Below are 230,686 nucleotides of genomic sequence, written 5' to 3'. Positions count from 1 at the left end.
CCTCCCGGCTGACATGCGGGATGTCCTTGTCCGGGCCGATCTTCGCGTCCTGCACTGCGGTGCGGAACACGTCGGTCGGTGCCATCGCGCCGTTCACCGGCACGCCGGGCTGCTGGTAGTTGTGCAGCAGCGGCAGCAGTGAGGCCTGACGTTGCTTGTCGGGCAGTGCCCGCAGCGTGGTCTCGAAGCGGGACAACCACTCCTGGTAGTCCTCGACGCGCTGGATCGGGTGGCCGGCCTCGATGAGCCAGTCGACGAACTCGTCCATGCCGATGCCGTCGTCGTGCGGGTTCATCACGTGGTAGGTCTCGAAACCGTCCTGGACGTGGGCGCCCAGGGTGGAGATGGCCTCGGCGATGAACTCGACGGGCAGTCCGTCGTAGTGCGAGCGCTGCCGGTTGCCTTCGGCGTCGAGCTGGTTGAAGGACTTCGGTGCGACACCGGTGGCGACGAGGCTGAACATCATGCGGGTGAACATGTCCGGCAGGTTCAACTGCCCGGCATAGGTGGTGTCGGCCAGGATCATGTCGCACCGGAACACCGTCACCGGCAGCCCGGCCAGATCGTGAGCCTCGCGCAGCAGCACCTCTCCGGCCCACTTGCTGTTGCCGTAGCCGTTGGCATAGCTGTCGTCGACGCGTCGCGTCGCGCTGATCTCGCGAATGTCGGCATCCTCCACGAACTTTCCTGGCTCGATGCCCCCGCCCACGCCGATCGTCGACACGTACGCGAACGGCTTGATCCGCGTGGTGAGCGCGATGCGGATGAGCTCGGCAGTACCAAGCGCGTTGGGCCCGAACAGCTCGCTGTAGGGCAACACGTGGTTGACCAGTGCGGCCGGATCGACGATGAAATCGACGGTGTCGGCCAGACGCTGCCAGGTCGCCCGGTCGAGGCCGAGATCGGCCTCACCCTTGTCGCCGGCGATCACTTCGAGGTGGTCGGCGGCCAGCTCACGGTAGTGCGCCAGGAGTTTCGGATCGCCGCTGTCGAAGGTTTTGTCGAGCCGTGCCCGGGCTTCCTCGTCCGACTTCGCGCGTACCAGGCAGATGACCTTGCCGTCGACCAGATCCATCCGCTCCAGCCATTCCAGAGCCAGGTAGCGACCCAGGAATCCGGTTGCGCCGGTGAGCAGTACGGTGCGGATCTCGCTGACCGGGCCGGGCAGGTTCGGTGCGGCGGCCAACGTCGCGGCGTCGATGAACTTGTCCAGCGTCAGATCGGAGGCGTGGACTTCGGTCGCGTTGCGGCCGTGCACCGACGTGAAGGTCGGCCGCACGTTGGCACCCGAACGCTGAGCGTCGATGTACTCGGCGATGGTCCGCAGATCCGAGGCCGGGCTGACGATCGCCGACACCGGCACCTCGACGTCGAAGATCTCCTGCAGGAGGTTTCCGAAGGTCAAGGCGGACAGCGAATCTCCACCCAGATCGGTGAAATGGGCGTCGGGCGCGAGGTCGGATGCCGCGGCACCCAGCAGCGCACCTGCGGCCCGGCTCACCGTGTCGAGCACGGGGGCCTGAGCGCCGTTGCGCCGCAACTCGCTCAGTTCGTTGGCCTGGCCTTCGGCCAGCTCCGTGTACAGCTGCTCCAACCGCTCACCGTAATAGGCCTTCAGATTCGGCCGAGCCAGCTTGCGGATACCGGTCAGCAGTCCGTTCTCCAGGCTGAAGGGCGTTGTCTCGACGATGAAATCCCGTGGGATCTCGTAGGACTGCAGCCCCGCGGCGCGCGCGGCGTCCTGCAGCGAATCGCCGATCGCCTGCTTCGACACGGCCGGATCGGTCGGCACCACGACGGCCAGCAGATATGAGCGGGCGCTGTTGCCGTAGACGAAGATCTGCCGTACCAGCGGGCTGTCTCCGAAGACCGCCTCCAGCTTGGAGACGGTGACGAACTCGCCCTGCGAGAGCTTGAGCACGTTGTTGCGCCGGTCGAGGTACTCGACGTGATCGGGTCCGAGTTCGGCGACGATGTCGCCGGTGCGGTAGTACCCGTCTTCGTCGAACATCTCGGCGGTGATCTCGGGACGCTTGTAGTACCCGGGGAACATCTGCTCGGACTTGACCAGCAGCTCACCGCGCGGGTGGGGCCGGTCGGTACGGAAGTAGCCCAGATCCGGGACGTCGACCAGCTTGTAGTCGATCACCGGCGGGCGCTGGATGCGGCCGTCGACAAAGACCGAACCGGCCTCGGTGGAGCCGTAGCCCTCCAGCAGGTGCATGTCGAGCAGGCGCTCGACCCAGTTCTTCATCTCCGCCGAGATCGGCGCGGAGCCGGTCATCGCGGAGACGAACCGCCCGCCGAGCAGGTCCTCGCGGACCTCGGCGAGCACCTCGTCCTCACTGCCGCCGGAACGGTCCAACCGGCTCTGGTACTCCTGGAACAGCATGTCCCAGATGCGAGGCACGAAGCTCAGCTGCGTGGGCCGGACCAGTGCGAGGTCCTCCAGGAAGGTCGAAAGGTCGCTGCGCGCAGCGAAATACGCGGTGCCTCCGGAGCTCAGCGTGCCGATCAGGATGCCGCGGCCCATCACGTGGCTCATCGGCATGAAGTTGAGGGTGATCGCCGGCAGCGCCGCCTGGTTCTCGTCCCAGGTGGCCTTGGTGGCCAGCTGCCACATGTTGGCGACCTTGCTCTCCGGGTACATCGCGCCCTTGGGGGTGCCGGTGCTGCCGGAGGTGTAGATCAGCATGGTCAGTGGGTCGGGCTGTCCCGGGGTGTACAGCGGTGCGTCGGCCAGTGAGCGTCCGCGGTCGAGGACGTCGGCCAGCGGTTCGACGACGACGTCGGTGCCGGCCAGTGCGGCCTTGGCGGCTTCGAAAGCTTCACGCTGAGCGTCGACCTGCGGCCGGTAGTCGAACACCACCAGGCGGTGGGGTGCAGGGCCGGACTTCACCAATTCGAGTGCGTCGTCGAGGAAGTCGATGCTCGCCGCGATCACGGTGGGCTCTGTCTCGGCGACGATGGGACGCAGCGTGGTGACGGGCGCACTGGTCTGCAGCGGCACCGATACGGCACCGAGTTCGATGAGGGCGGTGTCGATGGTGGTGTAGTCGACGCTGGTGAACCCGAGGATGGCGACGCGGTCGCCGGGCTTCACCGGGTGGTTGTGCCAGGCGTTGGTGACGGCCTGAACGCGGTCGCCCAATTGCCGGTAGGTGATGGTGTCGAAGCGGGGCAGTAGCTGTGCCGACGTGCGTCCAGCGTCGTCGGTGACGTACTCCACGGCGCGCTGTCCGAGCGCGGGGCGGTCGGCATAGCCGGCGAACACCGCTTTGACGACAGCCGGCAACCGGAGGTCGGGCTGGGCGACGGCGGCGTTGACGGCATCGCTGGGGCGGGCGGCGGCGAACTGGGCGTCGGTGTCATACAGGTGCTCGATGCGGCTTTGGAGCCGATCTTCGCGAGTTTCGTTGGTCATATCGTTCCCCTGAGCAAATCAAAATCAATATCGTCGGCACGTTTGCCGTGCCTACTGATTACTACGTTAGTAAAACTAATTATATTTCGAGATGCCAGCGCTGATGGTGCGAGATGCGTCACGCCCGACGTCGCCCGCCCCACAGCGGTGTGGGGCGGGCGCGCGACGGACTAGAGCAGGCCGAGCTGCTGCAGGTCGGTGATGTACTTGACGATCACCGCCGGGCTGACATGGGGGATGTCCTTGTCGGGCCCGATCTTGGCTTCCTGCACTGCCGCACGGAAGTGGTCCGTGGGCGCCAGGGCGCCCAGCATCGGCCGCTCGGGCTTCTGGTAGTTGTGCAGCAGCGGCAACAGCGACGCCTGACGCTGCTTGTCCGGCAGGGCGCGCAGGGTGCTCTCGAAGCGCTGGACCCACTGCCCGTAATCCTCGATGCGCTCGATCGGGTAGCCGGCCTCGATGAGCCAGTCGACGAACTCGTCCATGCCGAGGCCGTCGTCGTACGGGTTCATCACGTGGTAGGTCTCGAAGCTCTCGACCGATTGCCCGCCCAGCGTCGAGATCGACTCGGCGATGAACTCGACGGGCAGACCGTCGTAATGCGAGCGCTGGCGGTTTCCGTCGGAATCCAGCTCGTAGAAGGATTTCGGCGCGATACCGCTGGCGACGAGGCTCAGCATCATGCGGGTGAACATGTCCGGCAGGTTCAGCTGACCGGAGTAGGTGGTGTCGGCCAGGATCATGTCGCAGCGGAACACCGCGACCGGCAGCCCGCACAGGTCATTGGCCTCGCGCAGCAGCACCTCACCGGCCCACTTGCTGTTGCCGTAGCCGTTGGCATATCCGTCGTTGATCTTGCGGACCGCGCTCATCTCGCGCACGTCGACGTTCTCGACGAACTTGCCCGGCTCGATCTGATCGCCCACGCCGATCGTCGACACATAGGTGTACGGCTTGATCTTGGTGGTCAGTGCGATCTTGATCAGCTCGGCGGTACCCAACGCGTTGGGGCCGAACAGCTCGCTGTAGGGCAGCACGTGGTTGACCAGCGCGGCCGGGTCGACGATCAGGTCGACCTCGTCGGCCAGCCGCTGCCACGTCTGCTGGTCCAGGCCGAGGTTCTCCTCGCCCTTGTCGCCCGCGATCACTTCGAGGTGGTCGGCGGCCAGACCCTGGTAGTGCGCAAGCAGTTTCGCATCACCACTGTCGAAGGTGGCGTCGAGCCGGGCGCGGGCCTCCGCGTCGGACTTGGCGCGCACCAGCGCGATCACCTTGCCGTCGACCAGGTCCATGCGCTCCAGCCATTCCAGGGCGAGGTAGCGGCCGAGGAAACCGGTGGCACCGGTGAGCAGCACGGTGCGCACCTCGGCGCCTGCTTTGGGCAGGTTCGGGGCGGCGGCCAGGGTGGCGGCGTCGAGGAACTTGTCCAGGGTCAGGTCGGCAGCACTCACCTCGGCGGTGTGCCTGCCGTGCACCGATGCGTACGTCGGACGTTGGGACCCGCTGCGCTGGGTCTCGATGTACTCGGCGATACCGGCCAGGTCGGTGGCCGGGCTGACGATCACGCCGACCGGGACATCCACATCGAAGATCTCGCGAAGGAGATTGCCGAAAGTCAACGCAGACAAAGAGTCTCCGCCCAGATCGGTGAAGTGGGCGTCAGGACCGAGGTCCGATGCCGCGGCGCCCAGGAGGGCGCCGGCAGCCCGGCTGACGGTCTCCACCACAGGGGCGTCGGCACTCGCCGAACGCAACTCGCGAAGTTCGGCGGCCTGCGTCTCGGCCAGCTCGGCATACAGCTGCTCGAGCCGCTCGCCGTAGTGCGCCTTCAACTTCGGCCACGCCAGCTTGCGGATGCCGGTCAACAGACCGTTCTCGAGGCTGAAAGGTGTTGTCTCCACGATGAAGTCGCGGGGGATCTCGTAGGACTGCAGGTCGGCCTCCCGGGCCACCTCTTGCAGGGACTCGGCGATCGCCTCTTTGGAAACGCTCGGATCCGTGGGTACCACGACCGCCAGCAGGTAGGGCTGAGCGCTGTTGCCGTAGACGTAGATCTGTTGAACCAGTGGGCTGTTGCCGAACACCGCTTCCAGCTTCGCCAACGTGACGAACTCGCCCTGGGCCAGCTTGAGCACATTGTTGCGGCGGTCGACATAGCGCAGCTGGTCCGGGCCGACCTCGGCGACCACGTCGCCGGTCCGGTAGAAGCCGTCCTCGTCGAACACCGACGCGGTGACCTCGGGACGCTTGTAGTAGCCCGGGAACAGGTTCTCGGTCTTGAGCAGCAGCTCGCCGCGCGGGTGCGGCTGGTCGGTGCTGAAGTACCCGAGATCCGGGACGTCGACCAGCTTGTAGTCGAGCACCGGAGGCCGCTGGACGACGCCGTCGAACAGGGCCATGCCGGCCTCGGTGGAGCCGTAGCCCTCGAGCAGGTGGATTCCGAGCATGTCTTGGGTCCAGGCCTTGAGTTCGGCGGAGATGGGTGCCGAGCCGGTCATCGCGGCGACGAACCGCCCGCCCAGCACCTGGTCCCGCACCTCGGCCAGAACCTCGGCTTCGACGGCGTCGCGGTCTGCGCCGGCCTCGGCCAGTCGGTGATCGACCCGGCTCTGGTACTCGCTGTGGATCATCTCCCACACGCGCGGAACGAAATTCAGCTCGGTGGGCCGGGTCAGGGCGAGGTCTTCCAAGAGGGTGGACAGGTCGCTGCGCGCGGCGAAGTAGCAGGTGCCACCGGCGGCGAGGGAGGCGTAGAGGATGCCGCGGCCCATCACGTGGCTCATCGGCATGAAGCTCAGATTGATCGCCGAGCTCACCGGTCCCAGCCACGCCTTGCTGTTGCGCCGCCAGAACTTGGCGACCGAGCTTTGCAGGTACATCGCGCCCTTCGGGGCGCCGGTGCTGCCGGAGGTGTAGATCAGCAAGGCGAGCGGATCGGTGCCGTCGGACTCGTGGACCGGGGGTGTGGGCAAGTCTTTGCCGCGGTTCAACAGCTCCGAGAGCGTTTCGACCTTCACGCCGGCCCCGGCCAGCTTCTCGGTGGCCGACGCCACGGCGTCACGATGGTCGTCGATCTCGGCGTGGTGGTCGAAGGCGACGAGCTGGGCCGGAGCGTGGGCGGTGAGCGCCAGCTCGACGGCATCTGCGAGGTGGTCGACACTCGCGGCGATCACTCGTGGCTCGGTTTCGGTCACGATCGGCGCCAGGGCCTCGGGCGAGGAGCTGGTCTGCAGGGGCACCGACACCGCGCCGATCTGGCTCAGTGCGGTGTCGATCACGGTGTAGTCGGCGCTGGTGAATCCCAGGATGGCCACACGGTCGCCGGCTGCGACGCCGGAGGTGTGCAAGGCGGCGGCAAGGGAGCGGACCCGATCCCAGAGCTCGCCGTAGCTGATGGTGTCGAAGCGGGGGAGAAGACGTGCGGTGGTCCGTCCCGTGGCCGGGTCGGCAACGTATTCGACGGCACGTTCCCCGAGGGCAGGACGGTCGCTGTAGCCCTGCAGGACGGTCTGGACGATTTCGGGCAGAAGGAGGCCGGGGACGTCGGCGGCGGCGGTGACGGTGTCGCTGGGAATCGCGGCGGCGAACTGTGGATCGTTGGCGGTCAGCTCGGCGATGCGGCTGGCCAGTTGCTCATCACGAGTATCAATCGACATCAAAAACCCTCTTTACAGATTGCGGAAATAATCACCGGCGCGACGTTGCGCTATCGGATTACTACGTTAGTGAAACTAAACTTATTTCCTAAAAACCAGCATCTCAGCTGTCAATGTGCTGTGAGTCTGGGCGTTCCCGCGTGCGGCCGGCCCGGTCCTGTTAGCCGCGTCACCGAATGGCCGGCCTTTCTCCGGGCGTGGTCCGGGGCAGGAGCGTTAGTCCCGCTCGGGTTCGGGGTATCTCCGGTGTGTCAAAGGAGGCATCATGACCGAATTCGATACCCGCGGCGGCCGGCTACGCATGCGCCGCAGCCGTGGTGCTGCCAGCGGCCTTTTGCTGGTTCTACTCGGAATCTGGGGTGCGCTGATCCCGTTCATCGGACCGTACTTCGACTTCGCCTTCACCCCGGACCAAGCCTGGGTGTGGACCTCGGCGCGCGGCTGGTTGGAGGTGCTTCCGGGTGCTGTGACGGCGCTGGGTGGCCTGCTCCTGCTGGCTTCGGGCAACCGGGCCACGGCCCACTTCGGCGCCTGGTTGGCCGTTCTCGGTGGGGCGTGGTTCGTGGTCGGCCGAGCGCTGGCCGGGCCGCTGGGCCTCGGCGACGCCGGGATGCCGATAGCCGTGACCGACGCCAAGCGGGTGGTGCTGGAGCTGGCCTACTTCTCCGGCCTCGGCGCGCTGATCGTGTTGCTGGGCGCCATGGCGGTCGGTCGGTTGTCGGTCCGCAGCGTGCGTGACGTCGAATACGCGCAGCGGCCCGTCGCCGCGACCGAGCCGGTTGCGGTCGCGGAGGCGCCACGGACCGAAGCCGTCGCCGCACCTCGACGCCGGGGCTGGGGCGGAATGTTCGGTGGCCGTCACACCCACGCGCACTAGCGCCTCAAAGGTCGCGCAGGATCAGCTCGAGCACATCGAGCCCCTCGATGAGCAACTCGTCGCTGATCGTCAGCGGCGGCAGGAACCGCAACACGTTCCCGTAGGTGCCACAGGACAGTACGATCACCCCCGCAGCGTGGGCGCCGGCGCACAGCGCCTTGGTCAGCTCCGCGTCGGGGGTGATGGTGCCGCTCTTGACCAGTTCGACGGCGATCATCGCGCCTCGGCCGCGCACGTCGCCGATCCGGTCGTCCTCGGCCTGCAACCGGCCCAGCCGGTCTTTCATGAGCTGCTCGATGTGCCGCGCCCGGTCCACCAGTCCGTCGGCCTCGATGGTCTCGATGGTCGCCAGCGCGGCCGCGCACGCGACCGGGTTGCCGCCGTAGGTTCCGCCCAACCCCGAGACATGCGGCGAGTCCATGATCTCGGCCCGCCCGGTGACCGCGGACAGCGGCAGGCCGCCGGCGATGCCTTTGGCGGTGACGATGAGGTCGGGGTCGATGCCCTCGTGTTCACACGCGAACATCGCCCCGGTCCGGGTGAACCCGGTCTGCACTTCGTCAGCGATGAACACCACGTTGTTGTCGCGGCACCACCCCAGCAGTGCAGGCAGGAACCCGTCGGCCGGGACGATGAACCCGCCCTCGCCCTGAATGGGTTCGATGATCACCGCGGCCAGATTGTCGGCGCCGATCTGCTTTTCCATCACGTCGATGGCCCGTTTGGCGGCGAGCGCACCGTCGGTGGCCAGCTCCTTGCCGAACTCGGCATCGCGGAAGGGGTAGGACAGCGGGGCCCGGTAGATCTCGGGAGCGAACGGACCGAAGCCGTGCTTGTAGGGCATGGCCTTGGCGGTCAGCGCCATGGCCAGGTTGGTGCGGCCGTGGTACGCGTGGTCGAAGGCGACGATGGCCGGTTTGTGGGTGTACGACCGGGCGATCTTGACCGAATTCTCCACGGCCTCGGATCCGGAGTTGAACAAGGCCGACCGCTTCTCGCCGCGCACCGGTGTCAACCGGTTCAGCTGCTCGCAGACCGCCACGTACTGCTCGTACGGCGTCACCATGAAACAGGTGTGGGTGAAGTCGGCGGCTTGGGCCGCCACGGCCTCGACCACGCGCGGCGACGAGTTGCCGATCGTGGTGACGGCGATGCCCGAGCCCAGGTCGATGAGCCGGTTGCCGTCGACATCCTCGACGATGCCGCCACCGGCCCGGGCGGCGTACACCGGCATGGTGGTGCCCACTCCGCGGGAGACGGCAGCCGATTTCCGGCCGATCAATGCCGCGGATTTCGGGCCCGGAATGGTGGTGGCCAGATGGCGGGACTGCTCGGGATGGCTCAACACTGCCTCCTCGATACTCCACGGGCGGCGACGGCAACAACGCGTATCGAGCCTAGCCGCGGGGGCGGTCTGTCGGCGGCGAATGGGGTGGTGGTGGTCGGCGGCGGTATCGTGGCCTCGGTCGCCCTGACATTCGACACAACACGAAAGACATAACTGACATGGATCTCGTCATTTTCCTGCCCCTGCTGATCGTCATGGGCGCGTTTATGTTCTTCGCGTCGCGTCGTCAGCGCAAGGCGATGCAGGCGACCATCGACCTGCACAACTCGCTGCAGATCGGCGATCGTGTGCACACCACCTCGGGTCTGCAGGGCACGATCACCGGTATCACCGACGACAACGTCGACCTGGAGATCGCCCCGGGCGTCGTCACCACCTGGATGAAGCTCGCGGTGCGCGACCGCATCGAAGAGGACACCGAGGTCGACGCGGACGCCGATGAGTCGGCCGGCGCGACCGAGTTGACCGAGAGCACCGGTGTCACCGACACCGACGGCCTCAAAAAAGACTGACCGCAGCACACCCAGCACAAGCACGTACCCTTTGCGGTGCTGACGAACTGATCTCGAGGAGACCCTAGAAACGTGGCATCGTCTTCGGCGCCGGTGCATCCTGCGCGCTACCTGACACTTTTCCTGGTCCTTCTGATCGGCGTTTATCTGCTGGTGTTCCTCACCGGCGACAAGCAGGCCAAGCCCAAGCTCGGCATTGACCTGCAGGGCGGTACCCGGGTGACGCTGACCGCGCGCACCCCGGACGGCTCGACGCCGACCAGAGAGGCGCTCAACCAGGCCCAACAAATCATCAGTGCCCGCGTGGACGGTCTCGGCGTCTCGGGCTCGGAGGTCGTCATCGACGGCGACAACCTGGTGATCACCGTTCCCGGCAACGACGGCAGCGAGGCCCGCAACCTCGGCCAAACCGCCCGTCTGTACATCCGCCCGGTGGCCCGTGCGGTGCCGGTGGCGCAGCTCAAGCAACTCGCCGAGGGTGGCGTACCGGGAGCGCCGGGTGCGCCAGGGGCCCCGGGCGCACCAGCCGCGCCGCCCGCACCGGGTGCGGTGCCGGGCCTTCCCGGTGCGATTCCGGGGCAGGCCCCGGGAGCTCCGGCCGAGGCGCCCGCGGCCCCGCCGGCCGGCGCACCTGAGCCCGCACCGCAGCCGCGCCCGTACCCGCAGGATCCCGCGCCGACCCCAGCCGAACCGACCCCGGCACCGGCACCCGCGCCGGCTCCCGGTGAGCCGGCGCCGCCACCCCCAGCTCCGCAGCCGGCGCCGCCGGGTGCTCCCGGCCAGGTCAGCGAGGCGCAGACCCGGGCCGCGCTGATCACCCTGGCGAAGACGATCCGCCAGAGCACCAATCCGATGATGCAGATCCAGGCGATCATGGAACGCGCCCAGAACTGCGACAAGGATGACGTGCTGGCCGGCAACGACGATCCGAAGTTGCCGCTGGTGACGTGTTCCACCGACGGCCAGACCGTGTACCTGCTGAGCCCGTCGATCATGAGCGGCGAGGAGATCGAGAACGCCACCTCCGGCCTGAACCAGCAGCAGGGCCAGTATGTCGTCGACGTGACCTTCAAGAGCGGGGGAGCCAAGACCTGGGCCGACTTCACCGCGGCCAACGTGGGCACGCAGACGGCGTTCACACTCGACTCGCAGGTGGTCAGCGCCCCTGAGATCCGCGAAGCCATCCCTGGCGGCAACACCCAGATCACGGGCCAGTTCAACTCGGACACCGCCAAGGAACTGGCCAACGTACTCAAGTACGGGTCGCTGCCGCTGTCGTTCGAATCGTCGGAAGCCGAGACCGTTTCGGCGACCCTGGGCCTGTCTTCGATGCGGGCCGGTCTGATCGCCGGTGCGGTGGGCTTGGCGGCGGTGCTGCTGTACTCGCTGCTCTACTACCGGGTGCTCGGTCTACTGGTCGCCCTGTCGCTGGTCGCCGCCGGCGCAATGGTTTTCGCCATCCTCGTGCTGCTCGGCAGATACATCGGATACACGCTGGACCTCGCCGGTATCGCCGGTTTGATCATCGGCATCGGCACCACCGCGGACTCGTTCGTGGTGTTCTTCGAACGAATAAAGGACGAGATCCGAGAAGGCAGATCCTTCCGGTCGGCGGTGCCCCGAGGCTGGGCGCGCGCTCGCAAGACGATCGTGTCCGGCAACGCCGTGACCTTCCTGGCCGCCGCGGTCCTGTACTTCCTGGCGATCGGCCAGGTCAAGGGCTTCGCGTTCACCTTGGGGTTGACCACGATCCTGGACATCGTGGTGGTGTTCCTGGTGACCTGGCCGCTGGTGTACCTGGCCTCCAAGTCCCCGACGATGGCAAAACCAGCCTTCAACGGTCTCGGCGCGGTGCAACAGATCGCGCGGGAACGCCGGGAGGCTTCGCATGCGACCGCGGGACGGGGATAAGCACATGGCAGCAAAAAACGACACTGCAGCTGACGACGTCAAGGACACCGCGGTGGAGGCGCCGAGTATCGAATCCACGGCTGCGGCACTGCCGAAGCACGGCTTCTTCGTCCGGCTCTACACCGGCACCGGCGCCTTTGAGGTGATCGGGCGCCGCAAGCTCTGGTACGCGATCAGCGGCGTCATCGTCGCGGTGTGCGTCGCCAGCATGGTGCTTCGCGGGTTCACCTTCGGTATCGACTTCGAGGGCGGCACGAAGGTGTCGATGCCGTCGGCCGGTTCCGAGGGAGTTGTCTCGGTCCAGCAGGTCGAGGACGTCTACAGCAAGACCCTGAACCGGGCGCCCGAATCCGTGGTGCTGGTCGGCAGCGGCGACTCGGCCACTGTCCAGATCCGTTCGGAGACGCTGTCCGAACCGGAGATCGAACAACTGCGGACCGCGCTGTTCGACGAGTTCCACCCCAAGGGCAGCGACGGCCAGCCCAGCAAGCAGGCGATCAGCGACTCGAAGGTGTCGGAGACCTGGGGCGGCCAGATCACCGACAAGGCGTTGATCGCGCTGGTGGTGTTCCTCGTGCTGGCCTCGATCTACATCGCCTGGCGGTATGAGCGCTACATGGCGATGGCGGCGATGGCCACGCTGGTCTTCGACCTGGTCGTCACCGCCGGCGTCTATTCGCTGGTCGGGTTCGAGGTCAGCCCGGCCACGGTGATCGGCCTGCTGACGATCCTGGGCTTCTCTCTCTACGACACGGTGATCGTGTTCGACAAGGTCGAGGAGAACACCCACGGCTTCGAGCACACCACCCGCCGGACGTTCGCCGAGCAGGCCAACCTCGCCGTCAACCAGACGTTCATGCGCTCGATCAACACCAGCTTGATCTCGGTGTTGCCGATCGTGGCGCTGATGGTGGTCGCGGTCTGGCTTCTCGGGGTCGGCACGCTGATGGATCTGGCCCTGGTCCAGCTGGTCGGTGTCATCGTCGGCACCTACTCCTCGATCTACTTCGCCACGCCGCTGCTGGTCTCGCTGCGCGAACGCACGGAATTGGTGCGCAAGCACACCAAGCGGGTCCTCAATCGCCGGGAGAAGGGCGCCAAGGCGGCGACCTCCACCAAGGGCGCGGCAGACGCCACCGACACGGCGGATGCGGACGACGCCGGTGCCGAGACGGTGACGGCTTCGGTCGCCGCCGAGCCCGCACCCGACAAGCCGGCACCCGGTGCGCGACCGGCCTCACGGACCGGACGTCCGTCGGGCAAACGGAACACCCGGCGGTAAACCGCATGGTTCAGTGGCGGGGCATCGCCCGGGCCCGGACGGCGGTGACGGCGGCGGCGCTGTCCATGGTCACCGCGATGGGGCTGGCGGCGTGTTCGGGCAGCTCGGCCGACGAGATCGACTACGCCGTCGACGGCACCCTGACCACCTACAACACGAACACGGTGGCCGGGGCCGCGTCTGCCGGTCCACAGGCCTTCGCGCGGGCGTTGACGGGCTTCGCCTACCACGGCCCAGAGGGCCAGGTGGTCGCCGACAACGATTTCGGCTCGGTGTCGGTGGTCGGCCGCGCTCCGTTGGTGCTCGATTACGTGATCAGCGACAAGGCGGTCTATTCCGACGGCAAGCCGATCACCTGTGACGACCTGGTGTTGGCGTGGGGCGCACAATCCGGGCGCTTTCCCGGTTTCGATGCCGCCAGCCGGGCGGGTTACCGCGACATCGCGTCCGTTGACTGCGCACCCGGCCAGAAGCGGGCCCGGGTGTCGTTCGCCCAGGACCGCGGATTCCTCGACTACGGGCACCTGTTCGCGGCGACGTCGCTGATGCCCTCGCACGTCATCGCAGACGAACTCGGTCTCGGTGACGGGGGTGTGACGACCGCACTGCAGAACGGCGACCAGCCGACGATCGACCGGATCGCCAAGGCATGGAACACCGTGTGGGATCTCAAGCCCGACCTCGATCTGAAGAAGTTCCCGTCGTCGGGTCCGTACCGGATCGACTCGGTGTCCGAGGACGGCGTGGTGGTCCTGGTGGCCAACGACAAGTGGTGGGGCACCCCGGCCATCACCAACCGGATCGCGGTGTGGCCACGCGGAGCCGACATCCAGGAACGGGTCAATCAGGGTTCGTTCGACGTCGTCGACATCGAGTCCGGATCATCGGGCCTGCTGAACCTGCCTGAGGATTACGTCAGCATGGAGAGCCCGTCGGCCGGTATCGAGCAGCTGATCTTCGCGCCGGGTGGGCCGCTGGCCGCCCCGGCAGCGCGGCGGGCCGTGGCACTGTGTACCCCCCGGGACGTGATCGCGCGCAACGCCGCGACGCCGATCATCAACTCGCGGCTCAGCCCGGTCAGCGACGACGCATTCAGTGCGGCCGAGAACGTCGGTGAGGCAGCGCAATTCGGCGTGGCCAATCCCGATGCCGCCCGGGCCGCCCTCAACAACAAGCCGCTGACCGTCCGGATCGGTTACCAGACACCCAACGCCAGACTGGCCGCGACGGTGGGTGCGATCGCGAAATCGTGTGCGGCAGCGGGCATCACCGTTCAGGACGCCGGATCGGCGACCGCCGGGCCGGTGGCCTTGCGCAACAACGAGCTCGACGGATTGCTGGCCGGCACGGGCGGGGCCGCGGGCAGCGGCTCCTCGGGTTCGTCGGCGATCGACGCCTACGCTTTCCACTCCGCCAACGGCAACAACCTGCCCGGTTACGCCAATGAACGGGTCGACGGGATCATCGATGCCCAGGCCGTCACCAACGATCCCAAGGAACTGGCCCGGCTGGCGGGGGAGGGCGCCCCGATCCTCTGGAACGACATGCCCACCCTGCCGCTGTACCGCCAGCAGCGCACGGTGCTGACGTCGACCAAGATGTATGCCGTGAGCAGTAATCCGACTCGCTGGGGCGCAGGCTGGAACATGGACCGCTGGAAGCTGTCCACATGAGCGAGGACACCGCCAGGGTTTCGGAGCTGGTCCGGAAACTGATTCGGGAGGTTCCCGACTTTCCCGAGCCAGGTGTGCAGTTCAAGGATCTGACCCCGCTGCTGGCCGACGCCGAGGGTTTGGGGGCGGTGACCGACGCGCTCGCCGCCACTGCCGCCGATGCGGATCTGGTCGCGGGACTGGACGCGCGGGGGTTTCTCCTGGGCGCTGCGGTCGCGACCCGGCTGGGCGTGGGTGTGCTGGCGGTGCGCAAAGGCGGGAAGCTGCCGCCTCCGGTGCACAGCGTCACCTATCAGCTCGAGTACGGCAGCGCGACGTTGGAGATCCCGGCCGACGGGATTGATATCGCCGGTCGCAATGTTGTGATCATCGACGATGTCCTGGCCACCGGCGGGACCCTGGGAGCGGCACGGCAGCTGCTCGAGGCGAGCGGGGCCAACGTGCGCAGCGCCGCGGTGGTGCTGGAATTGACGGCCCTGGGCGGCCGCGACATCGTGGCGCCGCTACAGGTCACCAGCCTGCACACGGTGTGAGGGATATCCTCGAACTCTCGGAGGTTGAGCGGAGGTGACGATGGCCGGCGATACGGGTACGGACGCGACGGCGGGCCAGGCGGTGCAGTCGCCCCCGGCGCTGCCGGGTACCACGGGACCCGACGCCACCAAGACCAGCGCCTCCCGGCGGGTGCGCGCGCGGCTGGCCCGCCGGATGACCGCGCAGCGCAGTGCGGTCAACCCGGTGCTGGAGCCGCTGGTCGCCGTTCACCGCGAGATCTATCCGAAAGCCGACCTGCAGCTGCTGCAGCGTGCCTACGACGTGGCCGAGCAGCGTCATGCCGACCAGCTCCGCAAGTCCGGTGATCCCTACATCACCCACCCGCTGGCGGTCGCCAACATCCTGGCCGAGCTCGGCATGGACACCACGACGCTGGTCGCCGCGCTGCTGCACGACACCGTGGAGGACACCGGCTACACCCTGGAGGCGTTGACCGCCGAGTTCGGTGCCGAGGTCGGCCACCTGGTCGACGGGGTCACCAAGCTGGACAAGGTGGTGCTCGGCTCGGCAGCCGAGGGCGAGACGATCCGCAAGATGATCATCGCGATGGCCCGTGATCCTCGGGTACTGGTGATCAAGGTGGCCGACCGGCTGCACAACATGCGCACCATGCGGTTCCTGCCGCCCGAGAAGCAGGCCCGCAAGGCCCGGGAGACGCTGGAAGTCATTGCGCCCCTTGCGCATCGGCTCGGGATGGCCACGGTCAAGTGGGAGCTGGAGGATCTGTCGTTCGCGATCCTGCACCCCAAGAAGTACGAGGAGATCGTGCGGCTGGTCGCCGACCGGGCGCCGTCACGCGATACGTACCTGGCCAAGGTGCGTGCCGAGATCGGTGTGGCGCTGAGTGCGATGAAGATCAACGCGGTTGTCGAGGGCAGGCCCAAGCATTACTGGTCGATCTACCAGAAGATGATCGTCAAGGGCCGCGACTTCGACGACATCCACGACCTGGTCGGCGTCCGGATCCTGTGTGACGAGATCCGGGACTGCTACGCCGCGGTCGGCGTCGTGCACTCGCTGTGGCAGCCGATGGCGGGCCGGTTCAAGGATTACATCGCCCAGCCGCGCTACGGGGTCTATCAGTCCCTGCACACCACGGTCGTGGGCCCGGAGGGCAAGCCGCTGGAGGTGCAGATCCGCACCCGCGACATGCACCGGACCGCCGAGTACGGCATCGCCGCGCACTGGCGTTACAAAGAAGCCAAGGGCCGCAACGGAGTTCCGCATCCGCACGCCGCCAGCGAGATCGACGACATGGCCTGGATGCGCCAGCTGCTCGACTGGCAGCGGGAGGCCGCCGACCCCGGCGAGTTCCTCGAGTCGTTGCGTTACGACCTTGCGGTACAAGAGATCTTCGTCTTCACCCCCAAGGGCGACGTGATCAACCTGCCGGCCGGCTCGACCCCGGTCGACTTCGCCTACGCGGTGCACACCGAGGTGGGGCACCGCTGCATCGGTGCCCGGGTCAACGGGCGGTTGGTCGCGCTGGAGCGCAAGCTGGAGAACGGTGAAGTCGTCGAGGTGTTCACCTCGAAGGCGCCCAACGCCGGGCCGTCACGTGACTGGCAGACCTTCGTGGTGTCGCCGCGCGCGAAGGCCAAGATCCGGCAGTGGTTCGCCAAAGAGCGGCGCGAAGAGGCCCTGGAGTCCGGCAAGGATGCCATCGCGCGGGAGGTCCGCCGGGGCGGACTTCCGTTGCAGCGCTTGATCAATGCCGATTCGATGGCTGCGCTGGCCCGCGAGTTGCGCTACACCGACGTCTCGGCGCTCTACACCGCGGTCGGTGAGGGCCACGTCTCGGCGCGCCACGTCGTGCAGCGTCTGCTCGCCCAGTTCGGCGGCGACGATGCGGCCGAGGACGAGCTCGCCGAGCGGTCCACCCCGTTGACCATGCCGGTGCGCCAGCGCAGCACCGACGACACCGGTGTCGCGGTGCCGGGAGCCCCGGGCACCCTGACCAAGCTCGCCAAGTGCTGCACACCGGTACCGGGCGACACCATCATGGGTTTCGTCACCCGCGGTGGCGGCGTCAGTGTGCATCGCACCGATTGCACGAATGCGGCGTCGCTGCAACAACAGTCAGAGCGCATCATCGAGGTGAACTGGGCGCCGTCGCCGTCGTCGGTGTTCCTGGTGGCCATTCAGGTGGAGGCGCTGGACCGGCACCGGCTGCTCTCGGACGTGACGCGGGTGCTGGCCGACGAGAAGGTCAACATCCTGTCGGCGTCGGTCACCACGTCCAACGACCGGGTGGCGATCAGCCGGTTCACCTTCGAGATGGGCGATCCCAAACATCTCGGCCACCTGCTGAGTGTGGTGCGCAACGTGGAGGGCGTGTACGACGTCTACCGCGTCACCAGTGCGGCCTGACCCGCGCCTGCTGGTCAGCCGGCGCGGGCCTGCGCCGGGCCAGGGTCAACCCACCATCGCCGATTTGATCGTTACCGGTGTGGCGGGCCGGCCGTCGTCGCTGCCGTCGACGACCCCGTCGGCCGCGATCGCGTCGAGGGTAGCCAATCCCGTCCGGTCCACGGTGCCGAACACCGTGTAGGTCGGCGGCAGCAGGGAATCCTCGTACACCAGGAAGAACTGGCTGCCGTTGGTTCCCGGACCGGCGTTCGCCATGGCCACGGTGCCGCGCGGGTAGACCACCGGTTGCTTCACCGCTGGGTCGGAGAGCCGGTACTGGTTGGTCGGGTACTCGTTGGGGAAGCGGTAACCGGGCCCGCCGGTCCCGCTGCCCGACGGGTCACCGCATTGCAGTGTCGCGAGGTCTCCGGTGGTCAGGCGGTGGCATCCGGTGCCGTCGAAGAACCCTTGCGCGGCCAGGCTGGCGAAGCTGTTCACCGTGCACGGCGCCTTGCCGTTGGCCAGGATGAGACCGATGCTGCCGCGATCGGTGACGATCCCGGCTTCGACCGTGGCGGGTTCGGTTGGCACCGTACCGGTGCGGGGCGGGACCGTCGGCCGAGTCGCCGGTTCGGTGGTGGCCGGGTACTGGCAGTTGGCACCCAGGTTCCGCGGCGGTGCGAACGCGGGCAGCTGCCGGTCAGAGCCCGGGGTCGCCGTATAGCGGTCCTGTCGGGGCATGTTCTCGGCGGCTTCGACCACGACGAAGGCGAACACCACGGCCAGCACCACCATCACGGCCGCCAGCGCCGTCATGACGTACCCGATGACCAGGCCGGAGATCGCGATGCCACGACCCTGTTCACCGCTGCGTTTGAGCTGCGACAGCGAGATATGGCCGAACAGGATTCCCAGCGGTGCGAACAGGACGGCACACACCAGTGAGGCGACCGCCATGCTGTTGGTGTGGGCGGGCGGGGGAGGCCCGGCCGGATAGCCCACCGGGTGAGTGGGGTGCTCCGGCCGGTATCCGCCGTAAGGGGGCGGGAAGGTCAACGCCTCGGCGACCCTAGTCCAGGGCCACGGACTTCAGCTGGACGTCGAGCGCCGGCTTACCGTCCGGTCCGCCGCCGGCCACGCCGGCCGCCGCGATCTTGTCGAGAGTGGCCAGACCGGTGTCATCGATCTTGCCGAACACCGTGTAGTTCGGGGGCAGCTGCGAATCCTGGTAGACGAGGAAGAACTGGCTGCCGTTGGTGTTGGGCCCGGCATTGGCCATCGCCACGGTGCCGCGCGGGTAGACCACCGGCTTCTCCAACGCCGGGTCGCCCGGCTGGAACTGGTTGGTCGGGTACTCGTTGGCGAATTGATAGCCGGGGCCGCCCGTGCCGCTGCCCGACGGGTCCCCGCACTGCAGCACCGAAATGCCGCTGGTGGTCAGCCGGTGGCACGGGGTGTCGTTGAAGTAGTTCTGCCCGGCCAGGCTCGCGAAGCTGTTGACCGTGCAGGGGGCCTTGCCGTTGTCCAGCAGCAGACCGATGTTGCCCTGGTTGGTGACCACGCTGACGCTGACGGTCTTCTCGTCGGTGGGGATCTTGCCGGTGCGGGGCGGGGTGTTCGGCTTGCTCGCCGGCGCCGCGGCCGGGTACTGGCAGTTGGCGCCGAGGTCGGCGGGTGCGACGAAGGCGGGCAGCTGGCCGTCGCCGGCCGGCTGCGCCTGAGCTCCTGACGTGGCGGTGGTGGTATCCGCGGAGGCAGTGGTATTGCCGGAGTCCTTGCCGGTGAAGACGAACGTGGCCACGACGGCGCCGATGACCACGAGCGCCCCGACGACGGTGCCCACGATGGTCACGATGCGTCGTTTGCGTTCCTGGGCGGCGCGACGTTCAAGCTGACGCTCCAGCTTGCGCTTGGCCGTCGCACGCCGTTGTTCGTTGGTCGGCACCGCGGCAGTCCTCCTTGTTGGCGGTTGAGGTTGGCAACGAGTCTGCCAGGCGAACCTGCGCGGCGGTGCCGCGACCCGCGGCAGCCGCAGGTCGCGGCGCATGGGGGACGGCACCACGTGGGAAACTGGGGCCGTGTTCATTACCGGATTTCCGGCCGGGATACTGGCGTGCAACTGCTATGTCCTGGCGCAGCGGCCAGGGGCCGACGCGATCGTCGTCGACCCGGGGCAGCGGGCGATGGACCGGTTGCGCCGGATTCTCGACGAGCATCGCCTGACCCCGGCAGCGGTACTGCTGACACACGGTCACCTCGATCACATCTGGTCGGCGCAGAAGGTCGCCGACACCTACGGCTGCGCCGTCTACATCCATCCCGAGGATCGGGGCATGTTGACCGATCCGATCAAGGGATTCGGCCCGGCGCTGCTGGGATCGTTGTCCCGGCTTGCGTTCGGCGTGCTGTTGTCCGAGCCCAAACAGCTGGTCGAATTGGATCGCGACGGTCAGACACTCGACTTCGGCGGTGTCTCGGTCACCGTCGATCACTCGCCGGGACACACCAGGGGGTCGGTGGTGTTCCGGGTCTCCGGGCCGGAGAATGCATCGGCCGCCGAGACGGTTTTCACGGGCGATACGCTGTTCCGGTCCTCGGTGGGCCGCACCGACCTGCCCGGTGGCAGCGGACGTGACCTGCTCACGTCGATCGTGACAAAGCTGTTGGTACTCGACGATGACACCGTGGTATTACCAGGACACGGCCCGCGCACGACCATCGGGCACGAACGCCGCACCAACCCGTTTCTCGAAGGTTTGACTCTGTGACTTCTGCATTTCAGGCGCCCAAGGGCGTGCCCGATTACCTCCCGCCGGAGTCGGCGCAGTTCGTCGCGGTCCGGGACGGCCTGCTGACCGCGGCGCGCCGGGCCGGCTACGGCGATATCGAGCTGCCGATCTTCGAGGACACCGCGCTGTTCGCCCGCGGTGTGGGTGAGTCCACCGATGTGGTGTCCAAGGAGATGTACACCTTCGCCGACCGCGGTGACCGTTCGGTGACGCTGCGGCCCGAGGGGACCGCCGGCGTGATCCGCGCGGTGATCCAGCATCGGCTGGACCGGGGCGCGCTGCCGGTCAAGCTCTGCTATTCCGGTCCGTTCTTCCGCTACGAGCGTCCGCAGGCCGGGCGCTACCGCCAGCTGCAGCAGGTCGGGGTGGAGGCCATCGGCGTCGATGATCCGGCGCTGGACGCCGAGGTCATCGCGATCGCCGACGCCGGGTTCCGCTCACTCGGGCTCGACGGGTTCCGTCTCGAGCTCACCTCGCTCGGTGACGACACCTGCCGGCCGGCGTACCGGGAGCTGTTGCAGGCGTTCCTGTTCAAGCTCGACCTCGACGAGGAGACCCGGCGGCGCGCCGAGATCAACCCGCTGCGGGTGCTCGACGACAAGCGGCCCCATGTGCGGGAGATGACCGCCGACGCGCCCCTGATGCTCGATCACCTGTCCGACAGTGCCAAGGCGCACTTCGAGGTGGTGCAGGCGCACCTCGACGCGCTCGGGGTGCCGTATGTGATCAATCCCCGGATGGTGCGCGGTCTCGACTACTACACCAAGACCACCTTCGAGTTCGTGCACGACGGGCTGGGCGCGCAGTCCGGCATCGGCGGCGGTGGCCGCTACGACGGCCTGATGAGTCAGCTCGGTGGGCAGGACGTGTCGGGGATCGGCTTCGGGCTCGGTGTCGACCGCACGCTGCTCGCACTGCAGGCCGAGGGCAAATCGGTGACCGGTGTCGGCGGCGTCGAGGTTTTCGGTGTGCCGCTGGGCGACGCCGCCAAGCTCGAACTGGCGAAGCTGGCCGCGCGGCTGCGGGCCGGCGGGGTGCGGGTCGACCTGGCGTACGGCGACCGCGGGCTCAAGGGCGCGATGAAGGCGGCGGACCGCTCTGGCGCCAAGTACGCGCTGGTGGCGGGGGACCGCGATATCGAGGCCGGCACCATCGGGCTCAAGGATCTCGCCACCGGCGAGCAGGTGGACATTGCCGCCGACTCCGTTGTCGCCGAGGTGCTTTCCCGCCTGTCCTGACCGCCTGCACCGCGAGCGTGCGTGTCTGCCGCCCGGCACGCCGTATTTCGGCAGCATTCCGTGCACGCTCGCGCGCGCTCAGCGGCCATACACCGCCGCGGTAAGTACCTCGTCCAGGTTGCCGAGGCCGCCGTTGAAGGGGTGCCCCGCTTCAGGATCCGATCGCCGCTCGGAGTCACCGCGACGAGTTTGGGTGAGCTGGAGCCCAGCTGCATCCGGCGGGCGAGCTGCACCTGCGACAGCGGGGCCAGCACTTTGCCGTCGCCGTCGATGAGCACCCCGCGGGCCCGGTCGAACACGGCGACCGGCCGGTAGCCGGTCAGCGGCTGCCGGTGCTTCGCCTTGATCCGTCGCACCACGGCAATTGTCGCGGCGGCCAAGGCCAGCCCGACGGCGAGAAACACCGCACTCACCATCGGCGGTACGTCAGCGTCTGCCCCGCGCCCGGTCGAGCCCGCGAGTGCGAGGGTGACGGCGCCGAACCCGCCGAACACGACCGCCAACACACCGAGAACGAACGCGGTGGTCGCCAACGGCCCGCTGCCGCGATCGATGACGACGACGAGCGGCCCGTGTTCGGCCACCACCGTTGCGCCGCTATCGGCCAGAACCCGGGGCTGAGCCGGTTCGGTCATGGTCGAAAGTGTGCCCGTGGCGAGCCGCGAGCGTGCGGGAAATGCCGACGATTGGCGGCGTGTCGGGCGGCAGACGCGCACGCTCGCGGTGCTGGGGGGGTCAGATGGCCATGGCGGCGCGGACGTCGGCCTCGGACGTGGAGCCGCCCGTGCCACTCGATGTGATGCGCCCGGCCTCCAGGATGTAGTAGCGCTGCGCGGATTCCAGCGCGAAGCCGATGTGTTGTTCCACCAGCAGGACTCCCAGATCGCCGCGGGCAGTCAGCGAGGTGATCGCGGCTTCGATCTCGGCCACCACCGACGGTTGGATGCCTTCGGTCGGCTCGTCGAGGATCAGGCACTTGGGGCTGGTGATCAACGCCCGCGCGATGGCAAGCTGTTGCCGCTGGCCGCCCGAGAGCAGGCCCGCGCGACGGGTGAGCAATTCCTTCAGGGCAGGGAACAGGTCCAGCTGCTCGTCGATCAGCGCCTTGCCGTTCTTGCGGCCATCGGCGACCACCTGAAGATTCTCCGCGGTGGTCAACTGTCCGAAGGACTGCTGTCCCTGGGGCACGTACGCCAGACCGCGCGCCACCCGTGCGCTAGGGCGCAGCCGGGTGATGTCCTCACCGTCGAAAAGCACCTTTCCCGCAGTGCATTTGAGCAGGCCGACCGCCGCCCGCAGCAGGGTCGTCTTTCCGGCGCCGTTGTGACCCATGACCGCGGCGACGCCATCGGAGGGCACGGCGATGCTCGCACCGTGTATCACTTCGGAACGGCCGTAACCGGTTCGAACGTCGAGTAGTTCGAGCATCAGGCGATTCCTTCCACGCCGGCCGCGGCAGTGCCGAGATAGACCTCTTGGACTTTCGGGTTGGCCTGAACCTCGGCCACCGAACCCTCGGCGATCACCTGGCCGCGAGCCAACACCGTGACCGAGGTCGCGAAGGCCCGCATGAAGTCCATGTCATGCTCCACCACCACCACGGTGCGGGCTCCTCCGATGCGGCGCAACAGGTTTCCGGTCTCTTCCCGTTCCTCGTGACTCATCCCGGCCACCGGTTCGTCGAGTAACAGGACATCGGCGTTCTGTACCAGCAGCATGCCGATCTCCAGCCACTGCTTCTGACCGTGGGCCAGCACGCCCGCGGGCTTGTCGGCCAGCTCTGCCAGCCCGGTGGTCTCGAGCGCTTCTTCGATCGCGGGCAGCACGCCGCGTCGGCGGCGCAACAGGGTCCAGGGTGAACGGCCGGCGCCCGCAGCGATGTCGAGGTTCTGCAACACCGTGAGTTGTTCGAAGACGCTCGCTGTCTGAAAGGTGCGGCCCACGCCCAACCTGGCGATCTGGTGCACCTTCTTGCCGAGCAACTCCGCCCCCGACTTGTTCACCGAACCGGTGGCCCCCACCAGACCGGTGATGGCGTCGATGACGGTCGTCTTACCCGCGCCGTTGGGGCCGATGAGAAAGCGCAGATCTCCCTGGAACAGGGTGAGGTCGACGTTGCTCACCGCCTTGAACCCGTCGAAATCGACTGTCAGTCCCCGGACTTCCAGATACTGGGCGCCCATGCCCGCGTTGCCTCCGGCCACCGGCTCCGGTGCCTCGGTCTGCTCGGTTGCGATCACGACGCGGCACCTACTTTCTCGGAATCGGCATCCGTTGCCGATTCCAGCGGGGACTCCTCGGGATTGGGCGCGCCGGCACGTGAGCGCCGCCACCGGGTGAACAGTGCACCGAGCCCGGCCAGACCCGCGGGGAAGAATCCGACGACCACGATGAACAGCAGACCCTGTGCGTAGATCCAACCGGAGGGAAACCGTTCGGAGAAAAGGGTTTGCGCCCAGGCCACCCCGATGGCGCCGAGGACGGGCCCGAGCAGGGTGGTGCGGCCGCCGATCGCGACGCCGATCAGGAAGGCGATGGACGGCACGATGCCGACTTGTGACGGCGCGATGAATCCCACGATCGGCACGAACAACGCACCGGCGATGCTGGCGAACAATGCCGCCAGGGTATACGCCACGACCTTGATGTTGGCCGGGTCGTAGCCCAGGAACCGCACTCGTTCCTCCCCGTCGCGCACGGCGACCAGCAGCTCGCCGTAGCGGCTGTACATCAGCTGACGCACCAGGGCCACGACGATCAGAAGTGTCGCTGCCGCAAGGAAATACACCATCCGCTTGTTCGCCGGGTCGTTGAGGTTGAACCCGAAGAAGGTCCGGAAATTGGTCAGCCCGTTGCTGCCGCCGAGGCTGGTCTGGCCGACCAGCAGGATCGCCAGCGCCGCGGCCAGTGCCTGCGACAGGATGGCGAAATAGGCGCCTTTGACGCGGCGCTTGAACACCCCGAAGCCGAGCAGGGCCGCGACGGCCGTCGGCAGTACCAGGATCGCCACCAATGTGAATGCGGGGGAGGCGAAGGGTTCCCAGTAACCGGGCAGGTGCCGTACCCCGGCGATCTGCATGAAATCGGGCACGTCGTGGCCACGGATCTCGGCGTCGGCGATCTTGAGGTGCATCCCCATCATGTAGCCGCCGAGGCCGAAGAACACGCCCTGGCCCAGTACCAGCATTCCGCCGCGACCCCAGGCCAGGCCGATGCCCACCGCCACGATCGCGAAGCACAAGAACTTGCCCAGCAGGCTCAGACGGAAGTCCGACAGAACCGCCGGTGCCACGCCGAACAGCACCACCGCCGCGGCCCCGAATCCGGCCCAGGTCTGCCAACGGCCCAGGCTCGACCGTATTTCCTGCGTCACTGCACTCATACCAGGCTCCTGGTCCGTACCGTGAACAGTCCCTGCGGGCGCACCTGCAGGAAGATCACGATGATGGCGAAGACGATCACCTTGGCCAGCGACGCTGTGGTGCTGTACTCGATGAACGAGTTCAGGAAGCCGAGGGCCAAGGCCGCGATGACGGTGCCTTTGATCTGGCCGAGTCCGCCGACCACCACCACCAGGAAGGCGTCGATCAGGAAGCTCTGGCCGATGGTGGGGCTGGTGGAGCCGATCAGGGTCAGTGCCACCCCGGCCACCGCGGCCAGTCCCGATCCGATGAAGAAGGTGGTGATATCGGTTCTGCGCGAGGAGATTCCGCTGGTTTCAGCCAGATCGCGGTTCTGAACCACCGCGCGGATCCTGCGCCCCATCGGACTCGTCTTGAGCACCGTGGCGAGCACCGCCACACAAACGACGGCCAGCACCAGGATGAATATCCGGGTCTTGGGCACCACCGCGCCGAGAATCTCGACGCCACCCGACAGCCATTCCGGGGCGACGACATTGACGGCCGGCGCGCCGAAGATGTCGCGAGCAACCTGTTGCAGGATCAGGCCGACTCCGAAGGTGACCAGCAGGGTGTCCAGCGGACGGTGGTACATCCGCCGGATCAACGTCACCTCCAGCAGTGCTCCCATGGCGCCGCCGACGAGGAAGCCGACCAGCAGCGAAACCAACAGTGAGGCACCGGCATTGGTGATGACCTGCTGAACAACGTAAGCGGTGTAGCACCCGGCCATGATGAATTCGCCGTGCGCCATGTTGATGACGCCCATTTGGCCGAAGGTCAGGGACAGGCCGAGTGCGGCCAGCAACAGGATCGAGCCCAGGCTCAATCCCGTTGCCAGCTGGCCGATAAGGATGTCCATGCTTATCCGGACAGCCCCGCAGCCCACGGGTAGGACTTCAGGTACGGGTCGGGCTCGATCGGGCCCTTGGACTCCCAGATCGTGTAAATCAGGCCGTCGGGCCGGATCTCACCGATCCTGGCGGTCTTGGTGATGTGGTGGTTCTCGCCGTCGATGGTGACCTTGCCCTCGGGTGCGTCGAAGCTGACCCCATCCGCGTTGTCCTGAATCGCCGCGACGTCGAAGGACTTGGCCTTCTCGACGGTGTTCTTCCACAGATAGACCGAGACGTAGGCGGCTTCCATCGGATCCGAGGTGGGCTTCTTGGGGTCTTTGACGAAGTCCTTGTAGGCCTTGACGAAAGCCTTGTTCACCGGGGTGTCGATGGTTTCGTAATAGTTCCACGCGGTCAGCTGGCCGGCGACGTTCTGCACTCCGATACCGCCGACTTCTTCCTCGGCGATCGAGACCGAGACCACCGGCATTTCCTGCGGGGTCAGGCCGACGTTGCGGTACTCCCGGAAGAACGCCACGTTGGAGTCGCCGTTGAGCGTGTTGAACACGGCGTCGGCGTCGGCGCTGCGAACCTTGTTGACGATGGTGGAGAAGTCCGTGGAACCGAGCGGGGTGTAGTCCTCGCCCTTGATCTCGATGCCGTTCTCTTTGGCATAGGCCTTGATGATTCGGTTGGCCGTCTGCGGGAACACGTAGTCGCTGCCCACGAGGTACAGCGACTTGATGCCCTTCTCCTTGAGGTAGTCCAGCGCGGGGACGATCTGCTGGTTGGTGGTGGCGCCGGTGTAGAAGATGTTCTTGCTCGACTCGAGGCCTTCGTACTGCACGGGGTAGTACAGCAGCGCGTTCGCGCTCTCGAACACCGGGAGCATGGCCTTGCGGCTCGATGAGGTCCAACCGCCGAACACCGCTGCCACACAGTCGCTGCTGATCAGCTTCTCGGCCTTCTCGGCGAACACCGTGGGCTCGGACGCGCCGTCCTCGCCGATGAGCTCGATCTGTTTGCCCAGAACGCCGCCCTTGGAATTGATCTCCTCGACCGCGAGCTTGATCGCATCGCGGACCGTGACCTCGGAAATCGCCATCGTCCCCGACAGGGAGTTCAACGATCCGACTTTGATCTTGGGACCGGAGGTGTCCACGCAGGAAGCTGCGTTTGCTGAGTCGGTTTCGCTCGCACGGCTGCCGCAGCCGGCCAGCAGCAGGCTGGCTGCTGCGATCAAACTCCCTGCGGCTAACGTCGACCGACGCAACGGGGCACGTCCTGGAACTCGCATGGGCGACCTTTCCCTTGAATGGCAGCGCTTCTCGGCCGATCACGATCGACAGCGGTGCAAGAGGTTGACACCGGACTGCAGGTGTCGAATCGGGACGTTAGATCGCGGCTGTTACTGGGAAATGTCTGTGTGTGACAAACAAATTAACCTCAAGCTAGGCCGAGTTGGTTTGCCGTTGACGCGGCGCCGCCGGACCCGTTAGTCGCACCTGTAACAAGGCGGTAGCCTGCTGGGATATGACGGGTATGACGAATGTGCGAAAAGTGACAACCACGGTCGGTGCGGCGCTGGTTCTGGCGGCCGCGGGTATGGCGGTCTCCAACGCAACGTCGTATGCGGAACCGGACGCCCAGGGCCACAAGGTCAAGTACACGCTGACCTCCGGCGCACCATACGAGTTCGACCTCTACTACCTGACGACGCAGCCTGCGAGTAAAGACGCCTACAACGCCGACGCGTACAAGTACCTGCAGAAGGCAACGGTCAACGTCGGTCCGGATGCGCCGTGGGTGTTCGAGACGACGCTCGCCGATCCGCAGTGGGCCATCTTCACCGTCGCGAGCACCACGCACGGCGGCCGGGCCGAGCCCAACGCGCACTGCGAAATTTCCGTCGACGGCCAGATCGCGGTCCAGAACGATCATCCGTACAGCCCGCGCTGCCAGCTCGGCCAGTGGTGACCTGGCTCAGTCACCCCGCGATTCCCACGAACTGAGATCCGCCTTGACGGCGCACTCGAACTGTTGTTCGATATTCAAGAGCGCGTCGGGCGGTTCCGTTTCCGACCCGATGCGCGAGTGACTGGGCAAGCGCCCACGGCGCGCGCCGATGCCGTACCCGAAACCGCGGCATCGGCGCACCCCAGTCTCATCTGCCGGCTTCGGCTCCCCGGACGGCGGCGGTGATGGCTCGCGCGAGTTCGGCGGGTGCTTCGACGTGTGCCAGGTGGCCTTGTCCTGGCAATCGAACGACATCGGCCTGAGGCAGTGCGGCCGCGAACGGGGCGAAGGCGGTGCCGTACGGAGCCTGGTTCTCGTTCAGTGCGCCGAGGATGAGCGTCACCGGCATCTGAAGCTCTCGGTACCCGTCCAGGGCCGGCGTGTACGAGTTGATCGCGGCGAGTTCTTCGCCCAGTGGCTCGGCCAGCGGTCGCAGCACTGACCAGGCTGGGCCGCGTCGCAAGTCGGCCACATAGTCCGCGGAGAAACCCGATACATCGGTGTTGACCAGTTCGACAGCCCGGTCCAGGTCGCCTGCGGCGACGGCGGCGCGGATGGGCCGCACGGTCTCGGCTGCGAACGGCGCGGCCACGGGTTCGTAGGCGACCAGGGACGCGATACCGGGGCTCTCCAGCGCTGTCTCCAGTGCGATCAGCGCGCCGTAGCTCCACCCGAACAGGTGGGCTGGCCCGGTTTGGCCGATGAGGTGCCGCAGGTCGGCGACCTCGACATCGATCGAGTATCCGGCACCGAGGGGACCACTGGGCGTCCGGCCGCGCCGGTTGACGGTGATCACCGGGTTGGGCAGGTCGATCTCTTCGACCACCGGCTGCCAGGTGGCCGCGTCCGCCATGACGCCGGGGACGATGAGTATCGCTGTCCCGCGGCCCGGTTTGACCTCGGCGGTGAGCTCGGTGCCGGCACGGTCAAAGGTGAGGTGATGAAGGCCGGCGTCGGTGAAAGTCATTGTGGTATAGCTCCAATCGTGAGTGAAGTGCGGTCGTTACGGTAGAAGTCGTGACCTTTGTCGTCGATGACGATGAATGCCGGGAAGTCTTTGACGTGGATTTTCAGTACCGCCTCCATGCCCAGTTCTCCGTATTCGACGGTTTCCACCGAGGTGATGCAGTCCTGGGCGAGCCGGGCCGCGGGTCCGCCGATCGATCCCAGATAGAACCCGCCGTGAGCCTGACAGGATCGCCGTACGGCATCTGATCGATTTCCCTTGGCCAGCATCACCAATGAGCCGCCGGCGGCTTGGAACCGCTCGACGTAGGAATCCATCCGGCCGCCGGTGGTGGGTCCGAACGAACCGGAGGCGTAGCCGTCCGGTCTCTTTGCCGGCCCGGCGTAGTAGACGGGGTAGCGGCGCAAGTAGTCCGGCAGCGGTTCTCCGGCGTCGAGGCGGTCACGGATCTTGGCATGGGCCAGGTCGCGTGCCACCACCATCGTCCCGGTCAAGGACACTCGTGTGCCGACCGGATGGGCCGACAGTTGAGCGCGGGTGGCGGCCAAGGATTGATCGAGGTCGATTCGCACGGCATCATCGTCGAAACCGCCCGCGACGTCGGGGAGGAACCGCGCCGGATCGACCTCGAGTTGTTCGAGGAAGACGCCGTCGCGGCTGATCTTGCCCACGATATGACGGTCCGCGGCGCACGACACCGCCAATGCGATGGGAAGTGAGCCGCCATGGCGCGGTAGGCGTACCACCCGCACGTCATGACAGAAATACTTGCCGCCGAACTGCGCACCGATACCGAGTTGCTGTGTGGCGGTGAGGATCTGCTGTTCGAAGTCGCAGTCGCGAAATCCGTTCCCCGCCGCGGTTCCGGAGGTGGGCAGGCGGTCGAGGTGGTGTGCGGAGGCCAGTTTGGCGGTCTTGAGGGCGAATTCGGCGCTGGTGCCGCCGATCACGACCGCAAGGTGATAGGGCGGGCATGCCGAGGTGCCGATCTGCGCGGCCTTGGCGACGATGAAGTCGAGCAGGTCGGCGGGCTTGAGCAGTGCGGCGGTCTGCTGGAACAGCAAGCTCTTGTTGGCGCTGCCACAGCCCTTGGCGATGAACAGGAAGCGGTAGGCGTCATCACCGTCGGCGAGAATCTCGATTTGGGCCGGGAGGTTGGTGTTGGTATTGCGCTCGTCGAACATCGACAACGGTGCCAGTTGCGAATACCGCAGGTTCAGCGTCGTGTAGGCACGGGCGATCCCGCGCGAAAGGTGTTCGGCATCATCGCCGTCGGTCAAAACGTGGCGGCCGCGTGCGGCATGCACGATGGCGGTTCCGGTGTCCTGGCACATGGGTAGCACCCCGCCGGCCGCGACATTGGCGTTGCGGAGCAGCTCGGTGGCGACGTACCGGTCGTTGGGCGATGCCTCGGGGTCATCGAGGATCGCCGCGACCTGTCGCAGGTGGCTGGTCCGCAGCAGGTGTGACACGTCGCGGTAGGCCTCGAAGGCCAACTGTTCGAGGGCGTCCGGCGGAATCTCCAGAAAGTCCCGGCCGGCGGCGTTCACGGTACGCACGTCGCCGGTGTCGAGTCGGCGGTAATCGGTGGTGTCGGGTCCGACGGGCAGCAACGGGGTGTAGTGCACGGTCATGGGCGTGCGATTCTCTCGGCCAGGTCGAAGATCAGGTGCTCGCTACCGCGCGTGGTGATCAACTGGAGCCCGATGGGCAAGGCTGCGACGGTACCCGCGGGAACGCTCAACGCGGGATGTCCGGTGAGATTCCACGGGCAGGTCAGCGATAGCAGTGCCGACCGCACTTCGACTGGCTGCCCGGCGATTTCATGCTCACGCTGGTCGATCTCGGTGGCCACGGTCGGCACGGTCGGCATCGCCAACACGTCGAACCGGTCGAACAGTGCGGCGACCGCGGTGCGCAGAGCGTCGCGCTTGCGGTCGGCGCGAACGTACTTCCACGCCGCGGTATCCCGCCCGCTCAGGAGGCGGTCGAGGACCTCGGGGTCGATGGTGTGTTCGTGTCCGGCCAGGCCGTCCATGTGCTCGGCGTAGGCTTCGGCGGCTTGTAGGACACTGAGCGCGGAGAACAACTCGCCTGGGGCGAACGGGATTCCGACGGTGCCGTCGACGGTGATGCCGGCCCGCGCCAACGCGGCGCGCGCCATGTCGGCGATCTCCGGGTCGCACGGCCCGATGCCTGCCGGCTCGAACCATCCGACGCGCGGGGCTGCGCCGGTGGATTGCGGTGGCCGACCGGATATGGCGGTGTAAGCGTCGGCGGCCCCGCGCGCCGAGGTCGCGAAGAGTCCTACGTGATCCAGCGATGGAGCCAGCGGATGGACCCCGGCGGTGGGGATGGCCCGGTAGGCGGGCTTGAAGCCGACCACGCCGCACAGGGCCGCGGGGACTCTGACCGACCCGGCGGTATCGGTGCCGACGGCGAGCGGCACCATGCCCGCCGCGGTTGCGACGGCGCTTCCGCCGCTCGATCCGCCACTGATCTTGCGGGTGTCCCACGGATTTCGGGATGGTCCGTGTGCCGACCGGTCACCTGTGGCGCCGTAGGCCAATTCATGCAAGACGTTCTTGCCCACGATCACCGCACCGGCGGCCCGCAACCGGCGGATGCATTCGGCATCCGCTTCGGCAGGGCCGGAATTCACTTGTGATCCCGACGTGGTGACGTGCCCGGCGATGTCGATGAGGTCTTTGACGGATACCGGGATGCCGTGCAGGGCGCCGCGGTCGTGTCCGTGCGAGAGTTCGCGGTCGGCTTCGACGGCGGCGGTGATGGCGCCGTCGGCGTCAACGGTGGTGAATGCGTTCAAGGTCGGGTCGAGCGCAGCGATCGCCGCAAGGCTGTGTTCGACGAGTTGCACGCTCGTGGTGCGCCCAGCACGCAGATCGGCTGCCAGCGAAGGGATGTCGCGGTCGTGAAAATATCCGCTCACCACCGCGGTATCGGCGGTTTCGGTCATGTCAAACTCCTGGGAGTAGTTGCAGGGCAGGGATGATCAACGAGGTGGCGACCGCCATGGCGGCCACGTAGCCGGTGAGCGGATGAAAATGGGCGGGCAGTCTCGCCGCGATCGCGGCGGCCAGCGGTGGCCCGATGATCGCACCGAGTATGGAACCTCCGAGGATCGAGGCGGGCGTCCCTCCGTAGGTGAGCACGCAGGCGGGCGCCACCGACACGATCGGGACGAAGGTCGGGTAGAACGGTCGTTGGTCCCAGCGCCGCCGCCACAAGGTCACCGCGACGAGCGCGGTGAGAACCTGCGCGGCCAGGATCTGGGGGAGCAGGCCCGACCCGTAGGCCGGCGCTGGCGGGTTCAGCAGATAAGCGATGATCGCACCGACGATGAGCCCGGCGCTGGCCCATTCGCTGCCGAAGAACTGTGCTTCGGAGAAATCGGCCAGGCTCCGGCGAAGCACCCAGACGGCGCCGTGCTTTTCCGGGGGCCGGGCCGGTGGTTCGGTGCGCAGCCGCACTGGTCGGGGGAGCCAGCGCAGGTGACGGCAGATCGTGAATGCGACCACCGCCGCGACCGCCATGCCGCCGGTCACTCCGACGACGGGCGGGAGCCCCAGTTTCGGGCACACCACGTCGGCGCCGAACACCGAGAACGGCGGCGTGACGAGACCACCGAGTACTCCGCCGGTCAGTACGGTCTTGGCCTCCGCCCCGAACATCAGCACGACGGCCGGGGACACCGACACGAAGGGCGCGAACAACGGCTGCCACGTGCCGCTTGCCAAGGTCCAACCCCACATGAGGTTGCTGACCACCACCCCGAGCATTGCGCTGGCGAGCATCGGGACCCACAGCCCGGTGCCGCAGGCTTGTGCGAAGCCACCGGCTGCCGGACGTCGGGTCTGCAACCAGTGGCCGAGTGCTCCCCCCAGGAGCAGGCCGAGGCCGGCCAGTGAACTGCTGTAGAAGTTGGGTTCGCTTGCCGCGGAGGCGATCACACCGAGGATGGGTGTGATGGCGCGGAGGCTGCCGCTCCACAACGTCGCGGCGAGCAGTCCGATGGCGGCGACGAGCGGCCACAACGGCAGGGCGGCGCGCTCGTACCGGGCGGGCGGTGCAGTCGTCATGCCGCTGCCTACCGGGGGAGTGCCGGGCCGCCGCGGTAACCGAGTAGCTGGTCGTACAGGCCGGTGCGCCGGTCGCGGTGTAGATCGTTGAACTGGTTCCAGATCGGCGCGCCACGCGAGGCGGTGATGTCTACGTCGGCGTACAGAATCGTGTCTTCGTCGGGTCCCGCGATCCGGTCGATCGGCCAGCCGTTCGTCTCGGCGATCAACGAGTTGCCCATGAAGCCCGACGTCCGTTCGGTGCCGATGCGGTCGGCGGTCGCGATGATGACGTTGTTGACGTGAGCGGCTGTCATGGTGAGGTAGGCGGCCATACATGTGCCGCTCGCGTCGTATAGCGGCGGCGGGGTCCATACCCAGCCAGTGGGGATGCAGATGATGTCGGCGCCCTGCTGCGCGACGATCCGGGCGGTTTCGGGGAACCAGATGTCCCAGCAGACCAGTAGGCCGATCCGGCCGATCCGGGTGGGGAATACCGGGAAGCCCACATTGCCGGGCGAGAAGAACAGCTTTTCCTCGTTCCACAGGTGGGTCTTGCGGTATTTGCCGATGTAACCCTCCGGGCCGACCAGGACCGCCGTGTCGAAAAGCTCGGCTCCGTCCAGCTCGGGCAGGCATCCGACGATGTACGCGTCGTGCGCTGCGGCGAACTCGACCCAGCCGGCCACCGTTGCACCGGAGGGCACCGGTTCGGCATGGGCGTAGGCCTCGGCGCGCGATTCGAAGGTGTAACCCGTGGTCGCCAGCTCCGGCAAGACGATGAGGTTGGCGCCCTCGGCTACAGCCTGGTGCAGACGTTCGTAGACCGCCTCGGAGTTGGCCTTGAGGTTCTCAACGCCGACCTGCGGGTTGAACTGCACCACGGCCACCCGTGCGGGGCTGTACCGATGGGATTCAGAAGAGGCGTGCTGATCAGGCATCAAATGTCCTTGTCCGAGGTTGAAAGGGGTCGACGCGAGGGCGATCGACACGTCCGGCCCATGGTGCCCGAACGTTCGGGCCGAACGTTCGGGCTATACTGCTCCCAGTTGCGCGTCACTGTCAAGAGGTGAGGGCACGGCAAACAGGAAGACCGGAGTGGCCAAGTCGAAACAAGCAACGCTGCAGTCGATCGCCGACGACCTCGGCCTACACGTCTCGACGGTCGCGCGCGTGCTCAACGGGATGCGCGAAGGTGAACGTGCCGCATCGGGCGCCACCGCCGAACGTATCCGTCAACGTGCGGCGGAGGTCAACTACCGGCCGAATCCGCACGCGGCGAGCCTGCGCACGAAACGTACCAATCTGGTGGGCGTGCTGGTTCCCCGGTTGAGCGACGTCGTTCTGGCCACCGTCTACGAGGGCATCGAATCGGCCGCCGCCGAGCGCGGTCTGACCGCATTCGTGGCAAACACCCAGGACGATCCGGCCGATCAGCGCAAGCGGATCGAGATGATGCTCGACCGGCGCGTCGACGGGCTCATCCTCGGCGACGCGCGCGCCGACGACCACACCGTGCTCGAGGAGCTGGCTCGACGTGAGGTGCCGTTCGTCCTGGTGAACCGCAGTGTCGCCGGTTATCCAGCCGCGACGTGCGACAACTACCTGGGTGGTCGCCTGGCGGCCGAGCATCTGCTCGAGCTGGGGCACCGCCGCGTCGGCGTCATCGCAGGCCTCGCGCACGCCAGTACCGGCATCGACCGGCCGGCAGGTTTCGTCGACCGCTTCCGGGAAGCCGGGGTGGAGGTGCCCGCGGAGAACGTCGTTTTCTCGGGGTTGGACAGTAACGGTGGGCACGTCGCCGCGGACCGCCTACTCGATGGGCCGTCACCACCGACTGCGTTGTTCGCGGTGAACGACTTCGCCGCGATCGGTGCTGCCGGCTCGATCCGCAACCACGGCTTGCGGGTCGGCGCGGACATATCGTTGATCGGCTTCAACAACATCGCACTGACCACCGAGATGCATGTCCCGTTGACCTCGATCGAATCTCACGCCTTCGACATGGGTCGCGATGCCCTGGGGCTGCTGGCTGAATTGCTGGCCGGGAAGAATGCCGGTCAACGGCGTACGAAACCCGTTCTGGTGGTGCGGGACTCGACGCGGCGGTGTGCGGCCGGCTGACCCGACACGAGTGGAATTACGTTTGACATCCGGCTCGAACGGGTGTTCGATTGACCTGTGCGGTGGGATGGGCAGGCGGTCGGAGCAGAGGACGGCGCGCTGCCCGGCCTACAGCGCGTCGGCTTCGTGCGCACCGTCCGCTCGCCGCAGTTCGAGGGGATGACCTTTCACGAGGTGCTGTGCAAATCGGCACTGAACAAGGTCCCCGCGGCCTCGGCGCTGCCGTTCCGCTTCACGGTCAACGGCTATCGCGGCTGCAGCCACGCCTGCCGCTACTGCTTTGCCCGTCCCACCCACGAGTACCTCGATCTGGACTCCGGGTCGGACTTCGACTCGCAGGTGGTGGTCAAGACCAACGTCGCCGACGTGCTCCGTCGGGAACTTCGGCGCCCGTCGTGGCAACGGGAAACAGTCGCGCTGGGCACCAACACCGATCCGTATCAGCGCGCCGAGGGCCGGTATGCGTTGATGCCCGGGATCATCGAGGCGTTGGCGGAGTCGGGAACTCCGTTCTCCATACTGACCAAGGGCACATTGCTGCGCCGTGACCTGGGGTTGATCGCCGATGCGTCCGGTCAGGTGCCAGTGAGTGTGGCGGTCTCCCTGGCGGTCGGTGACGAGGCCCTGCACCGCGATGTCGAACCGGGCACCCCGTCGCCCCAGGCGCGGTTGGGCTTGATCTCGGCGATCCGCGAGGCGGGCCTGGACTGCCATGTCATGGTCGCCCCGGTATTGCCGTACCTGACCGATTCCGTCGAGCACCTCGACGCGTTGCTCGGCCGAATCGCTGCGGCGGGGGCTTCCGGGGTGACCGTGTTCGGGCTGCATCTGCGTGGTTCCACGCGCAATTGGTTCATGGATTGGCTGGGACGCTCACATCCGGGCCTGGTCGGCGATTACCAGCGGCTGTACCGCCGCGGGGCATATCTACCCGCCCAGTACCGCGACATGCTGCGCGCACGTGCCGCGCCGCTGGTTGCCCGGCACGGCCTGGCGCGGACGGCGCGGATGATGCCGGTGCCGGCCTCGGCGATGGCCCAGGAGCCGGCGGTCGCGCAGCCCACGCTGTTCTGAGCGCGTCCGTGTCCGGTCAGCTCTTGTTGCGCTTGACCTGATTGAAGGGCACGCCACGGTCAGCCGCGAACTCGCGTGGAAAGCCCAGGATCCGCTCGCCGATCACATTCCGGGCCATCTCCGAACTCCCGCCGCCCAGCGATCCGGTCTGTCGCGACAGATACCGCACGCCGATGTCGAGAAGCCCGGGGACGTCGTCAGAACCCTCGTCGACCACACCGGCCGTGCCGGCGATGGCCAGTGCGGTGTCCACCTCGAGTTCGGTGGTCTCGGCGTGAAAGAGGCGGATCAGCGTGCCAGCGTTCGGTGGCAGGGAACCGTTACCGATCGCCTTGCCGACGTGATCGATGAGCTGTTTCTTGACGATGCGCCGCACCAGAGCCCGCCCGGCCAGGTCCTGCACCCGGGCGTCGTCGCCCTGCCCGGTGGCCTCGGCCAGCCCGACATGGTCCGGCGGCATTTCGTTGGCGTTCTCGGCTCCGGTACCACTGGCGAACTCCGAACCGCCACCGACGGCGCGACGTTCGTGATGCAGTTGGCGCGAGGCGACCGTCCAACCGTCATTGACCGCGCCGACGACGGCGTCGGCGGGCAACTCGAGGTTGTCGAAGAACTCCTCGCAGAACTCCTCGTTGCCGTTCACCTCGGTGATACGACGCATCGTGATTCCCGGTGCGTTCAGCGGCACCAGGAACATGGTCAGGCCCTCGTGTTTGGGCACGGTCCAGTCGGTGCGCGCCAGCATCAACCCGTAGTCGGCGGCGAACGCACTGGTGCTCCAGGTCTTGGCGCCGTTGATGATCCAGGTGTCGCCGCGTAGCTCGGCGCGGGTGATCACGCCGGCCAGGTCCGATCCGCCGCTGGGCTCGGACAGCAACTGACACAGCACCTCGTCGCCGCGGATCGCCGCCGAAATGCGCTCGCGCTTCTGCTTTTCGCTACCCATGTCGAGAATCGTCGCGCCACAGATGGTGAAGGACGGGGTGTTCAGGATCAGGGGCATCTCGTAGTTGACGCACTCGTCGTTGAACGCCTTCTGATACGCGTAATCCAAGCCGAGGCCGCCGTACTCACGCGGGAAGCAGATGCCGGCGAAACCGCCTTCGTAGAGACGCTTCTGCAGTTCCTTTGCCCGCTCCCAGGATTCGGTTTCGGCGCGTACCGCGAACGGGGGATTCTCCGGATCGATGGCCGGCATGTTCTCGGCCAGCCAGGTCCGGGCGCGCTGCGCGAACTCTTCGACAGACTCGGTGTTCGCGGGGGTGCTCACGGTGTCGGTCATGCCTCGATCTCCTCGGCTGCGCGGGTCTTGCGGCTCAAGGCGTACACCGCGCGATGGTGGTCTTCGGGGGAGCCGTAGAACGCCCGGTGCAGGGCGACCCTCCGCAGATACAGATGCAGGTCGTGTTCCCAGGTCACGCCGATGCCGCCGTGCAACTGCACGCAGTCCTGAAGCATCACCGGAGCGCGTTCGGCCACATAGGCTTTCGCCACGCTGACCAGTTTCGGCGCTTCGGGGGAGCGCGCCGCCACCGCGGCCACCGCTCCTGCGGTGGTGGCCCGAGCGGCCTCGAACCACATCTTCATATCCGCGGCCCGATGTTTGAGTGCCTGATACGAGGCGAGTGGGCGACCGAAGCTGTGCCGGTCGGTAAGCCATTGATTGGTCATCGTGAGCACCGTGTCGAGAATGCCGACGATCTCGGCGCACTGCAGCAGCAGGGCCACCTGGCGCTGGCGTTCGATGATGGCCGGGGTCTGCTCGGCGGTACCCACCGCGGCGGATTCGCCGACCTCGACTCCGTTCAAATGCACCCGGGCGTAACGCTTGACCAGGTCCACCGACTTCTGCGGGGTGATCGTGACGCCGGGCGCGTCGGTGGGAACCGCGAACTGTCGTATCTGCCCGTCGCAGCCGGCGACCACGAGCAGCGTGCCGCTCTGGTCGCCGGCTTCGACGCGGTCCTTGACGCCGTCGATCCGGTAGCCCGACGCGGTGCGGGTGGCCGTGGTGCCGATTCCGGTGGGGGACTGCAGGGCTGAGAACGGCCGGTTGGGCTCATAGGGAGCCCAGGACGCCACGGTCTCGCCGGACACCAGAGCCTCGATGAGTTCCTCGTGACCGCTGGGTGATTCCACGAGGCCGGCCAGCACGATGCTGACCGGATGCAGTGGCCCGGGCGCCACGGTGCGCCCCGCCTGCTCGGCCAGCAGGGCCAGGTCGGTGACACCGTCCCCGGACGGGCTGCCGCCACCGAGCTCTTCGGGTACCAAAAGGCTGGCCCAGCCCAACTCCGCTGCCCGGCCCCACCATTCGGGTTCGAACGCGGTGCCCTCGGCGTGCAGCTGACGCACCCGGGTCAGCGGCACCTCCTTCTCCAGGAAGGCCTGCGCGGTGGAGGTGAACAGCATCTGTTCGGGATTTGCCACATCGGTCATGGAGTCGGCCCAGCTTCTTGTGTGTGAGGGGGACGTGATCAGTTCAGGACGAGTGCCGGAACATCGGGCCGGTAAACCTTCTTGTTCTCGACCTTGAACAGGTCGACCAGGTTGCCGCCCATGACTTTTCGAACACCGTCCTCGTCGAGGCCGTGTGCCTGCAGGTCGTCGACCAGGTTGATCGGGTCGGCCAGGCCTTCGGGGTGGGGCCAGTCGGATCCGAAGATGATGCGGTCGATGCCGACCAGGTCGGCCATCTGCTTGAAGTCGTCCTCCCAGAACGGGGCGACGTACACACCGCGCTTGAATGCCTCGATCGGATCCTCGGGGAACTCCTGCGGCATCTTCGAGTAGACGTCCTTGAACTGGTAGAACAGGTACGGCACCCACGAGGCGCCGTTCTCCACCGACAGGATTCGCAGGTCCGGATTGCGGGTCAGCGCACCGTGGCAGACCAGCGCGGCCATGGTGTCCTCGATCGGCCGCTTGCCCATCGCGACCATCCGGAACGAGGTCGGCTTGAACGGCAGGAACTCGTCGGCCGGTTCCCAGTCGTTGAGGTATTGCGCGTAGCCGCTGTCGGAGGCGTGCATGCACACCGGGATACCGGCTTTGACACACGCGTCCCAGAACGGGTCGAACTCGGGAAAGCCGAGCGAGCGGGTTCCGCGGTAGCCCGGCACCGGCGCGGGGCGGACCAACACGGTCTTGGCGCCGCGTTCCAGACACCACTCGAGTTCTTCGAGGGCACGGTCGACGACGCCGAGATTGATGACCGGCGTGGAGAAGATGCGGTCCGCGTAGTTGAACTGCCAGGTCTCGTACATCCATTCGTTGAGTGCGTGAATGATGTCGAGAATCAGGTCGGGATCATCCTTGAGGCGTTCCTCCACCAGGCTGGCCAGCGTCGGGAACATGATCGTGTAGTCGAGGCCGAGGCTGTCCAGAACCTCAAGGCGCGCTTCGGGATTGCGGAAGGCGGGGATGGCTTTCATGGGCTTGCCCATCACCTCGCGATAGCTCTTTCCTCCGCTGCCGTGCCGGAAGTACTCCTCCTGCGCGCCGGGCCGGGCGACCACCTCGAACGTGGGGTTCGGGATGTAGTCACTGATGTGGTTGCGCACCACGATCTTCGTGCGACCGTGCACGTCGATGTAGTCGATGACGCCCTTGCGGTGCTCGGGCAGGAACTTTGTGAGCGCTTCCTTGGGCTCGTAGAAGTGATTGTCGGCGTCGAACACCGGGTACGGAAGCTCGCGTGAGGGCATGTTCGCCTCCTTGGAGAGTCTTGTTACCGAAACTGGTAATGACGTTACCACGCGATCGCCGGGGTGCACGAGAGCATTCGGGCGACTGCTCAAATCGCAGTAAACATGCTGCTCAGGCCGGTGGTTCGGGTGTCAGCAGCCCACGCACGCAGAACTGGTAGATGTGCTCGCCGTTGATCGGCGTTCCGTTGAGTTCCACACCCAGTGACCGCAGGCGCATGGCGCCCAGCACCGACTGCATGATCAGGGCGGCGGTGCTCTCGATCTCGACATCCGGCCGAAAGGTTCCCGCGTCGATTCCGCGGCGCACGATATCGCCGATGAGCTCGTGCAATGGCGCGAGCACCCGCGCGTAGTCGCGAGGTAGCGACTCCGCTAGATGGTCGTTGTAGAAGGTCAGGCCGCGGTTGATGCTGTCCTGGGTGCTCGACGATGCCGGGATGGTGATGCGCTCGATCAGTGAACGGAGCGCGTCGGGTCCGTCCAGCCCGTCGGTATCGGCGCGCCAGCGCTGCGTCGACTCGGCCATGATCTTGTCGATGAGGGCCAGTAGAAGCTCGTCTTTGGTGGAAAAGTGCTGGTAGAACGACCGCAGTGAGGTCTTGGAGCGCTCGACGACCTCCAGCACCGTGAAGTCGGTGCGACCGGTCTCGCCCAGGATGGCCAGCGCCGATTTCATGAACCGACGCGCCCGGTCCGCGTGCGCTTCGGCGCGCGCGCCGTCGGACGGTCGTGCGGACGGCCTAGCCATTGCGCCATCACCTCCGTCGTGCTGCACTTGCGAGAATGACGTTACCGTTTCTGTAGAAGCAATAGGCGGCTTGTGATTACTGTGTTTGATCGATGAGTGAGTGGTTCCTGTTCCTGCCCCAGGTGCGGCTGGACGTCGACGACATCGTCGAGCGTGCGCGGGTGGCCGAGGTCGCCGGATTCGACGGCATCGCGTTCATCGACCATCTGGAAGCCCCCGGCGCAACCCACCAAAGCATCTGGGAGGCAATGACAATCGCGACCTGGGTGGCCTCGCGTACCGAGCGGCTGCGGATCGGTCACCTGGTGCTGTGCGACGCCTTCCGGCATCCTGCCGTGCTCGCGAAACAGGCCGTGACGTTGTCGGCGGCCAGCGGCGGACGGTTCGAGCTGGGACTGGGTTCGGGCTCGTGGCCGCAGGAGTTCGAGCGGTTCGGTGTCGAGACCGGTGATGCGGCGGCGCGGGTGCGCAGGCTCGACGAGAACCTGCAGCTACTACAGCAGTACTGGGGCGAAGCGGAGCGCGCGCAAACGCCGCGCCCCGAGCATCGAATTCCTTTGGTGCTGGGCGGAACCGGCAAGCGCATGATGGAGCTGGTGCGAGCCCATGCCGACTGGTGGAACATACCGTCGCATCAGCTCGATCGGTTACCCGCGCTACTGCCGACAGTCGGTTCGGCGCGGGTCTCGCTGCAGCAGATGGTCGGTTTCGTGGGGCGTGGTGCCGACCGGTCGGCGGTGACCGAACGCAGCACCCGCCTGTTCGGGCACCTCGGTGACGGCCTGGTCTGCGGTGACGCCGGCGAACTCAGCGCCCACTTCGCCGGGCTGTCCGCCCAAGGCGTCGAACGCTTCTACGTCTGGTTCGCCGATTTCGCGGCACCTCAAACTATTTCGGAATTCGCCGAGACAGTCATCAACGTGTGAGAGGAAGAAGACAATGACCGCAGAATCCGAGGCACTCAAAGAAACCGAGCCGACGCAGTGGACGCTGCAGATGCTGCTCGATCTGTTCGACGCCGAGCCGGCGGGGGAGAATCGCTTCACCGTGCAGACCGGCATCGCCGGTGTCGACGAGCGCCAGGTGGTGGAGGGAACCCAGATCGTAGGCGCGGCGATTGTCGCTGTGGCCAAGCGCTTTCCGGACAAGTCGATCCGCTCGGCACACGCGGTGTTCGCCCGCGCGGTCATGGTAGGTCCACCGGTCGAGCTCGACATCGACGTGATCAGTGAAGGTCGTTCCACGGCTACCGCTGTGGTCGCGGCCTCCCAGAACGGGAAGCGATGCATCACCGTCACGGTGTTCACCGACGTGCCGTCCGGTGACGTCATCCGCCATCATCTGCCGCGGCCCGAGGTCGCGGGCCCGGCGGACTCGAATGTCTCGCACATGCCGATGGCCGGACGCGAACTGCGTCTGGTCGACGTCGTCGACGTCAACAGCCCCGACGAGGTCGGCCCGCCCGAGCTGTATGCCTGGCTGCGCTATGAGCCCGTCCCGGCGCGCGATGATCTGGCCAAGGCGCTGATCGCGTACTTTACTGGGCACCTGGGGATTTCGACGACCATGCGGGCACACGAGGGCATCGGGACTGCCCAGGCCCATCTCACCGTGTCGACCGCGCCGATGACGGTCACGGTCAGTTTTCACGAGCCGGTCCGTTGGGACGGTTGGCTGCTCTACAGCCATGAGAGCACCCAGGTCGGTGCTGGCATGTCGTATGTCCGCGGCACGGTGCACACCGAGGAAGGCGAGCTCATCGCGTCGTTCAGTCAGGATGCGCTGATCCGCCCGCTGCGCACCACCGATACCAACATCTCCGAGCACTCGCGGCTGTAGTGCCGGTCCCGCCGCTCAGATCTTCAGATACCCCTTGTCTGCCGGGATCTGAGCGGCGGTGACCAAGGAGGCCGCATCACTGGCCAGCCACACCACGATGTCGGAGATGGTGTCGGGCGGGGCCAGGGAATCGGTGGGCAAGGCGCCCGGTGAGAAGCTGTGGATGTAGTTGGGGTGGTCGGCGAACATCTGGTACATCGACAGGTCGTTGCCCATCGGTGTGTCGGTGCCGTACGGGTGGATCGAGTTGACCCGGATCCCGAATTCGCCCAACTCGACGGCCAGGGAGTTGGTGAGCCCGACGACGCCGAACTTGCTCGCGCAGTAATGACCGCAGCCTGGGACCGCCTTGACTCCGGCTGCCGAACTGACCGCGATGATCGACCCGCCGTTGCCTGCCTGGATCATCGGCGGCACCACCGCCTGGACCGTGTTGAACACGCCGGTGAGGTTGATGTCGACGATGTCCTGCCATTGCTGTGCCGAAATCTCCCACAGCCGGCCCCAATTGAGCACCCCGGCGTTGGCCACCACGATGTCGAGACGGCCGAACTGCTCGATCGCGTCGGCGACCAGACGGCGTTGGCCTTCGGCGTCGCGCACGTCGACTTCGCGGGCCAGGATCTTCCGGCCTTCTCCCTCGACCAGCGCCGCTGTCTCGGCAAGATCCTCCGAGGTGGCGGCCGCGTATCCGTTGTGTTCGGCAACGGGTGCGCAGGCGTCCAGCGCGACGATGTCGGCTCCGGCGCGGGCCAGACGCACGCAGTGTGAGCGGCCCTGCCCGCGCGCGGCTCCGGTGACGTAGGCGACCCGTCCGGCCAGCGGGGTGGTCATCTTCGACTCCTCGCGCAAGCGCTCGTCGGTGGGGCTCATGCGGGTTGCTCCTCGGGAAGCGCAGGGACACGGACATTGGTGAATTCGTAGTCGGACAACGGGGAGTGGCGGGCGAACTGCCGGGAGCCGGTGATGGTCTGCGGCCGGTAGTACGGCGTTTCGTGCTGGGAGTTGACGAAGTAGGTGTTCAGGCCGGACGTCGCGGTGTAGTAGAGGTGTGCGACACGGCCGTCCCGGCGCATCCGGGCATTCCAGCGGTTGAACGCGTCCTGGGTGACGGCGGCGACCTGGGCGCCGCGGCGGCGGGTCTCGTCGATCATCCGCACGGCGTGTGCGGCCATCGTCTCGACATAGTCCAGCCAGGCGAATCCGACGAAGCCGAGCGGGCCGACGATCTCCCAGCGGTTGGGCAGCCGCGGGTGGGCGGTTCCGGCGTAGCTGTACAGGCCGTGTGCCCGGTAGTACCGCGCGAGGTCGAATCCGCGCGCGCCCAATACTGTGTCGGGGCGGTAGGTCTCGGGATCGATCCACAGCTCGTAGCCGGTGGCCAGCACCAGCAGGTCGCACGGATGCTCGACGCCGTCGGTGGTCCGCACCCCGGTCGCGGTGATCCGTTCGATCGGGGTGGTGATCAGGTGGGTGCCGGGATTGTTGAGGGCAGGCAGGAATGCACTGGATATCACCGGTCGCTTGGCCAGGATGCCGTAGCGCGGTACCAAATTGCGCCGCGTTTCCGGGTCGTCGACGACCGCGCGGACCAACAGCCGGTACAGCAGGCGGGACCAGCCGTCGTAGAGCGGCATGAGCCGGCGTAACCACTGGTCCGGCAGCCGGGAGAACACGTGAACGATGGGCGCCACCATGAAGATGTCCATCGCCAGTCGCCCGGCCACATTGACTGCCGGGACCACCCCGGGTAGCCGGAACAGCCGCCGCATCCACGGCGTGAAGTCGAAGTCGACTTTCGGTAGCACCCAGGCCGGGGTGCGCTGGTAGACATCGAGATTGGCCGCTTGCGCGGACAATGCGGCAGCGATCTGAACGCCTGAGGATCCGGTCCCGATCACCGCGATGCGCTTGCCCTCGGTGTCATAGCTGTCGTCCCAGGCGTTGGGGCGCAGGATGGTCCCGGTGAAGTCCTCGACACCGTCGATGTCGACGGTGTTCTTGGCGTTGACATACCCACCCACCGAGCTGATCAGGAAACGCGCGGTCACCGCTGTGCCGTCGCCGATGTCCAGGCGCCACAGGCCGTGCTGGTCGTCCCACCGCTGGCGAATGACCTCGGAGTTGGGTCGCAGATGTTCGTAGAGCCTGAGGCCGGCGGCGGTGTCCTGCAGGTAGCGATGAATTTCCGGCCCCGGCGCGAAGAATCTGCTCCAGTTCGGGTTGGGGGCGAACGACAGCTGGTACCACAGGGTGGGGATGTCGACGGCCAGGCCGGGGTAGTGGTTGTCACGCCAGGTACCGCCGAAATCGTTGCCGCGTTCGATGATGACGAAATCGCGGATCCCCTTCTGGCGCAACAGGTGCGCGGTGGCGATGCCGCCGGGGCCGGCCCCGATGATGGCTACCTCGTAATCTGGCTCGGTCATTGCTGCCTTCCGGTCAGGCCGGCCACGATGTGGTCGGACACGAAACGTTTCACCGCGCGCGGACTGTCGAGGTTCACGCCGATCGGTGGGAGGAGTTCGAAGCTCAGCAGCAGACGCACGATCCATTCGCCGGCCCGCGCCGGTGCGATATCGGGCGCGACCTCCCCGCGGTCCTGGGCTGCGCGCACGAACGGCTTCCACAGGTCGATCGAACGTCGCACCAGATCATCACCGGTGTTGCGCAGCAGCAGCACCAAGATGCTCTCGTTGATCCCGCGCGGTGCTACGGAATCCGACTGCTGCCGGTGGGCGCAGATGACCACCGCGGCTGCGGCGACCTGATCGGCCAGGGTGTCACGGCGGCCTGCCTCTGCCGCGATGGTCTCGATGAATGCGCCGGCCAGGTGGTCGAGCCCGACCCTGATGGCGTTGTCGCGACTACCCAGCGCGTTGTGGACGGTGCCGCGGGAGACGCCGGCGTGTTCGGCGACCGCTGTGAGACTGAATTGTCTTGGTCCCAAACGTCTGAGTGTCTCTGCGGTGGCGGCGACGAGCGCGGGAGACACCGGGCGGTCCGCAGCGCGCATTTGAACACATTAACGAGATGTGTTCAATGTGGTCAGCGTTTCGGCAGATCACATGGCGGCGACGTCGTGCGCGTGGTGGACGATGTCGTGCAGGTGGTAGATCGCGATCGTGGCCACGGTGAACTCGCTGCCGTTGCTGCGGAGCCCGCGCCGGGACCAGGCGTCGGCCGCCACGTGGTCGTAGGTGTCGGCGACGATGCTCGCCGCCTCGAACAGTTCGGTGGCGACGGTTCCCGGATCCTGCGCTCCGTAGTCGTCGGCGATCGCGGTGGCGTCCTGGTCCCAGTTGGGGAAATGCGGATCGTGCTCGGTCAGCATCAACTGCACGCGGTGCTCGAAGATCCGGTGCACGTCGCGGATGTGGCAGCCGTACTCCAGGATCGACCAGCGATCGGCCCGGCTCCGCACCGTCACCCCGGGACGATGCAGCCGGGGCACCCACAGGGCGGCATCGTCGCGGATCATGCCGGCGACCTCGCTGGGGCGTACCGCCGTGGGATCGAACCCGCACTCGGTGCAAGGACGCGACAGCACCCAGGTCCAGTCCTTGGTATCGGGCTCCAGATCTTCCATGGCACCAGTGTCGGCCACCGGTCAGCCGGACGACAACGCCGACCTGAGCACATCCAGCGGTAGTCCACCCAGATCGAGTGCACGACTGTGGAATTCTCGCAGTGACGATCCCCGGCGGAGGGTTTCGTCGCGGAGTTCGTGCCAGATCCGCTGGCCGATGGCGTACGACGGAGCCTGCCCCGGCCAGCCCAGGTAGCGATCCAACTCGAAGCGCAGGTTCTCCTCGGCCATCGCCGAATGTGAGGTCAGGAAGTTCCACGCCCGTTCGGCGTCCCACACCTCCCCGTCGGGGGCGGTCAGGCCGCAGTGCACACCGATGTCGATCACGACGCGGGCGGCGCGGAAACGTTGTGCGTCAAGCATTCCCATGCGGTCGCCGGCATCGTCGAGCCAACCCAGCTCGGCCATGAGCCGCTCTGCGTACAGCGCCCAGCCCTCGCCGTGGCCGGACACCCAGCAGCCCAGCCGCCGCCACCGGTTGAGTCGATCTGCCAGGGCCACCGCACGGCCGATCTGTAGATGGTGACCGGGGACGCCTTCGTGGAACACCGTGGTGGTTTCCTGCCAGGTGTGGAACGCCTCGACGCCCGGCGGAACCGACCACCACATCCGTCCGGGCCGCGACCAGTCCTCCGACGGACCGGTGTAATAGATGCCGCCGGTCTGCGTCGGCGCGATCCGGCACTCCAAGGTGCGCAGTGGCCCGTCGATGTCGAAGTGGGTGCCGGCCAGGGATTCCACGGCGCGGTCGGACAGGTCCTGCATCCAGGCCTGCAACGCGTCGGTGCCGCGGACGATGTAGCGCGGCTCCTCGTCGAGGCGGCGCAGTGTCTCGGCGACCGTGGCACCCGGATAGAGCTCCTGGGCGATCGATTCCTGTTCGGCCACAACGGCGTCGAGTAGCCCCAACCCCCAGTCGTAGGCCTCGTCGAGGTCCACTGAGGTGCCCAGGAACAACCGGGACATCAGCCTGTAGGCGTCGCGCCCGCAAGCATCGGATTGACGGGCGCGCGGCGCGATCTCCTCGCGCAGCACATCGCCCAGTCGCCGGTAGGCGTCGGCGGCGGCATGGCTGCGCTGCCGCAACTCCGCCTGAAGGCGCCGATTGCCCGGCGCCGCGCCGGTGCCCATGTCAGCGAACAACTCCGCGATCTGCCGGGTCTGGGTCACCCCGCGGGTAACCTGACGCAGCGCCGGGGCGTGGCCGTGCTGCGACGCTTCGCGCAGCGCGGCGGCGTAGCCTTCCGCCCGCTCTGGCACTTTCGCCAATCGCGCGGCGATCAGCGCCCAATCGTCCTCGGTGTCGGTGGCCATCAGGTCGAATACGTCGCGCATGGTCTGCAGCGGCGAGGCGATGACGTTGAGCTCACCCAGATCCAGGCCCGCGTCGTGTACCTCGACAATTGCGCCGAGCCGCTCCCGCATCGCGGCCACCGTGACCACGTCGACTTCGTCGGCGGGCTCGGTTCCGTCGAGCTCCCGCAGTGTCGCCCGGGCGGCCTCGGCGCGTGCCGCCACTCCCTGCGGCGAGTAGTCGGTAACCTCGTCGTCATGGCCGGTGATGCCCAGTTCTGTTGCGGCACAGGGATCTAGCCGTGCGAAGGTGTCGAGGTAACGCTCGGCTACCGCGTCGACGGCGGTGGCGGCCCTAGCCAAGGTTGTTCGCGGCGAAGGTGTCGCACTTGTTCGGATCACCGGTCTGGTAGCCGATGGTGAACCACTTCTGCCGTTGCTCGGAGGAACCGTGGGTCCAGGCTTCGGGGTTGACCCGGCCGGTGGCCTGCTTCTGGATGCGGTCGTCGCCCACCGAGGAGGCCGCCGACAGCGCGTCGGCGATGTCCTTGTCGCTCAGCGGTTCCAAGAACGGTACGTCGGTGCCTTCCTGCCGCGTGATCGACGCGTAATGCGCCCACACCCCGGCGTAGCAGTCGGCCTGGAGCTCGGTGCGCACCCCGGCGCCGGTGGCACCCTCGGGGTCACGCTGGGCCCGGCCGAGAACACCCAGCAGGTCCTGCACGTGATGGCCGAATTCGTGGGCGACCACGTACTCCTGCGCGAGCGGGCCACCGCTGGAACCGAACTGGTCGACGAGCACCTGGAAGAAGTCGGTGTCGAAGTACGCCGTCTTGTCCACCGGGCAGTAGAACGGGCCGACGTCACTGGTGGCCGGACCGCATCCGGTCTGGACCTGACCCTTGAACAGTCGGACATGCGGGCGGGTGTATCCCTTGAGCAGTTGCTGCCAGACACCGTCCACGGAGTTGCCGGTGGCGACCACGCGGCACTCGACCTTGGAGTTGGCGTCGGCGCCGGTCTTGCACTGGCTCAGGTCGAATCCTTCCGCTTCGGCACCGTTGACCGGAAGCTGCTGTTGCTGAGGCATCACGGTGCCGGGATCCACGCCCAGGAACATCGCGAGCACCACGATCAACAGACCGCCGAGACCACCGCCGATGGCGATGCCGCGGCCGGGGCCGCGGCCACCACCGGAACTGGAAGTGGTGCTCGTGTCGATCTGCATACCCTCGTTGAAGGTCATCCCGTCACTCCATCGCATTCGCCGGTAGGTGCGTGCTCAACAGCCCGTTAAGCTTTTCACACTACGATTCAGACGTGTCCGTCGTTGCGGAACATTCGACCATCGCCCACACCTCGCTGGGGCGGTTACGCGGCACCCGCGAAGGCGGGGTCAGCGTGTGGCGAGGTGTCGAGTACGCCCAGCAGCCCATCGGCGCGTTGCGCTTCCTGGCGCCGCAGCCCGTGGTGCCCTGGACCGGGATCGTCGACGCCGTCGAGCACGGCCCGTTGCCGCCACAAGGCCGTTCGTTCGTCGGCGGAGGCCGGGACGATCCCAAGGTGCGTGACGAGGCTTGCCTGACCGTCACGGTGTGGTCGCCCGACACGGGCGGGTCGCTGCCGGTGATGGTGTGGATCCCCGGCGGCGCGTTCGTATACGGCGCCGGGCAGTTGCAGCTGTACAACGGTTCGCGGTTGGCCGCCAACGGCGACGTCGTGGTCGTCAATGTCACGTATCGGCTCGGCGTGTTCGGCGGATTCGAACTCGGCGACCTGGGTGAGGGGTTCGACGACAACCTGTGCCTGCGTGACCAGATCGCCGCGTTGGAATGGGTGCGCGACAACATCGCCGCATTCGGCGGCGATCCTGAGCAGGTGACGGTGTTCGGCGAATCGGCCGGAGCCACATCGGTGTTGGCGCTGCTCGCCAGTCCGGCGGCGGACGGGTTGTTCGCCCGGGCGATCGCCCAGAGTCCGGCACTGCCTCTCATCGCCGACCGGGAAGACCGGGCCCGTCAGTCCCGGCGCTTCATGCACCTGCTCGGTGTCGGAGCCGAGCAACTCAAGGTGCTGCCGCAACGCCAGTTGCGCCGCGCCGCCGGCCAGCTGCAGCTCGAGAGTGCGCAGCACACACCGACGTTGGCCTACGGGCTGACCCACGGTGTCGACCTGCTACCGCTGCACCCGATCCAGGCGGCCCGCGCCGGGGCGGTGTCCCCGGTGCCGTTGATCATCGGCACCAACAGCCACGAGGCGTCGATGTTCGCCTGGGGTAAGCCGCCGATGTTGCCGACCACGTTGGCCGGGGCCGAGGACTATCTGCGCCGCCACGCCCCGCACGACCGCGATCGCATTCTGGCCGCCTATCCGGATTTCCCGCGCCGCCGCGCCTTGATCGCGTTCGGCTCCGATGTCATGTTCGGCGCACCGACCTGGTCGTTCGCCGACGCCTACAGCGCGCACGCGCCGACCCACGTGTACCGGTTCGACCACACCACCTGGACTTTGAAGGTGCTGGGCCTGGGCGCGACCCATGGCAGCGAGATCGTGCACATCCAGCACAGCTACGGCTCATACCTGGGGCGCAAGCTGCATCCGCTGGGGCGCCGGGTCCAGCCGTCGGTCGGGCGGCGGATGCAGCGCACCTGGCTGGATTTCGCCCGGGCCGAGTTCGCCGACTGGCCCGAGTATCAGACCGAGCAGCGCCTGACCCGGGTGATCCGGTCCACCCGCGACGAGACCGTCGCCGATCCCGACGCGCTACGGCGTACGGCCTGGGAGGGGATCGGCTAGCGCCCTACTTGCCGAACCGCTCGTTGCTGTAGCGGCGCAGGTTGTAGAGGAACCGCTGGAACAGCCACGCCATCACCGGTTGGCCCATCGTCATTCCGAGCCGCCCGGCCAGCCCGCTGGGCTTCATGGCCATCACCCAGGTCAGGTGGCAGCCGGTGGCCGTCTCCACCACGCGGTAGTCCTCGGCGAAAGCCGAGATCGCGTTCGAGGTGCTGGTGTTGAAGCGGAAAGCCATGTGGGTGAAGGGCTCCCAGGCCAGGAACTCCTCGTCGCCGACGATGTGGCCCCGCATGGTGACCGTGCGGGTGGTGCCTACGCCGCGTGGTTCGGGGCTGGTCCACTCCACATTGGTGATGACGGTGGCCCATTGCGGCCAGGAGGTTTCGTCGCTGAGCACCTCGAACAGCTGCTCGGGTGTGATGGCGAGGTCGACGGTGCTGACGAAACGGAACGGCGCGCGGTCGATGAAGTCCAACTCGACGCGTTCGCACTGGTAGGTCCGGGCCATGGGTAGACACCCTAGGGCAAAGTGTCTAGTGGTGGATCAGCCCGGGCCGTCACCGGCCGCGGCCAGCAGCGGCACGATCACGTCGCTGATCGGAGTGGGCAGGCCGTGCGCGGCTGCCTTGCGGCGAATGACGCCGTTGCGGATATCCCATTCCAGAGGTCTGCCGGCCTGACGGTCGGTCAGCATCGAGGTGGTCAGGTCCTCAGGGGCGGCGGCCAGCATGCCCACGATCTCGTCGACCACCTCGTCACCCAGATCGGCGCCGTCAGCCCGGGCCACGGCCAGGCATTCGGTCAGATAGCTCCGCGCCAGCGCCGCCACGTCAGCACGGCGGAACATGCCCGTCCGCCGGCCGGCCAACACCATGAACCCGACGACGGCATTGACCAGCAGCTTGCGCCAGGCCGCACTGCGGAAATCGGGATCGTGCTCGACGGTGATCGCGGTGCCGTCGAGTGTGTCGGCCACGATCGCGGCGGCCGCAGTGTCGGGCAACACCAGCCGGGCCTCACTACGCAGCCGCACCCAGCCGGCGGGCTGCATCTCCGAGGAGATCCATACCGCAGCGGGCACCACGTGGGACTCATCGGTGTAGCGGCTGACCGCACTCACGCGCTCGACTTGCTCAACGCCGTTCTGGAGTGCGCACACCACGGTTTTCTCGTCACACAGCCGATCGAGCCAGGAGGCTGCCTGGGCGTTTTGGGTGTCCTTGACCGCGAGGAAGACCACCTGTAGCGGGCCTTCGACACCGGCCGGATCGGTGTGCACCGGGCCGGGCATCCGGATCGGTTCGCCGTCGTCGGGCCGGACCTCGACCCCATCACGGGGGGTGCGACCGCACAACAGCACCGGCCGGCCGGCGGCATGCACCAGTGCGGCGACGGTGGAACCGATGGCACCGGGGCCGATCACCGCGATGGGGGACGTCATGTCGCCAAGTTACCGGCGCAACCGACTCTCTAGACTGGTCACTCGTCACCACCAGTCTTTATCGACTCAACATTCGGGAGTTTTCGTGCTGCGCAGTCATGCCGCCGGTTCATTGCGGGCCGCGGATGCCGGTCAAACGGTCACCTTGGCGGGATGGGTGGCGCGTCGCCGTGACCACGGTGGCGTCATCTTCATCGACCTGCGCGACGCGTCCGGCGTGTCGCAGGTGGTGTTCCGCGAAGGCGATGTGCTCGCCGCCGCGCACCGGCTGCGCGCCGAGTTCTGCATCGCCGTCACGGGCGTGGTCGAGGTCCGTCCCGAGGGTAACGAGAACCCCGATATCCCGACCGGCAAGATCGAGGTGAACGCCACCTCGCTGACCGTGCTGTCCGAGAGCGCTCCGTTGCCGTTCCAGCTCGACGAGACCGCGGGGGAGGAAGCCCGGCTCAAGTACCGCTACCTGGACCTGCGCCGCGAGGCCCCGGGCAACGCAATCCGGTTGCGCTCGAAGGTGAATGCGGCTGCCCGCGGCGTACTGGCCGAGCATGACTTCGTCGAGATCGAGACGCCGACGCTGACGCGGTCGACACCCGAGGGGGCCCGCGACTTCCTGGTGCCCGCACGCCTGCAGCCCGGCTCGTTCTACGCGCTGCCACAGAGCCCGCAGCTGTTCAAGCAGCTGCTCATGGTGGCGGGCATGGAGCGCTACTACCAGATCGCGCGTTGCTACCGCGACGAGGATTTCCGCGCCGACCGCCAGCCCGAGTTCACCCAGCTGGACATGGAGCTCAGCTTCGTCGACGCCGACGATGTGATGGGAATCGCCGAGCAGGTGCTCAAGGCGGTCTGGTCGACCATCGGCTATGACCTGCCGCTGCCGTTGCCCCGCATCAGCTACGAAGAGGCGATGCGCCGGTTCGGTTCCGACAAGCCCGACCTGCGATTCGAAGTCGAGCTCATCGAGTGCACCGACTACTTCAAGGACACCCCGTTCCGGGTGTTCCAGGCGCCGTACGTGGGCGCGGTGGTGATGACCGGCGGGGCATCTCAGCCGCGCCGCACCCTCGACGGCTGGCAGGAGTTCGCCAAGCAGCGCGGCCACAAAGGGCTGGCCTATGTGCTGATCGGGGAAGACGGCACGCTGGGCGGTCCGGTGGCCAAGAACCTCACCGACGCCGAGCGCGACGGGCTGGCCGCCCATGTCGGTGCCAAGCCCGGTGACTGCGTGTTCTTCGCGGCCGGCCCGGCCCGCACGGCGCGGGCACTGCTCGGCGCCACCCGCATCGAGATCGCCAAGCGGCTGGACCTGATCGACCCGACCGCCTGGGCGTTCACCTGGGTGGTGGACTTTCCGATGTTCGAGCCCGCCGACGTCGCGACGGCCTCGGGCGACGTGGCCGTGGGGTCGGGCGCCTGGACGGCCGTGCACCACGCGTTCACCGCGCCGAAGGTCGAATCGGAGGACTCCTTCGACACCGACCCCGGCAGCGCGCTGTCCGATGCCTACGACATCGTCTGCAACGGCAACGAGATCGGCGGCGGCTCTATCCGTATCCACCGGCGCGACATCCAGGAGCGGGTGTTCGCGATGATGGGCATCGACCACGCCGAGGCGCAGGACAAGTTCGGGTTCCTGTTGGACGCCTTCGCCTTCGGGGCCCCGCCGCACGGCGGCATCGCGTTCGGCTGGGACCGCATCACCGCGCTGCTGGCCGGAGTCGACTCGATCCGCGAGGTCATCGCGTTCCCCAAGTCCGGCGGCGGCGTCGACCCGCTGACCGATGCGCCTGCGCCGATCACCCCGCAACAGCGCAAGGAATCGGGAATAGACGCCAAGCCCGAGGAGCTCAAGAAGTCATGACCGACATCGATCCTGATTTCGACAAGAGCGAACTGGTCGCCGACACGGCGGCGCTCGATGACTTCAATCGCAACGTGGTCGCGGAGTTCCGGGCCAACGGCGGCAAGGTGGGCGGTCCATTCGAGGGCGGCACGCTGTTGCTGCTGCACACCACGGGAGCCAAGTCGGGCCAGCCGCGGCTGTCCCCGCTGGCGTACCTGGACGTCGACGGCAAGATCCTGATCGTCGGTTCCTACGCCGGCGCGCCCAAGGACCCGGCGTGGGTGCACAACCTGCGGGCCAACCCGAAGGCCCGCATCGAGGTCGGGACCGACGCCTACGACGTGACGGCCCGGGAACTGCCCGCCGACGAGCGCGACGCGACGTACCCCAAGATCGTCGAGGCGGCCCCGGTCTTCGCCGAGTACCAGGCCAAGACCACCCGCGCCATCCCGCTGTTCGAACTGGTCCGCGCCTAGCTGTACTGACCACGGACGTTAGGTACGGCGTGGCGTGGTGACATGAAGAAGACCTCCGAGTGAAGTGCGAGCTGTCTAGGAACACACGCTCACCTCGGAGGTCTTCATGTCCCACCGTAATGCCCCGTTGTCAGAAACCGGCCGTCTGCGCCTGGCTCGTTGCATCGTCGAGGACGGCTGGTCCCTACGGCGAGCCGCTGAACGGTTCCAGGTGGCCGTCACCACCGCTCAGCGGTGGGCGCGGCGCTACCGCGAAGAAGGTCCGGCAGGGATGGCCGATCGCAGCTCACGACCCCACCGCTGTCCCAACCGGACCCCGGTACGGACCGAACGTCGCATCGTCAAAGTCCGTGTTCTGCGCCGCTGGGGCCCCGCACGCATTGCCTACCTGCTGGGTTTGAATGTGTCTACGGTGCACCGCGTCCTGCGCCGGTACCGACTGGCCAGGCTGCGCTGGCTGGACCGTCCCACGGGACGCGTTATTCGTCGAATGAACTCCGACGCTCCCGGCGATCTGGTGCACGTCGATGTCAAGAAACTCGGCAAGATCCCGGCCGGCGGCGGCTGGCGCAAACTGGGGCGCACCGCCGGCAAACACAACTCGGTAGCCGACAAAAGCACCGGACTGCGCAGCCGCAACGGGGATCCAGCTCGCGGCTACCACTTCCTGCACACCGCGATCGATGCGCACTCGAGGCTGGTCTACTCCGAATTGTTGACCGATGAACGCAAAGAAACCGCCGCAGCGTTCTGGCAGCGCGCCAACGCCTGGTTCAACGAGTGTGGTTTCACGGTACGAAATGTGTTGACCGACAACGGATCCTGCTACCGGTCACACAAATTTCGTGATGCCCTGGGTGACATCAAGCACCGACGAACCCGCCCCTACCGTCCACAGACAAACGGCAAGGTCGAGCGTTTCCACCGCACCCTTGCCGACGAATGGGCCTACGCCCGGCTCTACCGCAGCGACGCCGAACGCTGCGCCGAGTTCCCGCGGTGGCTACACACCTACAATCACCATCGCGGCCACACAGCACTCAAAGGTCAACCACCCGCCAGCCGCGTACCTAACCTCTCAGGTCAGTACACCTAGCCGGCCTTCAGCGCGTCATTGTCCCGCACGTCATTTGTCCCGCACGTCATTTGTCACGCTGGAGTGGCAGTGGTGCTCGAGCGCCACTCCAGCGTGACAAACGAGGTATTTACAGCCGCTCGATGATCGTGGCGTTGGCCATGCCGCCGCCCTCACACATCGTCTGCAGGCCGTAGCGCCCGCCGCGCTGCTGCAGGGCGTTGACCAGGGTGGTCATGATGCGCGCTCCGCTGGCGCCCAGCGGGTGCCCGATCGCGATCGCCCCGCCGTTGACGTTCGTCTTGCCCAGATCGGCACCGACATCGTGCGCCCAGGCCAGCACTACCGGGGCGAACGCCTCGTTGACCTCGAACAGGTCGATGTCGGCCAGCGTCAAACCCGCACGCGCCAACACCTTCTCGGTGGCCGGGATGACACCGGTCAGCATGTAGAGCGGGTCGGACCCGACGACGGTGGTGGTGTGTATGCGCGCCAGCGGTTTCAGGCCGAGCTTCTTGGCCGTCGCTCCGCTGGTGATCATCACCGCTGCGCTGCCGTCGGACAGCGGTGACGAGTTGCCCGGGGTGATCTCCCAGTTGATCTGGGGGAAGCGGGCCGCATACGCCTCGTTGTAGAACGCCGGCTTGAGCCCGGACAAGGTCTCCACAGTGGTTCCCGGGCGGATGATCTCGTCGGTGCTCAGTCCGGCGATCGGGGCGAGCTCGGCGTCGAACAGACCCTCCTTGGTGGCCCGCGCGGCCTTCTCGTGGCTGCCTGCGGAGAACTCGTCGAGCTGTGCCCGGGAGAAGCCCCATTTCGCCGCGATCAGCTCAGCGCTGATCCCTTGCGGTACCAGGCCTTCGGAGTAGCGCTCGGCGAAGGCCAGGCCGAACGGGTCGCTGCCCGGCAACACCGAACTGCCCATCGGCACTCGGGACATCGATTCCACGCCCGCGGCGATCACGATGTCGTAGGCGCCGGCCAGCACACCCTGGGCGGCGAAGCTGATCGCCTGCTGGCTGCTGCCGCACTGGCGGTCGACGGTGGTCCCGGGGACGGTTTCGGGGAAGCCCGCGCCGAGCAGGGCGTTGCGGGCGATGTTGACGGCTTGATCACCGACCTGGGTGACGGCCCCGGCGATGACGTCGTCGACGAGTACCGGGTCGACGCCGGTGCGGGCGGTCAGCTCCCGCAGGCTGTGGGCCAGAAGGTCCGCCGGCAGGACGCCGTGCAGTGCGCCGTTGGCCTTGCCCTTGCCGATCGGGGTCCGGACCGCTCCGACGATGACTGCGTCGCGGTCTGCATATCCGGTCATTCCGTGCCTCCTGATGCTCCACGCTGAGTATTGTTATGGCTACCCAGATATAGCACCTGGGTATAGTAAGAACAACTCAGGGATGGGGTTTGATTCCGTGGGAATGCTGCAGGGCAAGCTCGCCGACCGGGACAGTTGGTCGGCGGTGGGGCGTTGCCCGATCGAGAGGACCATGGCGTTCGCGGGCACCAAGTCGGCGATGTTGATCATGCGTGAAGCCTTCTACGGCACCACGAGATTCGACGATTTCGCCCGCCGGGTCGGCATCACCAAGGCGGCGACTTCGGCACGGCTGTCCGACCTCGTGGCCGCCGGACTGCTGGCAAAGCAGCCGTATCGCGAGCCCGGTCAGCGGGAGCGCGACGAGTACGTACTCACCGAATCGGGAACCGACTTCATGCCCGTGGTGTGGGCGATGTTCGAGTGGGGCCGCAAGCATCTCGGCGACACGGGTCTGCGGCTTGCCCATGACGGATGCGGAGCAGTGGCCGGAGTCGAAATCCGTTGTGAGGAAGGACACCAGGTGCCGCCGGAGGAGCTCGTCGTCCGCTACGAGCGTTGACTTTGAATCCACGCACATCGCTGCTCGCACAAATGCGGCGCCAGTTCTAAGTCAACGCCGGCCGGCCGGCAGGCAACGCTAGTCTCGGCGAGTGCTGCACTTACGCGTCATAGCGCCGGCGGATCTGCGCGAGCCGATCCTCAACGTCCTGCACACCCAACCCGGTGTCGCCCACATCGTGTTGCTCGCCGGTGCCGCGGTCGAACCCGCCGGCGACCAGATCACCGCCGACGTTGCCAGGGAGGCGGCCAACGACGTCGTCCAGCGGCTGAAATCCCTTGACGTGCATCACTTCGGCGCCATCACCCTGGAACCGCTCGACACCGTGTTGTCCAGCCGGGCCTACCACGCAGAGGATGCCGCGGAAGGCGACGGCGCCGATGCGGTGGTGTGGGACGAACTCGTCTCCCGGACCCGCGAGGAATCACATCTCAACGTCACATATGTGTTGTTCCTCTGCATCGCCTGCATGCTGGCCGCGGTCGGCGTGCTCACCGATTCGCCGGTCACGGTCGTCGGGGCGATGGTGGTCGGTCCGGAATTCGGTCCGCTGGCCGCCTTGGCCGTCGCTCTCGTCCAGCGGCGGATGTCCTTGGCGCGACGCGCCGCGGCGGCCCTGGTGATCGGGTTTCCGTTGGCAATGGTGGTGACCGCTGCGGCCACGCTCGGATTCGAGGCGCTGGGCTGGGTGACGCTGACCAACACTCGGGAACTGGAGGGCGTCGACTTCATCTTCCAGGTCGGCCCCTTCTCCTTCGTGGTGGCGCTGCTGGCCGGCGCGGCCGGAATGCTGTCGTTGGTATCGGCGAAGTCGGCAGCCCTGGTCGGTGTCTTCATCTCGGTAACGACCGTGCCCGCTGCCGGTTTCGCGGTGGTCGCGGCGACGGTCGGGGACTGGGATGTGGCCGCGCAGTCCGTCCTGCAACTGGTGGTGAACCTGGTGGGCATCACCCTGGCGGGTCTACTGGTGCTGGCGGTCTACCGCCGGGCGCAGGCCGATCGCCGCGCCGTCACAGGTGGCTGACGCCCATCGCGAGGAAATACACGCCGACCGCGCCGGCGATCGCCGCCACCACGAGCCGATGGTGAATTCCCATCCATTTGTAGATGCGTTCGACAGCTGACCGGGTGGGCGCCGGCGCCACCCAGAAACTGATGATCGGGATGATCGCCGCGAGGAAGCCGACCACATTGAACACGACCATCGCAGCCATCTGCTCGGTCACCGCGGCGTCCGATGTCAGGGCGGCAGCCATCGCGGCCAGATAGTACGGCGTGGGAAAACCGTTGATCAGGCCCAGGAGGCCGGCCGCCCACGGCGCCTCGCCACGCAGCGCGGCCTGCATACCGCCCGGCAGTTGCGACAGGGCCGGCACGTCGTCCTCGGTGACGGTGCCGGGGCCGTCATCGGGCACTGCGACCGGCGCGGCGCGGCGGGTCCTCACCCGGTTGACCAGGCGTTCGAGTACACCGGTGATGGACAGCAGACCGATCACCAGGGCCGCGACCCCGATTCCGATCTCCAGGCCCGGGGGCATGGTGCGGCCGCCGTCGCCGGTGACGTTCTTGAACCCGAACACCACCGCGGCGCCGACCGCCACGTTGGCGGTGAAGGCCAACAGGAAGAAGGGCAGCAGCAACCGCACCGGTCGCGACCGCGAGAGCATGAAGGCAACAACGCCGATTCTCAGGGGGTCGACTGCCGCCACGGCGGCCATCACCAGCACAGTGCTCCACATCGCCGGCGGCCACATCCCTTCACGTCGGTTGCCCCACGAATTCAACCAGCGCCGGCCGAATCCGGCCGTATTCGCTGATCTCGGTGCGCCAGCAAGCCCTGAACTCGGCCGGTTGCGTACCGTTCTTGACTGATGGTTCTTCGCGCGAACGGCTCACCGGAGTCCGCTCAGGCCACCGGTGTTGCCCTGCACACCGGTGCGAGTGGCGCCGCCGACGGCATCGACGTCGACGGCGTGCTTGCCGCCTACCGCCGGTCGCGGGCCCAGCGCGCGTTGTTCGATGTGCGCGACGACGGTGCCGGCGCCGGTTACGACGAGATGGTCGACGCATCGGGCAATGTCCGCCCGGCCTGGGGCGCGCTGGCGGCGGGCATCGGCGAGCGCGGTCGTGACGGCCTGGACCGGCTCCGGGCCGTGGTGGGCGGTCTCGTGGACAACGACGGCATCACCTACATCCAGGTGGACCGCCTGGGAGAGGTCATCACCGACGATGAGGGGACCGCGCTGCCGGGCCCCTGGCATCTCGATGCCCTGCCGCTGATGATCTCCGCCACCGATTGGGACGGCCTGGAGTCGGGTCTGGTGCAGCGGTCCCGGCTGCTCGATGCGGTGCTGACCGATTTGTACGGTGCGCGCCGTTCGATCACCAGCGGGGTGCTACCGGCGCCGTTGCTGTTCGCCCACCCCGGATACCTGAGGGCCGCCCGCGGAATCGTGGTGCCCGGGCGCCATCAGTTGTTCCTCCACGGCTGCGATGTCAGCCGTGGCGACGACGGCGCATTCATGGTGAACGCGGACTGGACGCAGGCGCCCTCGGGTGCCGGCTATGCGCTGGCCGATCGCCGGGTGATCGCGCATGCGGCGCCCGACCTGTACGAGCGGGTCGGCCCGCGACCCGCGTCGCCGTGGGCTCAGGCGCTGCGGCTGGCGCTTCTCGATGCGGCTCCCGAGTCGGCCGACGAGCCGATGGTCGTCGTGCTCAGTCCAGGGATCCATTCCGAGACGGCCTTCGACCAGGCTTATCTGGCCGGCGTGCTGGGCTTCCCGCTGGTGGAAAGTGCCGATCTCGTGGTCCGCGACGGCATGCTGTGGATGCGGTCACTGGGCACTCTCAAACGCGTCGACGTCGTACTGCGTCGGGTGGACGCCGACTATGTGGATCCACTGGACCTGCGCCCAGATTCCCGCCTCGGCGTGGCCGGCCTGGTCGAGGCGTTGCGGCGCGGCTCGGTCACGGTGGTCAACACACTGGGCAGTGGAATTCTGGAAAGCCCCGGTCTGGCAAGGTTTTTACCGCAGCTGGCCGAGTTGTTGCTCGATGAGACGCCGCAACTGTCGACCGCACCGATGTATTGGGGCGGAATCGACATCGAGCGCTCTCATCTGCTCGCCAAGCTCTCGTCGTTGTTGATCCGGCCGGTGAACGGCGGTGCGACGATTGTCGGGCCGACGCTCACGGCCGCCGACCGCGAAGAGTTGGCAGCGCGAATCGAAGCTGACCCCGCGCGGTGGGTCGGGCAGGAGGTTCCTGAGTTCTCCACCGCGCCAACCAATTATCGATCCAAGGGGCTTTCGCCCGGCAATGTCGGCATGCGGTTGTTCACCGTTGCGCAGCGCGGGGGATATGCCCCGATGACGGGTGGGCTGGGTTACGTGCTGGCTCCCGGAAACGCGGCCTACCGGATGAATACCCTTGCCGCCAAAGATGTCTGGGTACAGACGCCGCAACGCGTCACGGCCGAGCGGATCCCGGTGGTCTCGGTCGAGCTGGTTTCCGGGGCGACATTGCCCAGCCCGACCAGGACGGTCAGTTCGCCGCGTGTGCTCTCGGACCTGTTCTGGATGGGTCGCTACGCTGAACGCTCCGAGGGTATGGCGCGGCTGCTCACGGTCACCCGAGAGCGCTACCACGAATACCGGTACCGCCCCGATCTCGAGGAAAGCCGTTGTGTCCCTGTTCTGCTGGAGGCGATCGGCTCGATCACGGGCACCGACACCGGTGACGCCGCCGACGCCCACGAGGTGATCGCGATCGCCCCGAGCACGCTGTGGTCGGTCACCGCCGACCGGCATCGGCCGGGATCGCTCGCCCAGTCGGTGGAACGACTCGGCTTGGCGGCCCGGGCGGTACGCGACCAGATGTCCAATGACACCTGGATGGTGCTGGCCGGCGTCGAACGTGCGGTGCTGCGGCCATCGGCCGTCCCGCCCGGATCGGCCAGCGTCGCCGAGGCCTATCTGGCGACCGCGCACAGTCAGACGCTGTCCGGGATGCTGGCGATGTCCGGAGTGGCCGCGGAGTCGATGGTCCAGGACGTCGGCTGGACCATGATGGACCTGGGCAAGCGGATCGAGCGGGGACTGGCGCTGACCGCGCTGCTGCGCACGACATTGGCGACGACGCGCAGTGTTGCAGCCGAACGCGCGGTGGCCGAGTCGGTCCTGGTGGTGTGCGAATCCTCGGTGATCTACCGGCGGCGCAATCCCGGCCAGATCAGCATCTCCGCGATCGCCGAACTCGTGCTGTTCGATGCCGAGAACCCGCGGTCGCTGATCTATCAGTTGGAGCGCATCCGATCTGATCTCAAACCGCTGCCAGGGGCATCGGGATCCTCACGTGCCGAACGGCTGCTCGACGAATTGGTCACTCGGGTGCGTCGGCTCGATCCGGCGGATCTCGAAGAGGTCGCCGACGACGGGACCCGAACGGAGTTGGCCGGCCTGCTCGACGGTGTGCACGCCGGTCTGCGGGATCTCTCGGGTGTCATCACCGCGGCGCACCTGTCCCTGCCCGGTGGGATGCAGCCGTTGTGGGGGCCCGACGAACGGCGGGTGGTGCCATGACCGAACCCGCAGGCGCGCCGGTGACCCGCTGCTATGGAATCACCCACCGCACCGTGTATCGCTATTCCGACGATGTCACCAGTTCGTACGGCCGCGGCTTTCTCACCCCGCGTGAACTGCCGTGGCAACGCTGCGTGGCCCATGAACTGGTGATCGCCCCCGAGGCCGCCGACAGCTCCACCAGCCGAGATGCCTACGGCAACATCAGCTCGTATTTTCACGTCACCGAGCGGCACCGTACCCTCAGTATCACCAGCCGATCCGTTGTCGAGGTGGATCCGCCTGCCCCAGAACATTATTCGGGTGCATCCGCGAGGGCGCCGTGGGAGCTGGCCCGCCCGGTGGGCGGCGACGGCGCGCTGGCCGCAGAGTTCGTGCTCGACCTGGCGCCGCCGGAGATCACCGACGCCGTGCGCGCCTACGCCGCACCCAGTTTCGTGCCGGGACGGCCACTGATCGAGGTGCTGCGGGACCTGACGTCGCGGATCTACGCCGACTTCACTTATCGGACCGGTTCGACGACGGTGTCCACCCAGGTGGCCGAGGTGCTGGCGGCGCGGGAGGGAGTGTGTCAGGACTTCGCTCGGCTGGCCATCGCCTGTCTGCGGGCCAACGGCCTGGCCGCAAGCTATGTCTCCGGCTATCTGGCCACTGATCCACCGCCCGGCAAGGAACGGATGATCGGCGTGGATGCGACCCATGCCTGGGCGTCGGTGTGGACTCCGCAGAACCTCTGGCTGGGAATGGACCCCACCAACGACCAGATGGTCGACGAACGCTATATCGTGGCCGGCTTCGGTCGCGATTATGCCGACATACCCCCGTTGCGTGGCATCATCTACACCGATTCCCTCAGTAGCGTGATCGAGGTTTCGGTGGACGTGGCTCCCTGCCCGCCTGATCGAGAGCCTTTGTTACATGCGTGATTTCAACTGCCCGAACTGCGGTCAGCGCCTGGCGTTCGAGAACTCGCTGTGCCTGTCGTGCCGAAGCCCGCTGGGTTTCTCGCTCGACGACATGGCCCTGCTCGTGATCACCGATACCGACGAGGGTGGCCACGCCGGTGCGGTCGACGAAAAGCAGTACCAATTGTGCGCGAATCTGCATCTGGCCGAATGCAATTGGCTGGTCCGCATCGGCGGCCAGCCGCTGTGTGCATCGTGCAGGCTCACCAGGACCCGGCCCGCCGACACCGATACCACGGCGTTGACGTCGTTCGCCGAGGCCGAGCGGGCCAAACGCCGGTTGATCGCAGAACTGCACGAACTCAAGTTGCCGATCGTCGGGCGCGACGAGGACCCCGAATTCGGGCTGGCGTTCGACCTGCTCTCCAGCGAGTTCGAGAAGGTCTACACCGGACACCACAACGGTGTCATCACCCTGGACCTGGCCGAGGGCGACGACGTGCACCGCGAGCAGTTGCGGATCGCGATGGACGAGCCGTACCGAACGCTGCTCGGCCATTTCCGCCACGAGATCGGGCACTACTACTTCTATCGCCTCGTCGCCCCGTCACCGGACTACGCCGCTCGGTTCGGTGAGTTGTTCGGAGACCCAGATGCCGACTACCAGGAGGCATTGGACCGGCACTACAAAGACGGGCCCGGACCGGGTTGGGAGGACGACTTCGTGTCGTCCTATGCCACCATGCACGCCGCCGAGGACTGGGCCGAGACCTTCGCCCACTACCTGCACATCCGCGACACCCTCGACACCGCGGCGGCTTTCGGATTCGCCCCGGCCGGCGGCTCCTTCGGCCGACGCCTGCTCGGCCCGGCCGGGTTCGACACCATCATCGAGATGTGGCTGCCGCTGGCCTGGTCGCTGAACATGGTGAACCGGTCGATGGGCCATGACGATCTGTACCCGTTCGTATTGGCTCCGGCGGTGCTGGAGAAGATGCGGTTCGTCCACACCGTCATCGACGAGGTCACCGCCGGTTGAGTTCGGCGGCGATCGCGCTGAACATCAACGACGTCTCCAGTGGCAGGGTGTCGAAGGCAGGTTCGGCCTGCGGCCACGTCGACCATTGGACGATCACCAGCTGCTGGGCTTGATCGACCATGATCACTTGGCCGAATATGCCGAGCGCCCAGAGGTTTTCCGCCATGGCCGGGGTACGTGGTGGGCTCACGTCACCGGCGTCGGCGGCGATGCTGTTGTTCCACCACTGATAGCCGTAGCTGCCTTCAGGGTGGCTCGCGGTTACCGAATTCCGCGCTGTTGTCCACGTCCGCGCATCGCGGACCCACCCTTCGGGCAGGGTCTTCGTGCCGTCGGGCAGTTCACCGTTGCGCATCACATACAGCCCGAAGCGACCCCAATCGGTGAGGGTGGCGTTGAATCCGTGGCCTCCCATGTCGTGTCGGCCGAGTTCGTAGGAATGCCAGACCCCGTCGTCGGCCATGCCGAACGGTTTCCAGATGTTGTCCTGCAGATACGTGGCGAGATTGGTACCGGTGGCCTTCTCCAGGAGGTCTCCGAGCAACCAGGCGCCACCTGTGGTGTAGGACCACACCTCGCCGGGCTCGACGCCGGGTTTCCGTTTGAGGCCGTGTACCAATCCGAACACGCACCGGTAGGTGTCGTCGGCGGCTTCGCATGCGGTGAGTTTGGCGAAATCCGAACCCGGGTCGGTGTAATCCTCGTTCCAGTCGATCCCGGAGGTGTGCGTCATGAGCTGACGCACGGTAACTCCGTCGAACGCGGTCCCGACGAAATCGGGCTCGTACTTCGTCACCGGATCATCGAGAGAACCGAGCGCGCCTTCTTTCACCGCGACGCCGACCAGCGTGGACACCACTGACTTGCCGACCGAACGCGATGTCCACAGCGTCGAGGGACCGTTGCCGGCACCGTAGTGCTCATAGGCGATCTCGCCGTCCTTGAGCACCAGCATCCCCGTGACGCTCTGGCGAGCCAGATAGTCGTCCAGGTGGTGGGTGATTCCGTCGACGGTGTATGACGCGTCGGTCAACTGGTGCTCGGCGCGGGGAAGCGGGAACGGATCGCCGTGACGGAACAGGTCACCTGGGTAAGCCCGGTAGTCGTTGCGGAATCCGACCACCCGCTGCGACTGATCCCAGGTCAGCATGTCGGCGACGTTCGGCAGGTTGTCGTCTACCGGCTTGGGACACACGGTCATTCCCGCCACGCCGCAATCCGGCGGCTGCTGCGGAGCGCACGCACTCATCGAGCACACCAGCGCCAGAGCGGACGCGGTAGCGAGCGTGCGAGTTAACAGCACGGTCACGATGGTATGTCGCAACGTCGGCTTTTCAGCGGGCGTTTCTAGGATCGCCGCGTGACTGATCGCTACGGATCCGACATCCTGTCCCGAAACCCGCACACCCCGAAGCTGACTCGATCGAAGGAACAGCCCGCGGAGAAGGGCCTGGTCGTCGAGGACGCCCAGAGCGGTTACGTGGGTGCCGTGGTGCGAATCGAGGGCGGCCGCGTCGAGCTCGAAGACCGCCGAGGCAAGGTACGGGCATTCCCGATGGGGCCGGGGTTCCTCATCGACGGCAAGCCGGTGAGCCTCGTCGTACCCAAACGGGCCGCGGCACCGGCCCGCACGGCGTCGGGTTCGGTGGCGGTACCGAACGCCAAGGCCCGGGTCGCGCTGGCCAGCCGGATCTACGTCGAAGGCCGCCACGACGCCGAACTCGTCGAACAGGTCTGGGGTGCTGATCTGCGCATCGAGGGCGTCGTCGTCGAATATCTGGGCGGCGTCGACGACCTGGCCGACATCGTCGCCGACTTCGCGCCCGGACCGGGCCGGCGTTTGGGCGTGCTGGTCGATCACCTGGTCACCGGGTCCAAGGAGGCGCGGATCGCCGAGGCGGTACGGCGCGGCCCCGGCGGGGAGCACACCCTGGTGGTCGGGCATCCGTTCGTCGATATCTGGCAGTCCGTCAAACCGGCCCGGCTCGGGATGAAGGCCTGGCCGACCGTGCCGCGCAGCATCGAGTGGAAACACGGCATCTGTGAAGCGCTCGGCTGGCCGCATCAGGATCAGGCCGACATCGCCCGGGCCTGGCAGCGGATCCGTGGGCGGGTGCGGGACTGGAACGATCTGGAGCCCGCGCTGATCGGCCGGGTCGAGGAACTCATCGATTTCGTGACCGCACCGGCGTAGCCCGTCGTGTCGGCGTGGTAAGCAGAAGGCGTGTCCGACAGTTTGTTCGACGTGCCCGGTGAGCCCGCATCCGCGGGGTCCGGTGCACCGGCGCCCGCTTCGGGGTTGGGGGGCTCCTCGCCCGATCGCTCGTCGGCGCCGCTGGCGGTGCGGATGCGCCCGGCCGGCCTCGACGAGGTAGTCGGCCAGACCCACCTGCTGCAGGCCGGTTCGCCGTTGCGGCGCCTGGTCGAAGGATCCGGCGCCGCATCCGTCATCCTCTACGGCCCGCCCGGCACCGGAAAGACCACGCTGGCCTCGCTGATCTCGCAGGCCACCGGTCGGCGGTTCGAAGCCCTGTCGGCGCTGAGCGCCGGCGTCAAGGAGGTCCGCGCCGTGATCGACACAGCGCGGCGGGCCGCGGTCCACGGCGAACAGACCGTGCTGTTCATCGACGAGGTACACCGGTTCTCCAAGACGCAGCAGGACGCACTGCTGGCGGCGGTGGAGAACCGGGTCGTCCTGCTGGTCGCCGCGACCACGGAAAACCCGTCGTTCTCGGTCGTCGCGCCGCTGCTGTCGCGCTCGCTGATCCTGCAGCTGCAGCCGCTGAGCGCCCAGGACATCGGCACCGTGGTGCGCCGGGCACTGGCCGATCCGCGCGGGCTCGGCGGTGCCGTCGAGGCCACCGACGAGGCCGTCGAACTGCTGGTGCGGCTGTCCTCGGGCGACGCCCGCCGCGCCCTGACCGCCCTGGAAGTGGCCGCCGAAACCGCAGGCGGCGCGGGCGGCACCATCACCGTCGAGATCATCGAGCAGTCACTGGACAAGGCCGCCGTGCGCTACGACCGCGACGGCGATCAGCACTACGACGTGATCAGCGCATTCATCAAGTCGGTGCGTGGCTCCGATGTCGATGCGGCGTTGCACTACCTGGCTCGGATGCTGGTGGCGGGGGAGGACCCCCGATTCGTCGCGCGCCGGTTGATGATCCTGGCCAGCGAGGACATCGGGATGGCCGACCCGACCGCGCTGCCCACCGCGGTCGCCGCCGCGCAGACCGTGCAGCTGATCGGGATGCCCGAGGCGCAACTGACGTTGGCGCACGCGACAGTCCATCTGGCGACCGCGCCCAAATCCAACGCGGTGACCACCGCCCTGGGTGCGGCGATGAACGACATCCGAGCCGGCAAGGCCGGTTTGGTGCCGCCGCATCTGCGGGACGGCCACTACTCGGGAGCGCAGAAGCTCGGCAACGCCGTGGGATACAAGTACGCCCACGATCATCCGGACGGCGTTGTGCCGCAACAGTATCCACCCGACGACCTGGTGGGGGTCGACTACTACCAGCCGACCGGTCGCGGTTTCGAACGCGAGCTCGCCACCCGGGTGGAGAAGTTACGGGCCATCATTCGGCGCGTGCGGCGCTGACGGGACGAACGAAAACCACGGTCCCGGTTGAAGATTCAACCGGGACCGTGGTCGGGTTAGATGGTCAGCGCATCAGGCCGGACCGGCGGGTGCCGAAAAGGCCGGTCCTGCCGCGTCCCATGAACGCGGACACCAGCGCCACACCGATGGTGGCGACGATGACCTGGACGAGCAGTTCGAGCCAGTCGATGCCGCTGGTCATCGTCGGGATGCCGAGTGCACGGGCGATCGCGCTGCCGATGAACGCCGACACGATGCCGACCAGGATCGTCACCAGAATCCCGATGGGTTGTCTGCCGGGAACGATCAGGCGGCCGATCAGGCCGACGACGATGCCGATCAAGATCGCGCTGATGATGCCGGTGATGGTCATTTCTCCTCCAGGGCTGTATTGGGCTGGAGGGGAGATACCCCGGGCATTCACCGTCCAAACGGTGCCGTCAATTCTGACGCCTTCTCGGTCAGGCCATCTCGGGAACCCGCAGGTGGGCGAGTGCGAGCTCGTATTCGCCGACATCGATCTGATCGGCGCTCAGATCACGTAGGCGGGCGGTACGTAACGCCCTGGCCTGGTCGCGGTTGCGGTCCATTGCTTCTGGACTGTCGAAAGTGGCCGAGGACACCGCTCGTCCCGAAGCCCGGTCGAGCATGAGGCTGGCACTGCAGAAGCCCTCGAGGTCTTCCATCGCCGGCAATACCGAGGCGCGGTAGAAGTCCAGGGCCCGGTCGAACAGTTCGGGGCGGGTTCGCAGCCAGGTGGCCCGTACACAAGCGCCCGGCCCGGAATATTGCTCGCGGTGGACCACCGCGATCTCCCATTCGTCGACGGTGGCGCTCCCGGCGAATGTCTCCACCACACGGTGGCGCATCGGCGCTACCGCGGCGGCACTGGCGTGCATGGCGTCTTCGGACCGCCAGGCCGTCGTCAGGACGCAGTCGCCTGATTCCCGGTTCACCATCAGCGACAGGCCGACGCAGCCGTCCACGTCGTCGAGGGCCGGCATCACCTCGTCACGAACATGGGCGATGCCGGCGTCGATGGCCTGGGCGCGCGCTGCGATCGTGGTTGAACGTGCGAACACGATCCACCCCTTCCGTGCCAGGGCGGCGCCCCGGTGGCGCCACCGGTTCCACCTCCACCTTCCTCCGGTGTGTCGCGGCGAGCAATGGTGTGGCGGCTGACTCGTAGGCTGGACTGATGGATACCGACGTGATCGACGTGGACACCTCGCGGCGGCGCATCGTCGACCTCACCGACTCGGTGCGTGAGTTCTGCGGCTCGCACCGCGACGGTTTGTGCAACGTGTTCGTCCCGCATGCGACCGCGGGGGTCGCGATCATCGAAACCGGTGCCGGCTCCGACGACGACCTGCTCGATACGCTGGAACGGTTGTTGCCGCGCGACGATCGTTACCGGCACAGCCACGGTTCGTTCGGCCATGGCGCCGACCACGTACTGCCCGCCCTGGTGTCCCCGTCGGTCACGCTGCCGGTCCAGGCGGGTCGTCCATTGCTGGGAACCTGGCAGAGCGTGGTGCTGGTCGACCTGAACCGGGACAACCCGCAACGCAGCGTCCGACTGAGCTTTCTGGGGCAGTGACGCTCGTCGCCTTTTCGGGGCGAACACGCAGAACGGTAATGTAAAGCGGTCGAACTGGTGGTTGCCGCGCAACCCCAGCCACCCACGAACACGAGGACACGAGCAACGTGCAGACACACGAGATCAGGAAGCGCTTCCTCGATCATTTCGTGAAAGCGGGCCACACCGAGGTGCCCAGCGCCTCGGTGATCCTCGACGATCCCAACCTGCTGTTCGTCAACGCCGGCATGGTGCAGTTCGTGCCCTATTTCCTCGGCGCCCGGACGCCGCCGTGGGATCGAGCCACCAGCGTGCAGAAGTGCATCCGGACTCCCGATATCGACGAGGTGGGCATCACTACCCGGCACAACACCTTCTTCCAGATGGCCGGCAACTTCTCGTTCGGCGACTACTTCAAGAAGGGCGCCATCGAGCTGGCCTGGACCCTGCTGACCAACCCGGTCAGCGAGGGCGGCTACGGATTCGACCCGGAAAGGCTGTGGGCAACGGTCTATCTGGACGACGACGAGGCGATTCAGCTGTGGCAGGAAGTCGCCGGGTTGCCGCTCGATCGCATCCAGCGCCGCGGTATGGCCGACAACTACTGGTCGATGGGCATTCCCGGGCCGTGTGGTCCGTGTTCGGAGATCTACTACGACCGCGGCCCGGAATACGGGATCGAGGGTGGGCCCGAGGCCAACGAGGATCGCTACATCGAGATCTGGAATCTCGTGTTCATGCAGAACGAGCGCGGTGAGGGCACCTCGAAGGACGACTTCGAGATCCTCGGCCCGCTGCCGCGCAAGAACATCGACACCGGGATGGGTGTCGAACGCATCGCCTGCCTGCTGCAGGGCGTCGACAACGTTTACGAGACCGATCTGGTGCGTCCGGTGATCGATTTGGTCGCCGGGATCGCCCCGCGCGGGTATGGCCAGGGCAGCCATACCGACGACGTCCGCTACCGCATCATCGCCGACCACAGCCGCACGGCGGCCATCATCATCGGCGACGGGGTCAGCCCCGGCAACGAGGGTCGCGGCTACGTGTTGCGCCGGCTGCTGCGCCGCATCATCCGCGCGGCCAAGCTGCTCGGAGTCGAGCAGCCCATCATGAGCCAGTTGATGACCACGGTGCGTGATGAGATGGGTCCCTCATACCCGGAGCTCGTCAACGACTTCGAGCGCATCAACCGGATCGCCGTCGCCGAGGAGACCGCGTTCAACCGGACCCTGGTCGCGGGTTCGCGGCTGTTCGACGACGCCGCGAAGTCGACGCGCGCCGCCGGAAAATCCACGTTGTCCGGCGCCGACGCCTTCACCCTGCACGACACCTACGGCTTCCCGATCGACCTGACGCTGGAGATGGCCGCCGAGGCCGGCCTGTCCGTCGACGAGCAGGGCTTCCGGACGCTGATGGCCGAGCAGCGTCAGCGCGCCAAGGCCGACGCCGCCGCCCGCAAGCAGGCCCACACCGATCTCTCGGCGTATCGCGAGCTGGTCGACGCCGGTCCCACCGAGTTCACCGGTTTCGACGAATTGTCCACTGAAGCAAGGATTCTCGGCATCTTTGTGGACGGTAAGCGGGTGCCCGTGGTGACCCACGAAGGCCTGGATGCCGATCGGGTCGAGCTGATTTTGGACCGCACCCCGTTCTACGCCGAGTCCGGCGGCCAGATCGCCGACGAAGGAACGATTTCCGGGACGGGCTCGTCGGTCGCGGCCAAGGCTGCCGTCACCGATGTGCAGAAGATCGCGAAAACCCTGTGGGCGCATCGGATCAATGTGGAATCCGGCGAGTTCGTCGAAGGCGACACCGTCACCGCCGCAGTGGATCCCAAGTGGCGCCACGGCGCCACCCAGGGCCACTCCGGCACCCACATGGTGCACGCCGCGCTGCGACAGGTCTTGGGCCCCACCGCCGTTCAGGCCGGTTCGCTGAACCGCCCCGGCTACCTGCGGTTCGATTTCAACTGGCAGGGGGCGCTCACCGACGACCAGCGCACCCAGATCGAAGAGGTCACCAACGAGGCCGTCGAGGCCGACTACCAGGTGAACACCTTCGTCACCGCCCTGGACAAGGCCAAGGCGATGGGCGCGATGGCGATGTTCGGGGAGAACTACCCCGACCAGGTGCGGGTGGTCGACATCGGCGGCCCGTTCTCGCTGGAACTCTGCGGCGGTACGCACGTGCACAACTCCGCCCAGATCGGTCCGGTGACCATCCTCGGCGAATCCTCGGTCGGATCCGGTATTCGTCGTGTCGAGGCCTACGTCGGCCTCGACTCCTTCCGGCACCTGGCCAAGGAACGCGCGCTGATGGCCGGCCTGGCCTCGTCGCTCAAGGTGCCCTCCGAAGAGGTGCCCGCTCGAGTGGCCAACCTGGTCGAGCGGCTCAAGGCCGCCGAGAAGGAACTGGAGAAGGCCCGACTGGCCAACGCCAGGGCTGCGGCGGCCAACGCGGCCGCGGGCGCCGAGACCATCGGCAAGGTCCGGGTCGTGGCCCAGCGGATGGCCGGCGGCATGTCGGGCGGTGATCTGCGCACCCTGGTCGGCGACATCAAGGGCAAGCTCGGCAACGACCCGGCGGTGATCGCGCTGATCGCCGAGGGCGAGAACGACGCGGTGCCGTTCGTGGTCGCGGTCAACCCGGCGGCACAGGATCTGGGTCTGCGCGCCAACGAGCTGGTCAAACCGTTCAGCGCGGCGGTCAACGGGCGTGGCGGCGGTAAAGCGGACATGGCACAAGGTTCAGGTAAGGGGGCGGCGGGTATCGACGCGGCATTGGCCGCGCTGCGCGCCGAGATCGGCCGAGGCTAGCTTCGTGTCCGACACGGTCGACGACCGGCTACCGGACCGCCCAGGGGACGACGACCCCGGACGCGGACGGCGCATCGGCATCGACGTCGGAACAGTGCGCATCGGCGTCGCCAGTTGCGATCCCGACGGAATCCTGGCCACCCCGGTCGAGACCGTGCAGCGGGACAAGCGGGACCGGTCGGGCAAGCACCTGCGACGACTGGTGAAGCTGATCGGCGAGTACGAGGCGGTCGAGGTCATCGTCGGACTGCCGCGCACGCTCGCCGACCGCGCCGGCAGCTCAGCCGTCGACGCCGTCGAACTGGCCGATCTGCTGGCACGTCGAATCGCTCCGATACCGGTGCGGATGGCCGACGAGCGGCTCACTACTGTGACGGCTCAACGGTCGTTGCGTGAGGCGGGGGTTCGGGCCAAGGGACAGAAGGCGATGATCGACCAGGCCGCTGCGGTGGGCATTCTGCAGAGCTGGCTGGATCAGCGACGTGCGGCCCTGGCTGCGCGCGGAGAGGGCATGGATGGCTGAGAAGTGGGGTGCCGACAAAGCGAAGCCCGCAACGGTCGGACCACCGCGGCGCGGGCTGAGCAAGGCCGAGCGGGCCCGCAAAGCCCGCAACGACCGCAAACGACGCACCACCAGGGGCCTGTCCATCGCAGCGCTCATCGTGGTGATGATCGGTGCGGTATTCCTGGGTTCCAAGCTGTGGCACAGCATGTCCGGCAGCGCCAACGACTACGCCGGTGACGGTGTGGCCGATGTCGTGGTCCAGGTTCACGACGGCGATTCCACGACCGCCATCGGAAAGACCCTTCAGGGCAAGAAAGTGGTCGCCACGGTCAAGGCCTTCGTCGACGCGGCGCACAAGAACGAGGCGATCTCGGCGATCCAGCCCGGTTTCTACAAATTGCGGACCGAGATTCCGGCCGCCGATGCCGTTGAGCGTCTTGCTGATCCGGAGAGCCGGGTGGGCAAGCTCACCATCCCGGAAGGCCGTCAGCTCGACGACACCGCCGACGTCAAGACCAAGGCCGTCACCGACGGCGTCTTCACGCTGATCTCGCAGGCCTCCTGTGTCGAACTCGACGGCAAGAAGCGCTGCGTTCCGGTCGACGCGCTCCGCGCGGCCGCACAGACGGCGCCCGCCGCCGCGCTGGCGGTACCGGACTGGGCGGCGGCTCCCGTCGCCGCGATGCCCAACGATCATCGGCGGCTGGAGGGGCTGATCGCGCCCGGCACCTGGAATGTCGATCCCGCGGGCTCGGCGCAGGAAATCTTGTCCAGCCTGATCGCGGGCAGCGCCACGCTCTACACCCAGAGCGGTCTGCTCGACACCGCCGCGGCAATGCAGATGTCGCCGTATCAGATCCTCACCGTCGGTTCCCTGGTGCAACGTGAAGCCAAACCACAGGACTTCGCCAAGGTCGCCCGGGTGATCTACAACCGGCTCGCCGAACATCGCAAGCTCGAGTTCGACTCGACCGTGAACTACCCGCTGGATCGCCAGGAAGTGGCGACCACCGATGACGACCGGGCCAAGGTGACGCCCTGGAATACCTATATGAGCCAAGGACTTCCACAGACCCCGATCTGCTCACCCGGCACCGATGCACTGGCCGCGGCCGAACATCCCGCCGACGGGGACTGGTTGTATTTCGTGACCATCGACATGCAGGGCACGACGCTGTTCACCCGCGACTATGAGCAACACCTGGCCAATATCGAACAGGCGCAGCACAACGGTGTCCTCGACAGTGCCCGCTAGCCGTAAAGCCGCCGTCCTCGGCTCACCCATCACCCACTCGCGCTCGCCGCAGCTGCACCTGGCCGCGTACCGGGCGCTGGGCCTGCCGTCGTGGACCTATGAGCGCATCGAGTGCACGGCCGAACAGCTGCCCGGCCTCGTCAGCGCCCTGGGCCCGGAATGGGTCGGACTGTCGGTCACCATGCCGGGCAAGTTCGCTGCCCTGGAGTTCGCCGATCAGCGCACCGACCGGGCCCAGCTGGTGGGCTCTGCCAACACTCTGGTCCAGCTACCCGCGGGCGGCTGGCGCGCCGACAACACCGATATCGACGGCGTCGTCGGAGCGCTCGGCGCCGCCGGCGACTGCGCTCTGGTGATCGGATCCGGCGGCACCGCCCCGGCCGCCGTCGTCGCCCTGGCAGAGCTGGGAGCGCAGCGGATCACGATCGTCGCCCGTGACGAGGGCAAGGCATCGCGCTTGGTGGACCTGGCCAACCGCTGCGGTGCGCAGGGCAGCTGGTGCGACATCGCCGGCAGCGCCCTGACCGATGCGGTCGCCACCGCCGACTCGGCTGTCAGCACCATTCCGGCCGACGCGGCCGCCGCGTACGCGGACACGCTGGCCGCGGTGCCGCGGGTTCTCGATGCCATCTACGACCCGTGGCCGACACCGCTGGCCGCGGCTGTCGAGGCGGCCGGCGGCGAGGCGATCAACGGCCTGCAGATGCTGCTGAACCAGGCCTTCGCCCAGGTGGAGCAGTTCACCGGGATGCCGGCACCCAAAGAGGCGATGAGGGACGCGCTGCTGCGGCCTTAGCCTCGATTGATGGGGGCGGGGTTGACGGTGGTCGCGGGCGCCTGGCTGCTGGTGCTCAGTGGCTACGACATCGCCGAACGGCGGCTACCGAACTGGCTGACGATGCCGGGAGCCGTGTTGATTCCCGTGGCCGCGGCGCTGGCCGGGCGTGGACTGGCCGCCTTGGCCGGGGGCGCGGCGCTGGCGGTGCTGTACCTGCTGGTGCATATGGCCGCGCCGCGGGCGATGGGCGGCGGCGACGTCAAACTCGCGGTCGGTCTCGGCGCGATGACCGGCGCCTTCGGCGCCGACGTGTGGCTGCTGGCGGCGCTGGCCGCGCCGTTGCTCACCGCATGCCTGGCACTCGGCGCAGCTGTGCGCGGTATCCGCACGGTTCCGCACGGCCCGTCGATGTGTGCGGCCAGTGCCGCGGCGGTGGGCCTGGTGCTGCTGTAAGCGCGGTGAGCGTCGGCTCGTGTGCCAAGAATCGCGGGCGGTTTCTAGGCGTCGTTGCAATAGCAGCTGATTCTGATGGGAAGTGCTGCTATGCCGCGTCCACCGTTGTCGAGTGTTGTTCGGGAGTTCTGGGGTTGTGTCGGTGCGGGTTGCACCGCTGGTGAAGCCGGTGCGGCTGTCGGCGTGTCGTGCGCTACGGGGGTTCGCTGGTTCGCCGACGCTGGCGGGGTGAAACCTCAATTCCGTATGCCTAAGTCGTCGGGTCCTCGACCACGGCTGACGCTCGCTGAGCGGATCCAGATCGAGATCGGAGTCAAAGTCAACGAGTCGCTGAACTCGATCGGTAAACGGCTGGGCAGGGCTGCGTCGACGATCAAGTACGAACTCGACGTCAACGGTGTCGATCACAACGACGGACGTAAGTCCGGCTATCGACGCAAGGAGGCGTTCGGAGCACGTCAAAGCGGCAAGACTGCGGTTGTCCGCTACGACGCGTTGATGGCACAGTCGCGGTCGGAGGAGCGCGCTCGTCGTCCGCAGCCGGGCAAGCTGGCCCGCAATCAGGTGTTGCATGATGAGGTGCAGGCCAAGCTGCTCGACGAGCATAGTCCCGAGCAGATCGCGGCGCGGTTGACCATCGACTACCCCGACGATGCGGAGATGCGGGTGTCTCACGAAACGATCTATCGGTCAATCTACTTGCAGGGCAAGGGAAATCTACGTCGCGAGTTGCACACCTGCCTACGCACCGGACGCGCATTGCGCAAGCCGCAGGGGCGCCCCGACCAGCGTCGCGGTCGTCTGCGCGGCATGGTCAGTATCAGTGAGCGGCCCGCCGAGGTGGAAGATCGTGCGATCCCCGGGCACTGGGAGGGGGACCTCATTCTGGGCAGTACCGCCTCGGGGTCGGCGATCGGCACCGTCGTGGAACGCACCTCGCGTTTCGTCATGCTCTTGCACCTGCCCGACAACCACACCGCCGAAGCCGTCCAGGACGCGATCGTAGCCAAGATGGCCCAACTGCCGGCCATCCTGCGCCGCACGCTGACTTGGGACCAGGGCAGGGAGATGGCCAACCACGCCGCCATCGCCAAGGCCGCCGACCTCGACATTTACTTCTGCGACCCGCACTCCCCATGGCAGCGCGGCACCAACGAGAACACCAACGGACTACTGCGCCAGTACTTTGCTAAAGGCGCTGATCTCTCGATCTTCCCGGCCGACTACCTCGACTACGTCGCCGCCAAACTCAACACCCGACCCCGCAAGACCCTCGGCTGGAAAACGCCCGCCGAAACCCTCGACGCACTACTCTGCAACCCACTCAATCCAACCGCTGTTGCATAGACGCCTTGAACCCAAGGCGGGAATGTGGCACACAAGCCAACATTGGCCGTTGGTGACCACGGATTTCGGGAGGCAAACCCCGACGTGGGAGAATGACACCCGTGTTGCGTTGGACCACAGCTGGTGAATCCCACGGCCGCGCCCTGGTGGCCATGCTCGAAGGGATGGTTGCCGGCGTGCCCATCACCTCCGAGGAGATCGGGGCACAGCTCAAGCGTCGTCGTCTCGGCTATGGCCGGGGTGCTCGGATGAAGTTCGAACAGGACCAGGTCACCATGCTGGCCGGGGTGCGTCACGGCACCACCCTGGGCGGGCCGATCGCGATCGAGATCGGCAACACCGAATGGCCCAAGTGGGAGACCGTGATGTCTCCGGACCCGGTCGACCCCGCCGAGCTCGACGTGGCGCGTAATGCCCCGCTGACCCGTCCCCGCCCGGGGCATGCCGACTACGCCGGCATGCTCAAGTACGGCTTCGACGACGCCCGCCCGGTGCTGGAACGTGCCAGTGCCCGCGAGACCGCCGCCCGGGTGGCGGCAGGCACCGTGGCCCGGGCCTTCCTGCGGGCCGCGCTCGGTGTCGAGGTCGTCTCGCACGTCATCTCCATCGGTGCGTCCGAGCCGTACGCCGGCCCGCCGCCGCAGTTCTCCGACCTGGAGAAGATCGACGCGAGCCCCGTCCGAGCGTTTGACGAAGCCGCTGAAGCATCGATGATCGCCGAGATCGAGGCCGCCAAGAAAGACGGCGACACGCTGGGCGGTGTCGTCGAGGTCGTGGTCGAAGGCCTGCCGATCGGGTTGGGTTCGTTCACCAGCGGTGACAACCGCCTCGACAGCCAGCTTGCCGCCGCGGTGATGGGCATCCAGGCGATCAAGGGCGTGGAGATCGGTGACGGTTTCGAAACCGCCCGACGTCGCGGCAGCGTCGCTCACGACGAGATGTACCCCGGACCAGACGGAATCCTGCGCTCCACCAACCGGGCCGGCGGCCTGGAAGGCGGCATGACCAACGGCCAGGCCCTGCGGGTCCGGGCCGCGATGAAGCCCATCTCGACCGTTCCTCGGGCGTTGGCCACCGTCGACATGGCCACCGGTGAAGAAGCCGTCGCCATCCACCAGCGGTCGGATGTGTGCGCGGTACCTGCCGCAGGCGTCGTGGTGGAAACCATGGTCGCGCTGGTGGTCGCCCGCGCGGTGCTGGAGAAGTTCGGCGGGGACTCGCTGGCCGAGACCCGCGCCAACATCGACGCCTACCTGCGGGCCGTCGCCGAGCGCGAGCCGGCGGCGCAGGCCCTGGGCTGATGGCCCCCAAGGCGGTACTGGTCGGCCTGCCGGGTTCGGGCAAGTCGACCATCGGCCGCCGGCTGGCCAAGGCGCTGAACCTCACGATGCTCGACACGGACGCCGCGATCGAGGAGACCACCGGCCGCACCATCGCCGACATCTTCGCCACCGACGGTGAGGCAGAGTTCCGCCGGATCGAGGAAGAGGTCATTCGTTCGGCGCTGGCCAGCCACGACGGTGTGTTGTCCTTGGGTGGCGGCGCGGTCACCACCCCCGGTGTGCGCGCCGCACTGGCCGGGCACACCGTGGTCTACCTGGAGATCAGCGCGGCCGAGGGCGTCCGCCGCACCGGCGGTTCCACCGTCCGGCCGCTGCTGGCGGGGCCGGACCGGGCCGAGAAGTATCGCGCCCTGATGTCCGAACGGGTGCCGCTGTACCGCCGGGTCGCGACCATGCGCATCAACACCAACCGGCGAAACCCCGGCGCGGTGGTGCGCACGATCGTCACGCGCCTGGAGAACCCGCCGGTCCAGAAACAGCCCCAGAAGCAGCAGCCTCAGCTGTCGCGGGCCGCCAAGCGGCGACGACGTCGCCCGCCGTGGCGGCGTGGCCCCGGCGCGCAATCGTCGTACGAGACCCCGGGCGGCACCCCTGCTGCCGGCGCCGAACCGAAATCGATACCCACCCCAGCGGCCCTGGCCGCTCGCAACGCGGAGCGTAATGATGACTGACCCGGTAATCGTCGAGGTAAAGGTGGACCGGCCCTACCCGGTCATCATCGGGACCGGTCTGCTCGGCGAATTGGGCAATACGCTCGAGGGCCGGCACAAGGTGGCGATCCTGCACCAGCCGGTGTTGACGCAGACCGCCGAGGCGGTTCGGCAACACTTGGCCGACAAGGGAATTGAAGCTCACCGGATCGAGATCCCGGATGCGGAGGCGGGCAAGGAGCTGCCCGTCGTCGGTTTCATCTGGGAAGTGCTGGGGCGCATCGGCATTGGCCGTAAAGACGCCGTCGTCAGCCTGGGCGGGGGAGCGGCCACCGACGTGGCGGGCTTTGCTGCGGCCACCTGGCTACGCGGCGTGGACATCGTGCACGTGCCCACCACACTGCTGGGGATGGTCGATGCCGCGGTGGGCGGAAAGACCGGGATCAACACCGATGCGGGCAAGAACCTCGTCGGCGCCTTCCATCAGCCGGCCGCCGTCCTGGTGGACCTCGCAACCTTGGAAACGTTGCCGCGCAACGAGATCATCGCCGGGATGGCCGAGATTGTGAAGGCCGGGTTCATCGCCGATCCGGTGATCCTCGAGCTGATCGAGGCCGACCCGGAAGCTGCCCTGGACCCCACCGGGACCGTGCTGCCCGAACTGATCCGGCGGGCCATCGCGGTCAAGGCCGAGGTGGTTGCTGCCGATGAGAAGGAATCGGCACTGCGCGAGATCCTGAACTACGGACATACCCTGGCGCACGCCATCGAGCGTCGCGAACGGTACAAGTGGCGTCACGGCGCCGCGGTGTCGGTCGGATTGGTGTTCGCCGCGGAACTGGGCCGGTTGGCCGGGCGTCTCGACGACGAGACCGCCGACCGGCACCGGTCGGTGCTGACCGCGCTCGGACTGCCGGTCAGCTATGACGGCGACGCGCTGCCCCAACTGATGGACTACATGGCGGGCGACAAGAAGAACCGCTCGGGAGTGCTGCGCTTCGTGGTTCTCGACGGGCTGGCCAAGCCGGGTCGTCTCGAAGGCCCCGATCCGTCCCTGCTGGCGGCCGCCTACGCAGAAGTGGCGCGGGCCTGACTGCCCGCGCCACTCGCGCCTGAATCTGTGAGCTGCCCCCGCGGGCAGATCGGCTACTGCTTGGGCTGTTCGGGGTACTCGATGGTCTGCGTGGTGTCGTCGACGTGCTCGGCGGCGCCATTGGCGGTCACCGCGGCGAACACGTCGGTGTCAGCGCGGTCGTCGGCGGCCAGACCGTGGTGGCGCTGGCGGGGCATCGGCGGGGCGTTGCGATCCACCAGCCAACGGCCGACCGTCACGCCGCCCACACCGAGCAGGAACACCAGCAGCGCGGTGAACGCGGCGAAGGTGGTGACCTCGTTGAGCAGCGCATCGGTGTAGAGGCTCTTGTAGAAGAGCCCGATGAACCACGCCACCGCGCCACTGACGACTCCCGCGAACAGGCCGGCGATCAGCCAGGTCATCGCGAGATCGGAACGGCGATCCGGATCCGGATTGGCGCGGGCGTCGGCCTGGCCGTCGAACAGGCCCCAGATCAGCACCCCGATCCCGAACAACGTGACCAGCCCCAGGCTGAACCAGGTGGCGTTACCCGGCGAGGCGTTGATCAGTGCTCCCTGCAGTAAGCGCACGATGACCATCGCTGTTGCGAACACCACTCCGCGCAGTAACCACTTGCTCATGGGGGCACACTGTAGCGAGTAGCGTCACAGACCGTGACTATTTCCCAGCGCAGGGAACGGCTGCGGCGTCGGCTGGCGGAACAGGGCCTCGACGCGATGTTGGTAACTGACCTGGTCAACGTGCGTTACCTAGCTGGATTCACCGGTTCCAACGCGGCCCTGCTGATCCTCGCGGAGGACGCCACCCCGGTGCTGGCCACCGATGGGCGTTACCGCACGCAGGCTGCGCAGCAGTCCCCGGACGCCGAAGTCGTCATCGAGCGGGCCTGCGGCTCGCATCTGGCCGGGCGGGCCGCGAGCTGCGGGGCGCTGCGGCTCGGTTTCGAGAGCCACGTGGTGACCGTGGATGCCTTCGCGGCGATGAAGAAAGCGAGCGGTGACACCGTCGACTGGGTCCGTGCGGCCGGCACCGTGGAGGCCCTGCGCGAGGTCAAGGACGCGGGCGAGATCGCCATGCTGCGGTTGGCCTGCGAGGCCGCCGATGCGGCTCTGACGGATCTGCTGGAGCGGGGTGGCCTACGACCCGGACGCACCGAGCGTGAGGTGCGCAACGAGCTGGAAGCGTTGATGCTCGACCACGGCGCCGACGGACCGTCCTTCGAGACGATCGTGGCGACAGGTGCCAACTCGGCCATTCCGCACCACCGGCCCACCGATGCGGTGCTGGCCGCCGGCGACTTCGTGAAGATCGATTTCGGGGCTCTGGTGGAGGGCTACCACTCCGACATGACGCGCACGTTCGTGCTGGGGCCGGCGGCCCAGTGGCAGCGCGACATCTACGACCTGGTGGCCACAGCACAGCGAGCCGGCAGCGACGCGCTGGCTCCCGGCGTTTCGCTGAGCGCCGTTGACGCCGCATCGCGCCAGGTCATCGCCGATGCCGGGTACGGCGACAACTTCGGACACGGCCTCGGGCACGGCGTCGGACTGCAGATCCACGAAGCGCCGGGAATCAACGCCGCCGCCGCCGGTACACTGCTTGCTGGCTCTGCGGTCACCGTTGAGCCAGGTGTCTACTTGCCCGATCGCGGCGGTGTCCGGATCGAGGACACCCTGGTCGTCGGAGAGGCGGCACCCGACCTGCTTACCCGGTTCCCCAAGGAACTGGCCATTTTGTGACAAAAGCTTAGGAGCTACACCCTCATGGCATCGACTGCCGACTTCAAGAACGGGCTCGTCCTGCAGATCGACGGACAGCTGTGGCAGATCGTCGAATTCCAGCACGTCAAGCCCGGTAAGGGTCCGGCCTTCGTGCGGACGAAGCTGAAGAACGTGGTGTCCGGCAAGGTCGTCGACAAGACCTACAACGCCGGCGTCAAGGTGGAGACCGCCACCGTCGACCGGCGCGACGCCACCTACCTGTACCGCGACGGCAGCGACTTCGTCTTCATGGATTCCGAGGACTTCAACCAGCATCCGCTGTCGGAGGCACTCGTCGGACGGTTGGCCGACTTCCTGCTGGAGAGCATGCCGGTGCAGATCGCCTTCCACGACGGTGTTCCGCTGTACCTGGAATTGCCGGTGTCGGTCGAGCTCGTGGTTTCCCACACCGAGCCCGGCTTGCAGGGCGACCGTTCCAGCGCCGGCACCAAGCCCGCGACGATGGAGACCGGCGCCGAGATCCAGGTGCCGCTGTTCATCAACACCGGCGACAAGCTCAAGGTCGACACCCGCGACGGCAGCTACCTCGGCCGCGTGAATGGCTGACCATGCCTGACCGCCGTGGCGACCGGGGCCGGCACCAGGCCCGCAAGCGCGCCGTGGATCTGCTGTTCGAGGCCGAGGCGCGCGGCCTGACACCGGAGGCGGTGGCCGACGGCCGGGCCGCGCTGGCCGAGGACCAGGCCGACGTCACCCCGCTCAATCCCTACACGGTGTCGGTGGCCCGCGGTGTCACCGAACACGCCGCCCACATCGACGATCTCATCTCGGCGCATCTGCAGGGCTGGACGTTGGAGCGGCTGCCCGCCGTCGACCGGGCCATCCTGCGCGTGGCGGTCTGGGAACTGCTGCACGCCGAGGATGTTCCGGAGCCCGTCGCGGTGGACGAAGCCGTCGAACTCGCCAAAGAGCTGTCCACCGATGAATCGCCTGGATTCGTCAACGGCGTGCTGGGGCAGGTGATGCTGGTGACCCCGCAGATCCGGGCCGCCGCTGCCGCCGTGCAGGGTGCGGTTCAGGACCGGCCCGAACAGTAGGAACCCGAAGACCTGTCCCGAACATCGGGACCGTCGGTGCTGTGCGGTGCCACGATGTTGTTACGTGTGGTGACACACGTAACAACATCGGAGGCCGCTGATGGGACACGAGCCTGGGCAGATTGCGGACATCGGCGCGGACGGCCTGCACCTGCACGCCTGCCCGCTGTGTGAGGCCATGTGCGGCTTGGAGATCCAAGTCTCCGCCGGCAAGGTGGCCGGCGTTCGGCCGAACAAGTCCGACCAGTGGAGTGCGGGGCACATCTGCCCGAAAGGCGCGTCGCTGGCCGCGCTGCACGACGATCCGGACCGGATCCGCCGGCCGATGATCAAGGTCGACGGCGAATGGCACGAGGTCGACTGGAACACCGCTTTCCGGCGGTGCACCGAACTCCTCGCTCCCGTCATCGAAAAGTACGGCATCGGCGCGGTCGCGGCCTATACCGGAAACCCGCTGGCCCATTCGTTTTCGTTGTCGCGGTACTCGGCGGTGCTGCTCGGCCTGTCCGGCATACCGATCACCTATTCGCCGGGCACCATCGACCAGTGGCCGAAAAACCTGTCGTCACACCTGATGTACGGCAGCTGGTGGGCCTTCCCGACACCGGACATCCAGCGCACCGATCTGCTGGTGGTGATGGGCGCCAACCCCGCGGCCTCGCAGGGATCGCTCTTGGCCGCCCCAGACGTGATGGGCATCATCGCCGGTATCCGCAAGCGCGGCAAGGTCATCGTCATCGATCCGGTGCGCACGGCCACTGCCGCCAAGGCTGACGAGTGGTTGCCGATCACGCCCGGCACCGACGCGGCACTGTTGCTCGGGATCGTCCACACCGTGTTCGACGAAGGCCTGGTCAATCTCGGTGAGTTGGCACGCCACCTCGACGGGGTGTCGACCCTGCAGCGGGCGGCGGCCGATTGGTCGCCCGAAAGGGTCTCAGCCGCAACGGGTATCGACGCCGACCGGATTCGCGGGCTGGCCCGCGAGCTGGCCGGTACGCCGCGGGCGGTGGTCTACGGCCGGATCGGCACGTGCAACCAGGAGTTCGGCAGCCTGGCCAGCTGGCTGGTCGACGTGGTCAACATCGTCACCGGACATTTCGATACCCCCGGCGGCGCCATGTTCGCCACCCCGACCGCGTGGACGGTCACCAGCCAAACGATCCCGGGCCTGGAGGACGGCGCACCCAACTTCGGCCGCTACCGCACCCGGGTCCGCGGAGCCAAAGAAGTGATGGGCCAGGTTCCGGTGTCCTGCATGCTCGAAGAGATCGTCACACCCGGCGAAGGGCAGCTGAAGGCACTGATCACCGTGGCCGGCAACCCCGTGCTGTCCACCCCGGGCGGTGACAAGCTCGACGAGGCGCTGCCGCAGTTGGACGCGATGATCTCGGTCGACCTCTGGCTCAACGAAACCACCCGGCACGCCGACGTCATCCTGCCCGGTGCCTCGGCGCTCGAACAGCCGCACTCCGCCGACCTTTTGCTGGGGGCGGCGATCAACAGTTTCGCCCGGTACTCGCCACCGGTGTTCCATCGCGAAGACCCCGACGCGCCAGAGGAATGGGAGATCCTGATCCGGCTGACCGGGCTGTGCACCGGAACACCGGCAGAGGACGTCGACATCGCCGCGCTCGACGACGGCTGGTTCGACTACCTGTGCTTCACCCAGGGCCTCGACGGTGCCGAGATCCGCAAGCACTACGACCACGGCGGGCCCGAGCGGATGCTCGATCTGACGCTGCGCACCGCCGCTTTCGGAGACCGGTACGGCGAGAACCCCGACGGGCTGACGCTGGACAAGCTCAAGGCGCATCCCGACGGAATCAACTTCGGCCCCATGGTGCCTCGGGTACCGGAGGTGCTCGGCACCGCCGACAAGAAGATCCGGCTGGCGCCGCAATACCTGCTCGACGACCTGCCACGACTGGCCGACCGGCTCGATCGAGCCCCCGAAGACCTGGTCTTGGTGAGCCGGCGGCACCTACGCTCCAACAACTCCTGGTTGCACAATGTCGGCCCGCTGATGAAGGGCCGTGACCGGTGCACCCTGCTGATGCACGGCCAGGATGCGGCCTCACGCGGTATCGCCGACGGCGACCACGCGGAAGTGGCCTCGGCAGCGGGCAAGATCGTGGTGCCGGTCGAGGTGACCGATGCGATCAAGCCTGGCGTGGTGTCGATGCCGCACGGTTGGGGCCACGGTCGGCCCGGCACCCGGCTGGCGGTCGCCAACGCCTCACCCGGGGTGAACACCAACGTCTTGTCGCTGCCCGACTTCATCGACGAGCCTTCGGGAAACGGTGCACTCAACGGCATCCCGGTGACGGTCAGCCGCACAACGGTATAGCTGCTAGCGCTGCGGGGGAACCAGTAGTTCCTCGGGGTGGAAGTGGTGGTTGATGGTGTCTTGGCCGGTGTCCATCAGCGGTGGTGGGTGCCAGTGGATGCGGCCGGTGTCGGGGTCGACGTTGGTGGTCCAGCCGAGGCCGACGAGGCGGTTGTCGGGGCCGCAGCTCAGGGCGAGGTCGGGGGCGTCGGTGTGTCCGCCGTGTTGCCAGTCGGCTTTGGCGTGGTGGACTTGGCAGTGGTCGGCGGGTGCGGTGCAGCCGGGGCGGGTGCAGCCGCGGTCGCGGTTGTAGAGCAGCAGTCGTTGGGCTTTGGTGGCCAGTCGTTGGGTGCGGGCCATGTAGAGCGGTTCAGCGGTGTGGTGGTCGTAGACGATGAGGTAGTGGAAGCTGTGGGATGCCAGCCGGATCAAGTCGGTCATCGGCATCCGCAGGCCTGATCCGGTGACGGCGATGCCGGCGCCGGCTTCCAGTTCGGCCAGGGTGGTGGAGACCACTACGGTGACCGGCAGGCCACCGTAGTGGCCGAGTCGTTTGGACATGAGTAGTTCGCGCAGCGCGGCTTTGAGGGCGTCGTGGTTGCGTTGGGCCTGGGTTCGGGTGTCCCGTGCGGCGGCGGCCTGCTGGGCTGGTTCAGTCCCCACATCAGTGGCATCGGTGGCCTCGGAGTCAGTCACGTCAGGCCCGGGCACGCCGGCATCGGCCCCAACGTCAGCGGCTTCGGCCTCAGGAGTATCGGGGATATCGAGTGGGTTGGGTGACGGGTTGTGCAGTGGTTCAGGATCGCTGGGGTTGTTGATGCCCGGGGCACCCCACACGCCGGTGACCGTGCTCAGATAGGCAGCGGTTTCGGGGTCCAGCCAGCCCTGCACGTGCACCAACCCGTCGGCGTCCTGTGTACCGATCCGCAGCCCACGCAGATGCGCGGCAACATCGGGACTGTCGCCGTCCTGGTTGAGCAGGTACAGCAGTTTGTCCGCAGCGGCCTTGAGGGTTTCGGGAGTATCACGGGTCGCGGCGGCGACCAGGTCGGATTCGATCTGGGCGAGTTCGGCTGGGCCGACGTATTTTTCGGCCTTCTCGATCGTGTCGCGGATGACCGTGATGTGGTGGGTGTTGATCGTGCCGGTCAGCAGGGCCGCAGCGCAGGCGGGCAGTAACGGCTGCAACTCTTCGCCGGTGACCGCATAGCGCGGTCCCAGATCGGCGGCAGCGGCGACGCGGCGGGAGGCTTCCTTGCAAGGGATGCGCATCCGGGTGGCAAGGACATCGGTCCAGGATTTGCCGCCGATCTCGTGCGGGCCGGCCTGCGCCATCAGCGCGGCCTGGATGCGGTGATCGATCATCTCCTGGGTGCGGGCCAGCCGTTCGCGCTCGGACTGCAGTGCCAACAACTCCGCGGTATCGAGGCCGGTGAAATCGACATCGGCCAGCGCTACGGTCGCGGCGCGGTGGCCGGCGAGCGCGGTCTGTACCGCCTCGCGGGTGTGCGCCAATCCGCCCTCCATATTTCGAACACTAGTTCGATACCCCGACAGGAACCCGCGAAATGGGACTGAGGTGGCCAAAGTGGCCAAAGTTTTTGAGCAGCCCCAAACGGGCCCAAGCGACGTTTCGATCATCGCGATTTGTAAATTCTCGCCAGGGCCGAGGTGGCGCAATACGAGCCGCGACGGCGGTTTCGGCAGGTACCGAACGTCGGTTGGCGGCGCAATCAGTTAACCTGCGCAAACGGTCGATTCGCCGCACTGCGGCACCCTGGAATCGCCCCTTACCTTGAGTGCGTGTCGTCGCAGCCCGAAGCTCATCCCGTATCGCTGCCCAGTCGCCGTGCGCGTGCCGATCAGGCCCGCCAGGTGGCCGACGTTCTGCGCCATCAGATCTACGAAGGCACCTACGACCGGGCGCTGCCGTCCGAGGCGGAACTGGCCGCCGAATTCTTCGTCTCCCGCAACACCATCCGCGAAGCCCTGGCCGTTCTCAAGAACGAGGGGCTGATCGACCGTGGCACCAAGGTGGGCACGCACGTAGCGGTCAGAAAATACGATCACGGCCTGGATGCGCTGGTGGGTCTGAAGGAGACGTTCAAGGACTACGGCGACGTCCGCAACGAAGTCCGGGCCGTGCAGCGGCTGTCCGCCCCGCCGGCGGTGGCCCGAAAGCTCGCGCTCGAACCCGGCGCGCAGGTGGTCTTCATCGAGCGCTTGCGCTATCTCGCCGACCTGCCACTGTCGCTCGATCTGACCTATCTGGCGCCCGAGATCGGTGAGCTGGTGATCGAACATGCGCTGGAGAGCAACGACATCTTCGCGCTCATCGAACGGGTCAGTGGGCGCCGGCTGGGTGGGGCAAGCCTTGCCCTGGAAGCGGTTTCGGCTGACGCACACACGGCCGCGACGTTGCAGGTGCCCGCCGGATCGGCTCTGTTGATGTCGGAACGGCTGACCAGTCTGGATGACGGCACACCCGTCGACCTGGAGTACATCAGGATGCGTGGTGACCGAATCACCATGCGCGGCAACCTCGTTAGGAGAGACGCATGACACTGGTCAATCAGCGCGCCGATGTCCCGGTGACCATCGACGAATCCCTGTGTATCGAGGGCTGCACCTTGTGCGTCGACGTGTGCCCACTGGATTCGCTGGCCATCAATCCGGAGAACGGCAAGGCCTTCATGCATGTCGACGAGTGCTGGTACTGCGGGCCCTGCGCGGCCCGCTGTCCCACCGGCGCCGTGACCGTCAACATGCCCTATCTCATCCGCTAGAGGACCCGATGTGAAAACAGCCCTGATCGCCCTCACCGCCGGTCTCACGCTCGCGACCGCCGGTTGCTCGCTGGACTCGGCGACGAAATCGGCCGATACCGTCGACGTCGTCGTCGGCTACCAGTCCAAGACCATCAACACCGTCACCGCGGGAACGTTGTTGCGCGCCCAGGGATACCTGGAGCGTCGCCTGGCCGACATCACCACCCGCACCGGCACGAAGTACAACGTGACGTGGCAGGACTACGACACGGGCGCACCCATCACCGCGCAGATGGTGGCCGAGAAAATCGACATCGGCTCGATGGGCGACTACCCGATGCTCATCAACGGGTCCAAGACCCAAGCCAACGAACGCGCCAAGACCGAGATCGTCTCGGTCACGGGGTACAACCCGAAGGGCGCGCTGAACATGGTTGTGGTGGCGCCGGATTCGCCGGCCAAGTCGTTGACGGACCTGGCCGGGAAGAAAGTTTCGGCCAGTGTCGGATCGGCCGGCCACGGCATGCTCGTCCAAGCCCTGGGCAAGGCCGGGATCGATGCCAAGTCGGGTGTCGAGGTGCTCAATCAACAGCCACAGGTCGGCGCGTCATCGCTGGAATCCGGTCAGGTCCAGGCGCTCTCACAGTTCGTGGCCTGGCCAGGTCTGTTGGTTCAACAGGGCAAGGCAAAGCTCCTTTACGACGGTGCCGAACTCAACTACCCGACCCTGCACGGGGTGGTGGTGCGCCGGGCATACGCGGCTGAGCACCCGGAGGTGCTCGACGCGTTCCTGCAGGCCCAACTCGATGCCACCGACTTCCTCAACACCAAGCCGTTGGAGGCCGCCCGCCTGGTGGCCGAGGGCAGTGGGTTGCCGCAGGAGGTGGTCTACCTGTACAACGGCCCGGGTGGCACCTCGTTCGACACCACGCTCAAGCCGTCTCTGGTCGATGCACTCAAAGGTGATGTGCCCTATCTGAAGTCGATCGACAACTTCGCCGACCTCGACGTCGCCGGGTTCGTTCAGGACGGCCCGCTCCGCGCGGCGTACTCGGCGCGCGGTGAGGACTACGACAAAGCGCTCAAGTCGAACACCAATCCTTCGCTGCTGAGCGGGACGGACCCGGTTTGCCACACCGCTGTCGACGATCCCGCCACCGCAGGCGAACTCTGGCTCGACGGATCGGATACCACCACGCCCGCCGCGACCCCGGTCTGCCTGCTCAAGGCGATCCGACAGGCCGAGGGCGAAGGCAAGAAGATCCGGGCCGCCTACATTTCCGATGCCGAACTGGGTACCCGCTGGTTCGCCGACAAGGCCGTGTGGGTGCGCCTGCCCGCGCCCGGAGCCGAAGGGTATCTGCCGTTCGGTACCCAGGCGGGTGCCGAACGCTATACGGCCGCTCATCCCGGTGCGGCGATCGTCGACTACCGCCAGGCCGTGGCAGGTGCGGTATGACCACCACCGATGCCGCTCCCGTCACGATCGGTGATCTGGGCGCTGTCCCGGAGGAGGTGGTCAGCCGGGGCCAGCGGTCGGTGTGGGCGCATCGCCTGGTCCGTCTGGTCTCGGTGGTCAGCGCAATTGTGCTGTGGCAGTTGTTGACCGCCAACAACGTCCGGTTCGGTCTGCGATTCGACACCCTGCCCACGGTCACCGAAATCACTGCGGCCCTGGTGAACAGGCTCGGCACACCGGAGTACTGGCTCGATCTCGGCCAGTCGCTCATCCGGATTCTCACCGGGTTCGGCATCGCCGCCGTGGTCGGGATAATCACCGGAATCCTGTTGGGACGCACGGCCTGGTTCGCCGATATCTTCGGCCCGCTCACCGAGTTGGCCCGGCCGATTCCGGCGATCGCCATGGTTCCGGTCGCGATCCTGTTGTTTCCCAGCGACGAGGCGGGGATCGTGTTCATCACGTTCCTGGCCGCCTACTTCCCGATCATGGTCAGCGTCCGGCACGCGGTGCGCGCCCTGCCGACCATCTGGGAGGACTCGGTCCGCACGCTGGGCGGCGGCCGTCTCGACGTGCTGCGCCAGGTGGTGCTGCCCGGCATTCTGCCCGGGCTGTTCGGCGGACTCTCGGTGGGCATGGGGGTGGCCTGGATCTGCGTGATCTCGGCCGAGATGATCTCGGGACGCCTCGGTGTGGGTTACCGGACCTGGCAGGCCTACACGGTGTTGAACTATCCCGACGTGTTCGTCGGCATCATCACCATCGGGGTGCTCGGTTTCCTGACCGCTGCGGCGGTCGAGCTGATCGGCCGCAGGGCCACCCGTTGGCTGCCGCGCGGTGAGGAGAATGTGCGATGACCGCGACACTTGCCGGTGCGGGTATGCGGCTGGAACTCGATGGAATCACGTTGTCCTACACCGGCGCCCCGGTGATCGAGGATCTGAGCCTCACGGTGGAGCCCGGTGAGATCCTGGTGCTCACCGGTCCGTCGGGATGCGGCAAGTCGACGGTGCTGCGTGCGCTCACCGGATTGCTGCGCCCCGACGGCGGGCGGGTGCTGGCCGACGGCGACCCGGTAACCACCACCTCACGTGACCGCGGCATGGTGTTCCAGGACAGTGCGCTGCTGCCGTGGCGCACGGTGCGGTCCAACATCGAACTGGCCCTGCAGCTGCGGGGCGAACCGAAGGCCGGACGGCGCGAGCGGGCCGACCGCTGGATCGCCGAGGTCGGCCTGTCCGGATTCGGTGACTTCCTTCCGAAGAATCTGTCCGGCGGTATGCGGCAACGGGTTCAGCTGGCCCGGGGGCTGGCCGGCGCACCTCGCGCGGTGATGATGGACGAGCCGTTCGCTGCGTTGGACACCCAGACCCGGGCGGCCATGCAGCGGTTGCTGATCGACACCTGGAAGGCCCACCCGACGACCATCGTGTTCGTCACCCACGACGTTGACGAGGCGCTCACGCTCGGAGACCGCGTCGTGGTGCTCGGTCGTGCCGGGCAACCGTTGCGCGCCCTCATCGAGGTGGGCCGGCCCCGAACAGACCATCCCGAACGATCCGCGCTGCGCGCCGAGATCATTGCCGCCCTGGAGCAACCATGACCGAGCTGACCGAGATTCCCGATGCCGCCGACGCGATCCGGATCGACTGCGACGTCCTGGTGATCGGTGGTGGTACCGCGGGCACCATGGCGGCCTTGACCGCCGCCGAGAACGGTGCGCAGGTGCTGCTGCTGGAGAAGGCCCACGTGCGGCACTCCGGGGCGTTGGCGATGGGTATGGACGGCGTCAACAACGCTGTCATCCCCGGCAAGGCCGAACCTGAGGACTACGTCGCCGAGATCACCCGCGCCAATGACGGAATCGTCAACCAGCGCACGGTGTATCAGACCGCGACCCGAGGCTTCGCCATGGTGCAGCGGCTGGAGCGCTACGGGGTGAAGTTCGAGAAGGACGAGCACGGCGAGTACGCGGTGCGGCGGGTGCACCGGTCCGGCTCCTATGTGCTGCCGATGCCAGAGGGCAAGGACGTCAAGAAGGCGCTGTATCGCGTGCTGCGCCAGAAGTCGATGCGCGAGAAGATCCGCATCGAGAACCGGTTCATGCCGGTGCGCGTGCTGACCCGAGACGGACGGGCGGTGGGTGCGGCCGCATTCAACACCCGCACCGGGGAATTCGTCACGGTGGCGGCCAAGGCCGTGATCCTGTCCACCGGGGCGTGCGGGCGCCTGGGCCTTCCGGCATCGGGATATCTCTACGGCACCTATGAGAATCCGACCAATGCCGGCGATGGCTACGCCATGGCATACCACGCCGGCGCCGAGCTCTCCGGAATCGAGTGCTTCCAGGTCAATCCGCTGATCAAGGATTACAACGGCCCGGCGTGTGCCTATGTGGCCAACCCGTTCGGCGGGTATCAGGTCAACGCGTTGGGGGAGCGGTTCGTCGATTCCGACTACTGGTCGGGCCAGATGATGGCCGAGGTCAAGGAGGAGATCGAATCCGCTCGGGGCCCGATCTACCTGAAGGTCAGCCACCTGCCCGACGAGACGCTGACCACGCTGGAGAACATCCTGCACACCACCGAACGGCCCACTCGCGGCACGTTCCACGCCAACCGCGGGCATGACTACCGTACCCACGACATCGAGATGCACATCTCCGAGATCGGTTTGTGCTCAGGGCATTCCGCGTCCGGTGTTTGGGTGGACGAACACGCCCGCACCACGGTGCCGGGTCTCTACGCCGCCGGGGACCTGGCGTGCGTGCCGCACAACTACATGATCGGCGCCTTCGTCTACGGCGATCTCGCCGGTGAGCATGCGGCCTCGACACTGTCGGAAGTGGCCGCACCCGTGGACCTTCCCGCCGACCAGGTGGCCGAGGCGCACGAACTCATCTACCGTCCGCTGCGCCACCCCGACGGCCCGCCGCAACCCCAGGTCGAGTTCAAGCTGCGCCGGTTCGTCAACGACTATGTGGCGCCGCCCAAGACCGCGACCAAGTTGTCCATCGCGGTGCAGACCTTCGAACGGATGGCGGCCGAGGTCGAGGGCATCGGGGCGCGCACCCCGCACGAGTTGATGCGGGCCGCCGAGGTGTCCTTCATCCGCGACTGCGCGGAGATGGCGGCCCGGTCCTCACTGACCCGCACCGAATCGCGCTGGGGGCTCTACCACGAACGGGCCGACCTGCCGGAGCGCGACGACACGCAGTGGCGCTACCACCTCAACCTCTACAAGGGCCCAGACGGGGCCATGCAATTCGTGAAGCGGCCCGTTGCACCGTATTTCGTCGCGGTGCCCGAGTTGGATCACCTCACCTCCCGAGATCCGGTGACCTCCGTCGAACAGCCGCACCTGCACGGCGGTCGGGCTCCGGCCGCCGAGCACTCCCGGGTGCGCCCGGCCGGGGCGGTGCAACCGCCATCACCGCGCATCGCCGCGGTGCTGGCCCTGGAAGAGCCGTCTCTGGCCGATCTGGGCAGCTACCTGGCCGACCCGGATGCCGGCGTGCGCCGCACCGCCGTCGCCACTCTCGTCGAGCACCTGCCCGATGGCTATCAGCCCGCGCTGGTGGCCGCGCTGGCCGACGACGACGCCGGGGTCCGACGCGAAACCGCCGATGCGGTACGTGAACTCGTCGAGGTCTTACCTGACCCGGGCGCGTTCGTCGACCGGCTGCAATCAACGGATCCGGTGGTCCGGGCCGTGACGGTGTACCTGCTGAGCTCACGGCGCGTCGGCAGCGCCGAGGCCTATCGGCTGGCATCGAGCGATGCCGATCACCGGGTACGGATCGAGGCGGTGCGGGCGCTGGTGTCCGTCGACGACCACGGCGGCGTGGCGACGGCCACCACCGATGAGAACCGGGAGGTGCGGATCGCCGCTGTGGGCGGCCTGGCGACCTTGCGGGCCGGCGCGGACGCGGTACGCGTGGCTGTGGAGGACCCGGATCCGTTGGTGCGCGCCGCCGCGTTGGCCGCGCTGGGCGCGGTCGGCTGTACTGCCGACGACGTGGTGAGTGTCGAGAAGGCGTTCACCGAGTCGGCCTGGCAGATTCGGCAGGGGGCCGCACGGGCGTTGGCAGGGGCCGCGCCCGAGTTGGCGGTGCCCACCCTGTCGCGGGCACTCGATGACCAGCATCTCGATGTCCGCAAGGCAGCGGTGCTGAGCCTGAGCCGGTGGGCACGCTCGGAGGAGACCGCCCGTCAGGCCCTCACGGTGGCGCTGGACGACGGTGACGCCGATGTGCGGGCGTATGCCCGTCAGGCCCTCGCGGGTTGAGCAGCTCCGTCGAAGTTCGTCGTTACCACTGCTAACGACCGGGCCGCGGCCTAATCTCGATGCGTGCGACTCGTCTGGCCGCTGACGGGGAGGTTGGAGGAGACCCGGCTGATCGAAGCCGCGCTGGTCTCCACCGAACTGTCCGGGATCGTGATTCATGGGACCGCCGGCGTCGGCAAGAGCCGCATCGCCCGCGAAGCGCTCTCGGCAGCGGGTGCCAACGGTCACGGAACTCGCTGGGCGGTGGGAACCTCAGTCGCCCGAACGCTTCCGTTGGGGACGTTCGCGCGATGGGTGGGGACATCCGATGCTGAGAGCGCGGCCCTGGTCGGGCGAGTGATCGAGGGCCTGACGTCCACTTCCGAGGGCCGGCCGGTGGTGGTCGGTGTCGATGACGCGCACCTGCTCGACGACTTGTCGGGTTTCGTGTTGCAGCAGATCGTGCAGCGGTGTGCCGCGAAACTTGTGCTGACGGTGCGAACCGGTACCTCTTTGCCGGACTCGGTGCGCACCGCATGCGACCGCGGCCGCTTCGAGCGGCTGGACCTGCAGCCGCTGTCTCGCGACGAATCGACCCAGTTGCTGACCGCCGCGCTCGGTGGACCCCTCGATACCGAAGCGGCGCAACGGTTGTGGCGGCTCACCCGCGGCAATGTGCTCTACCTACGCAACATTGTCGAACAGGAGGTGACGCAGGGCCGGCTGGCGTGTCGGGACGGCTGTTGGCGGTGGAGCGGAGACCCGGTGATGCCGCCCGGTTTGGTCGAACTGATCGAAACGAGGATCGGTGCGTTGCCGCCGGCGGTCAGTGAAGTCGTCGATGTCCTGGCGGTGGCCGAGCCGATCCAGCTGGAGCGGCTCACCGCGATCACCGATGCCGATTCGGTCGCTTCAGCCGAAGCGCGGGGGCTCATCACCATCGATTCCGCCGACGGTGAGGTTCGTATCGCCCACCCGCTGTACGCAGAGGTGCGACGCAACCGCGCTCCCGGTTCCCGCCTGCGGCGGTTGCGAGGGTTGGTGGCCACTGCCCTCGCGGATCGGGAGGACCGGGACTCCATGCGGGTGGTGGTCCGGCGCGCCACGCTGATGCTCGATTCGGACCTGCCGCCCGACCCCGAGTTGTTGACCCGTGCCGCGCAGGGCGCGGTGTGGCTGTCCGATCTGGCTCTGGCCGACCGGCTGGCGCAGGGGGCGATCGCGGCCGGTGCCGACACCGAAGCGAATTTCATTCGCGCCCACGCGTTGTCGTGGCTCAGCCGAGGTGACGAATCGGACGCTGTGCTCGCCGCCATCGAGCCCGGCGACCTCACCGACGACGGGCGAGCCCGGCTGGCGTTCTTGCGCGCCTCCAACCTGATCTGGTCACTTGCCGATCCGGCGGGTGCCAAGCGGCACATCGATGAGGCGGCGGCGGCCATCCCCGCGGCGTCGCGGGCCGCGATCGACGCGTTCTACACCGTGTACTGGGCGGCGATGGGTGAACCCGAACGGGCCGTGGCCGCGTCCAGCGCTTTGGACCTGGACGCCCTGCCGGCAATCGTCGGGGCGGTCACCGCTTGGGCTGTGGTCGTGGCGTGCGGCGATGCCGGGCGCCCCGATGAGGCGGTGGCGGCGGCCCGAACGGGGTACCGCATCACCGATCGTTCCTTCGATGCCGCACACATGCGGTTCGTGATCGCCGACGCCCACATCGGTGCGCTGCTACTGGCCGGTCGGATCAGCGAAGCACGCGAGGAAGCCGAGCGGCTGCGCCGACAGGCCACCGAGTTGCCCGGTGCGGCTCAGCTGTTCGGAGCCGCGCTGGCCGGTCGCGCCGCCGCGGGAGCCGGTGCCCTCGGCGCCGCGGCTGAGCTGTTGGACCCGGTGGTCGAGATGATGCGGGCGGCGGGGGAGACCAACGGCTTCGGCTACCGCTTTCAGCTGCCCCGGGTCACGACGCTGGCCATCCGCGGTCTGGCCGACGACGCCGCGCTGGCCGAACTCGACGAATACCGCCATGCCAGCTGGCGCTATCTCGCCTACGAACACACTTTGGTGCGGTCGTGGGCGGCAGCCACCCAGGGTGCGGTATCGGAGGCCGTCGAAATCGCGCTTTCGGCGGCAGAGGCCGCCGGCGCCGAGGGGCAATTGGCGGCCGAGGCATGGTGCCTGCAGATCGCGGCGCAATTCGGCGACCATTCGCGCACCCACCGGCTCGAAGAATTGACCGGGCTGGTCGAGGGGCCTCGGGTGGGTGTCGCCGCCGCACTGTCCCGAGCCCTTTCGCGCGATGACGGAGATGGATTAGCCGCGGTGTCAACCGAATTCGAGACGATCGGCGATCTGGTGGCGGCGGCCGACGCGGCGGGGCTGGCCGCCGCGGCGTATCGTCGCAAAGCCATGCGCGGTTCTGCGATGGCCTCGGCCGCCCGGGCCACGGAGCTGGCGGAGGCCTGCGGCGGTTCGGCGACCCCCGCCGTGCTCGCCGCCGCCGAACGGCTGCCCTTGACCGACCGGGAACGGGAGATCGCGATGCTGATCAGCGCGGGGTTGTCGAGCCGGGCGATCGCCGATCGGTTGCATCTGTCGGTCCGCACGGTAGAGGGCCACATCTATCGCGCCATGGCGAAGACCGGGGTTTCCACCCGGGCCGGGCTGATCGCCCTGCTGCCGCGACGGCGGCGCTGATTCGAGTATCCGGTTACTCGCTCCCGTTCATCCGCAGCGACGCATTCTGGAGCGCATGGCCGACGAGGGCGCGATACGCGAACAGGCGCTGCGGGCACTGCCGCTGCCCTACTCGCTGGCGTTGCGGCTGCGCGATGCCGGCGTCGCACCTGAGGTGGTGTGCGAGTACCTGAGCGTGGAGGAGTCGGCACTGGACGGTTTCTACCGGATCGCCGAGGCCAAACTGGCCGCGGCATCGGTGCCCCGGACGGGGCCCAGCGCGGCCCTCAGCGCGCCGGCAGCGGATAGTCCGGGAGGTCGACAGCGTCGGCGGTTGTGAACCACTTGCGCTCGGCGAAGCCGCGGAAGGGCCGGCGCTGCATCCACTTCATAACCTGAGCGGTCACCGCGACATCGCTGGACGACTTGGGGAGGTAGCCGTCGACGCCCTGGGGCAGTGCCTGGCACCGGTCGATGTACGGCCGCATCACTGCCTCGTACCTCATCAGGGCGTCCGGAATATGCCCGGAGTCAAAGGACTCGGCCGTTCCGAGTTCGCCGGCCAGCACATGGGCGCCGACCAGAGCGAGGCTGGTGCCCATGCCCGACAGCGGTGAGGCACAGTAGCCGGCATCGCCGACCAGCGTCACCCGGCCGTTCGAGATAGTCGGCATGTGGACCTGCAGGAAGGCATCGAAGTAGAAGTCGTCAGCCTCTACGGCTGCTGCCAGTAGCTCCGCGCAATGCCAGCCCGCGCCGTCGAAATGTGTTGCCAGCAGGGCCCGTTGCTGGTCGGGATCCCGGCGGTCGAACGACAGGGGGCCGGACCGAAAAGCCAAGCCCGCCTTGCACAGTGCCGGCTCGTGTGCGGGGCGCATCGACGCGTTGAGTCCGGGCTCCTGGTACATCAGGTACCACCCGTCGAGCCCGGCGGTGTCCGGGGCGGTGAACCAGGCGTTGTAGCCACCGAGCGGTTTGACGAATTGTTCCTCGGGGCCGAATGCGAGCCGGCGGACCGCGGAGTGCGGTCCGTCGGCGCCCACCACCAGATCCGCGGTCACCGTCGTGCCGTCGCTCAACGTCGCCTCGACGCCATCACCGGTTTGGCGAAGTGCGGTGATGCGGGTGTCGAACCGGTATTCGGCTCGTGCCCTTGTGTATTCGTAGAGTGTGGCCACCAAATCGCCACGCAGGATCTCCAGTTTCGACACCACGCCGTTGCCGTGGAACGCCGTCACCGGCATCTCGGCGCGGCGCGTGCCGTCCGCTCGGACCCACGCGATGCCCTTCTGGCCGATCAACCGGCGCTGCAGTTCATCCATGAGACCCATCCGCGTCACCACGTGGCGACCGGCGCCACGCAGATCGACAGTCTGGCCGCCGGGGCGGATTCCGGGCGCGGATTCCACCACGACCACGCGGTACCCATAGTCGCTCAACCAATGGGCCAATGCGGGGCCGGCGATCCCGGCGCCGCTGACAAGAACGGTGGGCTGCGTCATGCGCCACAGCGTATGCGTGGCGGCTGTGGGCCCGAGCCGATCAGCCGCTCAGAGATCGAGTGCCTGGTACGTACGGCGGACGAATCGGGGTTGTGCCGTCTGCAGTTTCGCCAGTGAGGTGTTGCCGCTGATGGCTGCGGCGTCTACGCCCAGGTTCGGGTGGTTCTGAATCAGGTAGATCAGGATCAGGTCTGCCGAGGGGTCGGCCTGCCACCAGGTGCCGTAGGCGCCGGGCCAGCTGAAGGTGCCCAGCCCGCCCGGGCCGAACAATTGTCGTGATTTCGCCGGATCGGTCACCACGGACAGGTTCAGGCCGAACCCCCGGCCGACCCAGAACGGTGCGCCGAGGAAGGGGTACTGCTTCTGTTCGGGGGTGAGCCGGTCGGTGCGCATCAACTGCACCGATTCTTCGGAAAGCACGCGGACGCGGTCGACGCTGCCGCCGCCCAACAACATTCGGGCGAACTTCAGGTAGTCATCTGCCGTGGAGAACAATCCCGCCCCGCCCGTGCAGAACGGCGGATCGGTGATGGGCGCCGGCCCCATCACATCGTGGGTCAGCTTGTTGTCGGGAGTCAGCTGGTACATAGTGGCCGCCCGGCGCCGGCCGGCCGCGTCCACCGAGAACCCGGTGTCGGCCATGCCCAGCGGCTCGAAGATCCGCTCGGCCAGAACTGTCGACAGCGGCTTGCCTTCGATGCGGGACAACGCGATGCCCAGCACGTCGGTGGAGTGGCTGTAGGTCAGCCTTTCGCCGGGCTGGTGGGCCAGCGGCAGTGCGGCCACCTCGGCCAGCCAGCGGTCCTGATCCTGGCGCAGGGACAGCTTGCCGTACGCCGACGCCAGCGGACCCAGCACGGAGAACACGTACGCCAGCCCGCTGCGGTGGGTCATCAGGTCATCGAAGGTGATGGGCCGCCGTGCCGGTTCCGTGCGGTCGAGCGGTCCGCGGGCCTCACGCAGTACCCGCATGTCGGCCAGTTCCGGCAGCCATTTGGCCACCGGCTCGTTGAGCGCGAACTTGCCCTCCTCGACCAGCGCCATCGCCGCCGCCACGGTGACCGGCTTTGTCATGGAGGCGATCCGGAAAATGGTGTCCCGCTGCATCGGCAAGCCGGCGTCGACATCACGGTGGCCCAGGGTGTTGACCTGGAGCACCTTGCCCGCCTGCCACACCAGGGTGACCGCACCGGCCAGCAGACCGGCGTCGATCGCCTCACGGATGGACGTCTGATTGCCGTCGAGGTTCATCCGACCCAGCCTATCCAGCGGTGGCGCCCGGACCGGCGCTACCTCCCGGTCTCACCCGCGACGCCAGCGCCGGCGCGCCCTGACCACGCTCGACCAGTCCTGATATCCGAGTCGACGGGCGATCTCGTAGTGCGGAATCGTGCGGTCGCGCAGCAGGTTGTCGGCGACGCTGCGGCGTACCTCGCCGAGCAGCGCGCCGTACGTCGTGCCTTCCCGCTCGAGGTGGCGGCGCAACGTCCGTGGTGCGTAATGCAGGTGCAGCGCCACGTCCTCCAACGTGAGGTCCAGCGCGGACTGATCCAGCAGGTGGGCCCGCACCTGGGCGGCGACGCCGGTGTGGTGCAGCCGTTCGGCGCGGACACGGTCGCAGTGGGCGACCATGAGGTCGGTGGTGTGGGTGTTGGCCATCGGCGGCACCAGGTCGAGATATCCGGCGTCGTAGACGATTTCGTTCCGCTCACGCCCGAATGACACCGGGACCCGGAAGTAGTCCCGGTAGACATCGATGCCGTCCGCAACGGACGGTGCCGGAAAGGCGAATCTGACCTCGCGCAGCGGCACCGCGTCGAAGTCCGGGAAGGTGTCGCGCTGGATCTGCATGACCGCGGTCAGATCGCGTTCGATGACGAACCGGCGGATGCCCTCGGGCATGTCGTCTGCTTCGAACGCCAGAACGTAACGGTCGTCGTCGATCCGGGCCGTCATCGTCGAGAAGGCGAAGGTCAGCATCGCGTAGTACAGACCTCGGTGGACGGTGTCGCGGACGCTGGCCGAGGCGGCCAGGAGATAGCCCAGATAGCCGTACGCGGTCAGGTGGTAGCGGTTGCCCAACTCCACTCCCAGCCCGGGACGATTGCCGGTCAGCGCGGCCAGGTTGCGGATCACCGCGAGTTCCTGGCTGGCCTCTACGACGGTGTCGACCTCGGCCAGCGAGCAGGCGTCGAGATGCGAGCCGGCCAGCACCGAGTCCGCCGGGATGCCGCGCTCGGCCGCCCATTCACACATGATCGCTACCGAAACGGCGGTACGCGGGTGGTCCCAGGGGTCGGTCATGGCCGCAATGACCCGATTCGTCGACTGCAGCACCTGGGAGCCCGGCAGCGGGCTCTGATCTGCGGATTCGACGGAAGTCGGCGTCATGACAGCCAGTTTTACCGACCCTCGATGCCCGGTCAACGGCATCGGAGCCCGCCGAAGTGGCCGGAAATGTCGAGTTGTGGCCGGGACGGTGCTGTCGAAGGCAGGGCGGCGGCTCTACGGTTTTCGCATGGTGATGTAGGTCTCAGTTCGCCCTGAACTGTGTCCGTTGACACGCGAGGAGAGGCTCTGGTGAAAGTAAAGGCTGCAGTCGTCGAGGAGATCGGCGCGCCCTGGACGATCTGTGAAGTCGACCTCGGGGACCCCACTGCCGGCGAGGTCCAGGTGAAGCTGGCCGCTTCGGGGCTGTGTCATTCCGATGCGCACGTCGTCGCCGGCAGCAGCCCGGTGCCGTTCATGCCGGTTCTCGGCGGGCATGAGGGCGCGGGTGTGATCACCAAGGTCGGGCCCGGGGTGACCGGATTGGCCGAGGGCGATCACGTCGTGCTGGCGTTCATCCCTGCGTGTGGCACCTGCCCGTCGTGTGCCACCGGCTTGCAGAACCTGTGTGACGAGGGTGCCGGGCTGTTGACCGGGCAGGCGGTCTCCGACAAGACCTATCGCGTGACGCGCGACGGTCAACCGGTCATCCAGATGTGCCTGCTCGGCACCTTCGCGCCGTACGTCACCGTGAGTCAGGCGTCGGTGGTCAAGATCGAGAAGGACGTACCGCTGGAGGTGGCGGCTCTATTGGGCTGTGGTGTCTCTACCGGTTGGGGCTCGGCCACCGAGATCGGCGACACCCGCCCGGGCGACACGGTGGTGGTGATCGGCGTCGGCGGCGTCGGCATCAACGCCGTGCAGGGGGCGAAGTTCGCGGGGGCCCGGTTCGTCGTCGCCATCGACCCGGTGGACTTCAAACGCAAGAAGGCCCTCGAATTCGGTGCCACCCACACGTTCGCCTCCGTGGCTGACGCGGCTGCCGAATTGCCCGACCTCACGTGGGGAAAGATGGCCCAGGTCTCGATCATCACGGTCGGGGAGATCAAGGGCGAACACATCCAGCAGGCGCTGAGCCTGACCGGCAAGGGTGGACAGGTAATCGTCACGGGCATGGGCGATTTCACGCAGTCGACCGTAGACCTCAACCTGTTCGAGCTGACCCTGCTGCAGAAGCGGGTTCAAGGCGCGGTGTTCGGCGGCGTCGGTCCGCGGACCCAGATCCCCAGGCTGCTCGACCTCTACCGCACCGGCCATCTCAAGCTCGACGAGCTCGTCACCACCCGCTACCGACTCGAAGACATCAACCAGGGCTACCAGGACATGTTCGACGGCAAGAACCTTCGCGGTCTGGTCGTCTACTCCGACGCCGACTACTGAACCGAACCAGGGGACACCAATGCAGATCCAGGAGAACAACTACATCGACGGCAAGTGGGCGGTTTCCGGCGGCACCACGCGCATACCCGTCATCAACCCGGCGAACGACGAGGTGATCGCCGAGGTGGTGGCCGGTACCGCCGCCGACGTCGACGCCGCCGTCGCGGCGGCCCGGGCCGCTTTCCCGGCTTGGTCCGCCACACCGGTCGCCGAGCGCGCAGACTACCTCGCCGCCATCGCCGGCAAGCTGGCCGAGCGGTCCGAGGACCTGGCCCGCACCATTTCCTCCGAAATGGGTTGCCCCATTTCGATCTCCCGGGCAATCCAGCTCGGTCTGCCGCTCAACAGCTTCGCCGAGGCGGCCAACATCGTGCGCGGGTACGAGTTCGAGAGCGAGTACCGGGGATCGACGATCGTACGGGAGCCGTTCGGCGTGCTGGGCGCCATCACCCCCTGGAACTACCCCTTGCACCAGATCGCACTCAAGGTTGCCTACGGACTGGCCGCCGGCAACACCGTCGTCGTCAAGCCCAGCGAGGTTACGCCGCTGTGCGCGCTCGGGCTGGCCGAGATCATCGACGAGATCGGCCTTCCGCCAGGGGTGTTCAATCTGGTGTTCGGCACCGGGGCGGACGTCGGTGAAGCGATCGCCGGTCATGACGACGTCGATATCGTCAGCTTCACCGGGTCCACCCGAGCCGGTCGGCGCGTGCAGGAAGTCGCCGCGCGCACGGTCAAGCGGGTCTCGCTGGAACTCGGTGGCAAGAGCCCCAACATCATTCTCGATGACGCCGACCTGGAAACGGTGGTGCCGGCATCGGTCCAGACCATGATGCTCAACTCCGGGCAGACCTGCTCGGCACTGACCCGCATGATCGTGCCGCGCGAAAGGCTGGCCGAGGTGGAGGCCCTCGCGAAGGCGACCGCCGACGCGCTGCCGGTCGGCGACCCCACCGACGAGGGAACCGCGCTGGGCCCGCTGTCGTCGCGAGCACAGCAAGAGCGAGTGTTCGGCTACATCCGTACGGCACTGGCCGAAGGGGCGCGTCTGGTCACCGGTGGGGACACCGAAACCGCCTCACCGGGTGCATTCGTGCGACCGACGGTCTTCTCCGATGTCACCGAGGACATGACGATCCACAAGGAGGAGGTCTTCGGACCGGTTCTCGCGATCGAGGCCTACGACTCCGAGGACGACGCGGTGCGGATCGCCAACGCCACGGATTACGGTCTGGCCGGCGCCGTTTGGTCTTCCTCCTCCGAGCGGGCGGAGAAGGTCGCGCGCCGTATCCGGGCCGGCCAGGTGCAGATCAACGCCGGCGCCTTCAATGCCAACGCCCCCTTCGGCGGCTACAAGCAATCCGGCAACGGGCGCGAGGCCGGGGTGTACGGGCTCGAGGAGTTCCTCGAAGTCAAGTCGATCCAGCGGTGACCCCTCGGAGGAAAGGAGATACGCCATGCCGCTGGAACCGGTGACCCAGGCACTGCTGGCACAACTCGCCGAGACGCGCGATCCGCCGATGCACGAAGGCACGCCGGCGATGGCGCGGATGGCCGGACCGATCTTCGCCGGCATGAGCGGGCGCGGACCGGAGGTGGCCGCGGTCCACAACCGCAAGCTGGAGGGGCGGGACGGTGGGAAGTTCCGGGTGCGGGTTCTGGTCCCGGAAGGCGAATCCCGTTCGGTGATCGTGTACTTCCACGGCGGCGGCTGGGTGATCGGCGACATCGATCTGCAGTACGACCACCTGGGCCGGCACCTGGCGAACCTCACCGACTCGACTGTGGTGCTGGTGAACTACCGCAAGGCGCCCGAGCATCGGTTCCCGACCGCGCTGCAGGACAGTTGGATCGGATTATGCTGGGCCGCAGCGCATTCCGCCGAGTTCGCGGCACCCGAGGCCCCACTGATCGTGGCGGGCGACAGTGCCGGCGGCAACATCGCGGCCGTGATGGCGCGGTGGGCCCGCGACCGGCAGGGGCCGCGGATCGACTACCAGGCCCTGGTCTATCCGGTCACCGACTGTGACTTCGACCGGCCGTCGTATGTCGCGCCCGAGAACCAGCTGATGCTCAGCCGGGACACCATGATCTGGTTCTGGGGTCACTACCTTCCCGACGCCGGCGCGCGGGCGCACCCGGATGCCTCGCCGTTGCGGGCGTCAAGCCTCGCGGGGCTGGCACCTGCGCTGGTCTACGTCGCCGAGTACGACCCCCTGCACGACGAGGGCGTCGCCTATGCCGCTGCGTTGTCCGAGGCCGGGGTGAGCGTGACATTGGAGGAGGCGGCGGGCCAGATGCACGGGTACTTCCAGATGGCGAACATCCTGCCCGGTTATCACACCGGAATCGCCTTGGTCGCCAATCACATCGGGGCTTTCATCGATGCCCACCAGTCCAACCGAAAGGCGGTCTGAGCGGTGGCCGACCATGACGTGATCATCATCGGCGCCGGATTCGCCGGCCTCTACCAGCTCTACAAGTTGCGTGAGCTGGGATTCGACGCGCGCGTGCTGGAGGCCGGCCCGGAGGTGGGCGGCACCTGGTACTGGAACCGCTATCCCGGCGCCCGTTGCGACATCGAATCGATCGAGTACTCCTACTCCTTCGACCCCGAGTTGCAGCAGTCCTGGAACTGGAGCGAGCGGTACGCCGCCCAGCCGGAATTGCTCGCCTACGCCAAGCATGTCGCCGACCGCTATCACCTGCGACCCCACATCTCTTTCGATACCCGCGTTGTCGCAATGGAGTTCGACGACACCGCTACTGAGTGGACCGTCACCACCGAATCCGGCTCCCTCACCGCGACGTTCGTGGTCGCGGCGACCGGGTGCCTGTCCAAGCCGTTGGTGCCGTCGTTCGAGGGGCTCGACGATTTCACCGGTGACGTGCTCTGGACGTGGGACTGGCCGGCGGACGGAGCGGAACTGGCGGGTAAGCGGGTTGCGGTTGTGGGCACGGGTTCCTCAGGGGTGCAGACGATCACCGCGATCGCACCGGTGGTCGGCACCCTGACCGTGTTCCAGCGGACCCCGCCGTACGCGGTGCCCGCCCAGAACCGCCCGATCGCCGACGAACTCGAAGAGGTCAAACGACGTTACCCACAGTTCCGGGAGGTCAGCCGGGTGACCCGCGGTGGCGCCCAGTGCGGTGAGGGTGCTGACCTGCCGCCGTTCTTCGGCGACCTCGACAGCGACGCCACGCGTTCGGAGCTCACCCGCCGCTGGGACGACGGTGGACTCTGTTTCCAGCAGGCGTTCTATGACTTGCTGCTGGATCCCGTGGCCAACGAGACGGCGGCTGAATACGTGCGCGACCGCATCCGGCAGAAGGTCAGCGATCCGGAGCTCGCCGAGAAGCTGACCCCGCGCGGCTACCCGATCGCGGCGAAGCGGTTGTGCGTCGACACCGGGTACTACGAGGTTTACAACCAGGACAACGTCACGCTGGTGGACCTCAATGAGCAACCGCTGCGCCGGATCACGGCACGCGGCATTCTCGCCGGGGACACCGAGCACGAAGTCGACGTCATCGTGCTGGCCACCGGATTCGACGCGATGACCGGTGCGTTGAACGCGATCGACATCCGTGCCGTCGACCACAACGGCGTCACCCGCACCCTGCGGGACAAGTGGGCCGACGGGCCGCGGACCTATCTGGGATTGATGTCGGCGGGTTTCCCGAACCTGTTCACCGTCACCGGGCCGCAGAGTCCGTCGGTGCTGTCCAACATGCTCACCTCGATCGAGTATCACGTGGAGTGGATCAGTGCGGCGCTCGCACACCTGCGCGAACAGGGGCTGGACCGCATGGAAGCCGAGCCGACGGCCGAGGACAACTGGGTGAACATCACCAATGACACGGCCGATCTGACCCTCCTGCCGCAGGCGGCGTCCTGGTACATGGGCGCCAACGTGCCGGGCAAGCGGCGGGTGTTCCTGCCCTTCGTCGCCGGCGTGGGCGTCTACAAGCAGATCGGAGATGGTGTGGCCGTCGCGGGCTATCACGGGTTCGAGATGGCCTGACCCATCGGGTGGGTGATACTTCTCGGGCGAAGAGCGCGTTGTGAGAAGAGGCAGATGACCCAGCAGGAACAGGTCGCGGGCGAACCGAACCCGGCAACCACCCCCGAGCCCAACCCAATGAGGCGGGTGGCCTTCGCCAGCTTCGTCGGCACGGCGATCGAGTTCTACGACTTCTATATCTACGGCACCGCCGCGGCTCTGATCTTTCCCCATGTGTTCTTCCCGAACATGGGTCCGACGATGGCGACCATCTCCTCACTGGGCACGTTCGCGGTGGCGTTTTTGTCCCGTCCGATCGGTGCCGCGGTGTTCGGGCATTTCGGAGACCGGTTGGGACGCAAGAAGACTCTCATCGCGACCCTGTTGATCATGGGCCTGTCGACGGTCTGCGTCGGATTGGTGCCCAGCGCGGCGACCATCGGCGTTGTCGCACCGATCATCCTGTTGACCCTGCGACTGCTGCAGGGCTTCGCCGTCGGTGGGGAATGGGCGGGATCGGCGCTGCTGAGCGCCGAGTACGCGCCCGCCGGCAAGCGCGGCATGTACGGGATGTTCACCCAGCTCGGTGCCGGTGCCGGCCTCGCCGTGAGCAACCTGGTGGTGTTCATCGTCAGCATGACCATCGGGGAGAAGAGCCCGGTCTTCTTGGAATGGGCCTGGCGGTTGCCGTTCCTGTTCAGCGCGGTGCTTCTGGCCGTCGCGTTGTACGTGCGGCTGAGCATCGACGAGACGCCCGTCTTCGCCCGCGAGCAGGTGGCCGGTGGCGTGCCCAAGGCGCCGCTGAGCGAACTGTTCCGGACCCAGACCCGCCAGGTGGCGCTCGCCGCGGGCTGCATGGTGGGCATCTTCACGATGAGCTTCCTCGGCGGCACCTACCTGATGAGCTACGCCAGCACCCGCATCGGGCATCCGCGCAGCCTGATCCTCGGGGTGGGGGTGCTCGCCGGAATAGCCCTGATGGCCTTCTCGGCGATCTCGGCGGTGCTGTGCGACCGGTTTGGCAGACGGCGCGTCATTCTCTTCGGGTTCGCGCTCTCGTTGCCCTGGGCGTTCCTGGTGATGCCGATGATCGATTCCGGATCGCCGGTCTTGTTCGCGGTGGCGATCGCCGGCATCTTCTGCATCTTCGGGCTGTCCTACGGGCCCATCGGCTCCTTCCTGCCTGAGATCTTCGCCACCCGCTACCGCTACACGGGCGCGGGTCTGTCGTTCAATCTGGCCGGCATCGTGGGTGGGGCAGTTCCGCCGTTGGTCGCCGGAGTTCTGGTGGCCACGCTGGGGAGCTGGGCCGTTGGGGCGATGATGGCGGTGTTCGTCGTCGTCAGCATCGTCTCGACCGTGCTGTTGCCCGAGACGAAGGGAACCGAATTGGACGCCGTCAGGAGTGACGCAGCGACGTGACCGTGGCACGCCGCAGGTTTGCGGCCTGCTAAGCTGCGTGGCAGTTCGACGTCCTTTAACGATCCGTCCAGAGAGGCGGAGAAGGAGGTCAGGGTCACCTCATGGGCTCTTCAAGTGCCGACCGGGAATTGTTGTCTGCGGCGGACGTCGGCCGCACCATTTCCCGGATCGCCCATCAGATCATCGAGAAGACCGCCCTCGACGATCCCGCCGAGCGCGAGCGGGTCGTTCTCCTCGGTATCCCCACGCGCGGCGTGACGCTGGCCACGCGGTTGGCCGCCAAAGTCAACGAGTTCGCCGATGTGGCGTTGCCGGTCGGCGCGCTGGACATCACGCTCTACCGCGACGACCTCAACTTCAAGCCGCCACGGCCCCTGGCGGCCACATCGATCCCGCCCGGTGGCATCGACGACGCGGTGGTGATCCTGGTCGACGACGTCCTCTACTCCGGGCGCTCGGTGCGCTCGGCGCTGGACGCGCTGCGCGATATCGGTCGCCCGCGGGTGGTTCAGCTGGCGGTACTGGTCGACCGTGGGCACCGCGAGCTGCCGATCCGCGCCGATTACGTCGGCAAGAACGTGCCGACCTCACGCACCGAAAGTGTGCATGTGCTGTTGTCCGAGGACGACGACCGTGACGGAGTGGTGATTTCAAAATGACGACACGTCATCTCCTTTCGGCTGCGGATCTCACCCGCGATGACGCGACCGCGATCCTCGATGACGCCGACCGGTTCCGCGAGGCGCTGCTGGGCCGCGAGGTCAAGAAGCTGCCCACGCTGCGCGGCCGCACGGTCATCACCATGTTCTACGAGAACTCCACCCGGACCAGGGTGTCGTTCGAGGTGGCGGGCAAATGGATGAGCGCCGACGTGATCAACGTCAGCTCGTCGGGATCCTCGGTGGCCAAAGGGGAATCGCTGCGCGATACCGCGCTGACCCTGCGTGCTGCCGGCGCCGATGCGCTGATCATCCGCCACCCGGCATCGGGTGCGGCCCAACAACTCGCCGAATGGACCGCCGAGGACGGTGGCGCGGGACCCAGCGTGATCAACGCCGGTGACGGCACCCATGAACATCCGACTCAGGCGCTGCTCGATGCCCTGACCATCCGGCAGCGACTCGGCTCCATCGACGGCAAACGGGTGGTGATCGTCGGCGACGTGCTGCACAGCCGCGTGGCCCGGTCGAACGTGTCGCTGCTGGCGACCCTCGGGGCCGAGGTGGTGCTGGTGGCGCCGCCGACGCTGCTGCCGGTCGGGGTGTCGGGGTGGCCGGTCACGGTGTCACATGACCTTGATGCGGAGCTGCCCGCAGCCGACGCGGTGTTGATGCTGCGCGTGCAGGCCGAGCGGATGAACGGCGCGTTCTTCCCGTCCGCTCGCGAGTACTCGGTGCGTTACGGGCTGTCGGAGAAACGTCAGGCCATGCTGCCCGGCCACGCCGTGGTGTTGCATCCGGGGCCGATGCTGCGCGGCATGGAGATCGCGTTTCCGGTCGCCGACTCCTCGCAATCAGCTGTCTTGCAACAGGTTTCAAATGGTGTCCATGTGCGGATGGCGGTGCTGTTCCATCTGCTGGTGGGTGCGGATCGGGAGGCGATCAGCGTATGACGAAGCACAGCGCAAGCTCGAACCCGCCGGTGCTGATCCGCGGCGTCCGTCTCTACGGTGAGGGTGACCCGCTCGACGTGTTGGTCGCCGACGGACAGATCGCCGAGATGGGGGCCGATCTCAAGGCTCCCGAGGATGCCGAGGTGATCGACGCCGCCGGTCAGGTGATGCTGCCGGGCTTCGTGGACCTGCACACCCACCTGCGCGAGCCGGGCCGCGAGTACGCCGAGGACATCGAAACCGGTTCGGCAGCAGCGGCTCTGGGCGGTTATACCGCGGTGTTCGCCATGGCCAACACAGATCCGGTCGCCGACTCCGCGGTGGTCACCGACCACGTATGGAACCGCGGCCAGCAGGTGGGCCTGGTCGACGTGCACCCGGTCGGTGCGGTGACCGTGGGACTGAAAGGCAAGCAGCTCACCGAGATGGGGCTGATGGCGGACAGCGTCGGCCAGGTTCGGATGTTCTCCGATGACGGCCTGTGCGTGGATGATCCGCTCGTCATGCGGCGGGCGCTGGAATACGCCACCGGCCTCGGGGTCCTCATCGCTCAGCACGCCGAAGAGCCGCGGCTGACCGTGGGCGCCGTCGCCCATGAGGGGCCCAACGCGGCCCAACTCGGACTTGCGGGTTGGCCTCGCTCGGCCGAGGAGTCGATCGTCGCGCGGGATGCGATCCTGGCCCGCGATGCCGGTGCCCGGGTGCACATCTGCCATGCGTCCACCGCCGGCACCGTGGAGTTGCTCAAATGGGCGAAGGGCCAAGGTATTTCGATCACCGCCGAGGTGACGCCGCACCACCTGCTGCTCGACGACGGCCGGCTGGCCGGCTATGACGGGCGTAACCGCGTCAACCCGCCGCTGCGGGAAGCCAGTGATGCCCAGGCGCTGCGTCAGGCCTTGGCCGACGGGATCATCGACTGCGTCGCCACCGACCACGCGCCGCATGCCGAGCACGAGAAGTGCTGTGAGTTCTCGGTGGCCAGGCCGGGCATGCTCGGCCTGCAGACCGCGCTGTCCGTAGTGGCCGAGACCATGGTGCGCCCCGGCCTGCTGACCTGGCGCGGGGTGGCCAAGGTGATGAGCGAGGCCCCTGCGGCCATCGTCGGCCTGCCCGATCAGGGCCGGCCGCTGGAGGTGGGGGAGCCGGCCAACCTCACGGTGATCGATCCGGACGCGAGCTGGACGGTCGAAGGCGATGCGCTGGCCAGTCGCTCGGACAACACGCCGTTCGAATCGATGACGCTGCCGGCGACGGTCACCGCGACGTTGTTGCGGGGCCGGATCACCGCGCTCGACGGTAAGGCGGCGGCCGCCAAGCCCTGGGGTTCGGCACCGTGAACACTCCCACCCTGATCGCCTCACTGGTGCTGGCGGCTCTGCTGGCTGTGCTGATCGCATTTCTGATCCGTCAGATGATGCGCGGCTGGCTGCATCGCGCCCAGCGGCAGGCCGAGCTGATCGGCACGCTGCCGCCGTTGCCCGATACGGTCAGCGCGGCGGTCATCCCGCCCGTCAAGGGGATGTACGTCGGCAGCACAGTGGTTCCGCACTGGAATGACAAGGTGGCCGCGGGGGATCTGGGGTTTCGGACCAAAGCGGTGCTGACCCGCTATCCCGAGGGAATCATGATGCAGCGCAGCGGAGCCGGGCCGATCTGGATCCCCGCCGGGTCCGTCACCGCAATCCGGACCGAGCGTGGGATCGCCGGCAAGGCACTGACTTACGACGGAATTCTGGCCATCAGGTGGCGGCTGCCCTCGGGCACCGAGATCGACACCGGGTTCCGCGCAGACAATCGCGCTGAGTACGACCGCTGGCTGGAGGAAGACGAATGACGATTAACGCGAACAGAAGCAACGACAAGGCGGTCCTGGTACTCGAAGACGGCCGCGTCTTCACCGGTACCACGTTCGGCGCGGTCGGGCAGACCCTCGGTGAGGCAGTGTTCTCCACCGGCATGTCCGGCTACCAGGAAACCCTGACCGATCCGAGTTACCACGGGCAGATCGTGGTCGCCACCGCACCGCAGATCGGCAACACCGGGTGGAACACCGAGGACGGCGAAAGCCGCGACGACAAGATCTGGGTGGCCGGCTACGCCGTGCGTGACCCGTCGCCCCGCGCGTCGAACTGGCGTGCCAGCGGAACCCTCGAGGACGAACTGGTTCGGCAGGGCATCGTGGGCATCGCCGGGATCGACACCCGGGCCGTGGTACGCCACCTTCGCACCCGCGGGTCGATGAAGGCCGGCGTGTTCTCCGGTGCTGCGTTGGCGCCGGTCGACGAACTGGTGGCCAGGGTTCTGGATCAGCCCTCGATGCTGGGTGCGGACCTGGCGGGCGAGGTCAGCACCGCGGGCTCCTATGTGGTGGAACCCGAAGGCGGCCACCGGTTCACGGTTGCCGCGGTTGACCTCGGCATCAAGACGAACACCCCGCGCAACTTCGCCCGACGCGGGATCCGCAGCCATGTGCTGCCGTCGTCGGTCACCTTCGATCAGATCGCCGACCTGAAACCCGACGGGGTGTTCCTGTCCAACGGTCCCGGCGACCCGGCCACCGCCGACCACATCGTCGCGGTGACCCGCGAAGTGCTCGGCGCCGGAATCCCCTTGTTCGGCATCTGCTTCGGCAACCAGATCCTGGGCCGGGCCCTGGGTCGGTCCACCTACAAGATGGTGTTCGGTCACCGCGGTATCAACATCCCGGTGATCGACCACATCACCGGCCGGGTCGCGATCACCGCCCAGAACCACGGCTTCGCCCTCGAAGGCGAGGCGGGGGAGCAGTTCGACACTCCCTTCGGCACCGCGGAGGTCAGCCACACCTGCGCCAACGACGGTGTGGTGGAAGGTATCCGGCTCGCCAACGGCCGGGCGTTCTCAGTCCAGTACCACCCCGAGGCCGCAGCCGGGCCCCACGACGCCGAATACCTGTTCGACCAGTTCGTCGACCTCATGGCAGGAGAGAAGTAGATGCCACGTCGCTCTGACCTCAACCACGTGCTGGTGATCGGGTCCGGCCCGATCGTCATCGGCCAGGCCTGCGAGTTCGACTACTCGGGCACCCAGGCGTGCCGGGTGCTGCGTTCCGAGGGCATCCAGGTCAGCCTGGTCAACTCGAACCCGGCGACGATCATGACCGATCCTGAGTACGCCGACAACACCTACGTCGAGCCGATCACCTGGGAGTTCGTCGAGAAGGTGATCGTCCAGCAGGCCGAGCGCGGTAACAAGATCGATGCTGTGCTGGCCACCCTGGGCGGGCAGACCGCGCTGAATACCGCGGTGGCCCTGCACGAGAACGGTGTGCTGGAGCGCTACGGTGTCGAGCTCATCGGTGCCGACTTCGAAGCGATCCAGCGTGGCGAGGACCGGCAGAAGTTCAAGGACATCGTGGCCAGGGTGGGCGGTGAATCCGCCCGCAGCCGAGTGTGTTTCACCATGGACGAGGTCCGCGAGACCGTCGCCGACCTCGGCCTGCCCGTCGTCGTCCGCCCCTCCTTCACCATGGGTGGCCTCGGATCCGGCATGGCGTACTCGGCCGAGGACGTCGAGCGGATGGCCGGAGACGGCCTGGCGGCGTCGCCGTCGGCGAACGTGCTCATCGAGGAATCCATCTACGGCTGGAAGGAATACGAGCTCGAGCTGATGCGCGACGGCCGCGACAACGTCGTGGTGGTGTGCTCGATCGAGAACGTCGACCCGATGGGTGTGCACACCGGTGACTCGGTGACCGTGGCACCGGCGATGACCCTGACCGACCGCGAATACCAGAAGATGCGTGATCTGGGCATCGCGATCCTGCGCGAGGTCGGCGTCGACACCGGCGGCTGCAACATCCAGTTCGCGATCGACCCGCGGGACGGGCGGCTGATCGTCATCGAGATGAACCCGCGCGTGTCGCGGTCTTCGGCACTGGCGTCGAAGGCCACGGGCTTCCCGATCGCCAAGATCGCGGCCAAGCTGGCCATCGGCTACACCCTCGACGAGATCCTCAACGACATCACCAAAGAGACTCCGGCCTGCTTCGAGCCGACACTGGACTACGTCGTGGTCAAGGCCCCGCGCTTCGCCTTCGAGAAGTTCCCCGGCGCCGACGCCACCCTGACCACCACGATGAAGTCGGTCGGTGAGGCGATGTCGTTGGGCCGCAACTTCATCGAGGCCCTCGGCAAGGTGATGCGGTCCCTGGAGACCACCCGGGCCGGGTTCTGGACCGGACCGGACCCGGATGTCACCGTCGAGCAACTGCTGACCGGCCTGCGCACGCCGGTGGACGGCCGGCTCTACGACATCGAACACGCGCTGCGCCTGGGCGCCACCGTCGAGCAGGTGGCCGAGGCCTCCGGCGTCGACCCGTGGTTCGTCGAGCAGATCGCCGGCCTGGTGGCGCTGCGCGTCGAGCTGCTGGAGGCCCCGGTCCTCGATGCCGAGTTGCTGCGGCGGGCCAAGCACAGCGGGCTCTCGGATCGCCAGATCGCCGCGCTGCGACCGGAACTGGCCGGTGAGTCGGGCGTACACGCGCTGCGCCGCCGGCTCGGTATCCACCCGGTGTACAAGACGGTCGACACCTGCGCGGCCGAGTTCGACGCCAAGACGCCGTACCACTACAGCAGCTATGAGCTCGATCCCGCGGCCGAGACCGAGGTGGTCGCCCAGACCGAGAAGCCCAAGGTGCTGATCCTGGGGTCCGGCCCGAACCGCATCGGGCAGGGCATCGAATTCGATTACAGCTGTGTGCACGCCGCCACGACACTGAGTGCGGTCGGCTTCGAGACCGTGATGGTCAACTGCAACCCCGAGACGGTGTCCACCGACTACGACACCGCCGACCGGTTGTACTTCGAGCCGCTCACCTTCGAAGACGTGCTGGAGGTGTACTACGCCGAGGACGCCTCGGGCAAGGGTGAGGACGGGACAGGCCCCGGCGTCGTCGGGGTGATCGTGCAGCTCGGCGGCCAGACGCCGCTGGGCCTGGCCAAGCGCCTCGAAGCGGCCGGGGTGCCGATCGTCGGCACCGGGCCCGACGCCATCGACCTGGCCGAAGATCGCGGGCTGTTCGGCGAGGTTCTGGTCAATGCCGGGCTGCCGGCGCCGCGGTTCGGCACCGCCACCAGCTTCGAGCAGGCCCGCCGGATCGCTTCCGACATCGGCTATCCCGTGCTGGTCCGTCCCTCTTACGTGCTGGGCGGTCGTGGCATGGAGATCGTCTACGACGAGGCGACGCTGGAGGGCTACATCGCCCGTGCCACCCAGCTGTCCCCGGAACACCCGGTGTTGGTCGACCGGTTCCTCGAGGACGCGATCGAGATCGATGTCGACGCATTGTGCGACGGCAACGAGGTATACATCGGCGGGATCATGGAGCACATCGAGGAGGCCGGTATCCACTCCGGCGACTCGGCGTGCGCGCTGCCGCCGGTGACCCTGGGCCGCAGCGATATCGAGTCGGTGCGCCGGGCCACCGAGGCCATCGCCCGCGGTATCGGCGTCGTCGGCCTGCTCAACGTGCAGTACGCGCTCAAGGACGACGTGCTCTACGTGCTGGAGGCCAACCCGCGTGCCAGCCGTACGGTGCCGTTCGTGTCGAAGGCCACCGCGGTGCCGCTGGCCAAGGCCTGTGCCCGGGTGATGTTGGGTGCCACCATCGCTGAACTGCGCGGCGAGGGTCTGCTGAACAAGGAGGGCGACGGGGCCACCATCGCCCGCAACGCGCCGGTGGCGGTCAAGGAAGCCGTGCTGCCGTTCCACCGGTTCCGCCGCGCCGACGGCGCCCAGGTGGACTCACTTCTGGGGCCTGAGATGAAGTCCACCGGTGAGGTGATGGGTATCGACCACGACTTCGGTACGGCGTTCGCCAAGAGCCAGACCGCGGCCTACGGCTCGCTGCCGGCAGAGGGCACCGTGTTCGTGTCGGTGGCCAACCGGGACAAGCGCTCGCTGGTGTTCCCGGTCAAGCGACTGGCCGATCTCGGGTTCCGGGTGCTGGCCACCGAGGGAACCGCAGAGATGTTGCGCCGCAACGGCATTCCGTGTGACGAGGTGCGCAAGCACTCAGAACAACCCAGTGGCAACGGCGACCGGCCGTCCGCGGTCGACGTCATCAAGGCCGGCGAGGTCGACATGGTGATAAACACGCCGTACGGAAACTCCGGTCCACGCGTCGACGGCTACGAGATCCGTTCGGCCGCCGTGTCGATGAACATCCCCTGCGTGACGACGGTGCAGGGCGCCTCCGCAGCGGTGCAGGGCATCGAGGCGCGGATCCGCGGCGACATCGGCGTGATGTCACTGCAGGAACTGCACAGCGAGTTGGAATCGCACTGACGATGGATGCTTTCGGGAAACGGTTGGCCGACGCGGTGTCGCAGCGGGGCCCGCTGTGTCCCGGCATCGATCCGCATCCCGAGCTGTTGCGGGCGTGGGGGCTTTCTGTCGATGCCGACGGCCTGGCCAGATTCAGCGATATCTGCGTGAGCGCCTTTGCCGGGTTCGCGATCGTCAAGCCGCAGGTGGCGTTCTTCGAGGCGTACGGTTCAGCCGGTTTCGCGGTCCTGGAGCGCACCATGGCCGCCTTGCGGGAGGCCGGGGTGCTGGTGCTGGCCGACGCCAAGCGTGGCGACATCGGCTCGACCATGGCCGCCTATGCCGCGGCCTGGGCCGGTGACTCACCGCTGGCCGCGGACGCGGTGACCGCGTCGCCGTATCTGGGTTTCGGGTCGCTGCAGCCGCTGCTCGACGCGACCGCGGCAACCGGTCGAGGTGTGTTCGTCCTTGCCGCGACCTCCAATCCGGAGGGGCCGACGGTGCAGCGCGCCGTGGCCGGAACCCGCACCGTGGCGCAGTCCGTCGTCGACGATGTGGCCGCGGTCAACGCCGCGGCCGGGCAGCCCACGGGCTCGGTGGGTGTGGTGGTCGGTGCGACGGTGACCGATCTGCCCGATCTCAGCGCGCTGGGCGGGCCGGTGTTGGTGCCCGGAGTCGGAGCCCAGGGCGGGCGTGCCGACGCGCTGGGGGGCTTCGGCGGGGCCCGATTGGTGCTGCCCGCGGTGTCACGTGAGGTGCTGCGGGCAGGCCCTGAGGTGGCCGATCTGCGTGCGGCCGCCGAACGCTTGCGCGACGAAGTCGCCTATCTCGTCTGACGCTCCGGTTTTCGCCCGGTTTCGGCGTGCCCTGCGTCGTTTTCCCACGCCTGGGTCGTCGGCGCCGTGTTGCCGCGACCCAGGCGTGGAAAGCGATGACCGATTCGAGAAGCGGCCGAGCGCAACCAGATTGGTCAGTGGGCCGTCGGATCTGTTGTGGCGCAGCCGGTCACAGCGGGATCCAGATACCGAAGAACCAGAAGCCCCACGCGTTGTAGCCCGGATCGAAAATCGGTGTCACCCAGCTGCCGTTGTAGTTGAACGGCTGGTGGTCGAACCGGCCCTGGTCCATGCCGCGCCAGGCCAGGTCCGGGGGCGGCGGGCCCCAGTGCCGGCCGTGGTCGTCCGGGCCGCCGGGGCCACGGTCACCTGGCCACCCGGGACCGCCGGGACCGCCGGGGCCTCCTGGGCCGTCTGGATGTCCGGGTCCGCCCGGTCCGCCCGGTCCGCCGGGTCCGCCCGGTCCGCCTGGTCCGCCCGGTCCGCCGGGTCCACCGGGTCCACCCGGATGGTCGGGCCCTCCTGGCCCTCCTGGGCCACCCGGATGACCCGGCCCGCCCGGTCCTCCCGGCCCCGGCCCACCGGGCCCCTGGCAGTTGCCGAAGCCGCACGGCGGCCCCGGCTGAGCCGCTGCCAGGCCGGCTCCCGCGGCCAATGAGGCGGTTCCGAGCGCTATGGCGACGGCAGAAGCGCAGGTCAAGGTCTTGATGTTCATGTCCAGCTTCCCTTCGCGGGTCATGGATACCCGACCAGGGGAGACTATTTAGCCAATCTGTGTAGTCGCTATGTGGCAATTAGGCGCGGGCTGGGCGTGGCCGAGCGCATCGGCCTGACGTGCGCGTCAGGGCCTCCGACACGCCCGACACGCCATGACCAGCGAAAATTTTCTGGAATACCCGGCGGTAACCGGGTCCCGGGGCCGGGGAGCCGGTGCTCCAGGGCTGAGTAGTTAGCTGGGCGGCGCTCGAAAACCATTGACATGCAGGAATATCCGGCCCGACGTGGGCGCCCCGGCGATGCTGGACGGCGTTTTGGGGCGCAAACCGGTTGTTGCGTGCGCGCACTACACGCTGGGCTTTTAGCGCCGTAACCAGGGGGTGGCGTTCGCTTTCGTCAGCCAGCGTGGGTAGGTTCGTCGTCGCTGGCTGGTTTGCACTCCAGCCGTACAAAACAAGAGATGGCCGAAGAAGAATCGCCAGGAGACGGAGGAACCCGTGGCCCTTCCCCAGTTGACCGACGAACAGCGCGCGGCAGCGTTGGAGAAGGCTGCCGCCGCACGTCGAGCGCGAGCCGAGCTCAAAGATCGACTCAAGCGCGGCGGCACCAACCTCAAGCAGGTGCTCACCGACGCCGAGACCGATGAGGTCTTGGGCAAGATGAAGGTTTCCGCGCTGCTGGAGGCCCTGCCCAAGGTCGGCAAGGTCAAGGCGCAGGAGATCATGACCGAGCTGGAGATCGCCCCGACCCGCCGCCTGCGCGGTCTCGGTGATCGTCAGCGCAAGGCCCTCCTGGAGAAGTTCGACCAGTAGAGACGCCCCCATTGAGCGCTGGTAGAGGGGCCGGACAACACACAGCGACGGCTCCGGTCGTCGTGTTGTCCGGTCCCTCCGCTGTCGGAAAGTCCACCGTGGTCCGCTGTCTGCGGGAGCGGCTTCCCGACTTGTATTTCTCGGTCTCGGTCACCACCAGGGCGCCGCGGCCGGGAGAGATCGACGGTGTCGACTACACATTCGTGTCCAAAGAGCGTTTCCAACAGCTGATCGATGACGGTGAGCTGCTGGAATGGGCTGAAATCCACGGCGGTTTGCAGCGCTCCGGAACGCCGGCCAAGCCGGTGCGGGATGCCACCCGGGCCGGGCGTCCGGTGCTGATCGAGGTTGACCTGGCCGGGGCGCGCGCCGTCAAGCAGGCCATGCCCGAGGCGATATCGGTGTTCCTGGCACCGCCGAGCTGGGACGAACTGGTCAGCCGGTTGTCCGGTCGGGGCACCGAGACACCCGAGGTGATGGCCAGGCGATTGGAGACAGCGCGGGCCGAAATGGCCGCGAAGTCCGACTTTGACCAGGTTGTGGTGAACCGCCAGTTGGATACCGCATGCGCTGAATTGGTATCCTTGCTGGTGGACAGCCGATGACTCATCGTGCCGGGACCGACGCGATCGGATCCGCGAGCCACCAGCACGCTGTTCAGTAACCGCATTTCACGCAACCGCCAGGAGACTTTTTCGTGAGCACCCCGCACGCCGATGCGCAGCTGGCCGCTGCGGACGACATCGATTCGTCCGCCGCCGGCGCCTACGACACGCCGCTGGGCATCACCAACCCGCCCATCGACGAGTTGCTGGACCGCGCGTCGAGCAAGTACGCGTTGGTGATCTACGCCGCCAAGCGGGCGCGCCAGATCAACGATTACTACAACCAGCTCGGCGACGGCATTCTCGAATACGTCGGCCCTCTCGTCGAGCCCGGTCTGCAGGAGAAGCCGCTGTCGATCGCGATGCGGGAGATCCACGAGGATCTGCTCGAGCACACCGAGGGCGGCGAGTAGCCAGGCCAGGGCCGGGACGTGAGCGCGGGTAAGCGAATCGTCGTCGGGGTAGCCGGCGGTATTGCCGCCTACAAGGCGTGCACCCTGGTCCGTCAACTCACCGAGGCGGGCCACTCGGTACGCGTGTTGCCCACCGAGTCGGCGTTGCGCTTCGTCGGCGCAGCCACGTTCGAAGCCCTGTCGGGCAATCCCGTGCACACCGGTGTGTTCACCGACGTGCACGAGGTGCCCCATGTTCGGATCGGGCAGGAGGCCGACCTCGTGGTCGTCGCGCCTGCCACCGCCGATCTGCTGGCCCGAGCAGTGGCCGGTCGCGCCGACGACCTGTTGACCGCGACGCTGCTGACCGCGCGATGTCCCGTGCTGTTCGCCCCGGCCATGCACACCGAGATGTGGTTTCACCCGGCCACCGTAGACAACGTGGCCACATTGCGTCGGCGGGGCGCTGTGGTACTGGAACCGGCCTCCGGGCGGCTCACGGGAGCCGACAGCGGTGCGGGGCGGCTACCTGAGGCCGAAGAGATCGTCACGTTCGCGCAGCTGCTGCTGGAGCGAGGCGACGCGCTGGCCTACGACCTGGCCGGGGTCAAAGCGCTCGTGACCGCCGGCGGTACCCGCGAACCTCTCGATCCGGTGCGGTTCATCGGCAACCGCAGCTCCGGCAAGCAGGGATACGCCGTGGCCCGGGTGCTGGCCCAGCGCGGTGCCGACGTGACGCTTATCGCGGGTAACACCGCGGGTCTGGTCGACCCGGCCGGCGTCGACGTCGTGCACATCGGCTCGGCCGCCCAATTGCGCGATGCGGTGACCAAGTACGCCCCCGAGTCCAACGTTCTGGTGATGGCCGCGGCGGTCGCCGATTTTCGCCCCGCGCAGGTGGCAGCCGCCAAGATCAAGAAGGGCGGGGCGTCCGAGCCCAGCTCGATCGACCTCGTGCGCAACGACGATGTGCTCGCCGGGGCGGTGCGGGCCCGTGCCGAAGGTCAGTTGCCAAACATGCGGGCCATCGTCGGTTTCGCTGCCGAGACCGGTGACGCCAACGGCGACGTGCTCTTCCACGCCAGGGCCAAACTGCAGCGCAAAGGCTGTGATCTGCTGGTGGTCAACGCAGTGGGGGAGAACCGCGCGTTCGAGGTCGACCATAACGACGGCTGGTTGCTGAGCGCCGATGGCGCCGAAGTGGCACTCGAGCACGGTTCGAAGACTCTGATGGCCACCCGTATCGTGGACTCGATCGCGGCGTTTCTGGGCAAGCCGGGCGGGTGACCCGACGTACGCAATCACGGTGTAGATAAGGGTTGCGCAAACGCCTCCCACGCGCTTGGGTGCAACAGGGCATAGATATTATTCGCCTAACTAAGTAGTTTTGAGACTGAATACTTTTTCGCCATCAGCAAGGGAAGGAAGCAGACCGTGAGCCAAGGTCGCCTGTTTACCAGTGAGTCGGTAACCGAAGGACACCCCGACAAGATCTGTGACGCGATCAGCGACTCGGTGCTCGACGCGCTGCTGGAGCAGGATCCCCGGTCGCGGGTCGCGGTGGAAACCCTGGTGACCACCGGCCAGGTGCACGTCGCCGGCGAGGTCACCACTTCCGCCTATGCCGACATCCCCAAGATCGTGCGTGACCGCATCCTGGAGATCGGCTACGACTCGTCGACCAAGGGCTTCGACGGCGCCTCGTGCGGTGTGAACATCGCCATCGGCGCGCAGTCGCCCGACATCGCCCAGGGTGTGGACACCGCCCACGAGGCCCGCGTCGAAGGTGCGGCCGACCCGCTGGACGCCCAGGGCGCCGGCGACCAGGGCCTGATGTTCGGCTACGCGATCGGTGACACCCCCGAGTTGATGCCGCTGCCCATCGCACTGGCCCACCGGCTGTCGCGCCGGCTGACCGAGGTGCGCAAGAACGGCGTGCTCGACTACCTGCGCCCCGATGGCAAGACCCAGGTCACCATCCAGTACGACGGCCGGACCCCGGTGCGGCTGGACACTGTGGTGCTGTCCACCCAGCACGCCGACGGGATCGACCTTGACGGCACCCTGACCCCGGACATCCGCGAGAAGGTCGTCAACACCGTGCTCGCCGATCTCAACCACGAGACGCTCGACACCTCCGATTTCCGTCTCCTGGTCAACCCGACCGGCAAGTTCGTGCTCGGCGGTCCGATGGGTGACGCCGGCCTGACCGGACGCAAGATCATCGTCGACACCTACGGCGGCTGGGCCCGTCACGGTGGTGGCGCCTTCTCCGGCAAGGATCCGTCAAAGGTGGACCGTTCGGCCGCGTACGCGATGCGCTGGGTGGCCAAGAACGTCGTCGCCGCCGGGCTGGCCGAGCGCGTCGAGGTCCAGGTGGCCTACGCCATCGGCAAGGCCGCCCCGGTCGGCCTGTTCGTCGAGACCTTCGGCACCGAGACCGTCGACCCGGCCCGCATCGAGAAGGCCATCAGCAGCGTGTTCGATCTGCGCCCCGGCGCGATCATTCGCGACCTGGACCTGCTGCGGCCGATCTACGCTCAGACGGCGGCCTACGGCCACTTCGGTCGCACCGACATCGAGCTGCCCTGGGAGCAGCTCAACAAGGTCGACGACCTGAAGGCCTCGGTCTAACTTTCCCTGCGCGAGCAGACGCAAATGCCCCCGCACGCCCGGCGTGTCGGGGGCATTTGCGTCTGCTCGGCGGGTGGTCGATACCGCGGATCACACCTGCCGGTAGCGCTGGACGACGCCGCCCGCGAGTGCGCATGCCCACTCCAGTCCCTCATCGGTGCCGAACAGCTCGCGCCGGGTGTTGCCCGCGGACAGGTAGGCGTCGACGCGGAAGGCGTCCTCGGCGGGATCGGGTGAACCCGCCACCGAGAACTCGTTTTCCAGCAGATCCAGCCACTCCCGCTTCAGGTTTCGCACCGCGTCGGCAACGGGCCCGCTGCGATGCCCGAACTCGACCGAGGTGGCCGATACGAAGCAGCCGCCGGGGAACACTTCGGCGCGCAGATACGCCACCCAGGAATCGAGAAGCGCTTCAAGCCTTGCGGTTCCAGGCGCAGAGCTCAGTGCCGGGCGGATCACGACGTCGATGTAGACCTGGCGCGCCTCGGCCACCGCGGCCAGTTGAATCGCCTCCCGGTTGCCGAAGACGGTGAGGATCCCGCTCTTGCTCACCCCGGTCGACGTGGACAAGCCGCCCACGGTGATCCCGTCCAGGCCATGTGTGGTGGCGATGTCTGCGGCGGTACGTGCGACCAGCCGCCGGGTGGCATCGCCGCGCGCCCGCCGTCCGTCAGCTGCGGGCAAAGCGGTCATCGGTTCACAGTAGCCACACCCTGGACGCAGGGCGGTCGAGTCGCGTACGGTCTTGACCTATATACGACCGATCGGTCGCATAGATCGGAGGAGCAGTGCCCACCACCTTCAAGGCTCTCCTGGAACGCCGGATCACCATCGAGACAACACCTTCGGCGGTGTGGAACATCATCCGGGACGTCCGACGTATGCCGCAGTGGAGCCCACAGGTGGTATCGGTGAAGTTGCGCGATCCCGACGAGGACATCGGACTGGGCACCACGTTCACCAACCTCAACCGCCATGGCGAGCTTGAGTGGATCACGCACGGCGAGGTGGTGCGATACGTGCCGGAGAAAGAGATCGCCTTCCGCATCGCCGAGAACTACACGATCTGGTCTTTTACGATCGGCGCTGACGGTTCCGCTGCCACCGTGCTCACGCAACGGCGCGAAACCCCCGACGGCATATCGCAATTCTCACTCGAACTGACCGAGTCGCACCTCGGCGGGCAGCAGGCGTTCACCGAACTGCTCGAGGCCGGAATGGAGCAGACGCTGGCCGCGATCAAGGCGTGCGCCGAGTCGTGAAGGGCTACGAGGTGAACGCGTAGTCGTCCAGCGGGAAGCGGCGGCTGCGCCAATACGCCTCGAAGGTGGTGGCCGGCCGCAGGGGCACGTCTCCGTTGCGGTCGAAGTAGTAGCTGTTGGCGAGGCTGCAGCTGTCCTGCCAGAAGATCTGGCGGTGCCGCTTGCGCATCATCTCGGCGAAGTACCGGTCGTTGGCTTCCGGCCGCACCTCCACGCGACGGGCCTGGTCTTTGTCTGCTTGGGCGATACACCGGACGAGATGGCGGGTTTGGGCCTCGATCAATGCGAAGTATGAGGATCCGACGTAGCCGTACGGGCCCATCACGGAGAAGAAATTCGGGAATCCCGGAATGCTGACGCCTTCGTAGGCCTGCATCCGGTGTTCTTTCCAGAACTCGCTCAACGATTGCCCATCCGACCCCACGATCTCGAAGGTCAGGGCGTCGACGTCCATGACCTTGAAGCCGGTAGCCAGGATGAGCACGTCGACGTCATGGCTCTCACCGTCGGCGGTGGCGACACCCGAGCCGGTGATCTTGTCGATCGGTTCGGTGACGAGTCGCACGTTGTCCCGGTTGAATGTGGCCAGATAGCTGTTGTGGAACCCGGGTCGCTTACATCCCACCGCGTAGCGCGGTGTGAGCTTGTCGCGGACTTCGGGATCGTGCACCTGTTGCCGTAGGTAGGCCCGGCCGGCCGCGCCGGCGCGCTTGGCGAACGGGTTGATCGTGAAGTACTGCGCGGCGAGCGGGAAGGTGAACTCCACGTACGCCTGGCTGATCAGACGGTGCAGCGTCCGGCCACCCGGCAGTCGCATCAGCTGACGGGCGATCGGCGGGATCCGCACGTCGAACTTCGGGAAGCACCAGATGGGTGTGCGCTGAAACACGGTGAGCTGCTTGACCTTAGGCGCGATCTCGGGAATCACCTGCACAGCGGAGGCGCCGGTGCCGATGATCGCAACCCGCTTGCCCGTCAAATCCAGGGCATGGTCCCACCTGGCAGTGTGCACCGTTGTCCCGGCGAACGAGTCGACACCGTCGATCTCCGGCAGCTTCGGGATGGTCAGCACTCCGCTGGCGTTGACCAGGAAGCGGGCGGTGAGCGAGTCTCCGGAGTCCAGATCGAGCCGCCACAGGTTCTCGTCGTCATCGAAGACCGCGCGGGCAACCGTGGTGTTGAACCGGATCCGGGGCCGCAGGCCGTACTTGTCGACGCAATTGTCGGCGTAGGCGCGCAGCTCGTTTCCCGGTGCATAGGTGCGGGACCACTTCCGTGACTGCTCGAACGAGAACTGATACGAGAACGACGGAATATCCACCGCCACACCGGGATAGGTGTTCCAGAACCAGGTGCCGCCCGCTCCGTCACCCGCCTCCAGGATCAGGTAATCGTGCAGGCCGGCCTTGTCCAGGGCGATGGCGGTGCCGATGCCGGAGAATCCGGCGCCGACGATGAGCGTGTGAAAGTCGGGCATCAAGCCACCTCCCGGCTGCGTCCGAACATGTGGACGCCGTGTTTGGGTCTCAATGTCAACGTAGCGCTCGGTTGGTGCCGGCGGGAAGGGGCGACGAATCGAGGCAACCACTCACGGTCACGCAAGTTTTGACCCATACTCTGCATCTGAATCCATCGGCATCGCCGAGAGAAAGGTGACGATGCGCTTTCCATGGAAATCTCGAGGCAGGACAAAAGTCTTGGCTACGGAGGCGGATCGCCACCGATACGTACGCGAGCTCGTGATCGACGACCTGCAGCGTCGTGGAATGACGGTCAGCCCCGCGCCCGGTGACACCCCCGGTGACGATCGTTTGGCCACCGATGCGGGAACCGTGCTGTGGCTGAGCAACATGCACACCCGCTGCCGCGGGGTACCGGTCGAGGAATTGCCGGATGCTGTGCGCATCGAGGTTGACACATTCTTGGCGGGGCTGGATGCCCCGCCGATGTCGGAACTGTCCGACGACGAGTTCTACACCCAACTGCGAACCCGGCTGATCACTCCCGACACGAGCGGCGAGCTGTCCCTGGACTACGCCAGGCCGGCGTTCGACGGACTCGTGGCAGAGCTCAGGCGCGACCTGCCGACCACCGTGCAGACCGTCAGCGACAGCGACATCGCAGGCCGGGACATCGACCTGTTGTACGAGATCGGGCAGCGTAATACCGACGCGGAGCCGGTCGAGATCCAAGCGCTGGATCACGAGATTTTCGCGCTGACGGGCGAGTCGTTGTTCGTGGCATCCAAGGCGCTGAACATGCCGCGGTTGATCGCGACGGTTCTGAATGGCGACGCGCCGTTAGGGGTGTTGTTCAGCGTGCCGCACCGCAGCGCGTTGTTCCTACATCGTGTCGGTGCGTCCACGGTCGATGCGGCCCCCTGGATCGCCACGGCCACGATCGGTGAGGCCGAAGACGCACTCGGTGGGGTGATCAGCCGAGACACCTACTTCTGGTATGGCGACACGGTGCAGCCGATCACTGCAGTCGATTTGGACACCAACTCGATTCGACTTCTCGTGGCAGGGCCGTTCGCGGACGCCCTTGAACAGGTAGCGGAGCTACCGCCCGGGTGATCGGGGGAGCGGCGCCGTTGTGGGGCAGCGGTATTCGGTATGCGATCGCGTCTCATCGGGGAGCGAGATCGTCGTACACGTCGCGGCGGTCGAAGCGTTCACCAAGAGGTTTGGAGGGCAGCACGCCGAAGACGATCGCCAACACCGATCCGATGTAGGGCAACAGAAGCAGTAAGCACATCCACCCCGACAAGTCGGCATCATGCAGGCGGCGGACCAAGAGTGCCTAGCTTGGAATCACGCACACCAGTACGAATACCGCCACAGGCACCAGGGACAGTCGTCCGAGCGCGCTGGGGTCTCCGGCTACGGCAACGATTGCCACGCAGAAGATGGCGACTGCTGCGACTGCCAGCTGGACCCACCAGTACTCGCTGCGTGACGCGCGCCCGGAGAAGCGCGCGTAGCTGCGGAAGAACCGCGTTACTGCCTGACCGAATGTAGCTCCGTACAACGGCAACGTGAGATCGCGTGGATCGGTCGCGCCGAGCGGCTCGGCCGGATGCTGCGCGTCGAACGAGGTTTCCTCGCTGCGGGCCATGGGTTTCTCCGCTCGATTGTTCCGCCACGGGGCTGAGATCAACGCGGACGGTACATCGTTGCTCGAAGGAATGGATGCGATTGCGCGGAGTCGGAGCGCCGCGGTGCGCGTAGAGGGCGATCCGACACGGCATCTCAGGTAGGTCGGTTGAACGGCCCGCGGCCGTATCTCGTTTCACACTGGACAGAACCGGCGGCGACGAGAGGTGCGAACAGGATGGAATCGGATGACGTTCCGGAGCTCAACCGCAGAAGGACGCTGCTGGGGCTGGTCGCCGTGGGTGGTGCCGCAGTCGTCGGTGTGGGCGGGCTCGCCGAGGCAGCGGGGTGGCTGCGGCCCGACGCGTTGACCCCGGACCGGTTCGCCGACCGCTTTGAGCAGATCTCCGGCCGACACGAGGGTTTCCGCCGCAACCACGCCAAAGGTCTGGCGGCGACCGGAACGTTCACCAGCACAGGTGCCGGCGCCCAGGTGAGCAAGGCCCAGGTATTCAAACCCGGCACCCTTCCCGTCGTCGCACGGTTCTCGCTGTCCGGCGGGCTGCCCGACCAACCCGACAAACCGGACACGGTCAGGGGCCTCGGCCTGATGTTCGACCTGCCCGATGGTGAGCAATGGCGCACCGCAATGGTCAATCTCCCGGTTTTCCCCGACAGCACTCCGCAGGGATTCTTCGAGCGCATGCTGGCCTCGCGCCCCCAGCCTGAGACGGGGAAGCCGGATCCGCAGGCGATGGCTGCCTTCTTGGCTGATCACCCGGAAACCGCTGCGGCGATGAAAATCATCAAACGATTCCCGCCGAGCGCCGGGTTCGCCGACAGTACATTCCGGGGCCTCAACGCTTTTCGCGCCGCCAACGCCCACGGTGAGACGAGGGCCATCCGGTGGACGGCGGTGCCGGTGCCCCACGACGATCCGGCCGAGAAGAACGCGGAGGACGACGGGAACGCTCTGTTCGACGCATTGATCGACACGGTGGCGCGCGGTCCGGTCAGCTGGAAGCTCATCCTCACCCTGGCCGACCCCACCGACCCCACCCACGACGCCACCCTGCCGTGGCCAGTTAACCGTCAGACCATCGAGGCCGGCACCATCACCATCGACACCGTGCAGACCGAGGCCGCGGGCAACGCCCGCGACATCAACTTCGACCCCCTCGTGCTGCCCGATGGCCTGGCCCCGTCGGACGATCCACTGCCGAGTGCGCGGTCGGCGGTCTACGCGCGCTCGTTCAATCGCCGCGCCCGAGAACCCAAGTCGCCCAGCGCAGTCGTCGTCCCCGGGGATGTGCGATGACCACCGAGACGAAACCGCCGATCACGAAGTTCAACCTGACGGCCCGGCTGCTGCACTGGTCCATGGCGGTCATGGTGATCGCACAGTTCTTCCTCGGCGTCACCATGATCGCCGCACTCAGCTACTACCCACTGCTACTGGCGATCCACCGACCGCTGGGCATCGCGATCCTGGTATTCGTGATCGTCCGGCTCATCAACCGGCTCACCCGCAGGCTGCCACCATTCCTGACCACGATGGGGCCGGTGGAGCGCCGCGTGGCGACATATTCCGAATATCTGTTGTACGCACTGCTTTTGGCACAGCCGTTGATCGGGTGGGCGATGCTGTCGGCCGCGCAGTCGCCGGTGGTGTTGGTCGGGGCGGTGCACTTGCCGGCGATCGCCCCGCACAACCTCACCCTCTACGCGGTGCTGCGCACCGCCCACACCGTGGCGGCGTACCTGCTGTTCGCGACGTTCACCGCGCACATCTGCGCGGTGCTGTTCCACACCGTGGCCTTACGCGACGGGATTGTGCGTCGAATGTCGTTGTGGCCCGGTAAAAACACTCAGTCGTGAAGCGCCGCCCGCAGTGCGGCCATGGCCCGATCGAATGCCTCGGTGGCAGCAGGGACCACCCCGACGTAGCCGACATAGCCGTGCACGAGGCTCTCGGCGTTGTCCAGTTGCGCGGGAACCCCTGCGGCGGCCAGCATCTCGGCGTAGCGGATGCCGTCATCCCGCAACGGGTCGTGTCCGGCCACCGCTATGTAGGCCGGGGCGAGGCCGGACAGATCGGCCGCGCGGGCGGGCACCAAAGTCGCGGGCGGATCGGACAGGTCGACGTGCCCGGCATACCAGCGGGAGAATCCCTGGACCGCGTCGAGTCCGAGGATCGGTGCCTTGGCGTTCTCGCTGAACGACGGCAGGCTGGTGTCCCACGTGGTGGCCGGGTACCAGAGCAACTGGAAACGCAGCCCGGAAAGACCCGCATCCCGCGCCAGCAGTGCCACGACCGCGCTGAGGTTGCCGCCGGCCGAATCCCCGGCCACCGCCATCCGGTCGGCGTCGGCGCCGAGTTCTGCGGCGTTGGCAGCCACCCACTGGGTCACCGCCCACACGTCGTCGACCGCGGCGGGGTAGGGGTGCTCGGGGGCCAACCGGTAGTCCACCGACACCACGACAGCGTCGGCGGCCACCGCGTGCTGGCGGGCGGTGCCGTCGTAACTGTCCAGGTCACCGAGCGCCCAGCCGCCGCCGTGGATGAAGATCACGACCGGCAGCGTCGTGTCGTCGGCAGTCGGCGGCCGGTACACCCGTACCGGGATCTCGCCGGCAGGCCCCGGAATCGCGCGGTCCTCGGCCTTCACCTCGGGATGGACCGGAATGCGCGGTATCTCACTGAACTGGCGGCGGGCCTCGTCGACACCGATGTCGGTCGACAGTTGGAACGGCACTGCCTCCAGTACCTTCTGCAGGATGGCATCGACAGCTGGTCTCTCGTCAGCAACGGACATTCCGCAACCGTACGCACACCGCGTCACGGTGTGGCTGTGGGTGGTCGCCGCGGTCGTCGCGGCGGGGTACGGGGTGTTTCTGATCGTCACCGCGACGCGGTTGCCGACAGGTGCCGATCTGACCGGTCAATTCACCCTCCAACCTGCGGTGAAGGCGCTCGCGGCGGTGCTGCTGGCCGCGGCCGCGTGCGCTCACCCGATCGTGCGGGAACGCCGTTGGCTCGTCGGCGCGCTGCTGTTCTCCGCGCTCGGCGACTTCCTGCTTGCCATCCCGTGGTGGGCGCCGTCCTTCGTGTTGGGCCTGGCCGCGTTCCTGGTCGCGCACCTGTGCTTTCTAGGCGTCCTGGTGCCGTTGGCCCGACGTTCGACGCCGCGCCTGATCGCGGTGGCACTGACCATCCTGGCGTGCCTGGCGCTGTTGACCTGGTTCTGGCCCCGTCTCGTCGAACAGGGCATGGCCGTCCCGGTGGTCGCCTACATCGCGGTGCTCGGGGCCATGGTGTCCACGGCGTTGCTGGCCCGCCTGCCCACGCCGTGGACCGCGCTGGGCGGGGTTTGCTTCGCGGCATCGGACGCGATGATCGGCATCAGCCAGTTCGTCCGCGGCGACCAGTTGCTCGCCGTCCCGATCTGGTGGGGCTACGCGGCGTCCCTGGTGCTGATCACCGCCGGTCTCTTCTTCGGGCGCTCGACACCGCCTCCTGCTAAACCTGCACAGTGACCATCACCCGCCGCGCTGCCTCGCATGAACCGATCGCGCGGGTGCTTCCCCTGCTCACGGTGCCGCACCTGGACCGGGAATTCGACTATCTGGTGTCGGAGGAACAGTCCGACGACGCCCAGCCCGGTGTGCGGGTCCGGGTCCGCTTCAACGGCAGACTGGTCGACGCCTACCTGCTGGAGCGACGCTCCGACACCGATCACACCGGCAAGCTCGGCTGGCTGGACCGCGTCGTGTCGCCCGAGCCGGTGCTCACCCCCGAGATCCGCCGGCTCGTCGACGCTGTCGCGGCTCGCTACGCCGGCACCCGCGCGGATGTGCTGCGCCTGGCGGTGCCGCCGCGGCATGCCAGAGTCGAGAAGCAGGCGCCGGAGGAGCCGGAACCGGCGTCGGCGGTTCCTGTCGACACGAGTGCCTGGGCCCGCTACGGCCGCGGCGAGCAGTTCCTGACTGCCGTCGCCGAGGGCCGCGCGGCACGCGCGGTGTGGCAGGCCCTGCCCGGCGAGAACTGGGCCCGCCGCCTCGCTGAGGCGGCCGCCGTCGCGGTGAACGCGGGACTGGGCGTCGTGGCCGTGGTGCCCGATCAGCGTGACGTGGACGCGCTCTACGCCGCGGCGACCGAACAGGTGCCCGAGGCCCGGGTGGTCGCACTGTCGGCCGGGCTGGGCCCCTCGGCGCGATACCGCCGCTGGCTGGCGGTGCTTCGCGGCCAAGCCCAGGTGGTGATCGGCACCCGCAGCGCGGTGTTCGCCCCGGTGTCCGATCTCGGACTGGTTCTGGTGTGGGACGACGGCGACGACAACCTCGCCGAACCGCGCGCGCCCTATCCGCACGCCCGCGAGGTCGCGATGTTGCGCGCGCATCAGCTGCGCTGCGCGGCGATCATCGGCGGCTACGCCCGGACTGCCGAAGCCCAGGCGCTGGTGCGGACCCGCTGGGCCCACGACGTAGTGGCGGCCCGGCCGGTGGTCCGGGCCGCCGCCCCGCGGGTGATCGCGTTGGAGGACAGCGGTTATGCCCAGGAACGTGATCCGGCCGCCCACACCGCCCGGTTGCCGTCCATGGCGTTGCAGGCGGCCCGCTCGGCGCTGCAGGCGCAGCACCCGGTGCTCATCCAGGTTCCCCGCCGCGGGTACGTGCCGTCGCTGGCCTGCGCCCGATGTCGCGCGGTGACCCGCTGTCGGCATTGCACGGGCCCGCTGGCCCTACCGGACCGGGGCAGTGCGGCTGCGGAGTGTCGCTGGTGCGGTCGCGCTGAACCCGCATTACGTTGTGCGCGTTGCGGTTCGGATGCGGTGCGGGCCGTCGTGGTGGGAGCCCGACGGACGGCCGAAGAGCTGGGCCGGGCCTTTCCGGGTACCTCGGTGATCACCTCAGGCGGTGACACGGTGGTCGGGGCGGTGGGCAGTGGTCCCGCCCTGGTGGTGTCCACGCCGGGGGCCGAGCCCGTGGCCGACGGTGGTTACGGTGCGGCGCTGCTGCTCGACGCGTGGGCGTTGTTGGGCCGGCAGGATCTGCGGGCCGCCGAGGACACGATGCGTCGGTGGATGGCCGCGGCGGCGCTGGTGCGGCCGCGCACGGAAGGCGGCGTGGTGGCCGTGGTGGCCGAGTCGGCGATGCCCACCGTTCAGGCGTTGATCCGGTGGGATCCGGTGGGGCATGCCGACGCCGAACTGGACGCCCGCGGCGAGGTGGGCCTGCCGCCGGCGGTCCACATGGCGGCCATCGACGGAACCACTGCTGCCGTTGAGGCACTGCTCGACACCGCGCAGTTGCCCGCTGCCGCCGAACCTCTCGGTCCGGTGGAACTGCCCGTCGGGGCCCGCCGCCCGCCCGGCCTGGACGCCGACGCCGAGGTGAGCCGGATGCTGGTCCGGGTCCCGCGCGACGGGGGACTGGAGTTGGCGGCCGCCCTCCGTCGGGCCACCGCGGTGCTCAGCGCCCGCAAGGATCAGCAACCGTGCCGTATCCAAATCGACCCGTTGCACATAGGTTAAGGCGGATACTTCACCCGTCGTCGGTGAGTGCCGAACCAGGAGGCTGCCATGCGCCGGGTGTGGTCGTGGTTGTTCGCGTTGGCGCTCATCGCCTTTGGCCTGCTGTGGCCCCTGGTGTTCACGGGCGGGTCCGCATCGGGCCCAGGCCCGGCCGATCCGGTGGTGATCACCGACTACCGCGGTGATTTCACCGTCGACGCCAACGGCCGGATGAGCGCGGTCGAGACCATCACCGGCGACTTTCCGGGCGGCCGGCACGGGATCTTCCGCTACTGGGATGTGGCCAACCAGAACAACTCCCGGCTGCGCCAGGTACCCGAGATCACTTCGATCACCATGGACGGCTCACCGATTCCGTATGAACTGTTGTGGGAAACCGGGAAACGGTTCCGGGTGGCCAAGATCGGCGACCCCGCCACCACCTTGAACTGGGGCAGCCACGTCTTCGAGATCCGCTACGCGATCGACGGTGTCCTCGACCCGGGCGCCGTCGGGGCTCACCGCGAGTTCGCCGCGACCACCGGCAACCCCGATGCCCGATCTGCCTTCTACTGGAATGTCGTCGCGCCGGCCTGGAACAACACGATCGAGCGGGCCGACATCTCGGTCACCCTGCCGGCCGGGGTGACCGGGGCCGGTTGCAGTGTCGGGTTGGGTGTCGGCCGGGCGTGCACGAGCCTGCGCACCGACGGCAACACCGTGCGGCTGGTGGCGACCGGCCTGGAGCCCCACACGCCGGTGACGCTGCGCGCCGGCGTCGACATGGCGACGCCGCCGCAGACGGCGTTGCCGTGGCCGTACACCTGGGATCGCGTCCTCGGCCGGTCGTTGTCCACGCTGGGCTGGATCGCGCTGCTGACCGTCGGGATGGGCCTGCTCGCCTATTTCTGGTCGCGGACCACGGTCGAACCGGCCCCGGGGTTTCCGGTGCAGTACGCGCCGCCGGAAGGGCTCGGGCCGGTGCAGACCGAGTACATCCGCACCGAGACCGTCCCCAAGAACGGGCTGAGCGCCACGCTGTTCCACCTTGCCGAGCGCGGGTTGGTGGAGCTACGGCAGATCAGTGACAAGCATTGGAAGATCAAAGGTCTCGCGAAGCCCGCGGACTGGGCCGGCGTCGATCCGGTGGGCATCGACGTGGGTGCGGCCCTCAAAGTCATGTCCCCAGGTGCCGAGTTCTCCGCCAAGAACACCGCGACATCCGGCAAGAAACTCAGCAAGGCCAAAGCCGACATGGCCGTCGCGGTGCGGAAATGGGCGTTCGACGGCGGGTTCATGGTCAAGCGCCGTAAAGAACTGTGGGTCCGCGTCGCCAATGTGGTGGCGTTCTTCGCGGCGCTGGCAGGCTTCTTCCTGTGGTTCGGTATCACGTTGTGGGGGCTGCCCTTCGCGGTGTTCTTCCTGTGCTCACTGCGTGGCTGGCACGGCGGTGTCGGTACCCGACGAACCTCCGCCGGGCGGGACTTGTGGTCGCGTGCAGAGGGTTTCCACCGGCTGCTGTCCACCGATTCGGCCGAGGCCAGGTTTGATTTCGCTGCGCGCAAAGACCTGTACCTGGCCTATATTCCGTTCGCGGTGGCAGGCGGGACGGCCGCGCTGTGGGCAAAGAAGTATCAGGACAGCATGGGTGTGCCTGCACCCCAACCAGACTGGTACGACTCGTCGTCGTCATCATCGGACACCCGCCATGATCTCACCGGCGGCTCGGCCGGCGCGGATTTCGACAGTTTCGAATCAGCCCTGTCATCATCGATCGGGGCGTACACCGCCTCGCAGTCGTCGTCCTCTTCGTCGGGCGGCGGGTCGTCGTCCAGCGGAGGCGGCGGTGGCGGGGGCGGCGGCGGAGGGGGAGGAGGCGGTTCATGGTGAGACTGCTGCTCGTCGTGGTGCTCGTACTGGCGATCGCGGTGCTGGTGGGCTTCGTGGTCGGATTCAACAAGCTGAAGGCGGCCGACGTACGCGTCGCCGAGGCGCTCGGCGGCATCGATGTCGAGCTGGCTCGCCGCGCGGCGCTGATCCCCGCACTCGTGCAGACCGTGGCGACGTTCGCCGCCCATGAGACGGCGGTTCTCGGCCGGGTCAGCAGCGCTCAGGCAGCGCTGACGTCGGCGACGGGCGGGTCTTCGGTGGGGCAGCGCAGCGCTGCCGAACGCAACCTCGACGATGCCGTATCCGGGGTGCTGGCCCTGAGATCGTCCTACCCGCAACTGAATTCGTCGAACAACTTCCTGGACCTGCAGCAGAATCTGACCGACACCGAGAACAAGCTGGCGTTCGCCCGGCAGTACTACAACGATGCGGTGGCCACCCTCAACCGCCTCGTCGGGACGATCCCGTGGGTGTATCTGGCGCCGCTGGCCGGGGTGTCCGAGCGGGAGTACTACCGAGTGCCGCATTAGGGGACCGGCGCCCCGAATCCCTAAACTGGTGCGGTGCGTCTTGTCTTTGCCGGAACCCCGGAGCCCGCCCTCCCGTCGTTGCAGCGGCTGATCGACTCGCCCCGCCACGATGTGATCGCGGTCCTGACCCGGCCTGACGCGGCGGCCGGGCGTCGCGGCAAGCCCGCGCCCTCACCGGTCGCGAAGCTGGCCCTCGAGCACGACATCCCTGTCCTGCGGCCGGCCAAGCCCAACTCCGACGAGTTCATCGCCGAGCTGTCCGAGCTGGCACCGGACTGCTGTGCAGTCGTCGCCTACGGTGCGCTGTTGAGCGAGCGCCTGCTCGCGGTGCCTCCGCACGGCTGGGTCAATCTCCATTTCTCGTTGCTGCCGGCGTGGCGCGGCGCGGCGCCGGTACAGGCTTCGCTGGCCGCCGGGGACGAGGTCACCGGGGCGACGACGTTTCTGATCGAGCCGGCACTGGACTCCGGGCCGGTGTACGGCGTCGTCACCGAGCGGGTACGGGATACCGACACCGCCGGCGATTTGCTTGGACGGCTGGCTGATTCAGGTGCCGCACTGTTGGAGTCCACCATGGACGGCATCGCCGAGGGAGCACTGACCGCGGTGCCGCAGCCGACCGATGGGGTGAGCCTGGCGCCGAAGATCACGGTCGAGTCGGCCCGGGTCCGCTGGGACCTTCCGGCGCACGTCATCGATCGGCAGATCCGCGCGGTCACCCCCAATCCCGGTGCCTGGACCATGATCGGAGACCTACGGGTCAAGGTCGGTCCGGTCACGGTGGAACGGTCGGGAGATGCCTTGGCGGCCGGTGAAATCCGTGTCGAACGCAACGCGGTGTTCGTCGGTACCGGTACGCAACCGGTCCGGCTCGGGCAGATCCAGCCGCCCGGCAAGAAACTCATGAATGCCGCCGACTGGGCGCGTGGTGCACGGCTCGACGAATCGGTGCGTGCCTCGTGAACAGGCCCTCGGACAGGCAGAACCGCACGCCTCAACGCAACCGCCAGCACCGGCGCACGCCGCTGGATCCGGCCCGCCGCGCCGCGTTCGACGTGCTGCGCGCGGTGACCGAACGCGATTCCTACGCCAACCTGGCGCTACCCGCGCTGCTGCGGGAGCGGGGGATCGAGGGCCGAGACGCGGCCTTCGCCACCGAACTGACCTACGGTGCCTGCCGGACCCAGGGGCTGCTCGACGCCGTCATCGCCGCCGCGGCCGGGCGTCCGACCGACCGGATCGACCCGGTACTACTCGATCTGTTGCGCCTGGGCGCCTACCAATTGCTGCGTACCCGCGTCGAGCCGCACGCCGCGGTGTCCACCACCGTCGAACAGGCCGGCATCGAATTCGACACGGCCCGAGCGGGTTTCGTCAACGGTGTGCTGCGGACCATATCCCGCAGCACCGAACAGGAGTGGATGGAAAAGCTGGCGCCGCCCGCATCCACCGACCCCGTCGGTCACGCCGCGTTCCAGCACGCCCATCCGCGGTGGATCGCCCAGGCCTTCACCGATGCGTTGGGCGCCAGGGCTGGTGAACTCGAAGCCCTGCTGACCAGTGACGACGAGCGTCCGGTGGTGCACCTGGCGGCGCGACCCACCGCGATGACGGCGGACGAGCTCGCCGCCCAGGCCGACGGCACCGTCGGCCGGTATTCGCCGTACGCCGTCTACCTGCCCGGTGGTGACCCCGGACAGCTGGCAGCCGTGCGCGAGGGTGCCGCCCAGGTCCAAGACGAGGGCAGTCAGCTGGTCGCTCGGGCACTGGCCCTGGCCGAGCTCGACGGACCCGACAACGGTCGTTGGCTCGACCTGTGCGCCGGCCCGGGTGGCAAGACCGCGCTGCTGGCCGCCATCGGTGCGGCCTCGGGTGCCCGCGTCACCGCGGTCGAGCCCGCGCCCCGCCGCGCGGATCTGGTCGAGGAGAACACCCGTGGCCTCGACGTCGACGTGCGCCGTGTGGACGGGCGCGTATCGGGCTTGGAACCCGGCTTCGACCGCGTGCTGGTGGACGCCCCGTGTACCGGCCTGGGCGCGTTGCGCCGGCGCCCCGAGGCCCGGTGGCGGCGTCAACCCGGCGATGTCCCGGGCCTGGCCAAACTACAGCGTGAGCTGTTGGCTGCCGCCATCGCGCTGACCCGTCCCGGCGGCGTGGTGCTCTATGCGACCTGCTCGCCGCACCTGGCCGAGACGGTCGGTGTCGTGGCCGACGCCGTGCGGCGGCATCCGGTGACCCAGCTGGACACCCGGGAGTTGTTTGCCCCGGCCGACGACCTCGGCGACGGACCGCATGTCCAGCTGTGGCCGCATCGGCATGGGACCGATGCGATGTTCGCGGCGGCGCTGAAAGTCGGGAAAGTAGGCTGACCGCCATGGCAGACCTCCGCGCACGCGAGGAGCACAAGACTCCATTGATCGCCCCGTCCATCCTGTCCGCTGACTTCGCGCGGCTGTCCGATGAGGTCGCCGCGGTGGCCGGGGCCGACTGGCTGCACGTCGACGTGATGGACAACCATTTCGTTCCCAACCTGACGTTGGGCCTGCCGGTGGTGGAATCGCTGCTCAAGGCGACCGACATCCCGATGGACTGCCACCTGATGATCGAGCAGCCCGAGCGCTGGGCACCGCCGTACGCCGAAGCCGGTGCCTACAACGTCACCTTCCACGCCGAGGCCACCGACAACCCGATCGGCGTGGCGCGGGACATCCGCGCCGCCGGCGCCAAGGCCGGCCTGTCGGTGAAGCCGGGCACCCCGCTGGAGCCGTACCTGGAGATCCTCAAGGAATTCGACACGCTGTTGGTGATGTCGGTCGAGCCGGGGTTCGGCGGTCAGAAGTTCATCCCCGAAGTGCTCGCCAAGGTGGGTACGGCACGTCGCCTCGTCGATGCCGGTGAGTTGACCATCGTCGTCGAGATCGACGGTGGCATCAATGCCGACACCATCGAGCAGGCCGCCGAGGCGGGCGTGGACTGCTTCGTCGCCGGCTCCGCGGTGTACAGCGCCGCCGATCCGGCCGCCGCGGTGGAATCCCTGCGTCAGCAGGCCGCGAACGCTTCGCGACACCTGACGCTATGACACCTGAGGCCGTGATGCGGCTGGCGATCGAGCAAGCCGAACAGGTCAAGGGCTCGACCTATCCCAATCCGCCGGTCGGCGCGGTGATCCTGGACCGCGACGGGCAGGTCGCCGGCGTCGGCGGGACGCAACCCGTCGGAGGCGCGCACGCCGAGGTGATGGCGTTGCGAGCGGCGGGGGAGCGAGCCAAGGGCGGCACCGCCGTCGTCACCCTCGAACCGTGCAATCATCACGGGCGTACCCCGCCCTGCGTGGATGCGCTTCTGGCGGCAGGGATTTCGGCGGTCACCTACGCGGCGTCCGACCCCAATCCGGCGGCGGCCGGCGGTGCGCAACGGCTTGTCGATGCCGGTGTCACCGTCAGCCCGGGTCTGCTCGCCGACGATGTGGAGCAGGGGTCGCTACGGGAATGGCTGCACAAGCAACGCACCGGAATGCCGCATGTCACATGGAAATTCGCGACAAGCGTGGACGGCCGCAGTGCCGCCGCCGATGGTTCCAGCCAGTGGATCACCAGTGAGGCCGCGCGCGCGGACGTGCATCGCAAGCGTGCCGCGGCCGACGCGATCGTGGTCGGCACCGGCACGGTGTTCGTCGACGATCCGACGCTGACGGCTCGGCGACCCGACGGGACACTCACCGACCATCAGCCCCTGCGGGTCGTGGTGGGCATGCGGGAGGTATCCCCGGATGCCAAGGTGCTCAACGATGATTCGCACACGATGTTGATTCGCACGCATGATCCGCACGAGGTGATGCGGTCGCTGGGGGGCCGCACGGATGTGCTCCTCGAGGGCGGGCCGACGCTCGCCGGAGCTTTCCTGAGGGCCGGCGTGGTCGACCGGATCCTGGCCTATGTGGCACCGATGCTGCTGGGTGGGCCGATCACCGCGGTCGACGACATCGGGGTGCCCAGCATCGGGAACGCCCAGCGGTGGAAGTTCGACGGCATCACCGCCATCGGGCCCGATGTCCGCCTGAGTCTGGTGCCCAACTGACAGCATGCGCAAAGGTAGCCAGCTGTAGTTAGGGTTACCTAAGTTAAGCTGGTGACGAACCGGCCGCTGGTGGTGTTAATCGGTACACTCGTGCCAAAGCGCGTTCACTGCCGAATCCGCGCCCGGTGAACACGAGCAAAGGACGCGAGCATGACTGCACTGCAGGACTGGCTCCCCACCACGGCATTTACCCCTCGCGCTATTCGGGCGCTGGTACGCGCCCCACTTCGCCTGGTGCTGCCTGACCGGCCGGTGGAGGCCGGCCAGGCACCACGTCTGCTCCGCCCTGGCGTCGAGCGTTGCTGAACCGATCAGTCCGATCGGTGCCGCCCCGGCGGTTGCTGGGGCGGTAGCTGGATCGGCTCGTCGGCGGACTGGACCGGCAGCACCTGCGTCGGCAGGTAGAGCTGCCCGGTCGGAGCGTCCCTGTCATCGCGGGCGGCAGCGCCATCGCCGGTAGGCGGGCCGTCGAGTTCGTCGGCGTGGACATGACGCGCAGCGATCAACAAGCCGAGCACCGCACCCACCACGCAGACGACCGCGGTGACGCCGAACATGTCGCCGTACATCGACACATACGCCTCGCGATAGCGGGTGGCCTGCGACGCCAAGCGCTCCTGCAGCGACATCTCGCTGGTGTTGGCCGCCGCGGCCAGACCGGACAGGTGCTGATTGAACCGGTACAGACCCCAGGCGGACAGCGCCGCCATGCCGATCAGCATGCCGATCATCCGGGCCACCACGACGAACGCCGAGGCGATGCCGTGCTGCGCAGCGGGCACCACCCGCAGCGTCGCCGAGGTCAGCGGGGCGATCACCAGCCCGAGCCCGAGACCCACGATCGCCAGGTCGGTGTCGAGCACCGGCAGCTGGAACAGAGCCAGGTCGTAGGTCTTGTCGAGCACGTCGATCGACCAGTGGGTGATCCGCCAGAAGCCGCCGGCCGCGACCATCAGGCCGACGAAGCTGACGATGCGATCGCCGACCCGGGTGGCGATCCAGCCACCGATCAGCGCGCCGATCGGCAGGGCGATCAGGAACCGCAGCAGCAGAAAGGCGGCATCGTACTTGTCCTTGCCGAGCACGCCCTGGCCGAACAGTTCGACATTGACCAGCGTCACCATCAGCGCCGCACCGGTGCACAGCGAGGCGGCCAGTGCGGCGAGGAAAGGCACGAACTTCACGCCCGCGGGCTCGATCAGCCGGGTGCGGGCCACCTTCTCCCACACGAAGAACGCCACGGCTGCCACCAGCGCGCCGATCAGCAGCGGGAGGCCCCACTCGGGCAGAACCTGCTTGCCGTCGGGTTCCGGGTTGTACAGGCCCACGACGGCCAGGCCCAATGCGATGGCCAGCAGGACGCCGCCGACCACATCGACTTTCTCGGGGTGGTCGCTCGGTTCTTTGCCCGGCAGGCTGAAGTGGATCATCACCATGGCGATCACTGCCAGCGGCACGTTGATCCAGAACACGGCCTGCCAATGGTGGAACAGTGCCACCGCACCGATGCCGTAGAGCGGGCCCAGCACACTGCCGAATTCCTGCGCTGCGCCCACGCCGCCGAGCACCGCGGCCCGGTTTCGCGCCGCCCACAGATCGGCCGCCAGCGCCAGCGTCACCGGCAGCAGCGCGCCGCTCGCGGTGCCCTGCACCACGCGGCCGATGACCAGCGTGGTCAGGTCGCCCGACAGCGCGGTGATCACCGAGCCGACAGCGAAGCCGGCCAAACCGACCTGGATCAGCATCTTGCGCCCGAACCGGTCCGAGGCCCGGCCCAGCAGCGGCATGGCCGCGATGTAGCCCAGCAGGTACCCGGTGATAATGGGCGTGACCTGCTGAATCTTGTTGATCGCGATACCGACGTCGGCCATGATGTCGGTCATGATCGTGACCACGACATAGGTGTCGAGGGCACCGAGCAGCACGGCGAGACTGCCCGCGCTGATCGCGATGTGGCGGTTGCGGCCGGAGCGGGCCGACTCCGCGGCCCGCATCAGGACGCGGGCTTGGTGACGGTGACCTGCTTGCCCCAGTCGGTCAGGGTCATGGTGACGCTGTTACCGGGGGTGGGTTCGAGCTTGGCCTGCAGCAGGGCGTGGTCGCCGTCTTCGGAGATCCACGCGGTGCCGGGGACCGGGCCCTCCGCCTTGAGCTGGGGTGCGATCTTGTTGACCGCTTCCGCGCTGACCGTGCCGGTCACCCGGACACCTTCGGTGCCGTTGATCGACTCGCGGCCCTCGGCCTTCGGGTCGCTGAGGTTCGCCAGCACGTTGGCCAGGCCGAGATCGGGGTTCAGGATGGTCGACACGTCGTAGATCTTCTCGGCGGGTCCGTAGTCGGACAGCGGATCGCCCGCGGTCAGCGCGGCGTACAGCGTCCCGTCGGCGACGACGAACTTCGCGTCGGAGATCTTCTGGCCGAAGGCGTTGAGGTCGACAGTCCCCTGAGCGGCGACGGCGGGCGTGTTGGTCAGGTCGCCGTCGAGCTTCTCGACGGGGAGGCCCTTGATGGTGCCCTCGACGGTCAGCAGCAGATGCACGCTCTGCTGGGCCTTGGTGGTCGCGGCGGACTGCTGCAGCAGCTCGGCCGCGTCGGGCAGTGGGGCGTTCGACTTTTCTGAGGACGACGAGCAACCCGCGACGAGGGCGGCCGCTGCGAAGAGGATTGCGAGTAAGGACTGGACTGCGAAGCGTGGGCGCGTCTGCATGACTTGCATCGTAGAGGCTCGCGGCGGTCGGGCGTTTTCTCCAACTCACACTCGACTGAATAGTCTGGTCACGTGTTCACCGGAATCGTTGAAGAGCTGGGTGTCCTGGTCGACAAGGCGGAGCTGACGGATGCCGCCCGGTTCACCATCCGCGGGCCCGTGGTCACCGCCGACGCCGGCCACGGCGATTCGATCGCGGTGAACGGGGTCTGCCTGACCGTGGTGGACGTTCTTCCCGACGGCGTGTTCACCGCCGACGTGATGGGGGAGACGCTCAACCGGTCCAGCCTGGGTGGGGTCGGCGTCGGCAGCCAGGTCAATTTGGAGCGGGCGGCGGCGGTCAACAGTCGCCTCGGCGGGCACATCGTGCAGGGCCATGTGGACGGCACCGGCACTGTGATTTCCCGCACGCCCTTCGAGCACTGGGAAGTGGTGCGCATCGGTCTGCCCGCCGCCCTGTCGCGGTATGTGGTGGAGAAGGGCTCGATCACCGTCGACGGGGTGTCGCTGACCGTGTCCGCGGTGGGTGACGACTGGTTCGAGGTGTCGCTGATCCCCACCACCCGCGAGCTCACCACACTGGGGCACGCGACCGTGGGGACGACGGTCAATCTGGAGGTCGACATCATCGCCAAGTACGTGGAACGGCTGATGGCCGGTCCCGGTGAGTAAGAGCTGGCAATAACCGCTGGATTTCGGTGGTTCATACTGGAGTCGGCACATGGTCCCGGATTTGGGACCTGGCATGAGAACAGGCAAGGTGGCGCAGATGACCAGGCTCGATTCCGTCGAGAGGGCGATTGCCGATATCGCGGCGGGCAAAGCCGTGGTGGTGATCGACGACGAGGATCGCGAGAACGAGGGCGATCTCATCTTCGCCGCCGAGAAGGCGACTCCCGAACTCGTGGCCTTCATGGTCCGCTACACCTCCGGCTATCTCTGTGTGCCGCTGGACGGCGAAATCTGCGACCGGCTGGGCCTGTTGCCCATGTACGCGGTCAACCAGGACAAGCACGGCACCGCCTACACCGTCACGGTGGACGCGAAAAAGGATGTGGGAACCGGTATTTCGGCGTCCGACCGGGCCACCACGATGCGGGCGCTGGCCGATCCGTCCACCGTCGCCGATGACTTCACCAAGCCCGGCCACGTGGTTCCGCTGCGCGCCAAGGACGGCGGCGTGCTGCGCCGTCCGGGCCACACCGAGGCCGCCGTGGACCTGGCCCGCCTGGCCGGGCTGCAGCCCGCCGGTGCGATCTGCGAGATCGTCAGCCAGAAGGACGAAGGCGACATGGCGCGCACCGACGAGCTGCGGGTCTTCGCCGATGACCATGACCTGGCACTGATCTCGATCGCCGACTTGATCGAATGGCGTCGCAAGCACGAGAAGCACATCGAGCGCATCGCGGAGGCTCGCATCCCGACCCGGCACGGCGAGTTCGTGGCCGTCGGTTACAAGAGCATCTACGAGGACGTCGAGCATGTCGCGCTGGTGCGCGGCGACATCTCCGGCCCGGCCAGCGACGGCCACGATGTCCTGGTGCGGGTGCACTCCGAATGCCTGACCGGTGACGTGTTCGGCTCCCGGCGCTGTGACTGCGGGCCGCAGCTGGACGCCGCGATGGCGATGGTGGCGCGTGAGGGCCGCGGCGTGGTGCTGTACATGCGCGGCCATGAGGGCCGCGGTATCGGACTGATGCACAAACTGCAGGCCTATCAACTCCAGGATGCCGGTGAGGACACCGTCGACGCGAACCTGAAACTCGGTTTGCCGGCCGACGCGCGTGACTACGGCATCGGCGCGCAGATCCTGGTCGACCTCGGTATCCGGTCCATGCGGCTGCTGACCAACAACCCGGCCAAGCGGGTGGGGCTCGACGGTTACGGGCTGCACATCATCGAGCGGGTGCCGTTGCCGGTGCGCGCCAACTCGGAGAACATCCGCTACCTGATGACCAAGCGGGACCGGATGGGCCACGACCTCATCGGGCTTGAGGACTACGACGAAGCGGTGAGCATGGACGACTACGACGAGGCGGTGTACCTGCTCGGGGACCGTCGGCCGCCCAGCGGGACCGATTCGGGTTCGAGCCTGTGAGCGGCCACGGAGTTCCCGACCTGCCTCAGGTGGACGCGTCGAAGGTGAAGCTGGCAATCGTGGCCAGCACCTGGCACACCCAGATCTGTGATGCGCTGCTCGACGGGGCACGTAAGGTCGCCGCCGAGGCCGGCATCGACGACCCGACGGTGGTGCGAGTGCTCGGCGCCATCGAAATCCCCGTGGTGGCACAGGCATTGGCGGCCACGCATGACGCGGTGGTGGCGTTGGGTGTGGTCATCCGGGGCCAGACACCGCACTTCGACTATGTCTGCGACGCGGTGACGCAGGGTTTGACGCGGGTGTCGCTCGACGCGTCCACTCCGGTCGCCAACGGCGTGCTGACCACCGACAACGAGACCCAGGCCCTGGACCGCGCCGGTCTCCCGGGCTCTACCGAGGACAAGGGCGCCCAGGCGGCGGCCGCCGCTTTGTCGACTGCGCTGACCCTGCGGGACCTGCGCGCCAAGGCGTGACCGACCGATGACCGAGAAGAAGACCGCGGACTGGGACCTCGATATCCGGCCTTATCGCACACCGTATTTCGCCTACGGCGCGGCACTGATCATCTTCCTGGCGCACGTCGCGGTCGGTGTGCTGCTCAAGGTGGGGTCCACCGGCGTGGTCTTCCAGACCTCCGACCAGGTGGCGATCGCGTTGTTGGGAGCGATCATCGGCTGCGTGGTGCTGTTGTTCGCGCGGCCCCGGCTCAAGATCGGCCCCGCGGGCGTAGCGGTCCGGAACCTGATCGGCTTCAAGGTCATTCCGTGGTCGGAGGCGCTCGGCGTGTCCTTCCCGGTGGGGGCCCGGTGGGCGCGCCTGGACCTGCCCGACGACGAGTACATCCCGGTGATGGCGATCCAGGCCATCGACAAGGGTCGCGCCGTCGAGGCCATGGACGAGGTCCGTGACCTGATCGACCGGTACCGCTCGAAACTCGCCTGATTCGCGCCGGATCAACCGACGTCGCCGAGCACCACACCCTCGCGACGCGGATCGGCGCCCCCGATCCAGCCCGAGGATGTGCGCACCAGGGCCGAGAGCCCGCTCGACTGGTCGGCCAGCGACACCTGATGCCCGAGTGCCCGCAGGCCGCCGACAAGTTGATCACGATCCCCGTTGGCGATCGTGTCGACCAACGGATGCTCACCGCCGACATTGGTGACGGGTGTGTTGGCCGCGCCGAAGTCGATCATCGATACCGCCTGCTGCGGATCGAGGTTCCAATCCAGGACGCCGACAAGGGTTTTCACGACGTACTGGATGATGACCGCACCGCCCGGGGAGCCCAGCACGGCGTATAAGGGTCCCCGTTGCGGGCCCGTCTTGTCGAACACCAGGGTGGGCGCCATGGTGCTGCGCGGACGCTTGCCGGGCTGCACCCGGTTGGGCAGTGGTTGTCCTTCGGCGCTGATCGGCTCGGCGGAGAAGTCCGTGAGCTGGTTGTTGAGCAGGAAGCCGTCGACCATGTGGAAGGAGCCGAAAGCGGATTCGATCGTGGTGGTCAGGGATGCGGCGTTGCCGAAGCTGTCGATGATGCTGATCTGGCTGGTGCCGTGTTCGGGTGCCGGCGGGATGGTCATCGGTGGCGCGAAATCCCCGGGCGTGGCCACACCCATCGTGTGATCGCGGGAGATCAGGGCGGCGCGGCCCGTCAGGTAGGCGTCATCGAGCAGGGCTTCGGCCGATCCGCCCGGCAGTGGGACGAAATCGGTGTCGGCGACGTAGCGGTCCCTGTCGGCGTAGGCGAGACGTTCGGCCTCCGAGATCAGGTGCACCCCGGTCACCGACGGGTGACCGCCGTTGCGGTCGACGCGGGCCGGCTTGTAGTTGCTCATGGGGAAGTGCTCGAGGATGCCGAGGGTGGCGGCCACCGCGATACCACCGGAGGACGGGGGTGGCATACCGCAGACCTCGCGGCCGCGGTAGGTCGTGCACACCGGGTCGCGTTGCTTGACGGCATAGGTGGCGAGGTCCTGTTCGGACATCGACCCCGGTGTGCGGCTGCCGCTGGTATCGGCGGTAGCCGCCACGACAGCGCGGGCGATGTCACCGGTGTAGAAGGCCCGGGCACCCTCGGATGCGATGGCGCCCAAGGTTTTCGCGTAGGCCGGGTTGGTCATCCGGGTGCCGACCGGTTTCGGGCTACCGTCGGCGTTGAGGAAGTAGCCGGCGGCGGCGGGGTCAAGCCGGAGTTGCGCGTCGGCGTCGTCGATAGCTGCTGCCAGCCGTGGGCTGATGTCGAACCCCCGATCGGCCAGGGACACGGCGGGGGTGAACAGATCACGCCAGGTTTTCTTGCCGAACTGCCGGTGGGTGTCGTCGAGCAGTCGGACGATGCCCGGCACTCCGATGGCACGGCCCGATGCCCGGGCGTCGGGTTTGGGGGCGGTGCGATCGGACTCTGACACCCAGCGCAGGTAGTTCTCGGTGGCCGCGGCCGGGGCGGTCTCACGTCCGTCGAATGCGCGTACGGCGTTGCGTGCCGCGTCGTAGTACAGCAGGAAGCCGCCGCCGCCGATCCCGGAGGACTGGGGCTCGACCAGGCCGAGGACCGCCTGTGCGGTCACCAGTGCGTCGGCGGCGGTGCCGCCGTCGCGCAGCACCTTGCACGCTGCTTCGGTGGCCAGCGGATTGGCGGTGGCCACCGCGTAGGTCGCCGTGCGGACGGCGGTCATGTCGGTGCGGTAGCCGGTGCCGATCTCGGGGGTGGTCGCCAGGTCGCGTGATGGGGCCGGTGCCGCCGGGCCGGCCGGTGGTGGCCCAGGAGCGGGAGGCGGCTTCGGCAGTGGAGTGCCGTTCGACACAATCTCGCACGGTCCGGCGACGGTCTTCGCCGGACGCCGATTGTCGCCGCCGCATCCGGCAAGGACTGTCGCGGCGACACTGAGCAGGGCGATGACCGAACGCGTGGACGTCAGCAATCGCACACCTCGACGGTAGCGGAGTTCACTCCGATCGCGGCAGTAACCTGGAAACCGTGCCCGATCCAGCGACGTACCGGCCGGCGCCCGGATCGATACCAGTGGAGCCGGGCGTGTACCGGTTCCGAGACCCGCATGGTCGGGTCATCTATGTCGGCAAGGCCAAGAGCCTGCGCAGCCGGCTGACGTCGTACTTCGCCGACGTCGCGAGCCTCGCGCCCCGCACCCGGCAGATGGTGATGACGGCGGGCAGTGTCGAGTGGACGGTGGTCACCACCGAGGTCGAGGCACTGCAGTTGGAGTACAACTGGATCAAGGAGTTCGATCCTCGCTTCAACATCCGCTACCGCGACGACAAGACCTACCCGGTGCTGGCCGTCACGCTCAACGAGGAGTACCCCCGGCTGATGGTGTACCGCGGGCCGCGCCGCAAGGGGGTGCGGTACTTCGGTCCGTATTCGCATGCCTGGGCGATCCGCGAGACGCTCGATCTGCTGACTCGGGTGTTCCCGGCCAGGACCTGTTCGGCGGGAGTGTTCAAGCGGCACAGGCAGATCGACCGCCCATGTCTGCTCGGCTACATCGACAAGTGTTCGGCGCCGTGCATCGGCCGGGTGAGTGCCGAGGAGCACCGGCGGATCGTGCTGGACTTCTGCGATTTCCTGTCGGGCAAGACCGACCGGTTGGCCCGCGACCTGGAGCAGCAGATGACCGCGGCCGCCGAGGAGCTGGATTTCGAGCGTGCGGCCCGGCTGCGTGACGACATCGGCGCGCTCAAGCGAGCGCTGGAGAAGCAGGCCGTGGTGCTGGGCGACGGCACCGACGCCGACGTGGTGGCGTTCGCCGACGACGACCTCGAGGCGGCGGTTCAGGTGTTCCACGTGCGTGGCGGCCGGGTTCGGGGTCAGCGGGGCTGGATCGTCGAGAAGTCTTCGGAGCCGGAGGCGACCCGTGATTCGGATCCCGAAAAATCGGGGCAGGAGCAGCTCGTCGAGCAGTTCTTGACCCAGTTCTATGGGGAACAGGCCGAACTCGGCGGCGCCGCCGACGAGGCGACCAACCCGGTGCCTCGGGAGGTGTTGGTGCCGGTGCTGCCCCCCAACGCCGATGAACTGTCGGCATGGTTGTCAGGGCTTCGCGGTTCGCGGGTGAGCCTGCGGGTGCCGGTTCGCGGTGACAAGCGCACCCTGGCCGAGACTGTCGCCCGCAACGCCCACGAGGCCCTGGCCCAACACAAGCTCAAGCGTGCCGGCGACTTCAACGCGAGATCGGAAGCACTGCAGAGCATTCAGGATTCCCTCGGCCTGGCCGATGCGCCGTTGCGGATCGAGTGCGTGGACATCAGCCACGTGCAGGGCACCGATGTGGTCGCCTCGCTGGTGGTGTTCGAGGACGGGCTGCCGCGGAAGTCGGATTACCGGCACTATGCGATCCGCGAGGCTGCCGGTGAGGGGCGCTCGGACGACGTCGCCTCGATCGCCGAGGTGACCCGACGCCGCTTTCTGCGGCACGTCACCGATGCGCAACCCGACCCCAGCACCGAGCAGCGCCCACGCCGGTTCGCCTATCCGCCCAACCTGTTCGTGGTCGACGGCGGTGCTCCCCAGGTCAATGCGGCCGCTGCGGTGCTCGACGAGTTGGGTGTCACTGATGTCGCGGTGATCGGGCTGGCCAAGCGGCTGGAAGAGGTGTGGGTGCCGTCCGAGCCGGATCCGGTGATCTTCCCGCGCAACAGCGAGGGGTTGTATCTGTTGCAACGTGTGCGCGACGAGGCACACCGGTTCGCGATCAGCTACCACCGCAGCAAGCGGTCCAAGCGGATGACCGCCTCGGCACTCGATTCGGTGCGCGGACTCGGAGAGCAGCGCCGCAAGGCGTTGGTGACCCATTTCGGCTCGGTGGCGCGACTCAAAGAGGCCACGGTGGAGGAGATCACCGCGGTGCCGGGGATCGGGGTGGCGACGGCGAAGGCCGTCCTGGCTGCGCTCGGTGGCGGGCCGCCAGTTGAGTCGGGCGGCGGGCCGCCAGTGGAGTCCGAGTCACCCGAAAACGGTGACCCGCGAAGTGAGAATGGCGCCGGACTGGGCGATTCAGGGGCGCCCGCAACGCTTATCGAGGATGATCGACGCAGGGTGTCGGGATGACGGGTAACGGGGACATGAGTAGCCAGGCGGGTCGCGCATGAATGAACATCTGCGCGAGGGCGGCATCGTCGGTGGTGCGGACGCGGATTCGGATATCGACGTAGTGCTGGTCACCGGACTGTCCGGCGCGGGCCGGGGCACCGCTGCCAAGGTGTTGGAGGACCTCGGCTGGTACGTCGCCGACAACCTGCCGCCGGAGCTGATCGCCCGCATGGTCGAGTTGGGGTTGGCCGCCGGGTCACGGATCACGCAGCTCGCCGTGGTGATGGATGTGCGGTCGCGCGGATTCACCGGTGATCTTGATTGGGTTCGCAACGAGCTGGCGGCCCGCAGCATCACCCCACGGGTGTTGTTCCTCGAGGCGTCCGACGACATCCTGGTCCGTCGTTACGAACAGAACCGGCGTAGCCACCCGTTGCAGGGCACTCAGACATTGGCCGAGGGGATCGCTGCCGAGCGGGCGTTGCTGGCGCCGGTGCGGGCAGCCGCCGATCTGGTGATCGACACGTCCGCCCTACCGGTGCCTGCCCTGCGTGAGAGCATCGAGCGGGCGTTCGGCGGTGAGACCGTCGCGTACACGAATGTCACGGTGGAGTCTTTCGGTTACAAGTACGGCCTGCCGATGGACGCGGACACGGTGATGGACGTCCGGTTCCTACCGAACCCGCACTGGGTGGACGAGCTGCGGCCGCACACCGGTCAGCATCCGGATGTGCGTGACTATGTGCTGGGGCAAGCGGGGGCCAGGGAGTTTCTGGACACCTACCATCGTCTGTTGGACGTGGTGATCGCCGGTTACCGCCGGGAGGGGAAGCGTTATATGACCGTCGCCATCGGGTGCACCGGCGGCAAACATCGGAGTGTGGCGATCGCCGAGGCGCTGGCGGAGCGTTTGCAGGGCGGTGACGGGCTGACCGTGCACGTGCTGCACCGGGATCTGGGTCGCGAATGACCCCCCGCATCGTGGCCCTCGGTGGAGGGCATGGGTTGTACGCCACCCTGTCCGCAGCGCGTCGGCTCAGCCCACATGTGACGGCCGTGGTGACGGTCGCCGACGACGGCGGATCGTCGGGCCGGCTGCGCAGCGAACTCGATGTGGTGCCGCCTGGTGATCTGCGAATGGCGTTGGCGGCGTTGGCCTCTGACAGTCCGCACGGTCGATTGTGGGCAACCATCATCCAGCACCGCTTCGGTGGCAGCGGCGCACTGGCCGGCCATCCGATCGGCAATTTGATCCTGGCGGGGCTCAGTGAGGTCCTGGCCGATCCGGTTGCCGCGCTCGACGAGCTCGGGCGCATCCTGGGGGTCAAGGGCCGGGTGCTGCCGATGTGCCCGATTGCCCTGCAGATCGAGGCCGACGTCGCGGGGCTGGAATCCGATCCTCGGATGAGCCGGGTGATCCGCGGTCAGGTGGCGATTGCCACGACGGTCGGCAAGGTGCGCCGGGTACGGCTGCTGCCCGGCGATCCACCGGCAACCCGGCAGGCGGTCGAGGCCATCATGAGCGCCGACCTGGTGGTGCTCGGGCCGGGCTCGTGGTTCACCAGTGTCATCCCACACGTGTTGGTGCCGCAGTTGGCGGCGGCGCTGCGGTCGACGACGGCGCGGCGGGCGCTGGTCTTGAATCTGGCGGCCGAGCCGGGCGAAACGGCGGGGTTCTCCGCCGAGCGCCACATCCACGTTCTGGCCCAGCATGCCCCGGACTTCAGCGTGCATGACATCATCGTCGATGCCAGCCGGGTGCCGAGCGACCGCGAACGGGAGCAACTCAGCCGCACGGCCAACATCCTCAACGCCCGTGTTGAGTTTGCTGACGTGTCTCGACCTGGTACACCTTTACATGACCCGGCGAAGTTGGCCGCGGCGCTTGAGGGTGTCCGGCTGCGCGCGATGGCGCCCGGTGCCGTGCAGGAGCCCACCGTTCCCACGCCCGCAGCGAGGTCGGTCGACATGGCGCGCCAGGAGCCGGCGCCGAATACACCGAGAGGGGACGATCCGTGGCGATGACAGCCGAGGTGAAGGACGAGCTGAGCCGTCTCGTAGTCAACTCGGTCAGCGCTCGTCGCGCGGAGGTGGCGTCGTTGTTGCGCTTTGCCGGCGGCCTGCACATCGTGGCGGGCCGGGTGGTGGTCGAAGCCGAGGTCGACCTCGGGATCATCGCTCGCCGTCTGCGTAAGGACATCTACGACCTCTACGGGTACAACGCCGTGGTGCACGTGCTGTCCGCCAGCGGGATCCGCAAGAACACCCGGTACGTGGTGCGGGTCGCCGCTGACGGTGAGGCGCTGGCACGACAGACCGGATTGCTCGATCTTCGTGGCCGCCCGGTGCGCGGCCTGCCCGCACAGGTGGTCGGCGGCAGTGTCGGTGACGCCGAAGCGGCGTGGCGTGGGGCGTTCCTGGCCCACGGATCGTTGACCGAGCCGGGACGGTCGTCGGCTCTGGAGGTCAGCTGCCCCGGCCCGGAGGCGGCACTGGCGCTCGTCGGTGCGGCCCGCCGGCTCGGAGTCAGCGCCAAGGCCCGGGAGGTGCGTGGCAGCGATCGGGTGGTGGTGCGTGACGGCGAGGCGATTGGCGCGTTGTTGACTCGCATGGGTGCCCAGGACACCCGGTTGACGTGGGAGGAACGGCGCATGCGCCGCGAGGTCCGCGCCACGGCTAACCGCCTGGCCAATTTCGACGATGCCAACCTGCGCCGCTCGGCGCGTGCCGCGGTGGCCGCGGCTGCCCGGGTGGAGCGGGCTTTGGACATCTTGGGTGAGGGGGTGCCCGATCATCTGGCTGCGGCAGGCAAGCTGCGGGTCGAACACCGGCAGGCATCGCTGGAAGAGCTGGGCCGGCTCGCCGATCCGCCGATGACCAAAGATGCTGTGGCCGGCCGTATCCGGCGGCTGCTGTCGATGGCCGACCGCAAGGCGAAGCAAGACGGGATTCCCGACACCGAGTCTGCGGTCACCCCGGACCTGCTCGACGACGCCTGAGCTGGAACTCGCGTCTACGTCAGGTGGGCACCGCGCTTGATGTCTGTCACGAGCAGCGGATTGGACCCGGCCATTCTCTCGAGCATCTCAAGTGTCCCGTCTACTCCGTCACCCAATGATTGCGCGGCGGCCACGGTGTCGGCGGTGACGCCGACCAGTTGTACGAAGCGCAGGGCGCCGAAACCGGTATCGATCTGCCCGAGTTGAGGGTCTTTCCCGAACATGATGGCGGTCAGTTCGGTTCGGGGCTCGCCCAGCGTGATGGGTCCGCCGACTTGAATTCGGTGACCCACGTCGAGTGCTTCACTGCCACTGAAAACCAGGTCGCCCAACCGCTGCAGCAGGAGCACCGCCCACGTCGGCACCTGCGGCGCCAGTGGTTGCGTGAGGTCGATGTCGGCGGCGACTCGAAAGGTCCATTCGAAGTCTGCCCAGATGTCGTGCTCGTCGGAGGACGGGTCGGATTCGAACACGTTGGAGAACCCGTACGTGACGAGGTGCCAGTGAGGTTGCGGGCCTGATGTATTCGGGTAGGCGGTGATTCCCCAAATCCCCTCGCCGGGCAGACGGGCATCGGTGCGTCCGAAATGGGGTGCGGCGCCGTCGAGTCCCGGGTAGAGCCGTGCGAGTGCGGCATCGATCGCATCCCAGCCGGGAGACTCATCGCCGTCGCTTGCGGCAGAGGTCGAGTGGTCGAACTGCTCGCGATGCGGTTTGGAGGGCAGCACGCCGACGACGATCAGGAACACGAAACCGATGTAGGGCACCATGATCAGCAGAGCGAGCCAGCGTGACCGGTCGGCATCCTGAAGCCGGCGGGCCAACAGTGCCGAGCTGGGAACCACGCACGCCAGCACGAATACCACCGCAATCACCCGGAAAGTCGGCCCGAGTGCGCTGTCGTCCCCGACTGCAGCCGCCAATGCCGCCCACAGAATCGCAACAGCGGCGAATGCCATCACGACCCACCAGTACTCGCTGCGGGACGCGCGCCCGGAGAAGCGGGCGTAGCTGCGGACGAAGCGTGACACGGCCTGGCCGAATGTCGCCCCGTAGAGGGGCAAGGTGAGATCGCTCGGATCGGTCGCGCCGACAGGTTGGGACGGGGTTTCCTCGCTGCGGGTCACGGATTCCTCTGCTGAACTATTCGGTTGGATGCACTCTCTGGCGCACGCTAACACCGCATCATCCGCGCCAGGTGCGCAATGCGAAATGTGTTATCAGAGTGCGACTTCGGCTGAAACGCAGCTACTGGCCGGCCAAATGCGCTGCGTCACCGGCAGCGCGGCCGCCGCTGGCGGTTGTGAATCGCGTCGTCAGCAGCACTGCCACGTGACGCTCACGCGGTCGAAGGACCTCGCCGCGAGGTCTTCTGGGCGGATCATGAAGTACAGAATGCCGCAGTCGCCCCACATGAATCCGGCATTGTCGTCGGTGTCGAACTGGGCGAGGAGCTGCCATCGGCGGGATTCCACCGTGATGGCGGGATCACTCCAATTGAGCTGGTTGCGTCCGCCGGCGCTCAGCTGCCCATAGGCGATCTCGACCTCGACGGGGCCTTGAACCGGATCAGGGTGGCCGCCGACCTGATGAAGAGGTCCGGGATTTGCTTGCCGCACGGCGTCCAATGTCTCGAACACACCGCTCCATCCCTGCGCCGGCAGGTCTTCGTAGTGAAGGTCCGGGTGCTCCCACGTCGGCCAGGTCAGGATCGGCTCGGCCAGAAGCTCGACTTCCCGATAGGCAGTGATCGGCGATGGAGGCTCGGTCAGCACGACCGGCACATCCGCCGGGGTATGGATCACTCTGGCGCCGTCGTCGGTTCCGAACAAAGCGCCGACGAGTTCTAAGCCGTCGTCGATCTGGCCGTCGAAGAAGAAGAACGACAGCAGCCCGTCCGGCGGGAACCCGGCCGCGTTCAGCGATTCCGGCATGTACGGCACAAGTTTCCGGCAGTCGAGGGTGGCGATGTGCGTCAGCGGACCGTAACCGCTCCACGTCGGCCACTCGGTATCTCGCGGAAGGGGAGCCGGCCCGCCCAGGTGACCGACCGCTTGGGTTGACGCTGCGCCCGGCAGGGAAGCGACTCTCGCGGGCGGGCCGGATGCCCGTAAGCGGGTGCCCTCGATCAACATCGATGCCCACTGCGCTCCGAGTTCGTCGCCCAGATGTTCACGTCCGGCAGCCGCAACGCGTCGGCGCACGGTCTCGATCGATTCCATTTGTTCCCTCATTGACGGTGTCGGAAGCGTCGAAAACTCGCTGGAGACCGGCGGTCCCGCTTCGGCCCGGCATGTCTCACCGTTGCGGCTCGTGCCTGCGGATGCCGAAGGAGGACACCCGCCGATTATCGCCGACGGCCGCCGCGATCCCGCAGTTTCGGATAGCAACCACTATCCGAAATTTCAGATAACGGTTACTATCTGAAATGTGGTCGATGAACGAAGTGACGTGGACGCGCCGCCGGCGCGGCTGACCAGGGCCGAAGCTCAGGCTCGGACGCGGGCGGCGCTGCTGGATGCTGCCGCCCAAACCTGTGCGCGCAAGGGGTACGCCGCGGCATCGGTGGATGAGATCGCCGCGGCGGCGGGATACTCGGTCGGCGCCGTCTACTCGAACTTCTCCAGCAAGGAGCAACTGTTCTCCGAGCTGATGAACGAGCGGGCCTCGGGACGGCTCGATCAGGTGGTGCAGACCATCGCCGGGAACGCCGGCGGGGGACCGCTGAGCGCCTTGGGTCGCGTACTGGTCGAGATCGCCGACAACGACATCGAGTTCGAGGCGATTCAGGCCGAATTCTGGTTGCACGCCGTGCGCAATCCCGATTCCATGCAGACGCTGCGCGGCCGCTCGGCGCGCACCCTGGCGTCGCTGCGCGAGATCCTCGCTGATGCATTGGAACGCAACGACATCGATGACAGCGTTTCGGTGGAGGGATTCGCCGTGGTGGTTCTCGCGCTCTTCCAGGGTTTGATCCGGCAGCGGCGCATCGACCGCGATCGCGTTCCCGAAGAGCTCTTCGGTCAGGCCCTGGCCTGGCAGCTGGCCGGTATGCCCAAGAAAGACAACAAGAAAGACACGAGGTAACCGGAGATGGACCCCGTCCGCATCGGGCTCTACGCCATGCCCGCCTTCCTCGTCCTGATGGCCGTCGAGTTCCTCAGCTACCGTTTCGACAAAGACGACGATTCCGCTCGGGCCCGGTCCGGGGTGTCATGGCGGGACACCGGCACAAACCTGTCGATCTACGCGCTGGGCATCGTTTTGCGGCCGCTGGAAAAATTCATGGCCGTTCCCATGGTGGCGGTCGCCGCGGCCGTGACGCCCCTGCACCTGTCGGCGTCGCACTGGTGGGTGTGGGTGCTGGCCATCGTGTTGGCCGACTTGGCCTACTACGTGCAACACCGGATGTCGCACCGCGTCCGGATGTTCTGGGCCGCGCACAACGTGCACCACTCGAGCCAGTACTTCAACCTGTCCACGGCCCTGCGCTTGTCGTGGCTGATTCCCGGATCGTTCCTGTCCACCGTCGGTTTCGTGGGCTTGGCGCTCGTCGGCATTCCGGCGTGGCTGGTATTCCTGTCGCAGTCGATCGTGCTGCTCTACCAGTTCCCGATCCACACCGAGCGCATCGACCGGTTGCCTCGCGCAATCGAGTTCGTGTTCAACACCCCGTCGCACCATCGGGTGCATCACGGCGCCAACAACCCGTATCTCGACAAGAACTACGCAGGGATCTTCATCCTGTGGGACCGAATGTTCGGCACGTTCGTGGCCGAGGACGAACCCGTGCGTTACGGCCTGACCAAGAACATCGATACCCACAACCCGATCAAGGTCAATTACCACGAGTTCGTGGCCATGATCGGCGACGTCTGGGGGGCCCGCACCTGGCGCGGGCGGCTCGGCTATCTCTTCGGTCCGCCCGGGTGGCGTGAAAACACCCAGACCGCAACGACTGTCGAAACTGAGGCGCAGGAGCTGTCCGTCCAGGGCGTCGCCCGCTGACCCGTCGGCCCCGGTCGTTGCCGCCCCGTGCCGGATTGTCGTCCGTGAGACACGCCGACGTCACCGCGGCGTTGTAGTGTGTTGCGACAAACTTCGACGTCAACCCCACGATTGAGGCAGCGGTCGCAGATGAGACTGATTCTTGAGCTGATCCGTCCGTACCGGTTGCTGGTCGCGGGTATCTTCGCGGTGCTGCTGGTGCAGATCGCCACCGGCCTGGCCGCGCCGTGGCCGTTGAAAGTCGTGCTGGACAGCGTGGTCGGTCACCACCCGCTGCCGGGTTGGCTCCACGGAATGCTGCAGCCGCTGCTCGGCGGCGAGGGCAAGATGCACATCGCCGGTCTGGCCGCGATCATGGTCCTGGTCATCGCCGTGGTGGCAGCGGTGGCGTCATACGTCTCCAACTACCTGACCGAAACCGTCGGCCAGCGCATCGGCAACGATCTGCGGACCCGGGCCTACCACCACCTGCAGCAGTTGTCCCTCAACTACTTCGACACCCACCGGGTGGGCCCGATCCTGAGCACACTCACCGATGACGTCGACACCATCCAGGGTTTCGCGTCGTCCTCGACTCTGGGCATCGCGACCGATCTGCTGACCATCGTGGGCATGTTGGCCATGATGTTGTGGCTGCAGTGGGATTTCACGCTCATCGCGCTCGCGGTCGCGCCGCTGTTGTTGCTGTTCGTGTCGCGCATCCGGAAGGCCGTCAAGGCCGCGACCCACGAAGTGCGCAAACGCGAATCCGACATCGTCGCGGTCGCCGAGGAGGGCCTGCAATCCATCCGGGTGGTCAAGGCATTCGATCGCGAGGACATGCAGGAACGCCAGTTGGCGCTGGCCGGTCAACAGGCGGTCGACGCGGCGCTCAACGCGCGTCGCGTGAAATCGGTGGTGTCGCCGATCGTGGGCGTCGTGGTGGCCGCCTGCACCGCGCTGGTGTTGTGGCGCGGGTCGGCGCTCATCCTCGCCGGTGCGATGACGGCGGGCACCCTGACCGTGTTCATCTCGTATCTGGCTTCTTTCTTCAAACCGGTCCAGGATCTGGCCAAGCTCACCAACACCATCGCCATGGCTTCCGTCGGCGTGGATCGCGTCAACGCCCTGCTTACTGCCGAGACATCGGTTCAGGAGAAACCCGACGCGGTCGAGCCCGAGCAGCTCACGGGCGCGATCAGCTTCGACCGGGTGGCGTTCGGCTACGACAGCGAGACGCCTGTGCTGCGTGAGGTCACCTTCGAGGTGCAACCCGGTCAGCTGGTCGGCGTCGTCGGGCACACCGGGAGCGGAAAATCCAGTCTGGTCAGCCTGATTCCGCGGTTCTACGACCCGAGTGCGGGCAGCGTCCGGATCGACGGGGTCGACCTGCGGGACTACAAACTCCATGAGCTACGCAGCCAGATCGCCTACGTCTTGCAGGACACGGTGCTGTTCCGCGGCACCATCCGCGACAACATCGCCTTCGGCCGGCCCGACGCCGGTCACGACGAGATCATCGAGATGGCCAAGTTGGCGAATGCTCACGAGTTCATCTCGGCAATGCCGCTGGGCTACGACAGCCCGGTCGGGGAGCGGGGCATGACCCTCTCCGGCGGTCAGCGTCAGCGCATCGGTATCGCCCGCGCGCTGATCCGGGACAGCCCCATCCTCATCCTCGACGAACCGACCGCGGCCCTGGATGCGGAGTCCGAGCACCTGGTGATGTCGGCGTTGCAGCGGTTGATGGCCGGACGCACCGTGATCACGATCGCCCACCGGCTCAGCACAATTCGAGACGCGGACAAGATCGTCGTGCTCGAGGAGGGCAGGGTGGTCGAGGAGGGCACGCACACCGAGCTCCTGACCGCCGGCGGCAGATACGCCGAGTTGCACCGCATCCAATACGAGGACGAGACAACGTGACGCGTTCGCTGATTATCCTGCCCGACGACTCCGCCAAGCCCGTGATCGATGCGATCGGCGGCGCCGAGCGGTCCGTGCGGATCAAGATGTTCGCCTTCAGCCATCCGGCGCTGCTGGAAGCAGTTGTGGCCGCTCACCGGCGCGGTGTGGACATCAAGGTCATGCTGAACCCGGAGCGGCGCGACGGCGTGACCGACAACGACACCGCGCGGGAGATGTTGCAGCGGTTCGGTATCGAGGTCCGCCACAGCAACCCCGCTTTCGACCTGACGCACGAGAAGTCCATGGTCGTCGACGACCACTACGCCTTCGTCGAGTCGTTGAACTGGACCGAGGAGAACTTCACGGTCACCCGCGATTACGCCGTCGTCACTCCCAGCGCCTATGAGGTCGCCGAGATCATCGACTGCTTCGAAGCGGATTGGGCGCGTGAAGAATTCGATCCCGGCGGCGGGTCTCACCTGATCTGGTGCCCGACCAACGGCAGGCATCGCATCGCCGAGTTCATCGACAGCGCCAAGCACACCCTGTTCGTCCAGAACGAGCGCTACCAGGACCCGGTGATCATCGAGCGTCTGGTCCGTGCCGCGCATCGGGGGGTGAAAGTTCACGTCATGGCCCGTGCGGCCCACCATCTCAAGTCGGGCAAGCTGCTCGAGGGCGTGAGCGGGATGCGCATCCTCGACGACGTCGGCATCAAAATCCACCGGCTCAAGCACATGAAGCTGCACGCCAAGATGATCCTGGCCGACCACGAGCGGGCCATCGTGGGCTCGATCAACTTCTCCCCGGGCAGCTTCGACCATCGACGCGAATTGGCCATCGAAGTGACCGATCACCACATCATCAAGCGCCTCAACGAAGTGGCTCACCACGACTGGAAACATTCGGAGCGGATGGACCTCTCGGACGACGGACTCATCGCCGATCTGGTCGGTCAGGATCCACACGAAGTCGATCAACTCGCCCTACGGGACCGCGACATCTGATGCACTGGCCAAGCCGCACAGTGGCGCATTTTCGGCACTAGGCTGGCGGCGGGCAGTTAAACGGCAACCGAGGGAGAATCACGTGACCATCCGGGTAGGCGTTAACGGCTTCGGCCGCATCGGGCGCAACTTCTACCGCGCCCTGGCAACGCAGCAGGCCGAGGGCAAGAACACTGACATCGAAATCGTGGCGGTCAACGACCTCACCGACAACGCCACCCTGGCTCACCTGCTGAAGTTCGATTCGATTCTCGGCCGCCTGCCGCAGGACGTCAGCCTCGAGGGTGACGACACCATCGTCATCGGCGACAAGTCGATCAAGGCCCTCGAGGTCAAGGAGGGGCCGGCCGCCCTGCCATGGGGCGACCTCGGCGTCGACGTCGTCGTCGAGTCCACCGGTATCTTCACCAAGCGCGACAAGGCCCAGGGCCACCTCGACGCCGGCGCCAAGAAGGTCATCATCTCCGCCCCGGCCACCGACGAGGACATCACGATCGTGCTGGGCGTCAACGACGACAAGTACGACGGCAGCCAGAACATCATCTCCAACGCGTCCTGCACCACCAACTGCCTCGGGCCGCTGGCCAAGGTCCTCAACGACGAGTTCGGCATCGTCAAGGGACTGATGACCACGATCCACGCCTATACCCAGGACCAGAACCTGCAGGACGGGCCGCACCGGGATCTGCGCCGCGCCCGGGCTGCTGCGCTGAACATCGTGCCGACCTCCACCGGCGCCGCCAAGGCCATCGGCCTGGTACTGCCCGAGCTCAAGGGAAAACTGGACGGCTACGCGCTGCGGGTGCCGGTGCCCACCGGTTCGGTCACCGACCTGACTGCCGAGCTGGCCAAGCCGGCGCCCGCCGACGAGATCAACGCCGCGATGAAGGCCGCCGCGGAGGGCCCGATGAAGGGCATCTTGAAGTACTACGACGCGCCGATCGTGTCCAGCGACATCGTCACCGACCCACACAGTTCGATCTTCGACTCCGGCCTGACTAAGGTCATCGACAATCAGGCCAAGGTCGTCTCCTGGTACGACAACGAGTGGGGCTACTCCAACCGCCTCGTCGATTTGGCCGCTCTGGTAGGGAAGTCGCTCTAATAACAATGGCAGTCAAGACACTCGAAGACCTGTTGGCCGAGGGCGTAGAAGGGCGCGGCGTTCTGGTCCGCTCCGATCTCAACGTCCCCCTCGACGACCAGGGGCAGATCACCGATCCCGGACGCATCATCGCCTCGGTGCCGACGCTGCGGGCGCTGGCCGAGGCCGGCGCCAAGGTTGTCGTCACCGCGCACCTCGGCCGCCCGAAGGGCTCCCCGGATCCGAAGTTGTCGCTGGCGCCGGTCGCCGCGGCGCTGGGGGACAAGCTCGGTCGCCACGTGCAGCTGGCCGGTGACGTGGTCGGCACCGATGCCCTGGCCCGCGCCGAGGGCCTGACCGACGGTGACGTGCTGCTGCTGGAGAACATCCGCTTCGATCCCCGCGAGACCAGCAAGGACGACGGCGAGCGGTTGGCCCTGGCCAAGGCGCTGGCTGCCCTGGTCGAGGGCGCGGACGGTTCGCCGGGCGCGTTCGTCTCCGACGGCTTCGGTGTGGTGCACCGCAAGCAGGCCTCCGTCTACGACGTCGCCACTCTGCTGCCGCACTACGCCGGCACGCTGGTCGACGCCGAGGTCAAGGTGCTCGAGCAGCTGACCAGCTCGACCGAACGGCCCTACGCCGTGGTCCTCGGTGGGTCCAAGGTCTCGGACAAGCTCGCGGTGATCGAGAACCTCGCCACCAAAGCCGACAGCCTCATCATCGGTGGTGGCATGTGCTTCACCTTCCTTGCTGCACAAGGGGTTTCGGTCGGTACCTCATTGTTGCAGGAGGAGATGATCGACACCTGCAAGCGCCTGCTCGATACCTACGCCGACGTGATCCACCTGCCCGTCGACATCGTGGTGGCCGACAAGTTCGCCGCCGACGCCGAGCCGGAGACCGTGGCCTCCGACCGTATCCCGGACGGCAAGATGGGCCTGGACATCGGGCCGGAGTCGGTCAAGCGTTTCACCGCCCTGCTGTCCAACGCCAAGACCGTGTTCTGGAACGGCCCGATGGGCGTGTTCGAGTTCCCGGCATTCTCGGCGGGCACCAAGGGAGTGGCCGAGGCGATCATCGGTGCCACCGAGAAGGGCGCATTCAGCGTCGTCGGTGGTGGCGACTCGGCGGCCGCGGTGCGTCAGCTCGGCTTGCCCGAGGACGGCTTCTCGCACATCTCGACCGGTGGCGGGGCGTCCCTGGAATACCTGGAGGGCAAAGAGCTGCCCGGTATCGAAATCCTGAAATAGCCGTACAGGGAGTTAAGGACACACATGGCCCGTAAGCCGCTCATCGCCGGCAACTGGAAGATGAACCTCAATCATTTCGAGGCCATCGCGCTGGTGCAGAAGATCGCATTCGCCTTGCCGGACAAGTACTTCGACAAAGTGGATGTCACCGTCATTCCGCCGTTCACCGATCTGCGCAGTGTGCAGACGCTGGTCGACGGGGACAAGCTGCGTCTGACCTACGGGGCGCAGGATCTGTCGCAACACGACTCGGGCGCCTACACCGGTGACATCAGCGGGGCGTTCTTGGCGAAGCTCGGCTGCAGCTTCGTCGTGGTGGGACACTCCGAGCGGCGTACGTATCACCACGAGGACGACGCGGTGGTGGCGGCCAAAGCGGCCGCTGCGTTCAAGCACGGCATCACCCCGATCATCTGCATCGGTGAGCAGCTTGAGGTGCGCGAGGCGGGCAACCATGTCGAGTACAACGTGAACTCGCTGCGCGGCTCCCTGGCCGGTCTGAGCAAGGAGCAGATCGGCCAGGCCGTCATCGCCTACGAGCCGGTGTGGGCCATCGGCACCGGCCGCGTGGCCAGCGCGGCCGACGCTCAAGAGGTCTGCAAGGCCATCCGTGACGAGTTGGGCAACCTCTCGTCACCGCAGCTCGCCGCCGGCGTCCGAGTGCTCTACGGCGGTTCGGTCAACGCCAAGAACGTGGGCGAGATCGTCGCGCAGGGCGACGTGGACGGCGCGCTGGTCGGCGGCGCTTCGCTGGACGGTGAGCAGTTCGCCACCTTGTCGGCCATCGCGGCCGGCGGACCGCTGCCGTAACCCCGGGGACCTGGGCCGGACACCGCACCCGGTAGTCTTACAGCCATGGAATTGGCTCTGCAGATCACTCTGGTCGTGACCAGCGTGCTGGTCGTGCTCTTGGTGCTGCTGCACCGCGCCAAAGGTGGCGGTCTGTCCACCCTGTTCGGTGGCGGTGTCCAGTCCAGCCTGTCCGGTTCTACCGTCGTCGAGAAGAACCTCGACCGCCTGACGCTGTTCGTGACCGGTATCTGGCTGGTCTCGATCGTCGGCGTCGCGCTGCTGATCAAGTACAGCTGACGGCTAGCCGAGGTCCGCTACGCAAGCAAACAAGAGCCGCCCCGATATCACTACCGGGGCGGCTCTCGTTTGTGTCGGCGGCTCAGTAGCCTGCTACTTCCTCTGGTCCGGCTGCGCTCAGCAGTGCCCGTGATCCGGATACTCCCAGCCGTGTCGCCCCAGCAGCGATCATGGCCCGTGCCTGCTCCAGGGTGCGCACTCCGCCCGACGCTTTCACCGCCAGCCCGCTGTCGCGAACGGTACGGTGCATGAGTTCGACCGCGTGCACCGTGGCTCCTCCGGACGGGTGGAAGCCGGTCGAGGTCTTGACGAAGTCGGCTCCGGCCGCCACCGCGGCTCGGCACGTCTGGATGATCTCCTGGTCGGTCAATGCGGCGGATTCGATGATCACCTTCAGTACCGTCGGTGCCGGCGCAGCGGCCCGGACGGCAGCGATGTCGGCTTCGACGCGGTCGTAGGCGCCCGCCTTGGCCGCTCCGATGTCGATCACCGTGTCGATCTCGTCGGCGCCGTGGCCGACAGCCTCGGCGGCCTCGGCGGCTTTGACAGCCGAGCTGTGCTTCCCGCTGGGGAAGCCGCAGACCGCGGCGAGTTTGAGGGTCGAACCGGAGGGGATTTCGACGGGCAGCATCGAAGGCGATACACATACCGAATAGGTGCCCAGCTCGATTGCATCGGCGATTAGAAGCTCGACGTCGGCGGCGGTCGCCTCGGGTTTGAGCAGGGTGTGGTCGATCATCGCGGCGGTCTCTGCCGCTGTCGGAGTGACGCTGGTCATCGAATTCGGAACCTTCCGTTGTTGCTTGGAGTTTCAGGCGGTCTTGGTCTGGCGGTCGAGCAGATAGTTCATGATCAACGCCGCGATCAGGATCAGTCCGGTCACCAGCATCTGGAAGAACGAACTCAAGCCCAGCAAGTTGAACAGGTTGCGCAGCACCGACAGCAGCAGAACGGCGATGAAGGTGCCCATCACGCCGCCCTTTCCGCCGAACAGGCTGGTGCCGCCGAGCACCACTGCGGCAATGGCATCGAGCTCGAGGCCAGTGTGGGCGTTGGGTTGGCCGATGGTGAGCCGGGCGGTGAGCAGCACCCCGGACAGCGCGGCCAGACCGCCGCAGATCACGTACGCCGCGGTGGTGATGCGCTGCACCGGCAAACCCGACAACCGGGCAGCTTTGGCATTGCTACCGACCGCGTATATGTGCTCGCCGAACGTGGTGCGGCGTAGCACCAGACCCACGACGAGAGCTGTGGCCACGAAAATCAGCCCGACGACGGGGATGCCGGCGATCGCTCCGGCACCCAGAAACCGCAGACCCACAGGGATTTCGGCGGTAGTGGGAGTGCCGTTGGTGGTCAGGAAGGTCAGCCCGCGGATGCTCTGCATCCCGGCCAAGGTCACCATGAACGCCGGCAGCGCCAGATACGAGCTCAAACCGCCCATGATGCCGCCGGCCACCAGCCCACTGAGGATCGCCAGCGCCATGGCCAACGGCCAGGCGATTCCGAATCCGATCAGGATGGCCACCAGCATTCCGGATAATGCTGCGACACTGCCCACCGAGAGGTCGATTCCGGAGGTGAGGATCACCACCGTCATCCCGATCGCCACGATGCCGGTGAGGCTGGACTGTTGCAGCAGGTTCGCCAGGTTTTGCGAGGAAAGGAACTGTGGCGCGGTGACGGCGGCCACCACGACCAGTGCCACGAAGATGAACAGTAGATTGAACCGCACGATGATGTTCTGTCGGCGCGTGCGCACCGTACCGGCCTGGGCGGATGGGGCCGGCCGGGCCGTTCCCCGCAGTAGATCAGTCATTGTCGGTTCTTCCTGTGACTACGCAGCGGGAGATCTCCGCCGCCGATGCGGTTCTCGGGTCGAACATCGCGATGTTCTTGCCCTCGTGCATGACCCAGATCTGATCGCAGTTCTGAGTTAGTTCGCTCATCTCGCTGGATGCCATCAGCACCCCCACTCCGGCTTCGGCAAGTGCCCGAACCTGTTCGAACAGATCGTCTTTCGCACCTACGTCCAAGCCCCGGGTGGGCTCGTCCAGCAACAGCAGGTCGATCCCGCGGGCCATCCACTTGGCCAGCACCACCTTCTGTTGGTTGCCGCCAGAGAGCTGACCGACGGGCTGGTCCACGCTGGAGAACTTCACGCCCAGGCGCTGCAGCGCCGGCAGACACAACCGGCCGGCGGTCTTCATCGGGTTGAGGCCGAACGGTGCCAACGCGGCGATCCCGGCGTTGCGCAGGATCGACTGCTCCAGGAACAAACCCTGGCTCTTCCGGTCCTCGGGGACCAGCCCGATCCCGGCCCGGACTGCGTCACGCGGAGTCAGCCGGGTGATGTCGGTACCGGCCAGGCTCAGGTCGAGCTCCGCGGCTCTGTCGCCGAACAACGTGGCCAGCAACGTGGAGCGGCCCGCGCCACCCAGTCCGGCCAGCCCGACAATCTGGCCACGCTCGACGGTGATGCCGGATACGTCGATCACTCCTGCGATCGCGGCGCGGCGGATGCTCAACAGCTCGGCTCCGTCCCCGTTTTGGCGGGGCCGACGGGGAGATTGGGCGCGCAGGGCGCGTCCGATCATGGCTTCAACCAGGTTGTCCTTGGTCACCGTCGGGATGTCGTACACGCCGACGGTGGCCCCGTCCCGCATGACGGTGGCTCGGTCACCGATCGCCTTCACCTCGTCGAGGCGGTGCGAAATATAGATCACGGATTTGCCCGCGGCGGTGAGTTCCCGGATGACGCGAAACACCTCGGCGAGGTCGTGATCGGTGAGCGTGGCGCTGGGCTCATCCATCACGATGATGCGGGCATCGGTGGTGAGCGCCTTGGCGATTGCGGTGAGCTGCTGATCGGAGACCGAGAGGTCGGCGACGACGTCCGACGGTACGAAGCGGCCGCCGACCCGCGCGATTGCCTCGGCCGCCAGGCGATCCCGCTCTCTGCGCGCGACGAGCGGGCCGCGCCGCGGCTCATGGCCGAGGAACAGGTTTTGCGCCACGGTCAGGTCCGGAACCAGATCGAGTTCCTGATAGATGGTGCTGATGCCGGCGCGGACTCCTCCGATGGGAGAGTTGAACGCGACCTGCTCGCCGTCGAGGGCAATCGTGCCGGAGTCCGGGGTGTAGAACCCCGACAGGATCTTCATCATCGTGCTCTTGCCGGCGCCGTTCTCGCCCAGCAGGCAGTGCACCTCGCCACGGGCGACCTCCAGGGTCGCGCCGTCACAGGCTCTGGTGCCGGGGAAGTTCTTCACGATGCCCTGCATTTGCAGCGCCGGTGTCGACCGAAGACTCCCAGGCTTTTCCGCCAGCGTGGTTTCGGCGTTGTGGCCAGGTGTCATGCCGGTGCTCCGAGCACGGTGTTGGCCGTGGGTTCGTCGGTGATCAGGACTGAGCACATGCCGCTGGTCAGGGCGCCTATGACGACCGGCACTTTGCGCGGTCCGGCCGCCACCGCGATGGCGCAGTTGGCGCCTTTGACGTCGTCGAGGCTCAAACCCACTGTGCGCCTGTCGATGTCGGGATAGGCCACGTCGCCGTTGGCGGTGATGTAGTGGGCCAGGATGTCGCCGCAGGCTCCGGCCGATTCGAGCAGACTGAGTTCGGTCGGGGTGACGGCACCGGATTCGACGAGTACTGATGTCGGACTCAGCGCGCCCAGCGAGAACAGGAGCGCGTCTGCCTGGCGGGCCCGGGACAGCACATCCTCCACGAATCCCTCGGCGTACAGCGCATCGCGGGTTTCGATCCGCTCGACGATCGCCGGCACCGGCAACAGCGTGGCCTGGCCACTGCCACTGTGGGCGATGCTGGTGACGATATTGGCGGCTTTTGTCGGATGAACGGACCGGCTGACGCCACCGTTGATCTGGATGACCTCGATCCCGCTGGTCCATCCAACCGGCAGTACCGCAGCGATCTGCTGCAGGGTGTTGCCCCAGGAAACACCCAGGGTGGTGATCCACGACGAATTCGACTTCAGGTAGTTGGCAGCCGCGGTGGCGACGTGCTCACCTGGCGGCTCGCTGGGGTCGGGGCCCGGCACCACCACGCATTCGCGGAGGTTGAACCGGCTACGCATCTTCGCCTCTAGCTCGACCCGACGTGCCTGTGGGTGAACGATCTTGATCTGGACGAGGCCCACGCCCCGGGCCTCGTCGAGCAGGCGTCCGACCTTCCACCGGGTCAAGTGGAGTTCGGATCCGATGTCTTCCTGGGTGCGGCCCTGCTCGTAATAGCACTGCGCCACATAGAGCAGCAGATCGGTATGGCTGCGGTCGGCGGTCGCGCTCATCACCGCACCACCCGGAACGGTCCACGGATCATTGCCGCAGGACCGGTGTCACCGTCAACCGTGTCACACATGATCGGGCGCAGCGCGGCAGTCAGCCTTTGATAGTCGGCAAACGTCTGCTCGTACACGGCGATTCGCTTCGGGTCCGGTTCCAGTGGCCGTACGCGCGGAGCGAACAGCTGCGAGCCCGCGCTCAGGCTGGGCACGATCTCCGAGGCGGTGGCAGCGATCACGGCGCAGGCCCGCAGCGTCAGGTTCTCGCCGATCACCAGCTCGGCCGGCCGCCCCAGCACATCGGTCGTAACCTGTTGCCACAATGTGTTTCGTTCGATTCCACCGGAGAACACCAGGCGTGTGCACGGCACACCGGATCGTTCGAACGAGTCGATGACGCTGCGGGTCCCGCAGGCGACTGCTTCGACCATCGCCCGGTACAGTTCGGCCTTCGTGGTGCCCAGGGTCAGCCCGACCACCGCTCCACGCAGCCGGACCTCGCGATGGGGTGTGCGGTTGCCCATGAAGTAGTCCAGCGCCCGCAACCCATGCGACGCCGGGTCGACGGTGGCGGCTTGGTCGATCAGCCCCGGCAGTTGGTCGCGGGGCACGCCCATGATCGATTCGCCGGTCCACTTGAGTACCGAACCGCTGCTCACCTGGCCGCCTTCGACCAGCCACTTGTTGTGTGTCAACGCGTTTGGGTACGGCCCCCACACCTCGTTGGAGGTGACCGGCGCATCCACCTCGGTGACGACGGCCGACGACGTGCCCGACACGATCGACACCAGCCCGTCAGTCCTGCCGCCGCAGGCCAGGAGGGACACGTGTGCATCGATGCCGCCCACCGCGACGACCGGCCTCTGCTCGATGCCGAGATCGGCTGCGGCGCTGTCGGTGAGGGTTCCGGCCACACTTCCTACGGAGACGATCTCGTCCGGAAGTTTTGCCGCCAGATCATCCATCCCCAGTGCGGCATACAGCTCGGTGGGGAACCGGCCGACGAGGGCGTCGTAGTTGTACTTGCAGACCGCGTTCATCTGCGATCCGACCCATCGTCCGGTCAGCCGGAAGGTGAGGTAGTCGACGGCTTCGACGATCCGCGCGGCCGCCCGGTATGCATCGGAATCATGTTTCTTGAGCCACATCGCCTTTGGCAGCAGCCACTCGGCGGCATCGGAGCCCCCCGACCAGTCGAGGATCGGGTGTTGTGGATTCAGCTGCGCGGTGCGTTCCGATTCCGCGGCAGCGCGACCGTCCATCCACAAGATCGCCGGGCGCAACGGTGTACCCGCCGCGTCGACCACCGCTACCGTCGAGGCGGTGGTCGACGCCGCTATTGATACGACCTGACCGGCTGCCCGGCACGATTCGCTGGCGAGCAACTGACGACTCGCGGCGCTGATCGCGGCCCACCAGTCCCGCGGGTCCTGCTCGGCCCAGCCTGGCCGCGGGTGGTGCGTCGAGTACGGCCGGTGCGCCGTGCCCAGTGCGGTGCCGTCCTCGGTGAAGGCGCCGACGCGGGCGCCCTCGGTACCGAGGTCGATCGTCAGGAGAATACCCATCTCTCAGTCCTTGTTGGGCAGGAACAGCACTTTGGACGAGAAGACCGACCGCTCGCCGAGTTGCTGCATCATCGTGGGCAGGTCCGCTAGCGGCAGTTCGTGCGTGATCATGAACTCCCACTTCAGTTTTCCTGCGGCCATCATCGCAGCCGAGGTGCGCCATTCGTCGCCAGGGAACGGCGCCGAGAACGAGTTCCACGATCCGTGCAGGCTGGTTTCCAGTCGCATGAACTTGTTGAAGGTGTCCTTGTCCAGCGTGACGGGTGCGTGCGGAATGCCTACGAAGACCGCATGACCATGTGGGCCGGTCAGATTCGCCGCCATGTCGGCGGTGGCAGGTACCCCGGCCGACTCCAGCACGACGTCGAAGCCTCGTCCACCGAGAGCGCGGGCTTCCTCGACGCCCTGTACCGCGTGGGTGGCACCGGCTCCCCGGGCCATCGCAGCCTTCTCCTCACTGAGATCGACGGCCACGATCTGTCCGGCCCCGTGCAGCTTCGCCCATTGCACGGCGAACAGTCCGATCGGCCCGGCGCCGATGACGAGGACCCGGTGTCCGGCTCGCAGGTTGGTCTTCCACAATCCGTGCAGGGCGATGGCGGCGGGGTCCAGCATCGCAGCGGCGCGGGGATCGATACCCGCGGGCAGCTTCAGCAGGTTGCCCACCGGGCTGACCACGTATTGCGCGTAGGCGCCGTCGGAACGGCTGCCGAAGTAGTCGTAGTTCTCGCACAGTCCGAACGCACCCTTGGCGCAGAAGTCACAGTTGCGGCAGGGGATCAGCGGCGGTACCGATACCAGTTCGCCGATCTCGAAGCCGCAGACGCCGGCACCGAGTTCGGTTACCCAGCCGGAGAATTCATGCCCACAGATGATGGGCATGACGTACCCGCCGTTGCGCAGCATCCGTGGGATGTCGGAGCCACACACTCCGCATGCGGCGACCTTGAGCAGCACCTCGCCGGGGCCCGGTTTCGGTACGGGAGCGGGTTCGACTCGGATGTCGCCGGGGGCGTACATCACCGCCGCGGTCATCGTCGTGGGTGGGGGCGGCGCGACCGACCGACTCACCGGGGCAGTGGCCTCCGTTGTCATTGAGCTTGTCTCCTTGTATGTCTTGGCTATTTGCCGGCGGCGAAGGTGGATTCGCCTTCCAGGGTCGGCGCGTTGGACTTGTTCACCAGACTCGTTCCCGCGTCGACGAATTCGGGCACCGACTCACCTCGGGCGACCTTGACCGCGGTCTGGATCGCCAGCTTGCCTTCGGAGTCGGGATCGTTGAGTGCGGTGGCGACGTACTGGTCGCCGTTGGCAATGACCCGTACCGCCTCCATCAAGCCGTCCACTCCGAATACCTTGACGTCGGCGCGGTGGTTCTCGGTGAGCACCTGCAGGGCGCCCAGCGCCATGTCGTCGTTCTGGGCGTAGACGGCCTTCAGATCAGGGTTGGCCTGCAGCAGATCCTGCATGGCCGTGACCGCCTTCGACCTGGTGTAGTCGCAGTAGGGCCCGTCCACGACAGTGATGGCAGGCTGGGCCGACACCCCGGCGAGGAATCCGTCCCGGCGATCGCGGGCCACCGCACCGCCCGCGTCACCCTGAATCTGGATGATCTTGCCGCCGGTCGGCCCGAGCGTCTCGGCGGCCGCCCTACCGACCAGCTCACCCATGGCCTTGTTGTCACGTCCGACGAACGATGCGGCACCCTTTTCGACAGGACGGTCGACGGTGATCACCTTGATGCCGGCGGCCTGTGCGGCGGCCAAGGATGGCGTGACGCCTTTCGGGTCGACCGGGTTGATCACCAGCACGTTCACCCCGCGGGTGATCAAATCTTGGACGTCGTTGTTCTGCTTGGTGACATCGCCGTTGGCGTCGGCGTGGAAGAATTCGTTCCCCTGCGCCTGGACCTCGGCCTTGGCGGCATCGGTGAGCGCGACGTAGAACGGGCTCTGCTGGGTGGCCTGGCTGAAGCCGATCTTCACCGGCCCGTCGGTCACCGTCGTCACGCTCTCGGTGGTGTTGTCACCCGGCACCGAACATGCCGCGACGACTGCCATAACCGCCGCGGCCCCGAGCGCCATCTTCGAAGCTCTGGTGAATCTCACTGTTCCTCCTCGCTATGCGCCTCGGGAAAAGGGGGGCGACGCATGACGGCCATCACGTTAGGAACGGACCTGTGAGCGAGTCAACATATGCGCATAACTTTGCTCATATGAGCAGAACAGGGTCCCGCCAGCCTGGTCAGTGCAAAGCCGCTGGCCCTGCAGCCCATCGGTGTCACGCCGATACTGGACGCATGGCGGAACCCGGCGAGACCACACTCGACCCGATCGGCGCGGTTCAGCGCACTCCCATAGGCCGTGAGGCCACCGAGCCGATGCGCGAGGACATCCGGCTGCTCGGCACCATTCTCGGTGACACCGTGCGTGAGCAGAACGGCCCGGAGGTCTTCGACCTGGTGGAGCGGGCGCGAGTGGAATCCTTCCGGGTCCGTCGCTCAGAGATCGACCGGGCCGAGCTGGCCGCCTTGTTCTCCGGCATCGATGTCCATCAGGCCATCCCCGTGATCCGGGCGTTCACCCACTTCGCACTGCTGGCCAATGTGGCCGAGGACATCCATCGGGAGCGGCGCCGGGCGGTGCATGAAGCGGCCGGCGAACCGCCGCAGGACAGCAGCTTGGCTGCGACGTATCTCAAGTTGGACGCGGCGGGTTTGGACGGCAACGGCGTCGCCGACGCACTGTCGGGAGCCCTGGTCGCACCCGTCATCACCGCGCATCCCACCGAGACGCGGCGCCGCACCGTGTTCGACACCCAGCATCGGGTGACGGAGCTGATGAGGCTGCGGCTGCACGGGCAGACCCGTACCGCCGAGGGTCGCGACATCGACATCGAGTTGCGCCGCCACATCCTCACGTTGTGGCAGACCGCCCTCGTGCGGTTGTCCCGGCTGAAGATCTCCGACGAGATCGAAACCGGCCTGCGGTACTACCCAGCGGCGTTCTTCGAAGTGATACCCCAGGTGAATGCCGAGGTGCGGACCGCCTTGCGGGCCCGATGGCCCGAGGTGGACCTGCTGCAACAGCCGATCCTGCGGCCGGGCAGCTGGATCGGCGGGGATCGCGACGGAAACCCCAACGTCGACGCCGGCGTGGTCCGGCTGGCCACCGGACGAGCCGCACACGTCGCTTTCGCGCACTACTTCACCGAGATGACCGCGTTGGAAGAAGAGCTGTCGATGTCGGCCCGGCTGGTCACGGTCAGCGACGAGCTCACCGCGCTGGCCGATGCCTGTCACGAGCCGGCGCGTGCGGACGAGCCGTACCGGCGGGCACTGCGAGTCATCCACGCCCGGTTGACCGCCACCGGCCGCGAAATCCTCGACGAGCAACCAGAACACGAACTCGACCTGGGCCTCGAACCCTATCGGGCGCCGGGGGAATTCCTGGCCGACCTCGATGTGGTGGACGCCTCTCTGCGCGGTAACGGCAGTGTGGTGGTGGCCGACGATCGGCTGGCCCGGCTACGGGAAGCGGTGCGGGTGTTCGGTTTTCATCTGTGCGGGTTGGACATGCGGCAGAACTCCGAGGTGCATGAGCAGGTGGTCGCCGAGCTGTTGGCCTGGGCCGGAGTGCATTCCGACTACGCATCGTTGCCCGAGCCGCAGCGGGTGGAACTGCTAGCGCGCGAGATCTCGACCCGCCGCCCGTTGACCGGTGAGGGTGCGGAGTTGTCGGAGCTGGCCCGCAAGGAACTCGACATCGTGCGTGCCGCAGCGCGGGCGGTCAGCGTCTTCGGTGCCCAGGCCGTACCCAACTACATCATCTCGATGTGCCAGTCGGTGTCCGATCTACTCGAAGCGGCGATCCTGTTGAAAGAGGCCGGCTTGCTAGATGTTTCGGGTGCGGCGCACGGGGCGGTATACGCGCCCGTCGGGATCGTGCCGCTGTTCGAAACCATCGAGGATCTGCATCAGGGTGCAGCGGTCTTGGAAGCGGCGCTCGACCTTCCGGTGTATCGGAGCATCGTCACCGCGCGTGGACACCAGCAGGAAGTGATGTTGGGTTACTCGGACTCCAACAAGGACGGCGGCTACCTGGCGGCGAACTGGGCGCTGTACCGGGCCGAGTTGGACCTCGTCGAGGCCGCGCGCACAACCGGGATTCGGTTGCGGCTGTTCCACGGCCGCGGTGGCACCGTGGGCCGTGGCGGCGGCCCCAGCTATGACGCGATCCTGGCGCAGCCGCCCGGCGCGGTGAAGGGCTCGTTGCGGATCACCGAGCAGGGCGAGGTGATCGCCGCCAAGTACGCCGAGCCGCGGATCGCGCACCGCAACCTGGAGACGCTGGTGGCCGCGACACTGGAATCCACGCTGCTCGATGTCGAGGGTCTGGGTGACGAAGCCGAGCCCGCGTATCAGGTGCTCGATGAGCTGGCCGCCCTGGCGCAGCGGTCCTATGCCGAACTGGTTCACGAGACACCGGGATTCGTCGAGTACTTCAAGGCGTCGACACCGGTCAGCGAGATCGGTGCGCTCAACATCGGCAGCCGGCCCAGCTCCCGCAAGCCCACCACGTCGATAGCCGATCTGCGGGCCATCCCATGGGTGCTGGCCTGGAGTCAGTCCCGGGTGATGCTTCCCGGTTGGTACGGCACCGGCACGGCGTTCGAGCGGTGGATCGGCGAGGACGAGGCCCGGGTCGCGGTACTGCAGGACCTTTACGAGCGTTGGCCGTTCTTCCGCACCGTGCTCTCGAACATGGCACAGGTGCTGGCCAAGTCCGATATGGGCCTGGCGGCACGGTATTCCGAGTTGGTCGACGACGCGGAACTGCGGGCCAGGGTGTTCGACAAGATCGTCGCCGAGCACGATCGCACCATCGCCATGTACAAACTCATCACCGGCCAGGACGACCTGCTGGCCGACAACCCGGCGTTGGCGCGCTCGGTGTTCAACCGGTTCCCGTACCTCGAACCGTTGAATCACCTCCAGGTCGAGCTGCTGCGCCGGTATCGCGCCGGAGATGCCGATGAACTGGTCCAGCGCGGAATCCTGCTTACCATGAGCGGTTTGGCGACAGCGCTCCGCAACAGCGGTTAACCCACCAGGATGTCAGCCAGTCTCAGGGACATCCTGGCTCGGCGGTCGGCGTAACCGCGTGCTGCACGCTGAATTTCGGCGGTCTGCTCGGTTCTGATGTGTTGGTAGCGGCGCAGGGCCGGGCCGAAGCCGTCTTCCGGCGCGGTGGCGATCTGTGCGGCCAACTCGGCGGCGTCCTGGATGGCCTGATTGGCGCCCTGACCGCCGAACGGGGTCATGGGGTGCGCTGCGTCCCCGAGTAGCGCTATACGTGCGCTGGTCCAGAGGTCGATGGGATCTCGGTCGTAGACGGGGTGCATGTACACCGGGCCGGTTGCGGCGCGCAGCAACCGCCCGACGGCCGGGTCGAATTCGTCGAACTGGCAAGCCAGCGACTCCAGATCGGCTCGCGCAGACCACAGATGCAGCGGTGGCTCATCGACGCCGAGAGTGGCATCGACAGCAACCTGTCGGCCGGCCCGCACCGGCATGGAGATGACGTGTTTGGCATAGTCCGCCGAATGCCAGGAGCGGAGCCGATCGTTGGGGAGGCCGAGACAGTCGGCCGGACTCACGGCTCGGAAGATCACCGATCCGCAGTAGTGAATGTCGTTGCTGCTGAACATCTTTCGCACCGTCGAGCGCAGGCCGTCGGCCGCAATCACCAAGCCTGCCCGCACTACCTCGCCGCTGGAGAAGGTGAGCTGGACATGGTCATCTCGCTCGGTGATGTCGGCGAGCTCATGACGAAGCCGTACCTGGTCGGATCCGACGGCCGAGACCAAAAGGCTGTGTAGATCGGCGCGGTGCACGGTACGGGGCGCGACGTCGGCATCGGCATAACCGAACCGGCCGTGCTCGGCGCCTTGCCGGGGCGGGGCCGAGTAATCGGTAATCGTCTCCAGGCGGCCGAGTTGATCCAGGTTCTCGAAGTATCGGGTGGCAGAGGAGATTCCGGTAAAGGCGTCGAGGATGCCCCACTGAGAGAACAACCGCAGGGTCTGTGGTGAGATGCCCAGCGGGCCGCCGACTTCGCCGAGCTCGCGGGTCTTGTCGAACACGACGGGGCGGTGGCCGTGGCGCTGCAGGGCGACGGCGGCCGACAGCCCGCCGAGGCCGGCGCCGACGATGGCGATATCCATGGTGTGCCTTTCAGGTTCAGGGGATACGGGCCAAGGCTTCGGCGTCCAGGTAGACACCGGAGAGCACGTCGGGCCGATAGCTGATGACGGTGCGGACATTGCACAGAGGCAGCCACAGGCCGCCGGCGATGATTCGACGCTGGATGTCGTTTACCAGCTCACCGCGCCGGCCACCGTCGGCGCAGACCAGGTGGGCGTCGAGCAGTCTGTCCAGGTCGTCGGGTTGGTTACGACGGTTCATGTTTCGCGCGTTGACGGCGAACTGGAACCGCAGCAGATCGGGGTCACGGCCGGTGAAATAGAAGAAGCGGAAGTCGTAGTCCCCGGATTGCTGACGGTCGCGCAATTCGGCGAAGTCGACGTCGGCGAGGATGAGGTCGATGCCGTAACGCTTCCATTGGGCGGCGACGGCGGTGAGGATGGCGGTGTCGATGGGGGAGAACGTGCTGTTGAACACCACTTCGAAGGAAAGTCGCGGTACCCCTGCGGCGGCGAGGAGCCGACACCCGGTCTCCGGGTCATAGGCAAGGTCGGTTGAGCAGTCCAGGTACCCGTCGGTCGTCGGAGTGAGCACTGACGACGCGACGCTGTATCCGTGGGCGTCCAGGATCGGCGTCAACGCGGGTCGATCGATCAGCAGTGATAGGGCACGCCGGATCGCCGGATCCGCCAGCGGACCGCGGCAAGCATTGGGGCACAACCCGTAACTGATGCCTGGATTGTGGATATCGGCCACGGCGCTGCCCTCGTCGGTCCCGGCGTAGAGGTCTCCTGTGACGGCTTTGCGAAACGCCATTCGGCGGGTGTTGTCGGTCAGGCCTTCGCCCGTCGGTACCCACCGCCCGGTGCCCAGCCCCACGGGGCTTCTGATTGCGAGGTTCACGCCGGCCAGGGACCGGAGAAAGGCCGCATTGTGTTGTGCGAAATGGAATGTCACGGTGTCGGTTGCGCTGTCGACGCGGTCGAGCCCGGTCAGCATCGTGGCCGCGGCGGGCGGCGGTGAAACATGTTTGAGGGTGCCGATGTCGGAGAAGCTCCGGGCGACCGCCTGCGATGTGAGCGGTGTGCCATCAGAAAAGCACCTGTCGGTCCGGATCGCCATGTCGAGGGTGAGCGGGTCGCGGTACCGCCACGAGGTGGCCAGCCATGGCCGGAGTTCTCCCGTGCCCGCATCGATATCGAGCAGGCTCTCATAGACCTGCCGGCAGTACGTTTTCGACATGGTGTTGTACGCCAGTCTCGGATCGTCGGTGAGCTGGTCAGTCGGCCAGGCGAAGGTGAGGTGGCGCTTCATCGTGGCGACACCAATCGCGTTGTCTTCCAGGCTGAACGGGCCGCGACAGTCGCGACGACTCCGATCAGCGTTATCGCTGCCGCGGCTCCGCCGGGCAGATGGGTGCCCAGGCCGTCGATCATCGTCGCTCCGGCCGCCACCCCGATCGCGGCGCCCAAGGCCCGAAGATAGTGATACAGGCTGGAATCGAACGCGATCTGGGTGGAATTGGTCAGCACGATACTGGCCAGCGAACTCCACAGGAAACCCATCGCGGCGCCCATCAGCGCGGCACTGATCAGCGGCAGCTGCGTGGGCAGGCTGAGCCCGGCCACGATCAGAAATACCGAGCCGACGCATATCAGGCGAGTGCTTTTCCGATTGTCACCGGGCCTGCCGAATCTGAGCACGGGGATCAGCCCGGCCAAGAACGCCATCGGCAGCAGGAACAGTGCGGCGGTATAGGAACTCAGTCCTCGTAGCTGTTGCAGGACAAACACGGTCGAGAGCGTGAAAATGTTTGTCGCCACACCCGCGACGAATACCACCACCAGACTTTTCGCCACCACCGGGGACTGGGACTGCCTGCGCAGGACGATCACGGCTACTCCGAGCAGCGTCGCCAACGCGAGCAAGGCAACCTTGACCTGCAACGCACCAGACCAACCGATCGTCAGGAAGATCGCCAATTGCGCTGTGGCCAAACCCACGACGGGTAGCGCTTCCCGGGTCGCGGAGGCGCCGGGGTCTGCGTCACCACGGCGCATCGGCGCCAGGCCGAGCAGCACCATCGCCACCACCGTGGTGACGGTGGTCTCGTACGGAAATGAGCGCCAGCCCCACAGATCGTTGAGCACTGCGGTGATCAGCGGTGAGCACAGCGCAGATGCCGAGACCACCAGGCCCCACGCGCCCAGCACGGCCGAATGATGGTCTGGATAGAACTGTGCCCGGATGATGCGGAAAATCTGGGGCGCGAGCACGGCCGAGGCGATGCCCTGTGAAAAGCGCAACGCGATGAGGACCCAGAACTCGGGGCTGAGGCCGGCGGCGAGACCGAGCAGGGCCAGCGCCGCCGAACCGGTGAAGAAGGCAGAAGTAGGGCTCCACCGGTGCGACAGCAGGCCGGCAGGCAGCAGCGCCAGACAGAATCCGGCCAAGAACGCCACGCCGATGTACGCGGCCTGAGAGAACGGGATGTCGAAATATGCGGCGACCGCGGAGTTCAGCAGGACCGCCGACGATGAGTTCGAGTAGAGGGTGTATTCGGTCAGGTAGAGCGACGCCGCAACGGCGCAAAGGGACGGCTTCATGACGCCTCGAAGCAGATAGCAGGAACGAATGGGCAGCGAGAGCTAACCCGAGATCCTCTTCAGCGGCGCCAACCGAGCTCGGTTCCAGATCGAGGACAGCGCAGCATGCGCGTCCGCTCGATCAAATCCGGCTCCCATGGCGTCCACTGTAACCGAGGCGCCGGCCGGGCCCGCCTTACAGGCCCGCGCTCCTGCGCAACCGGTTGACCATGCCGCGTACCGCGCTCTCGGTGGCGGCCAGCGGTGACATCACCGCTTCGCCGATCCCGACGATGATCTCGACGCGGTCCACGATCGACTCCAGCCGGTCGACCATGCTGATGAGGCGGGGCGCGAGCTCGTCGATACGGGTGATGGTCTCGTTGAAACGGTCAAGGGTGACATCGAGGCCGCCGGTCGATTTGTTGAGGTCGACGAGCGTGGTGCTCAGGTCGGTGAGCAGGGTATCGACCTGTTCCACCGTCATGTCGGCGTTGAGCGCAGCCTGCGTCAAGGTCCGGATTCTCTGCCGCCCGGAGTTCGGGCGGGCGCGGCCGTCACCTTTGTCTGCCATGCCGAACAGTATGGCCGGTTGGGAACCGAACGGGGCCGAACCGCGTCTGAATCTTTGTGCGGCATTACTGCGAATCCCGGGCCCGGTCGGTCGCTGCGGCGGCCCGGGCCACGCCCAACCACGAGGTGGCCGACTATCTGGCCGGCTACGCCGAGGCGTTGGCAGACACCGCGAGCGAGCGGCACGGTGGTGCCCCGGACGATTAGTCGCCCGGCCGGCTCAGAGCTTGCCGGCGGCGGCCTCGTCGAGCAGCCACACGGTCTTCTCCTGCCCGATGGCCCCGGCGGCCGGGACGTCGACCGGATCGGCACCACCGATCGCGGCCGCGACCGCATCGGCCTTCGCCTCGCCGGAGACCACCAGCCAGACCTCGCGAGATTGCCGAATCGCGGGCAGGGTGAGGCTGATTCGGCGCGGCGGTGGCTTGGGGGAGTCGGTGACGGCGACCACCAACCGGGTGGCCTCGCGCACCGCCGGGGTGTCGGGGAACAACGAATTGATGTGTCCCTCGCCGCCCATGCCCAGCAGGTGCACGTCGAACTGCGCGGGCAGTTGCTCTGCGTATGCGGCAGCGGCATCGTCGATGGCGTCACCGAATTCGCCGTCGCTGGTCGCCATTCGGTGCACGTTGGCCGGAGGAATGTTGACGCCCTCGAGCAGCGCGTCGTAGGCCTGCTGGTCGTTGCGTTCGGCGTCGCCCTGGGGCACGAAACGGTCGTCCCCCCAGTACAGCCGCACGTTCGACCATTCGATCTCGGCGCCGGCCACGTGACGCAGCATGGCGATCCCGACGGTGCCGCCGGTCAGCACGATGTCCGCCGCGCCGCGGGCGGCTATCGCCGACGTGATCGCCCCGACCAGCCGTGCACCCGCCGCGGCGGCCAATTCCTCTGCGCCGGCGTAGGTCTCGATGATGCGTTCAGACATAACTCACCTTGTCGATGCCCGTGAGGGCGTCGTAGTAGATCTCGTCGGGGTCGAGCCGGCGCAGATCCTCGGCCAGGCACTCCTTTGCCTCGCGGCGGGCCAGCGGCACCAGCGCATCCGGCTTACCGGTGCGGCTCAGTGTCGCGGTGACACCGGTCTGTGGACGAACCAGGGTGACGGTCTCGCTGGGCCGGGTGAGTTCGACCTTCAACTCGCCGACGGCGCGGGTCACCGGTCCGTCGATCCGGTTGGCCAGCCATCCGGCCAGGATGTCGAGCGCCGGCTCGTCGCGCAGCCCGGATACCAGTGCCGAGGTGATGGGCTCGTGCGGCGGCTGGTCGATCGCGGCAGCCAGCAACGCGCGCCAGTAGGTGACGCGACTCCAGGCCAGGTCGGTGTCACCGGCGGTATAGCCGTTGAGGCGGCTCTTGATGCACGCCAGGGGGTCGGTGCCGTTGGTGGCATCGGTGATCCGGCGAATCGCCAACTTGCCCAGCGGGTCCTGAGCCGGTATGGCGGGTGCCAGATCGGGCCACCAGGTCACCACCGGCGTGTCCGGAAGCAGGAACGGCGTCACCACGCTGCTGGCATGGTTGGCCAGCGGGCCCGACAACCGCAGCACCACGACCTCGTTGGCGCCGGCGTCACGGCCCACCCGCAACTGGGCGTCCAGCCGCGGCTCGGTGGTCAACCGGTCGCCGGGAATGACCACGATCACGCGGCAGGGATGCTCACGGCTGGCCGCGTTGGCCGCATCGATCGACTCCTCGAGCATCGCTTCGGAGTCGGTGGAGATCACCAGCGTGAGCACCCGGCCGAGGGTGATCGCGCCGCCCTCTTCACGCATCGCGACGATCTTCTTGTTGATCGCGCCGGTATTGGTGTCGGGCAGATCGACTATCACGGCCGCCTCCATTCCCGCCCGGACCGGCGCAGCATCTCGAACGCCGAGTCGGGGCCCCAGGTTCCGGCCTCGTACGGATCGGGCTTACCGTGCGTGGCCCAGTATTCCAAGGCGGGATCCAGGATCTTCCAAGACAATTCGACCTCGGCGTTGACCGGGAACAGCGATGGCTCGCCCAGCAGCACATCGAGGATCAGGCGTTCGTAGGCCTCCGGTGACTCCTCGGCGAAGGCCGAGCCGTAGGAGAAATCCATGCTGACATCGCGGACTTCCATGATGTGGCCGGGAACCTTCGACCCGAACCGCAGCGTGATGCCCTCGTCCGGTTGGACCCGGATCACCAGTGCGTTCTGGCCGAGCTCATCGGTCATCGTGGCGTCGAAGGGCAGATGCGGTGCGCGCTTGAACAACAGGGCGATCTCGGTGACCCTGCGGCCCAAGCGTTTTCCGGTCCGCAGGTAGAACGGGACACCTGCCCAGCGGCGGGTGTCCACGTCCAGTGTGATGGCTGCGAAGGTCTCGGTGGTCGAAGTCTTCGAGAAACCTTCTTCGTCCAGCAGCCCGACCACCTTCTCGCCGCCCTGCCAGCCGCCGACGTACTGGCCGCGGGAGGTCGTCTCGTCCAGCGGCTCGGCGAGCCGGGTCGCCGAGAGCACCTTGATCTTCTCGGCCTGCAGTTCGGCGGGGGAGAAGCTGACCGGCTCTTCCATCGCCGTCAGGGCCAGCAACTGCAGCAGGTGGTTCTGGATGACGTCGCGCGCCGCGCCGACACCGTCGTAGTACCCACCGCGTCCGCCGAGTCCGATGTCCTCGGCCATCGTGATCTGCACGCTGTCCACGTAATGCGAGTTCAGCACCGGCTCGAACATCTCGTTGGCGAACCGCAGCGCCAGGATGTTCTGGACCGTCTCCTTGCCCAGGTAGTGATCGATGCGGAACACCGATGACTCCGGGAAGACACTGTTGACGACACCGTTGAGCTCCTCGGCGCTCTTGAGGTCGTGGCCGAACGGCTTCTCGATGACCACCCGGCTCCAACTGCCCTCCGGCTTGTCCGCGAGCCCGGATCGGGACAGTTGCTCGCACACCTGGGGAAACGATTTCGGCGGGATGGACAGGTAGAAGGCATGGTTGCCACTGGTTCCGCGCTCGACATCGAGCTTGTGCAAGGTGTCCTTGAGGTGCTCGAACGAGGCGTCATCGTCGAAAGTGCCCTGCACGAACCGGAATCCCTCGGCCAGGCGGTCCCAGACCTCCTGGCGGAACGGCGTGCGGGCGTGCTGCTTGACCGCGTCGTAGACGATCTTGCCGAAATCCTCGTCCGCCCAGTCACGGCGGGCGAAGCCGACCAGCGCGAAGCTGGGCGGCAGCAGGCCGCGGTTGGCCAGGTCGTAGATGGCCGGCATCAGCTTCTTGCGGGCCAGGTCACCGGTCACACCGAAGATGACCACCGCACACGGCCCCGCGATGCGGGGCATGCGCTTGTCGCGCTTGTCCCGCAGCGGGTTACGCCAGGCGGTCTCCGGCCTGTCGTTGGCCGGACTCATTTCTTCGCGGCGTCGAGTTGGCCCTGTGTCGCGTCGAGCAGTTCCTGCCACGACTTTTCGAACTTCTCCACGCCCTCGTCTTCGAGCACCTTGAACACATCGACGAGGTCGATCCCGATGGCGCTGAGTTTGTCGAAGGTCTCCTGTGATGCCGCGGCGGTCCCGCTGATGGTGTTGCCGGTGATCTCGCCGTGATCGGCAACCGCCTCCAACGTCTTCTCCGGCAGCGTGTTCACCGTGTGCGGTGCGACCAACTCGGTGACGTACATCGTGTCGGAGTAGTCCGGGTTCTTGACGCCGGTCGACGCCCACAGCACGCGTTGCACGCGGGCGCCGTCGCCCTTGAGCGCGGCGAAGCGATCGGCACCGAAGACTTCCTCGTACGCCGCGTAGGCCAGGCGGGAGTTGGCCACCCCGGCCTTGCCGCGCAGTGCCAAAGCCTCATCCGAGCCGATCTTCTCCAACCGCTTGTCGATCTCGGTGTCCACTCGGGAGACGAAGAACGAGGCGACCGAGTGGATCTTGGACAGGTCGTGTCCGGCTTCCTTGGCGGCCTCCAGGCCGGCCAGGTAGGCATCCATCACCGCCCGGTGCCGCTCCACCGAGAAGATCAGCGTGACGTTGACCGAGATGCCCTCGGCGATCACCGCGGTGATCGCGGGCAGCCCCGCCAGCGTCGCGGGAATCTTGATCAACAGGTTGGGCCGGTCGACGATCTTCCACAACTCGATGGCCTGCAGGATCGTCTTGTCGGTGTCATGGGCCAGCCGCGGGTCGACCTCGATCGACACCCGGCCGTCGACGCCGTCAGAGGCCTCGTACTGCTTGGCAAGCACATCGCAGGCGTTGCGGACGTCGTCGGTGGTGACGGTGCGGATGGTGGCGTCGACGTCGGCGCCCCGTTCGGCCAGTTCTTTGACCTGGGCGTCGTAGGCGGTGCCCTTCGACAGTGCCGCCTGGAAGATCGACGGGTTGGTGGTCACCCCGACAACGCTGCGGGTGTCGATCAACTGCTGCAGGTTGCCGGTCTGCAGCCGCTCCCGCGACAGATCGTCGAGCCAGACTGATACACCCGCGGCACTCAGCGCCGCGAGATTCGGGTTCTGAGTCATGATTCGCCTTCTCCTGCTAGTCGACGGTTAGTTGTCACGACCGCGGTGCGGTCAATTGTCCAGGGATCGTTCCGCCGCGGCCGCCACGGCCTCGGGCGTGAAACCGAACTCACGGAACAGCGTCTTGTCGTCAGCCGAGGCGCCGTAGTGCTCGATCGAAACGATCTCGCCGGTGTCCCCGACCAGCTTGTACCAACTCTGCGCCACCGCGGCCTCCACCGCCACCCGGGCCGAAACCGCCGGCGGCAGCACCGAATCGCGATATTCCTGAGGCTGCGATTCGAACCACTCGACGCACGGCATCGACACCACGCTGGCGTTGATGTCCTTGTCCGCCAACAGCTTCTGGGCTGCGACGGCCAACTGGACTTCGGAGCCGGTGGCGATGATCACCACGTCGGGGTTTTCTTCCGGAGTGCCGCCCAGCACGTAACCGCCGCGGGCCACGCCCTCGGCGCTGGTGCCTTCGAGCACCGGAACGCCCTGGCGGGTCAGGATCAATCCGACCGGGCCGGTGCTGGCGGTGCGCTCCAGGATGGTCTTCCACGCGTAGGCCGTCTCGTTCGGGTCGCCGGGGCGCACCACCGACAGGTTCGGGATCGCCCGCAGAGCTGCCAGGTGCTCGATCGGCTGGTGCGTCGGGCCGTCCTCGCCGAGGCCGATCGAATCGTGCGTCCAGACGTAGATCGGGTCGATGTTCATCAACGACGCCAACCGCACGGCCGGCCGCATGTAATCCGAGAACTGGAGGAAAGTTCCGCCGTACGGCCGGGTCGGGCCGTGCAGCACGATGCCGGAGAGAATCGCGCCCATCGCATGCTCGCGGATGCCGAAGTGCAGGGTGCGGCCGTACCAGGTCGCATTCCAGTCCTCGGTTGAGATCGACGGCGGCCCAAAGGAGTTCGCGCCCTTGATCGTGGTGTTGTTGCTGCCGGCGAGGTCAGCCGAACCGCCCCACAGCTCGGGCAGCGTCTGGCCAACGGCGGCCAGCACGGCACCGGAGGCGGCGCGGGTGGCCACCGGCTTGGAATCGACGTCCCAGTGCGGCAGGTCGGCGTCCCAGCCCTCGGGAAGTTCCTTGGCCTGCAGCCGGTCCAGCAGCGCCTTGCGCTCGGGCTCGCGCTTGGCCCAGGCGTCGAAGGTCACCTGCCACTCGTCGTGCGCCTTCTTGCCGCGGGCCACCAATTCACGGGTGTGCGTGATGACGTCGTCGCGCACCTCGAAGTTCTTGTCCGGATCGAAGCCGAGCACCTTCTTGGTGGCCGCCACCTCGTCGGCGCCCAGCGCCGAGCCGTGCACCCCACCGGTGTTCATCTTGTTCGGGGCCGGGTAGCCGATGATCGTGCGCAGCGCGATGAACGACGGCTTGTCGGTGACCTTCTTGGCTTCCGCGATCGCCGCTTCGATTCCGGCGACGTTCTCGCCGCCCTCGACTTCCTGAACGTGCCAGCCGTAGGCGCGGTAGCGCGCGGGCACATCCTCGCTCAGCGCGATGTCGGTGTTGTGCTCGATGGAGATCTTGTTGTCGTCCCAGAACACGATGAGGTTGCCGAGCTGCTGGGTGCCGGCCAGCGATGAGGCTTCGCTGGTGACGCCTTCCTCCATGTCGCCGTCAGAGGCCACCACGTAGATGTAGTGGTCGAACGGGCTTTCTCCCGGAGCGGTGTCGGGGTCGAACAGTCCGCGCTCGTAGCGGGCGGCCATTGCCATGCCGACGGCCGACGCCAGGCCCTGGCCGAGCGGACCGGTGGTGATCTCCACACCCTTGGTGTGGTGGTACTCGGGATGCCCCGGCGTGAGCGATCCCCACGTGCGCAGTGCTTCGATATCGGCCAGCTCCAAACCGAACCCGCCGAGGTAGAGCTGCAGGTACAGGGTCAGGCTGGAATGTCCGCAGGACAGCACGAAGCGGTCGCGGCCGATCCACTCGGTGTCGCTGGGATCGTGGCGCAGTTGCCGCTGGAAGAGCGTGTAGGCGAGGGGAGCCAGGCTCATCGCGGTTCCCGGGTGGCCGTTGCCGACCTTCTGCACCGCGTCAGCCGCGAGCACCCGGACGGTGTCGACGGCCACGCTGTCGAGCTCGGTCCAGTCGTCTGGGTGGTTGGGCTGGGTGAGAGCGGTGATCTCTTCGGCGGTGGTCACTAAGCTCACTTCCTCGTCTTCTATCTGCTGGCACGTGCACGCAGTTGCCATGCTGCTACGACAAACACCCTAGTGGGGCGGAGTCATCCGATGCAGACTGGTTCTCACACCGATATCCGGTCGTTTACCCGTAGTTGCCCCGGAACAGACCCTGCGGTGTCGAGGCATTCAGGCGGCGGTCTACCATCGTGTGTAGTAGAAGCCGCGTGACGCCACCCGAGGAGTTATTTGCGTGAGCATTCGCGAGCGCCGGCTCATCAATGGGGCGCCGAGCCGAATACGATCCACGTTCCTGTCGTATTTGGCGTTGACCAAGCCGCGCGTGATCGAGTTGTTGCTGGTCACCACCATTCCGGCGATGTTGTTCGCAGACCGCGGCACGATTGACCCGCTGCTGATCCTCAACACCCTGATCGGCGGTGGGCTCGCCGCGGCCGGCGCCAACACACTCAACTGCGTGGCTGACGCCGACATCGACAAGGTGATGAAGCGGACCGCCCGCCGCCCGCTGGCCAAGGCCTCCGTGCCGACCCGGCATGCACTGATCTTCGGGCTCGTACTCTCCGTCACGTCGTTCTGCTGGCTGTGGTGGACCTCGAATCTGCTGTCCGGGTTGCTGGCGGTGGCCACGATCGCGTTCTACGTGTTCGTCTACACGTTGCTGCTCAAGCGCCGCACCTCGCAGAACGTCGTGTGGGGCGGCGCGGCCGGTTGCATGCCGGTGATGATCGGCTGGTCCGCAGTGACGGGCACCATCGGTTGGCAGGCGCTGGTGATGTTCCTGATCATCTTCTTCTGGACACCGCCGCATACCTGGGCGCTGGCGATGCGCTACAAGGACGACTACAAGGCCGCCGGCGTGCCCATGCTGCCCGCCGTGGCCACCGAGCGCGAGGTCACCCGCCAGATCCTGATCTACACCTGGCTGACGGTGCTCACCACGCTGGTGCTGGCGCTGGCCACCGGATGGCTCTACGGCGCGGTGGCGCTGCTGGCCGGTGCGTGGTTCCTGGTGATGGCACACCAGCTGTACTCCGGGGTCAAGCGTGGTGAGCCGGTGAAGCCACTGCGGTTGTTCCTGCAGTCGAACAACTACCTGGCCGTGGTGTTCTGTGCGCTGGCCATCGACTCGGCACTCGCGCTGCCGACGATCTTCGGCCACTAGACACCGTCGGTTCTGCGGTCCCACCACTCGCACGCCGCTGTTGTGGCAGCGTTGTGCCCATGACCAAGTTGGTGAGTCCTGACAACTTCGCGCGAGCCGAATCCGACCTGTATTTCGCCAATATCGTCAACGACGGCGGCTTCGGGCAGTTCTTCCACAACCGTGAGATGAGCTCGATCGATCATCAGATCGTGATCCGGCAGAACCGCGACACCCTGTATTCGGCGGCGGTTTTCGATTTGGACGCCGGGCCCGTGACCATCACGCTGCCCGAGAATGCGGGCCGGTTCATGTCGCTGCAGATCATCAGCGAGGACCACTACACCACCAACGTCGCCTACGCGCCGGGCGAGCTGACTTTCAGCCGCGACTCCGTCGACACGCGCTATGCGGCAGCGGCGATCCGGATCTTGGCCGATCCGAACGATCCCGCGGACTTGGCCGCCGTCCGGGCATTGCAGGACACGATCGGCGTCTCGCAGGACGACGCGCCGGGGTTGTTCGAGATCCCGCAGTGGGATCCGGTCAGTCAGAAGACCGTTCGGGAGGCACTGATCACCCTGTCGACGACCCTGGCCGACACCAAATCGATGTTCGGCCCCAAGTACGCGGTGGACCCGGTGCGTCACCTGATCGGCTCGGCGTTCGCCTGGGGCGGCAACCCGGAGCGCGACGCGCTGTATCTCACGGTGGTGCCACCCCGTAACGACGGGGCCACGGTGCACCGGTTGACCGTGAAGGACGTCCCGGTGGACGGATTCTGGTCGATCACGGTGTACAACCAGGACGGGTACTTCACCCCGAATCCGCAGAACGCGTACTCGCTGAACAACATCACCGCGGTCAAAGACGCCGACGGTGCCACCACGGTGCAGTTCGGCGGCAGCAGCGACGACGCGGCCAACGTGTTGCCGATCACCGAGGGCTGGAACTATCTGGTGCGGCTGTACCGGCCCAGGCCCGAGATCCTTGACGGCTCCTGGACGTTTCCGGCCGCCGAGCCGGTTTAGGCGATCGCCGAGTGTGACGCTGGCGTCGTCGGAAGGCGGAGATTACGACACCTGCGTCACATTCGGCGCAATCGCCGGCTAGGGCACCAGCACGATCGAGCCGACGGTCTTGCGGCCCTGCAGGTCGGTGTGCGCCTGGGCCGCCTCGGCCAGCGGATAACGGCCGCCGACGGTGATGGTGATGGACCCGTCGGCGATCGCGTTGATCAATTCCCCGGCACGCCAGGAGAATTCATCCGGGGTGCGGGTGTGGTGGGCCAGTGTCGGCCGGGTCAGGAAGACCGAGCCCGCAGCGTTGAGCCGTTGCGGATCCACCGGCGGCACCGGCCCGCTGGCCGCACCGAAGAGGGCCAAGGTGCCCCGCACCGCCAGGCTGGCCAGGCTGGCGTCGAACGTCGAGGCGCCGACTCCGTCATACACGGCGGCCACGCCAGACCCACCGGTGAGATCGCGGATCTTGTCCCCGAATTCGACCGGATCCTCGGGATAGTCGAGCACCTCTATGGCACCGGCCTGCCGCGACAGCTCGGCCTTTTCCGGTGTCGAAGCGGTGGTGATCACCCGGGTGCCGATGCTGGTGGCCCATTGGGTGAGGATCAGGCCGACACCACCGGCCCCGGCATGCACCAGCACGGTGTCGCTGGGTTGCACGGCGTACGTGGACTTGATCAGGTAGTGCGCGGTCATGCCTTTGAGCAGAGCTGAAGCGACCGCGTCCGGAGCCACACCGTCGGGCACATAGGCGACGAAATCGGCTGGGGCGACGCAATAGTCGGCATAGGCGCCGGTCGCGTTCGCCGTCACCACCCGGTCGCCGACAGCGAGCGCTGCCACGTCGTCGCCGACGGCGGCTACGGTGCCGCACACCTCGGAGCCGACGACGAACGGCACGTCACGGGGATACAGGCCGGACCGGAAGTAGGTGTCGATGAAGTTGACGCCGATGGCCTCGGCCTTGATCAGCACCTCGCCAGGGCCCGGGGCGGGCTCGGGTCGCTCGACGTAGCTCAGGACTTCGGGTCCGCCGGTCTCGGCAACTTCGATGGCATACACGCCATCCATCATCCACACCTATCATCGCGGGGGTGAAGCTTGCCCGTCCGGATGTGTTCCATCCGCGCATCGTGTTGGCCGGATGCGCGGCATCGCCTGAGGATGACGGTGACGACGCCGGCCTGGTCACCGCGTTGCGCAACCGCGGGCTGCACGCCCGCTGGCTGGCCTGGGACGACCCGGAAACGCTCGACGCGGACCTGGTGATCCTGCGGGCCACGTGGGACTACCCTGAGCGCCTCGACGAGTTCCTGGCCTGGACGCGATCGGTGCCGCACCTGATCAACTCGGCACAGATCGTGCAGTGGAACACCGGCAAGCACTACCTCGACGATCTGGCACGGCTGGGTGTTCCGGTGGTGCCGACGGGATATTTCGCGGTCGGCGAGCGAGTCATCGTGCCCGACGGGGAAGTGGTGGTGAAGCCCGCGGTGGGGGCCAGCTCGGCAAGGGCACAGCGGTTCGTGGACGCATCGGCGGCGCTGGCCCACGCGGCGGCCCTGCATGCTGGGGGGCGCGCGGTGTTGGTGCAGCCCTACGATCCGCGGATAGCCGACGGCGAAACCGCTCTGGTGTTCCTGGGCGGCGAGCAGTCCCACGCCTTCACGAAGGGGCCGATCCTGCCCCCGGCCGGCCAGTCACCCGAGTTCGAGGAGACCGGCACCTACGCGCACGAGTCGCTGTCGCCCGCGGATCCCGATGACGAGGTCTGGGAGGTGGGTCGCCAAGCGATCGACGCGGTGGTCCGGTTGCTCGATCTCACGCCCGAGGAGCTGGTGCACGCCCGGGTCGACGTGATCGGCGGCCCGGAAGATCCTCGTCTACTCGAGTTGGACCTGGTCGAGCCGAGATTCGGTTTCCGGCAGTTGGATCGGGCCGTCCGCGAGGATGCCGAGCGGCGGTTCGCCGTCGCAGTCGAGGGTGCACTGGAGCGGTTCGGGCTGGGCCCGTTGTCGCACCGGGGATTCTGACCGACTGGCCGATCAGGCGCGGACGTCATTCCTCGAGTCGCTGTCCGGTCGTCACGTCGAACCGGTGTACTTCGCGCGCCGAGAGCCGCACCGGAGTACCCGGGGTGATGTCGGTCAGCGATGCGGCCTCCACCACGCTGGTGAGCTGCAGGTCGACGGCGCGCACCGTGACGATGGCCCGCGGCCCGAGCAGTTCCACGAGTTCCACCGAGGCGACGGCCTCCCGGGCCTCGCTGCCGGTGTCCGGCGCGAGGATGAGATCGTCGGGGCGCACTCCGATAGTCACCGTCCCGGAGTCCGGACCACCGAGCGCGATGCGTGCGCCGGACAGTGTGCGCAGCTCACCATTGCTGATCGTGCCATCGATCAGATTCATCTTCGGGCTGCCGACAAACGTCGCGACGAAGGTGTCGGCGGGGCGCCGGTAGACCTCCTCAGGCGGGCCGGCTTGGGCGATGCGGCCGTCGCGCATCACCACGATGCGGTCCGACAGCGTCATCGCCTCTTCCTGATCGTGGGTCACGTAGAGCGAGGTGATACCCAGCTTGCGTTGCAGTCGCAGCAGTTCGGTGCGGGTCTCCACCCGCAGCTTGGCATCGAGATTGCTCAAGGGCTCGTCGAACAGGAACACCGCCGGTTCGCGGATGATGGCTCGGCCGATGGCGACCCGCTGCTGCTGCCCGCCGGAGAGGTCCTTCGGTTTGCGGTCGACGAGCTTGCCCAGACCGAGCGACTCGGCGATCTCATCGGCCCGCTGCAACGCCTCGGCCCGCGGTATCCGCTTGGCCCGCAACGGGAATGCGATGTTCTCCCGCACCGTCAGGTGCGGGTAGAGCGCATAGTTCTGGAACACCATCGCGATATCGCGTTCCTTGGGCTCCAGCCCAGTCACGTCGCGGTCACCGATGTGGATGCTGCCCGAGGTGATTTCTTCCAACCCTGCCAGCATCCGCAGTGATGTGGTCTTGCCGCACCCGGACGGACCGACCAGCACGGTCAGCGTGCCGTCGGCCAATTCGAGATCGAGGTCGGAGACCACAGTCATTGTCCCGTAGGACTTTCCGACCTTGGAGAACCTCACCGATGCCATGTCCGAATCCTCGTTTGTCTAGTACTTGACCGCGCCGCCGCTGATCCCCTGGACCAGGCGTCGCTGGATGAAGAAGCTGGCGACCACGACCGGCACGATCGCGATCATGATGGCGGCACTCATGGTGCCTATCTGCACACCGCGGAAGGTGTTGAAGTTCGCGATGGCCACCGGCAGGATCGCCGCATTGCCGGGCGCCAGGATCAGCCCGTAGAACAGGTCATTCCAGGACAGCGTGAACCCGAAGATGCCTGCGGCCCCGATACCCGGATACACCTGCGGCAGCACCACCATCCGGAACGCCTGCCAGCGGGTGAAGCCGTCGACGCGGGCCTGCTCCTCCAGCGATGCGGGCACCGCCTCGAAGAAACCGATCAGGAACCAGGTGACCAGCGGCAGGACGAACGACAGGTGTGCGAAGATCACCGGCGCCAGGGTGTCGGTCAACCGCAGCGCATGCGCCATGGTCAGGAACGGGAACACCATGACCGCAGGCGGAACCACCTGGGCGGCCAGCATGCCGAACCGGGTCAGAGATCCGCCGGCCCGGTACTTGGCGATGACGTAGGCACCCATGCTGCCGACCACCAGGCTGATGGACACCGTGACGACGCCGACCAACGCGCTGCGGCCTGCGGCGGCGAAGACACCTGATTCCAGCACGGCATGCCAATTGGTCAGCGTGGGGGAGAACGCGATCAGGAACGGCTCCGACATCTGTTCGGGCGTCTTGAAACTGGCCAGCGCCACCCAGATGATGGGGAACAGCACGAACAGGAACGCCGCGGTCAGGACGGCGAGGCGCAGCGTCTCCAGCCAGCGGGGGCGACTCATCGGACGGTGTTCCTTTCCGAGTCCCGGCTGCGCTCCATGGTGCGGAATGCCATCACGATGACCACCAGAACCACCACCAGCACGATGAAGGCCATGGCACTGGCCTGCGCCAGTCGGAAGAACTGGATGCCTTCGAGATACATGTAGTACTGCAGGGTTTGGGTCTCGGTGCCCGGGCCGCCTCGAGTGGTGGCATAGACGTATTCGAAGACCCGGAGCGCGTCCAGGCCCCGCAGCAGCACCGCCACGGTGAGTACCGGGGCGAGCATGGGGATCAGTACCCGGCGTAGCCGGTAGACCGGCCCGGCGCCGTCGACCCGGGCGGCCTCCATGGGTTGTTTGGGCATCGATTCCAGGCCGGCCAGGATGAGCAGCACCATGAACGGGGTCCACTGCCAGACATCGATGAAGGCCAGCGTGAACAACGCGCGGCCGGCACCGAAGAAGTCGTAATCGGCTCCTACCGCGTGCAATAGTGCAGGCACCGCACCGATCTGATCGTTGAGCAGGAACCGGAAGATCAGCCCGACCGCGATCGGGGTGATGAACATCGGCGCGAGCACGATGGCGCGGGACAGGTCCTTGGCCCAACGCTGCTGGTGCAGTGCCAGGGCCAGCGCGAACCCGATCACCAACTCCGCGGTCACCGCGATCACCACATAGACCGCGGTGGTGGCGAACGCCTCCCAGAACGCCGAGTTTGTCAGGGCGTTGGTGAAATTCGCTATGCCGACGAAGCCGGGTTGCTTGCGGTCAGTCAGCTTGTAGTTCGTCAGGGACAGGTAGGCCGCGTAGCAGAGCGGGAATCCGACGGCCACAGCGAACAGGGCGAGCAGCGGCATGAGCATGCCGTATTTGAACTTCATCTGGACGCCCCCGTCGTGGTGGCCGCCGGATTCCCCACGGTCACTGCTGGATCCGCTCCGCAGCAGCCTGCGCGTCGCGCAGTGCGTCGGTGACGCTCTTGTTGCCTGCCGCGGCGTCGTTGAGCTCGGTACCGACCGCCTGGATCATCTCCTCACCGCCCTTGCCCTGGGTCAGCGGCGAGGCGTTGGCCAGGATCTGACCGACGGTCTTGTAGTAATCGGCGCCGTATTTGTCGCCGAGCACCTTCGGATTGGACAGTGAGCTCTGCCGGATCACGGCACCGCCATCGGCGACCCGTTGCGCGTCGACCTCGGGCGAGGTCACCCACGACGCGAACGCCCAGGCGGCGTCAGCAGCGCCGGAGTTGGCCGGAATGGCCCAACTCCACAGTCCCAGAGCGGATTTGCCGCCAGGGATCGGTGCCAGGGCGAACTGTCCGGCACGCGGTCCGGACGCCCCCGCCGGATCGTTGAGGGCGGGCAGGTTCCAGTTGTAGGCGACCATCGAGGCCGCTTTGCCGCTGGAGACCGAGCGGAAGGCTTCGTCGAATCCCCAGGCCAGACTGTTGGCCGGGGCCGCGGTGCGGTAGGTGTCGATATAGGCGTTGAGTGCGCGCGCGGCCTGCTCGGTGTTCAGCGTGGGCTTACCGTCGGCACCGTAGATCGACCCGCCGGCGGCGAACAACCAGTTGGCCCATTCTTCGAAGATCTTGTATCCGCGCTGGGGCTGCATCGCGATGCCGGCGCGGTCGGCGGTCTTCAGCTTCTTCGACGTGGCGACCAGGCTGTCGAGATCGTTGGGAACGGGCAGTCCGGCCGACGCGAGATCAGCTGTGTTGTAGATGTAGCCGAGGGCGTAGTTGTAGAAGGGGACGCCATACGTGGTGCCCTCGACATCGGTGATCGCCTTCAGCGAAGGGAAGAAATCGTCGGGCTGATAGCCGGTGGTCGAGGCGATGCGGTCGTTGAGCGGCTCCAGGAACCCGGCAGCGGCGAAATCGTCCATCCACGGGTTGTCGACCACGATCAGGTCGTAGGCCGGCTGGGAGGCCTGGAACGAGGAGACCAGTCGGTCGCGCATCTGGTCGAAGGTCATGGTCTCGATCTGGACCTTGATGCCGGGGTACTTCTGATTGAACTGCCCGACGAGGTTTTTCACGATGTCGGTGTCGGGGACGTTCTCCATCAGCACCCGGACGGTGGCGCTGGTGTCGGTCGGCACGTCACCGATGCCGGATGAGCTCTGCTCACCCGAGCCGCCGCTGCCTGCGCAGCCGGACAGGGTCAGACCGGCGGCGGCGATGATCGCGGGCAACCACCGAAATGTCTTGGCGGAGGCCGGCCGCGCCGCGCGCCGGCTCAACATCGGAATTTTCATAGGTTCTCACTTTCCCTTTTCCGGGTGGGGTGGATCGAGGCGGGCACGGGGGAGGCGGTCGGCTCAATCCATGTAGGCACCGCCGTTGACGGACAGTGCTTCTCCGGTGATGAACCGGGCATCCTCGGAGACCAGGAACGCCACCGCGCGGGCGACGTCGTCGGGGGTCTGCAACCGACCCAGAGGGGTGGCGTCGATCCAGGACTGGCGCACGCCGTCGGGCGTGGAGCCCGTGAGGTGGGCCTCCCACTCGAGTTCTCGGGACTGCATCGGGGTGGCGACGAAGCCGGGGCACACGCTGTTGACCGTGATGCCGTGGGCGGCAAGCTCATAGGCCATCGCCTGAGTGAGTCCGAGGACGCCGAACTTGGAGGCGACGTAATCCGACAGGAACGGCACCCGGCCCTGCTTGGCCGCCATCGACGCGGTGTTGACGATCGTGCCGCGCACGTTGGTGCGGATCATGGCGCGGGCCGCGGCCTGCCCGCACAGGAAGACACCCTTGAGGTTGATGTCGAGGCTGCGATCGAGCTGCTCGGCGGAGACATCGACGAAGCTGGCCATGGCCGAGATGCCGGCGTTGCTCACCCAGGCGTGCAGGCCCGTGCGGTCGGCCACATCGTCGGCGAGCCGGCAGGCGCCTGCCGCGTCGGTGACATCGAGCCGGGCCGCCTCGTGGCCGGTTCCGGCCAACCCGTCGCGGGTCTGTTCGGCAGCGGCCGCATCGATATCGGTGACCACCACCCGCCAGCCGCGCTGGGCCAAGGTGGTCGCGATTGCCCGGCCGATGCCTGATCCGGCACCGGTGACGACGGCGGTCTGGGCGGTAGCGGCCGTGTTGGTGGTGCTGTCGGGGGAGGTCATGACCGGGCCTTTCTGGCGATGCGATGGGAAACGGGGGTGAGCACGTCGCCGAGTTCGCGCCATTGGGCGTACGACTCGGCATAGAGGTCGACGTGCTTCGGATCGGGAATCACGGGTTCACCGACGGTCTGGAACGCCTCGGTGCTGTCCCAGCTGGGAAGGAGGCCGGTGCCCACGGCGGCGATCACCGCGGCACCGAGGGACGCACCCGGATGCCCGATGATCGGGGACAGCGGGGTGCCGAGGACATCGGCCAGGATCTGTTTCCACAGCACCGATCGGCTGCCCCCGTTGGTGACCAGGGCGCGCCGCAGCGGCACTCCCATCGAGGCGAAGACCTCGGTGTGGTGCTTGAAGCCATAGGCGATGGCCTCGAGCACCGAGCGGTACATGTCGGCGCGGGTATGGGCCAGGTCGAGTCCGACGAACGCACCGCGCAGATCAGGATCGTGCAGGGGACTCTTCTCGCCGAGAAAATAAGGCAGACAGAGGATCTCGGCCGGCCGGCGGGAATCGGCCTCGTTGTCGAGTGCGATCAGGTCGATGCCGCCGGACAGGGTTTGGAACCACCGGATCAGGCTGCCGCTGGTGGCCATGCAACCGTTGGGCAGCCAGCGACCCGGCACCGGATGGGCGTCGAGATAGAGCCGGGCATCGATGACCGGGTGGTCGGCGGCGGCCAGGATGTCCCCGGCGCCACCGAGTTTGACCAGCCAATCGCCCTCGGCGTTGATCCCGGCGGCGTAGGCGGACAGCACATGGTCGGCGCCGCCGACGATCAGCGGCAGGCCGACGGGCAGTCCGGTGGCGGCTGCAGCGGCGGCGCTGAGTTCGCCCGCCTGGGCACCGGGAGAGAGCACGGTCGGCACCAGCTCCGCGGCCAGGCCGGCAGCGGCGTACATCGGCTCGAAGCGCTGCCCGTCGACGGTGCCAAGGCCCGATTCGATGGCCCAGTTCAGTTCGACGTGCGGGGAAGCACCGAGGGCCATCAACACCCAGTCGTACGAGCCGACCAGATATGTTGTGGCACACCAGGTTTTGGGCTCTTTTCGGTGCAGCCACAGCGCGGTCGGTCCTACCGACTGCTGAGTGATCGCCGAGCCGGTGGCGCGTAGCACGGCGTCCTCGTCGAGGATATTCTTGAGTTCGGCGATCTCGGCGGTAGCCCGGGCATCGTTCTGCAGCACCGCGCGGCGTAGCGGGGTGCCTGCGCCGTCGACCGGTAGGACTGCCGGGACCATGCCGGTGGTCGACAACGCACAGATCTGTTCGGGAGCCACACCGGACTCCGTCAGCACCGCGCGGATGCCGGCGTGCACGTTGTCCAGCCATTGTGCCGGGTCGGCCTCGGCCTGCCCGGGTGCATCGGAGTACAACCGCGCCTCACCGGTGGCTTGGGCGACGATGCGTGCTCGGCCGACATCGACGAGCACCGTCTTGGTGCCCGTGGTGCCGATGTCGATGCCGATCGTGAACTCCGGCATGCCGTCCCTTCTGTCGGTCCCTGGTGCGTGGCGCGGCCTCGCGGTGGTGGGACCACACTAATGACAATGTTAGATTCTCACAAGAGATGTGGAACAGTCACGAAAACTCACGAGAATCTGTACTATCGCTGTGATTTAGTAACAGATGTTGTTACGAGACACGCCGAACGACGAAGCGGAGAGATGCCCCATGAACAGTTGGCTCGACGACGTATTTGCCGTGCGAAAGCCCGTGATCGCGATGCTGCATCTGGCGGCACTGCCGGGTGATCCGGGGTTCGACTCGGCCGCAGGCATCCGTGCGGTCGTGGACCGGGCCCGCGGTGAACTGGCCGAACTGCAAGAGGGTGGCGTCGACGGGGTGATGATCTCCAACGAGTTCAGCCTGCCTTACCTGACCAAGACCGAGCCGATCACCGCGATCACGATGGCCCGGATCATCGGGGAACTGCTGCCCGACTTCACGGTGCCCTACGGCGTGAACGTGCTGTGGGATGGCCGTGCCTCCATTGACCTGGCCGTGGCGACCGGGGCGCGGTGGGTCCGCGAGATCTTCACCGGGGTGTACGCCAGCGACTTCGGGCTGTGGAACACGAACGTCGGCGAGGTCGCCCGGCACCGGCACCGGATCGGCGGCGACGGGGTCAAGCTGCTGTTCAACATCGTCCCGGAATCGGCCGTCTACCTGGCCGAGCGCGATCTCGCCTCGGTCACCGCCACTACGGTGTTCGCCACCAAGCCCGATGGCATCTGCGTGTCCGGCCTGACCGCGGGCGCTGCCACCGATGCCCAGGCTCTGCAGGTGGTCAAGAACAACGCGGGCGCCGTGCCGGTGTTCGTCAACACCGGGGTTCGCGCCCACAACGCGGCCGATCAGCTGGCGATCGCCGACGGCGCCATCGTCGGTACCTACTTCAAGGAGGACGGGGTGTTCGAGAACCGCGCAGTAGCCTCCCGGGTCGCCGAATTGATGGGCGCCGTCAAGGAGTTCCGCAAAACCCTATGAGCGAACAGCTGCGTCTGCTGGCGGTACGGGCCGCCCAGCACGGGGCCGCGGTGTGCCTGCAGCAGTGGGGGCAATCCGTCGAGGTGGCCACCAAGAGCGCGGCGGGCGATGTGGTGACCGCCGTGGACCGGGCCGCCGAAGAGACGGTGCGCGCGGTGCTGTTGGGCGCCAGGCCCGATGACGGCGTGCTCGGCGAAGAGCTGCCCGAGCACGCCGGTGCCGGGCCGGTGCAGTGGGTTGTCGATCCGCTCGACGGCACCACGAATTACACCCGGCGCATCCCGTTCTTCGGCACCTCGGTGGCGGCTCGCTCGACGCTCGACGGGAGCTGGCTGGCCGGGGCGGTCTGCGCGCCGGCACTTGGCACCACCTGGAGTGCGGCGAAAGGCCTTGGTGCTCAGCTGGACTCGGCAGGGGTTGGGGTACGGCTGCCACTTGAGCTCATGGAAACCTCGGTCCGGTTGGTGGGCACCGGGCTGTCCTACGATCCTGAGCGCCGGCGTAGACAGCTGCGCGAACTCCCCGATGTGGTGACCGATTACACCGATATGCGCCGGTTGGGCGCGGCCGCGGTTGATCTGTGCCTGGTGGCCCAGGGCAGCCTGGATGCCTTCGTCGAGGATGATCTCGCAGTGCACGACTGGGCGGCCGGTGCGCTGATCGCCGAAGAGGCCGGCGCCCAGGTGTCCCGGCCCCAGGGCCGCCACACGGCGATGTCAGCGACCTGGGGTTGACCGTTCGGCGTTGACGCACACCACCGAGACGCCGGCCGAACGCAAGGCCTCCACCGCGGGGTGGGCCGGCAGGCCGTCGGTCACCAGGATCGAGATGGCCGATACGGGTGCGACATTGATCAGCTGCACCCGGCCCAGCTTGGTGGCGTCGGCCGCCACGATCACCCGGTCTGCGGCCCGCATGGCTGCCTGCTTCACGTTGCCCTCTTCGCGGTGATACTCCGAGGCCCCGCGCTTGCCGTCGACTCCGGCGATCCCCATGACGTAGGTGTCGCAGTTGTAGCGCAGATAGAAATCCTCGGCCTCGGCGCCGATCAGGCTCAGCTCACCGGGACGGACCTTGCCGCCGGTCAGCAGGATCGTGGTGTCGGGTTCGTCGGCGAGTTCGACCGCTACCAGCACGCTGGGGGTGATCACCGTGAGCCCGAGGTTGCGCCCCTTGATGGCGCGGGCAACGGCCAGCACCGTGCTGCCGCTGTCCAGGATCACGGTTTCGCTCGGGGTGAGCAGGTCGGCCACTGCCCGGGCGATGTGTAGTTTCTCGTCGGCGGCATCGGCGGCCCGGGCGGCGAACGATGGCTCGGTCGATTTACCGCCGAACGCGATCGCACCGCCGAGGACCCGGCGGGCGATGCCCTGATCCTCCAACCGCTCGATATCGCGGCGAATGGTCATGGCTGAGACGTCGAACTCGTCGGCCAGCGTGGTGAAGTCGACCTCGCGGTCGGCGTTGATCCGCGCGGCGATCGCTGCTCGCCGCGCGTGGGCGTTCAAGCCTGGGGCCATTCCAACAGGGTAGGGCATTGTTGTGAATTAATCACAGCAATCACAGGTTGTGGTGCGAGTGATCGAGGTGTTTGTAACGGGCTAACAGTCAGGCGGTGACGTCGGCGGTCTGATCGCCGCCGGCCGGGACTCGTTCCCGCATCGATGCCCACAACGCCGCGGTGGCCGCGGTGCAGGTGGCCGCACCGGCGACGTGCACGGCGACCAGGGCGGCAGGAACGCCGGTGTAGAACTGCACGATGCCGACGAGGCCCTGAGCGCACACCAGCACCACGAGAACAGCCAGCCGGACCATCACCGGGCGTGCCGCGCGCACTGCGACGAGGGCGAATCCCAGCGCGATGATCAGGGACAGATACGCCACCAGTAGCGAGGAATGCATGTGGACCAGCGTGGTGATCTCGACCTGCAGACGTGGCACCACACGATCGAGGCTCTTGTCGCCGGCGTGCGGTCCGGCACCGGTCACCAGGGTGCCCGTCACCAGCACGGCGGCCAGGGCGACAGCGCTCAGCACAGTCAGCTGCCGCAACGGTTTCGGCACGGTTTCCGTCGGCGCGCCATTGTCGGGTTGGCCGATCTTGACGAACAGCAGAACTGCCAGCCACACCATTGCCATGGATGCCAGCAGGTGCACGGCCACGGTCCACCACAGCAGACCCGTGCGTACCGTGATGCCGCCGATGATGGCCTGGACCACGGTGGACGCCGGCATCAGCCAGGCGTAGATCAACACCTCCCGCCGACGGCGGGCCCGCGTCACGGCCAGCACGGCGGCGATGGCGGTGAGGACGACGAGGAAGGTGATCATCCGGTTGCCGAACTCGACCACCTGGTGCACGACGGCGACCTCGGCGTGCGGGACGGGTGTGAAGCTGCCCGGGAAACACTGCGGCCAGGTGGGGCAGCCCAGGCCGGAGGCGGTGACTCGGACGATCGCCCCGGTTACCGAGATGCCGCCCTGGGTGAGGATCACGAGGAACGCGACCAGGCGCTGGACCCGCAGGCTCGGCATGGGCAGCAGATCGACCAGTCGCTGGAAAGCTGTTCCGACGGGCACGGCCTGATCGTAGTTGATCGATAACTACAGCCCGTAGTAGGGCTGTCGTCGCTCAGGTGAACCGGAACCAGCGCAGCGCGCAGACCGCCGCGACAGCACCCCACACCATGAGTACAGCCACGCCGAACCAGTCCATCGACACCGTCATCGCCTGGGTGAGCGCCTCGGTGAGGGCGCCCGACGGTGTCAGCCGGGCCGCCCAGCGCAGGGCCGACGGCACCGGACCGCCTTCGAGGGTCAGTGCGCCGAGGCCGGCGAACACGAACCAAAGCAGGTTCGCCAGCGCCAGCACGATCTCGGCTTTGAGCGTGCCGCCGAGCAACAGGCCCAACGCGGCGAAGGTGGCGGTACCCAATGCGATGATCACCGCACCCAGCGCCAGCCCGACCGGCGACGGGCGCCATCCCAACGCAAAACCTATGGCGCCCAACAGAATCGCCTGCAGGAAGACGACGGTCACCACCGCCAGGGACTTGCCGGCGATGATTCCCCACACCGGAAGCGCGGTGGCGCCGAGGCGTTTCAGTGCCCCGTAGCGCCGGTCGAAGGCCACCGCGATGGCCTGCCCGGTGAATGCCGTGGAGATCAGGGCCAGGGCCATGATGGCCGGGGTGAAAGTTGCCGCCCGGTTGTCGCCGAACGAGCCCAGCGGCAGCAGCGTCATCCCGACGAGCAACGTGATCGGGATGAACATCGTCAGCAGGAGCTGTTCGCCGTTGCGCAGCAGCAGCTTCAATTCCAGCCCGAATTGGGCGGCCAGCATGGCCGGCACCTTCGCCGGGCGGGGGTCCGGGGCAAAGGTTCCCGGCGCGAATCGATTCTGGATGCTCGTCATGACCGCAGCTCCCGTCCTGTCAGGTCGAGGAATACGTCTTCGAGGCTGCGCTGTTCAACTCGCATGCCGGTGGCCAGCACATCGAGCCGTGCGCACCAGGCGGTCACGGTGGCCAGCACCTGTGGATCGATGTGTCCTTCCACGAGGTACTCGCCGGGCGCGGTCTCGGTGGCCTTGTAGCCCTCGGGCAGCGCGGCCGACAGCAGGGTCAGGTCCAGTTTGCGCGGGGCGCTGAACCGCAACTGATTCTCGGCGCCGCTGTGGGTCAGCTCCGCCGGGGTACCGGTAGCGACGGCCACTCCGTGGTCGATGATCACGATCCGATCGGCGAGTTCTTCGGCCTCGGCGAGGTGATGAGTGGTCAGCACCACGGTCACGCCGTCTCGCCGCAGCGCATCGATCAACTCCCACACCACAATTCGGGCGTGTGCGTCCATTCCCGCGGTGGGTTCGTCGAGAAAGACCAGTTCGGGTCGCCCTACCACGGCGCAAGCCAGGGCCAGGCGCTGCTGCTGGCCGCCCGACAGCCGGCGGTAGGTGGTGCGGGCGGATTCGGTCAGGCCGAGGGTATCCATCAGCCAGGCCGGGTCCAGGGGATCGGCGGCGTAGGACGCCACCAGATTGAGCATCTCGCCGGCCTTGGCGGCGGGGTAACCGCCGCCACCCTGCAGCATCACGCCGATCCGCTCCCGCAGCTGGGCGTTGTCGGCGACGGGATCGAGGCCGAGGATCTCGACCTGCCCGCCGTCGGGGCGGATGAACCCCTCGCACATTTCGACCGTGGTGGTCTTGCCCGCGCCGTTGGGGCCGAGCAGGGCCAGCACCTCGGCGCGCTGCACCTCCAGATCGAGGTTCGACACCGCCGTCGTCGCCCCGTATCGCTTGCTGACGCCGCGGAGCAGCACCGGATAATCAGAACGCGAGGTCACGGGGATTCAGCGTAGGCGCCGGGGGTCTGAGTAGGTGCCGCCGGTGCGGTTATCTCCTTCTGAGGTGACACGCGCCACGGCAATCGGCGCCACGTCAACCCGATCAAGATGAGCACGATCACGGTGCTGGCCAGGGTTGCCATCACGATCTGGAACAACGTGAACCGGTCTCCGTTGGCGGTGGGGCCGAAGATGCCGACGACCAGGGTGATCGCGATCGTGGATCCGCGGAATCCCGGCCGGGTGGCCCACGCGGCCAACGGGATCACCGCCCACAGCAGGTACCACGGCTGCACCACGGGGAACAGCAGAATCGTGCCGCCGAGTGCCACGCCGAGGCCGCCGACGGGGTGCAGTCGGCCGCGCATCACGGCCAGCAGCAGCCAGCTGACCAGGATTGCGATCAGAAAGACGCCGATGGCGCGGGTCAGTGCCAGCACCGCGGTGGTGTGGTCACCGAGCCCCAGCAGGATGCCGACCTGACCAGTACCCAGGGCCAGCAGTGTCGGGGGTGACATCCAGCTGCGGACCACGTTGGCGGTGCCGAGCGTGCCCAGCCAGCCGAATCCCAGGCCACTGGCCCAGCCGATCACGGCCATCACCACCAGCGACACCACGCCGAGGGGGACGCTCGCCACGAAGAACGCTTTGATGGAGCCGCCCAAGCGCCAGGCCAGCGCCATCGCGACAAAGCCGAGCGCGAGCAGCGACGGCAGCTTGACCTGCGAGGACAGCGTGATGAGCACGGTGCCGAACAGCAGCATTCCCGCGGGGTACCAGTGTTGCCAGTCTTCGCGTGAGCGCGGCCAGGTCAGCGGCCGCGGGACCAGCGGAGCCGCGGCGTCGATGCCGCGCAGCGCGAACTCCGTACCGGCCAGCATCAAGCCCAGCATCAGTGCTTCGTTGTGGATTCCGGCCACCAGGTGCATGAACAGCAGCGGGTTGCAGGCGCCCAGCCACAGCGCGCTGACCTCGGCGACTCCGCAGCGCCGCGCCAGTCGCGGGGTGGCCCAGACGATGAGGCCGACACCGAGAAGCACCACGATGCGGTGGCACAGCACGGCCGCGACAATGTTCTCGCCGGTCAGTGCGGAGATACTCTCGCCGATCCACAGGAACAGCGGCCCGTACGGTGCCGGGGTCTCGCGCCACAGGCTGGGCACCGACAAGGTGAACACGTGATCCAGGCCGAGGCCGGTGGCCGGACCCACCTGGTAGGGGTTGAGCCCGATGTACCCGATCTCGCTCTGGGCCAGGTAGGAGTAGACGTCCTTGCTGTACATCGGCGGCGCCACCAGCAGCGGAACGGCCCACAACAACAGCGTGCGGTCCAGTTGGCTGCGCGACATCCGGCGCGGCCCGAGGGCGAACCGCCCGAGCATGAGCCAGGCCAGCGCCATCATCACCGCGCCGGTCGTGGTCATCGTCAGCGACACGGTCTGGATGCGGGAGGGCAGGTTGAGCAGCCGAACCCCAAAGGTCGGGTCCTGCACGACGGGCCGGGCGCCGGCACCGAGGGCGCCGATGGCCATCAGTACGGTTCCGGTGGCACCGAACAGCCGGGTCCGGCGCAGCGCGACGACCTCGGCGGGGTTGAGCGGGGATCCGACGGTTCGTTCGTCGCCGTGCCACCGGGCGATCGATGAGCTGAAGGTCGACAGGCGGCTTGCCATCAGGGCAGCCTAACCGGCGACGGAAGCGCCCTTCGCCACGCAACGGTGGCCCAGGTCACGTAAGGGTGCCCTTGCTAGAACCGCGCGCGGAATTCCGTCACAATGGTGTTGTGAAAATGCATCGGACGGCTGCGGGCTCTGCTTCGAGCCCAGCTTCGGTGGCTACGCCGAAGCCGGTCACCGATGTCGTGCCGGCTCCTGACGGGCACACTCGGCGCGCGATCATCCATCTGCTGCTCGAGGGTCCCATCACGGCCGGGCAGATCGGCGAGCGGCTCGGTATTTCGGCCGCCGGCGTGCGTCGTCATCTCGATGCCCTCATCGAAGCCGGTGATGCTCAGGCCAGTGCTGCCGCCGCTTGGCAGCACAACGGCCGGGGCCGGCCGGCCAAGCGCTACCGGCTCACGGCGGCGGGGCGGGCCAAGCTCGGCCACACCTACGATGACCTCGCGGTCGCCGCGATCAGGCAACTGCGCGAGATCGGCGGCAAGGAGGCCGTGCGGACTTTCGCGCGGCGCCGGATGGACACGATTCTGGCCGGGGTCACCGAGGGTTCGGGCAGCGTCGCCGACACCGCCGAGCGGGTCGCCGACGCACTGACCCGGGCCGGTTACGCCACCACCACGACACCGGTGGACGGGCCGATTCACGGGGTGCAGATCTGTCAGCACCACTGTCCGGTGTCGCACGTCGCCGAGGAATTCCCGGAGTTGTGCGAGACGGAGAGTGAAGCGTTCGCCGAGATCCTGGGCACCCACGTCCAGCGCCTGGCCACCATCGTCAACGGTGACTGCGCCTGCACCACTCACGTTCCACTCGATGCGGACGGCCCAGCCCGGACGCCCGCACTGACAAGCCAAACGACAGCAAGCAAGCAAGGAGCGGCGAAATGACCATCACGCCCGAAACGCCATTGACCCAGGAAGAGACCATCGCGTCGCTGGGCAACTACGGCTACGGCTGGTCGGACTCGGACGTCGCGGGCGCCAGTGCGCAGCGCGGCCTGTCCGAAGCCGTCGTGCGTGACATCTCGGCCAAGAAGAACGAGCCGGAATGGATGCTGGAATCCCGGCTCAAGGCGCTGCGCACCTTCGAGAAGAAGCCCATGCCGAACTGGGGCTCCAACCTCGAAGGCATCGACTTCGACAACATCAAGTACTTCGTGCGGTCCACCGAGAAGCAAGCGGCCTCCTGGGAGGAGCTGCCCGAGGACATCCGCAATACCTATGACCGCCTCGGCATTCCGGAGGCCGAAAAGCAGCGTCTGGTGGCCGGTGTCGCGGCTCAGTACGAGTCCGAGGTGGTCTACCACCAGATCCGCGAGGACCTTGAGGCTCAGGGCGTCATCTTCCTGGACACCGACTCGGGCTTGCGCGAGCACCCGGAGATCTTCAAGCAGTACTTCGGCACGGTGATCCCGGCTGGGGACAACAAGTTCTCGGCGCTGAACACCGCGGTGTGGTCGGGTGGCTCGTTCATCTACGTGCCGCCGGGCGTGCACGTCGACATTCCGCTGCAGGCCTACTTCCGGATCAACACCGAGAACATGGGCCAGTTCGAGCGGACGCTGATCATCGCCGACGAGGGCTCCTACGTGCACTACGTCGAGGGTTGTACCGCGCCGATCTACAAGTCGGATTCTCTGCACTCCGCCGTGGTCGAGATCGTCGTGAAGCCCGGTGCCCGGGTGCGTTACACCACGATCCAGAACTGGTCGAACAACGTCTTCAACCTGGTCACCAAGCGTGCCCGCGCCGAGGCCGGCGCCACGATGGAATGGATCGACGGCAACATCGGCTCCAAGGTCACCATGAAGTACCCGGCTGTCTGGATGACCGGTGAGCACGCCAAGGGCGAGGTGCTCTCGGTGGCGTTCGCCGGTGAGGGGCAGCACCAGGACACCGGTGCCAAGATGCTGCACCTGGCGCCGAACACGTCGAGCAACATCGTGTCCAAGTCGGTGGCCCGGGCCGGCGGCCGGGCGTCCTACCGCGGCCTCGTTCAGGTCAACAAGGGTGCGCACGGCAGCCGCTCAAGCGTGAAATGCGATGCGCTGCTGGTCGATACGATCAGCCGCTCGGATACGTACCCGTACGTCGACATCCGCGAGGACGACGTCACGATGGGTCACGAGGCCACGGTGTCCAAGGTCAGCGAGGATCAGCTGTTCTACCTGATGAGCCGCGGCCTGACGGAGGACGAGGCGATGGCGATGGTGGTGCGCGGCTTCGTCGAGCCCATCGCCAAGGAACTGCCAATGGAATACGCGCTCGAGCTCAACCGGTTGATCGAGCTGCAGATGGAAGGCGCGGTCGGCTAAGTGAGTTCCAATCTGACTGGAGCGGCCGAAACGGCTGCCGCCAACTCCGGCTCGACGTTGGCCGCCGCCAACAAAGGCGAGCTGTTCGCATCGTTCGACGTCAACGCCTTCGAGGTGCCCGGCGGCCGCGACGAGCTGTGGCGGTTCACCCCGCTGAAACGGCTCCGCGGCCTGCACGACGGCTCCGCCGTTGCCAACGGCAAAGCCGGCATCACGGTGACCGAGCGTCCCGGCGTGACCGTGGAGACCGTCGGCCGTGACGACAAGCGGCTCGGCGAGGCCGGGACGCCCACCGATCGTGTTGCCGCCCAGGCCTATTCGTCGTTCGAGGCCGCGACGGTCGTGACGGTCAAGCGTGACACCGAAGTCGCCGAGCCCATCGAGATCGTGGTGGAAGGCCCCGGTGTCGACACCGTGGGCTACGGCCACCTGCAGATCCGGGTCGAGGAACTGTCGCGGGCCATCGTGGTGGTCGACCTGCGCGGCAGCGGAACCTATGCCGACAACGTCGAGATCATCGTCGGCGATTCGGCCGGCCTCGGCGTCATTTGGATCGCCGACTGGGCCGACGACATGGTGCATGTCAGCGCGCACCACGCCAAGCTCGGCAAGGACGCGGTACTCGGACACGTCAACGTCACCCTCGGTGGCGATGTCGTGCGCACCTCGGCCACCGTGCGATTCACCGGGCCCGGCGGTGACGCCAAGATGCTCGGCACCTACTTCGCCGACGACGGTCAGTTCTTCGAGTCTCGGTTGCTGGTCGATCATGCTCAGCCGCACTGTAAGTCCGACGTGCTCTACAAGGGCGCGCTGCAGGGCGATCCGGATTCCAAGAAGCCCGATGCGCACACGGTGTGGATCGGCGACGTGTTGATCCGGGCCGAGGCCACCGGCACCGACACCTTCGAGGTGAACCGCAACCTGGTGCTCACCGACGGTGCGCGCGCCGACTCGGTACCCAACCTCGAAATCGAGACCGGCGAGATCGTCGGAGCCGGGCACGCCAGTGCCACTGGGCGTTTCGACGACGAGCAGTTGTTCTACCTGCGCGCCCGCGGCATTCCCGAGGACCAGGCGCGGCGCCTGGTCGTGCGCGGATTCTTCAACGAGATCATCGCCAAGATCGCTGTCCCCGAGGTGCGTGAGCGTCTGACCGCCGCGATCGAAAAAGAACTTGCCATCACCGAATCGAAAGCATCGCACTCATGACCACTCTGGAAATCAAGGACCTGCACGTCTCGGTCAACGCCGCCGAAGGCGCCGAGAACACCGAGATCCCGATTTTGAAGGGTGTCGACCTCACCGTGAAGTCGGGGGAGACCCACGCGGTCATGGGCCCCAACGGCTCCGGCAAGTCGACCCTGTCCTACGCGATCGCCGGTCACCCCAAGTACACGGTGACCTCCGGGTCGATCACCCTCGACGGGCAGGACGTCCTCGAGATGAGCATCGACGAGCGGGCGCGCGCGGGTCTGTTCCTGGCCATGCAGTACCCCGTCGAGGTGCCCGGGGTGTCGATGTCGAACTTCCTGCGTACCGCGGCCACCGCGGTGCGTGGTGAGGCGCCGAAGCTGCGGCACTGGGTCAAGGAAGTCAAGGCCGCCATGGACGAGCTGGAGATCGATCCGGCGTTCGGCGAGCGCAGTGTCAACGAGGGCTTCTCCGGCGGCGAGAAGAAGCGCCACGAGATCCTGCAGCTGGGGCTGCTCAAGCCGAAGATCGCCATCCTCGACGAGACCGACTCGGGGCTGGACGTCGATGCGCTGCGCATCGTCAGCGAGGGTGTCAACCGCTACGCCGAGGCCGAGCACGGCGGCATCCTGCTGATCACCCACTACACCCGCATCCTGCGTTACATCCGCCCGCAGTTCGTGCACGTGTTCGTCGGCGGACGCATCGTGGAATCGGGCGGGCCGGAACTCGCCGACGAGCTCGAAGAGAACGGATACGTGCGCTTCACGCAGGCGGTCGGAGCCTGAGATAGCACGGACGCGAGGAGCAAGACAGTGACCGTCGCACGGACTATCGACCCCACCGTGCTGGCTGAGGTCAGGGCGGACTTCCCGATTCTGAGCCGGGTCATGCGCGGCGGAACGCAGTTGGCGTACCTGGATTCCGGGGCGACGTCGCAGAAGCCGCTGCAGGTGCTCGACGCCGAACGGCAGTTCCTCACCACCTCCAACGGCGCCGTGCACCGCGGTGCGCACCAGCTGATGGAGGAGGCCACCGACGCCTACGAGCAGGGCCGCTCCGATATCGCGGCGTTCGTGGGTGCCGAGCCGGACGAGCTGGTGTTCACCAAGAATGCCACCGAGTCGCTCAACCTCGTCGCATACGTGCTGGGGGACAAGCGGTTCGAACATGCCGTCGGCCCCGGTGACGTCATCGTCACCACCGAGCTGGAGCACCACGCGAACCTGATTCCCTGGCAGGAGTTGGCCCAGCGCACTGGTGCGACGCTGCGATGGTATGGCGTGACCGACGACGGTCGCATCGACCTGGATTCGCTGGACCTCGACGAGCGGGTGAAAGTGGTGGCCTTCAGCCATCATTCGAATGTCACCGGTGCCATCGCACCGGTGGACGAGTTGGTGTCACGGGCCAAGGCGGTTGGCGCGCTCACGGTGCTGGACGCCTGCCAGTCGGTACCGCATCAGCCGGTTGATTTTCACGCGCTCGACGTCGATTTCGCGGCGTTCTCCGGCCACAAGATGCTCGGCCCTACCGGCATCGGTGTGCTCTACGGCCGGCTCGCGCTGCTGAACTCGATGCCTCCGTTCATCACCGGCGGTTCGATGATCGAGACCGTCACGATGGAGCAGACCACCTACGCGCCGGCCCCGCAGCGCTTCGAGGCGGGTACGCCGATGACCTCGCAGGTGGTCGGATTGGCCGCTGCCGCACGGTATCTGAACAACCTCGGGATGGACGCCGTCGAGGCGCACGAGGCCGAGCTGGTGGCCGCCGCGCTGGAAGGCTTGTCGGCGCTGCCGCAGGTCCGCGTCGTCGGGCCGACGACGATGGAACATCGCGGGTCCCCGGTGAGTTTCGTCGTCGACGGAATCCACGCCCACGACGTCGGGCAGGTGCTCGACGACGAGGGTGTCGCGGTGCGCGTCGGGCACCATTGCGCCTGGCCGCTGCACCGTCGCTTCGGCATCGCCGCCACGGCTCGCGCGTCGTTCGCGGTCTACAACACGCTCGACGAAGTCGACCGCCTGGTGGCCGGCATCAAACGCGCTGTGGAGTTCTTCTCGTGAAGATGGAACAGATGTACCAGGAAGTGATCCTGGATCACTACAAACATCCGCACAATCGCGGACTGCGGGAGCCCTTCGCGGCCGAGGTACATCACGTCAACCCGACCTGTGGAGACGAGGTGACCCTGCGGGTCACGCTGTCCGACGACACGCAGACCGTGGCGGACATCTCGTATGACGGGCAGGGCTGTTCGATCAGCCAGGCAGCCACCTCGGTGCTCACCGATCAGGTCATCGGCCAGAGCGTCGGTGACGCGCTCAAGACGGTCGAGGCGTTCACCGAGATGATTTCCTCACGCGGCAACGTTGAAGGGGACGAAGATGTACTCGGTGACGGCATCGCATTTGCCGGCGTCGCCAAGTACCCGGCCCGGGTGAAGTGCGCGCTGCTGGGTTGGATGGCTTTTAAAGACGCGCTGGTGCAGGCCAGCGACGACGTGGAGGACAAGCGATGAGTGATACCGCCTCAGACGAACTGCTGGCCGATGTCGAGGAAGCCATGCGCGACGTGGTGGATCCCGAGCTGGGCATCAACGTCGTTGACCTCGGTCTGGTTTACGGCCTCAACGTCGAGCAGGGCGATGACGGCGCGGTCGCGCTGATCGACATGACGCTCACCTCGGCGGCCTGTCCGTTGACCGATGTCATCGAGGATCAGTCGCGTACCGCGTTGGTGGGCGCCGGCCTGGTCAACGAGATCAAGATCAACTGGGTCTGGAATCCGCCGTGGGGTCCGGACAAGATCACCGACGACGGCCGCGAGCAGCTTCGCGCCCTCGGGTTCACCGTCTAATTCACGACAGACACCGCACAATGACCGGGTGATCACGGTCCCGCCGTTCGTATGGCGTAGTGGCTTCGCCGGCCGAGCGCTCGTCATCGGCGCCGCAGTGGGCGCGGTGCTGGGAGTGCTCGCCTGGCTGGATTCTGGGTTCTGGTTCGCGGGCCTGATCGTGTTCGTCGTCGTAGGTACGTGTTACGGAATCTGGATGGCGCGCCGGATGGCACGGTACTGGCCGATGTCGGCGCAACTGTCCGGAGCCGACCGGGTGGCGATGACGCGTGCCGCCCGCGCCGGTGAACCGATCGAAGACCAGAGCCTGATCGAGGCTGCCCGCGATTACCGACGAGGCGCGGATGAGGCCGCAGAGTCCGCCCACCGTTTCCGATGGTTGTTGCCGCTGGTGCTCGTCGTGGCGGCGGCAAGTGCGTTGTGGGACGCCGTCTTCGGTTCGGTGGGCAACGCTGTCGTCTCGGTCGTCTATCTAGGCGCACTGGTTGTGGAGTTGTTCTGGTGGCCGAAGCGTCAAGCTCAGCTGTTGGCCAATATCCGGCACGCCTGCGCGTGAAGCGGGGCCGCCGCGGGAGTTCCGCGGCGGCCCGATCCGGTTAGCCCACTGGCGGATTCTGGCCGGACGGTCCGTACGGTCCGTTCTGCGGGGTCTGACCGTTGGTGCCGTGCGACTGCCCCGGCGGGGACACCACCACACTCGCACTGCCCGGCCCCTGACAGACCGTGGCGGCTTGGGTCTCGGTACACGGCGCCGGCGGTTCTTCGGCAGACGCAGTCGATCCCAGGGCCACGGCTCCGGCGGCGCCGACCGCGGCCAGAATCTGCGTGACGAACAACAGTGGTTTGGACATGGCCACCTCCTCAGGCGCTCTCTGGTTGGCAAGCCTTCTCGAGTACCCGCCGAGGACCGATTCCCAACCCCGATCGAGCCTGTGGATAACTCTCGAATTTGGGGCCGCAGCGCCCCGATCTTGTCGGGCGGCGTCGTTAGCTTCGCCGGTGATGGGACCAGAACGGTCCCGCTGAAGGGGAAGGCACCGTCATGGACAGCGAGATCGAGCAACTGCGCGCAGCCTGCGAACGCGACCTGGGTGACCCGGGGGACTGGAAGTCCACCGGGTATCCGAAGTCGTTGGCGTTGTGCATCATTGACGCGTTATACGTCACCGGGGCGCGCCATCGGACCGTCGAGAAGGTGGTGGAGCGCTACCGCGGCCACCGAGCCGGACAAGGCGGTGATGCCGATACCGACGGCGCGGCCGAACTCCTGGCCAACGTCGAGGAGTTCGGCGGCCCCCAGGCGTGGGCGTCGGCGATCGGCAATCGCCGGCCTACTTCGACGGCCAGAAATGCGCCGCTTCGGGCCGCGGCGCTGGTGCAGGCCACCCAGGCGCTGGTCGAGCTCGGTATCGAGACCGCCGCCGACCTGCGCGCAGCGGCCGAGGACAGCGAGCGCTGCGCGCAGGCCAGGGCGGCATGGTGCGCGGTGCCCGGGCAACGGTCCGGCTTCACGTGGACGTATCTCGTACTCCTCGCACAGGTGCCGGACCTCAAGGTCGACGCAGCCGTGGTCCGTTACGTCAAGCGGGAGGCGGACGCGGCCGACGCGGTCCCGGTGCTGCGTGCCGTGGCGGACCGCGCAGGTTGGGATCTCACCGCGCTTCACGCCGCGATCTGGCGTTTCGAGTCGGGACGACGCCCTGAACTGCCCTCGACGGCCTGACTGGGTACCAACTGCGGCGGAGCACGAACAAGCAGGCTGAAACGGCGCTGTGCAGGCGCTGTTGAAATAGGCTGGGAACAGGCCGTCAAGCCCCGACGTTAGGAAAAGTGTGAGTACGCAAGACATCACCGCAGATCAGTTCAATGACATCGTCAACGGCAACGAGATCGTGCTGGTGGATTTCTGGGCGTCATGGTGTGGGCCGTGCCGCGCGTTTGCGCCGACGTTCAAGACCGCCTCCGAACAACATCCTGACGTCGTGTTCGCCAAGGTGGACACCGAGGCCGAGCAGGAGCTGGCCGCGGCAGCCGATATCCGGTCGATCCCCACCCTGATGGCGTTCAAGAAGGGCAAGTTGGTCTTCAACCAGGCCGGAGCCCTGCCGCCGGCAGCACTGGAGGACCTGGTTCAGAAGATCAAGGAATTCGACATCGACGCCGCGATGAAGGAGCAGGCCGCTTCCGGCGACGCCGAACAGGTGTGACGGCCGGCACGCGATAGCGTGCTGTCCGTGACTGAGCAGAGTGAATTCGTCCTGGTCGACCGCTCCCGACCGGACGTGGCCCTGGTGACCCTCAACCGCCCCGAGCGGATGAACTCGATGGCCTTCGATGTCATGGTTCCGCTCAAGGGTGTGCTGGAAGAGTTGCGCTACGACAACAGTGTGCGGGTCGTGGTGCTGACCGGGGCCGGCCGAGGCTTCTCCTCCGGGGCCGATCACAAGTCCGCAGGTGCGGTGCCCCACGTCGCTGGGCTGACCAGGCCCACGTATGCACTTCGGTCGATGGAGATCCTCGACGATGTGATTCTGGCCCTACGACGGCTGCACCAGCCGGTGATCGCCGCCGTGAACGGTGCGGCCATCGGCGGCGGCCTTTGCCTGGCCCTGGCCTGTGACGTCCGGGTCGCCGCCCAGGGCGCTTACTTCCGTGCCGCAGGCATCAACAACGGTCTGACCGCCAGTGAGCTGGGCCTGTCCTATTTGTTGCCGCGCGCCATCGGCTCGTCGCGCGCGTTCGAGATCATGTTGACGGGCCGCGACGTCGACGCGCAGGAGGCCGAACGCATCGGCCTGGTGTCCAGCGTGGTGGCCGAGGACGCACTCCTGGACACCTGTTATTCGATGGCCGACCGCATGGCGGCTTTCTCCCGGCCGGGTATTGAGTTGACCAAGCGCACACTTTGGAGTGGACTGGACGCCGCTAGTCTGGAGGGGCACATGCAGGCCGAAGGCCTGGGACAACTCTTCGTGCGCCTGCTCACCGCAAACTTCGAGGAAGCGGTATCCGCGCGCGCGGAAAAGCGCCCCCCGGTCTTTACGGACGAGAAGTAACCCGCGACACACCATCGCGACGAGAAATAGGAGGACCGCAGCGTGATCACCGCAACGGACCTGGAGGTCCGCGCCGGCGCGCGCACGCTGCTGTCCATCGACGGCTCGGCGTTGCGGGTTCAGCCCGGTGACCGGATCGGTCTGGTCGGACGCAACGGCGCCGGCAAGACCACGACGATGCGCATCCTGGCGGGCGAGGGTGAACCGTATGCGGGCACCATCACGCGGACCGGTGAGATCGGCTATCTGCCGCAGGACCCGCGTGAAGGCAATCTCGACGTGCTGGCCCGAGATCGCGTGCTGTCGGCCCGTGGCCTCGACACGCTGCTGGCCGACCTGGAGAAGCAGCAGGCCCTGATGGCCGAAGTGGCCGACGATGCCGCGCGGGACAAGGCGGTCCGTCGCTACGGGCAGTTGGAGGAACGGTTCTCGGCGCTCGGCGGGTACGCCGCCGAGAGCGAGGCCGGGCGTATCTGCGCGAGCCTCGGTCTGCCCGATCGGATCCTCACCCAGCCTCTGCGCACCCTCTCGGGTGGTCAGCGTCGCCGCGTGGAACTGGCCCGCATCTTGTTCGCGGCCTCCGAGACGGGATCCGGTTCGGCGACCACATTGCTGCTCGACGAGCCCACCAACCACCTCGACGCGGACTCGATCGGCTGGCTGCGCGACTTCCTGCACAACCACACCGGCGGCCTCGTCGTGATCAGTCACGATGTCGATCTGCTCGCCGAGGTCGTCAACCGGGTGTGGTTTCTCGACGCGGTGCGCGGCGAGGCTGATGTCTACAACATGGGCTGGCAGAAATACCTCGACGCTCGCGCCACCGACGAACAACGTCGACGCCGTGAACGCGCCAATGCGGAGAAGAAGGCGGGTGCGCTGCGGGCCCAGGCCGCCAAGATGGGCGCCAAGGCCACCAAAGCTGTTGCCGCACAGAACATGTTGCGCCGCGCCGAACGCATGATCGCCGAACTCGATGCCGAGCGGGTGGCCGACAAGGTGGCCCGCATCAAGTTCCCCATACCGGCTGCGTGTGGAAAGACGCCTTTGGTGGCCAAGGGATTGACGAAGACGTACGGATCGTTGGAGATCTTCACGGGTGTCGATCTGGCCATCGACCGCGGCTCTCGTGTGGTGGTACTCGGCCTCAACGGCGCGGGTAAGACGACGCTGCTACGGCTGCTCGCGGGCGCCGAGAGCGCCGATGCCGGCGTCTTGGAACCCGGCCATGGCTGCAAGATCGGCTACTTCGCCCAAGAGCACGACACCCTCGACAATGAGGCGACGGTCTGGGAGAACATCCGCCATGCCGCACCAGACACCGGGGAGCAGGATCTGCGAGGTCTGTTGGGCGCCTTTATGTTCACCGGCCCGCAGTTGGAGCAGCCCGCCGGCACCCTGTCCGGCGGTGAGAAGACGCGCCTGGCGCTGGCCGGCCTGGTCGCTTCGACGGCCAATGTGTTGCTGCTCGACGAGCCGACCAACAACCTCGACCCCGCCTCGCGTGAGCAGGTTCTCGATGCATTGCGCAGCTACCAGGGGGCCGTGGTGCTGGTGACCCACGACCCGGGCGCGGCCGAGGCGCTCGACCCGCAGCGCGTCGTGCTGCTGCCGGACGGCACGGAGGACTTCTGGTCCACCGAGTACCGGGATCTCATCGAGCTCGCCTAGGCGCGAATTCCCAAGGACCATCACATCTTCGAGAACGTCAATATAAGACGTTGGACAAATCGATCCGCCGGTGTGTGGGCGTTTCCTACTGTGGGTACCCGTCGGGACATCACAAGCGGGGAGATGTCGATGAGCGAAACAACGAACAAGAATCGCGGCGAACTGCTGGCCGAACTCCGCAAGGAGTACGAGGGGGGTGCCAGCATTCGGTCGCTGGTGGAGAAGACCGGACGTTCGTACGGGTCGATCCACAGCTTGTTGCGGGAGTCGGGCACGACGATGCGTAGCCGCGGCGGCCCTAATCACCGCACCCGGTCAAAGGCCTGACGAGCACAACCGCTGCGCGGTAGTGGGATTCAGCGCTCAGACGTTGACTGCTGGCGCACGCTGTCCTCGACGAGGTCCAGGACCGCCGTGAGGTTCTTCGGGTCCTCGCCGGAGGCGATCCGCGCCACCAGACCGTCGAGCACCAGATCCAGGTAGATGTGCAAGACCGCGCTCGGCACATCGTCGCGCAGCCGCCCGGCCTGCTTCTGGCGGCGCAGACGTTCGGTGATCGCGGCGTCCAGCTCGGCCGACCGCTCGGCCCAGCCTCGATGAAATGCCGGGTCGTTACGCAGCTTTCGAGCGATCTCAAGCCGGGTGGCCAACCAGTCGAACTGTTCTGGCGCGGCGAGCATGTTGCGCATCACCTGGATCAACCCCTCGCGGGCGGCCACGTCGGCCATCCGCTCGGCGTCCTCACGGGCCAGTTCGAAGAACAAGGTGTCCTTGTCCTTGAAATGGTGAAAGATTGCGCCGCGCGACAGCCCGATGGTTTCTTCGAGCCGCCGCACGGTCGCACTCTCATAGCCGTACTGACCGAAGCAGCGCCTGGCGCCGTCGAGAATCTGACGGCGCCGGGCGGCGAGATGGTCGTCGGTTACCCGCGGCACCTAACCCACACTCCTCGCACAAGCGCACGTCGGCGCTGTTTGTCCCGCTTCGATGTACGCGGTCAGGATTACTTCGACTTCAACATGTTCCGCAGCACATACTGCAGGATGCCGCCGTTGCGGTAGTAGTCGGCCTCACCGGGGGTGTCGATGCGAACGACCGCATCGAACTCGACCTTGGACCCGTCCTCCTTGGTGGCGGTGACCTTGACCGTCTTCGGGGTCTTGCCCGCGTTGAGCTCCTCGATGCCGGTGATGTCGTAGGTCTCGGTGCCGTCGAGCTTGAGGCTCGCGGCCGACTCACCCGCCGGGAACTGCAGCGGGATGACGCCCATACCGATCAGGTTCGACCGGTGGATGCGCTCGAAGGACTCGGTGATGACGGCCTTCACGCCCAGCAGCACCGTGCCCTTGGCCGCCCAGTCGCGCGAGGAGCCCGAACCGTACTCCTTGCCGCCGAGGACGACCAGCGGGATGCCGGCTTCCTTGTAGTTGACCGAGGCGTCGTAGATGAACGCCTGCGGGCCACCGGGCTGGGTGAAGTCCCGGGTGTAGCCGCCGGAGACATCGTCGAGCAGCTGGTTGCGCAGCCGGATGTTGGCGAAGGTGCCGCGGATCATCACCTCGTGGTTGCCGCGCCGCGACCCCAGCGAGTTGTAATCCTTGCGCTCGACGCCGTTGGCGTCCAGATATTGCGCGGCGGGGGTGCCGGGCTTGATCGAGCCGGCCGGGCTGATGTGGTCGGTGGTCACCGAATCTCCCAGCAGGGCAAGGACTCTGGCGCCCTTGATGTCGCTGACCGGCTCCGGCTCGGCGGGCATGCCGTCGAAGTACGGGGCCTTGCGCACATAGGTCGAAGCGTCGTCCCACTCGAAGGTGTTGCCCTCCGGGGTGGCCAGCGAACGCCACCGGTCGTCGCCCTTGAACACGTCGGCGTAGGACTCGGTGAACATCTCCCGGTTGATCGAGGACGCGATGGTCTCCTCGATCTCTTGGGCCGACGGCCAGATGTCCTTGAGGAAGACGTCGTTGCCGTCCTGATCCTGGCCGAGCGGGTCGGTCTCGAAATCGAAGTCCATGGTGCCCGCGATGCCGTAGGCGATCACCAGCGGCGGGGAGGCCAGGTAGTTCATCTTGACGTCGGGGGAGATGCGGCCCTCGAAGTTGCGGTTGCCCGAGAGCACCGCGGTCACCGACAGATCGTTGTCGTTGATGGCCGCCGAGATCTCCTCGGGCAGCGGGCCGGTGTTGCCGATGCAGGTGGTGCAGCCGTAGCCGCCCAGGTAGTAGCCCAGCTTCTCCAGGTACGGCCAGAGGTTGGCCTTGTTGTAGTAGTCGGTGACGACCTGGCTGCCCGGCGCCATGTTGGTCTTGACCCACGGCTTGGTGCTAAGGCCCTTCTCGACGGCCTTCTTCGCGAGCAGTGCCGCACCGAGCATGACCGACGGGTTGGAGGTGTTGGTGCAGGAGGTGATTCCGGCGACGACGACCGCGCCGTGGTCCAGCACGAAGTCGCCGCGCTCCTCGGAGCGCACGGTGACGGGCTTGGTCGGCCGACCCTCGGCGCCATTGGCCGCGGACGGACGGACGTCGACTGCGCCGTCGTCGGCGAACGACAGGCTGGCGGGGTCGCTGGCCGGGAAGGACTCCTCGACGGCCTCGTCGAGCTTGGTCTCGGGCGCCGGGTGGTTCTCTTCGACGTAGTTGTGGATGTCCTTGCGGAACGCGTTCTTGGCGTCCGACAGCTCGATGCGGTCCTGGGGCCGCTTCGGGCCGGAGATCGACGGCACCACGGTGGACAGGTCGAGCTCGAGGTATTCGGAGAAGGCAGGCTCGTGATCGGGGTTGTGCCACATGCCCTGCGTCTTGGCATAGGCCTCGACCAGTGCCAGCTGCTGCTCGCTGCGCCCGGTCAGCCGCAGGTAGTTGATGGTTTCTTCGTCGATCGGGAAAATCGCTGCGGTGGAACCGAATTCGGGGCTCATGTTGCCCAGGGTGGCGCGGTTGGCCAGCGGCACCTCGGCCACGCCCTTGCCGTAGAACTCGACGAACTTGCCGACCACGCCGTGCTTACGCAGCATGTCGGTGACGGTGAGCACGACGTCGGTGGCGGTCACGCCGGGCTTGATCTCACCGGTCAGCTTGAAGCCGACGACACGGGGGATGAGCATCGAGACGGGCTGGCCCAGCATGGCGGCCTCGGCCTCGATACCGCCGACACCCCAGCCCAGCACGCCCAGGCCGTTCTCCATGGTGGTGTGGCTGTCGGTGCCCACACAGGTGTCGGGGTAGGCCTTACCGTCACGCACCATGACGACGCGGGCCAGGTACTCGATGTTGACCTGGTGCACGATGCCGGTGCCCGGGGGGACGACCTTGAAGTCGTCGAACGCGCCCTGGCCCCAGCGCAGGAACTGGTAGCGCTCGGAGTTGCGCTCGTACTCGAGTTCGACGTTGCGCTCGAAGGCGCCGGCGTTGCCGAAGACGTCGAGGATGACGGAGTGGTCGATGACCATCTCGGCGGGGGACAGGGGGTTGACCTTGTTCGGGTCGCCGCCGAGGGCGGCCACGGCCTCGCGCATGGTGGCTAGGTCGACGATGCACGGCACGCCGGTGAAGTCCTGCATCAGCACGCGGGCCGGGGTGAACTGGATCTCGATGCTCGGGTCAGCCGAGGGATCCCAGTTGGCGATGGCCTCGATGTGCTCTTTGGTGATGTTGGCGCCGTCCTCGGTGCGCAACAGGTTCTCCGCCAGCACCTTCAGGCTGTACGGGAGCTTTTCGGTACCGGGTACCGCGTCGAGTCGGTAGATCTCGTAGTTCTGGTCCCCGACCGTCAATGTGTCGCGGGCACCAAATGAGTTAAGGGACGAATTTTCCGTATTCTCGCTGCTCACATCAACTCCCGGCTAGATCTCACCGCGACGGGCTGTGTCGGCGGCGTTCCGATGTTAACAGTACGCTTGTCCTGCAATGCCCGGAGGGCCGGGGTCCAGTCTTCCCTTGTCGGGTGCGCGTTGCTACCCACTCGGGCCGATCCGTCCCATCCGGTCACCGGCGGCGTGCGTCACGCCGGGGCTACGCAGGGCGGTCGATGCGGTGACGATTCCTGTGTCGCTTCACGTCGGCGATGCGGCTCGGCGTACCGTGCCCCTGTGACCGGACCTCATGTCATCCCGTTCCTGCCGGCCTACATCCCGGTCGAGGTATGCGCCACCGTCGGTATGGATCCGGCGCAACCAGACGGCGTGGCCAAGTGCATGGCGGCCGTGCAGGCAGACGTCCGCGACGACGGGGTGAGTGCGCCGCAGGCCGATGTCGAGGGGCTTCGGCAGGTCGTCAGCGATGCCCGCCAGAGCGGCGTCGACCTCAAGGTCGTGGTGCTGCCGGCCAACCCGGCCATCGATACGCCCCTGCGTGATATCGCCACCGAGGTCGGCGCGGCCAATCCGGGCGCGACCGTGCTCGCGCTGAGCCCGTCGTTCGCCGGGACGTACAGTCCGACAATCGACCGGGTGACTTTGGAGGCCGGACAAGACGTGGCCAAGACCGGTAATCCGGTTTTGTCGGCGAAGAATTTCGTGGGGGAGATTTCGACCCCCGACTTTCCCTGGACCGCGCTTGCGATCGTCCTGACAGTCGGCGTCGCCGCGGCGGCCGTGCTAACCCGTGTTCTCCAGGTGCGTAGCAAACGAATTGCCGGGTCAGGGGCCTCGAGCGCCCCGGTTGTCGAGCCCTGAGAACCTGCTCGAACATTCGTTCGTAATATCGCCCAATATCACTAATTGGTCACACTATTCGCAATTACATTCCTGTAATTTGTGACTAAAGTTTCTTTGGCTTCAGATGTGACGTACGGTGCAATCGGTACCCATTGTTGCAGTTGTGCTTCATGTGACTTCTGTGCATAGGCCCCGAGCAAACGCCGGCACGCCGACGTTGAGCCATAGGAGACTTGAGTCGAATGAGACGCACCGTTGGCGTCCCGCGCAGGCGAGGAGCAGATCGGGTTCCGCGCACGCGAGGAGCAGGCCGGGAGACGACGTGGCGTCTGCACGGCCGGTTCTGGGCGCTGCCGCTGACCGCGGCGCTGCTGTTGGGCACGACATTGTCCGGTGGTATCCCGGCCGGGGCCGAGCCCGGTGCCCCCGATCAGATCGCCACCCTCGTCGCTGCGGTGGCCGACGCCGACCAGAAATTGCAGGAGCTCGGCGCCGCCATCCAAACCCAGCAGGAAGCCGTCAACAAGGCCATCGTCGAGGTGCAGGACGCCCGCGATGCGGCCGCGACCGCGCAGCAGGAGGTCGACGCCAGCCAGCAGGGCATCGCTGAGGCCAACCGGGCCATCGACGAAGCGCAGAAACGATTCGACACCTTCGCGGCCGCCACCTACGTCAACGGGCCGTCGGACTCCTATCTGACCGCGTCCGACCCCGCCGACATCGTCAGCGCCGCGGCGACCGGGCAGACCCTGGCTGCCAGCACCGACAAGGTGATCGCCGATCTGCAGCGTGCCCGCACCGAGCAGGTCAACCGGGAGTCGGCGGCCCGGCTGGCCAAACAGAACGCCGATCAGGCCGCGACCAAGGCTCAGGCCAGCCAGGACAGCGCGGTCGCCGCGCTGCGCCAGGCGCAGCAGACATTCAGCGCCCAACAGGGTGAACTGGACCGGTTGACCGCGCAACGGTCAACGGCGGCAGCCCAACTCGCTCAGGTGAGCAAGGCGTCGGCATCAAGCGCGCCCGCGGCGCCGGCACCGGGACAGGCGCCGCAGGCCGCGGCGGGGGACTGGGATCGGGCCCCGGGCGCACCGGCTCAAGCGGGCCAGAAGTGGGACGGCGAATGGGATCCGACGCTGCCGGCGATTCCGAGCGCGTTCGTCAGCGGCGACCCGATCGCGATCATCAACACCGTGCTCGGGATCTCGTCGACCTCGGCCCAGGTCACCCAGAACATGGGACGGCAGTTCCTGCAGAAGCTGGGCATCCTGCCCACCCCGACCGGCTACACCAACGGGGCCATCCCACGGGTCTACGGCCGGCAGGCATCCGAATACGTCATCCAGCGGGCGGGTTCCCAGATGGGTGTTCCGTACTCCTGGGGCGGCGGCAACGCTGCCGGGCCGAGCCGCGGCATCGATTCGGGCGCCAACACCGTCGGCTTCGACTGTTCGGGCCTCATCCTCTACGCCTTTGCCGGGGTCGGCATCAAATTGCCGCATTACTCGGGCTCGCAGTACAACGCCGGCCGGAAGATCCCGTCCTCGCAGATGCGCCGCGGCGACGTGATCTTCTACGGCCCCGGCGGCAGCCAGCACGTGACGCTCTATCTCGGCAACGGCCAGATGCTCGAGGCGCCCTACACGGGTTCACACGTCAAGATCTCGCCGGTCCGCACAAGCGGGATGACCCCGTACGTCGTCCGCTACATCGAATACTGATGGGAAAACATTGCGCTCCTTCGTCTTACGGTGCCTGATCCTGATCGCCGCAACTGCGTTCGCGGCGATCAGCCTGGTGACGCCGGCCAACGCCGCGCCCGACGACGGGCAATGGGATCCCACCCTGCCGAAGATCGTCAGCTCCGGGGCGCCCGGCGACCCGGTGGCCATCGCCAACGCGTCGTTTCAGGTCAGCCAGATCGCGCTGCAAACCACGCAGAACCTCGGCCAGCAGTTCCTGCAGTCCATCGGCCTGGCCCCGAAGCAGGCGGCTTCGACTTTCCCCGGCGGTCGGGTCCGCGGGCCCCAGGCCATCGAGTACGCGATCCGGCGCGGCGGCTCCCAGATGGGCGTGCCGTACTCCTGGGGCGGCGGCACGCTGACCGGTCCCGGCCCCGGTGTGGACTATGACGCCGGCAAGGTGGGCTTCGACTGTTCGGGGCTGACTCGCTACGCCTTTGCCGGCGTCGGTGTGCAGATTCCGAAGTATTCGGGGGATCAGTACAACACCGGCCGCAAGGTGCCGGTGGCCCAGGCAAAGCGAGGCGACCTCCTGTTCTGGGGCCCCGGCGGCAGCCAGCACGTGGCGATGTACCTCGGCGGCGGCAAGATGCTCGAGGCGTCGGGCAGTGCGGAGAAGGTCACGGTGAGCCCGGTGCGCACCGCGGGCATCCAGCCCTACGCGGCCCGCATCATCGAATCCTGAGGGGAACCTGAACTCTTCCGGGCAGCGTCGACGGATCTCGAAGTGCCTGGAATAGTTGACGGCGGGCACCCGCTTGCCCGATAGAGCAAAGAAGCAAGACCAGCGTTTTGTAGTCGAACACCGTGGGAGGAAGTTGATGACGTCACCGAGTGGACCGCCGCAGGGCGCCGGAGGTTATCCCGGTTCGAGCCCGGCGCCGGGCTTCCCGCCCGGGTCTACCGGCTCCCACGCCGCGCCGGCTGCCCCGCAGGCGGCGCCCAACGGCAGCCTGCAGGCCGAGGTGCACACCCTCGAGCGCGCCGTCTTCGAGGTCAAGCGCATCATCGTCGGCCAGGACCAGCTGGTCGAGCGGATGCTCGTCGGCCTGCTCGCCAAGGGCCATGTGCTGCTCGAAGGCGTGCCCGGGGTGGCCAAGACGCTGGCCGTCGAGACGTTCGCCAAGGTGGTCGGCGGCACGTTCGCCCGCATCCAGTTCACCCCCGACCTGGTGCCGACCGACATCATCGGTACCCGCATCTACCGGCAGGGCAAGGAAGACTTCGACATCGAGCTGGGCCCGGTGGTGGTGAACTTCCTGCTCGCCGACGAGATCAACCGCGCACCGGCCAAGGTGCAGTCCGCACTGCTCGAGGTGATGGCCGAGCGCAAGATCTCCATCGGCGGCAAGACCTTCCCGCTGCCGAGCCCGTTCTTGGTCATGGCGACCCAGAACCCGATCGAACAGGAAGGCGTCTACGCGCTGCCGGAAGCCCAGCGCGACCGCTTCCTGTTCAAGCTCAACGTCGACTACCCGTCGCCGGAGGAAGAGCGCGAGATCATCTACCGGATGGGTGTCAAACCCCCGGAGCCCAAGCAGATCCTGAACACCGGTGATCTGCTGCGCCTGCAGGAGCTGGCGGCCAACACCTTCGTGCATCACGCGCTGGTCGATTACGTGGTGCGGATCGTCACCGCGACGCGAGAGCCCGAGAAGTTCGGTATGCCCGACGCGAAGGCGTGGATCGCCTATGGCGCCTCGCCGCGTGCCTCGCTCGGCATCATCTCGGCGGCCCGCGCGCTGGCGTTGGTCCGCGGCCGTGACTACGTCATCCCGCAGGACGTCGTCGAGGTGATCCCGGATGTGCTGCGCCACCGTCTGGTGCTGACCTACGACGCGCTGGCCGACGAGGTCTCGGCGGAGACCGTGGTCAACCGGATCTTGCAGACCGTGGCCCTGCCTCAGGTGAATGCGCTTCCGCAGCAAGGGCATTCAGTCGCGCCCGCCGTGCCTGCCGCGGCCGGCGCGGCGGGTGGTCGGTGACCACTTCCCGACGCACCGTAGACCTGCCGTCTCTCAAGCGCGGGGAGATTCGGGACCCGGCCCTGACGGCGGCGTTGCGCAAGCTGGAACTGACGGTGCGGCGCAAGCTCGACGGCGTTCTGCACGGCGACCACCTCGGTCTGATCCCGGGACCGGGATCAGAGCCGGGGGACTCGCGCATCTACCAGCCCGGCGACGACGTACGCCGCATGGACTGGTCGGTGACCGCACGAACGCAGACGCCGCACGTGCGCCAGATGATCGCCGACCGCGAGCTGGAGACCTGGTTGGTCGTCGACATGTCGGCCAGCCTGGACTTCGGTACCACCACCTGTGAGAAGCGTGACCTCGCGGTGGCCGCCGCGGCTGCGATCGCTTTCCTCAACAGCGGCGGCGGCAACCGGATCGGGGCGATCATCGCCAACGGTGAGACGATGCGCCGGGTTCCGGCATTGAGCGGGCGGGTGCACGAGCAGGAGCTGCTGCGGGCGATCGCCACCACGCCGAAGGCCCCGACCGGGGTGCGCGGCGACCTGGCGGCAGCCATCGATGCCCTGCGCCGGCCCGAGCGTCGACGCGGCATGGCGGTGATCATCAGCGACTTCCTCGGACCGATCAACTGGATGCGCCCGCTGCGGGCCATCGCCGGTCGCCACGAGGTGCTCGGCATCGAGATCCTCGACCCGCGCGATGTCGAGTTGCCGCCGGTCGGCGATGTGGTGCTGCAGGACACCGAAACCGGTGTCACCCGGGAGTTCACCATCGACGAACAACTTCGCAGTGACTTCGAGCGGGCGGCCGCGGCCCACCGCGAGGAAGTGGCCCGCACCTTGCGCCGTTGCGACGCGCCACTGCTGAGCCTGCGCACGGACCGCGACTGGATCGCCGACGTGGTGCGGTTCGTGGCGAACCGGCGGCGCGGTGCCCTGGCCGGCCAGCGGTAGACGAAAGCCCGATCAGCAACCAAACCGAAATGACTTCTAGCACATGACATTACCGATTCTCGGTCCGATGAGCCTGACGGGCTTTGCGCACGCGTGGTGGTTCCTGTTCCTGTTCGTCGTGCTCGGTCTGATCGCGTACTACGTCTTCGTTCAGCGCGCTCGCAAGCAGCGGGTCCTGCGGTTCGCCAACATGGAGCTGCTCGAAAGTGTGGCGCCCAAGCAACCCACCCGCTGGCGGCATCTGCCCGCCGCCTTGCTGGCGGTCTCCCTCGTCTTGCTGACCGTGGCGATGGCCGGCCCCACCCACGATGTGCGGATTCCGCGCAACCGCGCGGTGGTGATGTTGGTGATCGACGTCTCGCAGTCCATGCGTGCCACCGACGTCGCGCCCAGCCGCTTGGCCGCCGCGCAGGAGGCCGCCAAGCAATTCGCCGACCAGCTCACCCCGGGGATCAACCTCGGCCTCATCGCCTACGCCGGCACCGCGACCGTGCTGGTGCAACCGACCACCAATCGTGAGGCCACCAAGAACGGCCTGGACAAGCTGCAGTTGGCGGACCGGACCGCTACCGGTGAGGGCATCTTCACGGCGCTGCAGGCGATCGCCACCGTCGGCGCGGTGATCGGCGGCGGCGACGAGAAGCCGCCGGCGCGCATCGTGCTGATGTCCGACGGCAAGGAGACCGTGCCGTCCAATCCGGACAACCCCAAGGGTGCGTACACCGCGGCGCGCACCGCCAAGGACCAGGGTGTGCCGATCTCCACGGTGTCCTTCGGCACGCCCTACGGCTACGTCGAGATCAACGATCAGCGCCAACCGGTTCCGGTGGACGACGAGATGCTCGGCCGGATCGCCAAGCTGTCCGGCGGTGACGCGTTCACCGCATCCAGCCTCGAACAGCTCAAGCAGGTGTTCACCTCGCTGCAGCAGCAGATCGGCTACGAGACGATCAAGGGCGACGCCAGCCTCGGCTGGCTGCGGCTGGGCGCGTTGGTGCTCGCCGTGGCGGGCGTGGCAGCCCTGATGATCAACCGCAGATTGCCTGGCTAGGTGGGCTGTCCCGTCCCCGCGGGTCGTGCTCGACGCGGGAGACGCGATTTTCGGCCGCCACCGGTGAGGAGATAAGTTGACGGGCATGAGTGACGCTGCTGTCTCGAACGCCGACACCGAAGCCACCACCGCAGAGCCTGGCGGTCGACCGGCTTTCGTTCCCCGTTCCGTACTGGTCACCGGTGGAAACCGGGGGATCGGCCTGGCAATCGCGCAGCGTTTGGCTGCCGACGGGCACAAGGTCGCCGTCACCCACCGCGGATCGGGCGCGCCCGAGGGGCTGTTCGGCGTGGTGTGCGACGTGACCGACAACGAAGCTGTCGACCGGGCGTTCAAAGAGGTCGAAGAGCACCAGGGCCCGGTCGAGGTGCTGGTGTCCAACGCCGGGATCTCCCAGGACGCGTTCCTGATGCGGATGACCGAGGAGCGCTTCGAGAACGTCATCAACGCCAACCTCACCGGAGCGTTCCGGGTGGCGCAGCGGGCGTCACGCAGTATGCAGCGCAAGCGCTTCGGGCGAATCATCTTCATCGGCTCGGTCTCGGGCATGTGGGGCATCGGCAACCAGGCCAACTACGCGGCCGCCAAGGCCGGCCTGATCGGCATGGCGCGCTCGATCTCCCGGGAGCTGTCCAAGGCTGGCGTCACCGCCAACGTGGTGGCACCCGGCTACATCGACACCGAGATGACCCGCGCCCTCGACGAGCGGATCCAGGCCGGTGCCCTGGACTTCATCCCGGCCAAGCGTGTCGGCACGGCCGAGGAGGTCGCCGGGGCGGTCAGCTTCCTGGCATCCGAGGACGCGAGCTACATCGCCGGCGCGGTGATCCCCGTCGACGGCGGCATGGGTATGGGGCACTGATCAAAAGCTCTGGATTGCAAGAACTTTCGCACAACTCTTCACCGAAGTAGGAGTCAGGACAATGGCAGGTTTGCTCGAAGGCAAGCGCATTCTGGTCACCGGGATCATCACGGACTCGTCGATCGCGTTCCATATCGCCAAGGTGGCCCAGGAGGCCGGCGCTGAGCTGGTGCTCACCGGCTTCGACCGGATGAAGCTGATCCAGCGCATCGCCGACCGGTTGCCCAAGCCGGCCCCGCTGCTGGAACTCGACGTCCAGAATGAGGAGCACCTGGCCAGCCTGGCCGACCGGGTCACCGAAGCCATCGGCGCGGGCAACAAGCTCGACGGCGTGGTTCACTCGATCGGCTTCATGCCGCAGAGCGGCATGGGCGTCAACCCGTTCTTCGACGCCCCCTACGAGGACGTCGCCAAGGGCATCCACATCTCGGCGTACTCGTACGCCTCGCTGGCCAAAGCACTGCTTCCGGTGATGAACGAAGGCGGCGGGATCGTCGGCATGGACTTCGACCCGACCCGGGCGATGCCGGCCTACAACTGGATGACCGTGGCCAAGAGCGCCCTGGAGTCGGTCAACCGTTTCGTGGCGCGCGAGGCCGGCAAGTTCGGCGTGCGGTCCAACCTGGTTGCGGCGGGACCGATCCGGACCCTGGCCATGAGCGCGATCGTCGGTGGCGCCCTGGGTGACGAGGCCGGCCAGCAGATGCAGCTCCTCGAAGAGGGCTGGGATCAGCGCGCGCCGATCGGCTGGAACATGAAGGATCCGACGCCGGTCGCCAAGACGGTGTGTGCGCTGCTGTCCGACTGGCTGCCCGCCACGACGGGCACCATCATCTACGCCGACGGCGGCGCCAGTACGCAGCTGCTCTGATGAACTGTGCCGAAACCGCATTCCGGCCCGCGTGGACCCGCGCGAACCCTGCCGGAATGCGGTTTCGCCGTATGAGGAGGCGAGATGATGGCCGGCGATGAAACAGACTTCGACGCCGTTCTACTGCTGTCCTTCGGAGGACCGGAGGCGCCGGATGAGGTGATGCCCTTCCTGGAGAACGTGACGCGTGGTCGCGGTATCCCGGCCGAGCGATTGGCCGACGTCGCCGAGCATTACCTGCATTTCGGCGGAGTGTCGCCGATCAACGGCATCAACCGGGCGCTGATCGAGCAGCTGCGGGCGGAACTGCCCGGCATGCCGGTCTATTTCGGTAACCGGAACTGGGCGCCGTACGTCGAAGACACGGTTGCGCAGATGCGCGACAACGGAATTCGGCGCGCTGCGGTGTTCACCACATCGGCCTGGGGCGGGTATTCCAGCTGCGCCCAGTACGTCGAGGACATCGCCCGCGCGCGAGCCGCCGCCGGCGAGGGCGCTCCGGAGCTGGTCAAACTGCGGCAGTACTTCGACCATCCGCTGTTGGTGGAGATGTTCGCCGATGCCATCTCGGCAGCGGCAGCCACACTTCCGGCCGAGCTGCGTGATGAGGCCAGGCTGGTGTTCACCGCGCACTCGGTGCCCATCGCGGCCGACGAGCGCCACGGCCCGCGGATCTACAGTCGCCAGGTCGCCTACGCGACGCGCCTGGTCGCCGCCGCAGCGGGATATGACGACTACGACCAGGTGTGGCAGTCGCGGTCGGGGCCGCCCCGGATCCCTTGGCTGGAACCCGACGTGGCCGATCACCTGGCGGCATTGGGGCAGAAGGGAACCCGGGCGGTCATCGTGTGTCCGATCGGATTCGTCGCCGACCACATCGAGGTGGTGTGGGATCTCGACTACGAGCTGCGGCAGCAGGCCGACGACGCCGGCATCGCCTTCGCGCGGGCCGGCACTCCCAACGCCGACCCGCGTTTCGCTCGATTGGCGGCCGGGTTGATCGAGGAGTTGCGCACCGGTGCTCAGCCAGCGCGGGCCGTCGGCCCCGATCCCGTCCCCGGTTACGGATGCAGCGTCAACGGTGAGCCGTGCTCACCGCGCTGCTGCGGCACTGCGTCTTAGCGACGGCGGCTGAAAAGCTAGTCCCGCCACGCGGATTGCAGGATGGCCTCAAGCGCGGCCAACCGCGCCGAGCGCACCACCTGCGCCAACGGCCGCATGGCGTCACCGGCGATCTGCACCTCCGATGAGCTCTGCAGACCGATCGGCATGAGCCCCGAGCTCACCGTGATGATCGCCTCCACGTGCGCGGCGTTCTCCAGCACCCGCACTGCCCGGGTCGGGGCATGGTCGGGGATCGGGTGCATCCGGCCGGCTTCGAGAATGTCTTCCACCATGCCGCGGGGATCGTCGACACCGATACCGACACCGGCACGCAGGGCGACCAGGGTATCGGCGGCCGACCGTACCGCCGAGCGCAACTCGTACTCGGCCTCGCCGAGGTCGTGATGCTGCGGCGGCGGCAGCAGCGGCAGCGAGTACACGGTCCACGACAGTGCCCGCGGCTCGGGCTCGAAGGTGGATTCGGTTTCCACGTCGTCGAATTCGAAGTACTCGAATTCCGGTACCAGCCCGACGCCGTCCAGCTCGTCATGGGTGACCAACACCGCCTCACCGACCGTCAAGGCATCCCGCTGGAACTGCGAACCCGCGGGCAAACCGCGGACGTCACCGGGAACCGGTAAGGCCACCCTGATCGAGGGCCTGGTGCCGGATCTGCCGACGGCGGTCCGCAGGGTCTGTAGCAGCGACACCGACCCGGAGTCCTCCAACTCCGGCCAGGGCAGCCCGGTGCGGACCGCGGCCTGCGAGTCGTACGCGGTCACAGAATGCATTGGTGCCCACTGGGATAACGCGTCGAGGACGTCGTCAGGCGCGGCTGCGCCGGCGAGCCAGGCGTTGGCCCACATCGAAAGAGTTGCACTTGGACACCACATGATCCTGGCAGTGTAATTGTCGGTCGCCGATCAGGCCTGATTCGCTAGGGTGGGCGCATGCCGCTACCGCTGATCTGGCTCATCCTGGCGCTGGGGCTCGCCGGGGCGGAGGCCCTGACCGGCGACATGTTCCTGCTCATGCTGGCCGGTGGTGCCCTGGCCGCGAGCGGATCGAGTTGGCTGTTCGACCTGCCGCTGTGGGCCGACGGCGTGGTGTTCCTCGTGGTGTCGGTGCTTTTGCTGGTTCTGGTCCGGCCGGCGCTGCGGCGCCGGTTCGAGATCGGGCGGGGACTTCCAGAGCCCGTCAAGGCGCTCGAAGGGAAGTCGGCCCTGGTGCTGGACCGGGTCGCCCAGCACGAGGGCCAGGTCAAGCTCGACGGGGAGGTCTGGACGGCGCGACCTCTCAACGACCACGATGTGTACGAACCCGGTGACCAGGTGACCGTGGTGAGGATCGACGGCGCGACCGCGGTGGTCTTCAAGACGATGTAAGCGCTACTTCAAATCGACGTAGTACCAGGAAGGATTCACCATGGAAGGTGCGGTAGCCGGGCTGGTCTTGTTGCTCGTGCTCGTTGTGTTCGCGATCATCGTCGTGGCCAAATCGGTTGCGCTCATTCCGCAGGCCGAGGCCGCGGTGATCGAGCGCCTCGGACGCTACAGCCGCACCGTGAGTGGTCAGCTGACGTTGCTGGTGCCGTTCATCGATCGGATCCGGGCCCGGGTGGACCTTCGTGAGCGCGTGGTTTCGTTCCCACCGCAGCCGGTGATCACCGAGGACAACCTGACGCTCAACATCGACACCGTCGTCTATTTCCAGGTCACCAACCCGCAGGCCGCGGTGTACCAGATCAGCAACTACATCGTCGGCGTCGAACAGTTGACCACCACCACGCTGCGCAACGTGGTAGGCGGCATGACCCTGGAACAGACGCTGACCTCACGCGACTCGATCAATGCGCAGCTGCGCGGTGTGCTCGACGAGGCGACCGGCCGGTGGGGCCTGCGGGTGGCGCGAGTCGAGTTGCGCAGCATCGACCCGCCGCCCTCGATCCAGGAGTCGATGGAAAAGCAGATGAAGGCGGACCGCGACAAGCGGGCCATGATCCTGACCGCCGAGGGTGTCCGGGAGTCCTCGATCAAGCAGGCCGAAGGCCAGAAGCAGTCGCAGATCCTGGCGGCCGAGGGGGCCAAGCAGGCCGCGATCCTGGCCGCCGAGGCCGACCGGCAGTCCCGGATGCTGCGGGCCCAGGGTGAGCGGGCGGCCCAGTACCTGCAGGCCCAGGGCCAGGCCAAGGCCATCGAGAAGACCTTCGCCGCGATCAAGGCGGGCCGGCCCACCCCCGAGATGCTGGCGTATCAGTACCTGCAGACGCTGCCTCAGATGGCCAAGGGGGAGGCCAACAAGGTCTGGCTGGTCCCCAGCGATTTCGGTTCGGCGCTGCAGGGATTCACCAAGCTGCTCGGTGCGCCGGGCGAGGACGGCGTGTTCAGGTACACCCCGTCGCCGGTCGACGAGGACCTGCCCAAGCCCGAGGACGACAGCGACGAGGTCGCCGAGTGGTTCTCCACCGAGACCGATCCGGCGATCGCTCAGGCCGTGGCGAAGGCCGAGGCCGAGGCGCGGGCCACCACGCCACCGCTGAATGCGACGCCGCCGGTGTCGTCATTGCAGCAGAATCCGGCGCCCAACGAACTCGAGGGCGGCGCCCACCGGGCGCCGTAGTGCCGTGCTCACGGTTCGGTGAGTGTGGGTGAGATGTCGACCGACGGCGGCGTGTCGGCCTGCAGACGCGCACGCTCGCGGTGGTGGTCGCGGCGGTGGAGCCGCATCTCATAGACCAGCCCGGCGATACCGAGTGCGGCAGTGCTCAACGACACCAGAATCAGGGCCGGGCTGATGTTTCCGGTCAACGCGTCACCCAGAACCACCACGGCGGCGGTGCCCGGGAACAACCCCACCAGAGTCGCCAGTGTGTAGGGCACGACGCGCACGGCGGACGCTCCGGCCGCATAGTTCAGTACCGAGAACGGCACAGCCGGGATCAACCGCATGGACAGCACCACGGGCCAGCCGCGCCGGCGCAGCCGGGTGTCCAACGAATCGATCCGGGGGTGTGGCACCAGCCGATTGAGCTGCCAGCCCGCCGCCCGGATCAGGAACAAAGCCAGCACCGCGCTGACCGCACTGGCCGCGACCGCGATCACCACACCCAGCACCGGTCCGAACAGCAGGCCGGCGGCCAGGGTGAAGGCCGTGCGGGGGAACGGGAAGACCGTCACCAGGATGTGGGCGCCGAGGAATGCCACCGGGAACCACGGCCCCACCGAGGTGGCCCAATCCCGCATCTGCATGGCGGTCGGTAAGGGAACCAGTACTGCCACTGCGACAAGAATCACAATGCCGGCCAGCAGGCCCACGATCCGCCTGGGTGGCAACTGGGAAGCCGTCGCGAGCACTGCGGCGCGTACTACGCGCAGGGTTCTGACGACGGGTTTCACGTTTTACAACAGTACGGGCCGACGGCGCGGAGCACCGTTGGGTGTAACCGCGAGTCCGCCCACCGGCGGTCAGCGTCGTGATGGCGATCATTTAGCCTGATGGACGAGTGGGTAGGTCACACGCTGCGATAACAGGAGATGCGGGTGTCGTTACAGGGGAGTAGTGCGGTCGAGTCGGACCGTCAGCAGTGGCGGACGGCCGTCGCGGGCGTGCTGGCCAAGAGCAGTCGGCGGGACGTTGCCGATCTGCCTGCCGAGCCGGAACGCCTACTGGATTCGCAAACCTACGAAGGTTTCGCGATCCGGCCGCTGTACACGAGCCTGGACGCCCTTCCGGAGCCCAGCCTGCCGGGGCAGTGGCCGTTCGTGCGCGGTGGCGACGCCCTTCGTGACGTGAAGTCCGGCTGGAAGGTCGTCGAGAGCTTCCCCGCGGTCGCGGGCACCGCCGTGGGCACGGTCAACGGTGCGGTGCTGGTGGCGCTGACCGAGGGGGCCAGCGCGCTGGCCCTGCGGGTCGGCGGCGAGGACGGTATCGCCCTGGGCGAACTGGACCGACTGCTCGACGGCGTGTACCTGGACCTGGTGCCGGTGATCTTCGAAGGCGTCGGGAACGCCGGCGCGGATCTAGGGTCCGCGGCCGGCGCGCTGCTGCCCCTCCTCGAAAACCTCGACGACGACCAGCGCTCGCGGCTGGCGATCGACCTCGGCGCCGATCCGCTCACCGCGCCGCTGTCCGGGCGGTCCGCCGTCGACGACGCCGACCTGTTGGCAACCGTCGCCAAGCTCACCGGTTACTCCGGCGGAGTGCGTGCGATCACCGTCGACGGCCCGGCCTTCCACAACCTCGGTGCCAGCGCGGCCTGGGAGCTCGCGGGATCTATCGCCGCAGCCGTCGCCTACCTGCGCATCCTCGGCGACAGCGGGGTTTCGGTGCCTGATGCGTTGCGCCAGATCAGTTTCCGCTACGCCGCTGACGACGATCAGTTCATGACCATCGCCAAGCTGCGCGTCGCACGGCAGCTCTGGGCTCGCGTTGCCGAGGTGGTCGGCGCCGACTGTGCAGATGACGCCGGAGCTGCGCGCATTCATGCCGTGACCTCGCTGCCGATGATGACCCAGCGCGACCCGTGGGTGAACATGCTGCGCACCACGCTGGCCGCCTTCTCCGCGGGCGTCGGGGGAGCCGACACCGTGCAGGTGCTTCCGTTCGACGCCGCGATTCCCGGCGGTCTGGACGGGACATCGACGAGCTTCGCCCGCCGCATCGCCCGCAACACACAAGTGCTGCTGCTGGAGGAGTCGCACATCGGTCAGGTGCTCGACCCCGCCGGTGGTTCCTGGTTCGTGGAGGATCTGACCGCGCAACTGGCCGAGCAGGCGTGGGCACACTTCCAGGACATCGAGGCGCGTGGCGGATTCGTCGCTGCCCGCGACCACATCACCGCCCAGATCGCCGAGGTGGCAGCCCGGCGCAGTGACGACATCGCCCACCGACGCACCGCGATCACCGGTGTCAACGAGTTCCCGAACCTTGACGAAAAGCCGCTCCCACAAGGAGCTTCGGCATCGTCGATCGCGCGTTACGCGGCCGGGTTCGAGGCGCTGCGCGACCGCTCGGACGCCTTTCTGGCGGCCAACGGAGCCCGGCCGAAGGTGCTGCTGCTGCCGCTCGGCCCGCTGGCCGAGCACAACATCCGGGCCACGTTCGCGTCGAACCTGCTGGCTTCCGGCGGGATCGAGGCGATCAACCCCGGACCCCTCGACGCTACTGCGATCGCCGGGGCCGTGGCCGAAGCCGGTGCACCGTCGGTGGCCGTGCTGTGCGGCACTGACACCCGCTACGGCGCTGAGGCCTCGGACGCGGTAGCGGCGGCGCGGGCCGCCGGTGTCCGCGAGGTGCTGCTGGCCGGCCCGGAGAAGGCCGTCGCCGAGGCCGACTCGAAACCCGACGGATACCTGACCGCCAAAATCGATGCGGTCCAAGCTTTGTCGAACCTGCTCACCGGACTGGGGGCCTGAGATGACTGCCACAACAGGATCAGAGATCCGTAGCTTCGCCGACGTCCCGCTGCGCGGGGAGGGCCCGGCTCGCCCGGCGACCCCGGAGGCCGTCGAACAGCATGTCGCGGCGGCCGCCGCCGCGCACGGCTACGCCGCCGAGCAACTGACCTGGTCTACGCCCGAGGGCATCGACGTCAAGCCCGTGTACATCGCCGCCGACCGTGACGAGGTGGCCGAGGCCGGCTACCCGCTCGACAGCTTCCCCGGCGCCCCGCCTTTCGTGCGCGGGCCGTACCCGACCATGTACGTCAACCAGCCCTGGACCATCCGCCAGTACGCCGGGTTCTCCACCGCCGCCGAATCCAACGCGTTCTACCGGCGCAACCTGGCCGCCGGCCAGAAGGGTCTGTCGGTCGCCTTCGACCTGGCCACCCACCGCGGTTACGACTCGGACCATCCGCGCGTGCAGGGTGACGTCGGAATGGCCGGTGTGGCAATCGATTCCATCCTCGACATGCGTCAGTTGTTCGACGGCATCGACTTGTCGACGGTTTCGGTGTCGATGACGATGAACGGTGCGGTGTTGCCGATCCTGGCGCTCTACGTCGTCGCCGCCGAGGAGCAGGGGGTGGCGCCGGAGAAGCTGGCCGGGACCATCCAGAACGACATCCTCAAAGAGTTCATGGTCCGCAACACCTACATCTATCCGCCCAAGCCGTCGATGCGGATCATCTCGGACATCTTCGCCTACACCAGCGCCAAGATGCCGAAGTTCAACTCGATCTCGATTTCGGGTTACCACATCCAGGAGGCCGGGGCGACAGCCGATCTGGAGCTGGCCTACACGCTGGCCGACGGCGTCGAGTACATCAAGGCCGGCCTGGACGCCGGTTTGGACATCGACAAGTTCGCGCCGCGCCTGTCCTTCTTCTGGGGCATCGGGATGAACTTCTTCATGGAGGTGGCCAAGCTGCGCGCCGGCCGCCTGCTGTGGAGCGAGCTGGTGGCCCAGTTCGACCCGAAGAACGACAAGTCGCTGTCACTGCGGACCCACTCGCAGACCTCGGGCTGGTCGCTGACCGCGCAGGACGTGTTCAACAACGTCGCCCGCACCTGCATCGAGGCGATGGCGGCCACCCAGGGGCACACCCAGTCGCTGCACACCAACGCCCTGGACGAGGCGCTGGCCCTGCCCACCGATTTCTCCGCGCGGATCGCCCGCAACACCCAGCTGCTGCTGCAGCAGGAGTCGGGCACCACCCGGCCGATCGACCCGTGGGGCGGCTCGTATTACGTCGAGTGGCTGACGCATCAGTTGGCGGAAAAGGCTCGTGCCCACATCCATGAGGTGAACGAGCACGGCGGCATGGCGCAGGCTATCAGCGACGGCATCCCCAAGCTGCGCATCGAGGAGGCCGCAGCCCGCACCCAGGCCCGGATCGACTCCGGGGCGCAGCCGCTGATCGGGGTCAACAAGTACCAGGTGGACGAGGACCAGGAGATCGAGGTCCTCAAGGTCGAGAACAGCCGGGTGCGGGCCGAACAGTTGGCCAAGTTGCAGCAGCTGCGCGCCGAGCGCGACGAGTCGGCCACGCAGGCCGCCCTGGCCGAGCTCACCCGTGCCGCCGAGGCGACCGGCTCGGCGGGCGAGGATGGGTTGGGCAACAACCTGCTGGCGCTGGCCATCAACGCCGCTCGCGTCAAAGCCACTCTCGGTGAAATCTCCGACGCTCTGGAGAAGGTGTACGGGCGCCACCAGGCAGAGATCCGTACGATTTCGGGCGTCTACCGCGACGAGATCGGAGCCGGAAACATCACTCCACTTTCCACGGCAACCAGCCTGGTGACCAAGTTCGCCGAGGCCGACGGCCGACGGCCGCGCATCCTGGTGGCCAAGATGGGCCAGGACGGTCACGACCGTGGGCAGAAGGTGATCGCGACGGCGTTCGCGGACATCGGCTTCGACGTCGACGTGGGCTCGCTGTTCTCCACTCCGGAGGAGGTGGCCCGTCAGGCCGCCGACAACGACGTGCATGTGGTCGGGGTGTCCTCGCTGGCGGCGGGACATCTCACCTTGGTGCCCGCACTGCGTGATGCGTTGGCCGAGGTGGGTCGTCCCGACATCATGATCGTCGTCGGCGGGGTCATTCCGCCCGGGGATTTCGACGAGCTCTACGAAGCCGGAGCTACCGCGATCTTCCCGCCG

General features: G+C 67.0%; 204 protein-coding genes and 1 pseudogene (2 of these 205 only partly in view). 125 read left to right on the top strand and 80 right to left on the bottom strand.

Features of this window, described 5'->3' with window-relative positions; genetic code table 11:
- Window positions 1-3,424, bottom strand: partial view of a carboxylic acid reductase gene (gene car, locus K6L26_RS18705; protein WP_221851126.1) — the 5' portion only. Its footprint begins 47 nt before the window's first position; only the first 3,424 of its 3,471 coding nucleotides appear in the window; it begins with the start codon at window positions 3,422-3,424; its stop codon lies beyond the left edge, outside the window.
- Between the two features lie 170 nt (window positions 3,425-3,594).
- On the bottom strand, window positions 3,595-7,080 hold the full coding sequence (gene car / locus K6L26_RS18700) for a carboxylic acid reductase (protein ID WP_221851124.1): 3,486 nt from the start codon (window positions 7,078-7,080) through the stop codon (window positions 3,595-3,597).
- A gap of 265 nt (window positions 7,081-7,345) precedes the next feature.
- Here car (K6L26_RS18700) and K6L26_RS18695 point away from each other — a divergent pair, with 265 nt between their 5' ends.
- Window positions 7,346-7,957 (top strand): hypothetical protein, encoded by a 612-nt coding sequence (locus tag K6L26_RS18695; protein WP_076212437.1) that lies wholly within the window; start codon window positions 7,346-7,348, stop codon window positions 7,955-7,957.
- Between the two features lie 4 nt (window positions 7,958-7,961).
- On the opposite strand, the gene gabT is transcribed toward K6L26_RS18695, so the two are convergent.
- Entirely contained in the window at window positions 7,962-9,302 is a 1,341-nt protein-coding gene (gabT, locus tag K6L26_RS18690; protein ID WP_221851122.1) for a 4-aminobutyrate--2-oxoglutarate transaminase, read from the bottom strand.
- Window positions 9,303-9,463: 161 nt separating this feature from the next.
- On the opposite strand from gabT, the gene yajC reads away from it, so the two are divergent.
- The 6 genes from yajC to K6L26_RS18660 all read left to right on the top strand — a co-directional run bounded on the left by yajC (window position 9,464) and on the right by K6L26_RS18660 (window position 17,608).
- Entirely contained in the window at window positions 9,464-9,817 is a 354-nt protein-coding gene (gene yajC, locus K6L26_RS18685) for a preprotein translocase subunit YajC (protein ID WP_019347651.1), read from the top strand.
- A gap of 72 nt (window positions 9,818-9,889) precedes the next feature.
- A complete protein-coding gene (secD, locus tag K6L26_RS18680) occupies window positions 9,890-11,728 on the top strand; it encodes a protein translocase subunit SecD (protein ID WP_221851121.1) in 1,839 nt (612 codons plus the stop codon).
- A gap of 4 nt (window positions 11,729-11,732) precedes the next feature.
- Window positions 11,733-13,010: a protein translocase subunit SecF gene (gene secF / locus K6L26_RS18675; protein WP_085140544.1), complete on the top strand. Its 1,278-nt coding sequence runs from the start codon at window positions 11,733-11,735 to the stop codon at window positions 13,008-13,010.
- A 5-nt stretch (window positions 13,011-13,015) separates the two neighbouring features.
- Window positions 13,016-14,683 (top strand): ABC transporter substrate-binding protein, encoded by a 1,668-nt coding sequence (locus K6L26_RS18670; RefSeq protein WP_085140543.1) that lies wholly within the window; start codon window positions 13,016-13,018, stop codon window positions 14,681-14,683.
- Entirely contained in the window at window positions 14,680-15,216 is a 537-nt protein-coding gene (locus tag K6L26_RS18665; protein WP_019345892.1) for an adenine phosphoribosyltransferase, read from the top strand. The genes K6L26_RS18670 and K6L26_RS18665 overlap by 4 nt, the downstream gene beginning before the upstream one ends.
- 40 nt (window positions 15,217-15,256) lie before the next feature.
- Complete coding sequence (locus K6L26_RS18660) at window positions 15,257-17,608, top strand: RelA/SpoT family protein (protein ID WP_036387801.1); 2,352 nt, start codon at window positions 15,257-15,259, stop codon at window positions 17,606-17,608.
- Between the two features lie 45 nt (window positions 17,609-17,653).
- On the opposite strand, the gene K6L26_RS18655 is transcribed toward K6L26_RS18660, so the two are convergent.
- Together K6L26_RS18655 and K6L26_RS18650 are read right to left on the bottom strand one after the other, a co-directional pair.
- Window positions 17,654-18,643 (bottom strand): peptidylprolyl isomerase, encoded by a 990-nt coding sequence (locus K6L26_RS18655; protein ID WP_043368849.1) that lies wholly within the window; start codon window positions 18,641-18,643, stop codon window positions 17,654-17,656.
- 13 nt (window positions 18,644-18,656) lie between these two features.
- A complete protein-coding gene (locus tag K6L26_RS18650) occupies window positions 18,657-19,532 on the bottom strand; it encodes a peptidylprolyl isomerase (RefSeq protein WP_064896995.1) in 876 nt (291 codons plus the stop codon).
- Window positions 19,533-19,665: 133 nt separating this feature from the next.
- Between K6L26_RS18650 and K6L26_RS18645 the strand changes: the two genes are divergently transcribed.
- Window positions 19,666-20,355, top strand: coding sequence for an MBL fold metallo-hydrolase (locus tag K6L26_RS18645; protein ID WP_221851119.1), 690 nt, complete (start codon window positions 19,666-19,668; stop codon window positions 20,353-20,355).
- On the top strand, window positions 20,352-21,614 hold the full coding sequence (gene hisS, locus K6L26_RS18640) for a histidine--tRNA ligase (protein WP_043368851.1): 1,263 nt from the start codon (window positions 20,352-20,354) through the stop codon (window positions 21,612-21,614). Before K6L26_RS18645 ends, hisS begins: the two co-directional genes overlap by 4 nt.
- Before the next feature lie 735 nt (window positions 21,615-22,349).
- Here hisS and urtE read toward each other — a convergent pair.
- Genes urtE through urtA form a run of 5 tightly spaced genes read right to left on the bottom strand, consistent with a single transcriptional unit; the run spans window position 22,350 to window position 27,148 of the window.
- On the bottom strand, window positions 22,350-23,042 hold the full coding sequence (gene urtE, locus K6L26_RS18635; protein ID WP_019345899.1) for an urea ABC transporter ATP-binding subunit UrtE: 693 nt from the start codon (window positions 23,040-23,042) through the stop codon (window positions 22,350-22,352).
- Window positions 23,042-23,797, bottom strand: a complete 756-nt coding sequence (gene urtD, locus K6L26_RS18630; RefSeq protein ID WP_064897022.1) for an urea ABC transporter ATP-binding protein UrtD — start codon at window positions 23,795-23,797, stop codon at window positions 23,042-23,044. The genes urtE and urtD overlap by 1 nt, the downstream gene beginning before the upstream one ends.
- A gap of 53 nt (window positions 23,798-23,850) precedes the next feature.
- Window positions 23,851-24,975 carry an urea ABC transporter permease subunit UrtC gene (gene urtC / locus K6L26_RS18625; protein ID WP_064897024.1) on the bottom strand — a complete coding sequence of 375 codons (1,125 nt, stop codon included), beginning with the start codon at window positions 24,973-24,975 and terminating at the stop codon, window positions 23,851-23,853.
- Window positions 24,976-24,992: 17 nt separating this feature from the next.
- Window positions 24,993-25,877: an urea ABC transporter permease subunit UrtB gene (gene urtB / locus K6L26_RS18620; protein WP_019345902.1), complete on the bottom strand. Its 885-nt coding sequence runs from the start codon at window positions 25,875-25,877 to the stop codon at window positions 24,993-24,995.
- A 2-nt stretch (window positions 25,878-25,879) separates the two neighbouring features.
- Window positions 25,880-27,148, bottom strand: a complete 1,269-nt coding sequence (gene urtA, locus K6L26_RS18615; protein ID WP_221851117.1) for an urea ABC transporter substrate-binding protein — start codon at window positions 27,146-27,148, stop codon at window positions 25,880-25,882.
- A 245-nt stretch (window positions 27,149-27,393) separates the two neighbouring features.
- Here urtA and K6L26_RS18610 point away from each other — a divergent pair, with 245 nt between their 5' ends.
- A complete protein-coding gene (locus tag K6L26_RS18610; protein ID WP_019345904.1) occupies window positions 27,394-27,828 on the top strand; it encodes an Rv2576c family protein in 435 nt (144 codons plus the stop codon).
- A 187-nt stretch (window positions 27,829-28,015) separates the two neighbouring features.
- On the opposite strand, the gene K6L26_RS18605 is transcribed toward K6L26_RS18610, so the two are convergent.
- Genes K6L26_RS18605 through K6L26_RS18585 form a run of 5 tightly spaced genes read right to left on the bottom strand, consistent with a single transcriptional unit; the run spans window position 28,016 to window position 33,854 of the window.
- Window positions 28,016-28,834, bottom strand: a complete 819-nt coding sequence (locus tag K6L26_RS18605) for an alpha/beta fold hydrolase (RefSeq protein ID WP_221851115.1) — start codon at window positions 28,832-28,834, stop codon at window positions 28,016-28,018.
- Window positions 28,831-30,468 (bottom strand): FumA C-terminus/TtdB family hydratase beta subunit, encoded by a 1,638-nt coding sequence (locus K6L26_RS18600; RefSeq protein WP_221851114.1) that lies wholly within the window; start codon window positions 30,466-30,468, stop codon window positions 28,831-28,833. Before K6L26_RS18600 ends, K6L26_RS18605 begins: the two co-directional genes overlap by 4 nt.
- Window positions 30,465-31,811, bottom strand: coding sequence for an amidase (locus K6L26_RS18595; RefSeq protein WP_221851112.1), 1,347 nt, complete (start codon window positions 31,809-31,811; stop codon window positions 30,465-30,467). Before K6L26_RS18595 ends, K6L26_RS18600 begins: the two co-directional genes overlap by 4 nt.
- A gap of 1 nt (window position 31,812) precedes the next feature.
- Window positions 31,813-32,934, bottom strand: a complete 1,122-nt coding sequence (locus tag K6L26_RS18590; protein ID WP_019345908.1) for a hypothetical protein — start codon at window positions 32,932-32,934, stop codon at window positions 31,813-31,815.
- Window positions 32,935-32,942: 8 nt separating this feature from the next.
- Window positions 32,943-33,854: a nitrilase family protein gene (locus K6L26_RS18585; RefSeq protein ID WP_221851110.1), complete on the bottom strand. Its 912-nt coding sequence runs from the start codon at window positions 33,852-33,854 to the stop codon at window positions 32,943-32,945.
- A 157-nt stretch (window positions 33,855-34,011) separates the two neighbouring features.
- Between K6L26_RS18585 and K6L26_RS18580 the strand changes: the two genes are divergently transcribed.
- Window positions 34,012-35,037 (top strand): LacI family DNA-binding transcriptional regulator, encoded by a 1,026-nt coding sequence (locus tag K6L26_RS18580; RefSeq protein ID WP_221851108.1) that lies wholly within the window; start codon window positions 34,012-34,014, stop codon window positions 35,035-35,037.
- 57 nt (window positions 35,038-35,094) lie between these two features.
- Entirely contained in the window at window positions 35,095-36,111 is a 1,017-nt protein-coding gene (locus K6L26_RS18575) for an Rv2578c family radical SAM protein (protein ID WP_221851106.1), read from the top strand.
- Window positions 36,112-36,127: 16 nt separating this feature from the next.
- On the opposite strand, the gene K6L26_RS18570 is transcribed toward K6L26_RS18575, so the two are convergent.
- The 4 genes from K6L26_RS18570 to K6L26_RS18555 form a co-directional block, all read right to left on the bottom strand.
- Window positions 36,128-37,393: an acyl-CoA dehydrogenase family protein gene (locus K6L26_RS18570; RefSeq protein ID WP_019345936.1), complete on the bottom strand. Its 1,266-nt coding sequence runs from the start codon at window positions 37,391-37,393 to the stop codon at window positions 36,128-36,130.
- On the bottom strand, window positions 37,390-38,550 hold the full coding sequence (locus K6L26_RS18565) for an acyl-CoA dehydrogenase family protein (protein ID WP_221851105.1): 1,161 nt from the start codon (window positions 38,548-38,550) through the stop codon (window positions 37,390-37,392). Before K6L26_RS18565 ends, K6L26_RS18570 begins: the two co-directional genes overlap by 4 nt.
- A 38-nt stretch (window positions 38,551-38,588) precedes the next feature.
- Entirely contained in the window at window positions 38,589-39,818 is a 1,230-nt protein-coding gene (locus K6L26_RS18560) for an amidohydrolase family protein (protein ID WP_019345934.1), read from the bottom strand.
- A 112-nt stretch (window positions 39,819-39,930) separates the two neighbouring features.
- Entirely contained in the window at window positions 39,931-40,569 is a 639-nt protein-coding gene (locus K6L26_RS18555) for a TetR/AcrR family transcriptional regulator (RefSeq protein WP_221851103.1), read from the bottom strand.
- Window positions 40,570-40,661: 92 nt separating this feature from the next.
- Between K6L26_RS18555 and K6L26_RS18550 the strand changes: the two genes are divergently transcribed.
- The gene (locus K6L26_RS18550) at window positions 40,662-41,495 is read left to right on the top strand and encodes an LLM class flavin-dependent oxidoreductase (protein ID WP_064897012.1); all 834 of its coding nucleotides are present in this window, start codon (window positions 40,662-40,664) and stop codon (window positions 41,493-41,495) included.
- A 13-nt stretch (window positions 41,496-41,508) separates the two neighbouring features.
- The gene (locus tag K6L26_RS18545) at window positions 41,509-42,408 is read left to right on the top strand and encodes an acyl-CoA thioesterase (RefSeq protein ID WP_221851102.1); all 900 of its coding nucleotides are present in this window, start codon (window positions 41,509-41,511) and stop codon (window positions 42,406-42,408) included.
- A gap of 15 nt (window positions 42,409-42,423) precedes the next feature.
- Here K6L26_RS18545 and K6L26_RS18540 read toward each other — a convergent pair whose 3' ends face one another.
- The 6 genes from K6L26_RS18540 to ypfJ are packed head-to-tail and all read right to left on the bottom strand — an operon-like array spanning window position 42,424 to window position 48,536.
- Complete coding sequence (locus K6L26_RS18540; RefSeq protein ID WP_435405341.1) at window positions 42,424-43,281, bottom strand: mycofactocin-coupled SDR family oxidoreductase; 858 nt, start codon at window positions 43,279-43,281, stop codon at window positions 42,424-42,426.
- Window positions 43,278-44,837, bottom strand: coding sequence for a flavin-containing monooxygenase (locus tag K6L26_RS18535; protein ID WP_221851100.1), 1,560 nt, complete (start codon window positions 44,835-44,837; stop codon window positions 43,278-43,280). Before K6L26_RS18535 ends, K6L26_RS18540 begins: the two co-directional genes overlap by 4 nt.
- On the bottom strand, window positions 44,834-45,424 hold the full coding sequence (locus K6L26_RS18530) for a TetR/AcrR family transcriptional regulator (RefSeq protein WP_036387766.1): 591 nt from the start codon (window positions 45,422-45,424) through the stop codon (window positions 44,834-44,836). The genes K6L26_RS18535 and K6L26_RS18530 overlap by 4 nt, the downstream gene beginning before the upstream one ends.
- Window positions 45,425-45,472: 48 nt before the next feature.
- Window positions 45,473-45,997 carry a DinB family protein gene (locus K6L26_RS18525; protein WP_043368879.1) on the bottom strand — a complete coding sequence of 175 codons (525 nt, stop codon included), beginning with the start codon at window positions 45,995-45,997 and terminating at the stop codon, window positions 45,473-45,475.
- 21 nt (window positions 45,998-46,018) lie between these two features.
- Window positions 46,019-47,653, bottom strand: coding sequence for a DUF885 domain-containing protein (locus K6L26_RS18520; protein ID WP_047040052.1), 1,635 nt, complete (start codon window positions 47,651-47,653; stop codon window positions 46,019-46,021).
- Window positions 47,646-48,536, bottom strand: a complete 891-nt coding sequence (gene ypfJ, locus K6L26_RS18515; protein WP_019347121.1) for a KPN_02809 family neutral zinc metallopeptidase — start codon at window positions 48,534-48,536, stop codon at window positions 47,646-47,648. Before ypfJ ends, K6L26_RS18520 begins: the two co-directional genes overlap by 8 nt.
- A gap of 74 nt (window positions 48,537-48,610) precedes the next feature.
- On the opposite strand from ypfJ, the gene K6L26_RS18510 reads away from it, so the two are divergent.
- Window positions 48,611-50,086, top strand: coding sequence for a carboxylesterase/lipase family protein (locus tag K6L26_RS18510; RefSeq protein ID WP_221851099.1), 1,476 nt, complete (start codon window positions 48,611-48,613; stop codon window positions 50,084-50,086).
- 4 nt (window positions 50,087-50,090) lie between these two features.
- Here K6L26_RS18510 and K6L26_RS18505 read toward each other — a convergent pair whose 3' ends face one another.
- Both K6L26_RS18505 and K6L26_RS18500 read right to left on the bottom strand, forming a co-directional pair.
- Window positions 50,091-50,594 (bottom strand): SRPBCC family protein, encoded by a 504-nt coding sequence (locus K6L26_RS18505; RefSeq protein WP_019347123.1) that lies wholly within the window; start codon window positions 50,592-50,594, stop codon window positions 50,091-50,093.
- Between the two features lie 36 nt (window positions 50,595-50,630).
- Entirely contained in the window at window positions 50,631-51,527 is an 897-nt protein-coding gene (locus K6L26_RS18500) for an oxidoreductase (RefSeq protein WP_221851097.1), read from the bottom strand.
- An 85-nt stretch (window positions 51,528-51,612) separates the two neighbouring features.
- On the opposite strand from K6L26_RS18500, the gene aspS reads away from it, so the two are divergent.
- The 3 genes from aspS (at window position 51,613) to K6L26_RS18485 (ending at window position 54,942) form a co-directional block, all read left to right on the top strand.
- Entirely contained in the window at window positions 51,613-53,388 is a 1,776-nt protein-coding gene (aspS, locus tag K6L26_RS18495) for an aspartate--tRNA ligase (RefSeq protein ID WP_221851095.1), read from the top strand.
- Complete coding sequence (locus tag K6L26_RS18490; protein ID WP_019347126.1) at window positions 53,385-53,846, top strand: nitroreductase family deazaflavin-dependent oxidoreductase; 462 nt, start codon at window positions 53,385-53,387, stop codon at window positions 53,844-53,846. The genes aspS and K6L26_RS18490 overlap by 4 nt, the downstream gene beginning before the upstream one ends.
- Window positions 53,847-53,952: 106 nt before the next feature.
- Window positions 53,953-54,942, top strand: a complete 990-nt coding sequence (locus K6L26_RS18485; protein WP_221851093.1) for an IS481 family transposase — start codon at window positions 53,953-53,955, stop codon at window positions 54,940-54,942.
- Window positions 54,943-55,051: 109 nt separating this feature from the next.
- On the opposite strand, the gene K6L26_RS18480 is transcribed toward K6L26_RS18485, so the two are convergent.
- Window positions 55,052-56,236, bottom strand: a complete 1,185-nt coding sequence (locus K6L26_RS18480) for a thiolase family protein (protein ID WP_019347127.1) — start codon at window positions 56,234-56,236, stop codon at window positions 55,052-55,054.
- 82 nt (window positions 56,237-56,318) lie between these two features.
- On the opposite strand from K6L26_RS18480, the gene K6L26_RS18475 reads away from it, so the two are divergent.
- Window positions 56,319-56,798, top strand: coding sequence for a winged helix-turn-helix transcriptional regulator (locus K6L26_RS18475; RefSeq protein ID WP_245008612.1), 480 nt, complete (start codon window positions 56,319-56,321; stop codon window positions 56,796-56,798).
- 91 nt (window positions 56,799-56,889) lie between these two features.
- Window positions 56,890-57,822, top strand: a complete 933-nt coding sequence (locus K6L26_RS18470) for a DUF389 domain-containing protein (protein ID WP_221851091.1) — start codon at window positions 56,890-56,892, stop codon at window positions 57,820-57,822.
- Here K6L26_RS18470 and K6L26_RS18465 read toward each other — a convergent pair.
- Entirely contained in the window at window positions 57,809-58,537 is a 729-nt protein-coding gene (locus K6L26_RS18465) for a GAP family protein (RefSeq protein ID WP_076212505.1), read from the bottom strand. The genes K6L26_RS18470 and K6L26_RS18465 overlap by 14 nt on opposite strands.
- 132 nt (window positions 58,538-58,669) lie before the next feature.
- Between K6L26_RS18465 and K6L26_RS18460 the strand changes: the two genes are divergently transcribed.
- From K6L26_RS18460 to K6L26_RS18450, 3 genes are read left to right on the top strand one after another with little or no spacing between them, the layout of a single operon-like run.
- Window positions 58,670-61,381 (top strand): circularly permuted type 2 ATP-grasp protein, encoded by a 2,712-nt coding sequence (locus tag K6L26_RS18460; RefSeq protein ID WP_221851089.1) that lies wholly within the window; start codon window positions 58,670-58,672, stop codon window positions 61,379-61,381.
- Window positions 61,378-62,307, top strand: a complete 930-nt coding sequence (locus tag K6L26_RS18455) for a transglutaminase family protein (RefSeq protein WP_221851087.1) — start codon at window positions 61,378-61,380, stop codon at window positions 62,305-62,307. Before K6L26_RS18460 ends, K6L26_RS18455 begins: the two co-directional genes overlap by 4 nt.
- Window positions 62,300-63,325: a zinc-binding metallopeptidase family protein gene (locus K6L26_RS18450; RefSeq protein ID WP_064898603.1), complete on the top strand. Its 1,026-nt coding sequence runs from the start codon at window positions 62,300-62,302 to the stop codon at window positions 63,323-63,325. Before K6L26_RS18455 ends, K6L26_RS18450 begins: the two co-directional genes overlap by 8 nt.
- Here K6L26_RS18450 and K6L26_RS18445 read toward each other — a convergent pair.
- Window positions 63,312-64,628: a serine hydrolase domain-containing protein gene (locus K6L26_RS18445; protein ID WP_221851085.1), complete on the bottom strand. Its 1,317-nt coding sequence runs from the start codon at window positions 64,626-64,628 to the stop codon at window positions 63,312-63,314. The two genes, K6L26_RS18450 and K6L26_RS18445, sit on opposite strands and share 14 nt — an antisense overlap.
- A 57-nt stretch (window positions 64,629-64,685) precedes the next feature.
- Between K6L26_RS18445 and K6L26_RS18440 the strand changes: the two genes are divergently transcribed.
- On the top strand, window positions 64,686-65,519 hold the full coding sequence (locus K6L26_RS18440; protein ID WP_221851084.1) for a DUF3097 domain-containing protein: 834 nt from the start codon (window positions 64,686-64,688) through the stop codon (window positions 65,517-65,519).
- A gap of 30 nt (window positions 65,520-65,549) precedes the next feature.
- Window positions 65,550-66,929, top strand: coding sequence for a replication-associated recombination protein A (locus K6L26_RS18435; protein WP_221851082.1), 1,380 nt, complete (start codon window positions 65,550-65,552; stop codon window positions 66,927-66,929).
- Between the two features lie 64 nt (window positions 66,930-66,993).
- Here the strand turns inward: K6L26_RS18435 and K6L26_RS18430 are convergent, their stop codons facing one another.
- Together K6L26_RS18430 and K6L26_RS18425 are read right to left on the bottom strand one after the other, a co-directional pair.
- Window positions 66,994-67,302: a GlsB/YeaQ/YmgE family stress response membrane protein gene (locus K6L26_RS18430; protein ID WP_019344423.1), complete on the bottom strand. Its 309-nt coding sequence runs from the start codon at window positions 67,300-67,302 to the stop codon at window positions 66,994-66,996.
- 88 nt (window positions 67,303-67,390) lie between these two features.
- Window positions 67,391-68,011 carry an antibiotic biosynthesis monooxygenase gene (locus K6L26_RS18425; RefSeq protein WP_221851080.1) on the bottom strand — a complete coding sequence of 207 codons (621 nt, stop codon included), beginning with the start codon at window positions 68,009-68,011 and terminating at the stop codon, window positions 67,391-67,393.
- 116 nt (window positions 68,012-68,127) lie between these two features.
- Between K6L26_RS18425 and K6L26_RS18420 the strand changes: the two genes are divergently transcribed.
- The 10 genes from K6L26_RS18420 to aroB all read left to right on the top strand — a co-directional run bounded on the left by K6L26_RS18420 (window position 68,128) and on the right by aroB (window position 78,751).
- Window positions 68,128-68,529, top strand: coding sequence for a secondary thiamine-phosphate synthase enzyme YjbQ (locus K6L26_RS18420; protein WP_019344425.1), 402 nt, complete (start codon window positions 68,128-68,130; stop codon window positions 68,527-68,529).
- 107 nt (window positions 68,530-68,636) lie between these two features.
- On the top strand, window positions 68,637-71,327 hold the full coding sequence (gene alaS / locus K6L26_RS18415; protein ID WP_076212387.1) for an alanine--tRNA ligase: 2,691 nt from the start codon (window positions 68,637-68,639) through the stop codon (window positions 71,325-71,327).
- A gap of 4 nt (window positions 71,328-71,331) precedes the next feature.
- Window positions 71,332-71,850: a Holliday junction resolvase RuvX gene (ruvX, locus tag K6L26_RS18410; RefSeq protein WP_019344427.1), complete on the top strand. Its 519-nt coding sequence runs from the start codon at window positions 71,332-71,334 to the stop codon at window positions 71,848-71,850.
- Window positions 71,843-73,087 carry an endolytic transglycosylase MltG gene (locus K6L26_RS18405; RefSeq protein ID WP_036387739.1) on the top strand — a complete coding sequence of 415 codons (1,245 nt, stop codon included), beginning with the start codon at window positions 71,843-71,845 and terminating at the stop codon, window positions 73,085-73,087. The genes ruvX and K6L26_RS18405 overlap by 8 nt, the downstream gene beginning before the upstream one ends.
- The gene (locus K6L26_RS18400; protein WP_047040058.1) at window positions 73,023-73,883 is read left to right on the top strand and encodes a shikimate dehydrogenase; all 861 of its coding nucleotides are present in this window, start codon (window positions 73,023-73,025) and stop codon (window positions 73,881-73,883) included. Before K6L26_RS18405 ends, K6L26_RS18400 begins: the two co-directional genes overlap by 65 nt.
- 9 nt (window positions 73,884-73,892) lie before the next feature.
- A complete protein-coding gene (locus K6L26_RS18395) occupies window positions 73,893-74,318 on the top strand; it encodes a prepilin peptidase (RefSeq protein ID WP_085140522.1) in 426 nt (141 codons plus the stop codon).
- A 90-nt stretch (window positions 74,319-74,408) separates the two neighbouring features.
- The gene (locus tag K6L26_RS18390; RefSeq protein WP_435405340.1) at window positions 74,409-75,665 is read left to right on the top strand and encodes an IS30 family transposase; all 1,257 of its coding nucleotides are present in this window, start codon (window positions 74,409-74,411) and stop codon (window positions 75,663-75,665) included.
- 101 nt (window positions 75,666-75,766) lie between these two features.
- Window positions 75,767-76,966: a chorismate synthase gene (gene aroC, locus K6L26_RS18385; RefSeq protein ID WP_036389831.1), complete on the top strand. Its 1,200-nt coding sequence runs from the start codon at window positions 75,767-75,769 to the stop codon at window positions 76,964-76,966.
- A complete protein-coding gene (locus K6L26_RS18380; protein WP_221851077.1) occupies window positions 76,966-77,679 on the top strand; it encodes a shikimate kinase in 714 nt (237 codons plus the stop codon). Before aroC ends, K6L26_RS18380 begins: the two co-directional genes overlap by 1 nt.
- Window positions 77,672-78,751: a 3-dehydroquinate synthase gene (gene aroB / locus K6L26_RS18375; RefSeq protein WP_064917818.1), complete on the top strand. Its 1,080-nt coding sequence runs from the start codon at window positions 77,672-77,674 to the stop codon at window positions 78,749-78,751. The genes K6L26_RS18380 and aroB overlap by 8 nt, the downstream gene beginning before the upstream one ends.
- A gap of 53 nt (window positions 78,752-78,804) precedes the next feature.
- Here aroB and K6L26_RS18370 read toward each other — a convergent pair whose 3' ends face one another.
- On the bottom strand, window positions 78,805-79,374 hold the full coding sequence (locus K6L26_RS18370; RefSeq protein ID WP_019349171.1) for a B-4DMT family transporter: 570 nt from the start codon (window positions 79,372-79,374) through the stop codon (window positions 78,805-78,807).
- Window positions 79,375-79,407: 33 nt separating this feature from the next.
- Here K6L26_RS18370 and K6L26_RS18365 point away from each other — a divergent pair, with 33 nt between their 5' ends.
- The 4 genes from K6L26_RS18365 (at window position 79,408) to K6L26_RS18350 (ending at window position 83,922) form a co-directional block, all read left to right on the top strand.
- Entirely contained in the window at window positions 79,408-80,493 is a 1,086-nt protein-coding gene (locus K6L26_RS18365) for a M24 family metallopeptidase (RefSeq protein WP_115150644.1), read from the top strand.
- 24 nt (window positions 80,494-80,517) lie between these two features.
- Window positions 80,518-81,081: an elongation factor P gene (efp, locus tag K6L26_RS18360; RefSeq protein ID WP_019349169.1), complete on the top strand. Its 564-nt coding sequence runs from the start codon at window positions 80,518-80,520 to the stop codon at window positions 81,079-81,081.
- 2 nt (window positions 81,082-81,083) lie between these two features.
- Window positions 81,084-81,572, top strand: a complete 489-nt coding sequence (nusB, locus tag K6L26_RS18355) for a transcription antitermination factor NusB (protein ID WP_019349168.1) — start codon at window positions 81,084-81,086, stop codon at window positions 81,570-81,572.
- 100 nt (window positions 81,573-81,672) lie between these two features.
- Window positions 81,673-83,922 carry a molybdopterin-dependent oxidoreductase gene (locus K6L26_RS18350; RefSeq protein WP_221851075.1) on the top strand — a complete coding sequence of 750 codons (2,250 nt, stop codon included), beginning with the start codon at window positions 81,673-81,675 and terminating at the stop codon, window positions 83,920-83,922.
- A 3-nt stretch (window positions 83,923-83,925) separates the two neighbouring features.
- Here the strand turns inward: K6L26_RS18350 and K6L26_RS18345 are convergent, their stop codons facing one another.
- Complete coding sequence (locus K6L26_RS18345; protein ID WP_221851073.1) at window positions 83,926-85,428, bottom strand: HNH endonuclease signature motif containing protein; 1,503 nt, start codon at window positions 85,426-85,428, stop codon at window positions 83,926-83,928.
- Between the two features lie 276 nt (window positions 85,429-85,704).
- Here K6L26_RS18345 and K6L26_RS18340 point away from each other — a divergent pair, with 276 nt between their 5' ends.
- From K6L26_RS18340 to K6L26_RS18305, 8 genes are all read left to right on the top strand, one after another.
- Window positions 85,705-86,463: a GntR family transcriptional regulator gene (locus tag K6L26_RS18340; protein WP_076212794.1), complete on the top strand. Its 759-nt coding sequence runs from the start codon at window positions 85,705-85,707 to the stop codon at window positions 86,461-86,463.
- Window positions 86,460-86,687, top strand: coding sequence for a 4Fe-4S dicluster domain-containing protein (locus K6L26_RS18335; RefSeq protein ID WP_003880761.1), 228 nt, complete (start codon window positions 86,460-86,462; stop codon window positions 86,685-86,687). The genes K6L26_RS18340 and K6L26_RS18335 overlap by 4 nt, the downstream gene beginning before the upstream one ends.
- A gap of 10 nt (window positions 86,688-86,697) precedes the next feature.
- On the top strand, window positions 86,698-88,128 hold the full coding sequence (locus K6L26_RS18330) for an ABC transporter substrate-binding protein (protein ID WP_076212796.1): 1,431 nt from the start codon (window positions 86,698-86,700) through the stop codon (window positions 88,126-88,128).
- Entirely contained in the window at window positions 88,125-88,985 is an 861-nt protein-coding gene (locus K6L26_RS18325; protein ID WP_080989686.1) for an ABC transporter permease, read from the top strand. The genes K6L26_RS18330 and K6L26_RS18325 overlap by 4 nt, the downstream gene beginning before the upstream one ends.
- Entirely contained in the window at window positions 88,982-89,731 is a 750-nt protein-coding gene (locus K6L26_RS18320; protein ID WP_019345071.1) for an ABC transporter ATP-binding protein, read from the top strand. Before K6L26_RS18325 ends, K6L26_RS18320 begins: the two co-directional genes overlap by 4 nt.
- The gene (locus tag K6L26_RS18315) at window positions 89,728-92,415 is read left to right on the top strand and encodes a fumarate reductase/succinate dehydrogenase flavoprotein subunit (RefSeq protein WP_047040570.1); all 2,688 of its coding nucleotides are present in this window, start codon (window positions 89,728-89,730) and stop codon (window positions 92,413-92,415) included. Before K6L26_RS18320 ends, K6L26_RS18315 begins: the two co-directional genes overlap by 4 nt.
- 63 nt (window positions 92,416-92,478) lie before the next feature.
- Window positions 92,479-95,085, top strand: a complete 2,607-nt coding sequence (locus K6L26_RS18310) for a helix-turn-helix transcriptional regulator (RefSeq protein WP_221851071.1) — start codon at window positions 92,479-92,481, stop codon at window positions 95,083-95,085.
- 55 nt (window positions 95,086-95,140) lie between these two features.
- Complete coding sequence (locus tag K6L26_RS18305; protein WP_043369951.1) at window positions 95,141-95,404, top strand: hypothetical protein; 264 nt, start codon at window positions 95,141-95,143, stop codon at window positions 95,402-95,404.
- On the opposite strand, the gene K6L26_RS18300 is transcribed toward K6L26_RS18305, so the two are convergent.
- From K6L26_RS18300 to K6L26_RS18290, 3 genes are read right to left on the bottom strand one after another with little or no spacing between them, the layout of a single operon-like run.
- Window positions 95,352-96,566, bottom strand: coding sequence for an FAD-dependent monooxygenase (locus K6L26_RS18300; RefSeq protein ID WP_019347235.1), 1,215 nt, complete (start codon window positions 96,564-96,566; stop codon window positions 95,352-95,354). The genes K6L26_RS18305 and K6L26_RS18300 overlap by 53 nt on opposite strands.
- Window positions 96,567-96,614: 48 nt before the next feature.
- Window positions 96,615-97,817: a serine hydrolase domain-containing protein gene (locus K6L26_RS18295; protein WP_019347236.1), complete on the bottom strand. Its 1,203-nt coding sequence runs from the start codon at window positions 97,815-97,817 to the stop codon at window positions 96,615-96,617.
- 51 nt (window positions 97,818-97,868) lie between these two features.
- Window positions 97,869-98,957 (bottom strand): AraC family transcriptional regulator, encoded by a 1,089-nt coding sequence (locus K6L26_RS18290; protein WP_019347237.1) that lies wholly within the window; start codon window positions 98,955-98,957, stop codon window positions 97,869-97,871.
- 189 nt (window positions 98,958-99,146) lie between these two features.
- Here K6L26_RS18290 and K6L26_RS18285 point away from each other — a divergent pair, with 189 nt between their 5' ends.
- The 12 genes from K6L26_RS18285 (at window position 99,147) to pyrF (ending at window position 114,457) form a co-directional block, all read left to right on the top strand.
- Complete coding sequence (locus K6L26_RS18285; RefSeq protein WP_047040567.1) at window positions 99,147-100,274, top strand: NDMA-dependent alcohol dehydrogenase; 1,128 nt, start codon at window positions 99,147-99,149, stop codon at window positions 100,272-100,274.
- Window positions 100,275-100,293: 19 nt separating this feature from the next.
- A complete protein-coding gene (locus K6L26_RS18280) occupies window positions 100,294-101,706 on the top strand; it encodes an aldehyde dehydrogenase family protein (protein ID WP_221851069.1) in 1,413 nt (470 codons plus the stop codon).
- A 25-nt stretch (window positions 101,707-101,731) separates the two neighbouring features.
- Window positions 101,732-102,691, top strand: coding sequence for an alpha/beta hydrolase (locus tag K6L26_RS18275; RefSeq protein WP_019349161.1), 960 nt, complete (start codon window positions 101,732-101,734; stop codon window positions 102,689-102,691).
- A gap of 3 nt (window positions 102,692-102,694) precedes the next feature.
- Window positions 102,695-104,299 carry a flavin-containing monooxygenase gene (locus K6L26_RS18270; RefSeq protein WP_221851068.1) on the top strand — a complete coding sequence of 535 codons (1,605 nt, stop codon included), beginning with the start codon at window positions 102,695-102,697 and terminating at the stop codon, window positions 104,297-104,299.
- A gap of 54 nt (window positions 104,300-104,353) precedes the next feature.
- Window positions 104,354-105,700, top strand: a complete 1,347-nt coding sequence (locus tag K6L26_RS18265; RefSeq protein WP_221851066.1) for an MFS transporter — start codon at window positions 104,354-104,356, stop codon at window positions 105,698-105,700.
- A 101-nt stretch (window positions 105,701-105,801) separates the two neighbouring features.
- Entirely contained in the window at window positions 105,802-106,359 is a 558-nt protein-coding gene (pyrR, locus tag K6L26_RS18260; RefSeq protein ID WP_019348022.1) for a bifunctional pyr operon transcriptional regulator/uracil phosphoribosyltransferase PyrR, read from the top strand.
- Window positions 106,356-107,312 (top strand): aspartate carbamoyltransferase catalytic subunit, encoded by a 957-nt coding sequence (locus tag K6L26_RS18255; RefSeq protein ID WP_019348023.1) that lies wholly within the window; start codon window positions 106,356-106,358, stop codon window positions 107,310-107,312. Before pyrR ends, K6L26_RS18255 begins: the two co-directional genes overlap by 4 nt.
- Window positions 107,309-108,652: a dihydroorotase gene (locus tag K6L26_RS18250; RefSeq protein ID WP_019348024.1), complete on the top strand. Its 1,344-nt coding sequence runs from the start codon at window positions 107,309-107,311 to the stop codon at window positions 108,650-108,652. The genes K6L26_RS18255 and K6L26_RS18250 overlap by 4 nt, the downstream gene beginning before the upstream one ends.
- Entirely contained in the window at window positions 108,649-109,149 is a 501-nt protein-coding gene (locus K6L26_RS18245) for a PH-like domain-containing protein (RefSeq protein ID WP_036387704.1), read from the top strand. Before K6L26_RS18250 ends, K6L26_RS18245 begins: the two co-directional genes overlap by 4 nt.
- On the top strand, window positions 109,146-110,288 hold the full coding sequence (gene carA, locus K6L26_RS18240; RefSeq protein ID WP_221851064.1) for a glutamine-hydrolyzing carbamoyl-phosphate synthase small subunit: 1,143 nt from the start codon (window positions 109,146-109,148) through the stop codon (window positions 110,286-110,288). The genes K6L26_RS18245 and carA overlap by 4 nt, the downstream gene beginning before the upstream one ends.
- On the top strand, window positions 110,289-113,642 hold the full coding sequence (gene carB, locus K6L26_RS18235; protein ID WP_221851063.1) for a carbamoyl-phosphate synthase large subunit: 3,354 nt from the start codon (window positions 110,289-110,291) through the stop codon (window positions 113,640-113,642). It abuts the gene before it with no gap.
- Window positions 113,643-113,644: 2 nt separating this feature from the next.
- Window positions 113,645-114,457, top strand: coding sequence for an orotidine-5'-phosphate decarboxylase (gene pyrF, locus K6L26_RS18230; RefSeq protein WP_221851061.1), 813 nt, complete (start codon window positions 113,645-113,647; stop codon window positions 114,455-114,457).
- Window positions 114,458-114,626: 169 nt separating this feature from the next.
- Here pyrF and K6L26_RS18225 read toward each other — a convergent pair whose 3' ends face one another.
- Complete coding sequence (locus K6L26_RS18225; RefSeq protein WP_221851059.1) at window positions 114,627-115,172, bottom strand: hypothetical protein; 546 nt, start codon at window positions 115,170-115,172, stop codon at window positions 114,627-114,629.
- A gap of 499 nt (window positions 115,173-115,671) precedes the next feature.
- Here K6L26_RS18225 and mihF point away from each other — a divergent pair, with 499 nt between their 5' ends.
- The 5 genes from mihF to metK all read left to right on the top strand — a co-directional run bounded on the left by mihF (window position 115,672) and on the right by metK (window position 119,617).
- Window positions 115,672-115,986 carry an integration host factor, actinobacterial type gene (gene mihF, locus K6L26_RS18220; RefSeq protein ID WP_003880790.1) on the top strand — a complete coding sequence of 105 codons (315 nt, stop codon included), beginning with the start codon at window positions 115,672-115,674 and terminating at the stop codon, window positions 115,984-115,986.
- A gap of 11 nt (window positions 115,987-115,997) precedes the next feature.
- Window positions 115,998-116,591 (top strand): guanylate kinase, encoded by a 594-nt coding sequence (gene gmk / locus K6L26_RS18215; protein ID WP_036387701.1) that lies wholly within the window; start codon window positions 115,998-116,000, stop codon window positions 116,589-116,591.
- A 92-nt stretch (window positions 116,592-116,683) separates the two neighbouring features.
- Window positions 116,684-117,004: a DNA-directed RNA polymerase subunit omega gene (rpoZ, locus tag K6L26_RS18210; protein WP_019348031.1), complete on the top strand. Its 321-nt coding sequence runs from the start codon at window positions 116,684-116,686 to the stop codon at window positions 117,002-117,004.
- Window positions 117,005-117,022: 18 nt separating this feature from the next.
- A complete protein-coding gene (gene coaBC, locus K6L26_RS18205) occupies window positions 117,023-118,270 on the top strand; it encodes a bifunctional phosphopantothenoylcysteine decarboxylase/phosphopantothenate--cysteine ligase CoaBC (protein WP_019348032.1) in 1,248 nt (415 codons plus the stop codon).
- 147 nt (window positions 118,271-118,417) lie between these two features.
- Complete coding sequence (metK, locus tag K6L26_RS18200; RefSeq protein ID WP_019348033.1) at window positions 118,418-119,617, top strand: methionine adenosyltransferase; 1,200 nt, start codon at window positions 118,418-118,420, stop codon at window positions 119,615-119,617.
- A gap of 90 nt (window positions 119,618-119,707) precedes the next feature.
- Here the strand turns inward: metK and K6L26_RS18195 are convergent, their stop codons facing one another.
- Entirely contained in the window at window positions 119,708-120,310 is a 603-nt protein-coding gene (locus K6L26_RS18195; protein ID WP_221851057.1) for a TetR/AcrR family transcriptional regulator, read from the bottom strand.
- A 95-nt stretch (window positions 120,311-120,405) separates the two neighbouring features.
- Here K6L26_RS18195 and K6L26_RS18190 point away from each other — a divergent pair, with 95 nt between their 5' ends.
- On the top strand, window positions 120,406-120,879 hold the full coding sequence (locus K6L26_RS18190) for an SRPBCC family protein (RefSeq protein ID WP_221851055.1): 474 nt from the start codon (window positions 120,406-120,408) through the stop codon (window positions 120,877-120,879).
- 4 nt (window positions 120,880-120,883) lie between these two features.
- On the opposite strand, the gene K6L26_RS18185 is transcribed toward K6L26_RS18190, so the two are convergent.
- Complete coding sequence (locus K6L26_RS18185; RefSeq protein ID WP_221851053.1) at window positions 120,884-122,356, bottom strand: flavin-containing monooxygenase; 1,473 nt, start codon at window positions 122,354-122,356, stop codon at window positions 120,884-120,886.
- A 289-nt stretch (window positions 122,357-122,645) separates the two neighbouring features.
- On the opposite strand from K6L26_RS18185, the gene K6L26_RS18180 reads away from it, so the two are divergent.
- Entirely contained in the window at window positions 122,646-123,455 is an 810-nt protein-coding gene (locus K6L26_RS18180) for a hypothetical protein (protein WP_221851052.1), read from the top strand.
- A gap of 52 nt (window positions 123,456-123,507) precedes the next feature.
- Here K6L26_RS18180 and K6L26_RS18175 read toward each other — a convergent pair.
- Window positions 123,508-123,996 (bottom strand): annotated as a pseudogene (locus K6L26_RS18175) (DUF805 domain-containing protein).
- Between the two features lie 216 nt (window positions 123,997-124,212).
- Between K6L26_RS18175 and K6L26_RS18170 the strand changes: the two are divergent.
- Together K6L26_RS18170 and K6L26_RS18165 are read left to right on the top strand one after the other, a co-directional pair.
- A complete protein-coding gene (locus K6L26_RS18170; protein WP_245008611.1) occupies window positions 124,213-125,292 on the top strand; it encodes a catalase family peroxidase in 1,080 nt (359 codons plus the stop codon).
- On the top strand, window positions 125,289-125,852 hold the full coding sequence (locus K6L26_RS18165; RefSeq protein ID WP_064900105.1) for a cytochrome b: 564 nt from the start codon (window positions 125,289-125,291) through the stop codon (window positions 125,850-125,852). The genes K6L26_RS18170 and K6L26_RS18165 overlap by 4 nt, the downstream gene beginning before the upstream one ends.
- Here the strand turns inward: K6L26_RS18165 and K6L26_RS18160 are convergent.
- Entirely contained in the window at window positions 125,843-126,790 is a 948-nt protein-coding gene (locus K6L26_RS18160; protein ID WP_064900103.1) for an alpha/beta hydrolase, read from the bottom strand. The two genes, K6L26_RS18165 and K6L26_RS18160, sit on opposite strands and share 10 nt — an antisense overlap.
- Between K6L26_RS18160 and K6L26_RS18155 the strand changes: the two genes are divergently transcribed.
- From K6L26_RS18155 to ribD, 8 genes are read left to right on the top strand one after another with little or no spacing between them, the layout of a single operon-like run.
- Complete coding sequence (locus K6L26_RS18155) at window positions 126,753-127,511, top strand: lysoplasmalogenase (RefSeq protein WP_221851050.1); 759 nt, start codon at window positions 126,753-126,755, stop codon at window positions 127,509-127,511. The two genes, K6L26_RS18160 and K6L26_RS18155, sit on opposite strands and share 38 nt — an antisense overlap.
- A complete protein-coding gene (locus K6L26_RS18150) occupies window positions 127,508-129,508 on the top strand; it encodes a primosomal protein N' (RefSeq protein WP_064961461.1) in 2,001 nt (666 codons plus the stop codon). The genes K6L26_RS18155 and K6L26_RS18150 overlap by 4 nt, the downstream gene beginning before the upstream one ends.
- Before the next feature lie 48 nt (window positions 129,509-129,556).
- Complete coding sequence (locus K6L26_RS18145; RefSeq protein WP_221851048.1) at window positions 129,557-131,377, top strand: DUF2207 domain-containing protein; 1,821 nt, start codon at window positions 129,557-129,559, stop codon at window positions 131,375-131,377.
- Entirely contained in the window at window positions 131,371-131,907 is a 537-nt protein-coding gene (locus tag K6L26_RS18140) for a LemA family protein (protein ID WP_019345675.1), read from the top strand. Before K6L26_RS18145 ends, K6L26_RS18140 begins: the two co-directional genes overlap by 7 nt.
- Window positions 131,908-131,940: 33 nt before the next feature.
- A complete protein-coding gene (fmt, locus tag K6L26_RS18135) occupies window positions 131,941-132,870 on the top strand; it encodes a methionyl-tRNA formyltransferase (RefSeq protein WP_221851046.1) in 930 nt (309 codons plus the stop codon).
- A complete protein-coding gene (locus K6L26_RS18130) occupies window positions 132,867-134,276 on the top strand; it encodes an RsmB/NOP family class I SAM-dependent RNA methyltransferase (protein WP_221851045.1) in 1,410 nt (469 codons plus the stop codon). The genes fmt and K6L26_RS18130 overlap by 4 nt, the downstream gene beginning before the upstream one ends.
- Window positions 134,277-134,281: 5 nt before the next feature.
- Window positions 134,282-134,986, top strand: coding sequence for a ribulose-phosphate 3-epimerase (rpe, locus tag K6L26_RS18125; RefSeq protein ID WP_019345678.1), 705 nt, complete (start codon window positions 134,282-134,284; stop codon window positions 134,984-134,986).
- Complete coding sequence (gene ribD, locus K6L26_RS18120; protein ID WP_221851043.1) at window positions 134,983-135,984, top strand: bifunctional diaminohydroxyphosphoribosylaminopyrimidine deaminase/5-amino-6-(5-phosphoribosylamino)uracil reductase RibD; 1,002 nt, start codon at window positions 134,983-134,985, stop codon at window positions 135,982-135,984. Before rpe ends, ribD begins: the two co-directional genes overlap by 4 nt.
- A gap of 311 nt (window positions 135,985-136,295) precedes the next feature.
- Here ribD and K6L26_RS18115 read toward each other — a convergent pair whose 3' ends face one another.
- Together K6L26_RS18115 and K6L26_RS18110 are read right to left on the bottom strand one after the other, a co-directional pair.
- Window positions 136,296-137,978: an MFS transporter gene (locus K6L26_RS18115; protein WP_221851041.1), complete on the bottom strand. Its 1,683-nt coding sequence runs from the start codon at window positions 137,976-137,978 to the stop codon at window positions 136,296-136,298.
- Window positions 137,978-138,691, bottom strand: coding sequence for an LppX_LprAFG lipoprotein (locus K6L26_RS18110; RefSeq protein WP_221851039.1), 714 nt, complete (start codon window positions 138,689-138,691; stop codon window positions 137,978-137,980). Before K6L26_RS18110 ends, K6L26_RS18115 begins: the two co-directional genes overlap by 1 nt.
- Window positions 138,692-138,763: 72 nt before the next feature.
- On the opposite strand from K6L26_RS18110, the gene K6L26_RS18105 reads away from it, so the two are divergent.
- From K6L26_RS18105 to K6L26_RS18090, 4 genes are all read left to right on the top strand, one after another.
- Window positions 138,764-139,363, top strand: a complete 600-nt coding sequence (locus K6L26_RS18105; protein WP_019345682.1) for a riboflavin synthase — start codon at window positions 138,764-138,766, stop codon at window positions 139,361-139,363.
- A 97-nt stretch (window positions 139,364-139,460) separates the two neighbouring features.
- The gene (locus K6L26_RS18100) at window positions 139,461-140,789 is read left to right on the top strand and encodes a bifunctional 3,4-dihydroxy-2-butanone-4-phosphate synthase/GTP cyclohydrolase II (RefSeq protein ID WP_036389821.1); all 1,329 of its coding nucleotides are present in this window, start codon (window positions 139,461-139,463) and stop codon (window positions 140,787-140,789) included.
- Entirely contained in the window at window positions 140,786-141,265 is a 480-nt protein-coding gene (ribH, locus tag K6L26_RS18095) for a 6,7-dimethyl-8-ribityllumazine synthase (protein ID WP_221851037.1), read from the top strand. Before K6L26_RS18100 ends, ribH begins: the two co-directional genes overlap by 4 nt.
- A gap of 7 nt (window positions 141,266-141,272) precedes the next feature.
- Window positions 141,273-141,734: a PH domain-containing protein gene (locus tag K6L26_RS18090; RefSeq protein ID WP_036387672.1), complete on the top strand. Its 462-nt coding sequence runs from the start codon at window positions 141,273-141,275 to the stop codon at window positions 141,732-141,734.
- A gap of 11 nt (window positions 141,735-141,745) precedes the next feature.
- Here K6L26_RS18090 and ggt read toward each other — a convergent pair whose 3' ends face one another.
- Complete coding sequence (ggt, locus tag K6L26_RS18085; protein ID WP_372514833.1) at window positions 141,746-143,710, bottom strand: gamma-glutamyltransferase; 1,965 nt, start codon at window positions 143,708-143,710, stop codon at window positions 141,746-141,748.
- A gap of 59 nt (window positions 143,711-143,769) precedes the next feature.
- Here ggt and uvrC point away from each other — a divergent pair, with 59 nt between their 5' ends.
- From uvrC to whiA, 4 genes are read left to right on the top strand one after another with little or no spacing between them, the layout of a single operon-like run.
- Entirely contained in the window at window positions 143,770-145,857 is a 2,088-nt protein-coding gene (uvrC, locus tag K6L26_RS18080) for an excinuclease ABC subunit UvrC (RefSeq protein ID WP_047040531.1), read from the top strand.
- 37 nt (window positions 145,858-145,894) lie between these two features.
- Window positions 145,895-146,809 carry an RNase adapter RapZ gene (rapZ, locus tag K6L26_RS18075; protein WP_047040534.1) on the top strand — a complete coding sequence of 305 codons (915 nt, stop codon included), beginning with the start codon at window positions 145,895-145,897 and terminating at the stop codon, window positions 146,807-146,809.
- Window positions 146,806-147,864: a uridine diphosphate-N-acetylglucosamine-binding protein YvcK gene (yvcK, locus tag K6L26_RS18070; RefSeq protein ID WP_019343776.1), complete on the top strand. Its 1,059-nt coding sequence runs from the start codon at window positions 146,806-146,808 to the stop codon at window positions 147,862-147,864. Before rapZ ends, yvcK begins: the two co-directional genes overlap by 4 nt.
- Window positions 147,861-148,838, top strand: a complete 978-nt coding sequence (gene whiA / locus K6L26_RS18065; RefSeq protein ID WP_085980342.1) for a DNA-binding protein WhiA — start codon at window positions 147,861-147,863, stop codon at window positions 148,836-148,838. The genes yvcK and whiA overlap by 4 nt, the downstream gene beginning before the upstream one ends.
- A 14-nt stretch (window positions 148,839-148,852) precedes the next feature.
- Here whiA and K6L26_RS18060 read toward each other — a convergent pair whose 3' ends face one another.
- Together K6L26_RS18060 and K6L26_RS18055 are read right to left on the bottom strand one after the other, a co-directional pair.
- Window positions 148,853-149,965, bottom strand: a complete 1,113-nt coding sequence (locus tag K6L26_RS18060; protein WP_064893994.1) for a DUF805 domain-containing protein — start codon at window positions 149,963-149,965, stop codon at window positions 148,853-148,855.
- Window positions 149,966-150,154: 189 nt separating this feature from the next.
- A complete protein-coding gene (locus tag K6L26_RS18055; RefSeq protein WP_221851036.1) occupies window positions 150,155-151,060 on the bottom strand; it encodes a YwqG family protein in 906 nt (301 codons plus the stop codon).
- Window positions 151,061-151,268: 208 nt separating this feature from the next.
- On the opposite strand from K6L26_RS18055, the gene K6L26_RS18050 reads away from it, so the two are divergent.
- The 8 genes from K6L26_RS18050 to secG all read left to right on the top strand — a co-directional run bounded on the left by K6L26_RS18050 (window position 151,269) and on the right by secG (window position 159,163).
- Entirely contained in the window at window positions 151,269-151,925 is a 657-nt protein-coding gene (locus K6L26_RS18050) for a TetR/AcrR family transcriptional regulator (protein ID WP_221851034.1), read from the top strand.
- A gap of 6 nt (window positions 151,926-151,931) precedes the next feature.
- The gene (locus tag K6L26_RS18045; protein WP_221851032.1) at window positions 151,932-152,846 is read left to right on the top strand and encodes a sterol desaturase family protein; all 915 of its coding nucleotides are present in this window, start codon (window positions 151,932-151,934) and stop codon (window positions 152,844-152,846) included.
- A 129-nt stretch (window positions 152,847-152,975) separates the two neighbouring features.
- Window positions 152,976-154,751 (top strand): ABC transporter ATP-binding protein, encoded by a 1,776-nt coding sequence (locus tag K6L26_RS18040; protein WP_064893997.1) that lies wholly within the window; start codon window positions 152,976-152,978, stop codon window positions 154,749-154,751.
- A complete protein-coding gene (locus K6L26_RS18035) occupies window positions 154,748-155,740 on the top strand; it encodes a phospholipase D-like domain-containing protein (RefSeq protein ID WP_019343916.1) in 993 nt (330 codons plus the stop codon). Before K6L26_RS18040 ends, K6L26_RS18035 begins: the two co-directional genes overlap by 4 nt.
- Before the next feature lie 82 nt (window positions 155,741-155,822).
- Complete coding sequence (gene gap, locus K6L26_RS18030; RefSeq protein WP_019343917.1) at window positions 155,823-156,845, top strand: type I glyceraldehyde-3-phosphate dehydrogenase; 1,023 nt, start codon at window positions 155,823-155,825, stop codon at window positions 156,843-156,845.
- A gap of 5 nt (window positions 156,846-156,850) precedes the next feature.
- Window positions 156,851-158,074, top strand: coding sequence for a phosphoglycerate kinase (locus K6L26_RS18025; protein ID WP_221851030.1), 1,224 nt, complete (start codon window positions 156,851-156,853; stop codon window positions 158,072-158,074).
- Between the two features lie 24 nt (window positions 158,075-158,098).
- Window positions 158,099-158,884, top strand: a complete 786-nt coding sequence (gene tpiA / locus K6L26_RS18020) for a triose-phosphate isomerase (RefSeq protein ID WP_019348650.1) — start codon at window positions 158,099-158,101, stop codon at window positions 158,882-158,884.
- 45 nt (window positions 158,885-158,929) lie between these two features.
- Window positions 158,930-159,163, top strand: coding sequence for a preprotein translocase subunit SecG (secG, locus tag K6L26_RS18015; RefSeq protein ID WP_019348649.1), 234 nt, complete (start codon window positions 158,930-158,932; stop codon window positions 159,161-159,163).
- Between the two features lie 82 nt (window positions 159,164-159,245).
- Here the strand turns inward: secG and deoC are convergent, their stop codons facing one another.
- Genes deoC through K6L26_RS17980 form a run of 7 tightly spaced genes read right to left on the bottom strand, consistent with a single transcriptional unit; the run spans window position 159,246 to window position 167,142 of the window.
- Entirely contained in the window at window positions 159,246-159,941 is a 696-nt protein-coding gene (gene deoC, locus K6L26_RS18010) for a deoxyribose-phosphate aldolase (RefSeq protein ID WP_221851029.1), read from the bottom strand.
- A 33-nt stretch (window positions 159,942-159,974) separates the two neighbouring features.
- The gene (locus K6L26_RS18005) at window positions 159,975-160,982 is read right to left on the bottom strand and encodes an ABC transporter permease (RefSeq protein WP_221851027.1); all 1,008 of its coding nucleotides are present in this window, start codon (window positions 160,980-160,982) and stop codon (window positions 159,975-159,977) included.
- Window positions 160,975-162,522: a sugar ABC transporter ATP-binding protein gene (locus K6L26_RS18000; protein WP_221851025.1), complete on the bottom strand. Its 1,548-nt coding sequence runs from the start codon at window positions 162,520-162,522 to the stop codon at window positions 160,975-160,977. The genes K6L26_RS18005 and K6L26_RS18000 overlap by 8 nt, the downstream gene beginning before the upstream one ends.
- The gene (locus K6L26_RS17995; protein ID WP_036389810.1) at window positions 162,519-163,475 is read right to left on the bottom strand and encodes a sugar-binding transcriptional regulator; all 957 of its coding nucleotides are present in this window, start codon (window positions 163,473-163,475) and stop codon (window positions 162,519-162,521) included. The genes K6L26_RS18000 and K6L26_RS17995 overlap by 4 nt, the downstream gene beginning before the upstream one ends.
- On the bottom strand, window positions 163,475-165,034 hold the full coding sequence (locus K6L26_RS17990) for an FGGY-family carbohydrate kinase (protein WP_221851023.1): 1,560 nt from the start codon (window positions 165,032-165,034) through the stop codon (window positions 163,475-163,477). The genes K6L26_RS17995 and K6L26_RS17990 overlap by 1 nt, the downstream gene beginning before the upstream one ends.
- 3 nt (window positions 165,035-165,037) lie before the next feature.
- The gene (locus tag K6L26_RS17985) at window positions 165,038-166,129 is read right to left on the bottom strand and encodes a galactitol-1-phosphate 5-dehydrogenase (protein ID WP_221851021.1); all 1,092 of its coding nucleotides are present in this window, start codon (window positions 166,127-166,129) and stop codon (window positions 165,038-165,040) included.
- Window positions 166,130-166,155: 26 nt separating this feature from the next.
- Window positions 166,156-167,142 (bottom strand): substrate-binding domain-containing protein, encoded by a 987-nt coding sequence (locus tag K6L26_RS17980; RefSeq protein ID WP_245008610.1) that lies wholly within the window; start codon window positions 167,140-167,142, stop codon window positions 166,156-166,158.
- 191 nt (window positions 167,143-167,333) lie between these two features.
- Here K6L26_RS17980 and ppc point away from each other — a divergent pair, with 191 nt between their 5' ends.
- On the top strand, window positions 167,334-170,138 hold the full coding sequence (ppc, locus tag K6L26_RS17975) for a phosphoenolpyruvate carboxylase (RefSeq protein ID WP_221851019.1): 2,805 nt from the start codon (window positions 167,334-167,336) through the stop codon (window positions 170,136-170,138).
- Here the strand turns inward: ppc and K6L26_RS17970 are convergent.
- From K6L26_RS17970 to K6L26_RS17955, 4 genes are all read right to left on the bottom strand, one after another.
- Window positions 170,135-171,259 carry an FAD-dependent monooxygenase gene (locus K6L26_RS17970; RefSeq protein WP_221851018.1) on the bottom strand — a complete coding sequence of 375 codons (1,125 nt, stop codon included), beginning with the start codon at window positions 171,257-171,259 and terminating at the stop codon, window positions 170,135-170,137. The genes ppc and K6L26_RS17970 overlap by 4 nt on opposite strands.
- Window positions 171,260-171,275: 16 nt before the next feature.
- Complete coding sequence (locus tag K6L26_RS17965; RefSeq protein WP_221851016.1) at window positions 171,276-172,553, bottom strand: ABC transporter substrate-binding protein; 1,278 nt, start codon at window positions 172,551-172,553, stop codon at window positions 171,276-171,278.
- Window positions 172,550-173,845 (bottom strand): MFS transporter, encoded by a 1,296-nt coding sequence (locus K6L26_RS17960; protein WP_221851014.1) that lies wholly within the window; start codon window positions 173,843-173,845, stop codon window positions 172,550-172,552. The genes K6L26_RS17965 and K6L26_RS17960 overlap by 4 nt, the downstream gene beginning before the upstream one ends.
- 175 nt (window positions 173,846-174,020) lie before the next feature.
- On the bottom strand, window positions 174,021-174,398 hold the full coding sequence (locus K6L26_RS17955) for a hypothetical protein (RefSeq protein ID WP_019344687.1): 378 nt from the start codon (window positions 174,396-174,398) through the stop codon (window positions 174,021-174,023).
- 56 nt (window positions 174,399-174,454) lie between these two features.
- Between K6L26_RS17955 and K6L26_RS17950 the strand changes: the two genes are divergently transcribed.
- Window positions 174,455-174,604: a hypothetical protein gene (locus K6L26_RS17950; protein WP_019344688.1), complete on the top strand. Its 150-nt coding sequence runs from the start codon at window positions 174,455-174,457 to the stop codon at window positions 174,602-174,604.
- Between the two features lie 13 nt (window positions 174,605-174,617).
- Here K6L26_RS17950 and pgl read toward each other — a convergent pair whose 3' ends face one another.
- Genes pgl through tkt form a run of 5 tightly spaced genes read right to left on the bottom strand, consistent with a single transcriptional unit; the run spans window position 174,618 to window position 181,030 of the window.
- Window positions 174,618-175,325 (bottom strand): 6-phosphogluconolactonase, encoded by a 708-nt coding sequence (gene pgl, locus K6L26_RS17945; protein ID WP_036387647.1) that lies wholly within the window; start codon window positions 175,323-175,325, stop codon window positions 174,618-174,620.
- Complete coding sequence (gene opcA, locus K6L26_RS17940; RefSeq protein ID WP_221851012.1) at window positions 175,318-176,229, bottom strand: glucose-6-phosphate dehydrogenase assembly protein OpcA; 912 nt, start codon at window positions 176,227-176,229, stop codon at window positions 175,318-175,320. Before opcA ends, pgl begins: the two co-directional genes overlap by 8 nt.
- Window positions 176,226-177,776: a glucose-6-phosphate dehydrogenase gene (zwf, locus tag K6L26_RS17935; RefSeq protein ID WP_019344691.1), complete on the bottom strand. Its 1,551-nt coding sequence runs from the start codon at window positions 177,774-177,776 to the stop codon at window positions 176,226-176,228. Before zwf ends, opcA begins: the two co-directional genes overlap by 4 nt.
- Complete coding sequence (tal, locus tag K6L26_RS17930; RefSeq protein ID WP_064894001.1) at window positions 177,773-178,888, bottom strand: transaldolase; 1,116 nt, start codon at window positions 178,886-178,888, stop codon at window positions 177,773-177,775. Before tal ends, zwf begins: the two co-directional genes overlap by 4 nt.
- Window positions 178,889-178,939: 51 nt before the next feature.
- Window positions 178,940-181,030 (bottom strand): transketolase, encoded by a 2,091-nt coding sequence (gene tkt / locus K6L26_RS17925; protein WP_019344693.1) that lies wholly within the window; start codon window positions 181,028-181,030, stop codon window positions 178,940-178,942.
- Window positions 181,031-181,262: 232 nt separating this feature from the next.
- On the opposite strand from tkt, the gene K6L26_RS17920 reads away from it, so the two are divergent.
- Window positions 181,263-182,195, top strand: coding sequence for a heme o synthase (locus K6L26_RS17920; RefSeq protein WP_036387641.1), 933 nt, complete (start codon window positions 181,263-181,265; stop codon window positions 182,193-182,195).
- A 71-nt stretch (window positions 182,196-182,266) separates the two neighbouring features.
- On the top strand, window positions 182,267-183,205 hold the full coding sequence (locus K6L26_RS17915) for a DUF1214 domain-containing protein (RefSeq protein WP_174551599.1): 939 nt from the start codon (window positions 182,267-182,269) through the stop codon (window positions 183,203-183,205).
- A gap of 78 nt (window positions 183,206-183,283) precedes the next feature.
- On the opposite strand, the gene K6L26_RS17910 is transcribed toward K6L26_RS17915, so the two are convergent.
- Window positions 183,284-184,258 (bottom strand): quinone oxidoreductase family protein, encoded by a 975-nt coding sequence (locus tag K6L26_RS17910; RefSeq protein ID WP_064894012.1) that lies wholly within the window; start codon window positions 184,256-184,258, stop codon window positions 183,284-183,286.
- Between the two features lie 32 nt (window positions 184,259-184,290).
- Between K6L26_RS17910 and K6L26_RS17905 the strand changes: the two genes are divergently transcribed.
- Entirely contained in the window at window positions 184,291-185,229 is a 939-nt protein-coding gene (locus K6L26_RS17905; protein WP_221851010.1) for an ATP-grasp domain-containing protein, read from the top strand.
- Window positions 185,230-185,254: 25 nt separating this feature from the next.
- Here K6L26_RS17905 and K6L26_RS17900 read toward each other — a convergent pair whose 3' ends face one another.
- From K6L26_RS17900 to K6L26_RS17875, 6 genes are all read right to left on the bottom strand, one after another.
- Window positions 185,255-186,319: an ABC transporter ATP-binding protein gene (locus K6L26_RS17900; RefSeq protein ID WP_221851008.1), complete on the bottom strand. Its 1,065-nt coding sequence runs from the start codon at window positions 186,317-186,319 to the stop codon at window positions 185,255-185,257.
- 18 nt (window positions 186,320-186,337) lie between these two features.
- Entirely contained in the window at window positions 186,338-187,153 is an 816-nt protein-coding gene (locus K6L26_RS17895) for a carbohydrate ABC transporter permease (RefSeq protein ID WP_036444397.1), read from the bottom strand.
- Window positions 187,150-188,019: a carbohydrate ABC transporter permease gene (locus K6L26_RS17890; RefSeq protein WP_221851007.1), complete on the bottom strand. Its 870-nt coding sequence runs from the start codon at window positions 188,017-188,019 to the stop codon at window positions 187,150-187,152. Before K6L26_RS17890 ends, K6L26_RS17895 begins: the two co-directional genes overlap by 4 nt.
- Window positions 188,020-188,059: 40 nt before the next feature.
- Entirely contained in the window at window positions 188,060-189,397 is a 1,338-nt protein-coding gene (locus tag K6L26_RS17885) for an ABC transporter substrate-binding protein (protein WP_221851005.1), read from the bottom strand.
- Window positions 189,398-189,460: 63 nt separating this feature from the next.
- The gene (locus K6L26_RS17880) at window positions 189,461-190,261 is read right to left on the bottom strand and encodes an SDR family NAD(P)-dependent oxidoreductase (RefSeq protein WP_221851003.1); all 801 of its coding nucleotides are present in this window, start codon (window positions 190,259-190,261) and stop codon (window positions 189,461-189,463) included.
- Window positions 190,258-191,745, bottom strand: a complete 1,488-nt coding sequence (locus tag K6L26_RS17875; protein WP_221851002.1) for an FGGY-family carbohydrate kinase — start codon at window positions 191,743-191,745, stop codon at window positions 190,258-190,260. Before K6L26_RS17875 ends, K6L26_RS17880 begins: the two co-directional genes overlap by 4 nt.
- Before the next feature lie 190 nt (window positions 191,746-191,935).
- Here K6L26_RS17875 and K6L26_RS17870 point away from each other — a divergent pair, with 190 nt between their 5' ends.
- Together K6L26_RS17870 and K6L26_RS17865 are read left to right on the top strand one after the other, a co-directional pair.
- Window positions 191,936-192,751 carry a BtpA/SgcQ family protein gene (locus K6L26_RS17870; RefSeq protein WP_036444390.1) on the top strand — a complete coding sequence of 272 codons (816 nt, stop codon included), beginning with the start codon at window positions 191,936-191,938 and terminating at the stop codon, window positions 192,749-192,751.
- Entirely contained in the window at window positions 192,748-193,485 is a 738-nt protein-coding gene (locus tag K6L26_RS17865) for an inositol monophosphatase family protein (protein WP_221851000.1), read from the top strand. The genes K6L26_RS17870 and K6L26_RS17865 overlap by 4 nt, the downstream gene beginning before the upstream one ends.
- On the opposite strand, the gene K6L26_RS17860 is transcribed toward K6L26_RS17865, so the two are convergent.
- From K6L26_RS17860 to mptB, 5 genes are all read right to left on the bottom strand, one after another.
- Window positions 193,468-194,271, bottom strand: coding sequence for a DeoR/GlpR family DNA-binding transcription regulator (locus tag K6L26_RS17860; RefSeq protein ID WP_162563914.1), 804 nt, complete (start codon window positions 194,269-194,271; stop codon window positions 193,468-193,470). The genes K6L26_RS17865 and K6L26_RS17860 overlap by 18 nt on opposite strands.
- Window positions 194,272-194,359: 88 nt before the next feature.
- A complete protein-coding gene (locus K6L26_RS17855) occupies window positions 194,360-195,331 on the bottom strand; it encodes a COX15/CtaA family protein (protein WP_221850999.1) in 972 nt (323 codons plus the stop codon).
- Window positions 195,332-195,383: 52 nt separating this feature from the next.
- The gene (locus tag K6L26_RS17850; RefSeq protein ID WP_019344700.1) at window positions 195,384-196,166 is read right to left on the bottom strand and encodes an ABC transporter permease; all 783 of its coding nucleotides are present in this window, start codon (window positions 196,164-196,166) and stop codon (window positions 195,384-195,386) included.
- A complete protein-coding gene (locus K6L26_RS17845; protein ID WP_036387631.1) occupies window positions 196,163-197,095 on the bottom strand; it encodes an ABC transporter ATP-binding protein in 933 nt (310 codons plus the stop codon). Before K6L26_RS17845 ends, K6L26_RS17850 begins: the two co-directional genes overlap by 4 nt.
- Window positions 197,092-198,768 (bottom strand): polyprenol phosphomannose-dependent alpha 1,6 mannosyltransferase MptB, encoded by a 1,677-nt coding sequence (mptB, locus tag K6L26_RS17840; protein ID WP_221850997.1) that lies wholly within the window; start codon window positions 198,766-198,768, stop codon window positions 197,092-197,094. The genes K6L26_RS17845 and mptB overlap by 4 nt, the downstream gene beginning before the upstream one ends.
- A gap of 116 nt (window positions 198,769-198,884) precedes the next feature.
- On the opposite strand from mptB, the gene K6L26_RS17835 reads away from it, so the two are divergent.
- Genes K6L26_RS17835 through K6L26_RS17800 form a run of 8 tightly spaced genes read left to right on the top strand, consistent with a single transcriptional unit; the run spans window position 198,885 to window position 205,700 of the window.
- Window positions 198,885-199,661 carry a helix-turn-helix transcriptional regulator gene (locus tag K6L26_RS17835; RefSeq protein ID WP_221853420.1) on the top strand — a complete coding sequence of 259 codons (777 nt, stop codon included), beginning with the start codon at window positions 198,885-198,887 and terminating at the stop codon, window positions 199,659-199,661.
- Entirely contained in the window at window positions 199,658-201,088 is a 1,431-nt protein-coding gene (gene sufB / locus K6L26_RS17830; protein ID WP_019344304.1) for a Fe-S cluster assembly protein SufB, read from the top strand. Before K6L26_RS17835 ends, sufB begins: the two co-directional genes overlap by 4 nt.
- Window positions 201,089-202,300 (top strand): Fe-S cluster assembly protein SufD, encoded by a 1,212-nt coding sequence (sufD, locus tag K6L26_RS17825; protein WP_221850995.1) that lies wholly within the window; start codon window positions 201,089-201,091, stop codon window positions 202,298-202,300. It abuts the gene before it with no gap.
- Window positions 202,297-203,070: a Fe-S cluster assembly ATPase SufC gene (gene sufC / locus K6L26_RS17820; RefSeq protein ID WP_019344306.1), complete on the top strand. Its 774-nt coding sequence runs from the start codon at window positions 202,297-202,299 to the stop codon at window positions 203,068-203,070. Before sufD ends, sufC begins: the two co-directional genes overlap by 4 nt.
- Window positions 203,071-203,097: 27 nt before the next feature.
- Window positions 203,098-204,351 (top strand): cysteine desulfurase, encoded by a 1,254-nt coding sequence (locus K6L26_RS17815; RefSeq protein ID WP_221850993.1) that lies wholly within the window; start codon window positions 203,098-203,100, stop codon window positions 204,349-204,351.
- Window positions 204,348-204,806, top strand: a complete 459-nt coding sequence (gene sufU, locus K6L26_RS17810; RefSeq protein ID WP_221850991.1) for a Fe-S cluster assembly sulfur transfer protein SufU — start codon at window positions 204,348-204,350, stop codon at window positions 204,804-204,806. Before K6L26_RS17815 ends, sufU begins: the two co-directional genes overlap by 4 nt.
- Window positions 204,803-205,144 carry a metal-sulfur cluster assembly factor gene (locus tag K6L26_RS17805; protein ID WP_019344309.1) on the top strand — a complete coding sequence of 114 codons (342 nt, stop codon included), beginning with the start codon at window positions 204,803-204,805 and terminating at the stop codon, window positions 205,142-205,144. Before sufU ends, K6L26_RS17805 begins: the two co-directional genes overlap by 4 nt.
- A gap of 28 nt (window positions 205,145-205,172) precedes the next feature.
- Window positions 205,173-205,700, top strand: coding sequence for a hypothetical protein (locus tag K6L26_RS17800; protein WP_221850989.1), 528 nt, complete (start codon window positions 205,173-205,175; stop codon window positions 205,698-205,700).
- Between the two features lie 40 nt (window positions 205,701-205,740).
- Here the strand turns inward: K6L26_RS17800 and K6L26_RS17795 are convergent, their stop codons facing one another.
- Window positions 205,741-205,995 carry a hypothetical protein gene (locus K6L26_RS17795; protein ID WP_019344311.1) on the bottom strand — a complete coding sequence of 85 codons (255 nt, stop codon included), beginning with the start codon at window positions 205,993-205,995 and terminating at the stop codon, window positions 205,741-205,743.
- Window positions 205,996-206,186: 191 nt separating this feature from the next.
- Here K6L26_RS17795 and K6L26_RS17790 point away from each other — a divergent pair, with 191 nt between their 5' ends.
- From K6L26_RS17790 to K6L26_RS17770, 5 genes are all read left to right on the top strand, one after another.
- Complete coding sequence (locus K6L26_RS17790; RefSeq protein ID WP_221850987.1) at window positions 206,187-206,867, top strand: DUF8548 family protein; 681 nt, start codon at window positions 206,187-206,189, stop codon at window positions 206,865-206,867.
- Window positions 206,868-206,976: 109 nt separating this feature from the next.
- The gene (gene trxA, locus K6L26_RS17785) at window positions 206,977-207,351 is read left to right on the top strand and encodes a thioredoxin (protein WP_019344313.1); all 375 of its coding nucleotides are present in this window, start codon (window positions 206,977-206,979) and stop codon (window positions 207,349-207,351) included.
- An 18-nt stretch (window positions 207,352-207,369) separates the two neighbouring features.
- Window positions 207,370-208,200 carry an enoyl-CoA hydratase gene (locus tag K6L26_RS17780; RefSeq protein WP_019344314.1) on the top strand — a complete coding sequence of 277 codons (831 nt, stop codon included), beginning with the start codon at window positions 207,370-207,372 and terminating at the stop codon, window positions 208,198-208,200.
- Between the two features lie 42 nt (window positions 208,201-208,242).
- Window positions 208,243-209,871 carry an ABC-F family ATP-binding cassette domain-containing protein gene (locus tag K6L26_RS17775; protein WP_221850986.1) on the top strand — a complete coding sequence of 543 codons (1,629 nt, stop codon included), beginning with the start codon at window positions 208,243-208,245 and terminating at the stop codon, window positions 209,869-209,871.
- Between the two features lie 123 nt (window positions 209,872-209,994).
- Window positions 209,995-210,198: a helix-turn-helix domain-containing protein gene (locus K6L26_RS17770; protein WP_435405339.1), complete on the top strand. Its 204-nt coding sequence runs from the start codon at window positions 209,995-209,997 to the stop codon at window positions 210,196-210,198.
- Window positions 210,199-210,227: 29 nt separating this feature from the next.
- Here the strand turns inward: K6L26_RS17770 and K6L26_RS17765 are convergent, their stop codons facing one another.
- Window positions 210,228-210,806, bottom strand: a complete 579-nt coding sequence (locus K6L26_RS17765) for a TetR/AcrR family transcriptional regulator (protein WP_019345127.1) — start codon at window positions 210,804-210,806, stop codon at window positions 210,228-210,230.
- Between the two features lie 68 nt (window positions 210,807-210,874).
- Window positions 210,875-213,703, bottom strand: a complete 2,829-nt coding sequence (locus K6L26_RS17760; protein WP_036387613.1) for an aconitate hydratase — start codon at window positions 213,701-213,703, stop codon at window positions 210,875-210,877.
- A gap of 258 nt (window positions 213,704-213,961) precedes the next feature.
- On the opposite strand from K6L26_RS17760, the gene K6L26_RS17755 reads away from it, so the two are divergent.
- The 9 genes from K6L26_RS17755 (at window position 213,962) to K6L26_RS17715 (ending at window position 223,102) form a co-directional block, all read left to right on the top strand.
- Entirely contained in the window at window positions 213,962-214,546 is a 585-nt protein-coding gene (locus K6L26_RS17755; RefSeq protein WP_064899759.1) for an Rv1476 family membrane protein, read from the top strand.
- Between the two features lie 224 nt (window positions 214,547-214,770).
- Entirely contained in the window at window positions 214,771-216,246 is a 1,476-nt protein-coding gene (gene ripA, locus K6L26_RS17750; RefSeq protein WP_081281610.1) for an NlpC/P60 family peptidoglycan endopeptidase RipA, read from the top strand.
- A gap of 10 nt (window positions 216,247-216,256) precedes the next feature.
- Window positions 216,257-216,952, top strand: a complete 696-nt coding sequence (ripB, locus tag K6L26_RS17745; protein WP_019345123.1) for an NlpC/P60 family peptidoglycan endopeptidase RipB — start codon at window positions 216,257-216,259, stop codon at window positions 216,950-216,952.
- Window positions 216,953-217,088: 136 nt separating this feature from the next.
- Window positions 217,089-218,252, top strand: a complete 1,164-nt coding sequence (gene moxR1, locus K6L26_RS17740; RefSeq protein WP_036387611.1) for a chaperone MoxR1 — start codon at window positions 217,089-217,091, stop codon at window positions 218,250-218,252.
- The gene (locus K6L26_RS17735) at window positions 218,249-219,196 is read left to right on the top strand and encodes a DUF58 domain-containing protein (protein ID WP_036387610.1); all 948 of its coding nucleotides are present in this window, start codon (window positions 218,249-218,251) and stop codon (window positions 219,194-219,196) included. Before moxR1 ends, K6L26_RS17735 begins: the two co-directional genes overlap by 4 nt.
- Window positions 219,197-219,239: 43 nt before the next feature.
- Window positions 219,240-220,247, top strand: a complete 1,008-nt coding sequence (locus K6L26_RS17730; protein ID WP_036387609.1) for a VWA domain-containing protein — start codon at window positions 219,240-219,242, stop codon at window positions 220,245-220,247.
- Between the two features lie 85 nt (window positions 220,248-220,332).
- Window positions 220,333-221,109 carry a 3-oxoacyl-ACP reductase FabG1 gene (gene fabG1 / locus K6L26_RS17725; RefSeq protein ID WP_019348488.1) on the top strand — a complete coding sequence of 259 codons (777 nt, stop codon included), beginning with the start codon at window positions 220,333-220,335 and terminating at the stop codon, window positions 221,107-221,109.
- Between the two features lie 61 nt (window positions 221,110-221,170).
- Entirely contained in the window at window positions 221,171-221,980 is an 810-nt protein-coding gene (inhA, locus tag K6L26_RS17720; RefSeq protein ID WP_019348489.1) for an NADH-dependent enoyl-ACP reductase InhA, read from the top strand.
- Between the two features lie 87 nt (window positions 221,981-222,067).
- Window positions 222,068-223,102, top strand: a complete 1,035-nt coding sequence (locus tag K6L26_RS17715) for a ferrochelatase (protein WP_047037836.1) — start codon at window positions 222,068-222,070, stop codon at window positions 223,100-223,102.
- Between the two features lie 17 nt (window positions 223,103-223,119).
- On the opposite strand, the gene K6L26_RS17710 is transcribed toward K6L26_RS17715, so the two are convergent.
- The gene (locus K6L26_RS17710) at window positions 223,120-223,977 is read right to left on the bottom strand and encodes an Rv1486c family protein (protein ID WP_064899755.1); all 858 of its coding nucleotides are present in this window, start codon (window positions 223,975-223,977) and stop codon (window positions 223,120-223,122) included.
- A gap of 57 nt (window positions 223,978-224,034) precedes the next feature.
- Between K6L26_RS17710 and K6L26_RS17705 the strand changes: the two genes are divergently transcribed.
- Together K6L26_RS17705 and K6L26_RS17700 are read left to right on the top strand one after the other, a co-directional pair.
- The gene (locus K6L26_RS17705) at window positions 224,035-224,469 is read left to right on the top strand and encodes an NfeD family protein (protein ID WP_036387605.1); all 435 of its coding nucleotides are present in this window, start codon (window positions 224,035-224,037) and stop codon (window positions 224,467-224,469) included.
- A 40-nt stretch (window positions 224,470-224,509) separates the two neighbouring features.
- Window positions 224,510-225,703 (top strand): SPFH domain-containing protein, encoded by a 1,194-nt coding sequence (locus K6L26_RS17700; RefSeq protein ID WP_019344973.1) that lies wholly within the window; start codon window positions 224,510-224,512, stop codon window positions 225,701-225,703.
- Between the two features lie 8 nt (window positions 225,704-225,711).
- Here K6L26_RS17700 and K6L26_RS17695 read toward each other — a convergent pair whose 3' ends face one another.
- Window positions 225,712-226,479 carry a TVP38/TMEM64 family protein gene (locus K6L26_RS17695; RefSeq protein ID WP_221850982.1) on the bottom strand — a complete coding sequence of 256 codons (768 nt, stop codon included), beginning with the start codon at window positions 226,477-226,479 and terminating at the stop codon, window positions 225,712-225,714.
- A 138-nt stretch (window positions 226,480-226,617) separates the two neighbouring features.
- On the opposite strand from K6L26_RS17695, the gene mutA reads away from it, so the two are divergent.
- Both mutA and scpA read left to right on the top strand, forming a co-directional pair.
- Window positions 226,618-228,498 carry a methylmalonyl-CoA mutase small subunit gene (mutA, locus tag K6L26_RS17690; protein WP_221850980.1) on the top strand — a complete coding sequence of 627 codons (1,881 nt, stop codon included), beginning with the start codon at window positions 226,618-226,620 and terminating at the stop codon, window positions 228,496-228,498.
- Between the two features lies 1 nt (window position 228,499).
- Window positions 228,500-230,686, top strand: the 5' portion of a protein-coding gene (gene scpA / locus K6L26_RS17685) for a methylmalonyl-CoA mutase (RefSeq protein WP_221850979.1). The gene runs 75 nt beyond the window's last position; 2,187 of the gene's 2,262 nt are visible here — the first part of the coding sequence; the start codon lies at window positions 228,500-228,502; the stop codon falls past the right edge of the window.

The organism is Mycobacterium farcinogenes (genome assembly GCF_019739075.1).
Lineage (GTDB): Bacteria > Actinomycetota > Actinomycetes > Mycobacteriales > Mycobacteriaceae > Mycobacterium > Mycobacterium senegalense.
This window is presented reverse-complemented; position numbering and strand designations above follow the sequence as displayed.

Excerpts from the sequence above, each read along its gene's own strand:
- car (WP_221851124.1), bottom strand. The coding sequence starts at position 7,080 with ATGTCGATTGATACTCGTGATGAGCAACTGGCCAGCCGCATCGCCGAG.
- K6L26_RS18695 (WP_076212437.1), top strand. The coding sequence starts at position 7,346 with ATGACCGAATTCGATACCCGCGGCGGCCGGCTACGCATGCGCCGCAGC.
- yajC (WP_019347651.1), top strand. The coding sequence starts at position 9,464 with ATGGATCTCGTCATTTTCCTGCCCCTGCTGATCGTCATGGGCGCGTTT.
- secF (WP_085140544.1), top strand. The coding sequence starts at position 11,733 with ATGGCAGCAAAAAACGACACTGCAGCTGACGACGTCAAGGACACCGCG.
- K6L26_RS18670 (WP_085140543.1), top strand. The coding sequence starts at position 13,016 with ATGGTTCAGTGGCGGGGCATCGCCCGGGCCCGGACGGCGGTGACGGCG.
- K6L26_RS18665 (WP_019345892.1), top strand. The coding sequence starts at position 14,680 with ATGAGCGAGGACACCGCCAGGGTTTCGGAGCTGGTCCGGAAACTGATT.
- K6L26_RS18660 (WP_036387801.1), top strand. The coding sequence starts at position 15,257 with ATGGCCGGCGATACGGGTACGGACGCGACGGCGGGCCAGGCGGTGCAG.
- urtE (WP_019345899.1), bottom strand. The coding sequence starts at position 23,042 with ATGCTCGAACTACTCGACGTTCGAACCGGTTACGGCCGTTCCGAAGTG.
- urtD (WP_064897022.1), bottom strand. The coding sequence starts at position 23,797 with ATGGGCGCCCAGTATCTGGAAGTCCGGGGACTGACAGTCGATTTCGAC.
- urtB (WP_019345902.1), bottom strand. The coding sequence starts at position 25,877 with ATGGACATCCTTATCGGCCAGCTGGCAACGGGATTGAGCCTGGGCTCG.
- urtA (WP_221851117.1), bottom strand. The coding sequence starts at position 27,148 with ATGCGAGTTCCAGGACGTGCCCCGTTGCGTCGGTCGACGTTAGCCGCA.
- K6L26_RS18610 (WP_019345904.1), top strand. The coding sequence starts at position 27,394 with ATGACGAATGTGCGAAAAGTGACAACCACGGTCGGTGCGGCGCTGGTT.
- K6L26_RS18605 (WP_221851115.1), bottom strand. The coding sequence starts at position 28,834 with ATGACTTTCACCGACGCCGGCCTTCATCACCTCACCTTTGACCGTGCC.
- K6L26_RS18600 (WP_221851114.1), bottom strand. The coding sequence starts at position 30,468 with ATGACCGTGCACTACACCCCGTTGCTGCCCGTCGGACCCGACACCACC.
- K6L26_RS18595 (WP_221851112.1), bottom strand. The coding sequence starts at position 31,811 with ATGACCGAAACCGCCGATACCGCGGTGGTGAGCGGATATTTTCACGAC.
- K6L26_RS18590 (WP_019345908.1), bottom strand. The coding sequence starts at position 32,934 with ATGACGACTGCACCGCCCGCCCGGTACGAGCGCGCCGCCCTGCCGTTG.
- K6L26_RS18585 (WP_221851110.1), bottom strand. The coding sequence starts at position 33,854 with ATGCCTGATCAGCACGCCTCTTCTGAATCCCATCGGTACAGCCCCGCA.
- K6L26_RS18570 (WP_019345936.1), bottom strand. The coding sequence starts at position 37,393 with ATGACCGACACCGTGAGCACCCCCGCGAACACCGAGTCTGTCGAAGAG.
- K6L26_RS18565 (WP_221851105.1), bottom strand. The coding sequence starts at position 38,550 with ATGACCGATGTGGCAAATCCCGAACAGATGCTGTTCACCTCCACCGCG.
- K6L26_RS18560 (WP_019345934.1), bottom strand. The coding sequence starts at position 39,818 with ATGCCCTCACGCGAGCTTCCGTACCCGGTGTTCGACGCCGACAATCAC.
- K6L26_RS18555 (WP_221851103.1), bottom strand. The coding sequence starts at position 40,569 with ATGGCTAGGCCGTCCGCACGACCGTCCGACGGCGCGCGCGCCGAAGCG.
- K6L26_RS18550 (WP_064897012.1), top strand. The coding sequence starts at position 40,662 with ATGAGTGAGTGGTTCCTGTTCCTGCCCCAGGTGCGGCTGGACGTCGAC.
- K6L26_RS18545 (WP_221851102.1), top strand. The coding sequence starts at position 41,509 with ATGACCGCAGAATCCGAGGCACTCAAAGAAACCGAGCCGACGCAGTGG.
- K6L26_RS18540 (WP_435405341.1), bottom strand. The coding sequence starts at position 43,281 with ATGAGCCCCACCGACGAGCGCTTGCGCGAGGAGTCGAAGATGACCACC.
- K6L26_RS18535 (WP_221851100.1), bottom strand. The coding sequence starts at position 44,837 with ATGACCGAGCCAGATTACGAGGTAGCCATCATCGGGGCCGGCCCCGGC.
- K6L26_RS18530 (WP_036387766.1), bottom strand. The coding sequence starts at position 45,424 with ATGCGCGCTGCGGACCGCCCGGTGTCTCCCGCGCTCGTCGCCGCCACC.
- K6L26_RS18525 (WP_043368879.1), bottom strand. The coding sequence starts at position 45,997 with ATGGAAGATCTGGAGCCCGATACCAAGGACTGGACCTGGGTGCTGTCG.
- ypfJ (WP_019347121.1), bottom strand. The coding sequence starts at position 48,536 with ATGACCTTCAACGAGGGTATGCAGATCGACACGAGCACCACTTCCAGT.
- K6L26_RS18505 (WP_019347123.1), bottom strand. The coding sequence starts at position 50,594 with ATGGCCCGGACCTACCAGTGCGAACGCGTCGAGTTGGACTTCATCGAC.
- K6L26_RS18500 (WP_221851097.1), bottom strand. The coding sequence starts at position 51,527 with ATGACGTCCCCCATCGCGGTGATCGGCCCCGGTGCCATCGGTTCCACC.
- K6L26_RS18490 (WP_019347126.1), top strand. The coding sequence starts at position 53,385 with ATGACCGACATCGATCCTGATTTCGACAAGAGCGAACTGGTCGCCGAC.
- K6L26_RS18485 (WP_221851093.1), top strand. The coding sequence starts at position 53,953 with ATGTCCCACCGTAATGCCCCGTTGTCAGAAACCGGCCGTCTGCGCCTG.
- K6L26_RS18480 (WP_019347127.1), bottom strand. The coding sequence starts at position 56,236 with ATGACCGGATATGCAGACCGCGACGCAGTCATCGTCGGAGCGGTCCGG.
- K6L26_RS18475 (WP_245008612.1), top strand. The coding sequence starts at position 56,319 with ATGGGGTTTGATTCCGTGGGAATGCTGCAGGGCAAGCTCGCCGACCGG.
- K6L26_RS18465 (WP_076212505.1), bottom strand. The coding sequence starts at position 58,537 with ATGTGGAGCACTGTGCTGGTGATGGCCGCCGTGGCGGCAGTCGACCCC.
- K6L26_RS18460 (WP_221851089.1), top strand. The coding sequence starts at position 58,670 with ATGGTTCTTCGCGCGAACGGCTCACCGGAGTCCGCTCAGGCCACCGGT.
- K6L26_RS18455 (WP_221851087.1), top strand. The coding sequence starts at position 61,378 with ATGACCGAACCCGCAGGCGCGCCGGTGACCCGCTGCTATGGAATCACC.
- K6L26_RS18450 (WP_064898603.1), top strand. The coding sequence starts at position 62,300 with ATGCGTGATTTCAACTGCCCGAACTGCGGTCAGCGCCTGGCGTTCGAG.
- K6L26_RS18430 (WP_019344423.1), bottom strand. The coding sequence starts at position 67,302 with ATGACCATCACCGGCATCATCAGCGCGATCTTGATCGGCATCGTCGTC.
- K6L26_RS18420 (WP_019344425.1), top strand. The coding sequence starts at position 68,128 with ATGGATACCGACGTGATCGACGTGGACACCTCGCGGCGGCGCATCGTC.
- K6L26_RS18405 (WP_036387739.1), top strand. The coding sequence starts at position 71,843 with ATGGCTGAGAAGTGGGGTGCCGACAAAGCGAAGCCCGCAACGGTCGGA.
- K6L26_RS18400 (WP_047040058.1), top strand. The coding sequence starts at position 73,023 with ATGAGCAACACCTGGCCAATATCGAACAGGCGCAGCACAACGGTGTCC.
- K6L26_RS18395 (WP_085140522.1), top strand. The coding sequence starts at position 73,893 with ATGGGGGCGGGGTTGACGGTGGTCGCGGGCGCCTGGCTGCTGGTGCTC.
- K6L26_RS18390 (WP_435405340.1), top strand. The coding sequence starts at position 74,409 with ATGCCGCGTCCACCGTTGTCGAGTGTTGTTCGGGAGTTCTGGGGTTGT.
- K6L26_RS18380 (WP_221851077.1), top strand. The coding sequence starts at position 76,966 with ATGGCCCCCAAGGCGGTACTGGTCGGCCTGCCGGGTTCGGGCAAGTCG.
- aroB (WP_064917818.1), top strand. The coding sequence starts at position 77,672 with ATGACTGACCCGGTAATCGTCGAGGTAAAGGTGGACCGGCCCTACCCG.
- K6L26_RS18370 (WP_019349171.1), bottom strand. The coding sequence starts at position 79,374 with ATGAGCAAGTGGTTACTGCGCGGAGTGGTGTTCGCAACAGCGATGGTC.
- efp (WP_019349169.1), top strand. The coding sequence starts at position 80,518 with ATGGCATCGACTGCCGACTTCAAGAACGGGCTCGTCCTGCAGATCGAC.
- nusB (WP_019349168.1), top strand. The coding sequence starts at position 81,084 with ATGCCTGACCGCCGTGGCGACCGGGGCCGGCACCAGGCCCGCAAGCGC.
- K6L26_RS18350 (WP_221851075.1), top strand. The coding sequence starts at position 81,673 with ATGGGACACGAGCCTGGGCAGATTGCGGACATCGGCGCGGACGGCCTG.
- K6L26_RS18345 (WP_221851073.1), bottom strand. The coding sequence starts at position 85,428 with ATGGAGGGCGGATTGGCGCACACCCGCGAGGCGGTACAGACCGCGCTC.
- K6L26_RS18335 (WP_003880761.1), top strand. The coding sequence starts at position 86,460 with ATGACACTGGTCAATCAGCGCGCCGATGTCCCGGTGACCATCGACGAA.
- K6L26_RS18325 (WP_080989686.1), top strand. The coding sequence starts at position 88,125 with ATGACCACCACCGATGCCGCTCCCGTCACGATCGGTGATCTGGGCGCT.
- K6L26_RS18320 (WP_019345071.1), top strand. The coding sequence starts at position 88,982 with ATGACCGCGACACTTGCCGGTGCGGGTATGCGGCTGGAACTCGATGGA.
- K6L26_RS18315 (WP_047040570.1), top strand. The coding sequence starts at position 89,728 with ATGACCGAGCTGACCGAGATTCCCGATGCCGCCGACGCGATCCGGATC.
- K6L26_RS18305 (WP_043369951.1), top strand. The coding sequence starts at position 95,141 with ATGGCCGACGAGGGCGCGATACGCGAACAGGCGCTGCGGGCACTGCCG.
- K6L26_RS18300 (WP_019347235.1), bottom strand. The coding sequence starts at position 96,566 with ATGACGCAGCCCACCGTTCTTGTCAGCGGCGCCGGGATCGCCGGCCCC.
- K6L26_RS18295 (WP_019347236.1), bottom strand. The coding sequence starts at position 97,817 with ATGAACCTCGACGGCAATCAGACGTCCATCCGTGAGGCGATCGACGCC.
- K6L26_RS18290 (WP_019347237.1), bottom strand. The coding sequence starts at position 98,957 with ATGACGCCGACTTCCGTCGAATCCGCAGATCAGAGCCCGCTGCCGGGC.
- K6L26_RS18280 (WP_221851069.1), top strand. The coding sequence starts at position 100,294 with ATGCAGATCCAGGAGAACAACTACATCGACGGCAAGTGGGCGGTTTCC.
- K6L26_RS18275 (WP_019349161.1), top strand. The coding sequence starts at position 101,732 with ATGCCGCTGGAACCGGTGACCCAGGCACTGCTGGCACAACTCGCCGAG.
- K6L26_RS18265 (WP_221851066.1), top strand. The coding sequence starts at position 104,354 with ATGACCCAGCAGGAACAGGTCGCGGGCGAACCGAACCCGGCAACCACC.
- pyrR (WP_019348022.1), top strand. The coding sequence starts at position 105,802 with ATGGGCTCTTCAAGTGCCGACCGGGAATTGTTGTCTGCGGCGGACGTC.
- K6L26_RS18255 (WP_019348023.1), top strand. The coding sequence starts at position 106,356 with ATGACGACACGTCATCTCCTTTCGGCTGCGGATCTCACCCGCGATGAC.
- K6L26_RS18250 (WP_019348024.1), top strand. The coding sequence starts at position 107,309 with ATGACGAAGCACAGCGCAAGCTCGAACCCGCCGGTGCTGATCCGCGGC.
- carA (WP_221851064.1), top strand. The coding sequence starts at position 109,146 with ATGACGATTAACGCGAACAGAAGCAACGACAAGGCGGTCCTGGTACTC.
- carB (WP_221851063.1), top strand. The coding sequence starts at position 110,289 with ATGCCACGTCGCTCTGACCTCAACCACGTGCTGGTGATCGGGTCCGGC.
- pyrF (WP_221851061.1), top strand. The coding sequence starts at position 113,645 with ATGGATGCTTTCGGGAAACGGTTGGCCGACGCGGTGTCGCAGCGGGGC.
- K6L26_RS18225 (WP_221851059.1), bottom strand. The coding sequence starts at position 115,172 with ATGAACATCAAGACCTTGACCTGCGCTTCTGCCGTCGCCATAGCGCTC.
- K6L26_RS18195 (WP_221851057.1), bottom strand. The coding sequence starts at position 120,310 with ATGACCGCTTTGCCCGCAGCTGACGGACGGCGGGCGCGCGGCGATGCC.
- K6L26_RS18185 (WP_221851053.1), bottom strand. The coding sequence starts at position 122,356 with ATGCCCGACTTTCACACGCTCATCGTCGGCGCCGGATTCTCCGGCATC.
- K6L26_RS18180 (WP_221851052.1), top strand. The coding sequence starts at position 122,646 with ATGACGGTCAGCCCCGCGCCCGGTGACACCCCCGGTGACGATCGTTTG.
- K6L26_RS18170 (WP_245008611.1), top strand. The coding sequence starts at position 124,213 with ATGGAATCGGATGACGTTCCGGAGCTCAACCGCAGAAGGACGCTGCTG.
- K6L26_RS18165 (WP_064900105.1), top strand. The coding sequence starts at position 125,289 with ATGACCACCGAGACGAAACCGCCGATCACGAAGTTCAACCTGACGGCC.
- K6L26_RS18155 (WP_221851050.1), top strand. The coding sequence starts at position 126,753 with ATGGCATCGACAGCTGGTCTCTCGTCAGCAACGGACATTCCGCAACCG.
- K6L26_RS18160 (WP_064900103.1), bottom strand. The coding sequence starts at position 126,790 with ATGTCCGTTGCTGACGAGAGACCAGCTGTCGATGCCATCCTGCAGAAG.
- K6L26_RS18145 (WP_221851048.1), top strand. The coding sequence starts at position 129,557 with ATGCGCCGGGTGTGGTCGTGGTTGTTCGCGTTGGCGCTCATCGCCTTT.
- K6L26_RS18140 (WP_019345675.1), top strand. The coding sequence starts at position 131,371 with ATGGTGAGACTGCTGCTCGTCGTGGTGCTCGTACTGGCGATCGCGGTG.
- rpe (WP_019345678.1), top strand. The coding sequence starts at position 134,282 with ATGGCAGACCTCCGCGCACGCGAGGAGCACAAGACTCCATTGATCGCC.
- ribD (WP_221851043.1), top strand. The coding sequence starts at position 134,983 with ATGACACCTGAGGCCGTGATGCGGCTGGCGATCGAGCAAGCCGAACAG.
- K6L26_RS18115 (WP_221851041.1), bottom strand. The coding sequence starts at position 137,978 with ATGCGGGCCGCGGAGTCGGCCCGCTCCGGCCGCAACCGCCACATCGCG.
- K6L26_RS18110 (WP_221851039.1), bottom strand. The coding sequence starts at position 138,691 with ATGCAGACGCGCCCACGCTTCGCAGTCCAGTCCTTACTCGCAATCCTC.
- K6L26_RS18100 (WP_036389821.1), top strand. The coding sequence starts at position 139,461 with ATGACCAGGCTCGATTCCGTCGAGAGGGCGATTGCCGATATCGCGGCG.
- K6L26_RS18090 (WP_036387672.1), top strand. The coding sequence starts at position 141,273 with ATGACCGAGAAGAAGACCGCGGACTGGGACCTCGATATCCGGCCTTAT.
- rapZ (WP_047040534.1), top strand. The coding sequence starts at position 145,895 with ATGAATGAACATCTGCGCGAGGGCGGCATCGTCGGTGGTGCGGACGCG.
- yvcK (WP_019343776.1), top strand. The coding sequence starts at position 146,806 with ATGACCCCCCGCATCGTGGCCCTCGGTGGAGGGCATGGGTTGTACGCC.
- whiA (WP_085980342.1), top strand. The coding sequence starts at position 147,861 with ATGACAGCCGAGGTGAAGGACGAGCTGAGCCGTCTCGTAGTCAACTCG.
- K6L26_RS18055 (WP_221851036.1), bottom strand. The coding sequence starts at position 151,060 with ATGGAATCGATCGAGACCGTGCGCCGACGCGTTGCGGCTGCCGGACGT.
- K6L26_RS18045 (WP_221851032.1), top strand. The coding sequence starts at position 151,932 with ATGGACCCCGTCCGCATCGGGCTCTACGCCATGCCCGCCTTCCTCGTC.
- K6L26_RS18040 (WP_064893997.1), top strand. The coding sequence starts at position 152,976 with ATGAGACTGATTCTTGAGCTGATCCGTCCGTACCGGTTGCTGGTCGCG.
- K6L26_RS18025 (WP_221851030.1), top strand. The coding sequence starts at position 156,851 with ATGGCAGTCAAGACACTCGAAGACCTGTTGGCCGAGGGCGTAGAAGGG.
- tpiA (WP_019348650.1), top strand. The coding sequence starts at position 158,099 with ATGGCCCGTAAGCCGCTCATCGCCGGCAACTGGAAGATGAACCTCAAT.
- secG (WP_019348649.1), top strand. The coding sequence starts at position 158,930 with ATGGAATTGGCTCTGCAGATCACTCTGGTCGTGACCAGCGTGCTGGTC.
- deoC (WP_221851029.1), bottom strand. The coding sequence starts at position 159,941 with ATGACCAGCGTCACTCCGACAGCGGCAGAGACCGCCGCGATGATCGAC.
- K6L26_RS18005 (WP_221851027.1), bottom strand. The coding sequence starts at position 160,982 with ATGACTGATCTACTGCGGGGAACGGCCCGGCCGGCCCCATCCGCCCAG.
- K6L26_RS18000 (WP_221851025.1), bottom strand. The coding sequence starts at position 162,522 with ATGACACCTGGCCACAACGCCGAAACCACGCTGGCGGAAAAGCCTGGG.
- K6L26_RS17995 (WP_036389810.1), bottom strand. The coding sequence starts at position 163,475 with ATGAGCGCGACCGCCGACCGCAGCCATACCGATCTGCTGCTCTATGTG.
- K6L26_RS17990 (WP_221851023.1), bottom strand. The coding sequence starts at position 165,034 with ATGGGTATTCTCCTGACGATCGACCTCGGTACCGAGGGCGCCCGCGTC.
- K6L26_RS17985 (WP_221851021.1), bottom strand. The coding sequence starts at position 166,129 with ATGACAACGGAGGCCACTGCCCCGGTGAGTCGGTCGGTCGCGCCGCCC.
- ppc (WP_221851019.1), top strand. The coding sequence starts at position 167,334 with ATGGCGGAACCCGGCGAGACCACACTCGACCCGATCGGCGCGGTTCAG.
- K6L26_RS17970 (WP_221851018.1), bottom strand. The coding sequence starts at position 171,259 with ATGGATATCGCCATCGTCGGCGCCGGCCTCGGCGGGCTGTCGGCCGCC.
- K6L26_RS17965 (WP_221851016.1), bottom strand. The coding sequence starts at position 172,553 with ATGAAGCGCCACCTCACCTTCGCCTGGCCGACTGACCAGCTCACCGAC.
- K6L26_RS17960 (WP_221851014.1), bottom strand. The coding sequence starts at position 173,845 with ATGAAGCCGTCCCTTTGCGCCGTTGCGGCGTCGCTCTACCTGACCGAA.
- K6L26_RS17955 (WP_019344687.1), bottom strand. The coding sequence starts at position 174,398 with ATGGCAGACAAAGGTGACGGCCGCGCCCGCCCGAACTCCGGGCGGCAG.
- pgl (WP_036387647.1), bottom strand. The coding sequence starts at position 175,325 with ATGTCTGAACGCATCATCGAGACCTACGCCGGCGCAGAGGAATTGGCC.
- zwf (WP_019344691.1), bottom strand. The coding sequence starts at position 177,776 with ATGAGTCCGGCCAACGACAGGCCGGAGACCGCCTGGCGTAACCCGCTG.
- tal (WP_064894001.1), bottom strand. The coding sequence starts at position 178,888 with ATGACTCAGAACCCGAATCTCGCGGCGCTGAGTGCCGCGGGTGTATCA.
- K6L26_RS17900 (WP_221851008.1), bottom strand. The coding sequence starts at position 186,319 with ATGGCATCGGTGAGGTTCTCCAAGGTCGGAAAGTCCTACGGGACAATG.
- K6L26_RS17895 (WP_036444397.1), bottom strand. The coding sequence starts at position 187,153 with ATGAGTCGCCCCCGCTGGCTGGAGACGCTGCGCCTCGCCGTCCTGACC.
- K6L26_RS17890 (WP_221851007.1), bottom strand. The coding sequence starts at position 188,019 with ATGAAGTTCAAATACGGCATGCTCATGCCGCTGCTCGCCCTGTTCGCT.
- K6L26_RS17885 (WP_221851005.1), bottom strand. The coding sequence starts at position 189,397 with ATGAAAATTCCGATGTTGAGCCGGCGCGCGGCGCGGCCGGCCTCCGCC.
- K6L26_RS17880 (WP_221851003.1), bottom strand. The coding sequence starts at position 190,261 with ATGACCTCCCCCGACAGCACCACCAACACGGCCGCTACCGCCCAGACC.
- K6L26_RS17875 (WP_221851002.1), bottom strand. The coding sequence starts at position 191,745 with ATGCCGGAGTTCACGATCGGCATCGACATCGGCACCACGGGCACCAAG.
- K6L26_RS17870 (WP_036444390.1), top strand. The coding sequence starts at position 191,936 with ATGAACAGTTGGCTCGACGACGTATTTGCCGTGCGAAAGCCCGTGATC.
- K6L26_RS17865 (WP_221851000.1), top strand. The coding sequence starts at position 192,748 with ATGAGCGAACAGCTGCGTCTGCTGGCGGTACGGGCCGCCCAGCACGGG.
- K6L26_RS17860 (WP_162563914.1), bottom strand. The coding sequence starts at position 194,271 with ATGGCCCCAGGCTTGAACGCCCACGCGCGGCGAGCAGCGATCGCCGCG.
- K6L26_RS17850 (WP_019344700.1), bottom strand. The coding sequence starts at position 196,166 with ATGACGAGCATCCAGAATCGATTCGCGCCGGGAACCTTTGCCCCGGAC.
- mptB (WP_221850997.1), bottom strand. The coding sequence starts at position 198,768 with ATGGCAAGCCGCCTGTCGACCTTCAGCTCATCGATCGCCCGGTGGCAC.
- K6L26_RS17835 (WP_221853420.1), top strand. The coding sequence starts at position 198,885 with ATGCATCGGACGGCTGCGGGCTCTGCTTCGAGCCCAGCTTCGGTGGCT.
- sufB (WP_019344304.1), top strand. The coding sequence starts at position 199,658 with ATGACCATCACGCCCGAAACGCCATTGACCCAGGAAGAGACCATCGCG.
- sufC (WP_019344306.1), top strand. The coding sequence starts at position 202,297 with ATGACCACTCTGGAAATCAAGGACCTGCACGTCTCGGTCAACGCCGCC.
- K6L26_RS17805 (WP_019344309.1), top strand. The coding sequence starts at position 204,803 with ATGAGTGATACCGCCTCAGACGAACTGCTGGCCGATGTCGAGGAAGCC.
- K6L26_RS17795 (WP_019344311.1), bottom strand. The coding sequence starts at position 205,995 with ATGTCCAAACCACTGTTGTTCGTCACGCAGATTCTGGCCGCGGTCGGC.
- K6L26_RS17790 (WP_221850987.1), top strand. The coding sequence starts at position 206,187 with ATGGACAGCGAGATCGAGCAACTGCGCGCAGCCTGCGAACGCGACCTG.
- K6L26_RS17770 (WP_435405339.1), top strand. The coding sequence starts at position 209,995 with ATGTCGATGAGCGAAACAACGAACAAGAATCGCGGCGAACTGCTGGCC.
- ripA (WP_081281610.1), top strand. The coding sequence starts at position 214,771 with ATGAGACGCACCGTTGGCGTCCCGCGCAGGCGAGGAGCAGATCGGGTT.
- moxR1 (WP_036387611.1), top strand. The coding sequence starts at position 217,089 with ATGACGTCACCGAGTGGACCGCCGCAGGGCGCCGGAGGTTATCCCGGT.
- K6L26_RS17730 (WP_036387609.1), top strand. The coding sequence starts at position 219,240 with ATGACATTACCGATTCTCGGTCCGATGAGCCTGACGGGCTTTGCGCAC.
- fabG1 (WP_019348488.1), top strand. The coding sequence starts at position 220,333 with ATGAGTGACGCTGCTGTCTCGAACGCCGACACCGAAGCCACCACCGCA.
- inhA (WP_019348489.1), top strand. The coding sequence starts at position 221,171 with ATGGCAGGTTTGCTCGAAGGCAAGCGCATTCTGGTCACCGGGATCATC.
- K6L26_RS17715 (WP_047037836.1), top strand. The coding sequence starts at position 222,068 with ATGGCCGGCGATGAAACAGACTTCGACGCCGTTCTACTGCTGTCCTTC.
- K6L26_RS17710 (WP_064899755.1), bottom strand. The coding sequence starts at position 223,977 with ATGTGGTGTCCAAGTGCAACTCTTTCGATGTGGGCCAACGCCTGGCTC.
- K6L26_RS17705 (WP_036387605.1), top strand. The coding sequence starts at position 224,035 with ATGCCGCTACCGCTGATCTGGCTCATCCTGGCGCTGGGGCTCGCCGGG.
- K6L26_RS17700 (WP_019344973.1), top strand. The coding sequence starts at position 224,510 with ATGGAAGGTGCGGTAGCCGGGCTGGTCTTGTTGCTCGTGCTCGTTGTG.
- mutA (WP_221850980.1), top strand. The coding sequence starts at position 226,618 with ATGCGGGTGTCGTTACAGGGGAGTAGTGCGGTCGAGTCGGACCGTCAG.